Source organism: Microbacterium sp. NPDC091382 (genome assembly GCF_044757025.1).
Classification (GTDB): Bacteria; Actinomycetota; Actinomycetes; order Actinomycetales; family Microbacteriaceae; genus Microbacterium.
Window position 1 is genome coordinate 566,683 of record NZ_JBIVUD010000002.1, and the last position, 225,548, is coordinate 792,230.

Consider the following 225,548-nt stretch of genomic DNA (forward strand, 5'->3'; position numbering starts at 1 on the left):
TCTCGGGCGAAGCCGTCGCGGAGGGAACGGTGCTTCTCGGGGTGGAACCGTTCAGCGTCGTGGTCGTCGTAACCCGTGGGACGTCCGGCGGCGACCCCCACGCTCGCGCCGATCACCGTCTCAGCCGCCACTGGTGTCGAGCTCCGCATCGGCGAGGGCGGTGGATGCCGCGTGTCCGATCTCGCGCGAGTCCAACCAGCCATCGGGCAGGGCCGGCCGCTTCGGCGTCCCCGCGCGACCGCGCTGACCCTCGGCGGCCGCGCCGGGGTACGGCGCCTCGAGGTCGAGCGTGGCGAGCAGCTCGTCGATCTCGTCCAGGCTCGACACCGTCGCGAGCTTCGCGCGCAGGTCGCCGCCCACCGGGTACCCCTTGAAGTACCAGGCGACATGCTTGCGGATGTCGCGGCATCCGCGGTCCTCGCTCTCGAAGAACTCCACGAGGAGTTCCGCGTGGCGTCGGAAGGCCGCAGCGACGAACCCGAGTGTCGCATCGACCGGATCAGCTGCGTGGCCGGTGCCGAGCTCGCGCGCGAGATCGCCGAAGAGCCAGGGACGGCCGAGGCATCCGCGTCCGACGACGACGCCGTCGCACCCGGTCTCGGTCATCATCCGACGGGCGTCGTCGGCCGACCAGATGTCGCCGTTGCCGAGGACCGGCACGCTCGTGACCGTCTCCTTGAGCTTGGTGATGGCCGACCAGTCGGCGTGCCCCGAGTAGAACTCGGATGCCGTGCGCGCGTGCAGAGCGACGGCGGCGACGCCCGCGCCCTCGGCGATCCGGCCGGCCTCGAGGTAGGTGAGGTGATCCGAGTCGATGCCCTTGCGCATCTTCACCGTCAGCGGGACCGGACCCGCCGCCTTCGCGGCGCGCTCGACGATCTCGCGGAACAGTTCCGTCTTCCAGGGCAGAGCCGCGCCGCCGCCCTTGCGGGTCACCTTCGGGACGGGGCAGCCGAAGTTGAGGTCGACATGGTCGGCGTGATCCTCTTCGACGATGACGCGCACGGCTGCCTCGACCGTCGCGGGATCCACGCCGTAGAGCTGGATCGACCGCGGCGTCTCGGACTCGTGGTGGCGGATCAGGCGCATCGTCGTCGCGTTCCGCTCGACGAGCGCGCGAGTGGTGATCATCTCGCTGACGTAGAGGCCGGCGCCGTACTCGCGGCACAGGCGTCGGAAGGCGGTGTTGGTGATGCCCGCCATGGGTGCCAGCACGACGGGCGCGTCGAGGGTGATGGGGCCGATGCGCAGGGGCGCGGGCGGAGCGAGGGTCGTGGACATATCCTTCACATTCTCCCAGACGGCGAGCGCATCGGGCATCTGCGCGAGTCCTATCGTGGAGAGATGACCGACACCCCCTCCCTGCGAGAGATCCCGTTCACCACTGCAGACGGGAAGGAGGCGACTCTCGGCGACTTCGGTGACAAGGCGTTCCTCATCGTGAACGTCGCGTCCAAGTGCGGACTGGCTCCTCAGTACGAACAGCTCGAGGAGCTGCAGAAGCAGTACGGCGCCCAGGGTCTGCAGGTGATCGGCTTCCCCTGCAACCAGTTCATGGGACAGGAGCCGGGGTCGATGGAGGAGATCCTCGATTACTGCGCCGTCAACTGGGGCATCACGTTCCCCATCATGGACAAGGTGCGCGTCAACGGCTCCCACGCCGCCCCGCTCTACAAGGCGCTGAAGAAGACCCCCAACGCGGAGCGCGCCAAAGGCCCCGTCATGTGGAACTTCGAGAAGTTCCTGGTGACGCGCGACGGCGAATTGCACCGCTTCCGCCCGCAGACCAAGCCCGACGAGCCCGAGGTGATCTCGGCGATCGAGAAGGCTCTGGCCTGAGATCGCACGAACCGCGAACCGCGAAGGCCGCATCCCCGATCAGGGATGCGGCCTTCGTCGCAGAGAGGGATCAGCTCGCGGCGGGCTGCTCCGCGCGCTCGGCCCACACCTGACGGGCGATCTGCGCGAACGCCGCAGCCGGCTGAGCGCCGCTCACGCCGTACTTGCCGTCGATGACGAAGAACGGCACGCCCTGGATGCCGTAGGCCTGTGCCTGCGCCTGGTCCGCCCGCACCGCCTCGAGGTAGCGGCCGGACTCCAGCGCTTCGCGTGCCGCGCCGGCGTCGAGCCCGGCCTCACCGGCGAGCGCGACCAAGTCGTCGATCCTGCCGACGTGGCGGCCCTCGGTGAAGTAGGCCGACATGAGACGCTCGGTCATCTCCTTCTGCCGGCCCTGCTCCTTCGCGAAGTGCAGCAGCTCGTGGGCCTTGACCGTGTTGGTGTGCTTCAGGATGTCGAAGCGGTAGCCGAGCCCGGCGTCGGCGGCGACACCGGTGACGCGGTCGAGCATCTGCTGCACCTGGTCTGCCGGCATCCCCTTGTAGTGCGAGAGGAAGTCGATCTCGGTTCCGTCGAAATCGACCGGGGTGTCCGGGGACAGTTCGTAGGAGTGGAAGGTCACCTCGACGCGGGGGGCGTCGGCGTCCGAGGCCGTCTCGGCCAGCCCGGTCTCGAGGTTGCGCTTTCCGATGTAGCACCACGGGCAGGCGATGTCGCTCCACACGTCGATCTTGATGGGTTCGGTCACACCCGCTGCAACGCCGACCCGCCCTCGCGCTATTCCCGCGCCCCTCCTAGGCTGGCGGGATGCTTTCGGCAGACGATCCGCTCCCGTTCCGCCCGCAGCGCGTCGTGATCGCCGGGACCACCGGCGTCGGCAAGTCGACGCTGGCCCGCACGCTGGCGGAGCTGTGGCGTCTCGAGTACACCGAACTGGACTCGCTCTTCCACGGTCAGGGATGGACGACGCGGCCCGAGTTCCTCGACGACGTGCGTCGTGTGGCGGACGGCGAGCGCTGGGTGTCGGAATGGAACTACTTCGGCTCCGGCGGCGGTCAGCTCCTCGGCGAGCGCGCCGACCTCGCGGTCTGGCTCGACCTGCCGCGCCGGATCGCCCGTGCGCGGCTGCTCCGTCGCACCCTGCGCCGCCGCATCCGTCGGGAACAGCTGTGGAACGGCAACGTCGAGCCGCCCCTGTGGACCGTCATCCGCGACCCCGGTCACATCCTCCGGTGGGAGATGCGCACGCATGCGACCTGGAAGACGCGGATGCCGGTGGCCGCCGCCGAGTACGACCTGCCCGTCGTGCACCTGACGCACCCCCGCGAAGTCGACCGGTGGCTCGCGGGAGCGGCGGTGGACGCATCCCGCTGACTCAGGACGCGGTTGGCGCGTCCTTCGCCCCGCCGAACCGGCGGTCCCGCGACAGGTACATCTCGATCGCACCCCACAGGTCCGTGCGGGAGAAGTCGGGCCACAGCGTGTCGAGGAAGACCATCTCGGCGTATGCCGCCTCCCACAGGAGGAAGTTCGACGTCCGCTGCTCGCCGCTGGAGCGGACGAACAGGTCCACGTCGGGCATGTCGGGCACGTAGAGGTGCCGGCGCAGCGTCTTCTCGGTGATGGCGGACGGCTTCAGCTCGCCGCGGGCGATGTCCTCGCCCATCGCGCGCATCGCGTCGACGATCTCGTGCCGTCCGCCGTAGTTGACGCACATCGTCAGGGTCAGCCCCGTGTTGCGGGACGTGAGCTGCTCGGCGTACTGGAGTTCTTTGATGACCGACCCCCACAGCCGGGGTCTGCGCCCCGCCCAACGGATGCGGACGTTCCACTCGTTGAGCTGATCGCGACGGCGGTGCAGGACGTCGCGGTTGTACCCCATGAGGAAGCGCACCTCCTCGGGCGAGCGCGCCCAGTTCTCGGTCGAGAAGGCGTAGACGCTCAGATGCTTCACCCCGGCCTGGATCGCACCGGCCACGACGTCGAGGAGGACCTCCTCCCCCGCACGGTGGCCTTCGATGCGCGTGAGGCCGCGGCGGTTGGCCCAGCGCCCGTTGCCGTCCATCACGATCGCGACGTGTCCCGGGACCGAGCCCTTCGGGAACTCCGGCGGATACACGCCGGTCCAGTCGAGCGGTCGGTAGGGCACCGCGTCACGATGCGTGTACGGCTTGGGACTCACCGAGGCGCCTCCAGGTGCGACAGGGAACGGATGCCTCGCTCAGTGTGCCACTGCGCGTAGGCGGCGATGAGACCGGAGGATGCCGCAGCGGCGCCGTGAGTCGCGGCATCCACAACATCCCACTCCCCCGCCAGGAGTGCGCGGAGGAGGCCCGCAGTCTCGGGGCTGATGCGAGGCGAGCCGGCGGGGGCGCACACCGAGCAGACGATCCCGCCCAGCTGAGCGACGAACCAGTCGTGCGGCCCGGGGGCCCCGCAGCGGGCGCATTCCTGCAGAGACGGCGCCCATCCGGAGAGGGACATGACGCGCAGCAGATACGAATCGAGGACCGACCGCGGCGCGTGGTCGCCGCGCGCCAACGCGCGAAGCCCACCGACGAGGAGCAGGTACTGCTGCGGCGTCGTCTCGGCCTCGTTGAGCCGGTCGGCGGTCTCGGACATGGCGGATGCCGCCGTGTAGCGGTCATAGTCCGTTGCGATGTCCGCTCCGTATGCGCCCAGGGATTCCGCCTGCTGGACGATGTCGAGCGAACGGCCCTTGTACATCTGGACGTCAGCGACCATGAACGGTTCGAGCCGGGAACCGAACTTCGACGACGTGCGACGCACTCCCTTCGCGACGGCGCGGACCTTGCCGTGGCGACGACTGAGCATCGTCAGGATGCGGTCCGCCTCACCCAGCTTGTGGGTGCGCAGGATCACGACCTCGTCGCGGTAAGTGGGCACCCATCGATTATCCCGTGACCAGGCACAATGAAGGCGTGACCGAGCCGCAGTTCCTCATCCCCCTCTGGGCGGACCTGACCGCCGTCGGCCTCGGCGGCGTGCAGGGAGCTCTGTTCGCCTCGGGGTTCCAGGGGCAGCGCCGGCTCGACCTGCTCGGGGTCGCCATCATCGGCGTCGTCATGGGGCTCGGCGGCGGCATGATCCGCGACCTCCTGCTGAGCACGACCCCGGTCGCCCTGCAGAGCGACGGGTACCTGATCACCGTCACCGCCGCGGCGCTGATCGGGATGCTGCTTGCGAACGTCTTCCAGCGTCTCAACGCCGTCATCGTCGGGCTCGATGCCGTCGCGATCGGGATGTTCGGCGCGCTGGGGACGACGAAGGCGCTCGCCCTCGGCCTCCCGCCGATCCCCTCCATCTTCGTCGGCGCCTGCGCGGCCGTCGGCGGAGGTCTGCTCCGAGACGTGTTCATGGGTCTGCCGGTCGCCATGATGCACGTCGGATCCCTCTACGCCGTCGCCGCCGCTGTCGGGTGCGCCGTCCTCGCGGTCCTGGACGTCCTGGGAGTCTCGGCGGTTCCTGCCGCGATCACGTGCATCGCCGTGACCGCCGTCATCCGCGTGCTCGCCGTCGTCTTCGACATCTCGTTGCCCGAGCAGAGAGCCCTCTACCGCCGGAAGGTCGCCGTCGAGACCTCGACGATCCCGATCATCAAGCCCTGATCGGGCGCCGCTCGACGACGACCTCCGTGACGATCAGACTCCGGCGAGCTCGCTCGCGTGCGTGCGGCTGCGGATCGCTCGGTTGACGGCCGACACGATCGCCTTGAGACTCGCGGTCGAGATGTCCCCGTCGATCCCGACGCCCCACAGCCGCTGATCCTCGACCTGCAGCTCGACGTACGCGGCGGCGTGCGCGTCGCCGCCGGCGCCGAGGGTGTGCTCGACGTAGTCGTACAGGGAGATCTCGAAGCCGCGTTCACCGAGGACCTTGAGGAACGCCGCGATCGGACCGTTGCCCGCCCCCGTCGCCGCGACGCGCTCGTCGCCGTCGCGCAGCGTGACCTCGAGGGCGACGTCGCCGGACATGTCGCTCTGTGTGCGGGTCGACAGGAGCTCGAACCGGCCCCACTTGTCATCCACCGCGGTGGCCGGCAGGTACTCGTCGGAGAAGATCGACCAGATCTGACCGCTGGAGACCTCGCCGCCCTCGGCATCCGTCTTCGCCTGGACGACGCCGGAGAACTCGATCTGCAGCTTCCGCGGCAGGTCGAGCGCGTGATCCGTCTTCAGCAGGTAGGCGACGCCGCCCTTACCCGACTGCGAGTTGACGCGGATGACGGCCTCATACGAGCGGCCCAGGTCCTTCGGGTCGATGGGCAGGTACGGCACGGCCCACTCGATCTCGTCGACCGAGACTCCGGCGGCCTTCGCGCGGGCCTCCATCGCCTCGAAGCCCTTCTTGATCGCGTCCTGGTGCGAGCCGCTGAAGGCGGTGAAGACCAGGTCACCGGCCCAGGGGCTGCGTTCGGGAACGGGCAGCTGGTTGCAGTACTCCGCGGTGCGCTTGACGTGATCGATGTCGCTGAAGTCGATCTGCGGGTCGATGCCCTGCGTCAGCAGATTGATGCCGAGGGCGACCAGGTCGACGTTGCCGGTGCGCTCACCGTTGCCGAACAGGCATCCCTCGATGCGGTCGGCACCGGCCATGTAGCCGAGCTCCGCGGCGGCGATCGCGGTGCCGCGATCGTTGTGCGGGTGCAGCGACAGGATCACGTTCTCGCGGTGCGCCAGGTGACGGCTCATCCACTCGATCGAGTCGGCGTACACGTTCGGCGTCGCCATCTCGACGGTCGCCGGCAGGTTGATGATCACCTTGCGCTCGGGCGTCGGCTCGAAGACCTCGATCACCTGGTTGCAGACGTCGACGGCGAACTCGAGCTCGGTGCCGGTGTAGCTCTCGGGCGAGTACTCGTAGTAGACGGTCGTTTCGGGGATCGTCCTCTCGTACTCGCGGCACAGACGCGCACCCTCGAGGGCGATGTCGATGATGCCCTGCTGGTCGGTACGGAAGACGACCTCGCGCTGCAGCACGCTCGTCGAGTTGTAGAGGTGGACGATCGCCTGCTTGGCGCCGGCGATCGACTCGTACGTGCGCTTGATGAGGTGCTCGCGCGCCTGGGTCAGCACCTGGATCGTGACGTCCTCGGGGATGACGTCGTCCTCGATGAGCTGGCGGACGAAATCGAAGTCCGTCTGGCTCGCGGACGGGAACCCGACCTCGATCTCCTTGTAGCCCATCTTCACGAGCAGCTCGAACATGACGCGCTTGCGCTCGGGGCTCATCGGATCGATGAGGGCCTGGTTGCCATCGCGCAGGTCGACGGCGCACCAGCGCGGCGCGACCTCGATGCGGTTGCCGGGCCAGGTGCGGTCGGGCAGATCGACGCGGATCTGCTCGTGGTACGGACGGTACTTGTGGATCGGGGCGCCCGAAGGCTTCTGGGTGTTTCGCATGATGGTGCTTCTTCTCTCGTCACTGGTGCGGACCCACGACAACCTCCGCGACGAGTTGGTCCTAGATCGAGGACTCGTCGCGGCGACGAAGAAGGAGGCCGCAGAAGCGCATACCGACACGTTACACCCCTGCCCGTAGCGTTCGAGGTCGTGAGACGGATGCCGCGCCCCCGACACTCTCGGAGCATGATGCACCGTCGCTCCCTCGCCGCCCTCGTCGCCGGCACCGCGCTCGTTCTCACCTCCTGCGCCGCCGCCGCGGATGCGGGTGGCTCCGCCGCCCGTCCGGGTGCGGCCCTCGCCGCGCTCACCCCCGAGGCGCCGACCGGCGCCGTCATCGCCCAGGGCACGGTCCTCGACGACGGATCCTCCGTCGAGCTGTGCCTCGGAGCGGTCGCCGAATCCGCACCGCCGCAGTGCAGCGGCATCCCCCTGTCCGGCTGGTCGTGGGCGGGCCTCGACGACGCGGCGACGGCGGGAGGAGCGACGTGGGGCACCTACGCCGTCTCCGGCACGTACGACGGCGACACGTTCACGGTGACGCGCACCCCCGTACCCCTCGCCCTCTTCGACCCGGTGGCCGCTCCCGACCCCACGGAGGGGAAGCCGGGTACCGCGACGGCGGCAGACGCCGCCGTCATCCAGGACGCCGTCCCCGACGCCATCGGCGACGCCTTCCTCGCGTCGTCGCAGCAGGACGGCTGGGTGTTCGTCGACGTGGTGTGGGACGACGGCACGTGGCAGGAGGCGGCCGATCAGGATTTCGGCGCCGGGAAGGTGATCATCCGCTCGGCGATGCGGGAGGTCGGCTGACTGTTCGTCAGGGCAGCAGCGCGAGCTTGCCGCCGGGGTGCCCTTTCCGCAGGAAGCGCGCCGCCTCGATCGCCTCCGCGAACGGATAGGTGCGTGCGACCGGCACCTCGAGCAGGCCGCGGCGGGCGAGGTCCACGAGCTCGCCCCGGACGGCGTCGCGGAAGGCGGCGCTCGCCGGCAGCATGCCGCCGATGGCGACGATGCCCTCGGCTTCGAGGTCGCGCCGGACGATGGTGATGATCCGCCCCCGGTCCTCGACGAGCGCGAGCGATGCCTCGATCGCCTCATCGGTTCCCACACCGTCGAGCGACGCCACGAAGGGAGCGTCGCCCGCGGCATCCTTCGCCCGATCGACGAGGCCCGGACCGTAGGCGATCGGGATGCCGCCGTAGCGCCGGACCACGTCCGCGTTCCGCTCGCTCGCCGTGCCGATGACGCGGACGCCGCGGACGGCGGCCTGCTGCAGGAAGCTAACCCCGACAGCGCCGGATGCCGCATGGAACAGCACGGTGTCGCCGCTTCGCGCACCGCTGAGCTCGAGCATCTCGGCGGCCGTCGCGCCCGCCAGGAACAGGTTGGCCGCCTCGGGATGCGTCAGCGTCGCAGGCTTGGCGAACACCTTCTCGGCCGGGATGGTGACCTCGGTCGCGTATCCGCCGCGCAGCCGGAAGGCGAGGACCTCGTCGCCCACCCGAGCCGAACCGGATCCGATCTCCGTGTCGGGGCCGAGAGCGGTGATCTGGCCGGAGACTTCGTAGCCCAGCGGGAACGGGAAGGACGCGTCCGGCCGGGTCGGGTACTTGTAGTCCGCGGGATTCATCCCGATGGCGTGCACCCGGATCGTCACCTCACCGGGTCCCGGTGCCGGAACGTCCACGTCGCGCAGCTCCCAGTCGTCGAGTCCGTCGGGACCGATCGCGAACCATGCCTGTGCCATGAGGTCGTCCTTCCGTGAGATGCCGGCGTCGCCGATCAGAATCCGAGTCGCCCGAGCTGCTTCGGATCGCGCTGCCACTCCTTCGCGACGCGCACGCGCAGAGAGAGGAACACCCGGCCGCCGACGAGCGGCTCGATGCCGGCTCGCGAGCGTGCGCCGACGTCCTTCAAACGGGATCCGCCGCGGCCGATGATGATCGCCTTCTGACTGTCGCGCTCGACGACGATGTTCGCGTAGACGTCGGTGAGGTCGCTGTCTTCGCGGGCGGAGATGTCCTCGACCGTCACCGCGATCGAGTGCGGCAACTCGTCACGGACACCGTCGAGCGCCGATTCGCGGATGATCTCGGCGATCCGATCCTCGAGGCTCTCGTCGGTGACGATACCTTCGGGGTACAGCGCGGGCCCGGCCGGCATGAGCTTCAGCAGCTCGTCTGCCAGCACGTCGAGCTGGTCGTCGGTCACGGCGGACAGCGGGATGACGGCGTCCCAGTCCTCGCGAAGCGCGTCGACCTCCATGAGCCGCTCGGTGATCTCCTCGCGCGAGGCGATGTCGACCTTCGTGACGATGGCGACCTTCTTCGCCCGACCGTAGCCGTCGAGGGATGCCGCGATCCGCCGATCGCCCGGGCCCACCTTCTCGGTGGCCGGCACGAGGAAGCCGATCGCGTCGACGTCGCCCAGCACCTGCTCGACGAGGTCGTTCAGCCGCTGGCCGAGGAGCGTCCGCGGCTTGTGGATGCCAGGTGTGTCCACGATCACGAGCTGACCGCCGGGGCGGTTCAGGATGCCGCGGATCGCCTTGCGCGTCGTCTGCGGCTTGTCGCTGGTGATGGCGACCTTCTCGCCGACCAGGGCGTTGGTCAGAGTCGACTTGCCGACGTTGGGTCGTCCGACGAACGTCACGAAACCGGAACGGCTGCTCACGGTCACTCCGATCCCCGCGCGACGCGGATCTCTGCGGTGGAAGGGGTGGCCGGCTCGGGGACCGGTGACTCGGCGCGCTCGACGAAGACCGTCGCGAGTCCGCGACCGCGGCCGAGGGAGGTGCCGCCGGTGAGGACCAGACCGCTGTGCTCGATGCGCACACCGGGGACGGGGACGCTGCCGAGCGCCTTACCGAAGAGTCCGCCGATCGAGTCGACGTCGTCGTCCTCGAGTTCGATGCCGAAGAGGTCGCCGACCTCGTCGAGACCGAGGCGTGTGCTCACGCGGAACCGGCCGTTGCCGAGGTCGGAGACCTCGCTCGTGCGCAGGTCGTACTCGTCCGCGATCTCGCCGACGAGCTCCTCGATGAGGTCCTCGAGGGTCACGAGGCCCGAGACGCCGCCGTACTCGTCCACCACGAGGCAGACGTGGACGGCTTCGCGCTTCATCTGCTGCAGGAGCGTCTCGGCGCGCATGGATTCGGGGACGAAGACGGCAGGTCGGGCGATTTGCGCGACCGGCACGCCGCGCCAGGCGGTCTCGTCGCGGTACGCGAACTGCACGAGGTCCTTCAGGTACACGACACCGGTGATGTCGTCGGCCTCGCCGTCGGCGATCGGGATGCGAGAGACACCCTTGTCGAGGAAGAGCGTCATCGCCTCCTGCGTCGTGGCCGCGGCATCCATCGTCACCATGTCGGTGCGAGGCACCATGACGGCGCGCACGAACCGGTCGGTGAAGTCGAAGACGGAGTGGATGAGGTCGCGGTCGTCGGCCTCGATGAGGTCCTGCGACGCGGCTTCGTCGACCATGCTCAGCAGCTGTTCCTCGGACGCGAAGGAGGCGCCGCGGTGGATGCCGGGGGTCAGACGGTCGCCGAGGAGGACGAGCAGGTGGGCGAGGGGACCGAGCACGATCCGTGCGCCGCGGATGAGCCCGGCGCACGCCTTGAGGAAGCCCTTCGCGTGCTGGCGGCCGACGGCCCGCGGGGATGCCCCCACGAGGACGAACGAGGCCACGGTCATGACGACCACGGCCGCGAGCATCGCCCACCAGATGTTGTCGAAGAAGAGGGTGAGAGCGACCGTGACGAGGACGGCCGCCGCCGTCTCGATGAGGATGCGGATGAAGACGACCGCCGTGCGGTGCGCGTCCGGGTCTGCCGCGACCCGCCGGAGGCTCGCGCCGGAGCGCGCCTCGTCGGCGAGATCGGCGAGGTCCGTGCGGGACGTCACATCGAGGGCCGCTTCGAGGGACGCCATGAGGCCGCCGAGAGCGACCAGGAGTCCCGCCGCGACGAAGAGGAGGATCTCGGTCATGCGCGCCGGTGGCGCTCGCTCGAGTGGAACGCGCCGATGAGCTCCTTCTGCAGTCCGAACATCTCGCGCTCCTCCTCGGGCTCGGCGTGATCGAACCCCAGCAGGTGCAGCAGGCCGTGCGTCGTCAGGAGGATGAGCTCGTCCATCGTGGAGTGCTTCGCCGCCTGCGCCTGCGTCTCGGCCACCTGCGGGCAGAGCACGATGTCGCCCAGCAGTCCCGGCGGCGTCGGCTGCTCGTCCGTGCCGGGGCGCAGCTCGTCCATCGGGAAGCTCAGCACGTCGGTCGGACCGGGCTCGTCCATCCACTGGACGTGCAGCGCCTCCATCGCGCCCTCGTCGACGAGAAGGATCGCCACGTCGGCGTCCGGGCTCACATGGAGCTCGGCGAAGTTGTTCTCCGTGAGGCGCAGCAGGACGGTCTCGTCGACCTCGACGCCGGACTCGTTGGTGATCTCGATGGTCATGAACGTCCTCGCTTGGGCTGTCGGTCACGGGGGCCGGCGGGGCGCAGGCCCGTTCGGCGCTCGGCGCGGTTCGCGAACTCGCTCGCCTCGTCGCGCTCGCGGCGCGCGGCGAGCTTCTCCTCGTCGTAGGCGCTGTATGCATCCACGATGCGGCCGACGAGGGTGTGCCGCACGACGTCGTCGCTCGTGAGGCGGGAGAAGTGGATGTCGTCGATGTCCTTGAGGACGCGGGTCACCAGCCGCAGACCGGAGGCGCCCTGCGGCAGATCGACCTGCGTGATGTCGCCGGTGACGACCATGCGGGTACCGAATCCGAGACGCGTCAGGAACATCTTCATCTGCTCGGGAGTGGTGTTCTGCGCCTCGTCGAGGACGACGAACGAGTCGTTGAGCGTGCGGCCGCGCATGTACGCGAGGGGCGCGACTTCGATGGTCCCCGACGCCATGAGTTTGGGGACCAGTTCGGGATCCATCATCTCGTTCAACGCGTCGTACAGCGGGCGGAGGTAGGGATCGATCTTGTCGGTCAGCGTTCCCGGGAGGAAGCCGAGCCGCTCCCCCGCCTCGACAGCCGGACGGGTCAGGATGATGCGACTGACCTCCTTGCGCTGCAGCGCCTGGACGGCCTTGGCCATCGCGAGGTACGTCTTGCCGGTGCCGGCGGGCCCGATGCCGAAGACGATCGTGTTCTCCTCGATCGCGTCGACGTACTCCTTCTGCCCGAGGGTCTTCGGCCGGATGACCTTGCCTCGCGACGACAGGATCGCCTCACCGAGCACCTCCGAGGGACGCATCCCGCTGTTCTCCCTCAGGATGCGGTTGGACTGCGTGACGTCGCTCGGGTCGAGGCCCTGACCCGCCCGCGCCATCCCGATGAGCTCGTCGACGAGCTCGTGTGCCCGCGCGACGGCTCCCTCGTCACCGGTGAGGGTGATCTCGTTGCCGCGGACGTGCACCTGCACGTCGGGGTGCTCCCGTTCCACGGTGCGCAGCAGGCGGTCCTGCGGACCGAGCAGCTGCACCATGGCGACGCCGTCGGCGTAGATGTGCGCGACGGTGGGTTCGGCGCCGTCAGCCACCGAGGCTCCCTTCGGCGAGTCCGCCGCCCAGCACATGCGCATGGACGTGGAACACGGTCTGACCGGCGGCCGGGCCGGTGTTGAACACGAGTCTGAAGTCGCCACCGGCGTGCTCCGCGGCGAGGCTGTTGGCGAGCCCGATCAGTTCGGCGAGGAGAGCCGGGTCGCCCGCGGACAGCTCAACGACGTCGCGGTACTGCTCGGTCTTGGGGATCACGAGGAAGTGGACGGGCGCCTGCGGGGCGATGTCACGGATCGCGAACGCGTTGTCGGTCTCCGCGATGATCTCGGACGGGATCTCACCCCGGAGGATGCGGGTGAACACCGATGGCTCGCTCATCCCCTCAGTCTACTCAGCGCCTTCCCACCCCGGTCGGGTCGGGCTCACCAGCGGCCGAGGGCGGCGTTGACGATCGCGAGGGCGGCGGGACCGGCCGTGGACGTGCGCAGGACGGTGTCGCCGAGCCGCACGAGTGTGGCACCCGCCGACTGCAGCAGGTCCAGTTCCTCCGGCGAGATGCCGCCTTCCGGCCCCACGACGAGGATCACGTCGCTCGCGTCGTCGGCATCGATCGCGATGCGCGACAGGGCGACGGATGCCGTGGGTTCGAGCACCAGCATCCGTGAATCCCGGGCACGCGCCGCCAGGTCCCGCGTGGTCACAGGCTGGTCGAGCTCAGCCAGCCAGGGTCGATGCGCCTGTTTCGCGGCCTCCCGGGCGATGGTCTCCCACCGTGCGACGCCCTTGGCGACCTTCGCCCCTTCCCACCGCGACACCGAACGGGCGGCCTGCCACGGCAGGATCGCGTCGACGCCGAGCTCGGTGGCGGCCTGGACGGCGAGCTCGTCACGATCGCCCTTCGCGAGGGCCTGGACGAGGACGGTGCGCGGAGACGCAGCGGGTACCTCCGCTCGCGCCGACACCTCGACGACGACTTCCTTCGGCGCGGCCGCCGCGACCGTTCCGCTGAGCCATACGCCGCGGCCGTCGCCGACCGTGACGTCCTCCCCCACCCGGATGCGGCGGACCGCCGCTGCGTGGTGCGCCTCGGCGCCCGTCAGCCGGACGACGTCGCCCGGGCCGGCGGCCCCGGCATCCTCGATCAGGAAGTGGAGGGCCACGATCAGCGCTTGAACTTGCCGCGGAGCTTGGAGAAGAGGCCCGGGTGGAACTCGGCGAGGTGCGGCGGGGCCGGACGCATCCGCTTCGCGAGCTCCTGGACGAGGGCCCGGGACTTCGGATCGAGGTGCGAGGGGGTCACGACCTGCACGCCGACGCGGAGGTCGCCGCGCTGGTCGCCGCGAAGGGGGGTGATGCCCCGCCCGCGGATCGTCAGCTCGTCGCCGGACTGGACGCCGGAACGGATGTCGAGGTCGACCGAGCCGTCGAGGGAGTCGATGGTCACGCTCGTCCCGAGGATCGCGTCGATCATCGAGACCTCGAGGGTGGCGAGCAGATCGTCGCCGTCACGGCTGAAGACGTCGTGCGGCGCGACCGTCACCTCGAGGTAGAGGTCCCCGTTCGGGCCCCCGGCGGGACCGACCTCGCCCGAGCCCGGGAGTTGCAGGCGCAGCCCCGTCTCGACGCCGGCGGGGATGTCGATCGACACTGTGCGGCGGGCGCGCACCCGTCCCTGCCCCTGGCACGTCGAGCAGGGGTACGGGATCGTCGTGCCGTAGCCCTGGCAGGTGGTGCAGGGTTGCGACGTGACGACGTTGCCGAGGAGGCTCCGGACGGTCCGCTGGATCTGGCCGGAGCCGTGGCAGATGTCGCAGGTCACGGGCTGAGTGCCCGGCTGGCAGCACGAGCCCTGGCACGTCTCGCACAGGACGGCGGTGTCGACCTCGATGTCGCGGTGGACGCCGAAGACGACGTCGCCGAGGTCCAGGTCCACGCGCACGAGGGCGTCCTGCCCGCGCTCGCGACGCGACCGCGGGCGCCCGGCGCGGGTTCCGCCGCCGCCCCCGCCGAAGAAGCTCTCGAAGATGTCGCTGAATCCGCCGAAGCCGGCACCGGCGCCCCCGAAACCGCCCTGGTCTCCACCCATGTCGTAGCGCTGACGCTGATCGGGGTCGCTCAGGACGTCATAGGCGTGGGTCACGAGCTTGAACTGCTCGGACGCGTCCTCGCCCGGGTTCACGTCCGGATGCAGCTGGCGCGCCAGACGCCGGTAAGCCTTCTTGATCTCCTCCGGGCTCGCGTCGCGCGCGACACCCAGGACCTCGTAGTGGTCAGCCACAATCACCTCTCCGGCCCGCGGGCCGATTCGTTCAGCGCGACGTCTCGTCTTCTTCGAGAAGGCGCGTCAGGTAATGCGCGACGGCCCGGACCGCCGCGAGATTCGTGGGGTAGTCCATGCGCGTGGGCCCGAGCACTCCGACGCGCGCATGGGATCCGCCGGCGTCGTAATCGCCCGCGACGACGGATGCCTCGGACAGTCCGAACGGCTCGTTCTCCCGCCCGATGCTGGTCGCCAGGCCCCGGTCGTCCGCGACCATCTCGCCCATGAGCCGCAGCAGGGTCACCTGCTCCTCGATCGCCTCCAGGAGGGGATAGATGCTGCCGCGGAAGTCGGATTCGCGCCGTGCCAGGGTCGCCGACCCCGCCATCACCATGCGGTCGTGACGGAACCCGTCGAGTTCCTCTCCGATCGCGCGAAGCACGATGCGGCGGTTCTCCTCGCGGGGCGCGGGGACCTCTTCCTCGAGGATGCGACCGATCGCGGCAGCGCCGTCGCGCACGCTCTTCCCCGTCAGCAGGGCTGCCATGGCGAGCTTGAGCTGCTGCGCCTCCTCGGCGGTCGGCTCGGTCGCGAGCAGGGCGACGCGCTGCGAGACCCTACCGGTGTCGGTGACGACGATGATCACGACGCGGGTGCCACCCAGGTGGACGACCTCCACGTGCGAGACGTTCGCCCGCGCGAACGACGGGTACTGCACGATCGCGACCTGGCCCGTCAACCGCGTGAGGGTGCGGACCGTGCGGACGAGGAGGTCGTCGAGATCGCCGGTGTCCTCGAGGAACGACCCGATCGCGGACCGCTGCGCCGTCGTGAGGGGACGCACGTCGGCGAGGTGGTCGACGAACACCCGGTAGCCCTTGTCCGTGGGAACGCGCCCCGACGAGGTGTGGGGTGCGGTGATGAGCTCCTCGTCCTCGAGGAGCGCCATGTCGTTCCGGATGGTCGCGGCGGAGACGCCGAACTGGTGGCGGTCGACGATCGCCTTGCTGCCGACCGGCTCCCGCGTGTCGACGTAGTCCTGGACGATCGCGCGCAACACCTGGAGACCGCGTTCCGAGACCATCACCCCTCCTCCGCTGGCACTCTCGATCTGGGAGTGCCAATTCTACCGCGCGTGAGGCGATCCGCTCGGATCACTCCGTGAGGGCGCGCACGACGGCGTCGGCGAGCAGCCTTCCACGGCGGGTGAGGACGATGCGCCCGCGCACGGCGGAGGCGCCGTCGACGAGTCCGTCCGCGATCAGGGATGCCACGTTCCGCCGCCCCGCGACCGTCGCCTCGTCGACGGCCACGCCATCGGCGATGCGCGAGCGGAGGAGGATGTCCTCGAGGCGGCGAGCCTCGGCATCCGGCCTCTCCCGTCCCGCGGCCGGGGATTCGGCCAGCGCGAGCCGCTGCGCGTACGCCGCCGGGTGCTTCACGTTCCACCAGCGCATCCCGCCGACGTGGCTGTGGGCGCCGGGGCCGTAGCCCCACCAGTCCTGGCCCCGCCAGTACGACAGGTTGTGGCGGGAACGCTGAGACCGAGCCGTCGACCAGTTCGAGACCTCGTACCAGCCGTATCCGGCGGCAGCGAGCAGCTCGTCGGCGAGCTCGTACATGTCCGCCTGCAGGTCGTCGTCGGGCGCGGGCACCTCGCCGCGGCGGATCTGCCGCTCGAGCTTCGTACCGTCCTCGACGATGAGCGCATACGCCGAGACGTGATCGGGCGCCAGCTCGATCGCGGTCTCGAGGGATGTCCGCCAGTCCTCGAGCGACTCCCCCGGCGCGCCGTAGATGAGGTCGAGGCTCACCGCGAGTCCGGCGTTCCGAGCCGCCGCGACGGCGGTCGCGATGTTCGCCGGGTCGTGAGTGCGGTCGAGCGCGGCGAGAACGTGCGGCACGGCCGACTGCATGCCGATCGAGAAGCGGGTGACACCGGCGTCGGCGAGGGTCCGCGCGACCTCATCCGTCAGCGTGTCGGGGTTGGCCTCGACCGTCACCTCGGCGCCGTCTACGAGTCCGAACGCGTCTCGGACGCCGTCGAGCATGCGAGCGAGGTCCCCCGGTGGCAAGAGGGTGGGCGTGCCACCACCGAAGAAGACCGTGCGGGCCGGTCGCAGCGGTCCGCGCGCCGCGAGGACCTCGCGGGACAGTGCGATCTCGCGGAGGACCTCCTCGGCGTACGCGTCCTGGCGCGCACCCCGAAGCTCGGTGGCGGTGTAGGTGTTGAAGTCGCAGTACCCGCATCGCACGCGACAGAACGGGACGTGCAGGTAGACCCCGAAGTCGACGTCGGGATCGACAGCGACGTCGTGCGGGAGCGCGCCGTCCACGGGTGCGGGGTCGCCGAGCGGGAGGGCCGATCCCATCAGGAGCCGGTGGCGTACATGGGCGACATCGCCTGCAGGTAGCCCTGGAACAGCGCGCTACGGCGACGCTTCACGAGCGGACGCCAGAGTCGGTAGAGCAGGCCCGTCGGCTTGTCGAAGGCGCGGACGGTGAACCACACCTCGTCGTCATCCCGCCACTCGACCAGGAACGATTCCTCGCCGCTGACGACCGATCCGCCGACGGTTCCCAGCGAGAACCCGACCCGACGAGGCTCGTCGATCACCGAGATGACGCGGAGTTCGGCATCCGCCTTCATCCCGCCGACCCGACCGTGGACGTGCGCCGTCGTGCCGGCACTCACGAACGGCGTCCCGTCAGCATCGAAACGCTGCTCATCGTCCAGCCGGCTCGGCTGGACGGCGTTGCCGTCGGCATCGAAACCGACGCCGGAGTACATGGGCCCGGATGCCGGGCGCACATCGGCGACCTGCAGGCCGGCGCCGCGCTGCGCACCCCACCCGAGAAGCTGCTCGGTCGACGTGGCGAACCGGTCCTCACCGCTCCCGAGACGCCACGAGGCCTCCGCCGGGGTCGTCCCCTGCGGCGGATAGCCCATCAGATCGGGGGCCTGCGTGGCCCCGACGGCGGCGTAGTCGACGGTCCCTGCCTGGAAACTCCCGCGGCGCATCGTGACAGCCTACTTCTTGTCCTTGCCCTCGACATCGCCCGACAGGGCGGCGATGAACGCCTCCTGGGGGACCTCGACGCGGCCGACCATCTTCATGCGCTTCTTGCCCTCTTTCTGCTTCTCGAGCAGCTTGCGCTTGCGGGTGATGTCACCGCCGTAGCACTTGGCGAGCACGTCCTTGCGGATGGCGCGGATGTTCTCGCGAGCGATGATGCGGGCGCCGATCGCGGCCTGGATGGGCACTTCGAACTGCTGGCGCGGAATGAGTTTGCGCAGACGCTCGGTCATCATCGTCCCGTAGCCGTAGGCCTTCTCGCGGTGGACGATCGAGCTGAACGCGTCGACCTTCTCGCCCTGCAGGAGGATGTCGACCTTGACGAGGTCCGCGGTCTGCGAGCCCGCCGGTTCGTAGTCGAGGCTCGCGTAGCCCTGCGTCTTGGACTTCAGGTGATCGAAGAAGTCGAAGACGATCTCGCCGAGGGGCATGTTGTAGCGGAGCTCGACGCGGTCCTCGCTGAGGTAGTCCATCCCGAGCAGGGTGCCTCGGCGCGACTGGCAGAGTTCCATGACCGTGCCGACGTAGTCCTTCGGAAGCAGGATGCCGACCTTCACGACCGGCTCGGAGACCTCGGCCACCCGGCCGTCCGGGTACTCGGAGGGGTTGGTCACCGTGACCGTGTCGCCGGTGTCCGTGGTCACCGTGTACGTCACCGAAGGCGCCGTCGTGATGAGGTCGAGGCCGAACTCGCGCGAGAGGCGCTCGGTGATGATCTCGAGGTGCAGGAGGCCGAGGAACCCGCAACGGAAGCCGAAGCCCAGCGCGACGGAGGTCTCGGGCTCGTACTGCAGCGACGCATCCGAGAGCTTCAGCTTGTCGAGCGCCTCACGCAGCTCGGCGTAGTCGCTGCCGTCGATCGGGTAGATCCCGGAGAAGACCATGGGCTTCGGATCCGTGTAGCCGGAGAGTGCGTCCGCCGCAGGCTTCCGGTGATTCGTGATCGTGTCGCCGACCTTCGACTGACGCACGTCCTTCACGCCGGTGATCAGGTAGCCGACCTCGCCGACGCCGAGCCCCTTCGTGGGCACGGGCTCGGGGCTCGACACGCCGATCTCGAGCAGGTCGTGCGCGGCCTTCGACGACATCATCTGGATCCGCTCACGCGGCTCGAGCTTGCCGTCGACCATGCGGACGTAGGTGACGACGCCGCGGTAGGCGTCGTAGACGGAGTCGAAGATCATCGCGCGGGCCGGAGCGTCGGCGTCGCCGACGGGTGCCGGGATGCGCTCGACGATCCGGTCGAGGAGCGCCTCGACGCCCATGCCCGTCTTGCCGCTCACCTTGAGGACGTCGGCGGGGTCGCCGCCGATGAGGTTCGCGAGCTCGGCCGCGTACTTCTCCGGGTCGGCGGCGGGCAGATCGATCTTGTTGAGGACCGGGATGATCTCCAGGTCGTTCTCGAGCGCGAGGTAGAGGTTGGCGAGCGTCTGGGCCTCGATGCCCTGCGCGGCGTCGACGAGGAGGATCGCCCCCTCGCACGCGGCGAGCGACCGACTGACCTCGTAGGTGAAGTCGACGTGACCGGGGGTGTCGATCATGTTGAGGGCGAACGTGCCGTCGGCGGTGGCCCACGGCATCCGGACCGCCTGGCTCTTGATCGTGATGCCGCGCTCGCGCTCGATGTCCATGCGGTCCAGGTACTGGGCGCGCATGTCGCGATCGGCGACCACGCCGGTGATCTGCAGCATGCGGTCGGCCAGCGTGGACTTGCCGTGGTCGATGTGGGCGATGATGCAGAAGTTGCGGAGCTGCGCGGGCGGCGTGGCCGCGGGCTGCAGGGGCGTGAGGGCGCGGGGTGACATGACGAGCCGAGTCTACCGGCGAGCGGCAGCGCACCCGCCCCACGGATCGGGCACAATAACCGGTCGCCCGATCGACACGCCAGCGGACGGGCGCATGAGAAAGAGTTAACCGATCTGACACTTGCGGGGTGCCCTGGACCGCCCGAATGCTCAGTGTGGCGGTCGGTTCCTGCGCGATAAGCCCCGCGCCCGAGCCGCCTCGGGAGAACCCACCGTGTCGCACCCACCTGCCCCCGCGTCCGTCGCACGTCCGGTTCTCCGCCGGACCTGTGCGGTGCTGACCGTCGCCACCCTGACGACAGCCGGACTCGCGCTCGTCCCCTCCGCGGCCTCTGCCGCGGTCTCGCCCGACTCCCCCGTCGTGATCTCGGAGGTGTACGGCGGCGGCGGCAACAACGGGGCCGCGTTCAATCGCGACTTCGTCGAGCTTGTGAACACCGGCGACGAGACGGTCGACCTGAGCGGCTACAGCGTCCAGTACGCCTCGGCGACGGGCGCCTCGTGGCAGGTGACGAAGATCGGCGACATCGACTTGCCCGCCGGCGCGAACCTCCTCATCGGTCAGGCGCCGGGCACCAACACCTCCCTTCCCGGCTTCGACGCCGATGTCGAAGGGTCCATCGCCATGAGCGGCAGCGGCGCCAAGGTCGCACTCGTCTCGAGCGAAACCGCCCTCACCGGCAGCACCGGCATCGCCGCGCTCGACCAGGTCGTCGACCTCGTCGGCTGGGGCCCCACCGCCACAGCGTTCGCCGGATCGGCGCCCGCGCCCGGTACCTCGAACGCGACCAGCGTCTCGCGCGACGACGAAGGTACGAACACCGCCGACAACGCAGCGGACTTCACCGCGGGCGCTCCCACGCCCACCGGCCTCGGCGCGGGCACCGACCCCGAGCCCGAACCGGATCCCGAGCCGCAGGTCGCGACGATCGCCGAGATCCAGGGCACGACGGATGCCTCTCCCCTCGCTGGGCAGACCGTCACCACCACCGGTGTCGTGACCGCCCACTACCCGTCGGGCGGCTACAACGGCTATGTCATCCAGACGGCCGGAAGCGGTGGCGAGCTCGACCTCGCCACCCACACGGCGTCGGACGCCGTCTTCGTCTACGCGCCCGGAGCGACCGGAGAGGTCACCCTCGGCGACACCGTGACCGTCACAGGTGCCGTGTCGGAATTCAACGGTCTCACCGAGATCACCGTCAAGGCGGGCGACGCGAAGGTCATCGCGGACGCGGAGGCGCCCACGCCCTCCACCGTGGGCTGGCCGACGACGGCGGCGCAGCGCGAATCGCTCGAGTCGATGCTGATCGAACCCCGGGGCGAGTTCACCGTCAGCGACACGTACAGCACCAACCGCTTCGGCGAGGTGGGCCTCGCCGCCGGGTCCGAGCCCCTGCGTCAGCCGACGGATGCCGCCCGCCCCGGCAGTGCCGCCGCCGCCGCCGTCGCCGCGGACAACGCCGCGCGCGGTGTGCGCCTCGACGACGGAGCCGGGCTCGACTACACGTCGGCCGCGAACCAGTCCCTGACCCCGGCCTACGTCTCGCTCACCGAACCCGTGACCGTCGGTGCGGGTGTCACCTTCACCGCACCGCTCATCGTCGATTACCGAAACGACACCTGGAAGCTGAACCCCACGCAGCCGCTCGTCGGCGACGGGACGGGAACGGACGAGGTCGTCTTCGAGAACGTCCGCACGGACGCCCCGGCCGAGGTCGGCGGCGACCTCTCCATCGCCTCGTTCAACGTCCTCAACTACTTCACGACCCTCGGCACCGACTCCGCGAGCTGCGAGGCCTACACCGACCGGTTCGGCGACGGAGTGACCGTCCGCGACGGCTGCGCCCAGCGCGGTGCGTGGGATGCCGCAGACCTCGCTCGTCAGCAGGCCAAGATCGTCGAGGCCATCGCCTCGGTGGACGCCGGCGTCGTCGGCCTCATGGAGATCGAGAACTCCGCCGCCCTGGGCGAAGAGACCGACGAGGCGACGTCGACCCTCGTCGATGCGCTCAACGCCGAGGCAGGTGCCGGGACGTGGGCGTTCGTGCCCTCGTCGACGGACCTGCCCCCGGCATCCGAGCAGGACGTGATCACCAACGCGATCATCTATCAGCCCGCTCTGGTCTCCCCCGTCGGCGCTGCGCGCGCCCTCGGCGACCAGAGTGCCGACGGCGAGGCGTTCGGCAATGCCCGGGAGCCGATCGCGCAGGTGTTCGAGCCCGCCGCGGGCGGCGACCCCTTCCTGTTCGTCGTGAACCACTTCAAGTCGAAGGGTTCCGCCGGCCCCTGGCCGGGCGACGCCGACACCGGCGACGGTCAGGGCTCGTCCACCGAGTCCCGCGTGCGTCAGGCGACAGCGCTCCGGGACTGGGTCGCGAAGATCCAGGGCGACGTCGATGCTGTCGCGCTCGCAGGGGACTTCAACTCCTACAGCCAGGAGGACCCGCTGAAGGTCCTGTACGACGCGGGTTACGCGGATGCCGAGCAGGCGTTCGACGTGGATTCGTCGTCCTACAGCTTCTCGGGGCTCTCGGGATCGCTCGACCACATCCTCCTGAACGAGGCGGCGCTCGCGCGCTCGACGGATGCCGACATCTGGAACATCAACTCGGGCGAGTCGATCGCGCTGGAGTACAGCCGGTTCCGCACCCACGGCACGGAGTTCTACTCCGCCGACCCGTTCCGCTCCAGCGACCACGATCCGGTGATCGTCGGCATGAACGCGGAGGCGGCTCCGGTCCAGCTCACCCTCCTCGGGATCAACGACTTCCACGGGCGCATCGACGGCAACACCGTCGCGTTCGCGGGAACCGTCGAAGAGCTGCGGAAGGCGGCATCCGGTCCGACCCTGTTCCTGTCGGCGGGTGACAACATCGGCGCGTCGCTGTTCGCGTCGTCCGTCGCGAAGGATCAGCCGACGATCGACGTCCTGAACGCGATGGGTCTGCAGGCGAGCGCGGTCGGCAACCACGAGTTCGACCGCGGGTTCGAAGACCTGTCGGGCCGCGTGTCCGACGCGTTCGACGCACCGCAGCTCGGCGCGAACGTCTACACGAAGGGGACGACGACTCCGGCGCTCGACGAGTACGCCCTGGTCGAGGCCGACGGTCTCACGGTGGGTGTCATCGGCGCGGTCACTGAGGAGACCCCGACCCTCGTCACGCCGACCGGCATCGAGTCGGTGGACTTCGGCGACCCGGTCGAGGCGGTCAACCGTGTCGCCGCGCAGCTCAGCGACGGCGACGAGTCCAACGGCGAAGCCGACGTGATCGTCGCGATGTACCACGAGGGGGCCGGCGCGGGCACGCCCGACGGTGCGACGCTCGAGGAGGAGGTCGCCGCCGGCGGCGCCTTCGGCGCGATCATCACTGACACCTCCGCGGACGTTGACGCGATCTTCACCGGTCACACGCACAAGGAGTACGCGTGGTCGGCACCGATCCCCGGCACCGACCGCACCCGCCCGGTCGTTCAGACCGGCTCGTACGGCGCCAAGATCGGCGAGATCACGCTGACGGTGGATGGCGCTACGGGCGATGTCTCCGCGCACACCCAGCGCAACGTCGCCCGCACGGCCACTCCCGCCGCCGACCTCGTCGCCGCGTACCCGCGCGTCGCGGAGGTCGACCGGATCACGAAGGCAGCACTCGCGAACGCGGCGGCCGTCGGCAACACGGAGGTCGGCCAGGTCGCCGGTGACATCACGACCGCCTACAGCGGCGGCTCGTACGTCGACGGCGTCTACACCGGAGGCTCGCGCGACAACCGCGCCGCGGAGTCGACGCTCGGCAACACCGTCGCGAACATGCTGCGCGACAGCCTCGCCGACCTGCCGAACGGTGCGGTGATCGGTGTGACGAACCCGGGTGGTCTGCGCGCCGACCTGTTCGACACGCAGGCGGAGTTCGGCGCCGGCGCGGTGCCGGGTCTCGCCGACGGGTCGGTGTCGTTCAGTCAGGCCAATGCGGTCCTGCCGTTCAACAACACGCTCGCGCTCATCACCTTGACGGGTGAGGAGTTCACGACGATGCTCGAGCAGCAGTGGCAGCGGGATGCCGCCGGTAACGTCCCCCAGCGGCCGTACCTGCAGCTGGGTCTCTCCGACAACGTGTCGTACACCTACGACCCGGCACTGCCGGAGGGCGAGCGCATCACGTCGGTGACGGTCGACGGCAAGGCCATCGACCCGGCCGGAACCTACCGCATCGGCACGTTCTCGTTCCTGGCGGCCGGCGGCGACAACTTCCGCGCCTTCACCGAGGGTGACGACTACGTCGACACCGGCCTGCTCGACTACGAGGCGTGGGTGGACTACATCGCCGACGGCTCCCCCGTCGCACCGTCGTTCGCCAAGCACGGCGTGCAAGTGTCGGGCGTCCCCGAGACCGTCACCGCCGGTGACACGCTGGCATTCCAGGTGGCGGGCATGGACCTGACCAGCAAGGGCGCGCCGGCCAACACCGAGGTGACCGTGAGCCTGGGCGACCAGGTGCTCGGCACCGCGCCGGTGACCGACGGAGCGGCATCCGTCAGCGTGACACTGCCCGCCGGGACGGCCGCCGGAGCGACCCAGCTCACCGTCACGGCTGCCCCGAGCGGCACGGTCGTACGGATCCCGCTGACGGTCGAGCAGGCGGCGGAGCCCGCAGCGAAGACGCGTACGTCTCTGATCGCGCTCCCCCCGGTGCACATCAACGGCCTGCTGCCGGCGACGCTCCTCGCGATCGTCACGCAGGACGAGGGTCGTGCGGAGGGCGTCGTCGAGTTCCGCGAAGGCGACCGAGTGATCGCGACGGCGGAGGTGCGGGGCGGATTCGCGTCGACCACGCTGGGTCGCCTCTCGCGCGGGGTGCACTCGTACACCGCGACCTTCGTTCCGAAGGACCCGACGGTCGCGGAGGGCTCGGTCAGCAACCGTTCGAGGGTCCTCGTCCTGTTCTGATCCGGAGGCATGGCGAACGGGGGCGGATCTTCGGGTCCGCCCCCGTTCCGCGTCTGCGATCCCGCTTCGTAGGGTGGGAGGCATGACGCCTCAGGTGGTGTTCGTCCACGGCATCCGGACCTCCGCGACGATGTGGCGCGCGCAGGTCGAGCATCTGACGGCCGCTGGGATCGGTGCGACCGCGGTGGACCTGCCGGGCCACGGCACCCGCATGGCCGAGACCTTCACCCTGGACGGCGCGTTCGAAACGATCGACGCCGCGGTGACGGATGCCGCGGCGCGCGGCCCCGTACTCCTGGTCGCCCACTCGATGGGCGGACTCGTCTCGATCGAGTACATGGGCCGGGAAGACCGACCGCCCGTCGACGCCTTCATCGCCGCGGGGTGCACGTCGATCCCGCGCGGAGCAGGCCTGCGGATCTATCGGACGCTCGCGCGGGGCTTCGACCGCCTGCCGAGGCGCGGCCAGCGACTCACCGACATGGTCTTGGACCGTACGCTGCCGCCCGAGACCCGTGCGGATTTCGGCGCGGGGGGCTACGCGTACGACGCCCAGGACATCGCTCTCCGGAGCCTGTCCGTTCTCGACCTCGTCACGGCGCTGAAACGGATCTCGGTGCCGATGTGGTTCGTGAACGGCCAGTGGGATCAGCTGCGTCTGAATGAGCGGCTCTTCACGGCGTTGAAGCCCGACGCGGAGCTCATCGTCGTGCCGCGGACCTCCCACCTGGTCACCGCGATGAGGCCGCGGGTGTTCAACGCCGTCATCGACCTCGCTCTGGCGACGATGGCGCGGGAGCGGTCGACTTCGGGATGAGCCTCCCACCTGATAGAATCGGTTTTTGGCTTGCGTGTGGGTTCCTCCCTCACACGACCGCTGTGCGACAGCCCTCTTCTGTCGCCGGCACATCCACCTGATAACTCCGAACGAAAGATACGTCGAACGTGGCGAACATCAAGTCGCAGATCAAGCGCAACAAGACCAACGAGAAGGCCCGCGAGCGGAACAAGGCCGTCAAGAGCGAGCTGCGGACCGTCGTCCGTCAGACCCGCGAGGCCATCACGGCCGGCGACAAGGCCGCTGCCGAGAAGGCTCTGGTGAAGGCGACCAAGAAGCTCGACAAGGCCGTCAGCAAGGGCGTCATCCACGAGAACCAGGCGGCCAACCGCAAATCCTCGATCGCGAAGCAGGTCGCCGCTCTCTGAGCCGCTACCGCCGAGCTACGACGAAGGCCCGTCCCGTGAGGGACGGGCCTTCGTCGTTTCCGGATGTCAGGCGCCGTACGGCGCGCGCGCGGCGACGACCGTGACAAGACGCTCGACCGCGAAGACGGCATCGCGGGACGCGCCTTTGACCTCGGCATCCGCTCGTGCGGCCGCCTGGATGGCGATGCCGAGTGAGGACTCGGTCCAGCCCGCGAGGTCGCGACGGGCGCGGTCGACCTGCCAGTCCTTCATGCCGATGCGGGCGGCGAGGGCGCCGGAGGGTTCGCGCGTGCCCGCGACGCGCGCCATGGTACGGAGCTTCGACGCGATCGCGGCGACCATGGGCACGGGGTCCGCGCCCGAGGCCAGGGCGTGACGGAGCGTGACGAGCGCGTCACCGTAACGGCCGGCGATCGCGGTGTCGGCGACGGCGAATGCCGTGGTCTCGACGCGGCCGCCGTAGTAGCGGGTGACGACCTGCTCGGTGATGTCGCCCTCGACGTCCGAGATGAGCTGCTGGCAGGCGGCGGCGAGCTCGGTGAGGTCGTCGGCGAAAGCCGAGACGAGGGCGCGGAGCGCGGGAGGCGCGATCCGGCGCTTGGCGGCCTGGAACTCCCCCGCCGCGAAATCGAACCGGTCGGAGTCGCGCTTGACCGCGGGGCAGGCGATCTCGATGCCGCCGCCGGTGCCGGAGCGGATCGCATCGAGGAGCTTCTTGCCGCGGACGCTGGCGCCGGTGTGGCGGAGCACGATGGTCGCGCCGTCCTGGGGCGACTCGAGGTAGCGGATCGCCTCGGCGAGGAACGCGTCGGAGCACTTCTCGACACCCGACACACGGACGAGGCGCGGCTCGCCGAAGAGCGAGGGCGACGACACCGCGAAGAGCGTGCCCGGCGCGTAGTCGTCGGCGCGGATGTCGGTGACTTCGAGGCTCGGATCCTCGGCGCGAAGGTATTCACGGATGCCGGCGGTCGCCCGCTCGGCGCAGATCTCTTCGGGCCCCGAGACGAGGACGACGGGCGCCGGCTGCGGCTGGCGCCACGAGACCTGCGGGATCGCCGATTTCGTCGCCTTCGCGGCGGGACGGCGGGGGCTCGGCATGGGATCCAGCCTACCGAGAGCCGTCGACGTCGGCCCGCCGCTCAGCGGGCAGCAACCGCGTCGCACCCCATACTGCCGCGCCCGCCGTCAGCAGCATCACGAAGAGCCCGAGGCTCGTGAGGACGAGCGCTGCGAGCCCGCGGCTGGGAAGGAGGAACCCGTAGGGCACCCAGCCGTCGGTCTGCCCGCGGACGAGGACGACGAGCAGCCACGCGATCGGGTAGGGCAGGACGAGCCACAGGTCCCGCCACGGCAGCGGTGTCCGGTCGCGGACGACCGCCCAGTCGAGCACGGCGTAGAGCGGCAGTGCGATGTGCAGGACGGCGCTCACCCACGGCGGCGCCGAGCCCGTGCCGGGCACGAATCCGTTGTAGACGACGCCCACGACGATGAGACAGGCCACCGCGACCCCGCGCGCGAGTGTCAACCATCTTGGGACCGCCCGGTTGCCGATGAGAAGGATGCCGGTGGCGCCGAACACGAGCGCGCTCCACATCGCGGTCTGGTTCGTGAAGTACCCGAAGAAATCGAACGGGTTGCTGCTGCCCCGTTGCACGGAACGGGCGTAGGTCCACCCCAGGACGACGAGGACGCCGACGGCCACGCCGAGTCGCATGCCGCCGATGGTGACGACGGAACGCGGCGTGCGGGAGGGCGGCATCCGGTCAGCCTACGAGAGTCACCCGCCCTCCTCACGCGACCGCCAGAGGCGGATCACCGCACCGTCGCGCCAGAGCACGACGTCACCGGACGTGTCGGTGCGGGCGATGATCGCGTGCTCCTCTCGGAGGAGGTCGAGGATTTCGTCCCGTGGGTGGCCGTAGGTGTTCTCCCCGACCGTCACGAGTGCGACGGAGGCATTCAGCCCTCGGTAAAGGCTCTCATCCTGGTCGGCGCTGCCGTGGTGCGCGACCTTGACGACCGAGTAGGTGGGATCGATCGCGCGGGACGCGAGCAGGGATCGTTGCGACTGCGCCGACAGGTCGCCGAGGAAGATCGCGTCGGGGACGCGGCATCCGGTCACGTCGATGACGACGCTCGCATCGTTCCCGGCGGGGTAGACCGGGTCGCGAGGCTTCGGCCATAACGAACGCCAGCGGCACTCCCCCAGCGCGCCGCTCTGCCCGGCCGACACTTCCTGCGTCTGCGCACCGGACGCCGTGAAGCGGGCGAGCATCGCGGCCGCCTCCGGATCCGGAACCGGCCCGTGGAGCACGAGGTCCGCACGACCGACCAGGCCTTCTGCCCCACCGCGGTGGTCGACGTCGAAGTGGGTGAAGACCAGGATGTCGACCCGGTCGATGGCGAATCGGTCGAGGCACGCACTGAGCGCTGCGGGGTCCGGCCCCGTGTCGATGAGCATGATCTCGTCGCCGGAACGCACGAGCACGGCGTCGCCCTGTCCGACCTCGCACGCCGCGATGGCCCAGTCGTCCGGCGCCCGCGTGCGATCGATGAGCGTGCGGAACGGGCCCGCGCCCACGACGACGGCGATGATCGCGACGAGCGCCCACCCGGCCCACCGTCGCGAGCGATGCCGGCGCGCGGCGAGAACGATGCCGATCGCCGCTCCTGTCGCGGCGAGGGCGATGAGCCCCGGCATCCCTTCCAGCCATCCGATGGATGCCCCGGGCAGCCGTGCGGACAGGTCCGCCGTTCCCGCGATCCAGGCGGCGGGCAGCCACGCGATCGCCGCGAGCCCCTGGGCGAGGACGGGAACCGGCAGCGCGACGCATGCCAGCAGGCCGAGGACGGTCGCAGCTGGTGCGGCCGGCCCGGCGAGCAGGTTCGCGAGCACGCCGACGAGGGGCACGGTCGGCTCGATCAGGATGAGCAGCGGGCCGCACGCTAGCTGTGCCGCGAGCGGCACCGAGAGCGCGAGTGCCAGGGGTGCGGGCATCCATCGCGACATCCCGTCGGCGAGCGGACCGGCGAACAGGAGCAGCGACCCGGTCGCGACGGCCGACAAAGCGAAGCCGAGCGATGCCGCCAGCCACGGGTCGAGCAGGAGCAGCACGCACACCGACGCGGACAGGATCGACATCCCCGCACCGATGCGCCCCAGCAGCACTCCGAGCATCGCGATCGCCGCCATCGCTCCCGCGCGCACGACGCTGGGTTCGGGCGAGACGAGCACGATGAACGCGACGAGCGTCGCGAGGCCCACCGTAACCCGGATGCCACGGCGCGCCCCGCAGAGAGCTGCGATACCGAAGGCGATCCCGACGACGAGCGCGCAGTTCGCCCCCGAGACGGCTGTCAGATGCGACAGCGACGACGCCTTCATCTGCTGGTCGAGATCCTCGCTGACCGCTGACGTGTCGCCGACGGCAAGCCCCGGCACAAGTCCCGCGCCGGGATCGGGCAAGCCGGCAACTGCGTCGACCAGGCCGGTGCGCAGCTCGGCCGCGACGGCGAGCACGCCCTTCGGTGGCCGGGCGACCTCGATGGTGAAGACCTCGACGACCAGCACCTCCCTGTCGGCGGCATCCGCGTGAAAAGCCGTACCGGTAGCGATCGCGCGAGCTCCGAGATCGAGCCCCGCGGGCCGGTCCTGCGCGCGAACGAGCACGGGAGCCGAAACCGACGTGGTGTCGCGACCGATCGTGACCGAGCGGGTGATCGCGTCGAAGCGGAACCCGGTCGCAGACCGTTCGACCTTGCCGACGACGTCCACCTCGAACGTGGCGCTGCGACCGCCCGTGATCTGCAGACCTGCCACCGCCTCCCGGGCGGGCTGCGCGAGCGCGACGTGGGATGCCGCGCCCCCGGCGACCGCAAACGCCACCGCAATCAGCGCGACCGTCGTCGGCCGAGCCCCCCGCGCAGCGACCGCTAGACCGAGGACGGCAGCCACCCAGAGGGCCACGGCGAGAGCAGTCGCATGCTCGGGGAAGACGATCGCCGCGCCCGCGCCGGCCCAGGCAGCGAGCGCGACCGGCAGCAACCGCAGGTCACGGCGTCGCGCGGTCCTGACACTCATGCCGCAAGCGTCGTGGAGAGCTCACGTGGCCTGCTGCGCGTGACGATGATCAGGGAACCCGCGCGGTCGTTTTCCGCTGGTGGAGAAAGCCACACGACCGCGCCGTCTTCTGCGCTACGTCTGTGGTGGCCGCCTCAAGGCCGCATGCGCATCAACGCTCCGGGCGCTGAAAGACCCGCCTGAGGATCAACCGGAACGACAGCGTGCCCGCGGCAGCCATCAGCGCGATCCACATCCCCACGACGCCCCCGCCCCCGAAGAAGGCGAGCGGAACGAAGCCCACCGCCCCCGGCACGAGATTGGCGATGAGCGCGACCCGGAGCGGGTGAGACCCGCCCGCCAAGACCGAAGCGATCAGAGCTGCCGCCGCGCCGCCGGCGACATGCAGACCGAAGAAGCACCCGATCGCCTGTCCGTTCACTCCCAGTGCGTTGAGGCTCGGCTGCGGAATCCACACGACGAGGAAGGCCCCGATCGCCGACAGGACGACCGCGACGATGAGCAACGCGAGCAGCAGCCTCTCACGCTTGCGGACCCTCGGTGGCGGCGACCACCGCGCGATCGACGACAGGGTACGAAGGGGTCACGCCCTCATCATCCACCCCGCCGTGCCATCCGCACTCACACGGTCACCAGATCGCGGAGCGACGCGAGCATCTTCTCGCCGATCCCCGGCACGGCCATTAGATCGTCGACGCTGCGGAACCGGCCGTTCTCCTCGCGCCAATCGAGGATCCGCTGCGCGATGGAAGGTCCGACGCGGGGCAGGGTGTCGAGGGCAGCGAGGTCGGCGGTGTTCAGGTTCACGCGACCGTCCCCCTGGGGTGCGGCCGGAGCACCGGCATCCGTCTGCTCTGCCCCTTCGGCCGGGATCAGCAACTGCTCACCGTCGCTCACCGGACGCGCAAGGTTCACGCCGTCGCGAGACGCCTTCTCAGAGAATCCCCCGGCGGCGGCGACGGCGTCCACAACGCGCGCACCCTGGTCGAGACGATACAGACCGGGCTCTCGCACCTGACCCGAGACGTGGACGTACACCGACGCCGGCGCGACCGTCTCGGAGACGACGTCGGGCACCGTCTCCACAGCCGATTCGGCACCCGTTCGGACGATCCCAATCGCGATCGTGACCGCGGCGACGACGACCACGAGGACGATGGCGGCCCCGATTCCCAGCCGACGTCGAGACCTCGGCACCGCCTGCGCACCCATGCCACGATCCTCGCGGCGCCGCACCGCCACTCACCGGGCGGCGGGGGAACGGTGGACGAGCGTCGGTCACCCGCCCCAGTGGAGGAGTCGTCAGGCGACGGTGAAGCTGACGACCTTCGGCGCCCGCACGACGGCGCGGGTGATCTCCTTGTCGCCGATGGCCCGACGCACCTTCTCGTCGGCGAGGGCGAGCTTCTCGAGCTCGTCGCCCGAGATCTTCGCCGGGACGGTGAGCGTGCCGCGCACCTTGCCGTTGACCTGCACGACCGCCGTCACCGACTCCTCGACGAGGAGCGTGGGGTCGGCCTGACGCCACGGCACGACGCCGACGAACGGCTTGTAGCCGAGGATCTCCCACATCTCCTCCGCGGTGTGCGGGGCGAAGAGGTCGAGGATCATCGCGACGGCCTCGGCGGCCTCGCGGACGGCGGGGTCGGCAGCGCCTGCGCCCGAATCGATCGCCTTGCGCGTCGCGTTGACGAGCTCCATGAGACGCGCGACGACGACGTTGAACTTCGACTGCTCGACGAGACCGACGACATCGGCCCACAGGCGGTGGGTCACGCGGCGGAGCGCGGTGTCCCCTTCAGCCCAGACGACGTCCGACGGACTCGCGACGTCCGAGGCGACGCGGAGGGCGCGCGACAGGAACTTCTGGGCACCGGTCGTCGAGACGTCCTCCCAGTTGATGTCGTCCTCGACGGGCCCGGCGAACGCGATGGCGACTCGGACGGCGTCCGCACCCGGGTCGTCCATACTCGACGCGAACTCGACGAGGTTGCCCTTCGACTTCGACATCTTCGAGCCGTCGAGCAGGACCATGCCCTGGTTGATCAGGCTCGTGAAGGGCTCGGTGAAGTCGACGAGGCCCATGTCGAAGAGGACCTTCGTGATGAACCGGGCGTACAGCAGGTGGAGGATCGCGTGCTCGACGCCGCCGATGTACGAGTCGACCGGCGCCCACTTGGATGCCTCGGCGCTCGGGAACGGCTCCATCGCCCCGTTCGGGGCCAGGAAGCGCAGGAAGTACCACGAGCTGTCGACGAACGTGTCCATCGTGTCCGCGTCGCGGAGCGCCGGCTTCCCGGTCTCGGGGTCGACCGTCGACATCCACTCGGTCGCGCCGCCCAGCGGCGAGGTGCCCTTCGGCTTCAGGTCGAGGCCCTTCGCGTCGGGCAGGACGACGGGCAGCTGCTCGTCGGGAACGGGGACGATGCGGCCGTCCTCGGTGTGGATCATCGGGATCGGCGTGCCCCAGAACCGCTGACGCGAGATCAGCCAGTCGCGCAGGCGATAGGTCTTCGCGGCACGGCCGGTTCCCGCCGAGGTGAGCTCTTCGATCGCGCGGGCGATCGCGTTGCGCTTGGACAGGCCGTTCAGCGACCCGGAGTTGATGAGGCGTCCGTCGCCCGTCAGCGCGGTGCCGGTGCGGGCGGGGTCGATCGACTCGAGGTCGTCGCCCACCGGCACACCGTCCTCGTCCACCTCGATGACCGGGATCGCGCCGGTGACCGGTGCCGTCGTGTCGACGACGACCTTGACGGGCAGGTCGAACGCGCGGGCGAAGTCGAGGTCGCGCTGGTCGTGCGCGGGGACGGCCATGACAGCGCCGTGCCCGTAGTCGGCGAGGACGTAGTCCGCCGCCCAGATCGGCAGACGCTCGCCGTTGATCGGGTTGATCGCGAAGCGGTCGAGGAAAACACCGGTCTTGGGGCGATCGGCCGTCTGACGCTCGATCTCGCTGGTCTTCTGCACCGTGTCGAGGTAGTCGCGGAAGCGCTTCTGGACCTCGGGCGAGGCACCCTCGGCGAGCTCGGCCGCGAGGTCGGAATCCGGCGCGACGACCATGAAGGTCGCACCGTGGAGCGTGTCGGGACGCGTGGAGAAGACGGTGATCTTCTCGGCGCGACCCTCGATCTCGAAGTCGATGTCGGCGCCGATGGACCGGCCGATCCAGTTGCGCTGCATCTGCAGCACCTTGTGCGGCCAGAAGCCCTCGAGCTGGTTCAGGTCATCGAGCAGGCGGTCGGCGTACTCGGTGATCTTGAAGTACCACTGCGTCAGCTTCTTCTTGACGACCTCGAAGCCGCACCGCTCGCAGTGACCGTCGACGACCTGCTCGTTCGCGAGCACGGTCTGGTCGTTGGGGCACCAGTTGACGGCGCTCTGCTTGCGGTACGCGAGCCCGCGCTCGAACAAACGCTGGAACAGCCACTGGTTCCAGCGGTAGTACTCGGGGTCGCTCGTGTGGAGCACGCGGCTCCAGTCGTAGGACGACCCGAACGCGCGGAAGCTGACCTTGTGCTGGTCGATGTTGTTGTAGGTCCACTCGCGCGGATCGGAACCTGCGCCGCCCTTGATCGCGGCGTTCTCGGCGGGCAGGCCGAAGGAGTCCCAGCCGATCGGGTTCAGCACGTTGTAGCCGCGGTGACGCCAGAACCGCGCGACGGCGTCGACGTAGGCGTAGTTCTCGGCGTGACCCATGTGCAGGTCGCCCGAGGGGTACGGGAACATCCCGAGCACGTACTTGCGCGGCCGCGTGTCCTCGTCGCCGCCGGCCTTGAACGGGTCGGACTCCGCCCACCGGGCCTGCCACTTGGCCTGGATGGCGCGCGAGTCGAAACCGGTCTGCTCGGGAGTCGGTGCGTCGGAGGAGGTGCTGGAGGACACGGTGAACCAATCGTGCAAAGTCGGGAGGGCGCGCGAAAGCGCCGTTTCAGCCTAGCGGACCGGGACTTTCACCATCCCGGCGGCAGCTCGGCGCCGAGCGCGCGGAGCGGCGCTCGGGCCTTGATCCCGACCTCGGCGACCTCGTCGGCCGCGACCGACCCCCACGTGATGCCGCCGCCGGCGCCGACGTACGCCCCGGCGGGATGGGTCACGATCGAGCGGATCACCATGGCGAGGTCGATCCCCCCGTCGGAACCGATCCACCCGAAGCACCCTGCGAAGACGCCGCGCGGCGCGCCCTCCAGCCGGTGGAGGATCTGCATCGCCGACAGCTTCGGTGCGCCCGTCATGCTGCCGGCCGGGAAGGCGGCATCCCACAGCTCACCGACGGTCGTCCGTGGACGCAATCGCCCCGCCACTGTGCTCACGAGTTGGTGAACCGCGGGGTAGGACTCGACCTCGAGGAGCCGCTCCGCCGCGACCGTCCCGGGCTCGCACACCCGCTGCAGGTCGTTGCGCATGAGGTCGACGATCATGACGTTCTCGGCCTGCTCCTTCTCGCTCCCCCGCAGCGCGGCGGCGAGAGCGTCGTCCTGATCCGCGTCGGCCGAGCGCGGTCGCGTGCCCTTGATGGGTCGGGTGCGGACGATCCCGTCCGCGACCGACAGGAACTGCTCGGGCGACGCGCTCAGGAGCGCCCAGCCGCCGCTGCGGATGAGGCCGCCGTGGTGCGCGGGGGTCGCGGATCGCAGCCGCAGGTAGGTGTCGACCGGGTCGACGGATGCCGGTGTCTCGAACCGCGTCGTGAGGCACAGCTGATACGCACGCCCCTCACGGATCTCCTCGCGGCACTGCTCGATCAGGCCGGCGTAGGTCGCGGGGTCGTGGCGCGCGCTGACCTCGACCGCGGGAGGATCTCCGGGCGTCGGCATCCGTCCCGTCGCGCTCGCGACAGCGGCGGCGAGGCTGTCGAGGTCGCCCTCCGAGCCGAGAGCGATCATCCGCCTCGCGGCGTGGTCGAATCCCAGCATCCGATCGACGCGCAGCCAGACCGCTGCGGGCCCCTCCTCCTCCACGGCGGGGGCACCGGCACGACGGGCTGCGGCGTCGTACCCCGACCAGCCGACCCACCCGCCGCGGAAAGGTCCCACGGCGGCGTCCGACTCACCCCTGAGCCCGACGTCGCGAGGAGCCGCAGACGGGATGCCGGTGCCCACCCAGCTCCAGCCGTCCGGCGCATCGGGCCCGGCGTCGAGCCAGAACGCGTCGGCGGCGTCGCCGATGACCTCGGTGAAGACGACAGCGGGATCGATCCACCCGGGAAGGACGCGGGAGGCGAGGTCGCGGGACACTCCCTCAGGGTAGACGGCGGATAATCTGGGGTCGTGAACGAGATCCTCGACTGGCTGCTCGGCACCGTCCAGGCGGTGGATCCCGTGGTCCGCGTCATCGTCGCGGGCGTCGCGATGATGCTCGAGACGAGTGTGCTGATCGGACTCATCGTCCCCGGCGACACGATCGTCATCGTCGCCGGCACCGCGGTCGACAACCTCGCCGAGGGCACCTGGCTCGTCCTCACTGTCCTCGTCGGTGCGCTCGTCGGCGAGAGCATCGGGTTCGCGTTGGGCCGCTGGCTCGGCCCCCGCATCCGGTTCTCGCGGGTCGGCAGGCTCATCGGGGAACGCAACTGGGCACGCGCCGAGCTGTATCTTCGCCGTCGGGGCGGCCCGGCCATCTTCCTTTCGCGCTTCCTGCCCGTGCTCCACTCGCTCGTGCCGCTGACCGTCGGCATGAGCGGATTCGCGTACCGCCGGTTCCTCGCGTGGACGGTGCCGGCGTGCACGGTCTGGTCGGTCGCCTACGTCTCGGTCGCCGCCGCCGCGGCCGAGAGCTACCGCGAGCTCTCCGACAGCCTGCACTACGCCGGATATGTCTTCGTCGGGATCATCGCGGCCTTCCTCCTCCTCGTCTACGTCGCGAAGCGCGTCATCGGCGCCCGCGAGGCCCGCCACCTCGAACTCGACGACGCGACGGAAGCTCGCACCGACGACGTGAAAGACTGAACCGATGGCTTCCCCCTCTTCGCCCGACACGAAAGTGCTGTGGCTGGCGCGCCTCGAGTACCGGTTCCACTCCTGGCGGGAGAAGCGCGCCCGCGCAAGGGGACAGCGTCCCACCGTCGCCGCCTTCCCCGGTTACGGCAGCACGGAATGGGTACGCGTCCTCGGCCGTGTGCTGATCCCCCCGAAGGCGAAGCGTCGGGAACGCGGCGACTACGCGGGCGTGCGCGGCTGGCGCAGCTTCGCCGCGGTGCCGATCGCCGAGGCCACCGTCACCGTGGTGATCGACGGAGCGACCCATGAGGTGACGGCGGATCGTGGTGGCGTCATCGACGCCGTCCTGCCCGCCACGCTCTCCGCCGGCTGGCAGACGGTCACCATGAGCGTCGAGGACGCTGACCCTGTCGAGGCCCGCGTCTTCATCGTGGGTGACGACATACGTTTCGGCGTCATCTCGGACGTCGACGACACCGTCATGGTCACCGCGCTCCCTCGTCCCTTCGTCGCCGCTTGGAACTCCTTCGTCCTCAACGAGCACGCCCGCCAGCCCGTCCCCGGGATGGCGGTGCTGCTCGAGCGGCTCGCTCGCGAGAACCCCGGGTCGCCCATCCTCTACCTCTCGACCGGCGCCTGGAACGTCGCGCCGACCCTGGTCCGGTTCCAGCGACGGCACCTGTTCCCCCTCGGGGCGATGCTCCTGACGGACTGGGGCCCGACGCACGATCGGTGGTTCCGCAGCGGCAAGGAGCACAAGAGGGAGAACCTGCGCCGCCTGGCGGCCGAGTTCCCCGACATCGATTGGTTGCTCATCGGCGACGACGGCCAACACGACGACGAGATCTACACCCAGTTCACGATCGAGCATCCAGAACAGGTAGCCGCCGTCGCGATCCGGCGACTGACCCCGGCAGAGGCAGTCCTCGCCGGTGGACGGACGGCCGTGGACGATCACAGCGCGGCCGGCGTGCCCTGGGTGACCGGCGACGACGGAGCGGAGCTGCTCGAGCGTCTGACCGACGTCGACATCGTCCGCGATGTCCCCACCTCCTCCTAGGCTGACAGCCATGTGCGGTCGCTTCGTCGTTGCCAACGTCGCCTCGGAACTCGTCGGTGTACTCCGTGTCGATGTCGAGAGCGACTATCTCCCCGCGCCGTCGTACAACGTCGCACCGACCTCGCAGGTCGGCATCGTTCTCGACTCGGCCAAGACCGACCCGCCCACGCGTCGGCTGGAACCGGCGCGCTGGGGCCTGGTCCCCTCGTGGGCGAAGGACGTGAAGGTCGGTGCGCGGGCGTTCAACGCGCGGTCGGAAGAGCTCGAAGACAAGCCGATGTTCCGGCAGGCCCTCATCAAGCGCCGCGCCATCGTGCCTGCCACCGGCTACTACGAGTGGCAGACGACAGACGAGGGCAAGACGCCCTACTTCATCCATCCCGCCGACGGGTCACCTCTTCTCTTCGCAGGCCTCTACGAGTGGTGGAAGGACCCGGCCAAGGCCGAGGACGATCCCACCAAATGGGTGCTGTCGTTCACGATCATCACGCGCGACGCCGTCGCGCCGCTCGGGTCGATCCACGACCGGATGCCGCTGTTCCTCGACGCCGACTTCGCCGATGCCTGGCTCGACACCGAGGTCGACAATGTCGGTGACCTCCTGGACGCCGCCGTCGACGCGGCCCCCCAGGTCGTCACGGGGCTCACCGACCACGTCGTCTCGAGCGCCGTCGGCAACGTCCGCAACGACTCCCCCGAGCTGATCCAGCCCGTCTGACCCGCCCCCGCATGCCCGCCCTCACGAGTGCTGTCCTCGCGCGGTCCGATTGGACCGACCGGATGCAGGCGCACGCCGAGCGGGCCGACGCGCTGACCGCCGGGCGCCGCCGTCGCGCAGCGAGAGCCGAGAGTCACCCGGTCGACGACTTCCTCTACACCTACTACTCGTACAAGCCGTCGCTCCTGCGCCGGTGGCACCCCGGCCGCGATGTCGGACTGGCGGATGCCGCCGATGCACCGCACATCGCATGGCGGTGGTACCGAGTCGATCGCGATGCGGTCATCGCCGACGCCGAGGCGTTCCTCACGGAGAAAGTGCCTTTGGTCCGAGCGATCCGCGGCATCCTGTCGAGCACGCTCGGGCGGACGGGCTCATACGGGTGCTTCGGCCTGCACGAATGGGCCATGGTCTACCGGGACGGCGACACCCGGCATCCCGTGCCGTTGCGACTCGGTGCGGACGGGACGGATGCCGTCGTCGAGGCGCACGATCTGCGCTGCACGCACATCGACGCGTTCCGCTTCTTCACCTCCGAGGCGACGCCGCTCAACCGCTTCTCCCCCACGCGCGAGACGCAGGCGCAGACCGAGCAGCCGGGGTGCCTGCACGCCGGCATGGACCTGTACAAGTGGGCGGTGAAGCTCGGCCCGCTCGTACCGGGCGAGCTCCTCCTCGACGCCTTCATCCTCGCCCGCGACATCCGCGAACTCGACATGCGGGCCTCGCCGTACGACCTCAGCGACTGGGGCTACTCCCCCGTCGCGATCGAGACGCCCGCGGGAAAGGCCCACTACGTCGCTGCGCAGCGCGCTTTCACCGAGCGGGCTCAGCCGATCCGCGCGGCGCTGCTCGCGACGATCGGCTGAGCCCGACTCTCACGTGAGATCGACTCGCGCGTCCGGGTTGTTCAAGACGATCACGGGTGTGACGGGTGAATGACCCGCCGCGACGATCTTCGAGCGGTCGAAACGGACCAGACGATCTCCCGTCCTCACCCGCTGCCCGGCCGACACGAGGATCTGGAATCCATCACCCTTCATATCCACGGTGTCGATGCCGATGTGGATGAGCAGCTCCGTCCCATCGTCGAGGCGCAGGCCGACGGCGTGCCCGGTCGGGAAGATGCTCTCCACGACACCATTAGCAGGCGCCGTCACGACATCACCCGCGGGATCAATGGCGACGCCGGGCCCCATCGTCCCTGCCGAGAACATCTCGTCGGGGACGTCGGAGAGGGGAATTACCCGACCGGCGACGGGCCTCGTGAGACGAACCACTGCAAGTGCTTCCGTCGGCGGGGCCGCGACAGCGCCCGAACGTGTCCGCTGACCGGCGGAGCTCCCGCGCCCCGCGATGACGTCCTCCATCGCGTCCCTCACGAATTGGACGTTCAAGCCGTAGACGACCTGCACCGAGTTTCCGCCCGGCTTGATGGTGCCGGCTGCACCGGCTCGCTTCAACGCACGCTCGTCGACACTGTCGACGTCGGCGATCTCCATGCGCAGGCGGGTGGCGCAATTGTCGAGCTCGACGATGTTCTCGCGGCCGCCCAGGGCGGCGACGAACCGCTCGGCGGTGACGCGGAAGTCCCCGCGAGGTGCGGCATCCGATTCGTCCTCATCGTCGAGCACGTCGTCGTCCTCCCGTCCGGGCGTCTTCAGATCGAAGCGGCGGATGACCCACCGGAAGACGAGGAAGTAGATGACGAACCAGATCGGCCCCATGATGAGGATGATCCACGGATTCTCTGCCAACGGATTCGCCCAGCCGAGCACGAGATCGATGAACCCGCCCGAGAAGCCGAAGCCCATCCGCACCGGGAGGATCGCGGAAACGAAAAGCGAGATGCCCATGAAGACGGCGTGGATGAGGTACAGCCACGGCGCCAGGAACATGAACGAGAACTCCAGCGGCTCCGTGACGCCCACGAAGAACGACGAGATGGCACCGGAGAGCAGGATGCCGGCGGCCACCTTCCGCCGCGTCGTCTTGGCGGTCACATACATCGCGAGCGCGGCACCGGGCAGACCGAACATCATGACGGGGAAGAAGCCGGTCATGTACTGACCGGTCACACCGTAGACGCCGTCCCCGGCGGAGCCCTGGAGGAAGTTGTTGAGATCGTTGATGCCCGCGACGTCGAACCAGAAGACCGAGTTGAGCGCGTGGTGGAGACCGAGAGGGATCAACAGGCGGTTGAAGAAACCATAGAGGCCCGCACCGACCGGGCCCAGGGTGACGATCCATTCCCCGAAGCCCACCAGGCCGCCGTAAACGAACGGCCAGACGAACATCAGCACGAGAGCGACGACGAGGGAGAGCCCCGCGGTCACGATCGCGACGGAGCGCTTTCCCGAGAAGAACGACAGCGCGTCGGGCAGCTTGGTGTCTTTGAAACGGTTGTAGCACCACGCGCCGATCAGACCGCAGATGATGCCGACGAAGACGTTCTGCACCTTTGTGAATGCCGCATCGACGTCGTCGACGGCGACCCCGGTGAGCGCAGCCATGGTCGTCGGGCTGAGCATCGTCGTGAGTGTGAGCCACGACACCAGACCGGCCAAGGCAGATGTCCCGTCGGACTTCTTCGCCATCCCGATCGAGACGCCGACGGCGAACAGAAGTGCGAGGTTGTCGAGGAGAGCACCGCCGGCGGCGCTGAGGAAAGCCGACCCAACGTTGTCGGATCCGCCGTTCGCATTCTTGATCCAGTAGCCGATGCCCGAGAGGATGGCCGCCACCGGGAGGACGGCGACGGGGAGCATGAGCGACCGGCCGAGTCTCTGGAAGAACTTCATCGTTTCTCCGTTCCGCATCCCCGACGGGGAGCCAGCCACAGGCTACTCACGGTTCCCTCCCCGCGGCAGAGGCCACGCGGCCCGGACGGATACCGCCGTCAACCCCTCGATCTCCGACGAGATCCTCGCGAGACTGGCGGAGTCGAAAGGATGATCGTGACTGCTGATAGCACCTCCCCTTCCCCTGAGCTCGCTCGCTTCGTCGGCGGAGAACAGGAGGGCCTGCCCCCTGCGCCGGAGGGAGCCCCCGACCAGGCGGACGACGTGGCGCCCGACGACCGGTTCCACGCGCCCGAGGACGGAGATCTCACCGTCGACGAGGAGGTCACGGAAGGGGCCCCGGACTCGACCGACGAACTCTGACCGAGCCTGCGCCGGTGCGCGCCGGGCGCCCGCCGAGGACTGCCTGCGGTGGCGAACTTGGAGAAGCTTCCATAGCCCTAGGTCAGGCTGGTCGCAGCCGCCCGATCGGGTGGTGATACCGCAACGTCGAGGCCACGGAAGCGTTCATCGGGTCACCCTGGTCATGCCGACCATCGTGGCATCCTGCCGGCCGAGCATCGGGCAGAAACACAAAAACCCCGGCGAACCGGGGTGTTTGTGGACCTGAGGGGACTCGAACCCCTGACCCCCTGCATGCCATGCAGGTGCGCTACCAGCTGCGCCACAGGCCCTTGGTCGCCGCTCGCGGCAACTCATCCAGCTTACTACACGTGGAGGAGTGCTCAGAACACGAGGCGACGACGTCACTCGCTCGGAGCGGGCTCCGCGATCGTCACGGGGATGATCGGACAGTCCTTCCACAGTCGCTCGAGCCCATAGAACACGCGCTCCTCCTCGTGGAAGACGTGCACGACCAGATCGCCGAAGTCGAGGAGGACCCAACGCGACTCGTCGCGACCCTCACGGCGCAGGCGCTTCTGACCGGCTTCGAGCATCTTGTCCTCGACCTCGTCGGCAATGGCCGCGACGTTGCGCTCGCTGTTGCCGGTGACGAGGAGGAAGGCGTCGATCAGCGGGAGCGGGCCCGACACGTCGAACGCGACGAGATCCGTACCGCCCTTGCTGTCTGCGGCGGCGGCAGCCACCTGGACGAGTTCGTGCGTGTGCTCTGCAGCGACCATCAGAAGTTTCCGTTCACAAGGGTGAGGATGAGCACCGTCGCGAGGGCCAGGCCGAGGGCGCCGGCGCAGATCGCGAGGGTCATGATGAGGCGGCTGCCCTTCTCGGGCGCCGGAGGGCGGATGATCTCGTCCGCACTCTTAATGGTACTGATCGCCGACGATGCGGCGATCGGGGTCGGCGAGGATGCCGGGGGCAGCTCGCCGTCGATGAGCGCGGCGTCCGCGTCCTTGCCGTCGGAGTTGCCCGGCCCCACTCCGGTCGAGCCGAAGCTCTCCGGGAGCGCGTAACTGCCGGTGATGATGAGCTCGCCGGTTCCGAGGATGGGGACCGACAAGGACCCGGTCTCGGGGGTCTGCGACAGGATGAGCGCGTTCGGGGCCGAAGCGGAACCGCTCCCCCCGCGCGTCAGGAGTTGATCGAAGGACGGCGGGAGCTCCACAGGAGCCGCGCCATCCTCGAGGAGCTGCGCCCCCAGGTCCGGGGCGACGACCCTCGCCGGCTCCGCTTCGGCGGCATCCGCCTGCTCGTCCTCGATAACCGGCTGATCCTCGACGGCAGGTTCGCCGTCGTGCACAGCCTCATCCTCGACGACGGACATGTCGTCGTGGGTGGCCTCGTCCTCATGAACCTCCGCCTCGACGACGAGCTCGGAGGACACGTCGACGTCATCGGCCTCGAACGACTCGTGCTCACCCGTCTCGGACTCACCCGTCTCGGACTCCTGCGGGAGGACGTCCACGGCCCCGGTGCGCATCTTCGCGAGGTAGCGCGCCTGACGGCGGCTGACCGGGTGCGCGTCGGGATCGAGCTCAGCATCGTCTGCGAGGGCGACGGGTGTCCGCTCCGGCGCGACATCCACCTCGTGCGCCACCGCGGCAGCGGCGGCTTCCTCCGCTGCCGCATCGGAGGCGTCGGCATCCGCCTGCGCCTGTTCCGGCGTGATGATGGGCGTGGATGCCGTGTTGCGCAGTTCACGCAGCTGGCGCCGTGTGAGCGGCGGAGTGCCCGGCTGGTCTGGTGTGCTCATGCCTTGCTCCGATACAGGTGATGCTTCGCAATGTATTGGACGACGCCGTCGGGCACGAGGTACCAGACGGGGTGTCCGCGACGCACGCGAGCGCGGCAGTCGGTGGAGGAGATCGACAGCGCCGGGATCTCGAGCTTGCTGACGTCGTCCGAGGGGAGCCCCTCGACGCTCAGGGTGTGTCCCGGACGGGATACGGCGACGAAGTGCGCGAGGTCCCAGAGCTCCGCGACGTCGCGCCATCCGAGGATCTGCGCGATCGCATCGGCGCCCGTGATGAAGAAGAGGTCCGCGTCGGGCCGCTGCGCCTTGAGGTCGCGAAGGGTGTCGATCGTGTACGTCTTGCCCGTGCGGTCGACGTCCACGCGGCTGACGGTGAACATCGGATTGGATGCCGTCGCGATGACGGTCATCAGATACCGGTGCTCGGCGGAGGAGACGCCCGACTTCTGCCACGGCTCACCGGTCGGGACGAAGACGACCTCATCGAGATCGAATGACTGAGCGACCTCGCTCGCCGCCACGAGGTGTCCGTGATGGATCGGGTCGAACGTGCCGCCCATCACACCGATACGCGGTGCGCGCGTGGTTGCCATCGACACGGCCTCAGTGGTGGCCGTGGCCCGCCTGCTGCACGGGGTTCTTCGCGGCGTACGCCTCGGCCTTGTGCGCGTGGCGGTTGGCCACGTTGCGGTACGACAGGCTCACGAGCGCGAGCAGCAGGAACAGCACGAACGCGACGATGCCGTACCCGAAGGTCGTGCCCATGACGTTTCCGCCGTGGTGCTCGGTCTCGGCTGCGGCGAGGACGATGGTCGTCGCGAAGTTCATTCGGGCTCCGTTCGAGGGGTCGGGTGCATCAACAGTTTAGGCGGTCAGGAGCGGATCTGCCCGGCACCCCGCGCGAGCCACTTGGTCGTGGTGAGCTCGGGCAGTCCCATGGGACCTCGGGCGTGGAGCTTCTGCGTCGATATGCCGACCTCCGCACCGAAGCCGAACTCGCCGCCGTCGGTGAACCGCGTGGACGCGTTGACCATGACGACGGCGGCATCCACCTCGGCGAGGAATCGCTCAGCGACGTCGTCGTCCTGCGTGATGATCGACTCGGTGTGCTGCGTCGAGTACCGCCGGATGTGCGCCAACGCGTCGTCGAGATCGTCGACGACCCGGACCGAGATGTCGAGGCTCATGTGCTCGGTCGCCCAGTCGTCCTCCGTCGCGGGGACGACATCGGAGGCCAACGAGGCGGTCTCGGCGTCCCCGTGGACGGTGACACCCCGCTCCTGCAGCGCGGCGACGACCGGCGGAATGAGGCGGGACGCCGCATCGCGGTGCACGAGCAGCGTCTCGACCGCGTTGCACACGCTCGGGCGCTGGACCTTCGCATTGACGGCGATATCGGTGGCCCATTCGAGCGGCGCGGACGCGTCCAGCACGATGTGCACGACGCCAGCACCCGTCTCGATCACCGGAACGGAGGACTCGGTGACGACGGTCTCGATCAGCTGCGCACTTCCGCGGGGCACGAGGACGTCGACGAGCCCACGGGCTCGCATCAGGGCGCGCGCGCCGTCACGGCCGAAGTCGTCCACGGTCTGAATCGCTTCGGGGTCCACGCCGGCGTCCGCGAGCGCCCCGCGCATGACCGAGATGAGCGCCGCATTCGAGGACAGCGCCGCACTCCCGCCGCGCAGCACGACGGCGTTCCCGGACCGCAGCGCGAGCGCCGCGATGTCGACGGTCACGTTCGGGCGGGCCTCGTAGATGGAACCGATCACACCGAACGGCACCGAGACCTTCTGCAGGTGCAGCCCGTTGTCGAGGACGCGGTCGTCGAGCACGATGCCGACCGGGTCAGGAAGTTCGGCGACGTCACGCACGGCGGTTGCGAGCGCACGCACACGCGAGTCGTCGAGCGTGAGGCGATCGATGAGCCCCGTCGTGAGCCCGTCGGCACGCCCGCGGGCGACGTCCTCGGCGTTCGCCGCCACGATGAGGTCGACGTTCGCGTCGATCGCATCGGCGATGCCGCGCAGAAGGCCGGCCTTGGCGGCATCCGTCAACAGCCCGACGGACCGTGATGCCGTGCGAGCCGATTGCATCCGCTCCTGGGGCGTGGCGGCGGTGATCGTCATCCGCCAAGTCTAGAGCGGGCGGATGCCGCGGCTCGCCCGTTCAGGCGCCGTCGACGGGCACGGGTGCCGTTGTCGCGGGGGTGATCGGCTGCGGGTTGGGAGCGAACCAGGTGCCGACCTGCTCGCCGCGGAGCGCGGAGTGCACGAGGTCGGCGCTCGTGACGAGGACGGCGATGCCCGCGGCGGACGCCAATCGGGCAGCGGACGCCTTGGTCGCCGCTCCCCCGGTGCCGACGCTGTTGACGACGACGGAGCCGAACTGGAAGCCGGACAGATCGTCCCCGAAGGCGACGTCGATGATGGGTTCCGCCCCCGGCTCGTCCGGCGGACGTGTGTAGAGCGTCTCGATGTCGCTCAGGAGCACGAGTGCGTCCGCCCCGACGAGCTGCGCGACGAGCGCAGCGAGACGGTCGTTGTCGCCGAAGCGGATCTCGTGAGTGGCGACCGTGTCGTTCTCGTTGACGATCGGGAGGATGCGCAGGCCCAGCAGCCGCTCCATCGCGCGTCGAGCGTTGGACCGGTGCGTCGGATTCTCGAGGTCCCCCGCCGTGAGGAGCACTTGTCCCGCGACGATGTCGAAGGGGCGAAGGGCTTCCTGGTAGCGGTAGATCAGCACGTTCTGACCGACTGCGGCCGCGGCCTGCTGCGTCGCGAGGTCGCTGGGACGGGCGTCGAGCAGCAGGAAGGGCATGCCGGTTGCGATGGCACCGGAGGACACCAGCACCACCTCGGTGCCGCGGGCGTGGGCCTCGGCGAGGGCGTCGACGATCGGGCCGATCTTCTCCGCGTTCTCGCCACTGATCGACGACGATCCGACCTTGACGACGACGCGGCGGGCACCGGCGAGCCCGGAGCGGTCCTTCAGGGTCACGAGTCGACCTCGTCCTCCCCGCGGCTCGCGGCGATCCGCTCGGATTCGAGCTCGGCGCGCGCTTCCGCCTTGGCGTCCATGCGCTCGTGATAGCGATCACGTCGCTGCGACGTGGTCCGGCGCGGGTTGAGGTCGAGGCGGGGGTCGGTGCCACGCGGCGCGGTCATCAACTCGGCGGCCGACCCGAGGGAGGGGTGCCAGTCGAAGACGATGCCGTCGCCGGGGCCGATGACGACCGTGGAGCCCGCCTGCGCGCCGGCACGGAAGAGCTCGTCCTCGACGCCCAGTTTCTCGAGGCGGTCGGCGAGGAAGCCGACGGCCTCCTCGTTCTGGAAGTCGGTCTGCTGCACCCACCGCACCGGCTTGTCGCCCAGGATGCGGTAGATGTTGCCGTAGGTACCGCCCTCGACGCGGATCTCGAAGTCCTTCTTCGACCCCTGAGGCCGGATGACGACGCGCTCGGGAGCCGGTGCCGCCGCCAGCGCCGCACGATGCTCCTCGACGATCTCGCCGAGGGCGAAGGTCAGCTGACGCAGGCCGTCGCGGCTGACCGTGGAGATATCGAAGACACGGAATCCACGCGCCTCGAGTTCGGGACGCACCAGGTCGGCGAGGTCCTTCGCCTCGGGCACGTCGAGCTTGTTCAGCGCGACGAGCTGCGGGCGATCCAGGAGGGGGATCTGCCCCTCGGGCACCGGGTACGCGGCGAGTTCCGCGAGGATCACGTCGAGGTCGCTGATCGGGTCGCGTCCAGGCTCCAGCGTCGCGCAGTCGAGCACGTGCACGAGAGCCGTGCACCGCTCGACGTGACGGAGGAACTCCAGGCCGAGGCCCTTGCCTTCGCTGGCACCCTCGATCAGTCCGGGCACGTCGGCCACGGTGTAGCGTGCGTCGCCGGCCTGGACCACGCCGAGGTTCGGGTGCAGGGTGGTGAACGGGTAGTCGGCGATCTTGGGCCGTGCAGCTGAGATGGCGGCGATGAGGCTCGACTTGCCGGCGGACGGGAACCCGACGAGGGCGACGTCGGCGACGGTCTTCAGCTCCAGCTGGACGTCGCCCGTCCATCCGGGCGTACCGAGCAGCGCGAATCCGGGAGCCTTGCGCTTGGGGTTTGCGAGGGCGGCGTTGCCGAGACCGCCCTGACCGCCAGGAGCGACGACGAAGCGGATGCCGGGTGTCGCCATGTCGACGAGGACCTCACCGGTCTCGTCCTTGACGACAGTTCCCACCGGGACCGGCAGCTCGAGCGGCTCGCCCTGGGCCCCGGATCGGTGATCGCCCATGCCGAAACCGCCGTTGCCTGCGGAACGGTGGGGAGAGTGGTGGTACGACAGGAGGGTCGTGACCTGCGGGTCCGACACCAGGATGATGTCGCCGCCATGGCCGCCGTTGCCGCCGTCGGGTCCGGCGAGCGGCTTGAACTTCTCACGCTTCACCGACACACAGCCGTTGCCGCCCTTGCCTGCGCTCAGATGCAGCGTCACGCGATCGACGAACGTCACCATGCGGTGTCTCCTGACGGGGAAGCCGACAAGTGCCGGCGGGGAAAGAACGAGGGGCGGGCCGTAGCCCGCCCCTCGTCAAGGAATGTGTGTGGTCACTCAGCGGCCGACACGATGTTGACGACCTTGCGGCCGCCCTTCGTGCCGAACTCGACCGCACCGGCGGCCAGAGCGAACAGCGTGTCGTCGCCACCGCGGCCGACACCGGCACCGGGGTGGAAGTGCGTGCCGCGCTGGCGGACGATGATCTCGCCGGCGAGGACCTGCTGACCACCGAAGCGCTTCACGCCGAGGCGCTGTGCGTTGGAGTCACGACCGTTACGGGTGGAGCTTGCGCCCTTTTTGTGTGCCATCTCTCGTGTCCTCTCGGCTGCTTACTTGATGCCGGTGATCTTGACGCGCGTGAGGTCCTGACGGTGGCCCTGGCGCTTCTTGTAGCCGGTCTTGTTCTTGAACTTCTGGATGATGATCTTCGGGCCGCGCTCTTCGCCGAGGACCTCGGCGGTGACCTTCACCTTGGCGAGCTTGTCGGCGTCGGTCGTCACGGCGTCGCCGTCGACGAACAGGACGGCGGGGAGCTCGATCTTGTCGCCGACCTTCGCCGACTGACGGTCGAGGACGACGATCGTGCCGACCTGAACCTTCTCCTGACGGCCACCGGCGCGCACAACTGCGTAAACCACTTCACACCTTGTTTCTTCTGTGGAGCGCACGGCTCCGATTGTCTGATGAGACTGGAAGTCATGGTGCGGAAGCCAGGCTCTGCATCGCAACTGCCTGCGACACGTGACGCACCAAGGGACCAGAATACCCGATCCCCGCAGTGAGGGCAAAAGCGCGGCCCGGCGCGCCGCACCCGGTCCGCCGCCCGCGCGGCCCGCTTATGATCGGCGGATGGCCATCCTCGTCGACTCCGCGATGTGGCCCGCCCACGGCAAACTCTGGGCGCATCTTGTGTCGGACAGCGACCTGGCCGAGCTCCACGCCTTCGCGGCGGCGCACGGCATCCCTCCCCGCGCGTTCGACCGCGACCACTACGACGTCCCCGAGGACATGATCGACCGGCTGGCGGCTGCCGGAGCGGAGCAGGTCGGAGCGCACGAGCTCGTCAGGCGTCTGATCGCCTCGGGCCTGCGCGTCACCGCCCGCGAGCGTCGCGGACGGTGACGGGCGGGATCAGTCGTCGTTCGACGAGGTCTGAACCGGCGTGCCGGTGAGGGCAGCGGTCGTCACACGACGACGCGCGCGGCCCTGACCCGGGGCCTTGGGCTCCGGGAGCGCCTCGAGCACCGAGTCGAGCAGGCGATCCGCGTCGGTCTTGGGGGCCGAGTCCGTCTTCTTGCGACGAGGGCGCTTGGCCCGCTCGGGACGCTCCGCGACGGCCGGCTCCTCGACAGCCGCGGCAACCGCGGCCTCTTCGTGAGGCTGAATGGTGGATGCCGCGATCTGCGCGAGCGCCGACTTCACGCCCTCCGTGATGACGTGGGTGTGCCCGGGAGCCGCGGGGGCAGTGCCCCCGCCCTGGTTCTGCGCCGCGCCGCCGGTCTGCCGGGGGCGACGGTTCCCGTTCCCACCGTTGCCGTTCCCGTTCCCGCCCGACGAGCGGTGCTTGACGACCGGATCGTGGTGCACGATGACGCCGCGGCCCGCGCACACCTCGCACGCCTCGCTGAATGTCTCGAGCAGCCCCAGACCGATCTTCTTACGGGTCATCTGCACGAGCCCGAGCGAGGTGACCTCGGCGACCTGGTGCTTCGTCCGGTCGCGGCTCAGGCACTCCACGAGCCGGCGGAGCACGAGGTCGCGGTTGGACTCCAGCACCATGTCGATGAAGTCGACGACGATGATGCCGCCGATGTCGCGCAGGCGCAGCTGACGAACGATCTCCTCCGCGGCCTCGAGATTGTTCTTCGTGACCGTCTCTTCGAGGTTCCCACCGGTGCCGACGAACTTGCCCGTGTTGACGTCGACGACGGTCATCGCCTCGGTGCGGTCGATGACGAGCGAGCCACCCGAGGGCAGCCAGACCTTGCGGTCGAGGGCTTTCTCGATCTGCTCCGTGATCCGGAAGACATCGAACGGGTCCTGCTCGCCCTCGTACTTCTCGATGCGCTCCAGCAGGTCCGGCGCGACGCCCGTCAGGTACGACGTGATCGTCTGGTAGGCCTCGTCGCCCTGGATGAGCATCTTGCGGAAGTCCTCGTTGAAGACGTCGCGGACGATCTTGACCAGGAGGTCGGGCTCGGAGTGAAGGAGGGCCGGGGCCTGGCCGGTCTGGGCCTGCGCGCTGATGTGCTCCCACTGCGAGGTGAGGCGCTGGACGTCTCGCGTCAGCTGCTCCTCGGTGGCACCCTCAGCGGCCGTCCGGACGATGACGCCCGAGGACTCCGGGAGGACCTCCTTGAGGATCTTTTTGAGGCGCGCCCGCTCGGTGTCGGGGAGCTTGCGGGAGATGCCGTTCATGGCACCGCCGGGGACGTACACGAGGTAGCGACCGGGGAGGGAGATCTGGCTCGTGAGGCGCGCGCCCTTGTGGCCGACGGGGTCCTTCGTGACCTGCACGAGGACTCGGTCGCCGGACTTGAGCGCCAGCTCGATGCGGCGAGGCTGATTGCCCGTCTCGACGGCATCCCAGTCGACCTCGCCGGAATAAAGCACGGCGTTGCGGCCGCGACCGATGTCGACGAACGCGGCCTCCATGCTGGGGAGGACGTTCTGCACGCGACCCAGGTACACGTTACCGATGAGGGACGCGTCCTGGTTGCGGGCCACGTAGTGCTCGACGAGGACGTTGTCCTCGAGTACGCCGATCTGGATGCGGCCACCGCGCGAACGGACGATCATGTCCCGATCGACGGACTCGCGCCGCGCGAGGAACTCGGCTTCGGTCACGACGGCGCGGCGGCGGCCGGCCTCGCGGCCGTCCCGGCGGCGCTGCTTCTTCGCCTCGAGCCGGGTGGACCCCTTGATGCGCTGCGGTTCGGTGATGACCTCGACGGCGCGGCGGCGGGGCGCGGCGGGCTCGTCGTTCTGCTCGGGGGCGTTGCCGCCGCCACGACGACGGTTGCGACGTCGGGAGCCGCCGGATGCCTCGGGGCCGTTCTCGTCGCGATCGTCACGGTCGTCGCGGGGCAGCGCCGGAAGCGGGGCGACCTCGGGGGCGTAGAAGTGCAGCGCGGTCGACACGGCGGAGACGAACTGCTCCGGGAGCAGGCCCAGGCTGACCGCCGTGGGCACCTCGGGCTCCGCCGGCTCGGCAGGCGCCTCAGGCTCCGCGATCTGTTCGGGCTCGGCAGGTGCCCCGGGCTCTGCGACCTGCTCGGGCTCGGTGGCCTCACCCGCGTGGTCTGGCGAATCCGCCGTCGCCTCGGCAACGGGCGCCGTCTCAGCGACGCGAACCGTCTCCTCAGCCGACGTCTCAGCGACAGGAGCCGAGACGTCGGCTCCGGCCTGCTCCGTCGCTTCCGTCGTCTCGGGCGTCAGCTCGCCGTCGTTCGCATCGAATGCTGCCGTGTCGTTCGTGTCATCTGCCATCTCTGGCCTACTCCTAGCCGACGGCCCCGCGTGCCGTCCGGCGAAAATCGGGCGGCGCCGCTCCGTTGTCGGGGGTGCCGCGAACTCATTCGGTCTGCAGCCGATCCCCGCACACTCGGCGGGGTGATGCTGCGCGGGCGTCGATCGCCCGAAGTCTTCTGGTGACATCTTGGCGGCGCGGCCGCGGGGACGTCGACCCCCATTATCCCACTACCCGGGACGAAACCGTGACGGACCGCCCCGGATATGCACGGCCGAGCAGTCAGGAGACGGATCAGCCGCGGTGCGATAATCGCCCGCATGACCTCGCGGACCCGCTCTCCCCGCCCGACCGTCTTCGCCCTGTGGCTGATCTTCGCCGGCGTCGTGGGGTGGATCGCCGCGTTCGCGCTCACCACCGAGAAGTTCGCCCTCCTCGAGAATCCCGGCTCCTCGGCGTCCTGTGACATCAGCATCCTGGTGCAGTGCGGGAAGAACCTCGAGTCTGCGCAGGGATCGGTGTTCGGGTTCCCGAATCCGATCCTCGGCCTGACCGGCTGGGTGGCGCCCATCGTGGTCGGCGCCGCTCTCCTGGCCGGCGCACGATTCGCGCGGTGGTTCTGGCTGCTCTTCGGGCTCGGGGTGACAGCGGCGTTCGCATTCGTCCTGTGGCTCATCACGCAGAGCATCTTCGTGCTCGCGACACTCTGCCCGTGGTGCATGGTGACGTGGTCGGTGACGATCCCGACGTTCTTCGCCGTGACGGTCCACCTCGTCCGGGAGGGCGCCATACCGGCGTCCGCCGCCGTCCGCCGCCGGGCGGACGCGCTCATGGCGTGGACGCCTCTCATGGCCATCATCGCCTTCGCCGTCGTCGGCGTGATCGCCCAGGTGCGCCTGGACTGGATCGCGGAGTTCACCCGCTGAAACGGCGATGCGCCCGCCCCGAGACCGGGACGGGCGCATGCGGAGTGATCGTCAGTCGAACCAGATCGCCAGTTCGCGGTTCGCGGATTCGACGCTGTCGCTGCCGTGGACGAGGTTCTGCTGGACGGCCAGGCCCCAGTCACGGCCGAAGTCGCCGCGGATCGTGCCGGGCGCTGCGGTGGTCGGGTCGGTGGTGCCGGCGAGCGAGCGGAAGCCCTCGATGACGCGGTTGCCGGCGAGGCGGATCGCCACGGACGGCCCGGACATCATGAACTCGAGCAGCGGCTCGTAGAACGGCTTGCCCTCGTGCTCGGCGTAGTGCTGCTCGAGGCGCTCGCGGTCGGGCTCGACGAGGCGGATGTCGACGAGCGAGTACCCCTTCGCCTCGATGCGCGCGAGGATCGCACCGGTCAGGCCGCGTGCGACGCCGTCGGGCTTCACGAGGACGAGTGTCTGTTCGGTGGCCATGTCAGTCTCCGTTCTTCTCCGCCTCGGCGGCGAGTGTGGCGTTGCGCTCGTCGAGCGCGCCGCCCTTGATGGTGCCATACACGTACAGCGCGCCGAAAACGGCGGCGGCGATCAGAAGCGCCGGCACGAGGATCGCCCCCAGCGCGATGATCACCTGCAGGGCGAAGCCCGCGACGACACCCCAGCGGTGGCGCGTGAACCCGCTGAGGATGATCATCACGACGCCGAGGACGGCGCCGCCGACGATCCCCCACCAGGGCTCGATGCCCGGTGGAAGGGCACGCAGGCCGTAGACGGCGAGACCGGCGAGGAACGCGACGATCGACTCGAAGCCGAGGATGACCGACAGGAGTGACTCTCGTGCGCCGCGTTGCCGTCGCGCGCGCGGCCGACGACTCACGAGCGGTACCCGGACTTCCAGTCCTCCGCCTCGGCGAGCACGACGGCTTCGCCGGCGAGCACGACGCTGCCCGCGATCACGACGGCGCGGCGATCGGACTCGGCCGCCCACGCACGGGCGGCGTCGGCGGCCTCGGCGAGGTCGCGGTGCACCGTCACGGGTGTCTCCGTCTGCTCGACGAGGTCGGCGACGGCATCCGGCTCCTCGGCGCGGTCGGACTCCGGCGCCGTCGCGAACACGTGCGCGACCGCCGGGGCGAGCGTCTGGACGATACCGGCGACGTCCTTATCGGCGAAGGCGCCGAGCACGAGTCCCCAGGCGTCGAAGTCGAACGAGTCACCGAGTGCGGCGACCAGCGAGCGGGCGCCGTGCGGGTTGTGCGCGCTGTCGACGAGCACGGTAGGCGCGATGCCGACGAGTTGCAGACGACCGGGCGAGGTGACGTTGCCGAGGCCGTCGGCCAGGACGTCGGGCGCGATGGGCTGAGATCCGCCTCCGATGAGCGACTCGACCGCGGCGATCGCCAGCGCCGCGTTGTGCCCCTGATGCGCGCCGTACAGCGGCAGGTAGAGCTCGTCGTAGGTCGCCGCGAGCCCGCGGACCGTCAGCAGCTGTCCGCCGACGGCGAGCTTCTGGTCGAGGAGGCCGAACTGCTCCCCCTCGACGGCCAGGGACGCGCCCTGCGCCCGCGCGGCCGACGTCAGCACGCCGAGCGCCGGGGTCTGCTGCGCGGCCGAGACCACGGCGGCGTTCGGCTTGATGATGCCCGACTTCACGGCGGCGATCTCGGCGATCGTGTCGCCGAGCTTGTCGGCATGGTCGATGTCGATCGGCGCGAACACCGCGACGTCGCCGTCCGCGGTGTTCGTGGAGTCCCAGGCGCCGCCCATGCCGACCTCGATCACGGCGACGTCCACGGGCGCGTCGGCGAACGAGACGAAAGCGAGCACCGTGAGCAGCTCGAAGAACGTCAGTGGCGGCTCTCCCTTCCCGTCCAGCTCCTCGTCGACGAGCGCGACGATGGGGGCTATCTCGTCCCATGCGTCCGCGATCGCGGCGTCGGCGATCGGCTCGCCGTCGACCATGATGCGCTCGGTGAACCGCTCCAGGTGCGGACTCGTGAACAGACCCGTCCGGAGCCCATGGGCGCGGACGATCGACTCCGCGATCCGGCTCGTGGAGGTCTTGCCGTTCGTGCCGGTCACGTGGATGACGCGGTACGTCCGCTGCGGGTCGCCGAGCAGCTCCAGCGCGCGCCGGGTGCGCTCTACGCGGGGCTCGACCCAGCGCTCGCCCTGCCGCTCCAGGAGCGCCGCGTAGACGGCATCCGCTCGTGTCCGGTCGCTCATGAGGTCGCTCCGATCCGGCGCACGCCGATCGTGAAGGAGCCGGCGTTCGCGTACGTACCGGCGGGGACGGATGCCGTGTGCTCCGGCGTCGAGCGGAGAGCCTCACCGCGCAGGGTGGCGCCCTCGGCGGTGGCGACGAGGTCGGCGACCGACAGGGTCTCCCCCGCCACGTCGGCGTCGTCGAAGGCGGCGGCGACGGCCTCGGCGTCGCCGGTGTCGTCGAAGGTGAGCTGCAGCGCGATGCGGTCGCTCACCTCGAACCCGGCCGCCTTGCGAGCGTCCTGCACGGCGCGGATGACGTCGCGCGCGAGGCCTTCGGCCTCGAGCTCGGGCGTCGTCGTGGTGTCGAGCAGGACGAAGCCGCCGCGCGGAAGGAGCGCGATCGCGGTGCCCTCGGCGACGCCACCCGCCTCGAGCGTGAGGTCGTACTCGCCCGGCTCGAGGGCGATGCCGTCGACGACGACCACGCCGTCCGTCTCGCTCCACATACCCGCCTTGGCGCCCTTGATGACGTGCTGCACCTGCTTGCCCAGACGCGGCCCCGCGGCGCGCGCGTTGACCGCGAGGCGCTGGCTGATGCCGTACTGCTCGGCGAGGCCGTCGGTGAGTTCGACGACCTGGACCGCCTTGACGTTGAGCTCGTCGCGGACGATGTCCTCGAACTGCGCGAGCGCATCGGCGCCGGCGACCGCGATCGTCAGGTTCGCGAGGGGCAGGCGCACGCGCTTGCCCTCCTTCTTGCGCAGGGCGTTGGCGACCGACGAGACCTCGCGGACGGTGTCCATGGCTTCGCGGATGTCGGATGCCGGGGCGAACTCGTCGGCGTCGGGCCAGTCCTCCAGGTGCACACTGCGCCCGCCCGTGAGGCCCCGCCACACGCGCTCGGACACCAGCGGGATGAGCGGAGCCGCGACGCGGGTGAGCGTCTCGAGAACCGTGTAGAGCGTGTCGAACGCCTCCGTCGTGGTCGGATCGGCGGCATCCACCCCCACCCAGAACCGATCGCGCGAGCGCCGGATGTACCAGTTGGTCAGCGCCTCGGCGAATTCGCGGAGCTTCGCGGCCGCCATCGTCGAGTCGAGCGCCTCGAGGTCGGCGGCGACGTCGCGGACGAGATCGCCCGTCAACGCCAGGATGTGGCGGTCGAGGACGTTCGTCGAGTCCGTCCGGCGACGGGCCTCGTAGCCGTCGCCGTCCGGTCCGCCGGCGGCGTTCGCGTACGTCGAGAAGAAGTACCAGGCGTTCCACAGCGGCAGCAGGAACTCGCGTACGCCCGAGCGGATGCCCTCCTCGGTGACGACGAGGTTGCCGCCGCGGAGGACGGACGAGCTCATGAGGAACCAGCGCATCGCGTCGGAGCCGTCGCGGTCGAAGACCTCGCTGACGTCCGGGTAGTTCCGAAGCGACTTCGACATCTTCTGGCCGTCGCTGCCGAGGACGATACCGTGGCAGGCCACACCCGAGAAGGCCGGGCGGTCGAACAGCGCTCCCGAGAGCACGTGCATGACGTAGAACCAGCCGCGCGTCTGCCCGATGTACTCGACGATGAAGTCCGCCGGGGCGTGCTCGTCGAACCACTCGCGGTTCTCGAAGGGGTAGTGCACCTGCGCGTACGGCATCGACCCCGAGTCGAACCAGACGTCGAAGACGTCCTCGATGCGGCGCATCGTGGAGTTCCCCGTGGGGTCATCGGGGTTCGGACGCGTGAGGTCGTCGATGAACGGGCGGTGCAGGTCGACCTCGCCCGCCTCGTTGACCGGCAGTCGGCCGAAGTCGCGCTCGAGGTCCTCGAGCGAGCCGTACACGTCGACGCGCGGGTACTCGGGGTCGTCGCTCTTCCACACCGGGATCGGCGAACCCCAGAACCGGTTGCGGCTGATCGACCAGTCGCGCGCGCCCTCGAGCCACTTGCCGAACTGGCCGTGCTTGACGTTCTCGGGCGCCCACGTGATCTGCTCGTTGAGTTCGACGAGGCGGTCCTTGATCGAGGTGACCCGGACGAACCAGCTCGAGACCGCCTTGTAGATGAGGGGGTTCCGGCAGCGCCAGCAGTGCGGGTACGAGTGCTCGTACGACGCCTCGCGCAGCAGACGTCCCTCGGCTTTCAGCAGGCGGATGAGGGGGCGGTTCGCGTCCATCCACAGCTCGCCCGCGACGTCGGTCACCTGCGGCAGGAAGCGGCCGCCGTCGTCGAGGCTCATGATGAGCGGGATGCCGGCGGCCCCCGTCACGCGCTGGTCGTCCTCGCCGTAGGCCGGGGCCTGGTGGACGATGCCCGTACCGTCGGTCGTGGTGACGTAGTCGTCGACGAGGATGCGCCAGGCGTGCTGTGTGCCCCAGGTCTCCTCGTCGGCGTAGTAGTCGAAGAGCCGGTCGTAGGCGACGTCGGCGAGGTCGGCACCGCGGACGGTCTGGTCGACCGCGTCGCGGGCCTCATCGGCGGAGGCGTATCCGAGGTCCTTGGCGTAGTTCGCGAGCAGGTCGGCGGCGAGCAGGTAGCGATGCGACTGCCCCTCGAGGGCGTCCTCGTGGATGTCGGCGGCGCCGGCCGGGCCGCCCGGCAGGACGACGTACTCGATGTCGGGGCCGACGGCGAGCGCGAGGTTGGTCGGGAGGGTCCACGGGGTCGTCGTCCAGGCGAGCGCGCGGACGGCGGTGAGGCCGAGGGCCTCGGCCTTCGCACCGACCAGCGGGAAGGTCACGGTCACCGACGGGTCCTGACGCATCTTGTAGACGTCGTCGTCCATGCGCAGCTCGTGGTTCGACAGCGGCGTCTCGTCGCGCCAGCAGTACGGCAGCACGCGGTGGCCCTCGTAGGCGAGGTCCTTGTCGTAGAGCTCCTTGAACGCCCACAGCACCGACTCCATGTACCCGGTGTCCAGGGTCTTGTAGCCGCGCTCGAAGTCGACCCAGCGCGCCTGGCGGGTGACGTAGTTCTCCCACTCCTGTGTGTACTCGAGGACGGATGACCGCGCCTTCGCGTTGAAGGCGGCGATCCCCATCTCCTCGATCTCGCTCTTCTCGGTGATGCCGAGCTGCTTCATGGCCTCCAGTTCGGCGGGCAGGCCGTGCGTGTCCCATCCGAAGACGCGGTCGACCTTCTTGCCGCGCATCGTCTGGAACCGCGGGAAGAGGTCCTTCGCGTAGCCGGTCAGCAGGTGGCCGTAGTGCGGCAGGCCGTTGGCGAACGGCGGGCCGTCGTAGAACACCCACTCGTCGGCGCCATCGCGCTGCGCGATCGACGCGCGGAACGTGTCGTCCTGTTCCCAGAAGGCGAGGACGTCGCGCTCGAGGTCGGGGAAGCGCGGGCTCGGGACGACGGCCGCGGGCGCGTCGGCGGCGGGGCCGAAGGCGGAAGGTCGAGGGTAGGTCATGTCACTCCTGCAGGTCTGCTCCTGCGAGGACGATCCGGAGACCGCGGTACCACCCCGCTTGATGCAGCCCGGATCCGGGTGCACCCACTCACCTGCGGCGATGACGGGCCTGCCCCGCTCGGTTCTACTGGGCGGTGGACCGCTGTTCTTCCGAGAGCTCCCCGGTGATGGCCGGATCGGTGCTGATGCAGACGATCATACCGTCGGCATAGCCTGGAGTCATGGCCCGCTCCCGTATCCGACCCGAGCCGCCCCGCATCCCGGATCCGGATCTCCCCCGCGAGTTCGCCGCCGCGACGCTCCTCCGGTCGGGCGAGACCTCCGAGGCGCGCATCGGCCTCGATCCCGGAACGACGGATGCCGCGCACAGCCGCATCAGCGAGAGCGTCGTGGCCCCGGCATCCGTGCAGGCCCTCGATTTGACCGGCGCGATCCTGGCGGACGTCGTCCTCGACGCGGTGTCCGCCGCCGAGCTGATCGCCCGCGAGGGGACCTGGCGGGCGGTCGTCGTCCGCGGGGGACGCATCGGGACGCTCGATCTGTCCCGCGCGCGCTGCGACGGTCTCGTCCTGGACGGCGTGCGGATCGACTACCTGACGGCGGGCGGGGCGACGCTTCGAGACGTCGAGGTGACCGGATGCCGCATCGGCACCCTCGACCTCCCGGGCGCCCGCGTGGAGCGGATGCGGTTCGGGGGGACGTCCGTGGACGAGATGGACGTCAGGGAGTGGCAGGCGGGCGACGTCGACCTGCGCGGCGCGGACGTGCTCTCGTTCACGGACGTCCGGATGCTGCGCGGCGTCACCATGACTTCCGACCAGGCGACCTCGCACGCGCTCGCACTCGCGGCATCCCTCGGCATCGACGTCCGGACCGGCGAATGAGGCTGCGTACCGCGAGATTGGTTCTCCGAGACATGAGCGAGGACGACCTGCCGGCCCTCCGGGCGATTCTCACGGACCCGGTCGCGATGACCGCCTACGAGGGGGCGTTCACCGACGCGGAATCCCAGGCATGGCTCGATCGGAACCTGCAACGCTACGAGGAGGACGGGTTCGGGCTCTGGGCCGTCGACATCGCCGACGCGCCCGGCGAGATGATCGGGCAGTGCGGCATCACGCGGCAGCGGATCGAGGACGACCAGGTGCTCGAAGTCGGCTACCTCTTCCAGCAGGCCCACTGGCACCGCGGGTACGCGACCGAAGCCGCCGCGGCCTCTCGCGACTGGGCCTTCCGCCACCTCAACGCCGCCACCGTCTGGGCGAAGGTTCGCGACACGAACATCGCGTCGATGAACGTCGCCATCCGCCTCGGCATGACCGTGCGCCGTCGTTTCGTCACCCACTACCGAGGTGTCGACCTGCCGCACCTCGGATTCGCCGTGGACCGTTAGGCGGCCCACTCCTCCGCACGGATGCCGACGGTCGCCGCGCCCTGCAACAGGCGGGAGATCGGGCAGCGGTCGTGCGCGGCCGCGACCAGCTCCTCCGTCTCGGTGAGCGAGCGCCCTTCCGCGGAGACGAACGCCGTGACGTGGAACTCGTAGCCGCCGCGCTCCGCGGAGTCGTGGAGTTCGACCTCGACACGGACCCGGGTGCGGTGCGCCCCCGTCACGATCGCCTGCAGCGTGGCGTCGAGGCAGGTCGCCCACGCGAGGGCGAGCAGTTGCTCGGGGTTGCTTCGAGACAGGTCAGCGTCGGGACTGAGCGGGTTCGAGACGGCGACCTCCAGGCCGCCGACCACCCGGCTGACACCGGTCCCGCCGTCGTCGTTGATGGCCGCGGTCCGGTACCTGGTGCTCATGACAGAACTATAGTTGGACGGCATCCAACAACGTTCTGAGGTCCTTTCGTGCTGTCCACATCCCCGGTCGAGCTCGCTCGTGCGGGCGTCGCCTACCCCGGCGGCGTGCAGGGCCTGACCGACGTCGACCTCATCGTCGCCGACGGAGAGATCCTGGGCGTGATCGGCGAGAGCGGGGCGGGCAAGAGCACGCTCCTGAACCTCCTGACCGGTGAGGTCGCGGCCACCGCGGGCTCGGTGAGGGTGCTCGGCGACGACGTCGGCCGCCTCGACCGGGCGGGCCTGCGCCGTCTGCGCCGCGAGATCGGCGTCGTCTTCCAGGGAGTTCACCTGCTGTCGAACCGGACCGTTCGGCAGAACGTCGAGGTCGCCCTGGCCATCCGGCCCCGAAAGGAGCGATCGCCCGGCGCCGTCGACGACGCGCTCCGCTTCGTGGGGCTCGATCACCGGGCGGACGCCTACCCGGCGCAGCTCAGCGGCGGTCAGCGTCAGCGCGTCGGGATCGCCCGAGCACTGGTCACGCGGCCGCGCCTGCTGCTGTGCGATGAGCCGACATCGGCGCTCGACGCCGCCACCGCCGGCGAGGTGCTCGATCTGCTCCGCGACGCCCGGGACCGTTTCGGGACGACGATCGTCATCGTCACCCACGACCTCGACGTCGTCCGCGGCGTCTGCGACCGGGTCTGCCTGTTCGACGACGGCAGGCTCGTCGAGGTGCTCGACGTTCCCGAGGCGGCACGCGGCGAGCGCGAGAGCTACCTCGAACGCGCACGGCGGGAGCTCGGCGCATGACCGGCTCGGAGGACGTCTTCGCATCGCTCGGAGCGTCGCTCGCCGAGCGCGGGGACGACCTCATCGAGGCTCTCGGCGAGACCGGATACATGCTCGGTGTATCCCTCGCAGCCGCCGTGGTCGTGGGGCTCCCCCTCGGCGCAGCGGTCTACCTCACCCGTCCCGGCGGGATCCTCCCTCAGCGACTCGTCTGGTCGACAGCGAACTTCTTGATCAACGTCATCCGCTCGTTCCCGTTTCTGCTGCTCGTCGTCTTCCTCGTCCCCGTGACGCGCGCCGTCTACGGCACGACGTTCGGCACACCCGCAGCGACGTTCTCGCTGTGCGTCGTCGCCGTGGCCGTCTACGGTCGGCTGGTCGAGCAGATCCTCCGAGAGGTGAGCCCCGGCATCCCCCGCGTCGCCCAGACCCTCGGCGCGACCGTCCCGCAGACGGTCTGGCGTTTCCTGCTGCCCGAAGCCCTGCCGGGTCTCGTTTACGCGCTGACCTCGGCGAGCATCAGCCTGCTGTCGTATTCGACCGTCCTCGGGGTGGTCGGCGGCGGCGGCATCGGGGACTTCGCACTGCGATACGGCTACCAGGAGTACGACGACGTGCTCATGTACTTCACGATCCTCGTCATCCTCGTCATCGTCCTCGTCATCCAGGCGGTCGGTCAGCGGATCTCGGTCCGCCTCGACCACCGCTGAGGCCGGCACACCACCGGCATCCATCCCCATCCCACAAGGAGCACCATGTCCCCTCGTCGCCTCACCCTCGCCGCCGCCCTTACCGCCGCCGCCGTCGCCCTGCTGGCCGGCTGCGCCTCACCCGCCGCGTCCGGCGGCGGCGACGTCACGACGCTGCGCGTGGGCGCCGTCACCTCGCCCATGACCGACATCGTCGAGGCAGCCGCCGACGAGATCGAGGACGGCTACAAGATCCAGCTCGTCGAGGTGGCCGACTACGTCACGATCAACAAGATGCTGGCCGCCGGCGACATCGACGCGAACTTCTCGCAACACAAGCCGTACATGGAGGAGTTCAACGCCGCCAACGGCGCCGACCTCACCGCCGTGCAGCCCATCTACAACTTCACGATCGCGTTCTACTCGAAGACCCTCGACGACATCGCCGACCTCCCCCAGGGCGCGACCGTCGCGATCCCCAACGACGCGTCGAACACCGGACGCGCACTGAAGATGCTCGCCGATGCGAAGATCATCACCCTCGCCGAGAGCGTCGACCCGTACGCCGCGACGGTGGAGGACATCACCGAGAACCCGAAGGATCTCCAGTTCCTCGAGCTGCAGATCAACCAGCTGAACACCGCCTACGACGAGGCCGACCTCGTTTTCCAGTGGCCCTCGCACATCGCCGCCCTCGGCCTGACGCCTCAGGACGACGGTCTGCTGACCGAGCTCGACGACCGGTTCGCCCTGCAGCTGGTCGTCCCCGGGAAGGACGAGGATGCCGCGTCCACGAAGGCGCTCATCGATGCCTTCACGAGCGACCCCGTGCGCGACATCATCGACGGCAACAAGACGATCGAGACCGCGTTTTGAGCCTCTGACGCGCCGCCGCGCGGCGTCGCTTCGCGACGAGATGACGCGTCGTCCCGAGGGCCGGATCCCGGCATCCGCTCCTCGACAACCTTCATCTCCTCGCGAAGCGTCACAGCCCCGGCGGTAGACTGGCGCGACACCCACACTCAGGCACGCTCACACAGTGCCGCACATATCGCTCGAGGAGCATCACCATGACGAACGCGCACATTCCCGACAAGCCCGCCCTGGAAGGCCTCGAGCAGAAGTGGGATGCCGCGTGGTCCGCCGCCGGCACGTACCTGTTCGATCGCGACGCGGCCAAGGCCAAGGGGCGCGCGGGCGTCTTCTCGATCGACACGCCTCCCCCGACGGCATCCGGTTCCCTCCACATCGGGCACGTGTTCAGCTACACGCACACCGACGTGAAGGTGCGCTACGAGCGCATGCGCGGCAAGACGGTGTTCTACCCGATGGGCTGGGACGACAACGGTCTGCCCACCGAGCGACGCGTGCAGAACTACTACGGCGTGCGCTGCGACACCTCGCTGCCCTACGACGCAGACTTCACGCCGCCGTTCCGCGGTGACGCGAAGAGCCTCAAGCCGGCCGATCAGGTGCCGATCAGCCGTCGCAACTTCATCGAGCTCTGCGAGGAGCTGACGATCGAGGACGAGAAGCAGTTCGAGGATCTGTTCCGCAAGCTCGGTCTGTCGGTCGACTGGACGCAGACGTACCGCACGATCTCGGACGACACCATCCGCACGAGCCAGCTCGCGTTCCTGCGGAATCTCGACCGCGGCGAGGCGTACCAGGCCATGGCGCCCACGCTCTGGGACATCGACTTCCGCTCGGCCATCGCGCAGGCCGAGCTCGAGGATCGCGACCAGCAGGCCTCGTACCACCGCGTCGCCTTCCACAAGAGCGACGGTTCGGGCGACATCCACATCGAGACGACACGTCCCGAGCTCCTCCCCGCGTGCGTGGCCATCGTCGCGAACCCCGACGACGAGCGCTACCAGCCCTACTTCGGCACTACCGTCCGCACCCCGCTGTTCGACGTCGAGGTCCCCGTCCTCCCCCACCCCCTCGCGGTGAAGGACAAGGGCACCGGCATCGCCATGATCTGCACGTTCGGCGACGTGACCGACATCATCTGGTGGCGCGAGCTCGACCTGCCCAACCGCACGATCCTCGGCCGCGACGGCCGCATCATCGACGAGGCCCCCGACGTGCTCGTGACGGATGCCGCGAAGGCTGCGTACGCGGAGCTCGCCGGCAAGACGGTGTTCAGCGCCAAGAAGCGCATCGTCGAGCTGCTGCAGGAGTCCGGCGAGCTGCTCGAGGTGTCGAAGCCGTTCACCCACCCGGTGAAGTTCTACGAGAAGGGCGATCGTCCCCTCGAGATCGTCTCGACGCGCCAGTGGTACCTCCGCAACGGCGCCCGCGACGCGGAACTGCGCGACAAGCTCATCGAGATGGGCCGCGGGATGGGCTGGCACCCGGACTTCATGCGTGTGCGGTACGAGAACTGGACGAACGGCCTCACCGGCGACTGGCTCGTCTCGCGGCAGCGCTTCTTCGGCGTGCCCATCCCGGTCTGGTACGGCCTCGACGAGAACGGCGAACGCGACTACGACCGCGTCCTCACCCCCGACCTCTCGCGTCTCCCGGTCGACCCCACGACGGACGTGCCCGACGGCTACACCGAGGACCAGCGCGGCGTGCCCGGCGGCTTCGACGCCGAGCGCGACATCTTCGACACCTGGGCGACGTCGTCCCTGACCCCGCAGCTCGCGGGCGGTTGGGAGCGCGACCCCGAGCTCTGGAACCTGGTCGCCCCGTTCGACGTGCGCCCGCAGGGGCAGGACATCATCCGCACGTGGCTGTTCTCGACCATGGTCCGCTCGGTGCTCGAGGACGGCCGCGCGCCGTGGACGGATGCCGCCATCTCGGGCTTCATCGTCGACCCCGACCGCAAGAAGATGTCGAAGTCCAAGGGCAACGTCGTGACCCCCGCCGACATCCTCGACGCGCACGGAACCGACGCGGTCCGCTACTGGGCGGCCTCCAGCCGTCTCGGCGCCGACGCGGCGTTCGACCCGCAGAACCCGACGCAGGTGAAGATCGGCCGCCGCCTTGCGATCAAGGTGCTGAACGCGGCCAAATTCGTGCTCTCGTTCCCCGTCCCCGAGGACGCTCGCATCACGCACGCGCTCGACGCGTCGATGCTCGCGACCCTCGACCGGGTGGTCCGCGACGCGACGGCGGCTTTCGATGCGTTCGATCACGCGCGGGCGCTGGAGATCACCGAGGCGTTCTTCTGGACGTTCTGCGACGATTACCTGGAGCTCGTGAAGGAGCGCGCCTACAACCAGGCCGACGCCGGTCAGGCCTCGGCCGCCCTGGCGCTGCGCACCGCCCTGTCGACGCTGCTGCGTTTGCTCGCCCCCGTGCTGTCGTTCGCCGCCGAGGAGGCGTGGTCCTGGTTCGAGGACGGCTCGGTGCACACCGCCGCATGGCCCGAGCCGCTGGGCATCGACGGCGAGCCCGCCGTTCTCCGCACGGTCGGCGAGGCGCTGATCAGCGTCCGCCGCGCAAAGACCGAGGCCAAGGCGTCGCAGAAGACTCCCGTGGAGTCGCTGACCATCACGGGTCCGGATGCCGCGCTCGACGCCATCCGCTCGGCGGAAGGCGATCTCGCAGCGGTCGGACGCATCGCACAGGTGTCGTACGCGAGCGGTGACGCCGTCTCGGTCGGAGACATCGTCCTCACCCCGCAGGAGGCCTGACATGCAGCTCGGAACCCGGTGGACGAGCGGCGATCAGCCGCCCTCCGCCGTCCCGGAGATCCTGCGCGAGCAGATCGCGGTGGTGGATGCCTCGATCGATCAGGATCCGCTCGGCCAGCCGCGACCGCGCTGGACGCTCACGTGGCTCGAGGGTCGCCCGGTGGCCGAGCTCGAGACCGGTGTCGTCGTGCGCGTCGACCGGGAGGGCGAGGTCGTCGTCGGTCATCTCGACGACGACGGCATGTCCTGAGTCCGGCTCACCCCCAGGGGTGGTGCACGATGTGGGCGACGACGTCCGCCCGGGTGACCTCGGCGTGCCGTGCTGCGGCAGCCCGAAGGACAGCGCGCTCGGCACGGCGCAGCATCCGATCTGCGACCGCGCGCTGCACGGCCGTGGCTCCCGCCCACAGCGCGGATTCCAGGCGCGTGGGCCGGGCAGCGAGGTCCAGCGCGGGAATGGTGATCGTGGTCATCGTCCGTCTCCGTCCTCGGGGAGTGCGAATGCGTCCACCCGGACGGTGAACGGCAAGCGATCGGGGTCTTCCTCGTGGCCGCGCGCCGAGGCGACGACCTCGTCGACGATCTCGGACAGGCGCCGGATCATGTCCTTCGCCTGGTCTCGGGTCAGGTGGATGTTCGCGGTGGAGATGATGGCGGCGCCGTCGTCCTCTTTGCTCGGATCGGCGATGCTCTCACTCACATGCCGCATGAGCTGCTGCTGCCGACGCCCGAGGAACTCGTTCATGATCAGCTGAGTCGCCGAGCGACCTGCAGGAGACGCCATCGCCTCGGGGCTGTCGAACGACACGGACTTGTCGGAGCGTTCCCACCACCGCTCCCGGGCAGACCCGCGATCCGGGATCTCGCGGATGAGGTCCTGCTTCGCGAGAGCGCGCAGGTGGTAGCTGGTCGCCCCCGATGACTCCCCCGTGCGCTCGGCCAGCGAACTGGCGGTCTGCGGCCCGTACTGCGACAGGATGTCGAAGAGCTGCACGCGGAGCGGGTGGGCGAGGGCGCGGAGAGCCCCGGCATCCAGCTTGCGGTCTTCGCGCCCCCTCGGTGTCTCGGTCATAGTGCAAAGATACCTTTGCAAGATATTCTTTGCAAGTATTTCTTTGCATCTCGCGACGGAGGGCAGTCACGGGCGACGTACGCTGGGACGATGACGGATGCCGCGACAAACCCGCTCCTCTCCCCCTCGCCCCTCCCCTTCGATCTGCCGGACTACCCGAACATCCGCCCCGAGCACTATCTCGCCGCGTTCGAGCAGGCCTTCGCTGAGCACCGCGCTGAGATCGAGGCGATCGCGACGTCGTCGGAAGAGGCCACATTCGAGAACACCCTCGTGGCCCTGGAGCGTTCCGGAGACGCCCTCGGACGGGTCGCACGCACCTTCTACACCGTCAGCTCCGCGCACGGGACAGCTGCGATCCAGGAGATCGACGAGCAGCTCGCGCCGTTGATGGCCGCCCACCACGATGCCGTCACGCTCGACTCGCGTCTTTACGGCCGAGTCGCCGCCGTCCACGCGCGCCTCGACGAGCTGGCGCTCCACGGTGAGGACCGCTACCTCGTCGAGCGCACCTACCGCGAGATGACGAACGCCGGCGCGGGCCTCGACGAGGCGGAGAAGACCGTCCTCACCGAGCTGAACCAGCAGCTGTCCACGCTCACGACCACGTTCGAGAAGAACCTTCTGGCCGATACGAACGACCTCGCCGTCGTCTTCGACGACGCGGCGGAGCTCGACGGCCTGACGGCGGGCGAGCTCTCCGCCGCGGCGCGCAACGCCGCCGAACGCGGCCTCGAGGGAAAGTACGTCATCACGCTGACTCTGTTCACCGGGCATCCGTACCTGTCGTCGCTGACGTCACGCGTCAGCCGCGAACGCCTTCTCGAGGCATCCCGCTCGCGAGGTCGCCGCGGCAACGAGAACGACAACCGCGAGGTGCTCACCGAGATCGTGCGGCTGCGCTCCGAGCGGGCTCGCGTCCTCGGCTACGACTCGCATGCCGCGTACGTCACCGCCGACGAGACGGCCGGATCCCCCGAAGCGGTGCACGAACTGCTGCGCCGACTCGCCGTTCCGGCCGCGGAGAACGCGCGACACGAGCAGGCGGCACTGCAGGAGATCATCGACGCAGAAGAAGGCGGGTTCCGCCTCGCCGCCCACGATTGGGCGTTCTACACGGAGCGGGTACGCGCCGCACGCTATGAGCTCGACCGGACCGCCCTGCGCCCGTGGTTCGAAGCGGAGCGTGTGCTCGTGGACGGCGTCTTCCGCGCCGCCACTGAGTTGTACGGCATCACGTTCGCCGAGCGCCCCGACCTCCCCGCCTACCACCCCGACGCGCGCGTCTTCGAGGTCCGCAATGAGGACGGGTCGCACCTGGGCCTCTACATCCTCGATCTGTACACGCGCGACTCGAAGCGCGGCGGCGCGTGGATGAACTCGATCGTGTCGCAATCCGCCCTGCGCGGCACCGCCCCGATCGTCGTCAACAACCTCAACGTGCCCCAGCCCGCGCCGGGGAGCCCGACCCTGCTCACCCTCGATGAGGTCACGACGCTCTTCCACGAGTTCGGTCACGCGCTGCACGGGCTCTTCGCCACCGTCACGTATCCGCACTTCGCAGGGACCTCTGTGTTCCGCGACTTCGTCGAGTTCCCGAGCCAGGTGAACGAGATGTGGATCTTCTGGCCCGAGGTCCTGGCGTCCTACGCCCGCCACGTCGACACCGACGAGCCGCTTCCCACTGAGGTCGTCCAGAAGCTCCGCGAATCCGAGGCGTTCAACCAGGGCTTCGCCACGAGCGAGTACCTCGCCGCATCGTGGATCGACCAGGCCTGGCACAGTCTGGATGCCGATGACGCGGCCGTCGGCATCGATGTCGACTCGTTCGAGGCCACCGCTCTGGCCGACATCGGGCTCGACAACCCCGTCGTCCCGACCCGCTACTCGTCGACGTACTTCGCCCACATCTTCTCGGGCGGCTACAGCGCGGGCTACTACTCGTACATCTGGAGCGAGGTCCTCGACGCCGACACCGTGGAGTGGTTCCACGAGAACGGTGGGCTGACGCGCGAGAACGGCCACCGCTTCCGCACCCGGCTCCTGGGCGTCGGTGGCTCGAAGGATCCGCTCGAGGCCTACCGCGACTTCCGCGGACGCGACGCGCGCATCGAGCCCCTCCTGGAGCGGCGCGGCCTCACCGGCTGACCTCACTCCGTGGCAGCGCGGACCTCGTAGACGAGACGGGCGAACTGGCCGACGGCCTCCGCCGACCGCAGACGCAGCCGCTCCGACCCGATCCGGCGCGGGAAGAGCGGCGCACCCCCGGTCAGGAAGACCGGGGCCACGGAGATCGCGATCTCGTCGAGTGCGCCCGCGTCGAGGAACTGACCGGCGAGGTCTCCCCCGCCGACGACCCAGACGTCACCGGCTCCCGCAGCTGCACGGATCGTCGGGAGGACGGATGCCACCGGCCCCTGAACGAATCTGATGTCGGCGCCCTCCGGCTTCGGGAGGTCGCGGGTGGTGAAGACGAATGTGGGGCGGTCGCCGTGGAACTGCGCCCACCGCTCCGGGTGCGCGAGGATGTCGGACTCGGCGAGAACCCATTCGTAGGTCGTCGATCCTTCCACCAGCACCGTCGCCCCCGCCGGCAACAGAGCGTCGTCCGGGGTGTCACCGTTCTCTACGGCGAAGAGCCAGGCGAGCGAGTTCTCGTCGTCCGCGATGTAGCCGTCGATCGAGGTGGCCGTGTCGAAGAGGATGCGTCCCATGCCGGGAACGCTACCCGCGGCATCCGACACCGCGGGCCCGTCGTCAGGCGCTCTTGCGCTTCTGCCGCAGGACGAGGGTCGGGGGTGCGCCCTCTTCGACGGACGCCCGGGTGACGACGACCTTGTCGACGTCCTCGGCGGACGGGATCTCGAACATGATCGGGCCGAGGACGTCCTCGAGGATCGCGCGAAGACCGCGCGCACCCGTCTTGCGGGCGACCGCGAGGTCGGCGACGGCTCGAAGCGCATCGTCCTCGAACTCGAGCTCGACGCCGTCCAGCTCGAACATCCGCTGATACTGCTTGACGAAGGCGTTCTTCGGTCCCGTGAGGATCTCGATGAGCGCGGTCTGGTCCAGCGGCGATACCGTCGTGACGACCGGGAGACGACCGATGAACTCGGGGATCAGACCGAACTTGTGCAGGTCCTCGGGCAGGACGTCGCGGAAGACGTCGAGCTCCTGCTCCTTGTCCTGCAGCGGGGCGCCGAACCCGACGCCGTGCTTGCCGACGCGCGACGAGATGATGTCCTCGAGGCCCGCGAACGCACCGGCGACGATGAACAGGACGTTCGTCGTGTCGATCTGGATGAACTCCTGGTGCGGGTGCTTGCGCCCGCCCTGCGGCGGGACGGAGGCGACCGTGCCCTCGAGGATCTTCAGGAGCGCTTGCTGCACGCCCTCACCGGAGACGTCGCGGGTGATCGACGGGTTCTCGGCCTTGCGGGCGATCTTGTCGACCTCGTCGATGTAGATGATGCCGGTCTCCGCACGCTTGACGTCGAAGTCGGCGGCCTGCAGGAGCTTCAGGAGGATGTTCTCGACGTCCTCGCCTACGTAGCCGGCCTCGGTGAGCGCGGTGGCATCCGCGACCGCGAAGGGGACGTTGAGACGCTTCGCGAGGGTCTGCGCGAGGTAGGTCTTGCCGCAACCGGTCGGCCCGAGGAGCAGGATGTTGCTCTTGGCGATCTCGACCTCGTCGGCGCGCTGCTCGGCGGGCTGGATGGTGCTGCGGGCGCGAACGCGCTTGTAGTGGTTGTAGACCGCCACCGAGAGCGCCCGCTTCGCCGGATCCTGACCGACGACGTACTCCTCCAGGAAGCTGAAGATCTCGCGCGGTTTGGGGAGGTCGAAGTCCTTGACCTCGCCGTCGCCGGATTCGGCCATGCGCTCTTCGATGATCTCGTTGCAGAGTTCGACGCACTCGTCGCAGATGTACACGCCGGGTCCGGCGATCAGCTGCTGGACCTGCTTCTGGCTCTTGCCGCAGAAGGAACACTTGAACAGGTCGGCGCTCTCACCGATGCGTGCCATGGTGCTCCCCCTCAGGATTCGTGCCGGTGCAGTCGAGCCTAATCGCAGATCCGGACACCGGGCGGATTGCGACACGGGTGTGGACGACGACGCCCCGCCGACGGATCGGCGGGGCGTCGTCTGACACAAGTCAGGCCGTGATGGCGGCCGGGGTCCGCTTGCGCGAGGTGAGGACCTGATCGACGATCCCGTACTCCAGCGCCTCCTGCGCCGAGAGGATCTTGTCGCGGTCGATGTCCTTGTTCACCTGCTCGACGGAGCGGTTGGTGTGGTGGGCCATCGTCTCCTCGAGCCAGGTGCGCATGCGGAGGATCTCCGCCGCCTGGATCTCGATGTCCGACGCCTGCCCGTGACCGGATTCGCCGACGGCGGGCTGGTGCATCAGGATGCGGGCGTTCGGCAGCGCGAGGCGCTTTCCGGGAGCGCCGGCGGCCAGCAGGACCGATGCCGCCGAGGCAGCCTGTCCGAGGACGACGGTCGACACCTGGGGCGAGATGTACTGCATCGTGTCGTAGATCGCGGTCATCGCGGTGAACGAGCCACCCGGCGAGTTGATGTACATGATGATGTCGCGGTCCGGGTCCATCGACTCGAGGACCAGGAGCTGCGCCATGACGTCGTCGGCGGAAGCGTCGTCGACCTGCACGCCCAAGAAGATCACGCGGTCTTCGAACAGCTTGTTGTACGGGTCCTGGCGCTTGTAGCCGTAGGCGGTGCGCTCTTCGAACTGCGGCAGGATGTACCGGCTCGAGGGCATCATGTCGCTCTGGGCGCGACCGAAGATGGGGGTGTTCATGCGTTGTCCTCCGACGCTCAGTTCTCGGTCCCGCCGCCGCCGGCGACGTCGGCGGCGTGCTCGCGGATGTGGTCGACGAAGCCGTATTCGAGGGCTTCCTCTGCGGTGAACCAGCGGTCGCGGTCACCGTCGGCGTTGATCTGCTCGACCGACTTGCCCGTCTGGGCCGAGGTGATCTCCGCGAGACGGTTCTTCATCGAGATGATGAGCTGCGCCTGGGTCTGGATGTCGCTCGCGGTGCCGCCGAAGCCGCCGTGGGGCTGGTGCAGCAGGACGCGGGCGTTGGGCGTGATGTAGCGCTTGCCCTTCGTGCCGCTGGTCAACAGGAGCTGGCCCATCGACGCGGCCATGCCGATGCCGACGGTGACGATGTCGTTGGGCACGAACTGCATCGTGTCGTAGATCGCCATGCCCGCCGTGATCGAGCCGCCCGGCGAGTTGATGTAGAGGTAGATGTCCTTCTCGGAATCCTCGGCCGCGAGCAGCAGGATCTTGGCGCAGATCTCGTTCGCGTTCTCGTCGCGCACCTCGGAACCGAGCCAGATGATTCGGTCCTTCAGCAGCCGGTCGAAGACACTGGTCGCCATAAGGGGTTCAGCCATGGATGCTCTCCTGGATTCGTGTTCGTGCTTCGAATCTAGTGGCGCGCTTCGAGCGCCTCGCCCGTGTTCGCCGTGGGCATACCGGTCGCGGCATCGACGAGCTGTCGCGCCTCCGGACGCTTCCGGAAACGACGACGGGCGGCGGGGCCCGAAAGCCCCGCCGCCCGTCGATCGAGATCACTCGCTGTCGGCAGCCTTCTTGGTGGCGCGCTTCGCGGGAGCTTTCTTGGCGGGCTCCTCGCCGGCATCCGCGTCGGCCTTCTTCGCGGCGGGCTTCTTGGCCGGAGCCTTCTTCGCCGGTGCCTTCTCGTCCGCGGAGGCGTCGTCGGCGGCGTCCGCCTTCTTCGCGGCGGGCTTCTTGGCAGGAGCCTTCTTCGCCGGCGCCTTCTTGGCGGCGGGCTTCTCGTCCGCAGCCTCGGTCGTGTCGTCCGCGGCCTCGTCGTCCTCTGCGGCGAAGCCGGCCAGGTCGACCTTCTTGCCGTTGGTGTCGACGACGTTCACCTTGCCGAGAGCGACGGCGAGAGCCTTGTTGCGGGCGACCTCACCGACCATCATCGGGATCTGGTTGCCCTCCTGGAGCGCGTTGACGAAGTCCTGCGGCGACATGCCGTACTGAGCCGACGACTGGATGAGGTACTGGGTGAGCTCCTCCTGGGAGACCTGCACCTCGTGCTTCTCGGCGATCTTGTCGAGGATCATCTGAGTGCGGAACTGCTTCTCGCTCGCCTCGGTGACCTCTGCGCGGTGCACGTCGTCCTCGAGGCGACCCTCACCCTCGAGGTGGGTGTGGACCTCGTCCTCGACGAGCTTGGCGGGAACGGGGATGTCCGCCTTCTCGATGAGGACCTCGATGAGCTTGTCGCGCGCAGCGGAGCCCTGCGTGAAGACGGCCTGCTCCGAGACGCGCTCGACGAGGCTCTCGCGAAGCTCGCCGATGGTGTCGAACTCGGAGGCGACCTGCGCGAAGTCGTCGTCGGCCTCGGGGAGCTCGCGCTCCTTGACGGCCTTGACGGTCACCGCGACCTCGGCCTCTTCACCGGCGTGGTCGCCGCCGACGAGCTTCGAGCGGAACGTGGTGTCCTCACCGGCGGTGAGGGACTCGACGGCCTCGTCGATGCCCTCGAGGAGCTCGCCGGAGCCGACCTCGTAGGAGACGCCCTCGGCGCGATCGATCTCGTTGCCGTCGATCGTGGCGACGAGGTCGAGCTCGACGAAGTCACCGGCCTTGGCGGGACGGTCGACGGTGACGAGCGTGCCGAAGCGGCTGCGGAGCTTGTCGAGCTCCGCATCGACGGCGGCCTCGTCGGTCTCGACCGCGTCGACCTCGATCGTGATGTCGTCGTAGGCGGGGAGCTCGAACTCGGGGCGGACGTCCACCTCGACCTCGACCTTGAGGTCGCCGGAGTAGTCCTTGGTGCTCGGCCACTCGATGATCTCCGCGGCGGGACGACCCACGATGCGGACGTCGTTGGCCGTGACGGCCTCGCGGTAGAACGCGTCGAGGCCCTCGCTGACGGCGTGCTCGAGGACCGCCTCACGGCCGACGCGCTGGTCGATGATCGGCGCGGGGACCTTGCCCTTGCGGAAGCCGGGGATCTGCACGTCCTGCGCGATGTGCTCGTACGCGTGGGAGATGCTCGGCTTGAGCTCCTCCGGGGTGACCGTGATGTGGAGCTTCACCCGGGTGGGGCTGAGCTGCTCGACGGTGCTGGTGACCATGCCTGTCGTTCTCCTTGTCCGGCCGCGCACACGCGCGTCCGTTCGGTGATCTGGGTTCGTGGGGCCGTTGTCGGGGCGACAGGATTTGAACCTGCGGCCTCCCGCTCCCAAAGCGGGCGCTCTACCAAGCTGAGCTACGCCCCGGGCGCGCACGCTGGCGAGCGCCGAAAAACGGCCGTTGGTAAGTCTAGCCGACCATGTCCGCTACACTCGTCGAGGCGCTGTTCTCAGCGTCGTCGGGGATGTAGCTCAATGGTAGAGCCTCAGTCTTCCAAACTGATTACGCGGGTTCGATTCCCGTCATCCCCTCCACCTGACGCCTCCCGGCTCACACCGAGCTGTAGGCGACGATTCCACGCCGGACCGCCTCGAGGGCCCTGCGGGCTGTCGCGGCCACGTCGGCGTCCGCGACGATCGAGAGCTGATCGAGCAGGTCGATGGTCTGCTTCGTCCACCGGACGAAGTCCCCCGCGGCCATGTCCGCCTCGGAGAGGGCGACATCGAGCGACGCTCCGCGCGCCCAGGAGTTCATCGGCTGCGCGAGCCCCGTCGCGAGCGGTTCCGTCCCCGGTAGGTGGTGCTCCTGCTCGAGGTCGTCGAGACGGCTCCACAGCTCCTGCGTCTTGGTCAACGCTTCTCGGAACGGTCCGCGCGGCAACCGGAACTCCCCCGCCTCGTCGCGGCGCGGCTCGTACACGAGACAAGATGCAAGCGCGGCGAGCCCCGCCGGGTCGAGGTCGCGCCACAGCCCCCGCCGGAGCGATTCCGCGACGAGAAGGTCGCGCTCGCCGTAGATCCGGCGCATCGTCCTGCCTGCGGCGGTCAGTGCCGCGGCGCCGTCGTCGAAGGCGACGTAGTCCAACTCCGCGAGGACGTCGATGATGCGGTCGAAGATCCGCGCGACGGTGCCCGTGCGGGTCTCGATGTCGCGTCGCGTGCGGTCGGTCCGCCGCCGCAGCTTCCAATACCGCTCCGCCCACCGCGCGTGATTCTCGCGGTCGGGGCACGAATGACACGGATGCCGCTGCATCCGACGCCGCAGCGATTGGATCTCGTTCTGACGCTGCTGGCGGATGCGGGCAGGAGCGGTGCGATCGGCCCGGTTCAGCTTCTCGGCGTCGCTGAGGTCGCGGCGGATGCCGGAGTACTCCGCGTAGTCGCCTCGATCGCACGTCATCGCCTTCTCATAGCCGGCGAGGGACGCCTCGGCATCCTTCACCTGGCGCGCGAGACCGACGACGGCGCGGTCCGCTTGGAACTGGGCGAACGAGGATTCGAGGATCTCGCGCGCTCGGCTGCGACCGAACTGGTCGATCAGGTTGACCGCCATGTTGTAGGTGGGGCGGAAGCTCGAGTTCAGCGGGTAGGTACGCCGGGAGGCCAGCGCGGCGACGGCCTGCGGATCGAGGGACTCGGTCCATTGGACGACGGCGTGGCCCTCGACATCGATGCCACGCCGGCCGGCACGGCCCGTCAGCTGGGTGTACTCCCCCGAGGTGATCGCGACGCGCGCCTCGCCGTTGAACTTCTCGAGCTTCTCGAGGACGACCGTCCGGGCGGGCATGTTGATGCCGAGCGCGAGGGTCTCGGTCGCGAACACCACCTTGACGAGCTTGCGACGGAAGAGCTCCTCGACGACCTCCTTGAACGCGGGCAGCATGCCGGCGTGGTGCGCGGCGACCCCGCGTTCGAGGTTCTCGCGCCACTCCCAGTAGCCGAGGACGGTCAGGTCCTCGTCCTGCAGGGCTTCGAGTCGCTCGTCGATGACGGCGCGGATCTCGTCGCGCTCGGCTGTGTCGGTCAACCGGACGCCCGCGCGTCGCACCTGCTGGACCGCCGCGTCGCATCCCACGCGGCTGAAGATGAAGAAGATCGCCGGCAGGAGGTTGGATCGCCCGAGGAGTTCGACCACCTGAGGACGGTCCATCCGCTCGATGCGCGACGCCGTCGACGGTCTGATCGCCCGCTTGCCGCCGCGGTGGGGCCGGCGCCGCTCCCGGTCACTACGCGACCGGTACTCCATCGCACGGCGATTGTTCTCGTAGGTGGCGCCCTTGGGTGAGCGGATGCGCGTGAGTTCCTGATTCACCTGTGCGGTGGCGACACCGGCGCGATCGTCGAAGAGCGGGAGCAGATCACCGCGGACGAGCACATGCTGCTCGAGCGGCACCGGGCGCGTCTCGGACACGATGACCGCCGTGTCTCCTCGCACCGTGTCGAGCCAGTCGCCGAACTCCTCGGCGTTCGACACCGTGGCCGAGAGCGAGACCAGTCGCACCGCCGGCGGGAGGTGGAGGATGACTTCCTCCCACACCGGTCCGCGGAAGCGGTCGGCGAGGTAGTGCACCTCGTCCATGACGACGTACCGGAGTCCCCGGAGAGCCGGCGAGTCCGCATAGAGCATGTTCCGGAGGACCTCGGTGGTCATCACGACGACGCGCGCACTGCCGTTGATGTTCGTGTCGCCGGTGAGCAGGCCCACCTCGTCCTCGCCGTAGACCTCCTGCAGCTCCCGGAACTTCTGGTTCGACAGCGCCTTCATCGGCGTCGTGTAGAACGCCTTCTCCCCCGGTTCGCGCATCGCGAGGTGGATCGCGAATTCGCCGACGATCGTCTTCCCGGCACCGGTGGGGGCGGCGACGAGGACACTCCGGCCGTCCTCCAGCGCCTGGCATCCCTCGACCTGGAACGGGTCGAGATCGAATCGCTGCATCTCGGCGAACGACGCGGAGATCGGATGCCGACGGCCGGACTGCGCGCGTGCGTACCGTGCGGCGAAGTCCGTCATGCGACGGGGCCGAGGAGCTCAGCCTCGCGCTTGCGCTTGCGGCGGTCGAACAGCATCGACAGGCCTGCTGCGGCGAAGAAGAGGACCGTGAGGATCGCAGCCAGGATGAGCATGCTGACGACGTCGGCGGAGGGTGTCGCCGCTCCCGCGAACACGGTCGCGATCACGATCGCCACGCGCCAGCCCTTCATGATCTCCCGGCCGGTCATGACACCTGCCAGGTTGAGTGCCACGAGGAAGACGGGCGTCACGTACGAGACCCCGACGACGATCAGAAGCTTGAACACGAAGTCGTAGTAGTACTTAGCGTCGTAGAAATTCGAGGCCCCGTCGGGCGTGAACCCGGCCATGAGTTCCACGAGGTGAGGGAGGATGAGCCACCCCGTGAACGCGCCCGCGAAGAACAGCGGCACGGCCGCCGCGACGAAACCGATCGTGTAGCGGATCTCCTTGCGGGTCAGGCCCGGCATGAGGAACGCCCAGATCTGCCAGAGCCACACCGGTGCGGAGATGAGCAGACCGACGGCGAAAGCGATCCGGATGCGGAGGTCGAACGCGGACGTGACCGTCGCGAACATCAGCGTGACGGCGTTCTCTTGGCCGCGGTCCGCTGCAACGACCCGGATGGGCTCGGTGATCGCCCAGATGATGGCGTCGCCCAGGGCGAAGGAGACGATCATCCCGACGACGAGTGCGGCGGCGGCGATGATGAGCCGCTTGCGGAACTCGCGGAGGTGGTCGCCGAGCGACATCCGCTTGTCCCGGGTGGGGGCATCGTCGGTGACGGCGCCCCGATCGGTCGTCGTCACCGCGTCAGGAAGAGGTGGGGCCCTGCGATGGGCCCTGCGCGGGCGGAGGCGTGAGACCGGTCACCGAGGTCGGCGCCTGCGGCTGCTGGTGAGTCGGCGTCTCGGCCGGACCGTCTTCTTCCTTCATCGCCTTCATCTCACCCTTGAACACACGGGCGGACTGGCCGACGCTCTTCGCGAGGGCAGGCAGCTTGGCTGCTCCGAACAGAAGCAGGATCACCGCCAAGACGACGAGAAGGTGCCATCCTTGCAAGCCCATGAAAGCTCCTCAGGGTAGATGTGACCTCAGTCTAACCGCCCCAGGTGAACAGAGACCCTCAGCCGTACTGGGCGAGCCCGGCATTCGCCCACGCGCGCGCAGCCTCCCGCGCAGCGGCCGGTGCGACGATCTCGACGTCACCGCCGAGCCGTGCCGCGAGCCGCTTGAGGCTCCGCTCGTCGCCGACCCGGAGGCTCACCGTGCGGAACTCGCCCTTCCCGCGCACGACGGCGCGAGCCGCGAATTCGCCGAGGAGCGGCACGACGTCCTTGCGGCACCTGAGCTCGACGACCACGTCGGTCTCGCCCGGCTCGAACAGGCCCGGCAACGCATCCGACTGGTGGGTGCTCGGGATGCCGGTCAGCGCGACATCGGACACACGGTCGAGGTGGAAGGTGCGCACGGCCTGTCGCAGGTGACACCACCCCTGGAGGTACCACTGGCCGTCGGCGATGTGGACCTTGACGGGGTCGACGGTGCGCGTGGTCACCGGCGCGTCCGGGGCGCGATACGCGAACGACACGGCCACCCCCCGCTGCACCGCCTCCGCGACGGTCGTCCGCACGTCGTCCACGACCGGTGTCGCGACGATGACCTCTGCGGGCGCACTCGACGCTCCCGCGGCGAGCTTCGCCAGAAGCCCCTGGACCACACCGCTGTCGCCGACGCCCGGCAGACTCGCCGCCATCTGCAGGCCGGCGAGCAACGCGGCCGCCTCGCGTGCCGTGAGACGCGGGGTTCGCTCGAGGCCGACGGCGTTGGTGATCGAGATCGTGTCCTGCTCGTCGAGCAGGTCCCAGTCGATGTCGAAGAGGTCGTTGGCCATCTGCCAGAATCCGCCGTCCCCGGGGAGCCCGATGACGGTGAGCTTCTCGACCATCGAGCGCATCTCGTCGGGCTCCACGTCGAAGTCGCTCGCCGCTTCGACGACCGTGACCTCGCCCTTGGAGATCAGGTACGGGACGAGCTGGAGGATGAGGGAGGCGCGATCGGTCGCGACCAGCGGTTGCGCCCTCATCCGGCCGCCTCGGTGTGCAGGTCGCGAGCGCGACGCAGACGGGTCGCCACCAGCTCGGTGAGTTCGGGCGGATCGATCACGCGCACCTCCGGACCGTAGGACGCGAGTTCGTCGGCGAAGATCTGAGCGTCGACGTAGGGGACGAGGCATCCCGTGTCGTCTTCGCCAACGGCCCGTCGATGCAGCCGCAGAACCGCTTCGGTGCCCGGCTCCACCTGGAGTCGCGCCCGCTGCCTGTCGGCGACCGCCCGGAGACCCGAGAGCGCCTTCTCGCCCGCGCCTTCCCGGAGCGTCAGGTCGAACGAGGTCCGCGTGACGACGACGTCCGAGGCTATGCGGGAGAGCAGGAACGTCCGCTCGGCGTTCTGCAGCAGATCGAAGCCGTAGACATGCCACCGCCCGTCGTACTCCACGAGCGCCCACGGCTGCACGCGCCGGCGGTGGGCGGCATCCGATCCACCCTTGATGTAGTCGAACTCGACGACGCGCGCCTGCTCGATCGCCCGTTGCAGCGGAGCGAAGGAGGGTTCGCGAAGGCTGATGCGGGGTGCATAGCCGATGATCGGCGCGTCGACCTCGATGCCGAGGGCCTGGATCTTGCGCAGTCCGCTGCGCGCGGACGCCGACATGGACGTCTCACCCCAGACACCGCTCGCGAGGTTGAGGACGGCGATCTCCGCCGGAGTGAAGTCGATGTCGACGGGCAGCGAGTACTCGGCCGTCGGGACCCGGTACCGCGCCTCGCGGAGATCGTCGGGATCGGCGTAGTCGCCGATCGTCTCGATGGGAACACCGAGCGAACGCAGGCTGTCCTTGTCTCGTTCGAACATCTTCTCGAGTGCATCCTTCGATGCACCCGCCGCAGCCTGCTCCCGATACCCCGACACGGACGACAGGATCGTGTCCTTCGTCAATCCCTGATCCGTGGCCAGCAGAGCGACCACGAGATTGACGAGACGCTCCTCGGGCGCGCTGCGGATCGGTTCGGTGGGCACAGGGCAATACTAGGCGCGGAGCCCGCGTGAGGCCCCGCCCCGGCTCACTGTGTCGTGCTCTGCGCGTCCTCGCTGGTGTCGATTCCGAGGACGTCGATCACGAACACGAGGGTCGAACCGGCCGGAACGGCCCCCGATGCCTTGTCGCCGTAGCCGAGGCTCGGAGGGATGACCACGAGGACCTGCGAACCGACCGTCTGGCCTTCGAGCGCGTCCGCGAAGCCCTTCACGACGTTCTTCATCGAGAGAGTGACGGGCGACCCCTTCTCCCACGTCGAATCGAACACCTCTCCGGTCTTCCAGAGCACGCCGGTGTACTGCAGACGGGGTGTGGACTCGGCGGTGATCTTCTCGCCGTCGCCCTTCTTGAGCGTCTTGACGACGAGGTCCTTCGGCGGCGCCGCGTCGGGAACGATGACCCCGGGCGTGCCGTCCGGCGCGAGCACGACGGTCGGGATGTTGCTGCCGTCGACGTATTGCGGGACACCGTTCGCCGCAGGTAGGAACACCGTGTTGACGTCGATGACGAGGACGGCGGCCTGCCCCTTGGTGAGGCCGATCTGCTCGACGAGAGCCGGGTCGAGGTCCTTCGCCGGAATCGCCGAGACGACGCGCGCGCCGGGACGGGTGCAGTCGAGCGCCTTCGCGATCGTGGGGAACGTCTGCTCGAGGATGCTCAGCTGGATGAGCCGCGACGGGGCTGACAGCACCGTCTGACCGGTCGCGCCGTTGAGGAGCGTGATCCCCACCTGGACGTCCTGCTTGTCCGTCGTGATCGGCGTGCCCTTGCCGGTGGCGAGGTCGGTGTACGCGGTCTTCGTGACGTAGACCGGATCGGTCGTCTTCGCCGTCGGCGATCCCTGCGCACCCGAGACGTCGACGAGGTCAAGCGAGGACGCGGGCGCGGTCACGCGCTCGCATCCACTGTCGGCGGGACCGGACGGGGCGCACCCGACGAGGGCCAGGGCGGTCAGGCCGATAACGGCCACGGCAGCGGGGATCTGACGCATTCAATCAGTCTACGGTCTCGCCGGAGCGATCCTCGGCAGCCTGGCGTGCGCCCTCGACGGCGCGCTGCGCGTCGCGCACGCGCTTGCGGAGGTTCTTGTCGGTGATCTCGCGATCCCCCACCGCGCCCGGAGTCCACGCCTCGACGTCCTCGTCCGCGTAGGAGGGCTTCTTCAGCGCGCGTTTGCGGACGTCGGGCGGCATCGCGCCGGGGGCGAGGCGCCGCGCCGTGAGGAGGAAACCGGTGTGGGCGACCATACGGTGGTCGGGACGCACGGCGAGCCCCTCGACGTGCCAGCCGCGCACCATCGTCTCCGTCGCCTCCGGCTCGGTGAACAGACCGGAGTGGCGGATGTACTCCGCCACTCGGCTGAGCTGCGTCGCCGTCGCGATGTAGCAGAGGACGACACCGCCGGGCGTCAGCGCCTCGGCGACGACGTCGATGCACTCCCACGGCGCGAGCATGTCGAGGACGACACGATCGACGGTGCCCGGCTCTGTCACCTCGGGGAGCTTCTCTCCCAGGTCTCCGACGACGACCTGCCACGACTCCGGGTAGTGCCCCAGGAAGGTCTCGACGTTCGCCTCGGCGACCTCCGAGAACTCCTCACGGCGCTCGAACGAGAGCAGTCGGCCCGAGGGTCCGATCGCGCGCAGCAACCACAGCGAGAGGGCTCCCGACCCGACGCCGGCCTCGACGACGGTGGCACCGGGGAAGATGTCTGCGGACGCGAGGATCTGCGCGGCATCCTTCGGGTAGACGATGGCGGCACCACGGGGCATCGACATGACGAAGTCGCGGAGCAGGGGCCGCAGCGCCAGGTACTCGTGACCGCCGCTGTTGACGACCACGGACCCATCGGGCTGGCCGATGATCCCCTCGTGACGAAGGACCCCGTGATGCGTATGCAGCTCGCCGCCTTCGCGCAGGGTGACGGTGTGCAGACGGCCCTTCGGGCCGGTCAGCTGGACACGGTCACCGACGCGGAACGGGCCGCTCGGGCGCAGGTCCGCGGTCATGCCCCGACCTCCTGCCGCACGCGGGCCAGCACCGCGGCGACATCGGCCACCGTCCGGCCTTCCAGCGTCGGCCACAGTTCGTGCGCACCGACATCGTCGAGGGAGACCATGTGCGGGATGCCGACGGTCGCCGTCCCGGCGGCGATCGCCGAACGAGCGCCGGTGAGCGAATCCTCGAACGCGACCGCGTCGCCAGGCTCCACACCCAGCGCCTCGCAGGCCTGAAGGTAGGGGTCCGGATGCGGTTTGGGACGCGAGACGTCGTCGCCGCCGATGACGACATCGAAGGCGTCGAAGTCGATGAGATCGACGATGCTCCGGGCCATGCGGCTCATAGACATCGTGACGAGAGCGGTCGGGACCCCCGCATCCCGCAGCCCACGCAGGAGCTCGCGCGCGCCGGGGCGGAAGGGCACGCCCTCCTCGCGCAGCTGGCGCATGACCTCGTCGGTCAGGTGAGCGACGATCTCCTGGACCTCCATGCGGACCCCGGCGCCCTGCAGGATGCGAGCGGCGTCCTCGAGACCGAGTCCCACCATTCCCAGACCGTCCTCGTGGGTCCAGGTGCCGCCGAACCGCTCGACGAGCGGGGTCTCGGCAGCCATCCAATACGGCTCGGTGTCGACGAGGGTGCCGTCCATGTCCCAGAGGACAGCGGCGGGAAGGGGGGAGGTCACCGGTCAATGCTACGTGAGCGCATCCGCCCGCCCCGGGGACGGCGGCGTATCGTGGGGGTACCGACAGAGAGGACGTCCGTGCAGGGACTGGGACAGCGGGTGCTCGTGATCGCCGTCGACGGCTGGAACGATGCCGGAGAGGCGGCGACCGCTGCGGCCTCTCAGCTGCGGACGGCGGGGACGTTCGAGAAGGTGTTCGGCGTCGACCCGGAGCTGTACTTCGACTACCAGTACACGCGGCCGCAGATGCAGCTGGATGCCGACGGCGCGCGTCGCCTGGTCTGGCCCGACGCGACCCTGTGGCGACCGGTGGCACCGCGCGAGGACGGACCCGACCTGTGGCTCCTGACCGGAACGGAGCCCGCGCGCGCTTGGCAGGCGTTCTCGGCCGAGGTCATCGACGCCGCCCTCCGCGAGGACATCACCGGCATCGTGGCGCTCGGCTCCATGATGAGCGACGTTCCCCACACCCGCCCGATCTCGGTGTTCGCCGGCTCGGAGAACGACGAACTCCGCTCCGCGCTCGGGCTGGAGCGCTCCACGTACGAGGGACCCGTCGGCATCCTGTCCGCGCTCACCGCGGCCGGCGAAGCCGCCGGCATCCCGACCGCCGGCCTCTGGGCCAGCATCCCCCACTACGTCGCCGGCCACACTCCGTCGCCCAAGGCCACGCTGGCCCTCCTCGACAAGCTCGAGGAGATCACCGGTACGACGATCATCCGCGGCACCCTGCCGGCCGACGCGCTGGCGTGGGAGGCGTCCGTGGACGCCGCGGCGGCGGACGACGAGGAGATGACGGAGTACATCCGCCAGCTCGAGACCGCGCGCGACGCGTGGGACTCGCCGGAGGCTTCCGGTGACGCGATCGCCCAGGAGTTCGAGCGCTATCTGCGTCGACGCGGCGACGGTCCGCGCGGGCCGAAGGACGACCCGCGCCGCTGACCGACCGACTCAGTAGGCCTGCAGGACGCCGAAGGCGAGCAGGACGAACAGCACGATGCCCAGCACCAGGCGGTACAGGACGAACGGCAGGAAGCTGCCGCGCTTCAGGTAGCGCATCAGGTAGGCGATGACCACGAGCCCGACGCCGAACGAGACGACGGTCGCGATGCCGGTCTCGACCAGCGTGAACGGCGACTGCCCCGGCTCTCGGATGGCCTGCAGCAGCTCGTAGAGGCCGCTGCCGAACACCGCCGGCACGGCGAGCAGGAACGCCACCTCGGCCGCTGCGGGGCGCGTGTACCCCAGGGCGAGGCCGGCGGTCGTCGTCGCGCCCGAGCGGGAGACGCCGGGGATCAGCGCGAGCGCCTGCGCGACTCCGAGGGTGAGTCCGTGGCCCATCGTGAGGTCCTTCTCGGTGCGCACGCGCTTGCCCAACGCGTCGGCGATCCCGAGGATGAGTCCGAAGACGATCAGCACGGTGGCCACGAGCCAGAGGTTCCGGAAGGTGTCGCGGATGATGTCCTGGAACAGGAACCCGAGGACGCCGATCGGGATCGTCCCGATGATGACGATCCATCCCATGCGGGCATCGGGGTCGTTCCGCGGCACGCGCCCGGTCAGCGACTTCGCCCACGCGCCGATGATCCGCATGATCCGGGTCCAGAAGTAGACGAGGACCGCCAGCTCCGTGCCGATCTGCGTGATCGCGGTGAACGTCGCGCCCGGATCCTCGGCGGAGGGCAGGAACTCCCCCACGATGCGGATGTGCGCGCTCGACGAGATGGGGAGGAACTCGGTCAGGCCCTGGACGATGCCCAGGATGATGGCCTCGAGGATCATGCGGGCCTTTCAGTACGTGCGGATCAGATCTGTGAGCACGCGCTGCCCGAAGACGAGCGCGTCGATGGGGACGCGCTCGTCGACACCGTGGAACATCCCGGTGAAGTCGAGGTCGGCGGGCAGTCGCAGCGGTGCGAACCCGAACCCGGCGATGCCGAGTTCGGCGAGGGCCTTGTTGTCGGTCCCTCCCCCCATAAGGTACGGGATGACCGGGATTCCGGGATCGTGCCGCCCCAGCGCGCCGACCATCGCATCGACGAGATCTCCGGCGAAGGGCACCTCGAGTCCGATGTCGCGGTGGACGACCTCGATGCGGATGTCGTCACCGACGATCCGCTGCACCTGCGCCAGGATCTCGTCCTCGTGCCCCGGCAGGGTTCGGATGTCGATCGCGGCGGTCGCGGCATCCGGGATCACGTTGTGCTTGTATCCGGCGCTCAGGCCGGTCGGGTTGGCCGTGGTCCGGAAGGTGGAGCGCAGGAACGCGGATGCCGGGCCTGCAGTGTCGGCGACGGCATCCGGATCGTCCGCCAGGGTGCCCGACAGATCGGCGAGCGCGCCGACGAGCTGACGCGTGGTCGAGGTCAGCTCGATCGGCCATCCGGTGCGGCCGAGGGCGGAGACCGCCTCGGCGAGGCGTGTGACGGCATTGTCGGGGTGATGCCGACTGCCATGTCCCGCCTGACCGGTCGCGTGGAGACGGATCCAGATGAGCGCCTTCTCGCCGACCTGCAGCAGGTAGGCCCGCTCGTCGCCCACCGCGATCGAATAGCCGCCGACCTCGCTGATCGCCTCGGTCGCGCCCGCGAACCACTCGGCACGGTCGCGCACCACGAGTTGCGAGCCCTCGACGCCGCCGTTCTCCTCATCGGCGAAGAAGGTCAGGATGAGGTCCCGTTCGGGCTGCTCCCCCGCCCGCAGCAGGTCCCCGACCGACGTCAGGATCATGGCGTCCATGTCCTTCATATCGACCGCTCCGCGCCCCCACAGCATCCCATCCTCGACGACGCCCTCGAAAGGGTCGACGCTCCAGTCGGCTGCCACGGCGGGTACGACATCGAGGTGACCGTGCAGGATCAGGGCCGGCTTGTCGGGGTTCCTCCCCGGCACCCGGGCCATGACGTTCGTCCGGCGCGGGATCGGCTCGTAGTACTCGGGCGTCAGGCCCAGCGACTCGAGGTACGCCCCGACGTACTCGGCCGCCTCCCGCTCCCCGTTCGCGCGTCCCTCACCGTAGTTCGTCGTGTCGATGCGGATCAGATCGCGGGCGACGCGCGCGACCTCGGGCAGATCGTCGGGAGCGGACATGCCGACCACGCTACCCGCGGCGCCGCGACCGCCTCTGCTGCCACCCCGGAAACGAGAAACGGGCCCCTTTCGGGACCCGTTTCTTCCTCTGTGCGCGAGGGGGGACTTGAACCCCCACGCCCTATTCGGGCACTAGCACCTCAAGCTAGCGCGTCTACCTATTCCGCCACCCGCGCAGAGTTTTTCCCCTTCGTTTCCTCCGGGATTTCGGTTTCGCAACCGAGGATCGACAGTAGCACGTTCTGAGCGGTCCGAATAATCGGGGCGAGCGCCGACCTCGATCAGGCAGCGGACACGCCGAACAGCAGACCGAGCAGGTAGGTGATCGCCGCGGCGCCGAAGCCGATCGCCAGCTGACGCAGCCCACGGCGCAGCGGCGGGGCACCCGAGAGCAGTCCGACGGTCGCTCCCGTGAGCAGCAGGGCGAGTCCCACGAGCGCGAGGGCCAGAGCGACGGCCGCGAACCCCGACAGCCCGAAGATCCAGGGCAGAACCGGGATGACCGCGCCCGAGGCGAAGAACGCGAAGCTGGATGCCGCGGCTCCGAACGCGGAACCGACGGACTCGAGGTCGGCGGGCGGCTCCGCAGCGCGGCGGTACGGGACGGCACGGTCGCTCGCCTGAGCCGTCGCGACCACCTGGCGCGCCCGCTTCAGAGCCTCGTCCTCGCCGAGCCCCCGCGTTCGATAGACCAGGGCGAGTTCGTTCGCGTCGAGGTCGAGGTCGGGGAGGACGTGGTCGGTGTCGTTGTTGGGGTGCGTGGCCTCGATCAGCTCACGCTGCGAACGGACCGAGACGAACTCCCCCGCCGCCATCGACAGGGCGCCGGCGAGCAGGCCCGCGATGCCGCTGAAGAGGACGAACTGCGGTGCGACGCCGGTGGCCCCGATGCCCATGACGAGGGCGAGGTTCGACACCAGACCGTCGTTGGCCCCGAACACGGCCGCGCGGAACGTGCCCGACAGTCGCATCCTCCCGCGGGCGGCGAGACCGCGGACCACTTCACCGTGGATCTTCTCGTCGGCGCGCATGGCAGGCGTCGCATGGGGATCGTCGTCGTACGGCGAGCGGTTCTCGGCGTTCTGCGCGAGTGCGAGGACGAAGATCGACCCGAACCGACGCGCCATCGCCGCCAGCAGCCGGGTCCGTGCCGATGCGCGCGGCAACCGCGGCGGTTCTCCGCCGAGGAGTTCGAGCCAGTGCGCTTCGTGACGCCCTTCCGCGTCGGCGAGGGCCGCGAGGATGTCCCGCTCCTCTCCGTCCTTGCGCGCCGCGAGTTCGCGGTACACACGGGCTTCCGCCCGCTCGTCGGCGAGGTAGGCGGCCCACCGACGTCGGTCTCGAGGGGTGGCGTCGGGAAGAGGTGTCGCGTTCGTCGTGCTCATGTCCCTTCCACGCTAGCCAGCACATCGGCCGTACCCGGCTCCGAGGCCGGAACTGCCAGCATTTCGGGTCTCCGAAGGGGTCAGGAATGGACGCGCTTGCGCAGGACCTCGATGCGCGCCTGCAGTTGCGCCACCGTGGCGCGCGCGACCTCGGGTCCGCCGCACACGCGCCGGAGCTCCGCGTGCACCGCACCGTGGGGCTCGCCGCTTTGACGGGCATAGAGCCCGACGAGACTGTTGAGGAGCTGCCGCTGTTCCCTGAGCGTGCGGTGCAGCGCCGGCGGCAGCGTGTTCTCCGGCTCCCCGGCGGCGTCGGCGGTCGTCTTCTCCTTTGCCTCGCGCGCATGACGGTGACGTGTCTGGCGGGACTGCCGCTGCATGAGGAGCTCGTGCACATGCTCCGGCTCGAGGAGCCCGGGGATCCCGAGGAACTCCTCCTCCTCCAGGGTGCCGGGGACCGCGAGCTGTCCGAACTCCTTGCCGTCGTAGAGGACCCGATCGAAGTGGGCGGTCGAGCCGAGCGCCTGGTAGGTGCCCTCCTCCACGAGGGAGTCCGACGCCTTGTCCTCGCGCTCGGCCTCCTCGATGAGCGAATCCTCGAGGCCGTCGTCGTCGCTCTCCTCACGGTCGAGAGCGTGGTCGCGCTCACGCTCCATCTCGTTCGCCAGTGCCAGCAGCTGCGGAACGTTGGGAAGGAACACGGATGCGGCTTCGCCGCGGCGTCGAGCGCGGACGAATCGTCCGATGGCCTGGGCGAAGAACAGCGGCGTCGACGCACTGGTGGCGTAGACGCCGACGGCGAGGCGCGGGACGTCGACGCCTTCGGACACCATGCGGACGGCGACCATCCAGCGCGTCGTGGACTGCCCGAAGGTCTCGATACGCCCGGACGCGGCCTTGTCGTCGGAGAGGACGACCGTGGTCGGCTCGCCGGTGATGTCGCGGAGGATCGCCGCGTAGGCCCGGGCGGCGGTCTGATCCGTCGCGATGACGAGACCACCGGCATCCGGAACGTCCTGACGCACCTCGCTGAGGCGGCGGTCGGCGGAACGGAGGACGGCCGAGATCCACTCCCCCTCGGGATTCAACGCGGTCCGCCAGGCCTGCGCGTTGATGTCCTTCGTGTTGTCCTGACCGAGGTGGGCTTCGTACTCGTCGCCCGCCTTCGTCCGCCACTTCATCTGTCCGGCGTAGACATGGAAGAGGACGGGGCGGACGACGCCGTCTGCCAGCGCCCGGCCGTAGCCGTAGTTGTAGTCCGTCCGCGACAGACGGATGCCCTTGTCGTTCGGGTGGTATTCGACGAACGGGATGGGGGCGGTGTCGCTGCGGAACGGGGTCCCCGACAGCAGGAGCCTCCGCGTTGCCCGCCCGTACGCGTCCCGCAGCGCGTCGCCCCAGCTGAGCGCGTCGCCGCCGTGGTGCACCTCGTCGAGGATGACCAGCGCGCGGGAGTCGAGGACGAGTCGCTCGTGGACGGAGGCCTTGACGGCGACCTGCGCGTACGTGACCGCGACACCGTGGTAATGCCGCGCCGGCGAGAAGTGCTTGTTGCTGAATCGCGGATCGAGGCGGATGGAGACGCGAGCCGCGGCATCCGCCCACTGGGTCTTCAGGTGCTCGGTCGGGGCGACGACGATGATGCGGTCGATGATGCGACGACGCAGGAGCTCGCTCGCGAGACGCAGGGCGAACGTGGTCTTGCCGGCCCCGGGTGTCGCGGCGGCGAGGAAGTCGCGCGGACCGCCGCCGACGCCGTCGGGTCCGTCCATCTCGAAGTACTGCTCGAGGGCTTCCGCCTGCCAGGCACGGAGGTTCTGCGCCGTTCCCCACGGTGCGCGCTGCGGGAAGGCGGGAGAGAGGTGTTCGGCAGCGAAACTCCCGAAGTGGGGCTCTTCCGAGGCCGCCCCCTCTCCGCTCGTCATCTCGCTCGTCACGTCGATCCACCCTAATCCCGGTCCCGACGTGAGGATGCCGGGATCGAAGACCGGAGCCCCGGCGGGTAGCCTCGATGCGGAGGTGCCATGCGCGAGAACGACCAGGTCCCGGGCGAGAACCGTTCGCCCTACATCCCGAATGCGACCGCCCACCCGTGGCGACGGATGGTCTCGATCGGGGACTCGTTCACCGAAGGGATCGGCGACCCGTATCCGGACCGCCCCGGCGAGCACCGCGGCTGGGCCGACCGTGTCGCCGCCGTCCTCGCCTCCCAGGTCGAGGATTTCGCGTACGCGAATCTCGCGATCCGCGGCAAGCTGATCCGCCAGATCGTCGATGCACAGATCGAGCCGGCGCTCGCGCTCAAGCCGGACCTCATCACCCTCTCGGCCGGCGGCAACGACGTCATCCGGCCGCAGGGAGACCCCGATGCCGTCGCGGAGCTGTTCGAGGATGCCGTCGCCCGCCTCTCGTCGCAGGGTGCGACGCTGCTCGTCTTCACCGCCGTCGACACCGAGTTCACGCCGGTCTTCCGTGGCATCCGCGGGCGCGTCGCGATCTACAACGAGAACATCCGCGCGATCGCCGACCGCTACGACTGCATCGTCGCCGACCAGTGGGCGCTGAAGGAAGTGCAGGACATGCGGTTCTTCGACGACGACCGTCTGCACTACAACGCGCTCGGGCACCACGAGGTCGCGCGGATGGTGCTGCGCTCGCTCAACGTGCCCAACGACCTGCAGCCCATGTCACCCGAGGCTCTGCCGCCGAGGACGTGGCGGGCCGCCCGGGCGAACGACCTCGTCTGGGCTCGCGAGCATCTCGTGCCGTGGGTGCTGCGACGCCTGCGCCACCAGTCCTCCGGCGACCACGTCACCGCGAAGCGCCCCGAGGCGCTCCCGTTCTCGGTCACGCCCTCCGGCGACTGAGCTCAGCGCAGCGCCCAGAGGGCGACCGCGGCCGCCGAGGCGACGTTCAGGGAGTCGACGCCGCCCGACATCGGGATGGTGACGATCGTGTCCGCCGCGGCGAGGGCCTCGCTGGACAGCCCGTCGCCCTCCGAGCCCATGAGGATCGCCAACCGGTCGGGCCGAGCGGCGGCGAAATCGTCCAGCGGAACGGCGTCGTCCGAGAGCGCCAGTGCCGCCAGGTGCACCCCCGCTGCCGCGAAGTGGGATGCCGCGGCATCCCACTCGGGAAGGCGCGCCCAGGGCACCTGGAAGACGGTGCCCATGCTGACCCGGACGCTGCGGCGATAGAGCGGGTCGCCGCAGCGCGGTGAGACGAGGACGGCATCGGCGCCGAGGGCCGCGGACGCCCGGAATGCGGCGCCGACGTTCGTGTGGTCGACGATGTCCTCGAGCACGACGACCGTCCGCGCGCCCTCGAGCAGCGTGGCGGGATCCGGCTGCTCGGGACGGTGCATGGCTGCGAGCGCGCCCCGGTGCACGGCGAACCCCGTGACCGCCTCGGCGACCGTGTCGGGAACGACGTAGACGGGGGCCTCGCCGGCGAGCTTGGCGACGTCGTCGAGCCATTTCTCCTGCACGAGCACCGAGCGGGGGCGGTGTCCGGCCGACACGGCTCGCGCGATGACCTTCGCCGATTCCGCGATGTAGAGACCGCCGGCCGGCTCCGCGATCCGGCGGAGGGCCGTGTCCGTGAGGCCGCGGTAGTCCGCGAGCCGGGGATCCGCGGGGTCGTCGATGCGGATCGTCGTCATGGCCCCATGCTGTCACGAGCGGCCTGCCACAGGACCCGCGGTGACCTGCGCGAAACGGCGACGGCGTAGGCTCGATCCCCTGAGGAGGGCCATGAGCGTGCGGGACCTGGATGCCGAGACGGCGGCTGGCGTGGGACGCGCTGTCGACGCGCTCGCCGGGCACCGCATCGCCGTGCTGACGGGCGCGGGTGTCTCGACGGATTCGGGCATCCCGGACTACCGCGGCAAGGGCGCTCCCATGCGGACCCCCATGACGGCGCAGCAGTTCCTCGCCGACGACACGTCGCGGCGGCGCTACTGGGTCGGCAGCCATCTCGGGTGGCGGACGTTCGCCGCCGCTGCCCCCAACGACGGACACCGGGCCCTTGCGGCGCTGGAACACGCCGGCATCGCCTCGGGCATCATCACGCAGAACGTCGACGGTCTTCACGTGCGCGCCGGCAGCCGCCGCGTCGTCGAACTGCACGGCACGATGCGCCGCGTGTCGTGCCTGCACTGCGGCCAGGTCTTCGACCGCCGCGACCTGGCGGTGCGCATCGAGCGCGACAATCCGTGGATCACCGTGCCCGAGAACGTCGAACTCGGCCCCGACGGCGATGTCCTGCCGGGCGCGAGTGACGGTTTCGTCGTCCCCGACTGCTCCGTCTGCGGGGGGATGCTGAAACCCGAGGTGGTCTTCTTCGGCGAGTACATCCCCCTCGAGAAGTTCCGCGAGGCGGAGCAGCTCGTCCGTTCGAGCACGGCGCTGCTGATCGCCGGCTCCTCCCTCGTCGTGAACTCCGGCATCCGCCTGCTGGACCGCGCACGCCGCCGCCGGCTGCCCGTCGTCATCGTGAACCGTGGCGAGACGCGCGGCGACTCCCGCGCGACCGTGAAGATCGATGCCGGGACGTCCGAGGTGCTGACGGCGCTCGGCCGCGAGCTCGCCGACCGGTGAGGCTCGCCGGTCGTCGTAGGCTCGTCCGGTGACCCTTCTCACCCTCGTGCGCCACGGCGAGACCGACTGGAACCTCGCCCGCCGGATCCAGGGGTCGACAGACATCCCCCTCAACGACACCGGGCGGGAACAGGCCCGTGTCGCGGCGCTCGCCCTCGCGGAGACGCTCGATCGGTCCACCCCGACCGTCCTCGTCTCGAGCGACCTGTCGCGAGCGCATGAGACCGCGCGCATCATCGCCGGCATCCTGAACCTCCCCGAGCCGCGCACATACCCCGCGCTGCAGGAGCGCGGGTATGGGGATGCCGAGGGCCTCACGGACACCGAGTTCTTCGACCGCTGGGGTCCGTGGGCCTCCGCGGAGGTCCACGGCGCCGAACCGTGGCCGGAGGTGACCAGCCGGGCACTGCGCGGGATCCAAGAAGCGGTGGCCGATGCCCGTGCACTGGTCGCGCCGGAGGAGCCGCACGTCATCGCGGTGGCCCACGGCGGGCTCATCCGCACCGTGATCGCTCACGCGACCTCCGGCGAGTATCCCGAGCCCGGGCACAAGCTCGCCAACGGCTCCGCGCACACCTTCCGGGTCGAGGACGACTGGTTGTCGCTTCTGACCTCGTCGGTGCTGCCCGCCTGACGGGTCCGCCCGGGCTCAGGCGAGCCCGAGCGAGCGCGCGATGAGGAGCAGTTGCACCTCGGTCGTCCCCTCCCCCACTTCGAGGATCTTCGAGTCGCGGAAGTGCCGCGCGACCGGGTACTCGTTGATGAACCCGTTGCCGCCGAAGATCTGCGTCGCGTCGCGGGCGTTGTCCATCGCCGCGTCGCTGGAGGTGAGCTTCGCGATGGCCGCCTCCGTTTTGAACGGCCGCCCCGCGTCGCGCAGGCGCGCAGCGTGCAACCAGGCGAGTCGTGAGACGTGGACACGCTGCTGCATGCGCGCCAGCATGAACTGGATGCTCTGGCGGGTGCCCAGTGACTCGCCGAAGACGACGCGACTCTTCGCGTAGTCGACCGCTGCCTCGAGACATCCCTCCGCCGCACCCGTCGCGAGCGCCGCGATCGCGATCCGCCCCTCGTCGAGGATGTGGAGGAAGTTCGCGAAACCGCGTCCCCGCTGCCCGAGCAGGTTCGCCTCGGGCACCCGCGCACCCGAGAAGACCAGCGGATGCGTGTCGCTGGCGTGCCACCCGACCTTGTCGTACGCGGGACCCACGGTGAAACCCGGCGTTCCGTGCGGAACGATGATCGTCGAGATCTCGCGGGCAGCAGCCCCCGGCTCGCTCGTGACGGCGGTCACCGTCACGAAGCGGGTGACGGGAGTGCCCGAGTTGGTGATGAACTGCTTGGCACCGTCGACCACCCACTCGCCGCCGTCGAGGCGCGCGGTGGTCCGGGTGGCCCCGGCATCCGATCCCGCCTCCGGCTCGGTCAGCCCGAACCCTGCGAGCGCGCGGCCGGCCAGCAGATCGGGCAGGTGTTCCGCGCGCTGCGCGTCCGTCCCGAAACGGAAGACCGGCATGGCGCCGAGGCTCACCCCCGCCTCGAGCGTGATCGCGATCGACTGGTCCACACGGGCGAGGGCCTCGATCGCGAGCCCCAAGGTGACGTAGTCGCCGCCTTGTCCCCCGACGTCCTCCGGGAACGGCAGGCCGAACAGTCCCATGTCGCCCATCTGGGCGACGACGTCCATCGGCAGGGTCTTCGTCCGGTCGGCTTCGTACGAGACCGGCGCGACCACCCCGTCCGCGAACGAACGGACGAGTCCCGCCAGCTCGACCTGCTCCTCGGTGAGGTCGTATCCCGTCATCGGCATGCTCATCCGAACACCATCGCCCTTCCCGGCTCCCGCAACACGTCGCCGACATCCGTGAGGAATCGGGCCGCCTCGGCCCCGTCCACCAACCGGTGGTCGAACGACAGACTCAGCGTCATGACTTCGCGCAGGGCGACGGCGCCCTCGTGTTCCCACGGACGGCGCTGCACGGCGCCGAGACCGAGGATGCCGGCCTCTCCCGGCACGAGGATCGGAGTCCCGGCATCCACGCCGAACACGCCGTAGTTCGTGATCGAGAAGGTGCCGCCGGACAGATCCGCGGGCGTCGCCTTGCCCGCCCGCGCCGTGTCGGCGAGGGTGCGGATCGACTGGGCGAGGTCGACGAGAGACAGCGCGCCGGCATCCTTCACCGAGGGCACGACGAGCCCGCGATCGGTCGCGGCGGCGATCCCGAGGTTGACCTGCCCGAAGCGCACGATCTCCCCCGCTGCCTCATCCCACGTCGCGTTGAGCTCCGGGGTGCGGCGAAGGGCCAGGCACACCGCTTTCGCGGCCACCGCCATGATCCCGACACGGGCGTCCGCGTAGCGCCGGTCGGCGCGCAGTCCCGCCACGAAGGAGACGGATGCCGTCACGTCGACCGTCAGGAAGGTCGCTGCGTGCGGCGCCGTGAATGCGGACCGCACCATGGCGTCCGCCGTGTGCTTGCGGACGCCGCGGATAGGGATCCGCTCGTCGGACGGCGAGGCCGCTGTGGGAGCGACGGATAACGGTGATGTAGCAGCAGGTGCCGTCCCGGCCGGGGCCGGCGCCGTGCGTGCCGCATAGGACTCGACGTCCTCCCGCGTGATCAGACCGTCGATCCCGTGAGCCGCCACGAGGTCGAGATCGACCCCGAGGTCCTTCGCGAGCTTGCGGACGGGCGGCGTGGACCGGGGACGCTCGCGCGGTTCGCGCTCGGGGGCACTCGGCGCGATCGCGTCGTGCGGCGCCGCCTCGCGGACGGCGAGGTCGACGGCGTCGCCGCCCGAGCCGGCGCGGGCGCGACGCTGCGGACGGGCATCACTCCGCGGCGCGGCGCCGTACCCCACGAGGTTCGGCTCGCGCCTCGACTCTGCAGCGGGCGCCGCTACGGCATCCGTGCCCGCTCCGGCGACGTCGAAAGCGATCAGCACCTCGCCGACCGGAACGACATCGCCCTCGGCATGGTGGAGGGCTGAGACGGTGCCCGCGAACGGCGATGGGAGTTCGACGACCGCCTTCGCGGTCTCGACCTCGGCGATCGTCTGGTTGAGCGTGACCTCGTCGCCGGCGGCGACGTGCCACTGAACGATCTCGGCTTCGCGAAGGCCCTCGCCGAGGTCGGGAAGACGGAACTCGGTGATCATGCGGTCACCTCCTGGACTCCCGACGGGCGCCCCAGCACCCGGTCGACGGCATCGAGGATGCGGTCGAGATCGGGCAGGTGGTGATGTTCGAGCTTCGCCGGCGGATAGGGGATGTCATGCCCCGTCACTCGCAGGGGCGCAGCTTCGAGGTAGTGGAAGCACTTCTCCGTGATGCTGGCGATGACCTCCGCCGCGACCCCCGCCTCGCGGGAGGCCTCATGCGTCACGACGACCCGGCCGGTCCGGCGGACGGATGCCGCGACCGTGCCGTAGTCCACCGGAGACAGCGAGCGCAGGTCGATCACCTCGAGCGAGATCCCCTCGTCCTCGGCGGCGAGCGCGGCATCCAGTGCCGTCGTCACCTGGGCGCCGTACGTCACGACGGTGACGTCGGTGCCCTCTCGGACCACCCGCGCGAGACCCAGCGGAGCGGCGTCGGCGATGTCGGCGTCGAGGTCGACCTCGCCCTTCGCGTGATACAACCGCTTGGGCTCGAAGAACACGACCGGGTCGTCGCTCGCGATCGCCTGGCGGAGCATCGTGTAGGCGTCCTGCGGGTTCGACACCGCGACGACGCGGAGGCCCGCGGTGTGCACGAAGTACGCCTCGGGCGATTCGGAGTGATGCTCGGCGGCGCCGACACCGCCCGCCCACGGGATGCGGATCGTGATCGGCATCTTCACGCGCCCCTGCGTGCGGTAATGGAGCTTCGCGACCTGACTGACGATCTGATCGAAGGCCGGGTAGACGAAGCCGTCGAACTGGATCTCGACGATCGGCCGGAAGCCGCGGAAGGCGAGGCCGACCGCGGTCCCGACGATGCCGGATTCCGCCAGCGGCGTGTCGACCACCCGTCGCGGCCCGAACTCCGACTGCAACCCGTCGGTGATGCGGAAGACGCCGCCGAGGCGTCCGATGTCCTCGCCCATGACGAGGGTCTTGTCGTCGTCGGCGAGAGCGCGACGCATCGCCGCGGTGAGGGCCTTGCCCATCGTCAGCTCGGTCATCGTGCACCCCCGTCCGAGAATCCGTCGAGATAGACGGCGAAACGGGCGCGCTGCTCGTCCAGCCCGCTGTGCGGCTCGGCGTAGACCTGATCGAACACGCGCAACGGCTCCGGCGCCTCGGCCCCCACGACGGCGCTGCGCATCGCGGCGGTGAAACGGTCGGCATCCGCCGTCAGCGTCTGCGCGAACGCGTCGTCGAAGGCGCCGAGCGAGCGCAGGTACGACTCGACTCGCGCCAACGGGTCGCGGGCCTTCCACTGCGCGACCTCGTCGGCGTCACGGTAGCGGGTCGGATCGTCCGAGGTCGTGTGCGGCCCGACCCGGTAGGTGACCGCCTCGAGGTAGGCGGGGCCGCGGCCGCTCCGCGCGTGATCGGCCGCCCAGCGCATCGCCGCGATGCAGGCGAGGACGTCGTTGCCGTCGACCCGCAGGCTCGGGATGCCGAATCCCGGCGCCCGGTGCGAGATCGGCGTCCGCGACTGCAACTGCACGGGCTCCGAGATCGCCCACTGATTGTTGGAGCAGACGAAGACGACGGGGGCGCCGTAGGACGAGGCGAAGATCATCGCCTCGTTGACATCGCCCTGGCTGGTCGCGCCGTCGCCGAAATAGGCGACCGCGACCTGATCGCCGCCGTCGCGCTGGATGCCCATGGCATAACCGACGGCATGCAGGCTCTGCGCTCCGATGATGATCTGCGGGTTCGCGACGTGGACGTCGAACGGGTTCCAGCTCGCGTGCTGCGCGCCGTGCCAGACCATGACGAAGTCCTTCGGCTGCACTCCGCGGACGACCTCGATCCCGATCTCGCGGTAGCTCGGGAAGAGGAAGTCGTCGTCGTGACAGGCCCACGCGGTGCCGACCTGAACGGCCTCCTGACCCTGCGCCGGAGCCCACAGGCCGAGGTGCCCCTGGCGCTGGAGGGCGACGCCTTCTGCGTCGAGCCGGCGGGAGAGGAACATGTCGCGGTAGACCTCGCGCAGCATGGGCGCGTCGACGTCGGCGGCCCAGGGGTCCAGTCGCTCGTCCCGCACGCGGCGCCCCTCGTGGTCGAGCAGGCGGGCCACATCCTCGGTATCGCTCGCCAGCGCGGCGGCGGGGGTCAGAGTGTCGGTCATCATCGTCCCTCTCTGATCGCGGACGCGCGTCTTGTGGACGGACGACCGGCGCAGAACACCGGCCTCGTCGCCGGATGCTGCGAGACTAAGCCGACATCGCACCTCGCTCAAGCATTGCGGAGAACATTGAGCAGGATGCGTAAACGGCCGCGAACCCTGCTGCTATGGTGTGGCACTATGAGCGCCCTGGACCACGTGGACCTCGAGCTGTTGAACGCCCTCGCCGAGGATCATCGGGCGACCGTGGTCGCGCTCGCCGAACGGTTGGGGCTGTCGCGCAACACGGTCCAGGCGCGCATGGCGAAGCTGGAGCGGTCCGGCGTCTTCCTCTCTTTCGAGCGTGCCATGTCACCCGCCGCGCTGGGCTACGCGATCGACGCGATCCTCCACGTGCAGGTCCGGCAGGCCGACCTGCCGCGCATCACGGCGGAGCTGCAGGAGATCCCCGAGGTCGTGCAGTGTCACGGGTTGAGCGGGCCCGTGGATCTCCTCGTCCGCGTCGCCGCGATGGATACGCAGCATCTCTTCGACATCGATGCCCGGATCCTGGCCATCGACGGCGTCGAACGCACCGAGACGTCCCTCGCCATGGGCGAGGTCATCGGGTACCGGGTGCGACCTCTCCTGGCAGCGGCTCGGCGGGAGAGCTGACATCCGCGGGCGCGCGCTCCTCGATCCGGACCAGGATCACGCCCGCGAGGATGAGCGCACCGCCGGCGAACTGCACCGCCGCCGGCGCCTCGCCGAGCAGCAGCCACGCGAGGGTCAGGGCGAACAGCACCTCGGAGAGCCCGACGAAGGATGCCAACCGGGAGCCGATCCGCGGGACCGCCATGATCCCGAGCGCGTACCCCGCAGCCGTGCACAGTCCCACGAGCGCGAGGGGGACCAGAGGCGGGACCGTCATCCCCACGAGGTCGACCGGCGCGGCGGATGCCGTCAGCGGGAGGACGCCGACGGCAGCCAGCGCGAGGATCGTCACCGTCCCCACGAGCAGACCGCCGGCGGCGAGGGCGAGCGGGGGAAGATCATCGCCGGCTCGCTCACTCATGACGAAGTAGACGCAGGCGCAGACCGCCGCCAGCAACGCGAACGCGGTGCCCGGCAGATCGAAGCGCGCTCCCGAGACATCGACGACCAGGACGAGACCGATCATCGCCACGATCGACCCCACGACGACGATGCGCGACGGGGCGCGCCGCGTCCTCGCCCAGACGAAGAGCACGAGCATGACGGGCGCGAGGTACTGGATCAGCAGCGCGACGCCGACCGGCATCCGCTGCAGCGCCGAGAAGTAGAACACCTGGCAGCCGACGACCGGGATGAGCCCGAAGGCGACGAGCGACACCCCGTGCTCTCGGAGGAAGTCGCGGCGGCGCAGCAGGGTGCGGAGGAGGGCGGGCGAGAGCACCAGCCCCGCCACTCCCATACGGATCGCGAGAACCCCGGCGAGCGACCAGCCCCCTTCGAGAAGCGGCTTGGCGATCGGTCCACTCACCGAGAAGGCAAGAGCACTCGCGACCGCGAGGACCATGCCCGCAGAGGGCACCGAGACGCGCGCGGTGCGGGCGGGAACACGTTCGGGGAGCGTCCGGGTCATCTGGTGTCCTCGCGGATGAGAGCGAAACGTCATGACCTAAGTGTCATTACACTGGTGACAGTACCGACGGCGAGCGTCAGGAGTCAAGATCATGTTCATCCGTGACACGGAGACCTCGCTGCGCGCGGCCACCGACCTCGTCAATTCGCTGCCCGAGGTCGACGGCGTCGATCGCCTCGCCACGCTGGACGATCTGGCGGCTTTCCTGCGCGAACACCCCTACAGCGGCGTCATCCGCCGCGATGACGTCGAACTCTCCGAGCTGCGCGCGGCGCGGTCACGACTCCGCATGCTGTGGACGGGGGATCGCGTCTCGGCCGTCCCCATCGTCAACGCGATGCTCCGCGAGAGCAAGGCGCTCCCCCAGCTCGTGATCCACGACGGCTACGACTGGCACATCCACGCGACCGACGACGCGGCTCCTCTCGCCACCCGCATCACGGTCGAGGTGGCCATGGCCTTCGTCGACGTCATCCGCTCCGACGAGTTCGACCGCGTGCGCGTCTGCTCAGCGGACGACTGCGAGGCCGTCTACATCGATTACTCGAAGAACGGCTCGAAGCGCTACTGCGACACGGGCAACTGCGGCAACCGCATGAACGTCAACGCGTATCGACGTCGGAAGGCCGAAGAAAGCGCGTGATGGCGGATGCCGCGGACCGCGGCGTCTCGTAGTGGATGAGGTGCCCCACCTCGGGGATCACGACGAGATCGGCATCCCGGAACATCTGCTGCAACCGGAACTGGGCGGGCAGCGGCGTGATGTCGTCCCGCTCGGCTGCGATCAGGAGAGTCGGGACGTCGATGCGGCCAGCAACCTCGCGCACGTCGTGCGAGACCGACGTGACGAATGCCTCGTGCAAGGTGTCCCGGTCGGCGAAACGCGAGAAATAGGTGTCGTGCTGGTCGTGGATGAAGGCGCGGAGGCGACGATTCGTCGTCTTCGCCATCGCGACGCTCGTGATGCGCACGATGAGGCGGTTCCGCAGCAGCGCGTCGCCGAGCGGACGCGGAAGCCGTGCACCCGCCCAGTAGTAGAAGATCGCCAGACGCGTGAGGATGCCGCGCGGACCCTCCAGCGCGGGGGCGCCGATCGGGTTCACGAGGATCAGGCGCGGCGTCGCGAGCCCGCGTGCCACAGCCGCCGACGACACGATCGATCCGAAGGAATGCCCCAGGACCACGGCACCGGGGGCGACCGCGTCGGCGAAGGCGGTCAGCCACGACGCGTAGGCGTCGAGATCGTGCCGACCCGGGAACGCCGGCGTCTCGCCGAAGCCCGGCAGATCGGGAGAGACGATCCGCACGCCGTCGAGGTAGGCCACGATCGGCTCGAGACCGTGGTGGTCACCGCGGAATCCGTGCACGGCGAGGATCGTGGTCTCGGCATCCTCCGGTCCGTACACCCAGTACGCGGTGCGCGCTCCCGCCACCGTCGCCTCTCGCCGCTCGACGCGGACGGCCGCAAGGCGGTCGGAGTACGGATTGGCGGCAGTCACCCGTCGAGTCTACGAGTGGGGCGCCCGCCTCCCGATCGGCGGCGCGTCGTCCGGCGCGATGTCCGCGGTCGACCGTAGCGTCGATGCATGGGCGCCGGACACGATCTTCCGCTGTGGGACGACGACACGTGGAATGACGGCACATGGGGTGACGGCACGGGCAACGACGGCACAGGGAACGAGACCGTTCCCGCTGCGATCCTCTCCGCGACCGCGGCAGTCGACCCGGTCGTCGCCACGACGGAGCCCGTCGTGATCGCAGAGGTCGCGACGGAGGCCGTCGCACCGGGTCCCTGGGCGGGACCGCTCGGGGTCTTCGACCTCGAGACGACCGGCATCGACGTCCGTTCCGATCGGGTCGTGAGCGCCCATGTGGGAGTGCTCGACGCGTCCGGCGCCGTGATAGACGCGCGGACCTGGCTCGCTGATCCCGGAATCGAGATCCCCGCAGGCGCGACGGCGGTCCACGGCATCACCACGGAGCGGGCCCGCCGCGAGGGCCGCCCTGCGGCGGAAGTGGTCGCCGAGGTGATCGCCACGCTGCGCGACCTGTTCGCCGCCGGCATTCCGGTCGTCGCCTACAACGCGCCCTACGACTTCTCGCTGCTGAAGTACGAAGGCATCCGTCACGGTGTCCCACCGATCGAGGCGCCCTCGCCCGTCATCGACCCGCTCGTCGTCGACAAGACCTACGACCGGTACCGCCGCGGCAAGCGCACGCTCGAGGTCGTCGCCGCGCACTACTGCGTCACCCTCGAGGGCGCGCACGACGCCGCCGCCGATGCGATCGCCGCAGGACGCGTCGCGCAAGCGATCGCCGCTCGCTTCGACCTCGACGTCTCGGCCGACGACCTCCACACGCAGCAGATCGGGTGGGCGCGGGCGCAGGCCGAGAGCCTCAGCGAGTACTTCGTCCGCATCGGCCGGCTCGACGCCGACGTGGACGGGAGCTGGCCCATCCGCTGACGGACCCGCGTCCGGGAACGACGAAGGCCCCGCCGGAGCGGGGCCTTCGAGGACGACTGCTTACTTGCTGCCGAAGTTCTTGAAGCGCTGGTTGAACTTCTCGACGCGACCGGCCGAGTCCATGATGCGCTGCTTGCCCGTGTAGAACGGGTGCGAAGCGGACGAGATCTCGACGTCGATGACCGGGTAGGTCTCACCGTCCAGCTCGATCGTCTTGTCGCTGGAGACCGTCGAACGGGTCAGGAAGGTCTCGCCGGAGCCGAGGTCGCGGAAAACGACGGCGCGGTACTCGGGGTGGATGTCAGTCTTCATTGGGTTCCTCACGAAGTGCCCTGGATTTTGCCAGGAGCGGGTGAAAGTCTGCAGCGCGAACGCGCCAACGCAAGATTCTATCAGGATGCCGCGCGTGCGGCGAACCGGCCGTCCTGCGACGTCAGCGTGATCGGCATTCCGAAGGTCGCCGTCAGGTTCTCCGCCGTCAGCGTCTGCGCGATCGGGCCCTGCGCGACCGCGGCGCCGTCCCGCAGCAGCAGGACATGGGTGAAGCCGACGGGGATCTCCTCGACGTGGTGGGTGACCATGATCATCGCGGGCGTCGACTCCTCCTTCGCGTATCCGCTCAGCAGGCTCAGCAGCTCCTCCCGGGCGCCGAGGTCGAGGCTGGCGGTCGGCTCGTCCAGCAGAAGGAACTCCGGGTCGGTCATGACGGCGCGCGCGATCTGAACGCGCTTCTGCTCGCCGTCCGACAGCGTGCCGAAAGTACGGTCGGCGAGGTCCGCGAGGCCCCACTCGCCGAGGACTCGCCGGGCACGCCGCTCGTCGATCGCCTCGTAGTCCTCGCGCCACCGTCCGACCACGGCGTAGGCCGCGGTCAGGACGACGTCGAGGACCGTCTCGTCCTGGGGCACCCGCTTGGCCATCGCCGAGGATGCGAAGCCGATCCGGGGGCGGAGGTCGAAGACGTCGGTGCGTCCGAGCACCTCGTCGAGGACGGTGACCGTACCCGAACTCGGGTGGGTGAGCGTCGCGGCGAGCTGCAGGATGGTCGTCTTGCCCGCTCCGTTCGGGCCGAGGACGACCCAGCGCTGATCCGCGTCGACCGTCCAGTCGATCCCGTCGACGATGTTGCGGGCATTGCGGCGGACGACGACGTCGGCGAGTTCGAGCACCTGAGGCATGCTCCCAGCCTATCGACCGGGCGCAGCCGCGCCGGCAGGCTACCGGCCGGTCGCCGTGACCTCTCGGTACAGCTCTGCCGTGGCATCCGCGATCGCTTCCCAGCTGAACTCGGATGCCGCGCGCTCCCGGCCGGCCCGCCCGTACGCGCGGGCCTGCTCGCGATCCGAGACGACCTCCGTCAGGGTCGCGGCCAGGTCCGCCACGAAGCGCTCCGGATCGACGGGGGTGCCGGTGCCGTCCTCGACCTGGTCGATCGGGACCAGACGTCCCGTGACGCCGTCGATGACGACCTCCGGGATGCCGCCGGTCGCCGTCCCGACGACGGCGGCGCCGCAGGCCATCGCCTCGAGGTTGACGATGCCGAGGGGCTCGTAGATCGAGGGGCAGACGAACGTGGTGGCCGACGTGAGGATGGCGCAGAGGTCGGGACGGGGCAGGAACTCCTCGATCCAGACGACGCCGTCCCGGGTCTCCTGCAGCGTCCGGACGAGGTCCTGGACCTCGGCCATGATCTCGGGCGTGTCGGGCGCTCCGGCGCAGAGGACGAGCTGAACCTCGGGCGGGAGGAGCTCCGCGGCCCGGAGGAAGTAGGGCAGACCCTTCTGCCGCGTGATGCGACCGACGAAGACGACGGACGGCCGCGACGGGTCGATCCCCCACCGCGACAGCAAATCCGGGTCCTCGCGCGGCTGCCAGGCGTCGACGTCGATGCCGTTGTAGATGACGCGCACCTTGGCGGGGTCCAGCGCGGGGTAGCTGCGCAGGATGTCGCGCCGCATCCCGTCGCTGACGGCGACGACGGCGGCCGCGTTCTCGTACGCGGTCTTCTCGACGTAACTCGACACCGCGTACCCGCCGCCGAGCTGTTCGGCCTTCCACGGACGCAGCGGCTCGAGAGAGTGGGCGGTGACGATGTGCGGGATGCCGTGGAGCTTCGACGCGAGGAAACCGGCGAAGTTCGCGTACCAGGTGTGGCTGTGCACGACGTCGGCGCCGGCGACGTCGCCGACGATCTCGAGGTCGGTGCCGAGAGTCTGCACGGCCGCATTGGCGCCGGAGAGACCTTCGGGGACGGCGTACGACGTCGTGTCCGCCTCGTCCCGCGGTCCGCCGAACGCGCGAACCTGCACCTCCATGCGCGAGCGCAGCGCCGAAACGAGCTCCGTGACGTGGACCCCCGCCCCGCCGTAGATCTCCGGCGGGTACTCCTTCGTGACGATGTCGACGCGCATGGACCGAACTCTAGGCCACACGGAACACGCACCAAAGTCCTCGCTTGCCCGTTGCAAATCGCCATAGTGTGAGCACATGCCAGCATCACCGAAGGTCCTCGGTATCGTCCTCGCCGGTGGCGAGGGCAAGCGCCTCATGCCGCTCACCCAGGACCGCGCGAAACCCGCCGTCCCCTTCGGCGGGCAGTACCGTCTCATCGACTTCGCGATCTCCAACCTCATCAACTCGGAGCTCCGCCAGATCGTCGTCCTGACGCAGTACAAGTCGCACAGTCTGGACCGCCACGTCTCGCAGACGTGGCGCATGTCGGCGCTGCTGGGCGCCTACGTCACGTCCGTGCCGGCGCAGCAGCGGCTCGGCAAGCGCTGGTTCTCCGGCTCGGCCGACGCGATCCTCCAGTCGCTGAACCTGATCCACGACGAGAAGCCCGACATCGTCGCCGTCATCGGCGCCGACCACGTGTACCGCATGGACTTCCAGCAGATGATCGATGCGCACATCGCCTCGGGTGCCCGCGCATCGGTCGCCGGCATCCGCCAGCCGATCGGCCTCGCCAACCAGTTCGGCGTCATCGACGTCGACCCGGCCGACGGGGTCACGATCCGCGACTTCCTCGAGAAGCCGCAGAACCCCACCGGCCTTCCCGACAACCCGGGCGAGGTGCTCGCCTCGATGGGCAACTACGTCTTCGACACGGACGCGCTCATCGAAGCGGTCGAAGCGGACGGCGAACTGCCGACCTCCAATCACGACATGGGCGGCGACATCATCCCCTACTTCGTCTCGCGCGGCGAGGCGGCGGTGTACGACTTCCAGCGCAACGACGTGCCGGGGTCGACCGATCGCGATCGGGACTACTGGCGGGACGTGGGCACGATCGACTCGTTCTTCGACGCGCACATGGATCTGATCTCCGCGCTGCCGATCTTCAACCTGTACAACACGGACTGGCCCATCCGGTCGCAGTCGGTCAACTCGCCGCCCGCCAAGTTCGTGCGCGACGGGGTGGGCCGCATCGGGAACGCGATCGACTCGATCGTGTCGCTCGGCTGCGTCCTGTCGGGGACGCACCTGGAGCGCAGCGTTCTCGGACCGTGGACGCTCTCGGGCGGCGGTTCGACGATCACCGACTCGGTTCTCTTCGACCACGTGAGTGTCGGCGCGGGGGCCCGGGTCCATCGCGCGATCCTCGACAAGAACGTCGTCCTCGAGCCCGGCGCGACGGTGGGCGTGGACCGCGAGCTCGACCTGTCTCGCGGATTCACCGTCACCGACAGCGGGCTGACCGTCGTCGGCAAGAACATCCGCATCCCGTCCTGAGAGACCTGGCCACAGCATCCGAGCCGATAGCGTGGTCGGGTGCCTGACGCCCGATTCCTCGTCGTGTTCGACGCCGACTCCACGATCATCCGCAACGAGGTCATCGAGCTGATCGCCGATGAAGCCGGGCGCGGGGCCGAGGTGGCCGCGGCGACCGAGGCGGCGATGCGGGGCGAGGTCGACTTCGCGACGAGCCTGCGCTCACGGGTGACGGAGCTGGCGGGCGTCCCGGTGGCGTCCTTCGCGCGCGTCCTGTCTCGCATCGAGCCCACCCCCGGGGTGCGCGAGCTGATCGCCGCGATCCACGACCGCGGCGGGATCGCCGCGGTGGTCTCGGGCGGGTTCCACGAGATCCTCGACACGGTCGCCCCGGACCTGGGCGTGGACGTCTGGCGGGCGAATCGCCTGGCGGTGACCGACGGCATCCTCCGCGGCACGGTCGACGGCCGGATCGTCGACGCTGCCGTGAAGGCTTCATCGCTGCGCGAGTGGGCGGGCGCCTATGGCGTCCGACCATCGGCCACGATCGCCGTAGGTGACGGGGCGAACGACCTGATGATGATGGATGCCGCGGGTCTCGGCGTCGCTTTCAACGCGAAACCCGCCGTGCGGCTCCGCGCCGACCTCGTCGCGGGTCGCGTGGACCTGTCGGAGCTCATTCCGCTGCTTCCCTGACCCACGGGGCATGTCGGGGGCGCGTCGTACCCTGCCGACATGGACATCATCCTCATCCCCGGCCTGTGGCTGACCGCGCAATCGTGGGACGACGTCATCCCCGTCCTCCGCGACGCGGGACACACGCCGCATCCGTTGACCCTCCCCGGGGTCGGCACTCCTGAGTCCGATGTGGGCCTCGCCGAGTGGGTCGACGCAGTCGTCGCAGAGATCGACAGGGTGAACGGGCCTGTGATCCTCGTCGGTCACAGCGGCGGCGGCAACGTGGCGTGGGCGGCAACGGAGCAGCGTGCCGACCGCGTCCGCCGCGTCGTCTTCGTCGACACGACCCCTCCACCGCCCGGAGCGGACATCTCGGAGTTCCCCGTCGTGGACGGCGTGATCCCCTTCCCGGGGTGGGACTACTTCGATGCCGACGACACGGCGGACCTCGACGAGCAGATGCGCGCACGCACGGCGCCGCTGACGGCCTCCGTCCCCCGGCGCGTGCCCACCGACGCCGTCGCGATGGCGGGCACCGAACGCCACCGGGTACCGGTGACGATGCTGATGGGATCCATGGACGAGGAGACGTTCCGACAGGTCGTGGCCGCGTGGAACGATTTCGCGGCGGAGTTCGCCGCGATCGACGACGCCGAGATCGTCCGGCTCGGAACCGGCCACTGGCCTCAGTTCTCGGCGCCGACCGAGCTGGCACGGCGGATCATCGAGGCCGTGCGCTGACGGGGGTCAGTGCCCCATCCCGAGGCCGCCGTCGACGGGGATGACGGCGCCCGAGATGTATGCGGCGTCATCGGAGGCCAACCAGACGACGGCCGCTGCGACCTCGTCGGCCGCGCCGAATCGGCCGGCCGGGATGCTCTTCTTGTAATCCGCCTGGGTCTCGTCGGGCAGCGCCGCCGTCATGTCCGTCTCGATGAACCCGGGAGCGACGACGTTCGCGGTGATCCCTCGTGAGCCGAGCTCACGCGTCAGCGATCGCGCGAACCCGACGAGGGCACTCTTCGACGACGAGTAGTTGATCTGCCCCGCCGACCCGTAGAGGCCGACGACCGAGGAGATGAGGATGACGCGGCCCCACTTGGCCCGCAGCATCCCCTTCGCCGCTCGCTTGACGACGCGGAAGGCTCCCCCGAGATTGGTCGAGACGACCGAATCGAAATCGTCCTCCGTCATGCGCAGGAGCAGAGTGTCCTTCGTGATGCCGGCGTTGGCGACGACCACCTCGACGGGGCCGAGCTTCTGCTCGACCTCGGTGTACGCGGCGTCCAGGGAGGCGGCATCCGTCACGTCGGCGCGGACCGTCAGCGTGCCCTCAGGGCCCTCCCCCGAACGCGCCGTGACGGCGACGGCGAACCCATCCGCGACGAAGCGCTCGGCGATCGCGCGGCCGATGCCGCGGTTGCCTCCAGTGACCAGGACGACGCGCTCGCGGGACATTCTTCTCCTTGCTCCGAGGCGGGTGAACCGCACCAGCCTACCCGCGCGGTCGACCGGTAGTCTGGTGGCAACTCGCTTGAAGGAGACGGACGTGACCGACGCCACGAACACCCCGCCGCAGCCCACGGACGTGCCGCCGGCGCGGCCCGCGCCCGACGCCTCGTCGCCCGCGGCCCCGCCGTACGCGCCTCCCATGGCCCCTCCTGCCCAGTACGGGCAGCCCGCCTACCCGCAGCCGACGTACACTCAGCCCGGCTACCCTCAGGCCGGATACGGCCAGCAGCCCTACGGTCAGCCCGGCTACGGCTACGCGGCACCGGTCCGGCCCACCAACGTCCTGGCGATCATCTCGCTCATCGCCTCCATCGTCGGTCTCACCCTCATCCCGTTCCTGGCATCGATCGCGGGCATCATCACGGGACACATGGGGCTCAAGCAGGTCAGCACGTCCGGCGAGAACGGCCGCGGGCTTGCCCTGTGGGGCACCATCCTTGGGTGGATCGGCGCCGGGTTCTGGCTGCTGCTGTTCCTGATCTGGCTGCTGTTCATCTTCGTGTTCGCGGCGTCCGTGCCCGCCCTCACCCAGGTCTCCTGAGGAGCCCCGCCACGTCCCGCCGCACTCCGCACGACCGCCCGCAGTCGGCGACCTCTCTCGCCACCGCACCCGAGATCGACGCCCGCTCGCGCACCCGCCGCTACGTCATCATGATGACGGTGCGCGTCGCGTGCTTCATCCTCATGGTGACGGTCACCCCGTACGGCTGGCAGACGTGGATCTTCGCAGCGGGTGCCGCGGTGCTCCCCTACCTCGCGGTGGTGGTGGCGAACGTGGGCACCGGTGAGGAGGTCGTCGTGGCCGAGCGACCCTCGCGCGAGATCGAGTCGGCACCGTCGGCATCCGCTGCCCCGGTCGATCCGGACGACGGCGTCTTCCGGATTCAGGAGTCCCCGCCGCGGGAGGACCGATGACCGCGCCGCAGTGTTCTCGAGCGGGCTGCCGCGCCGACGCGGCATGGCGGGTCGTCTGGCGGAACCCGCGCATCCACGCCGCGGATCGGCGGAAAGTGTGGGCCGCCTGTCCGGACCACGTCGACTTCCTGCGCGACTACCTCGCCTCCCGGAACTTCCCCGTCGAGGTCGCCCCGATGACGGCCGCCTCCGCATCGTGAACCGGGAGACGGCGCTCCGGTGGAGCGGGTACGTGGCGATGGCCGTCGTCTTCGCCATCGCGTGCGCGATGCTGTCCAACTGGCAGTTCTCCCGCAACGCTGAGCGAGACGCGGAACTCGCCCTCGTCACGAACAACTACTCGCAGGCCCCCGTTCCTTTCGAGCAGCTGTTGCCGGGCGGCGCATTCGATCCGGCTGACGAATGGCGACCGGTCGAGCTCACCGGTCGGTACCTCGCGGGTGACGGCCTCCTCGTGCGGAACCGCCCGCACGGCGGAACGAGTGCGTTCGAAGTCCTCGTACCCTTCCGCACAGACGACGGTCGCGTCGTCGTCATCGACCGCGGGTGGGTCCGGCCGGGGGAAGACCAGCCGGCGCCCGACCGCGTTCCCGCACCTCCGAGCGGAGACGTCACCGTCGTCGGCCGCCTTCAGCCCGGTGAACCGGCTGCCCGTGAAGGTCGTTCCGCCGCCGACGGCCAGGTACCCACGATCGATCTGCGTCTGATCGCTCGAGAGACCGGCCAGACGGACAGCATGGTCGAGTCCGCGTACGTGGTGATGACACAGGAGACCCCGCAACCCACTGAGCGGCCGAACGCGCTCGAGGACCCGTCGGCGGACCCCGGACCCTACCTGTCGTATGCGATCCAGTGGATCCTGTTCGCCGTGATGGGGTTCGTCTTCATCTGGTACATGATCCGCACCGAGATCCGACACCGGCGCGAGGACGAGGAACACGGCCCGCGGTCCCGGACGCCGCGAAACCCCCGCCGGCGCGACCGCGACATGGAGGCGGAAGACGAACTCCTCGACGCCCGCTGAGATTTCGCCAGGGCGTGGGATCAGGCGAGGGTGATGAGGTCGATGTAGTCCCGGCCCCAGATGTCCTCGACCCCGTCCGGGAGGATGAGCACGCGCTCGGGGTTCAACGCCTCCACGGCGCCCTCGTCGTGCGAGACGAGCACGACGGCGCCCTCGTAGTGCGCGAGCGCGCCGAGGATCTCCTCGCGCGAAGCCGGGTCGAGGTTGTTCGTCGGCTCGTCGAGCAGGAGCATGTTCGCGGACGAGACCACCAGGGTTGCCAGCGAGAGGCGGGTCTTCTCGCCGCCCGACAGCACCCCGGCCGGTTTCAGCACGTCATCACCGGTGAAGAGGAACGAACCGAGCACCTTGCGCGCCTCGGTGGCGGTGATGTCCGGTGCGGCCGACATCATGTTGTCGAGGACGGACCGGGTGACGTCGAGGTTCTCGTGCTCCTGCGCGTAGTAGCCGATCTTCAGCCCGTGACCAGGTTCGATGATCCCGGTGTCCGCCTTGTCCACACCCGCGAGGATGCGGAGGAGAGTCGTCTTACCGGCACCGTTGAGGCCGAGCACCACGACGCGGGAACCGCGATCGATCGCCAGGTCGACGCCCGCGAAGATCTCGAGCGAGCCGTAGGACTTAGAAAGGTTCTTGGCCATGAGCGGCGTCTTGCCGCACGGAGCGGGTTTGGGGAATCGCAGCTTCGCGACGCGGTCGTCCTGGCGCACGTCGTCGAGACCTGCGAGGAGCTTCTCCGCCCGCGCGACCATCTGGTGCGCCGCCGCGGCCTTGCTGGCCTTCGCACCGAAACGCGCGGCCTGCTGCTGCAGCGCGGTCGCCTTCTTCTCGGCGTTGGCGCGCTCCTTGCGGCGACGCTCCTCGTCGGCGGCGCGCTGGCGGAGGTAGTTCTTCCAGTTCATGTTGTAGACGTCGATGACCTGGCGCATCGCGTCGAGGTAGAACACACGGTTGACGGTCTCACCGACGAGGTCGATGTCGTGACTGATCACGATCAGCCCGCCCTTGTAGCCCTTGAGGAATTCGCGCAGCCACACCACGCTGTCGGCGTCGAGGTGGTTCGTCGGCTCGTCGAGGATCATGGTCTGCGCATCGGAGAAGAGGATGCGGGCGAGCTCGATGCGTCGGCGTTGACCGCCCGACAGCGTCTTGAGCGGCTGATCGAGGATGCGGTCCGGCAACGAGAGGTTGTGGGCGATCGAGGCCGCTTCGGCCTCGGCGGCGTACCCGCCGAGCGCTTCGAAACGCTCGGTCAGCGACCCGTACTTCCGCATGGCACGCTCGGCCACCGCGGCATCCGCGGACGCCATCTGCTCCGCTGTCTCCCTCATCCCGATCGCCAGGGATCCCAGGCCGCGAGCGTCGAGGATGCGGGTGCGCGCGAGCATCTCCGGGTCCCCCGAACGCGGGTCCTGCGGCAGGTATCCCAGCTCGCCGGTGCGATCGACGCCGCCGTCGGCGGGAATGAGATCGCCGGCGAGCACCTTCGTCAGCGTCGTCTTACCGGCGCCGTTCCGACCGACCAGTCCGATCTTGTCGCCGGGTGACACCCGGAACGAGACGTCCGACATGAGCGTGCGCGCACCGACGCGGATCTCGAGATCGTGCACGGCGAGCACAGCAGACATCCGTTCTTCGTGGGGAGGCGGCCGAGTGGCCAAACGCCCAGTATACGGCGCTCGCCCGACGTGATCCCTCGCGGCGCCGCGGCCCCTTCCTATGCCGCGGCTATGAAGTTCCCTCGATGTGGCCCTCGCATCCATCGTCGACCGTCGGGCAGAACAACACTGGATGGGAAGGAGCCTCATGAACGTTCTGCTGGGGGTCGGGATCACCGACGGGCCCGTCGTCGTCATCACCGACCTGGTCGCGGCGGCGACCTTCCTCTTCCTCCTCAGCCGTCGCCCGTCGCGGCGGTGGAGCGGTCGTCGCTGGCTCGTCACCTCGTCGATGACGACGCTCCTCGGCGCGGCGATGGGCCTGGCGACGACGTGGCTCCTGTCCGACAGACTCGACCTCTTCGATGCCGATCTGACCCCCGTCTCCCGCGGGTGGGTCGTGGCAGGCTTCGCCGGCGTCGCGCTGTCCTTCGCATCCCTGTGGCGGGCAACGTGGCGGCGTGCCGTCAGCAGCGTCGTCGCGGCCCTGCTGTTCGCAGGGACCGCGGCGATGGGTGTGAACATCGATTTCGGCCAGTACCCGACGATCGGCAGCGCGCTCGGGATCTCGTCGATCGACGAGGGACTCCCCCACATCGCGAAAGCCCGGGAGGATGCGTCGTCGATCGCCTCTTGGCGGGCCCCGTCCGACATGCCCTCGCGCGGCACACTGAGCTCGGTTCACATCCCCGGCACGGTGTCGCACTTCGAGACCCGCCCCGCCGTCGTGTACCTGCCGCCGGCCGCACTGGTGCACAATCCGCCCCGCCTGCCGGTGCTGATCATGATGTCCGGGCAACCGGGATCCCCCCAGGACCCGCTGGTGACCGACCATCTTCGCGAGAGGCTGGACGAGTACGCCTCCGCGCATCGAGGGCTCGCCCCCATCGTCGTGTCACCTGATCAGCTCGGCTCGCCGGGCACGAATCCGATGTGTCTCGATTCGGAACGTGCCGGGAACTCCGCGACCTATCTGACCGTCGACGTCCCCCACTGGATCCGAACGCATCTCAATCCGACTCTCGCGCCGGGGTCCTGGGGCGTGGGCGGGGCCTCCCAGGGTGGGACCTGCTCGATCCAGCTGGGCGCGGCGCATCCGGAGCTGTTCGATGCCATCCTCGACGCCTCGGGACAGCAGTACCCGGGCCTGGGCTCGTACACGAAGACGATCACGGAAGGCTTCGGCGGGGATCTCCACGCGTTCGACGCCGCGCAACCCTCGACGATCATGGCAGCGCACGCTCCGTACAAGGACACGATCGCCGTCTTCGGCGTGGGGGCGATGGACAACAGGTTCATGCCGGGCGTCAAGATCCTCGCTGAGGACGCCCGCGCCGCAGGCATGTCCACCCACTACATCGAGGTGCCGAACACGGCGCACGATGCCCACGCCTGGGCGGCCATCTTCGCCCATGGTCTCCCCCTGATCGCCGCCCACTGGGGGCTGGACGGACGATGACGATCGCAGCCGCCACACCCGGCACAGCGCGTCGGAGCGCGCTCGTCGTCGCCCTGCGCGCGGCACAGTCCGTTCCCGTGACGTGGGCCGTCACCGCGCTCGTCGCCCTTGCGAGCATCTACCGCTTCACACGGTCCCCCGGAGATTTCCGGCGCACCCTCGACGCCATCGCCGCCACGGGCTTCGACACGGTGCTCCTCCAGCACGACTGGTTGTCGGTGCTCACCGCCGTCTTCTTCGTCCCCGAGCCCGGGGGCCTGCTGCCGAGCCTCCTCGCCGTCGTCATCGGCGTGGGATGGAGCGAGCGCCGTATGGGTCACGCCAGGACCCTGGCGGTCTTCGCCGGGGTGACGGTCCTCGGCATCTTCCTCGGCCTGTCGGCTCAGGCACTCGGGCTCGTATCCAACCTGTACGGAGCGCAGGAAGGCAGAAGCCATCACGTCTTCGATCCGACGATCGCCGTCGCCGGCACGGTCATGGCGGCGAGCGCGTTCGCGAGCCCCCTACTCCGCCGACGGGTGCGGATCGTCGGTTTCGCGATCTTGGCGGTCCTCGTTCTGTACGCGGGGGCACCGGCCGACCAGTACCGTCTCGGCGCCGGAATCGTGGGCGTCCTCGGCGGAGTGATGCTGGCGCGTCGACCGCTCGGTCTCACGCGCCTCCGCGCGAGCCGTCGAGAGGCGCGGACGCTCTTGGCGGCGGTCGTCGCCGTGACCGCCCTCGGGCCGGTGCTGTCCATCCTCGCCCCGCGCAGTACCGGGGTCCTGAATCCTCTCGGCTCCCTGTTCCGCGACGAGCTCCACGATCCGGCCTTCGTGACCGCGCACTGCGAGACCGGCGAGCTGACACGACAGTGTCTCGACGCACTCGCCCTGACCAGACTCGACGGTCCGGGCGCGGTTCTGGTGACGCTCCTCCCGCTCGTCGCCCTGCTCCTGGCCGCCCGAGGCATCCATCGCGGCCGACGGGTGGGGTTGTACCTCGCGATCGTCCTGAATGCTCTGTTCGCCGTATTGGCAGCGGTGTACTACGGCTTCCTTCCGCTCATCGCCTCGTCCGAGTACGCGCGGTTCCAGTCCGCCGCAGCCGAGGAGTACGGCGCGTTCGACCTCGTCGCCACCCTGGTACCGGCGGGGCTCGCAGCCGTCCTCTTCCTGGCCCGACCGCTCTTCCCCCGTCCCAGCAGCGGCCACCCTGCGGCCCGGTTCATCCTGCTGAGCGTTCTGGCCTTCCTCGGAACCTCCGCCGTCTACCTGGCGGTCGGCTGGTCCGTGCGCGACCAATTCTCACCGACGGCGACGGTCTCGGCACTGGTCCTCGACCTGCCCGAGCACATCATCCCCGTGGGTTTCCTGGCCTTCGAGCCCGTCGACATGGTGGCCACGGGGCCTATCGCCTCTCTCGTGTCCCAGACGGTCGGACCGCTCTTCTGGGCCCTCCTCATCGTCATCGCGTGGCGCGGGATGAACAGCCGATTCCCGACCGGCACCGGCCAGAGCGTTGCGCGCAACCGGATCCTGGGCATGCTGCGCGGCGGATCCGTCGGCACCCTTTCGTGGATGACGACGTGGGAGGGCAACAGCTACTGGTTCGCGCCCGGGGGCGGAGCGGTGGCGTACCGCGTGATCAACGACGTCGCCATCACGACCGGAGACCCGATCTGCGCGGCCGGCCGCGCAGCAGACACAGCCGACGCCTTCGCGCGGTGGTGTGCGCTGCACGGCTGGACGGTCGCCTTCTGCTCGGTGACGGACGACTTCCGCGCCGGCCTCGTCCGCCGCGGCTACGGCTCGATCGCGGTCGCGGAGGAGACGGTCGTCCGCCCGACGGGATGGACGCTCCAGGGCGGCAAGATGAAGGATGTCCGTACGGCTGTCAATCGTGCCGAGAAAGAGGGCCTGACTGCATCGTGGGTGCGGTTCCGCGACCTGACACCACGGCACGCGGCGCAGGTGCGCGACATCTCGGAGCTGTGGGTGGCCGAGCGAGACCTCCCCGAGATGGGGTTCACCCTGGGTGGGATGGACGAGCTCCGCGACGACGAGGTGAGACTGATGATCGCTGTCGACGGCGACGATCGCGTGCACGCTGTGACCAGCTGGCTGCCGACGTACCAGGATGGCCGCATCCGCGGGTGGACTCTGGACTTCATGAGACGCGCTCCGGACAGCATGAACGGGGTCATGGAGTTCCTCATCGGTCGGACGATCCTTCAGGCAGGAGGTCAGGGGCTGGATTTCGTCAGCCTCTCCGGCGCCCCTCTGGCTGTGGACGTCGATCCCGGAGGTCAGTCTGCGACGCTTCGCGCCGTCCTGGCCGTCCTCAGTCGCTCGCTCGAACCCGTCTACGGGTTCCGATCCCTGCTCCGATTCAAGACGAAGTTCCGGCCCGAATTCCATCGATTGCACCTCGTCTACGCCGATCCCCTCGCCCTGCCGGCGATCGGCCTCGCTCTCGCGCGCGCCTATCTGCCGGGCTTGACCGCGAGGCAGGCGATGCGGGCATTCGGTCGTCGGAGTCCGTCACGGGCGACTGCGTCGCGGTGACGCGCGGTTTCCGTCTCCCCGTGAGTCGATGTAAGGTTAGGCGACCCTAATCATCTCTTTCAGGAGACCTCCGTGCCTCGCATCCGCACCGCGCTCGCCCTTGCCGCCGCATCCCTCCTCGTCCTGACCGGTTGCGCCACCAGTAGCGCACCGGCCGCGAGTGGCGACGCGTCGACGTCGACGGAGGCGAGCGGCTTCCCCGTCACCATCAAGAACGTCTTCGGCGAGACGACCATCACGAGCAAGCCGAAGCGCGTCGCCACGGTGTCCTGGGGCAATCAGGAGGCGGCTCTCGCACTCGGCGTCGTCCCCGTGGGCATGCCGGCGGTCACCTGGGGCGACGACAACGGCGACGGCGTCCTCCCCTGGGTGGAGGACAAGCTGAAGGCGATGGATGCCGAGACGCCGACACTGTTCGACGAGGCACAGGGGATCGATTTCGAGGGGGTGGCGGACACCGCACCCGACGTGATCCTCGCCGCCTACTCCGGCTTGAACAAGGCGGATTACGACAAGCTCAGCAAGATCGCTCCCGTCGTCGCCTACCCCACCGTCGCATGGGGAACCACCTGGCAGGAGCTGACCGTGACCAACGGCACGGCGCTCGGGCTCAAGGCGCAGGCGGAAGAGCTCGTCACGAAGCTCACGCAGACGCTGGACGACGAGGTCGCGAAGTACCCCGAGATCGCCGGCAAGAAGGTGATCTTCAGCTCGTACGACGCGACGAACCTCAGCCAGATCGGCTTCTACTCGCTCGCGGACCCGCGCGCGAAGTTCCTCGAAGACCTGGGCATGGTCCCGGCCAAGACGGTCGAGGAGCAGTCGAAGACGTCCGAGGAGTTCTGGATCACCAACAGCACCGAGGACATCGAACGCTTCAGCGACGTCCAGGTCATCGTCACCTACGGCGATGACTCGACCCTCGCCGCCATGCAGGCGGATCCGCTGCTGTCCCGCATCCCGGCCGTCAAGAACGGTGCCGTCGTGGTCCTGCCCGCCGTGAACAGCCCGCTCGCCGCTGCCGCCAACCCGAGCCCCCTGTCCATCCCGGACGCACGTACCGGCGAGTACATCAAGATGCTCGCCGAGGCGGCGAAGAAGGCCTCATAAGGCGCTTTCCCCGTAGACGTGTCCACTTCTCTCGCACCGCGCGCGATCGCCGCCGCCGCCCCGTCCTCCGGGCGGCGGCCGCGACGACGCCGCGTCGCCTGGCTGGTCGTGCTGATCGCGCTCGTCGCGCTGGCCGCCGTCCTGTCGGTCACGCTGGGAGCGAGGTCGGTCAGCCTCCAGGACATCCTCGCCGGCCTGTCGGGAGACATCGACACCGCCTCCGCCGCCGCGGTGGCCAAGCGGGTCCCGCGGACGATCCTGGCACTCCTGGTCGGCGCCGCGCTCGCCATCGCCGGCACCGTCATGCAGGGCGTGACGCGCAATCCGCTCGCGGACCCGCAGATCCTGGGCATCAACGGCGGCGCCTCCCTCGCCGTCGTCATCGGCCTCGCGTTCTTCGGCATCTCTGACGCCTTCGGGTACATCTGGCTCGCCATGCTCGGTGCGGCCGTCGCAGCGCTCTTCGTGTACCTGGTCGGCTCGCTCGGGCGTGGCGGCGCGAGTCCACTGAAGCTCGCGCTGGCCGGGGCGGCGACCGCTGTGGCCTTCACGTCGCTCATCAGCGCGATCCTCCTTCCCCGGATCGACGTCATGAGCGTGTTCCGGTTCTGGCAGATCGGCGGCGTGGGCGGTGCGACGGCCGATAAGAACATGCTGGTCATCCCCTTCCTCATCGTGGGCGCCGTGATCTGCTTCGCCTCCGCCGGCGGACTCAACTCGCTCGCACTCGGCGACGATCTGGCCGCAGGACTGGGCGAGCGCGTGCAGCGAGCACGCCTGATCGCGGCACTCGGCGCGGTCATCCTCTGCGGGGCCGCGACGGCGGTGGCGGGTCCGATCGGCTTCGTCGGATTGATCGTCCCCCACGTGTGCCGGCTCCTCGTCGGCCCCGACCACCGCTGGCTCCTCCCCGTATCCGCGCTCGTCGGCGGTGGCCTCCTGGCCGTCGCCGATGTCGTGGGGCGCGTGATCGCCCCGCCCCAGGAGGTCGAGGTCGGTGTCGTCACGGCCCTCATCGGCGCTCCGTTCTTCATCGCCATCGTCCGTCGACAGAAGATGCGTGCACTGTGACCGCGGCATCCATTCAGCAGTCCACGCTCGACATCGTCGCTCGTGGACGATCGCGGCGTGCACGCCGGCGTCTTGTCGTGACGACCGTTCTCGCACTCGCCGTCGTGGCCGTCTACGCGGTGTCTCTCATGGTCGGCCAGACCTTCTACTCCCCCGCCGACGTGTGGGGGGTGATGACCGGTCAGCTCGTCCCCGGTGCCTCTTTCACCGTCGGTGAGCTCCGCCTGCCGCGCTCGACGGTCGGACTTCTCGCCGGAGCCTGCTTCGGGATCGGGGGCGCCGTCTTCCAGACGATGCTCCGCAACCCCCTGGCCAGCCCGGACATCATCGGAATCAATGCCGGCGCGAGCGCCGCGGCCGTCATCGGGATCGTGTTCCTCTCGCTCGACCAGACCCCCGTGGCGGTCCTGGCGACCGTCGGCGCACTCGTCACCGCTCTCACGATCTATCTCCTCGCGTTCAAGGACGGCGGGGCCGGTGCGCGATTCATCCTGATCGGGATCGGCGTCGCAGCGATCTTCAACAGCGTGGTCGCGTACGTGCTCTCACGAGCCGCCGAATGGGACCTCCAGGCGGCGATGCGATGGATCACCGGAAACCTGAACGGGGCGTCCTGGAACGAAGCCGTTCCTCTCGTCGTCGCCGTGGCCATCGGCGTCCCGGTGATCCTGTGGCTGACGCGCGATCTGGAACTGCTGCGCCTGGGCGACGACACGGCGGCCGCACTCGGGGTTCCGGTCGAGCGGCGCCGGATCCTGCTCATCATCGCCGCCGTGACATTGCTGGCGTTCGCCACCGCCGCGGCGGGCCCCATCTCCTTCGTCGCCTTCCTCGCAGGCCCCATAGCGGCGCGGATGCTGGGCCCCGTGGGATCCCCCGTGCTCGCCGCCGGGCTCTTCGGAGCACTTCTCGTCCTCGTGGCGGACTTCGTCGGGCAGTACCTGCTCGGCCTCCGTCTGCCCGTCGGCGTGGTCACCGGTGTGCTCGGGGCGCCGTACCTCATCGTCCTTCTCATCCGCAGCAGCCGCTCGGGAGGCTCCCTATGACCGTCCACCGCACCCTCTCCGCTGAGGCCATCACCCTCGCCTACGGAGACCGGACGATCGTCGACACGCTCGATCTGACGGTGCCCGCGGGACAGGTGACTGCCATCGTCGGCGCCAACGCGTGCGGCAAATCGACGCTGCTCAAGGCGATGGCACGCCTGCTCCCGCCGAAGTCCGGCCGAGTCGTGCTGGACGGCAAGGACATCCATCGGATGCCGACCAAACGCGTGGCCCGGGATCTCGGGCTGCTCCCCCAGTCGCCCATCGCCCCCGAGGGGATCGCCGTCTCCGACCTCGTCAGCCGGGGACGCACGCCGCATCACGGACCGCTCGCCCGGTGGACACCGGCCGACGACGACGCGGTGGCGCGAGCCCTCGAGGCGACCGACATCGTCGCGATCGCGGATCGTCCCGTGGACGAGCTCTCGGGCGGTCAACGTCAGCGCGTCTGGATCGCCATGGCTCTGGCTCAGCAGACGGACGTCCTGCTGCTCGACGAGCCCACGACCTTCCTCGACGTCAGCCACCAGATCGACGTCCTCGACCTGCTGACCGATCTGAATAGGTCGCGTGGCACGACGATCGTGATGGTCCTCCACGACCTCAACCTCGCGGCACGGTACGCGGATCACCTCGTCGCTATGTCCGCCGGCCGCGTCTTCGCATCGGGGAATCCCGAGACGGTCCTGACGGCCGACACGGTGCGCGAGGTGTTCGGCCTCGAGAGCCGCGTCATCCCCGACCCCCTCACCGGACGCCCGCTGGTCCTCCCCATCGGTCGTCACCACGTCCCCGCGCCTGTCGACGGCGCCGTCCGCTGACCCACGGAGCGAACCGATGTCTTCGAGCACCATGGCCTTCTTCCGAGCACCCGTCGCCTCGATCGCCGAGGTGACCCCCAGCTTCCGTCGATTCACCTTCAGGGACGCCGCCCTGTCCGCCTACGGCGACCCCGGCTTCGATCAACGGGTCAAGATCCTGTTCCCGACGCCGACGGCGCCGATCGAGACGATGCCGACCGGCGAGGACTGGTACGAGCAGTGGCGGGCACTGCCCGACGAGGCACGGCCCGTCATGCGGACGTATACGACCCGGGCCGTCCGCAACGCCGAGCACGAAGTCGACATCGACATGGTCGCCCACGACGTCATGGGTCCCGCTTCGGCGTGGATCGCCGAGGCGAAGGCCGGCGACGAGGTGCTCATCCTCGCGCCGACGACCGCCCACACCGGCGTCAACTACGGCATCGACTTCGTGCCTCCGGCCAAGACCGAGAACATCCTGCTCGCCGGCGACGAGACCGCGGCCCCGGCCATCGCTCGGATCCTCGAGCAGCTCCCCGACGACGCGCGGGGCGTCGTCGTCCTCGAGGTTCCGCACCCCGACGACGTCGCCTATCTCCCGGCGCACCAGGGCTTCGAGATCATCACTGCGGCCCGTGCCGGGGAGAACCACCGTCACGACCACCTCGTCGCGGCCGTCACGCAGGTCGCCGAGCGGCTTGTTCCGCACGGGATCGGCGCGGAGGTCGAGGAGATCGACGTCGACCACGACATCCTGTGGGAGGTCCCCCGCACGGCGAAGGGCGGCGCCGCGCTCAAGAGCGCACGGCTCTACGCCTGGCTGGCGGGCGAGGCATCCGCCATCAAGGCGCTGCGGCGGCACCTCGTCGGCGAGGTCGGGGTGGACCGTCGCGCGGTCGCCTTCATGGGCTATTGGCGGCTCGGTCGCTCGGAGAACTGAAGAAGCGGTGCGACGACGTCGCACCGCTTCTCACTCCACCGGTTCGGCGGGTCGATCGTTGTCAGATCGAGAATCCGAGCGCGCGCATCATGTCGCGCCCATCGTCCGTGATCCGCTCGGGTCCCCACGGCGGCATCCACACCCAGTTGATGCGGAAGCGGTCCACGACGCCGTCGAGCGCCTGTCCCGTCTGCTCCTCCAGGACGTCCGTCAACGGGCACCCTGCGGAGGTCAGGGTCATGTGGATGACGAGGGCATCGTTCTCATCGTCCCAGCCGAGGTCGTAGATGAGTCCCAGGTCGACGACGTTGACCCCCAGCTCGGGGTCCATGACGTCCTTCAGGGCCTCGGTGACCTCGTCGTACTTCTCGGGTGCGAGCGTCTCGGCCATGCGAAGATCCTAGGCCTGCTCGCCGCCGACGGGGGCGAGGAAACGGTCGTAACCCTCGTCCTCCAGTCGCGCCGCGAGCTCTGGGCCGCCTTCCTCCGCGACCCGGCCGTTCACGAGGACGTGCACGAAGTCCGGCTGGATGTAGCGGAGGATGCGGGTGTAGTGGGTGATGAGCAGCACGCCCATGTCACTCTGCTCCTTGGCGCGGTTCACGCCCTCGGAGACGATCTTGAGCGCATCGACGTCGAGGCCCGAGTCGGTCTCGTCGAGGATAGCGAGCTTCGGCTTCAGGAGCTCGAGCTGGAGGATCTCGTGACGCTTCTTCTCACCGCCGGAGAAGCCCTCGTTGACATTGCGCGCGGCGAACTTCGGGTCCATCCGCAGGTTCTGCATCGCCTGCTTGACGTCCTTCGTCCACGCACGGATCGAAGGGGCCTCGCCGTCGACGGCGGTCTTGGCGGTACGGAGGAAGTTCGTCACCGTGACGCCCGGGATCTCGACGGGGTACTGCATCGCGAGGAACAGGCCCGCACGCGCGCGCTCGTCGACCGACATCGCGAGGACGTCCGCGCCGTCGAGCGTGATGGTGCCGCCCGTGACGGTGTACTTCGGGTGACCGGCGATCGTGTACGCCAGGGTGGACTTGCCGGAGCCGTTGGGACCCATGATGGCGTGCGTCTCGCCCGTGCGGACGGTGAGCGTGACGCCGTTGAGGATCGGGGTCTCGCCGGCTTCCGTCTCGACCGTCACGTGGAGGTCGCGGATCTCGAGGACAGACATGTCAGCTTCTTTCTTCAGTTCACGGCTTTGGTCACGGCGGGGTCGATGAGGATGTCGTCCCCGTCGATCGTGACCTCGTAGACGGGCACCGGCTCGTACGCCGGCAGATTCAGGGGGCGACCGGTGCGCAGCGAGAACGCGGAACCGTGCGCCCAGCATTCGAGCGTCTCGCCCTCGACGAACCCGTCCGCCAGGGAGATGTCACCGTGCGTGCAGGTGTCACCGATCGCGTGGACCTCGCCCTGACCGTCGAGCACGACGGAGATGGCGACCCCGTCCACCTCCACGCGCACGGCCGTGTCCTGCTCCAGGTCGCTCAGCTGCAGGACCTTCTGCGCGCTCATGCGCTCGCACCGCCCGCCAGCTCGGCCTCGATGGCGGCGATGAACTCGTCCTCGAGGGACGGGATGCCGATCTTCTGGACGATCTCGGCGAGGAACCCGAGGACGACGAGGCGTCTAGCCTGCTCTTCGTCGATGCCACGCGCCTGGAGGTAGAACAGCTGCTCGTCGTCGAAACGACCGGTCGCGCTCGCGTGACCCGCACCGACGATGTCGCCGGTCTCGATCTCGAGGTTCGGGATCGAATCGGCGCGCGCCCCGTCGGTGAGGACCAGGTTGCGGTTCGCCTCGTACGAGTCGGTGCCGATGGCATCCGGTCCGATGAGGACATCGCCGATCCAGACCGTCCGCGCCGAGGCGCCCTGCAGGGCGCTCTTGTACAGCACGTCACCGTTGGTGTGGGCGCCCTTGTGGTGCAGGTACACCTGACTCTCGAGGTGCTGACCCGCGTCGGCGAAGGACAGGCCGTACAGGCGACCCTGCGCACCCGCACCGGCGAGCTCGACCGACGGGTTCACGCGTACCAGTCCGCCGCCGAGGCTGGCGACGATGTGGGTCAGGGAGGCGTCGCGGTCCACGCGCGCCTGGTGCGCCGCGAGGTGGACGGCGTCGTCGTTCCACCGCTGGACGGACACGACGGTCAGCGCCGCGCCGTCCCGGACGATGATCTCGACGTTCTGGGCCTGTGCGGCGGATCCCTCGTGCCGGAGGACGACCGTTCCGCGCGAGTTCGCCTGCGCCTCGATGACGACGTGGGCGTGCGCGAGGCCGCCGCGACCGGTGAGGGTCACGACGACGGGCTCATCGAGCTCGACGCCCGCCGGGATGCGGATGAGCGGCGCCTCGGGCTCCTGCGACCACGCGATCGCGCTGACGACGTCCTCGGGACGGAAGACCTCTCCGCGGGGTGCCTCGTCCTTCTGCAGACGACGGTGCTCCACGGCATCCGGACCTGTCACTTCGACACCGATGACGTCGTGCGGTGCCTCCTCGTCGGCCAGCAGAGGCGCGATGCGGTCCAGCGGCGTGTGCTTCCAGTTGACCTCACGGCCGGTCGGCGTACCGAAGTCGGCCGGGTCGAACGACCACGGACGCTCCGAGCGGGTCTGCACCGGGACGCTCTGGTCGGTCACTTTCGCCGCAGGGTCGATGTGGCCCTTCGCATCGGATGCGGGGGCCTGAGTCGCTGTCGTCATCAGCCGACGGATCCTTCCATGCCCATCTCGATGAGCTTGTTCAGCTCGAGGGCGTACTCCATGGGCAGTTCACGGGCGATCGGCTCGATGAACCCGCGCACGATCATCGCCATCGCCTCGTCCTCGGGCATGCCGCGGCTCATGAGGTAGAACAGCTGCTCCTCGCTGACCTTCGACACGGTGGCCTCGTGGCCGAGCTGGACGTCGTCGACGCGGATGTCGATCGCCGGGTACGTGTCGGAGCGCGAGATCGTGTCGACCAGCAGGGCGTCGCATCGCACGGTGTTGGCGGAATGGTGCGCATTGGCGTCCACCCGCACCTCACCGCGATACCCCGCCCGGCCGCCGCCGCGGGCGATCGACTTCGAGACGATCGACGACTGCGTGTACGGCGCCATGTGGATCATCTTCGCGCCGGCGTCCTGGTGCTGGCCGGGACCGGCGAAGGCGACCGAGAGCGTCTCCCCCTTGGCGTGCTCGCCCATCAGGTAGATGGACGGGTACTTCATCGTGACCTTCGACCCGATGTTGCCGTCGACCCACTCCATGGTCGCGCCCTCGTGGGCCACGGCGCGCTTGGTGACCAGGTTGTAGACGTTGTTCGACCAGTTCTGGATCGTCGTGTAGCGCACGCGGGCGTTCTTCTTCACGATGATCTCGACGACGGCCGAGTGCAGCGAGTCGCTCTTGTAGATCGGCGCTGTGCAGCCCTCGATGTAGTGGACGTAGCTGTCCTCGTCGGCGATGATCAGCGTCCGCTCGAACTGCCCCATGTTCTCGGTGTTGATCCGGAAGTAGGCCTGCAGGGGGATCTCGACGTGCACGCCCTTGGGGACGTACACGAACGAGCCGCCCGACCACACGGCGGTGTTCAGCGCAGCGAACTTGTTGTCACCGGCGGGGATGACGGTGCCGAAGTACTCCTCGAAGAACTCGGGGTGCTCGCGCAGCGCGGTGTCGGTGTCCATGAAGATGACGCCCTGCTGCTCCAGGTCCTCGCGGATCTGGTGGTAGACGACCTCGGACTCGTACTGAGCCGCGACGCCGGCGACGAGTCGCTGACGCTCCGCCTCGGGGATGCCGAGCTTCTCGTACGTGTTGCGGATCTCCTCGGGGAGGTCCTCCCACGTCTGCGCCTGCTTCTCGGTGGAGCGCACGAAGTACTTGATGTTGTCGAAGTCGATGCCGGACAGATCGGCACCCCACGTCGGCATGGGCTTGCGCCCGAACAGCTGGTACCCCTTCAGACGGGTCTTCAGCATCCATTCGGGTTCGTTCTTCAGGGAGGAGATCCCGCGGACGACGTCCTCGTTGATCCCTCGCTGCGCGACGGCACCTGCGGCATCCGCATCGTGCCAGCCGAACTCGTACACCCCCAGGCCTTCGAGCTCCGGGCGGTCGATGAGCACATCCGACATGAATTTCCTCCTCACGGGCGGCAACGGTGTCATCCGTTCCGGCATTCCCTCCCGCGAGAGGAGTGCACGAGGGGGATGCCGCTGCTGGCCGCTCTGACGACGCGAGACCGCGCCTAGAATCGTTGTGCGGGCTGCGATGGGGATCGCGCTCGCCGACTGCTTCATTCTACAGGCACGGTCGTCCCCCGCGGCGTGCCGGCCCTCGCCCGGAGGCGACCCCATGCTGATCACCGCATCGACACCGACCGCTCCGCCCACCACTCGGATCCCGCGGCTGCTGCCGGTCATGGCGTGGCTCTCCTTCATCGCCGAGACGCTCATCATCGGCACCGGAGGCGCCGTCCGACTCACCGGGTCCGGGCTCGGCTGCCCGACCTGGCCGACCTGCACGCCGGAGTCGCTCGTCGCGACCCCCGAGATGGGCGTCCACGGGGTGATCGAGTTCGGGAACCGGACGCTGACAGGCCTCGTCGGCATCCTCGCGCTGGTCGTCGTCGTGCTGGTGTGGCGGATGCGGCGCACCCGCCGCGACCTCTTCGTCCTGGCGCTCATCGTCCTGGGCGGGGTCGTCGCGCAGGCCATCGTCGGCGGCATCACCGTGCTGACGGGCCTCAACCCCTTCATCGTGGGATTCCACTACGTGGTCTCCCTGATCCTGGTCTGCGTCTGCGCGGCCTTCCTCGTCCGCATGAAAGAGACCGCTGCTCCTCGGGAGCGCGTCGTTCCTGCCTGGTACGCGCGTCTCGCTCACCTGACGACCGCTGTCCTCGCCGTCACGATCGCCTTCGGCGTCCTCACCACGGGGGCGGGCCCCCACTCCGGGGACGCCGCAGCCGGGCGCAACGGCTTCAACGCCGAGATCCTCGAGCATGTGCACGCGTGGCCGGGATACACCCTTCTCGCCCTGACGCTCGTCCTCGTGGGCGTCGCGTGGGCGCGTCGACTCCGGCCGCGCGCCTGGGTCACCGTGCTGCTGGCCGCCGAATTCGTGCAGATCGCGGTCGGCCTCTACCAGGCGCGGAACGGACTGCCCGAGATCGCCGTCGGCGTGCACATGGTCCTCGCGGCCCTGACCGCCGCCGCGATGACCGTGGTCATCCTCCGCCTCAGGGCGCCGGAGGGCATCGCTCGGGTCGACGCGGTTCACTGACTTCTCATAGGGTCCGCATCGCTCCTGTCAGGGTCCGTCGGGAACAGTTGCCCGGGCCGTCCGAATCCGGGCGGCCTCGACCCGGAGGAGATTCGATGAACACCCGCCCCCGCCTGACCCGCAGCATCCCGTTCTGGGTGCTCGTGGCAGGCTCCCTCGCATCCAGCGCCGCCGGCGCCGTCGTCCTGATCGACAAGCTCGGGACGATGGAGACCGCGCTGAACGCCGGTACCGCGACCGGCGTGGAGGTCTATGTCGGACAGGTCTGGGCCATCCTGGGCGCCATCCTCATCGGCGTCGGCGTGATCGGCCTGCTGCTGGCTTTCACGCTCGGTGCCCTGCGCGCCTTCGCGACCCCGCGTGAGCAGCTCGACACGGTGACCGACCCGGTCGTCGATGACGTCGAGACCGACTCGGCCGACGCATCCGCCACAACGGAGCAGCCCGTCCTGGACGGCGCCTCTCGCTGATCGACCGATCGGCCCGCTGCGGTCAGAACGGCAGCAGCGGGTCGATCGCGATGGCGACGAAGAGCAGGGTCAGATAGGTGATCGATGCGTGGAAGACGCGCATCGGTTGCACCTTCTCGCCCCGGACGGCACGGGCGTAGAGGACGTGGGACTCGTAGACGAACCAGCCGCCGAAGACGAGAGCCGACACGGTGTAGACGAGTCCCATCCCTGCGACCGGGATCAGCAGCAGTGAACTGGCGACGGTCGCCCACGCGTAGAGGATGACCTGCAGGCCGACCTGTGCGCCGTTGCGCGTGGCGCCCAGCATCGGAACGTCGACCTCGGCGTAGTCGCCCTTGTACTTCATCGAGAGCGGCCAGTAGTGAGGCGGCGTCCAGAGGAAGACGAGCAGGAACAGGATGAAGGGCGTCCAGGTGAGCGAGCCCGTGACGGCGGACCACCCGATGATGACCGGGAAGCAACCGGCGATCCCGCCCCAGACGATGTTCTGCTCGGTGCGACGCTTCAGAAGGATCGTGTAGATCACGACGTAGAAGAAGATGGCGCTCGCGCTCAGCGCGGCGGCGACCCAGTTCGTGAAGGCCCACAGCCACACTGTAGAGACGATCGCGAGAGTCCACGAGAAGACGAGCGCGCCGCGAGGAGACACCTCGCCGGTGACGAGAGGACGGTTCTCCGTCCGCTTCATGTGGGCATCGATGTCGCGGTCGAGGTACATGTTGAAGGATGCCGCCGAGCCGGCGCTCATGGCGCCGCCCAGCACCGTCGCGAGGATGAGCCAGAGGTTGGGAAGCCCATCCTCGGCCAGGAACATCACGGGGATGGTCGTGACCAGGAGCAGCTCGAGCACACGAGGCTTCGTCAACTGGATGTACGCGCGGACGGTGCGGCCGGCCGACTGTCGAGCGGGCGCGGATACGCGCGCGCCGGTGTCCGTGAGTGCCATCGCCCCTGCCGTGTAGATCGTCGGATCGAGTCTACGGCATCCGTCGAGGAGGGTCCCTGCGCGCGCGGCGCGGCACTTCGCTCACAGCGCACGTCACAGAGCGCCACCCCGGCCTCGGTGGGGGGTCCACATCGATATGCTGAAAATCCCGGCGCGGGATGCCCCCTTCTTCTGAGATCGGCGGCCGTCTGCGCGGAATCACCGACGAAAGGTTTCCAGGTGTCAGAGCTGGTTTGGGACGAGATCGATCGACGCGCGGTGGACACCGCGCGGGTGCTGGCGGCGGACGCCGTCGAGAAGGTGGGCAACGGTCACCCGGGCACCGCCATGAGCCTCGCCCCCGCGGCATACCTGCTCTATCAGCGTGTTCTTCGGCACGACCCCGCCGACACCCACTGGCTCGGCCGCGACCGCTTCATCCTTTCGGCCGGACATTCCTCGCTGACGCAGTACGTGCAGCTGTACCTCGGCGGTTTCGGCCTCGAGCTCGACGACCTCAAGGCACTGCGCACGTGGGGCTCCCTCACCCCCGGCCACCCGGAGTACGGGCACACGAAGGGCGTCGAGATCACCACCGGTCCCCTCGGCCAGGGTCTCGCCTCGGCGGTCGGCTTCGCTTACGCCGCCCGCTACGAGCGCGGTCTCTTCGACCCCGAGGCGGATGCCGGGACCTCGCCGTTCGACCACCACGTCTTCGTCATCGCCGGTGATGGCGACCTGCAGGAGGGCGTCACGTCCGAGGCCGGTTCTCTGGCGGGACACCAGCAGCTCGGCAACCTCATCGCGATCTACGACTCCAACCAGATCTCGATCGAGGACGACACGAACGTCGCCTTCACCGAGGACGTGCAGGCCCGCTACGAGGCCTACGGCTGGCAGGTGCAGACGGTCGACTGGAAGAAGACGGGCGAGTACGTCGAAGACGTCGCAGCCCTCCACGCGGCGATCGAGACCGCGAAAGCCGAGACCTCCAAGCCCTCGCTCATCGTCCTCAAGACCATCATCGGCTGGCCGGCGCCCGGCAAGCAGAACACCGGCAAGATCCACGGCTCCGCCCTCGGGGCCGACGAGCTCGCCGCCACGAAGAAGGTTCTCGGATTCGACCCCGAGCAGAACTTCGTCGTCTCCGACGAGGTCCTGGCGCACACACGCTCGCTGGCCGAGCGCGCCGCGACGGATCGTGCCTCCTGGCAGGAGTCGTTCGACGCCTGGGCAGCCGCCAATCCCGAGCGCAAGGCACTGCTCGACCGCCTCGAGTCGGCGACGCTCCCCGACGACATCGCCGGCGCCCTCCCCTCCTTCGAGGCGGGCAAGGACGTCTCCACCCGCGCCGCATCCGGCGTCGTGATCAATGCGCTCGCCGCGGAGCTCCCCGAGCTCTGGGGCGGATCAGCCGATCTCGCCGAGTCCAACCTGACCACGATCAAGGACGCGAAGAGTTTCATCCCGTCCGAGTGGTCCACGCACGAGTGGTCGGGCGATCCGTACGGCCGCGTGCTGCACTTCGGCATCCGCGAGCACGCCATGGGCGCGATCATCAACGGCATCAAGCTGCACGGGCCGACGCGTCCGTTCGGCGGCACGTTCCTGATCTTCAGCGACTACATGCGCCCCGCTGTGCGACTGGCCGCGCTCATGAACATCCCTTCGGTGTTCGTGTGGACCCACGACTCCGTCGCCCTCGGCGAGGACGGTCCCACGCACCAGCCGATCGAGCAGCTCGCGACGCTGCGGCTCATCCCGAACTTCACGGTCGTGCGCCCCGCTGACGCGAACGAGACGGCGGCCGCATGGCTCGAGATCCTCCGTCGCCAGGACGGCCCGACCGGTATCGCCCTGACCCGTCAGAACATCGCGGTGTTCCCTCGCGGCGAGAACGGCTACGCCACCACAGAGGGTGTCGCCAAGGGTGCGTACACCCTGCTCGATGCGCCCGAGGGCGAGCCCGACGTGATCCTGATCGCCACCGGCTCCGAGGTCCAGCTGGCGGTCGCCGCGCGCGAGACCCTCGCGGGCGAGGGGATCGGCGCCCGTGTCGTCTCGGCCCCGAGCCTCGAATGGTTCGCCGAGCAGGACGCGGACTACCGAGAATCCGTTCTCCCCTCTTCGGTGAAGGCCCGCGTCTCGGTCGAAGCCGGAGCGACCGGCCTCTGGCGCGGGGTCGTCGGCGACAGCGGACGCACCGTCGGCATCGACCACTTCGGCGCCTCCGCCGATTACAAGACCCTGTTCGAGAAGTTCGGCGTCACCGCCGACGCGGTCGTGGAAGCGGCCCGCGCAACCGTCAAGGAGAACGCATGAGCACCCCCACCGAGGACCTGTCCGCCGCCGGCGTCAGCATCTGGCTCGATGACCTCTCGCGGTCGCGCATCGACACCGGCAACCTCGCTCAGCTGATCGAAACGCGCGATGTCGTGGGCGTCACGACCAACCCGTCGATCTTCCAGGCGGCCATCGGCAACACCGAGGACGACTCCTACGACGCGCCCCTCCAGGCGCTGGCCGGCCAGGGTGCGGACGTCGACACGGCGATCTTCGAGATCACCACCACCGACGTGCGCGACGCAGCGGACATCTTCCGTCCCGTGTTCGACCGTACGAACGGCGTCGACGGCCGTGTCTCGATCGAAGTCTCGCCCGACCTCGCGCATAAGACCGAGGCGACCGTCGCGCAGGCCAAGGAGCTGTGGGCCAAGGTCGACCGCCCCAACACGCTCATCAAGATCCCCGCGACCCTCGCCGGTCTTCCGGCGATCAGCGCCGTGCTGGCCGAGGGCATCTCGGTCAATGTGACGCTCATCTTCAGCCTCGAGCGCTACGCCGCCGTCATCGACGCGTACCTCGACGGAATCCGACGGGCGAAGGAGAACGGGCACGACATCGCGACGATCCATTCCGTCGCCTCGTTCTTCGTCTCGCGCGTCGACACCGAAGTGGACAAGCGCCTCGAGGCCATCGGCACGAGTGAAGCCACCGCGCTGAAGGGCAAGGCGGGCGTTGCGAACGCGCGCCTCGCGTACGAGCTGTTCGAGAAGCGTTTCGCCGAGTCGGATGCGACCGAGCTGATCGCCGCTGGGGCGACCGTCCAGCGACCCCTGTGGGCGTCGACCGGTGTGAAGGATCCCGCTCTTCCCGACACGCTCTACGTGACCGAGCTCGTCGCCCCGGGAACCGTCAACACGATGCCGGAGAAGACGCTCGAGGCCACGTTCGATCATGCGGAGGTCACCGGCGACACGGTCACCGGTGCGTACGAGGACGCGCACCGCGTCTTCGACCAGCTCGCCGAGGCGGGGATCGACCTGATCGACGTGACCCAGGTGCTCGAGGACGAGGGCGTCGAGAAGTTCATCGTCTCCTGGCACGACCTGCAGGGCACGGTGCGCACGGCCCTCGACAGCGCCCGCTGACCGATGGTGGTGGAGATCTCGCGGGGTTCCAACCCCCTCCGCGACCCCGACGATCGGCGCCTGAACCGCATCGCGGGCCCGAGCGCACTCGTGATCTTCGGCGTGACGGGTGATCTGTCGCGCAAGAAACTCATGCCCGCCGTCTACGACCTCGCCAACCGGGGCCTCCTTCCGCCCGGTTTCGCCCTGGTCGGGTTCGCCCGCCGGGACTGGGAGGATCAGGACTTCGCGAAGGTGGTCTACGACGCGGTACGCGAGCATGCTCGGACCCCGTTCCGCGAGGAGACCTGGAACCAGCTCCTCCAGGGGATCCGATTCGTCCAGGGCACGTTCGACGATGCGGCATCCTTCGCTCGTCTGCGCGAGACCGTCGAGAAGCTCGACACCGAGCGCGGGACGATGGGGAACCACGCGTTCTATCTGTCCATCCCACCGAAGGACTTCCCCGTCGTCGCGCGCCAGCTGCGCGATTCGGGGCTCGTCGACGAGAACGCCGATGGCGACACGTGGCGCCGCGTGGTCATCGAGAAGCCGTTCGGCAGCGACCTGCAGACCGCTCGGGAACTGAACGAGGCCCTCGAGGTCGCGTTCCCCGCGGACGCGATCTTCCGGATCGACCACTACCTCGGCAAGGAGACGGTCCAGAACATCCTGGCGCTGCGCTTCGCCAACGAGCTCTACGAGCCGCTCTGGAACGCCAACTACGTCGACCACGTGCAGATCACCATGGCCGAGGACATCGGCGTGGGCGGCCGTGCGGGGTACTACGACGGTATCGGTGCGGCGCGCGACGTCATCCAGAACCACCTGTTGCAGCTCCTGGCGCTCACGGCGATGGAGGAGCCCATCTCGCTCGATGCGGAGCACCTCCGCGCCGAGAAGGAGAAGGTCCTCGCCGCGGTCACCCTGCCCGAGGACCTCGCGACGGCCACCGCCCGCGGGCAGTACGCCGGCGGATGGCAGGGCGGCGAAGACGTCACGGGCTTCCTCGATGAGGACGGGATGGACCCGCAGTCGCGCACCGAGACGTACGCGGCGATCAAACTCGAGATCGCCACGCGCCGGTGGAACGGCGTGCCGTTCTACCTGCGCACCGGAAAGCGCCTGGGCCGCCGCGTGACCGAGATCGCCGTCGTCTTCAAGCACACCCCTCCCCTGCTGTTCCTGCGGTCGCAGGCGCTGCAGCTCGGGCAGAACGCGCTGGTCATCCGCATCCAACCAGATGAGGGCGTCACCCTGCGGTTCGGCTCGAAGGTGCCCGGCGCCGGGAACGAAGTCCGCGACGTGACGATGGACTTCGGTTATGGGCACGCGTTCACGGAGTCGAGCCCCGAGGCCTACGAGCGTCTGATCCTCGACGTGCTCCTCGGCGATCCGCCGCTGTTCCCCCGGCACGAGGAGGTCGAGCTGTCCTGGCGCATCCTCGACCCGGTCGAACAATACTGGGCGAAGCAGGACGAGCCGCTCGAGCAGTACTCGCCCGGCTCGTGGGGTCCCCCGTCCGCCGATGAGCTCTTGGCCCGCGACGGCCGCGTCTGGAGGCGTCCATGATCGTCGATCTGCCCGACACGACAGTGTCCACGATCGCGAAGAAGCTTGTGAGCGTGCGAGAGGAGGGCGGCGCCGTCGCCCTCGGCCGCGTGCTCACCCTCGTCATCGTCTCGACCGGTGGCCTGGACGAGGAAGCGATCGATGCGGCGAACGCGGCATCCCGTGAACACCCGATGCGCGTCATCGTCCTCGTGGTCGAACCCGACGCCCCGACCGGGCTGGACGCGCAGATCCGCGTCGGCGGTGACGCCGGTGCGAGCGAGGTCGTCGTCCTCCGCGCCCGCGGCGCGGCCGCCGGCAACCAGGAGAGTCTCATCAACGGACTCCTCCTGCCGGACGCACCGGTCGTCGCCTGGTGGCCGGACGACCCGCCCACCGACACCGCGCACTCCCCGATCGGTCGCATAGCGAAGCGCCGGATCACGGATGCCTCGACCGAGCCGTTCTCCCCCGACCGTCTCGAGCAGCTCGGCTCCGGCTACGAGCCCGGCGACACCGACCTCGCATGGACGCGCCTGACGCACTGGCGCGAGCAGTTGGCCGCCGTCCTCGATCAGCCGCCGTTCGAGCCCGTGACGGGCGTCACCGTCGTCGGTGCGGGCAGTTCTCCTTCCACGGGCCTCCTGGCCGCGTGGCTGCGGCTGAAGCTCCAGGTGGCCGTGGAGTGGCACTACACGGATGCGGATGAGTGGGCCCACGGCATCCGCTCGGTCACGCTCTCGCGCTCGTCGGGCGACATCGTGCTGGAACGCACGACCGCGACGGACGCGACGCTGACGCAGCCCGGTCAGCCCACGCACGACATCGTGCTGCCGCGTCGTTCCCTCCGGGAGTGCCTGGCGGAGGAGCTGCGTCGACTCGACCCGGACCTCTTGTATGGTCGAGTGATCACCGAAGGGTGGGAGCTCCTCGACCCTCCCACGAGGTAGGAGTCGCATGTCGGAGTTCCGCGCGGAGAAGCGCGTCGTCGTCAGCCCGGATGCCCGGACTCTGGCCGAAGGTGTCGCGAGACGCTTCTTCCAGCGGATCAGGTCCCGTGCTGCTGCGGGGAAGACGACGCACATCCTGCTGACCGGCGGCACGGCAGGCACCTCGGTCCTCCACGCGGCCGGCGAGAGCCCCTCCCGGCACGACGTCGACTGGTCGAAGGTGCACTTCTGGTGGGGCGACGAGAGGTTCGTGCCGGCGGACGACCCTGCTCGGAACGAGACCGCGGCACGAGCCGCGTTCCTGTCGCACATCGACGTCCCGGCGCAGAACGTCCACCCCATCGCCGCGGCTGACGCCGGCCGCGGTCACGAGGACGCGGCGTCGGACTATGCCGCAGAGCTCGCCGAATACGCCGCCGAGGGTCAGGCCTGGCCGCGCTTCACGATCGCCTTCCTCGGCGTCGGACCCGACGGCCACATCGCCTCGCTGTTCCCGGACCGGAGCGAGATCGCCGAGACCGAACGCTCCGTCCTCGCCGTGCGCGACTCCCCCGTCCCGCCGTCCGACCGGATCACCCTGACCCGACCGGTCATCAACTCGTCACGTCGGGTGTGGCTCGTCCTTCCCGGGACCGACAAGGCGTCGGCACTCGGGCTCGCGCTCGCGGGAGCGAGCTACCACTCCGTTCCTGCCGCCGGTGCGAAGGGTCGCAAGCAGACCGTGTTCTTCGTCGACGAAGCTGCTGCCCAGGGTGTCCCGGAGGAACTGATAGACCCCGAGTTCTGAGGAACCCGGGGTCTGTCGCGAGCAGTAGCGCGGCTCAGTCCTGACCGCGCCGTTCCCGGAGCTGCTGAAGCGCGTCGTCGAGGATCGACTCCGCCTCCTCGTCGGTGCGGCGCTCCTTCACATAGGCGAGGTGCGTCTTGTAGGGCTCGGTCTTGGCGACCGCGGGCGGGTTGGCCTTGTCCCGGCCGGCCGGAAGGCCGGAGTGAGGCGAGTCGATCGTCTCGGGGATCTCCTCCTCGGCGATGCCGGCGGCGAAATAGCGCACCGTCTCATTGCCGAGCGCATCCCAATACGACACGGCGACACGATCGGCGTGATGACCGTGGTCCTGCTCCCCCATGGGGCCCGCCCCGACGCGCGTGCCCCGAATGGCGTTTCCCCCCGTGGCCATCAGATGCTCTGGAACTTCGTGATGAGCCCGAGCGCCACGATGGCGACGAACCAGATGAGCGCCAGCACCACGGTGAAGCGGTTGAGGTTGCGCTCAGCCAGGCCCGAGGAGCCCATGGCCGAACTCATGCCGCCTCCGAACATGTCGGAGAGGCCGCCGCCGCGTCCCTTGTGCAGGAGGATCAGGAGCGTGAGCAGGAGGCTGGTGATTCCCAGCAGCACCTGCAGCACAAGCTGGAGGATGTCCACAGTCGTTGAAAGCCTTTCGGGTCGCCGAGTGACTCAGCGTTCGCACGAGTATACCGGCTGAGCGGTGCGACGCTGTGAGGCGCCGCACCGCTCGAACTCACACGCCGACGTGCTTCTGGTATCGGATGATCGCGGCGAACTCGTCCGCCAACAGGCTCGCGCCGCCGACGAGGGCACCGTCGACGTCGGGCTCGCGCATGAAGCTCGCGACGTTGCCCGACTTCACGGAGCCGCCGTACAGAATGCGGGTGCGCTCGGCCGCGGCATCCCCCAGGGAATCCGCGACGACCGCGCGCAGGGCCGCGCAGACCTCCTGAGCCTGCTCGGGAGACGCGACCTGACCGGTCCCGATGGCCCACACCGGCTCGTAGGCCACGACGACGTCCGCGTCGGAGGACACACCCTCGAGAGCGGCGCGCAACTGCGCGACGGACACGGCCGTGGGGCCGGACTCCTCACGCTGCTCGAGCGTCTCGCCGACGCAGATCACGGGAACCAGACCGTGCCGCAGCGCGGCCTGGACCTTTGCGGCGACGATCTCATCGCTCTCCGCGTGGTATTCACGACGCTCGGAGTGACCGATGATCACGTAGCCGACGTCGAGCTTCTTGAGGAACGCGCCCGAGACCTCGCCGGTGTAAGCACCGGAGTCCTTCGTCGACACATCCTGCGCGCCCAGGGCGAACGGGATCTTGTCGGCGTCGATGAGGGTCTGCACGGTGCGGATGTCGGTGAACGGCGGGAACACCGCGACCTCGACCGAGTCGGTCTGGTGCGCGGCATCCTTCAGCGTCCAGTGCAGCTTCTGGACGAACGCGACCGCCTGCAGGTGGTCGAGGTTCATCTTCCAGTTGCCGGCGATGAGCGGGGTGCGGGTCACGCTTCCCATCCGAGGATCTCCAATCCGGGGAGCTTCTTACCCTCGAGGAACTCGAGGCTGGCTCCACCACCGGTGGAGATGTGGCCGAAGGCGTCATCGGCGAAGCCGAGCTGACGCACAGCGGCCGCCGAGTCGCCACCGCCGACGACGGACAGGCCGTCGACCTCGGTGAGGGCCTGCGCGACCGTCTTCGTCCCGGCAGCGAATGCCTCCATCTCGAACACGCCCATGGGACCGTTCCAGAAGACCGTCTTCGCACCGCGGATCGCAGCGGCGAACAGCTCCGCCGTCTCCGGCCCGATGTCGAGGCCCATGCCGTCCGCACCGAAGTCCGTGTCCTCGAGGGCGTCGGCGGATGCCACGACGTGCTCCGCGTCCGCTGCGAACCCGGACGCCATCACGGCGTCGACCGGGAGTATCAGTTCGACGCCGCGCTCGCGCGCCGTCTCCATGTATCCGCGGACGGTGTCGAGCTGGTCCGACTCGAGCAGACTCTTGCCGACGTTGTGTCCCTGGGCCGCGAGGAAGGTGAAGAGCATGCCGCCGCCGACGAGGATCTTGTCCACGCGCGGCAGCAGGTGCTCGATGACACCGAGCTTGTCGCTGACCTTCGAGCCTCCCAGGACGACCGCATACGGACGCTCGGGGCGCTCGGTCAGGCGGTCGAGGACGTCGACCTCTTTCTCGATCAGGAGGCCGGCGGCGGAGGGAAGGAGCTCGGCGAGGTCGTAGACCGACGCCTGCTTGCGGTGCACGACACCGAATCCGTCGGAGACCAATGCGTCGCCGTGAGCCGCCAGCTGCTCCGCGAAGTCATGACGCGTCGCGTCGTCCTTCGCCGTCTCGCCGGCGTTGAAACGGAGGTTCTCCAGCACGGCGACGTGGCCGTCCTCGAGAGCCGCAACGGTGTCGCGTGCGGAGTCGCCGACGGTGTCCGTCGCGAAGGCGACGTCCTGGCCGAGGAGCTCGGACAGTCGCGTCGCGACGGGAGCGAGGCTGTACTTCGCATCCGGAGCGCCGTCGGGGCGGCCGAGGTGGGACACCGCGATCACGCGCGCCCCCTGCTCGACCAACGCACGGAGCGTGGGGATGGCCGCACGCACGCGGCCATCGTCCGTGATGACGCCGTCCTTCAGGGGGACGTTGAAGTCGACACGGACGATGACGCGCTTGCCTGCGAGCGAACCCAGCGAATCGAGGGTGCGCAGAGCCATCGTCAGAGCTTGCTGGCGACGAGCTCGGTGAGGTCGACGAGACGGTTCGAGTAGCCCCACTCGTTGTCGTACCACGACGAGATCTTGACGAGGTTGCCCGACACGTTGGTCTGGCCGGCGTCGAAGACCGACGAGTGCGGGTCGAGCTGGATGTCGCTCGAGACGATCGCGTCGGTGTTGTACTTCAGGTAGCCGACGAGCTCACCCTCGGCGGCGGCCTTCTCGAATGCCGCGTTGATGACCTCAGCGGTCAGACCCTCGGTCGGGGTGACGACCGTGAGGTCGACGATCGAGCCGGTGGGCACGGGGACGCGGTACGACGAGCCGCTCAGCTTGCCGTTGAGCTCGGGCAGGACGAGGCCGATGGCCTTGGCCGCACCGGTGGCGGCGGGGACGATGTTGATCGCCGCGGCGCGGGCGCGGTGCAGGTCGCCGTGAGGGCCGTCCTGGAGGTTCTGGTCGGCCGTGTACGCGTGAGCGGTCATCATGAACCCGCGCTCGATGCCGAAGTTGTCGTTGAACACCTTGGCGATCGGGGCGAGGCAGTTCGTGGTGCAGGACGCGTTCGAGATGACGTGCATCGTCTCGGAGTCGTAGGAGCCGTCGTTGACGCCCATGACGAAGGTGCCGTCGACGTCGGTACCCGGCGCCGAGATGATGACCTTCTTGGCGCCGCCGTCGATGTGCTTCTTGGCGTCGGCTGCCTTGGTGAAGCGACCGGTCGACTCGATGACGATGTCGACGCCCAGCTCGCCCCAGGGCAGGTTGGCGGGGTCGCGCTCTTCGAAGACCTTGATGGTCTTGCCGTTGACGGTGATCGAGTCCTCGGTGTACGAGACCTCGGCGTCCAGGCGACCGCCGACCGAGTCGTACTTGAGGAGATGAGCGAGGCTCTTGTTGTCGGTGAGGTCGTTCACCGCCACGATCTCCAGGTCAGCTCCCTGCGCGAGCGCCGCGCGAAGGAAGTTGCGTCCGATACGGCCGAAGCCGTTGATGCCGATCTTGACAGACACGTTGTCTCCCGTTTTTCTTCGCGCACGCCCCATGGACGGGGTCGACCCGCGATGTGCTGGAAATGAGAGAGGATGCCGGGGCTCAGCCCCCGTTGCCGGGAGGAGCCCGGCATCCTCACCTGTGAACGACCCTACTACTAGAGCAGGCCCGCCGTCTTCTCGCGCGCAGCGTCGAGACGCTGTGCGACGTTCTGCCAGTTGGCGATGTTCCACGCTGCCTTGACGTAGTCCGCCTTGACGTTGAGGTAGTCGAGGTAGAAAGCGTGCTCCCACATGTCGAGCTGGAAGATCGGGACGGTGCCCTGGGCGGTGTTCGACTGCTGGTCGAACAGCTGCTGGATGATCAGCTGCTGCCCGATCGGGTCCCAGCTGAGAACGGCCCAGCCGGAGCCCTGGATGCCGGTGGCAGCCGCCGTGAAGTGCGCCTGGAACTTGTCGAAGCCGCCGAAGAACTCGTCGATCGCCGCGCGCAGCTCACCCTCGGGCTCGCCGCCACCGCCCTGCGACGCGGGCGCCAGGTTGGTCCAGAAGATCGAGTGGTTGACGTGTCCGCCGAGGTTGAACGCGAGGTCCTTCTCGAGCTTGTTCACGTTCGCGAGGTTGCCCGTCTCGCGCGCTTCCGCGAGCTGCTCGAGGGCGGTGTTGGCTCCCGTGACGTACGCCTGGTGGTGCTTCGAGTGGTGAAGCTCCATGATCTTGCCGCTGATGCTCGGCTCGAGCGCGGAGTAGTCGTACGGGAGCTCAGGCAGGGTGTACTTCGCCATGTCCTCTTCCTTCTGTCGGTGCCGCGCACACGGCGCGGCCGGTCGGATTCATCCTATTGAGGGCCAACTCACCGGGCACCCGGTTGCTTCCCGGGAAGAGGGGATGTATCCCGTCAGTCTTCGAGACCGGCGGGGACGGCGGACTCGGTGTCCGGAACGCCGTCCTGGGCGGCCTTCTTGTCCGCCATCGCGAGAAGACGGCGGATGCGGCCGGCGACGGCATCCTTCGTCAGCGGCGGATCGGCGTGGTGCCCGAGCTCGTCGAGGCTCGCATCACGGTGCGCGAGGCGGAGGTCGCCCGCCTGCTTGAGGTGGTCTGGGACGGTGTCGCCGAGGATCTCGAGTGCGCGCTCGACGCGTGCGCACGCGGCGACGGCAGCCTGCGCGGAGCGGCGCAGGTTCGCGTCGTCGAAGTTGACGAGGCGGTTCACCCCGGCGCGCACCTCGCGACGCTGTCGCATCTCCTCCCACGCGGCCGCCGTCTTCTGCGCGCCCATCATGAGGAGCGTCGCCCGGATCGCCTCGCCGTCACGGACGACGACGCGAGGGACCCCCCGCACCTCGCGCGCCTTCGCGGCGATGCCGAGGCGGTGCGCGGCGCCGACGAGCGCCATCGCCGCCTCCCCCGACGGGCAGGCGACCTCGAGAGCCGCGGAACGACCCGGGTCCGAGAGAGTGCCGGCGGCGAGGAACGCCCCGCGCCAGACGGCGGCGAGATCCGGACGGGCGCCGGTGGTCAGTTTGTTCGGCAGACCGCGGACCGGACGGCGACGGTTGTCGAGGAGACCGGTCTGCCGGGCGAGTGTCTCACCTCCGTCGATCACGCGCACCGCGACGAGGTTGGCGGAGCGACCTCCGGATGACTGCACGTGAGCGAGCTCCGGACGGACGCCGTAGATCTCGACGAGGTCGCGGGCGACGCGGCGAGCCAGGATGTCCGTCTCGACCTCGGCCTCGACGGCCACACGACCGGCGATGGAGTGCAGACCTCCCGAGAATCGGAGGATCGTGGTCAGCTCTGCGACGCGTGCCGTGGGCCGGGGATCACGGACCGAGGTGAGTTCCGTCTTCACGTCAGCAGTCAGCGGCACGGCGATCCTTCGGTGGGGGCGATCGGGGACAAAGGATCAGCTTACTCGCGCACCGGTCACTCGCGACCCAGATCACGGTGGGTGACTCTCACCGCGACCCCCGATTCCTGCGCCAGACGTTCGCCGAGTTCGATCGCCGTGACCACGGATCTGTGCTTGCCACCGGTGCAGCCGATCGCGACGACCGAGTGCCTCTTGTTCTCGCGCTGATACCCCTGCAGAACGGGGTGCAGAGCCGCCGCGTACGTCTCGATGAACTCGCAGGCGCCCTCTTGACCGAGCACGAAGTCGCGGACGGCGTCATCCTCCCCCGTGAGGGCGCGCAGGGAAGGCTCCCAGTACGGGTTCGGAAGGAAACGCATGTCCGCGACGAGGTCGACGTCGGGCGGAAGGCCGTATTTGAACCCGAAGCTCATGACGGAGACGGTGTGGCGGGCGTCGCCGTCGGCGCTGAACAGATCGACGATCCGGTTCGCCAGCTGATGGATGTTGAGTGCGCTCGTATCGACGATGACATCGGCGGCCTCCCGAATGGCCGCGACCCGCTCGCGCTCGCGTCGGATGCCGTCGAGGATCGTCCCCTCACCCTGCAGCGGGTGCGGGCGCCGCACCGCTTCGAAGCGGCGCACGAGCACATCGTCGGAGGCATCCAGGAAGAGGACGCGCAACTGACGTCCGTCCCGAAGGGCGCGAGTCACTGAAGGCAGCTCGCCGAACAGCTGGCGTCCGCGGACGTCCACGACGGCCGCCACCTTCGGAAGGGCGTCGGCCGCCAAAGCGGTCAGGCTCAGCAGGTGCGAGAGCATCTGCGGAGGGAGGTTGTCGACGACGTACCAGTCGAGGTCCTCGAGGGCGTTCGCCGCGGTCGTCCGACCGGCGCCGGACATGCCCGTGACGATCAGGACCTCGCCCGCCGTCTGGCCGTCCATCCCTGCTCCGCCTTTCACGCGTGTGGACACAGCCTAACCATCGGACCCGCTCGGGACCGAACCGGCCGCGAGATGCGAGTGGATGCCGGCGGCCAGCCGAGGACCGATCCCCGGCAGCTCCTGGATCTCGTCGGGTGTCGCCTGCTTGAGCTTGCTCACGGAGCCGAAGTGACGCAGCAGCGCCTTGATGCGGGACTCCCCCAGCCCGGGCACCTCCGCGAGAACCGTCGTGATGTCGCGGCCTCGCTTCTTGCGCTGATGGGTGATGGCGAAACGGTGCGCCTCGTCACGCAGACGCTGCAGGAGGTAGAGCGCCTCCGAAGATCGCGGCAGGATCACCGGGAAGTCGTCGTCCGGAAGCCACACCTCCTCGAGGCGCTTCGCGATGCCGCACAGGGCGATCTCCTCGTGGCCGGAGTCGCGGAGCGCACGAGCCGCTGCCGCGACCTGCGGCTGGCCACCGTCGACGAGGAGGAGCTGGGGACGATACGCGAAGCGCGGACGCTTGCGGGTGGCATCCACCTCGCCGTCGGCGGTCGGATCGACCGCATCCTGCTCGGCCTCGTCGCGATCGATGTGCGCGAGCCGTCGCATGAGCACCTGGTACATCGAGTCGGTGTCGTCGGTGGTCTCGTTCACGGAGAAGGAGCGGTACTGATCCTTGCGCGGCAGGCCGTCCTCGAAGACGACCATGGACGCGACGACACCGGTTCCGCCGAGGTGCGAGACGTCGAAGCACTCGATGCGCAAGGGAGCCTCGGACATGCCGAGCGCCTCCTGCAGGTCGGTGAGCGCCTTGGTGCGGGAGGTGTAATCACTCGTCCTGCGGGTCTTGTGCAGCATGAGCGCCTGTTGAGCGTTGAGTGTGGCGGTGCGCATGAGGTCCGCCTTCTGTCCGCGTTGCGCGATCTGCACGGTGACCTTCTTGCCGCGCCGCGATTGCAGCCACTCCTCCAACTCGGCGGTGTCGTCGGGCAGGGTCGGGACGAGCACCTGACGAGGGATGTCCTCCGCTCCGGCCGCCCCGTATGCGCGTTGGAGGATCTGGTCGATCAGCTCGGGCCCCGAGATGTCGAGCTCTTTGTCGATCGTCGTGGCGCGCACGCCGCGCACCCGCCCACCGCGGACGATGAAGTGCTGCACGGCCGCTGACAGCTCGTCCTCGGCGACACCGAACAGGTCGGCATCGGTGTCCTCGCTCAGAACCAGTGCACTCCGGTTGAGGACGGCGTCGAGCGCCTGGAGCTTGTCGCGGTACGACGCAGCCGTCTCGTAGTCCATGGCGGCGGCTGCCTCGCGCATGCGCGCTTCCATACGCTTCGTGTAGCGCTTGTCGCTTCCCGACATGAAGGCGATGAAGTCGTCGACGATCGCACGATGCTCCTCGATCGTGACCTTCATCGAGCAGGGTCCCCCGCACCGACCGATCTGACCCGGGAAACAGGGCCTGCCCGTCGCCATCGCCTTCTTGTACGACGAATCGCTGCAGGTCCGGATCGGGAAGACCTTGATGAGCTGGTCGATCGTGTCGTGGACCGCCCAGACCTTCGGGTAGGGACCGAAGTACTTGGCCCCGCGGATGCGGCGGTTCCGCGTCACGATTACCCGGGGGGCCTCGTCGGCCAACGTCACCGCCATGTAGGGATAGGACTTGTCGTCCTTGTACCGGACGTTGAACGGCGGCGAGTACTCCTGGATCCAGGTGTACTCCAATTGCAGGGAGTCGATGTCGGTCGCCACGACCGTCCACTCCACCTTCGCCGCCGTCGTGACCATGCGCCGCGTGCGCTCATGGAGCGTATGCAGCGGTGCGAAATAGTTCGAGAGCCGCGCGCGCAGGTTCTTCGCCTTGCCGACGTACAGGATCCGGCCATCGGCGTCGAGGAAGCGGTACACGCCCGGATCGGTGGGGATCTCCCCCGGCTTGGGCTTGTACGGCAGAGCGGATGCCACGTCAGCCCGCCTTGCGCGCTGGCGCCACGTCCAAGAGCTCGGCGAGGAACTGGCCCGTGTGGCTCTCGGGGACCGCAGCGACCTGCTCGGGTGTGCCGGTCGCGACGACCGTGCCGCCACCGGAACCGCCCTCCGGGCCGAGGTCGATGACCCAGTCGGACGACTTGATGACGTCGAGGTTGTGCTCGATGACGAGGACGGAGTTGCCCTTGTCGACGAGGCTGTTCAAGACCTCGAGCAGTCGCTGCACGTCTTCGAAGTGAAGTCCGGTCGTCGGCTCGTCGAGGACGTAGATCGTCCTGCCGTTGGAGCGGCGCTGGAGCTCGGTCGCGAGCTTGACGCGCTGCGCCTCACCGCCGGAGAGCGTCGTCGCCGACTGTCCGAGGCGGACGTAGCCGAGACCGACGTCCACGAGCGTCTTCAAGTACCTGTGGATGGCCTGGATCGGCTCGAAGAACTCTGCTGCCTCGGAGATCGGCATGTTCAGGACTTCGGCGATGTTCTTGCCCTTGTAGTGCACGGTGAGGGTGTCACGGTTGTAGCGCTGACCGTGGCAGACCTCGCAGTCGACGTACACGTCGGGCAGGAAGTTCATCTCGATCTTGATCGTGCCGTCACCCGAGCACGCCTCGCAGCGCCCGCCCTTGACGTTGAAGCTGAACCGGCCCGGCTGGTACCCGCGTGCCTTCGCCTCGGTCGTCTCGGCGAAGAGCGAACGGATGCGGTCGAAGACACCGGTGTACGTGGCCGGGTTCGAGCGGGGCGTCCGTCCGATGGGGGCCTGGTCGACGTGAACGACCTTGTCGAGGTGCTCGAGTCCGGTGACGCGGGTGTGCTTGCCGGCGACGCGACGCGCCCCGTTGAGCTTGGTCGCGAGGACTTCGTAGAGGATGCCGTTCACGAGAGACGACTTGCCGGACCCACTCACTCCGGTGACGGACGTCAAGACGCCCAGCGGGAAGTCCACCGTGACGTTCTGGAGGTTGTTCGCTCGGGCTCCGACGACACGCAACTGCCGCCCCTTGTCGATCTTCCGACGCTTCTTCGGCATCGCGATCGCTCGGCGTCCACTGAGGTAGGCCCCCGTGATGGACTCCTGATCGGACAGCAGCTGGTCCACGGGACCGGAGTGCACCACATTGCCGCCCTCGACGCCGGCACGAGGGCCGATGTCGACGATCCAGTCGGCAGCGTGGATGGTCTCCTCGTCGTGCTCGACGACCACGAGCGTGTTGCCGAGGCTCTTCAGCCGCACCAGGGTCTCGATGAGTCGACGGTTGTCACGCTGGTGCAATCCGATGGACGGCTCGTCGAGGACGTACAGGACACCGGTGAGGCCGGAGCCGATCTGCGTCGCGAGGCGGATGCGCTGCGCTTCGCCGCCCGACAACGAGCCCGCAGCCCGACTGAGGCTGAGGTAGTTGAGCCCGACCTGGATGAGGAAGTCGAGCCGAGCGCGGATCTCGCGCAGGACCGCCGCGGCGATCGTCGCCTCCCGGTCGGTGAGCTCCATCTCGGCGAAGAACGTCTGCGCGTCGCCGAGGCTGAGCCGCGAGGCATCCGCGATGGAGTGCCCGTGGACGAGAACGGACAGGACCTCGGGCTTGAGGCGGTCACCGTTGCAGACGGGGCACGGCACCTCGCGGAGGAATTCGGCCCAGCGCTGGCGCTGCGTGTCGGTCTCGGCCTGAGTGAACTGACGCTCGATGTACGGGATCACGCCTTCGAAGCCCGAGGCGTACCGCATCTCGCGGCCGTACCGGTTCTTCCATTTCACCGTGACTTTGTAGTTCTCGCCCGACAGGACCGCGTCCTGGATGTCGGCGGGCAGGTCCTTCCACGGCGTGTCGAGGGAAAAGCCGAGGTCGTCGGCGAGACCGACGAGCAGGCGCTCGTAGTACTGGAACAGCCCCTTGCCCTGCGTCGTCCAGGGGACGATGACACCCTCGGCGATGGACAGCTCCTCGTCGCCGAGGAGCAGCTCGGTGTCGACGGACATGCGCGTGCCGAGCCCGGAACAGGCGGGGCAGGCCCCGAACGGCGCGTTGAACGAGAAGGTCCGCGGCTCGATCTCGGTGAGCTGGATCGCGTGTCCGTTCGGGCACGCGAGCTTCTCGCTGTAGCTCTGCCAGGCGTCGTCGCCTTCTTCGTCGACGAAGTTGACCTGCAGGATGCCGCCGGCCAGCCCCAGGGCCGTCTCGACGGAGTCGGTGACGCGACTGAGGATGTCGGGACTCGCGACCAGGCGGTCGACGACCACGGCGATGTCGTGCTTGTAGCTCTTCTTCAGAGTCGGCGGCTCGGCGAGCTGCACGGCCTCGCCGTCGACGATCGCGCGCGCATATCCCTTGGCCGACAGCTCCTTGAAGAGGTCGACGAACTCGCCCTTCTTCTGCGAGACGACGGGGGCGACGATCTGGTACCGCGTGCGCTCGGGCAGCTCCATGAGCTGGTCCGCGATCTGCTGAACCGTCTGGCGCTGGATACGCTCACCGCATTCGGGGCAGTGGGGCACGCCGACGCGGGCCCACAGCAGACGCATGTAGTCGTTGATCTCGGTGATCGTGCCGACGGTCGAGCGCGGGTTGCGGTTGGTCGACTTCTGGTCGATCGACACCGCAGGGCTCAGACCCTCGATGAAGTCGACGTCGGGACGGTCGACCTGGCCGAGGAACTGGCGCGCATAGGAGCTGAGCGACTCGATGTAGCGGCGCTGCCCCTCCGCGAAGATCGTGTCGAACGCGAGGCTCGACTTCCCGGAGCCGGAAAGTCCCGTGAAGACGACGAGCGAGTCGCGCGGGATCTCGAGGTCGACGTTCTTCAGATTGTGGACGCGGGCTCCGCGGACACTGAGCTTGGAGTCGTGGGGAACGGGGACGATGGGCACCGGACAATCCTAGGTTGGGCCACCGACACCGGCTCCGGTCTTCGCTGGCGGCGATCAGTCCGCTACCGTTGCGCGCCCGCCGGCGAACGGCTGCAGTCCGTCCCGCAGTCGCTTGACGTCATCGATTCCCAGTCCCACCCGCTCCATGACCTGTCGAGGCACGTCCAGCGCGTGCTCGCGCAGCCCGCGCCCGTCGTCGGTCAGGCAGATGTCGAGGACACGCTCGTCGGCCGCGCGACGCCGACGGACCACGCGCCCCTGCGACTCGAGGCGCTTGATCGTCGGGGAGAGACTGGCCGGTTCCACGGCCAGAGCGGCGGCCAGCTCCCCCAGCGACTGGGGATCTCGCTCCCAGAGGGACAGCATGACCAGGTACTGCGGGTGAGTGAGTCCCAGCGGTTCGAGGATCGGGCGGTAGATCGAGACGACGTTGCGCGCCGCCGTCACGATCGCGAAGCAGAGCTGACTCTCCAGCTTCAGCACGTCATCGTCCATCCCGATCCCCGCTCCGCTAATAGTTAGTACACTAATCATTATGGACGACGAACGGGCACCTCGACCGCCGCTCCGTCAGCGGATCCGGGCCGCCGGCGGGTTCTACAAATGGTGGAACAGCCGGCTCATCCGTTACGCGGGCCCGGCGTCCGTCGGGCCTTACGAGACCGAACCGGAGCCGGTGCGGACGGAACGGGCGTGCCCCCTGTGCGGTCGGCCGATGTCGCAACACACGTTCGACCGCTCCGGTGAGCGGCCGCTTATGCACTGCCCCTGACCGCGCCCGCCCCCGCGCCGGTCAGGCGTGGCCGGCGCGCTCCATGGCTCGCAGTTCCTTCTTGAGGTCCTGCACCTCATCGCGAAGACGGCCCGCGAGCTCGAATTTGAGTTCGTCGGCTGCTGCCAGCATCTGCCGGGTGAGATCTTCGATCGTCGCCTCAAGCTGATTCGCCCCTTCCGCGGCGATCCCCTCGCGGCGGAGTTGAGGTGTCGGGCTCTTCCCCTTGCCCGACTTCGTCTTGCTCTTGCCGCGGCTGTCCATCATGTCGCGCGTGTCACTGGCCTCGCGAGCAAGGGCGTCGGTGATGTCGGCGATCTTCTTCCGCAGCGGCTGCGGGTCGATGCCGTGCTCGAGGTTGTAGGCGATCTGCTTCTCGCGTCGCCGCTCGGTCTCCTCGATTGCAGCCGCCATCGAGTCGGTGATCTTGTCGGCATACATGTGGACCTCGCCCGACACGTTTCGCGCGGCGCGGCCGATCGTCTGGATGAGGGACGTCCCCGAGCGGAGGAAGCCCTCCTTGTCGGCATCCAGGATCGCCACCAGCGACACCTCGGGGAGGTCGAGGCCCTCACGGAGCAGGTTGATGCCGACGAGCACGTCGTAGACGCCCTGACGCAGTTCCGTCAGCAGCTCGACGCGGCGGAGGGTGTCGACGTCCGAGTGGAGGTAGCGCACGCGCACGCCGTGTTCGCCGAGGAAGTCGGTGAGCTCCTCGGCCATCTTCTTCGTCAGCGTCGTCACCAGGACGCGCTCGTCTTTCTCGACCCGCACGCGGATCTCCTCGAGCAGGTCGTCGATCTGCCCCTTCGAGGGCTTGACGATGATCTCCGGGTCCACGAGGCCCGTCGGGCGGATGATCTGCTCGACGACACCGTCAGCGATGCCCATCTCGTACCGTCCCGGGGTCGCCGACAGGTAGACGGTCTGGCCGATCCGCTGCTTGAACTCGTCGAAACGCAGCGGTCGGTTGTCCATCGCGCTCGGCAGGCGGAAGCCGTGGTCGACGAGCGTGCGCTTGCGGGAGGCATCCCCCTCGTACATCGCGCCGATCTGCGGCACGGTCACGTGGGACTCGTCGATGACCAGCAGGAAGTCGTCGGGGAAGAAGTCGAGCAGCGTGTGCGGCGCCTCGCCGGGCATGCGGCCGTCGAGGTGACGCGAGTAGTTCTCGATGCCCGAGCAGAATCCGAGCTGCTGCAGCATCTCGAGGTCGAAGGTCGTGCGCATCCGCAGTCGCTGCGCCTCGAGGAGCTTGCCCTGCGACTCGAACTCCTTCAACCTCTCCTCGAGCTCGTGCTCGATGGTCCCGATGGCACGCTGGACCGTCTCGGTCCCCGCGACGTAGTGGGATGCCGGGAAGATCGGCACACTCTCCAGCTTCTGCACGACATCGCCCGTGAGCGGATGCAGCATGTAGAGAGCTTCGATCTCGTCGCCGAACAACTCGATCCGCACGGCGTACTCCTCGTACACCGGGATGATCTCGATCGTGTCGCCCCGCACGCGGAAGTTGCCGCGTGAGAAGTCGACATCGTTGCGGTTGTACTGCATCGCGATGAACTTGCGGATCAGCGCGTCGCGGTCGTACCGCTCCCCCACCTGAAGAGCGACCATCGCTCGGAGGTACTCCTCCGGGGCACCGAGGCCGTAGATGCAGGACACCGTCGACACGACCACGACGTCGCGCCGGCTCAGCAGTGAGTTCGTCGTGGAATGGCGCAGCCGTTCGACCTCGGCGTTGATGGACGAATCCTTCTCGATGAAGGTGTCCGTCTGAGGGACGTAGGCCTCGGGCTGGTAGTAGTCGTAATAGCTGACGAAGTACTCCACCGCGTTGTTCGGCATGAGGTCGCGGAACTCGTTGGCCAGCTGCGCCGCGAGCGTCTTGTTGTGCGCGAGGACCAGAGTCGGACGCTGAACCTGCTCGATCAGCCAGGCCGTCGTGGCGGACTTGCCGGTACCCGTGGCGCCCAGCAGGACCACGTCGGTCTCACCCGCGTTGATGCGCCCCGCGAGGTCCGCGATCGCCTGGGGCTGATCGCCGCTCGGGACGTATTCGCTGACGACCTCGAACGGCCGGACGGATCGCGTGGTCTGCATGATTCCAGCGTAGGCCGGGCCTCCGACACCGGCTCCGTCGTTCGCCGTCGGCGTGCGTCCGTGCTCAGTCGCGCAGTCGGTTCCACAGCTCGTCGGTCTGCCCGATCGTCTCCTCGAGAGAACCGGTCGTGTCGATGACCACGTCCGCGATCGCCAGCCGTCGTGCATCGTCGGCCTGCGCCGACATCCGGGCATCCGCATCCTCCGGCGTCATCCCGCGAAGCGACACGAGCCGCTCCCGGCGAAGCGCCGCCGGCGCGTGTGCGACGACGATCAGCTCCCACGGATCATCTGTTCGGGCCTCGAGCAGCAGAGGCACGTCGTAGACGACGATGGCCTCGGCATCGGCCTCGAAGGCAGCGCGGAATCGACGTGCGGACTCCTCGCGGACCGCGGGGTGGACGATCGCGTTGAGGCGGGCGACGGCATCCGGATCGCCGAAGACCCGCGACGCGAGGCGGGTGCGATCGAGCTCGCGGTCCGTCGTGAGCACATCGTCGCCGAACTCCGCGGCGATTGCGGCCAGCACCGGGGATCCCGGCCGCTGCACCTCTCGAACGATGGCGTCGGCGTCGACGATGACCGCACCGCGTTCGGCCAGCCGGCGAGCGATGGTGGACTTCCCCGAGGCGATTCCGCCGGTCAGCGCGATGAGAGGCACCCTCCGAGGATGCCACGCTCCGTCAGCTCAGGTGCGCACGCGCTTCCTCGAGTCCGCCGAAGAGGACGGATGACTCCAGGCTGCGCGACGCGCGCATGGCCGCCTCGCGCGCGGCGTTCATCAGGACGGTCGGGTCGTAGCCGACGGTCTCGGTCAGTCCGACGCCGATCCCGACGACCGGCAGGAGTCCCGTCGGGTTGTCGGCGAGGTCGTCGATGCATCCGCGATAGATGGCCGCGCCCTGCCTGCGCGCGTCGGCGGCGGTCGTCGCAACGCCGCACACCGCCAGCGTGGAGTCCCCGTCCTCGCCCACGAAGGCGGAGGCCGGAGCATGACGACGCACCGAGCGACGCCACTGCGCGGCGAGCTCGTCCGCAGCATCCGACCCGAAGGCCGCCGCCATCTCGTCCAGTCCGTCGACGTGCACGATGATCACGCTCACGAGCTCACGACGCCAGCCCGCGCGTTCCGTCATGTCGCGCAGCGCATCGCGGTAGGTCCTCCCCAACAGGATGCCGTCGGCCGCGACGCCGTTCTCGCTGAGCCACTCGTACCGCTGCGTCGCGCTCTTGGTCGCCCGCAGGATCGAGGTGACGACGACCGCGACCATGGTCAGGACCACGGTCGCGATGTTGGCGGAGATGGAGCCGAACCACGTCACGAAGAAAGTCCCCTCGGGACCGTCGACCACGAAGGCGACCAGGCGCGCCCCGTAGAAGGCGGCTCCGGCGAAGAGGACCCCCGCCAACAGGTGGGCGTTGCCGAGGCGACTCATGGGGCGACGCACCGCTTCCCATCCCCCGGCGAGGAAGAACGCGACGATGAGCGCGGCCATGACCACCCACCCGCCCCACGCTCCTTCGATCGGAACGCGGATGACGGCGGCGAGGAAGGTGGTGACCGCGACGACTCCGACGATCGCGGAAGCCCAACCGACGGGGCGATCGTTGAATCGGCGGTTGCCCAACCAGATGAAGGCCGGGGTGAGGACGAAGGTGGAGTTGCCGATCGCGATCGCCACCGCTCCCCCGATGCCCGCCGCCCAAGTGATGTAGGCGAACGTGGTCACAGTGCCGCACAGGTAGGCGACCGCCCAGAGTCGCCCCGCACCGGCATCGCGCCGGGGGAGAGTCTCGATCACGAAGATGCCCGTCGCGACGAAAGCGACCAGTGCCGTCATCACCGTCACCGAGAACAGATCGAGCGTCACCCTTCGCCCTCCTCGCTGGGAGTCGTGACGGCCGACGTGGCCGGCAGCCGCACCATGAACGTCGTGCCCTTGCCCTTCGTCGACGTCACCGTTATGTCGCCGCCGTGCGCCCGGACGATCTCCCGGCTGATGGCCAGCCCCAGCCCGGTGCCCGCGACACCGGACTCCGCCCGGAAGAACCGCTCGAACAACCGATCCTGATCCTCCGACGTGAGACCGATCCCGGTGTCGCGGACCAGGAACCATGAGACATCGCCGTCCGTCGCGCTGCTCAGAGTGATCGAGCCGCCGTCGCGATTGAACTTGATCGCGTTGCTGATGAGATTGTCGGCGACCTGACGAATGCGCGCGGGGTCGACGAAGGCGGGCGTCTCCAGAACCTCGTCGACCTCGATCCGGATCGCTCGCTCGCGGGCGATCGGGGTCAGGTCCGATGCCGACGCTCGTACGACGGATCCCACATCGTGCATCACGGGAGAGATCGTCACTTCGGCCGACATCCGAGACGCCGTGGATGCCGCGAGGATGCCGGCCACGATGCCGAGCAGCCTCTCGCTGTTACGGTAGGCGACGTCCACCTGTCGGTGAACCGCCTCGGGGAGCCCCTCGGTGTCGAGGACCAGCTCCAGATATCCGATGATCGAGGTGAGGGGCGTCCTCAGTTCGTGGGACACCGACGCCACGAGACTGTCGCGGGCCTTGAGCGCTGTGCGCTCGTCGGTCACGTCGCGCGCGACCAGGACGACGCCCGCAGGGTTGCCGTCGGCATCCCGCATGCGGCGGGCGGTGAGACTGAGCGCGGCACGTCGGGACTCCGATACCGCGTACCAGACGACCACGTCGCTGAATGCTTCCCCTCGAATGATGCGGGCCAGGGGGCGGTCCTCGGCGGCCAGCGGGGTCTCCCCGTCGGCCGCGAAGATCTGCTCGCTGCCATCGGCTCTGCCGAAGCCGGGTATCCGCTGCTGGAATCGGCCGAGGGCGTCGTTGACGAAGGTGATCTCGCCGTCCGCCCCCACACGGAGGACGCCGAAATCGACCGTGTCGAGGACCTCGGTCAGCAGTTGCTCCTGTCGGCTCGCGTGACGCAGCGCCGCCGTCAGGCGCATTGTCTGACGATCGAGCAGCGCGCGCTGAGCGAGAAAGCGGCGCGTCGAGTTGTATGTCGATGCCCCGATGGCGATGACGACGGCCGGGAGGACGATGACGGCCCATGTGAGCTGGAACGACGGCACGAAGAGAAGGGCGATCCAGTACGAGCCGATCGAGCCGACGCAGGCGACCACGAACCACAACCGGCCCATCGACGACAGCCACATCGTCGGGAACGCCCACAGCAGCCCGATGCCCGGCACGTCCGAAGTGCGCATGAGTCCGATGGCGACGATGTCCAGAAGGGGGATGACCGCGACCCAGGACGGATGGAGCCGCGACCACGGCACCGCGAGACTCGCGACGGCAGCGACGACCACGATGACGACACCCGGGGCGAACTGCGGAGCGTCGGCGAGCCACCCGCTGGGTAGACCGGACAAGAAGATCGCCGCCACGATCGCCGTGAGCAGGAGCTGGTTGTTAGCCGCGACCCGGTCCCGCAGCTCGGTCAGAGGCAGCTGACGCAGCGGAGCGTCGAAGAAGCGGGGCAGGCGCCCACCCACCCGGCCGGGCGAGGACCTGTCTGCGGTCGACCCCTCGTTCTCTTGCGCCACACCTGAACGTTACCGGGAGCCGGGGCCGTCGGCATCCGCCTGGAGAACGACCGAGGGGCCGGAGCACATGGCTCCGACCCCTCGATTCAGGTGTTGTCGATCAGCGACCGGACAGCTTCTCACGGAGAGCAGCCAGCGCCTCGTCGTCGGCGAGGGTGCCCGCACCGCTCGAGACGTCGGACGAGAAGGACGACGAACCCGAGTCGGCCGGAGCCGCAGCCTCGGCCTCGAGAGCCTTGGCGACGGCAGCCTTGTGGGCTTCCCAGCGACCCTGCGCAGCGGCGTACTCGGCCTCCCAGGCGAGGCGGGCCTCGTCGAAGCCTTCCTTCCACTGGTTGGTCTCCGGGTCGAAGCCCTCGGGGTACTTGTACTCGCCGTTCTCGTCGTACTCGGTGACCATGCCGTAGAGGGCCGGGTCGAACTCGGTGCCGTTGGGGTCGACCGACTCGTTGGCCTGCTTGAGGGACAGCGAGATGCGACGACGCTCGAGGTCGATGTCGATGATCTTGACGAAGACCTCTTCACCGACGGAGACGACCTGCTCGGCGAGCTCGACGTGCTTGCCCGAGAGCTCGGAGATGTGCACGAGGCCCTCGATGCCGTCGGCGACGCGGACGAACGCACCGAACGGAACGAGCTTGGTGACCTTGCCCGGAGCGACCTGACCGATCGCGTGGGTGCGGGCGAAGACCTGCCACGGGTCCTCCTGCGTCGCCTTCAGCGACAGGGAGACGCGCTCGCGGTCGAGGTCGACCTCGAGGATCTCGACGGTGACCTCCTGGCCGACCTCGACGACCTCGGATGCGTGCTCGATGTGCTTCCACGAGAGCTCCGAGACGTGGACGAGACCATCGACGCCACCGAGGTCGACGAACGCACCGAAGTTGACGATCGACGAGACGGTGCCCTTGCGGACCTGACCCTTGTGGAGGTTGTTGAGGAAGTTCGAGCGCGACTCGGACTGCGTCTGCTCGAGCAGGGCGCGGCGCGAGAGGACGACGTTGTTGCGGTTCTTGTCGAGCTCGAGGATCTTGGCCTCGATCTCCTGGCCGAGGTACGGCGTGAGGTCGCGGACGCGACGCAGCTCGATGAGCGATGCGGGCAGGAAGCCGCGGAGGCCGATGTCGACGATGAGGCCACCCTTGACGACCTCGATGACGGAACCGGTGACGACGCCGTCGTTCTCCTTGATCTTCTCGACGTCTCCCCAGGCACGCTCGTACTGTGCGCGCTTCTTGGAGAGGATCAGGCGGCCTTCCTTGTCTTCCTTCTGGAGGACGAGGGCCTCGACCTGGTCGCCGACGTTGACGACCTCGTTGGGGTCGACGTCGTGCTTGATCGACAGTTCGCGGGAGGGGATGACACCCTCGGTCTTGTAGCCGACGTCGAGGAGGACCTCGTCGCGGTCGATCTTGACGACGGTGCCTTCGATGAGGTCTCCGTCGTTGAAGAACTTCAGGGTCTTCTCGACCGCGGCCAGGAAGTCCTCAGCAGATCCGATGTCGTTGATGGCGACCTGCTTGGTGGCCGGGGCGGTCGTTGCGTTAGTCATGTAGGGGGTTGTCCTTGGATGGTGTTGTGATCGGGCCCCGAAGCCCATCCGCGCGAGGACGCGCGGCAGCCGATCGGAGCAGAGTGGTTGTTCTTGCGATGTCGCGAGAGCACGGCTGAGGAGCCACGCGTGCGACGCTCCATGCTATCAGAGGGCCTCTACGTAGTACCAGCGCCCGCCTCGCCGCACGAAACGGCTGCGCTCCTCCATCGTGGCCAGCTCGCGCGTGGCCTTCTCGCGCCAGGTCGCGCGGAAGTGCACCCGGCCCGACCTACCGTCCGGATCAGTGTCCGAGTCGAGGACGTCAAGCCCCATCCACTCGATGCCGGGGTCGATCGCCAGGTCGTCGGGCCGCGTCCTGGGGAACCAGGTGTCGACCAGGTGCCGCGCGTGGCCGAGTGCGAAAGCGGTGTAGCGGGAACGCATGAGGTCTTCGGGCGTGTCCGCCGCCCGCCCGTCGAGCACGGGCCCGCAGCAGGACCCGAACCCGCGCCGGCCGCACGGGCACGGTGCGTCGCTCGCGAGGCGATGCCCTCGATGAGCGGATGCCGCAGCTCCGAATGACATGAGTCCTCCCCTACTCTCACGAAGACCGGAGTGAGCCTACGCGCTGTGGACAACCCGCGGAGGAGGGATGCCGGTTCACTACCGTGGTCGCATGATCGCTCGACGCACCGCAGCGCTGCTGGCCGCGACAGCTCTCGCCGCCGCCCTCTCGGCGTGCTCTCCGACCACCTCTCCCACGTCGTCACCGACTCCGACGGCCTTCGCCTCGGAGGAAGAAGCCTTCGCCGCCGCCGAAGCGACCTACCGCGCCTACGTCGACGCGCTGAACAAGGTCGATCTGTCCGACCCGGCGACGTTCGAGCCGGTTTATGCGCAGATGTCTGGCGACGCGGCCGACCAAGAGCGTAAGACACTCAGCGCCTATCACGCGGACGACCTTACGGTCACTGGTCGGTCGAAGCTCACCGTGCTCGAGCCGATCGATTGGGATCCCGACTCCAATCGCGCACGATTGGCCAGCTGTGTCGACGTTTCTCAAGTCGACGTGAGGGATCCCGCGGGTAAATCTATAGTCACGGCCGAGCGTCCCGACATCCAAAGCGTCCTCGTCACTCTCGAACGAGACGTCAAACAAGACCGATTTAGCATCGTTGCCCTCGACGGACGTGATGGGAAGCCCACGTGCTGACGGGGCTAGCTGTGCTGATGATCGCTCTGAGTCCGCTCCCACAGGCATCACAGTCCTCAAGCGCTTGCAGTGGTGGTGGATGGGTCACAACATGCGAAACCTCTAACAACGGGTCGTCCGTCTCGATCGGCGCGACGCGCGGTGAGTTCTCCACTCCCCAGCGCCCGCAGTCGAGGCCCCGGGGCGACGGTGGTTCGTCGGTGGCCCCTACCCCGCCGCCGAATCCCGACGCGGTGTATCCCGGCGGCCGGACGCGCGACGAGTGGCTCGCCGAGTGCGCGTTCGACCAGGCGTGCGCCGGCACCGTGGTGGCGCCGGGCGGAGCACCTCTCCCGGGAACCGAGCAGGCCGACGTGCAACCGGTCGATCCCGCCGCCCCTGCCGCCCCCGACCCGACGACGGCAACCATCCAGGACGTCGCGGACTTCGCGCCCGCACCACCCGCCATCGTCGGGGAGCCCGACGGGATCGGCGTCGTGGGCATGCCCACCAACTTCGTCGTCGGCGCGGAGGAGCACGTGGTGCAGGGCCAGATCTTCGACGTCCCGGTCACAGTCCGCTTCACGCCGGTGTCGTACGTCTTCTCCTACGGCGACGGAGCGGTACGGGAGACCCGGAGCCCCGGCGAGTCATGGGACGATCTGAGCGCTCCGCAGTTCACCGCGACCGCCACGAGCCACGCCTACGGCGCCCCGGGTGAGTACGAGGCGGGCGCGACCATCCGCTACGCCGCCGAAGCGGATGCCGGCGGCGGCTGGTTCCCCATCGCCGGTCTCCTCGAACTCGATACGCCGACCACGGTCATCCGGATCGTGGACGTCGAGACCGCGCTCGTGGAACGCACCTGCGACGAGGACCCGGGCGGTCCCGGTTGCTGAGTGCGAGGATGAGCGCGTGACCGAACGCCTCATGCTGCTGGACTCCGCGAGCCTCTACTTCCGCGCCTTCTACGGCGTGCCCGACACGGTGAAGGCGCCCGACGGTCGACCCGTGAACGCGGTACGCGGATTCCTCGACATGATCGCGAAACTCGTGACCGCCTACGAGCCGACGCATCTGATCGCCTGCTGGGACGACGACTGGCGCCCCCAGTGGCGTGTCGACCTCATCCCCTCGTACAAGGCGCACCGCGTGGCCGAGGCCGTCCCCTCTGCGCCGGACGTCGAAGAGATCCCCGACCCCCTGGAGATCCAGGTGCCGGTGATCCGCGAAGCGCTGGGCACGCTCGGCATCCCCATCGTCGGCGCAGCGGAGCACGAGGCCGACGATGTCATCGGGACGCTCGCGTCGACGAGTACCGTGCCCGTCGATGTGATCACCGGCGACCGCGATCTCTTTCAGCTCGTCGACGACGCCCGTGGCATCCGTGTCGTCTACACCGGCCGCGGAATGAGCAAGCTCGAAGAACTGACGGATGCCGCGATCGTCAGCAAATACGGCATCCTGCCATCCCAGTACGCGGACTTCGCCGCGATGCGCGGGGACGCGTCCGACGGACTGCCCGGGGTGGCAGGCGTGGGCGAGAAGACGGCCGCGACGCTGTTGGCGGCGCACGGCGACCTCGCCGGCATCCGCCGCGCCGCGGAAGCAGGAGAGGGGATGAGTGCGGGCGTTCGGTCCAAGATCCTCTCCGCCGCCGACTATCTCGACGTCGCGCCGCGCGTGGTCGAGGTGGTGCGCGATCTCCCACTCCCCAGCGTCGACGCTCGCCTCGCCAACCCCGACAGGGCGGATGTCGCGAAGCTCGCGGAAGCCTGGGCGCTCGGCTCCTCCCTCACACGCGCCGCAGACGCGGTGTCGGCGCGGGCCTGACGAGTCAGCGGGTCGCCTTCCACTCCCGCAGCCGCGCCAGCGGCCAGGCCGTGATGATCCGCTCCGCCGGCACGCCCGCGCGCTCGGCGCGGGCGGCCCCGTGGTCGATCAGCGACAGCTGCCCGGGTGCGTGCGCATCGGAATCGATGGAGAACAGGCATCCGATCTCCAACGCGAGCGCCAGCAGGTCGTCCGGCGGGTCCTCCCGCTCGGGACGCGAGTTGATCTCGACCGCGGTGCCATGCTCTGCGCACGCTTCGAACACCGCGCGTGCCTCGAAAACCGAGGGCGGACGCGTGCCCCGCGCACCTGACACGAGCCGCCCCGTCACATGGCCGAGCACGTCGACGCGCGGATCGGATGCCGCGGCCACGAGCCGACGCGTCATCGGCGACCGCTCCATCCGCAGAGCGGAGTGCGCGGAGGCGACGACGACGTCCAATGAGCGGAGCAGGTCGTCCTCCTGGTCGAGCGAACCGTCGTCGAGGATGTCGACCTCGATCCCACTGAGCAGCGTGAACGTGGCGTCGGAGAAGTCAGGGATCAGCTCCAGCTGCTCCCGCAGCCGCTCCGCTGACAGACCGCGGGCGACGCGCAGCCGGGGCGAGTGATCGGTCAACGCCAGGTACTCGTGCCCGAGGGCGCGCGCCGCGTCGACCATCAGATCGATCGGCGTTAGCCCGTCGGACCAATCCGAGTGCGCGTGCAGGTCTCCGCGCAGGAGGGTTCGCAGCCCGGAAGGCTCCACCGGCGCGACGCGCTCGCGCAGTTCGGCGAGGTAGGCCGGGACCTCGCCGGAGAGGGCCTCTGCGATCACCTTGTACGTGGAGTCGCCGATGCCCTTGCGGGACCGGAGTCGTCCCACGTCGGCACGCTCGTCGGCACTCAACCCGGAGAGCGTCTGGGCCGCGGTGCGGAACGCCTTCGACTTGTACCGCGACGCGCGGTCCCGCTCGAGAAGCTCCGCTATCTCGGTGAGCGCCTCGATCGGATCCATCGCGGTCTCAGCGTCCGCTCGCAGAGACCCAGGCGTCGAGCTTCGCGCGTGCGGCCCCCGAATCGACCGCCGCGGCAGCCTCGTTGTACGCGTCCGCCAGGCGTTCGACGAAGGGGCGTTGCAGTTCTGCGGCATCCCGGAACAGCCGGTACGACACGATCCCCGCAGCAGCATTCAAGAGGACGATGTCCCGCACCGGGCCCGCCTCCCCGTCCAGCACGCGCCGCACGACCTCAGCGTTGTGGGTCGCATCGCCGCCGAGCAGGTCTGCGATGTCCGCCCGCGGGATGCCGAGGTCGCGAGGATCGAGGTCGTGCTCGCGCACGTCGCCGCGACTGATCTCCCACACCCGACTGTGGCCGGTGGTCGTGAGCTCGTCCAGGCCGTCGTCCCCGCGGAACACCAGCGCGGTCGCACCGCGGGTCTGGAACACACCCGTGATGAGCGGGACGCGGTCGAGATGGGCGACGCCGACCGCATTCGCCTCTGCGCGCGCCGGATTGCAGAGCGGTCCGAGGAAGTTGAACACCGTCGGGATCCCGAGCTCTGCACGCGTCGGCCCCGCGTGGCGGAAGCCGGGGTGGAACGCCGACGCGAAGGCGAAAGTGATGCCCACCTCGTCGAGCACGGCCGCGACTCGCTCCGGCGACTGGGCGAGATCGACGCCGAGTGCCGCCAACACGTCCGACGAGCCCGATTTCGAGCTCGACGCGCGATTGCCGTGCTTGACGACCGGGATGCCGCTGGCCGCCACCACCACCGACGCGGTCGTCGACACGTTCACGGTCCCGTAACGATCGCCGCCCGTCCCCACGATGTCGAGCACGTCCGCCCGCACGGGAAGCGGGACCGCCGCCTCAAGGATGGCGTCGCGGAACCCGACGATCTCGTCGACCGTCTCGCCCTTCGCACGCAGGGCGACCAGGAACCCGGCCAGTTGCGAAGGGGTTGCATCCCCCTGCATCACCTGGCGCATCGCCCAGGTCGATTCGGACACGCTCAGGTCCTTCCTATCCAGCACTGCGGTGAGGATTTCGGGCCAGGAGTACATGTCCGCCATGACCCCCGATCCTACTCAGCACTCTGACAGGCGACTCCCGGCAGGGCCATCGACGGCACTGACGCGGCAGAAAGACGGAAGTACCTTCAGGAATGCGAAACCCTCCCCCAACATCGGCCATAATGGGGACTGTGACGACCACTCCCGCGACATACAACCAGGCGCTGCGTTCGGTGAAACGACCGGACCCCGTCGCCGTCGGCACGATCGTGTGGCTCGGCAGCGAGGTCATGTTCTTCGCCGGCCTCTTCGCCATCTACTTCACGATCCGCAACACCTCGCCGGAGCTGTGGGCCAGCCGGACCGAGCTGCTGAACGTGCCGTTCGCGGCCGTCAACACGCTGATCCTCGTGCTGTCGTCGTTCACCGCGCAGGCCGGCGTCTTCGCTGCGGAGCGGTTCCAGCCCTACCGCCGCGGCTCGATCTGGAACTTCCGCCAGTGGGGCATGGTCGAGTGGTTCTACCTGACGTTCATCATGGGCGCCGTCTTCGTCTCCGGCCAGGTGTGGGAATACGCCACGCTGGTCGCCGAGGGGCTGCCCATCAGCGCGGACTCCTACGCCTCCGCCTTCTACATCACGACCGGCTTCCACGCCCTCCACGTGACGGGTGGCCTCATCGCCTTCCTGCTCATCATCGGGCGCGCGTTCGCGGTCAAGAACTTCGGCCGGAAGGAGATGACCTCCGCAATCGTCGTGTCCTACTACTGGCACTTCGTCGACGTCGTGTGGATCATCCTTTTCGCCGTCATCTACTTCATCCGGTAATACAGAGCGGAGCTGAGTTCCTCAATGGCATCCAAGACCCCGCGTCGGCAGACGGGCCGTCGCAGCAAGTGGGCGGCCGCCGCTCTGATCGGTGTCGGCCTGCTGCTCACGGGTGGCATCTACGCCGGCGCCTCTGCGGCCATGGCCTCGACCTCCTCCACCGACTCGGCATCCACGCTGACCGTCGAGGACGGCAAGAAGTTGTTCCAGGCGAACTGTGCGACCTGCCACGGCCTCGACCTCGAAGGAACGGCCGACGGTCCGTCCCTCTACGGCGTCGGCGAGCTCTCCGTCGAGTTCCAGGTCTCGACGGGCCGCATGCCCCTTCAGGCACAGGGTCCGCAGGCTCCGCAGAAGGCTCCGCAGTTCACGGAGGACCAGATCAAGGCGATGGCCTCGTGGGTGCAGTCGGTCGCTCCCGGCCCGACTTATCCCGACAAGCGGATCCTCGACGGTGGGGGCGATCTCACCGAAGGTGCAGAGCTGTTCCGCATCAACTGCGCGATGTGCCACAACGTCGCCGCAGCCGGTGGCGCGCTGACCGAGGGTAAGTACGCCCCCGCGCTCACCAAGACGAGCCCGCTGCACATCTACGCGGCGATGGTCACCGGACCGCAGAACATGCCGGTGTTCAACGACATGACCATCACGCCCGATGAGAAGCGCGACATCATCTCGTCGCTCATGTACCTGCAGAAGAGCGAACCGGTCGGTGGCTTCACCCTCGGCTCCCTCGGCCCGGTCTCCGAAGGCCTGTTCATCTGGATCTTCGGCATCGGCACGCTGATCGGCATCTCGGTGTGGATCACCGCGAAGTCCAACTGACTTAACACTGACGAATTCCAGGACGAGGAGCACAATGTCACACGAGGAAGAGCCGCAGGCGCTCGAGAAGGCGTATCAGCCTTCGTCGGGACTCGTCGTCGCGGTCGCTGACCCCGTGCAGAACCCCGGTCTGCCGCCCCACCGTGAGCGGATGACCGACAAGGACCCGGCGGCGATGAGCCGCGCGGTCCGTACCGTCTACACGCTGTTCTACATCTCACTCGCTGCGAGCCTCTGGGCCATCGCGGCATACATGCTCTTCCCGATCGAGAGCGGCGACTTCGGAGACATCCGGAGCAACAACCTCTTCATCGGCCTCGGCATCGGATTCGCGCTGCTGACCATCGGGATCGCGGCGATCCACTGGTCGAAGGCGATCATGCCGGACAAGGAGCACATCGAAGCCCGTCACTCGACGCGCGGCAAGGAGTCGACGCGCGAAGCCGCCGTCAACGTCTTCCGTGAGGCGAACGAGGAATCCGGCTTCGGTCGTCGTACGGCCATCCGCGGCGGACTCATCGCCGCGGTCGTCGCGTCGATCGTCCCCGGCGTGACGCTGTTCCGCGGCCTGGCTCCGCACTCCTCCGAAGAGAACCCGCTGGCGGGAGACCCCGTCGCACTCCTGAAGCACACCATGTGGAAGGAAGGCGAGCGCCTCGCACACGACCCGTCGGGCCTCCCGATCCGTGCAGCTGACGTCGCACTCGGTTCCGCCGTCCATGTCATCCCCGAGTCCCTCGCGGATCTCGACCACCTCGAGGGCTACCTGGAGGAGAAGGCGAAAGCGATCGTCCTCCTCATGCGTCTGCTCCCCGAGCAGCTCCCCGCCGAGTACAACCGCCTCGACTGGTCCTACGACGGGATCGTGGCGTACTCGAAGGTCTGCACGCACGTCGGATGCCCCGTCGCGCTGTACGAACAGCAGACCCACCACCTTCTGTGCCCTTGCCACCAGTCGCAGTTCGACGTGTCGCGCGGTGCCGAGGTCATCTTCGGCCCGGCCGCCCGCCCCCTCCCGCAGCTGCCGATCACCGTGGACGCAGAGGGCTACCTCGTCGCCAAGAGCGACTTCGAAGAGCCCGTTGGGCCCAGCTTCTGGGAGCGTCATTGAGCACCTCGACTGAATCAGCGCCGGCGACCGCCCTCGCCAAGCCGGCCGACAAGCCCCTCGGCGGCCGATTCATCGGCGCGACGGCCAACTACATCGACGAGCGCACGAGCATCTCCGGCCTCGTCAAGGAGATCGGCCGCAAGATCTTCCCCGACCACTGGTCGTTCATGCTCGGCGAGATCGCCCTATGGAGCTTCGTCGTGGTCTTCCTGTCGGGATCGTTCCTGACGTTCTTCTTCGAAGCCTCGATGGCCCCGACGCATTACACCGGCGCCTACGCTCCGCTGCGCGGCATCGAGATGTCCGCCGCTCTCGAGTCCACGCTGCACATCTCGTTCGACCTCCGCGGCGGCCTCCTGGTCCGCCAGATCCACCACTGGGCCGCTCTGCTGTTCATCGCGGCCATCGGTGTGCACATGCTGCGCGTGTTCTTCACGGGTGCGTTCCGCAAGCCGCGCGAGCTCAACTGGGTGATCGGCTTCGTGCTGTTCATCCTCGCGATGGCACTCGGCTTCACCGGCTACTCCCTCCCCGATGACCTCCTTTCGGGCAACGGCCTGCGCATCATCGACGGCATGATCAAGGGTCTGCCCCTGATCGGCACCTGGACCTCGTACCTCCTCTTCGGCGGCGAGTTCCCCGGCAACGCGATCGTCGGGCGTCTGTACACGCTCCACATCCTTCTGCTGCCGTTGATCCTGATCGCTCTCATCGCAGCGCACCTCATGCTGATGATCATCAACAAGCACACGCAGTTCGCCGGCCCCGGTCGCACGAACGACAACGTCGTGGGCTACCCGATGGTTCCGATCTACATGTCCAAGATGGGCGGCTTCCTGTTCATCACGTTCGGTGTCCTCGTGCTCATCGCTTCCATGTTCACGATCAACCCGATCTGGAACTACGGGCCGTACGACCCCTCCCCCGTCTCGGCGGGTACCCAGCCCGACTGGTACATCGGATTCGCCGACGGCGCGCTGCGTCTGGCCCCGTCGAACCTCGACGTGGTCCTGTTCGACCACACCTGGTCGTTCGGCATCCTCCTCCCGGTCGCCGTCCTCGGCGTGTTCATCGTGCTCGTCGCGATCTACCCCTTCATCGAGGCATGGGTCACGGGCGACAAGCGAGAGCACCACATCGCACAGCGCCCGCGGCACGCCCCGACGCGCACCGCGATCGGTGTCGCCGGCGTGATCTTCTACGCCGTCCTGTGGGCTGCCGCATCGTCCGACATCATCGCCACGCACTTCCACCTCACGATGGAAGGTGTCATCCACACCCTCCAGGCATTGCTCATCGTCGGCCCGGTCGTCGGATACTTCGTGACGAAGCGCATCGCAATCGCGCTGCAGAAGAAGGACCGCGAGATCGCGCTCCACGGCTACGAGTCTGGCCGCATCGTCCGCCTGCCCGGTGGCGAGTACATCGAGGTCCACCAGCCGGTCGATGCGTACGAGCGCGTGAAGCTGATCGACTTCGAGGTTCACGAGCCCCTCGTGGTCCGCCCGAATGACAACGGTCGCATTCCATGGCACGAGAACTTCCGCGCCTCGCTGTCGCGCTGGTTCTTCGAGGACCGCCTGTCACCCGTCACGCAGGCCGAGGTCGACGCCGCGATCGCTCACCAGCACCACGAACTCGAGCACATCGACCACGAGGAGCAGGAAGAGATCCGTGGCGCTCACGAGCGTGCCGGAGCTGTCGACGCGCCGATCCGCCCGATCGATGACGGTCACAACCCGGAGACGGCGAACCGCCCATCGAACATCATCGTGGTCGACGAAGAGTCGGGCAGGAAGAGCGATCGCCCGAGCGACTGATCGCTCTGGCAGGAAAGCGGCGGGGTCTGACCGAAAGGTCGGACCCCGCCGCTTCGTCGTTCCCATAGCCTCAGGACATGAGCCTCTCCCCTGCCGAAGCCCTCTCCTACTTCGAGACCAAACTCCTCGTCGAGACCGACCCGAGCGACGTCTATGCAGCGCAGCACGCCGATGATCCCTTCGTCCTCGTGGACGTCCGCAACGCGGAGGCTTGGGACCAGGGGCATGCCGTCGGCGCCCTCCACATGCCGTACCGCGAGATCGCCTCGCGGGCCGCGAGCGAGATCGCCTCGCACCTCCCCGTCGTCGTCTACTGCTGGAGCCCTGGGTGCAACGGAGGAGCCCGTGGTGCCGCCGAGTTCGCACGACTCGGATACGACGTGCGGGAGATGATCGGTGGCTTCGAGTACTGGGCGAGGGAGGGACTGCCCGTCGAAGGCAGCGACGGTCCTCTCCCCCGCCGATTCGATCCCCTCGTGGTGCCCGTACGGACCAAAGGCTGACGAGGGGGTCGGGCCGGCGCCAGCTCCGCCTCGATGGCGCCCAGGGTGGTCCACACCCCAACGTGGCCACCGGTCGGCGGCGCTCGACCGTTCTACGAGGCTCTCAGCACCTATACCTGCCCGTGGCCCGTGAGGCGTCCATGCTGGGACGTTAACGGCCTGCCGGGCGCGGCATGATTGCGCACCCTGTCCGCGTTCCTTCGGGGTGGTCACCGTGCCTGGGAGGCCGCTTCGATGTCTCGTCCGCGATGCGTCGCGACGGCACCCTCCATCAACCGAAGCTCCACGTGATCGCGGCCTGGCAGCCCTCTTGCTCCGGCCTTCACACGAGCCTCGTGCGATCGACTCGCGCGTCTGTCGATGTTGAACCGGTGCATGATCAGCAGAACCCGCGCGAGCACGTCAGACAACTCCGCGCGAAAGTCATCTCTCAACTGATCCTCAGTCCGGCCACGATCGCGTGCCCAGCCGCACCTGGCGAGATACGCCTTTGTCAGCTCGCCGACCTCCTCGCCGAGCTTGAGCATGAGCATGAGCCAGTCGTCAGTGCGAGTGATGTCGTGCCGCTCGGCATAGAACGCAGAAACAGCCTCAACCTCGTCGCCTAGGGCAGCGATATCCATACTCCAGATGCCCGCAGCAGCCCCGGACGCAGAACCTCGGACACTCGACGATCGGCATGCGGGCCAACCCCCGACGAGATCGCAGCTCGGGAGACCGCGAGGCTCTCGACCACAAACACCGACGCCGCCCGCCACAAGTGCGGCGGACGGCGTCGGGAGTGCATCCCTGGTGGATGCCAGAGGCTCAGCGGGCGAAGTAGCCGCGGTAATACTCGTAGACCCAGCCGACGATGGCGACGACGAAGATGCCGACACCGATCGGGATCATGAACTCGCCCACGGCGAGGCCGATGAAGGCGATAGCAGCCGACCCGGCGAGCACGAGGGGCCACCACGACCACGGCGAGAACTCACCCATCTCGGGGTCGCCGTCATCGATGTCGGCTGTCAGCGAGTCCTCGGGCAGCGTGCCGCCCTGAGCCTTCTCGACACGGCTCGAGTAGAACGCGATCATCGCCGCCATCATCGTCACGAAGACGAGACCGACGGATCCGACCCACTCGATGCGATTGAACACCGGGAGCTGCGGGTGCGCGAGGATGTTCCACCCGACGTAGACGACGGCGACGAGGGCGAAGAACGCCGACAGCACCCACCAGAGGTTGACGTTGGTCTTCACTTACTTGACCTCACCGTTCGACAGATCGACCACCGGGGCGTCGGGTGCGTCCTTCGCGGGACCCACGCCGACGGGGATGCCGGCTTCGGGGTGGTTCAGGTCGAAGGCGGGCCGCTCGCTGCGGATGCGCGGGATCGACGTGAAGTTGTGGCGCGGCGGCGGGCAGCTGGTCGCCCATTCGAGCGAGCCACCGTAGCCCCACGGGTCGTTGACCGTGACGCGCGGAGCGGTCCGAGCGGTGATCCAGACGTTGAGGAGGAACGGAACCATGGATGCCGCGAGGATCATCGAACCGATCGTCGACACCTGGTTCTGCCACGTCCAGCCGTCCGCGGCCGAGTAGTCGGCGTAGCGACGGACCATGCCGTCCGCGCCCAGCCAGTGCTGGATGAGGAAGGTCATGTGGAACCCGATGAAAAGGAGCCAGAAGTGCACGAGGCCGAGACGCTCGTTCAGCATCTTGCCGGTCCACTTCGGCCACCAGAAGTAGAAGCCCGCGAACATCGCGAACACGACGGTTCCGAAGACGACGTAGTGGAAGTGCGCGACGACGAAGTACGAGTCCGACACGTGGAAGTCGAGGGGCGGCGACGACAGGATGATGCCGGTCAGACCGCCGAAGACGAACGAGACGAGGAAGCCCAGCGCGAACACCATCGGCGTCTCGAAAGTGATCGATCCCCGCCACATCGTGCCGATCCAGTTGAAGATCTTCACGCCCGTCGGAACGGCGATGAGCATCGTCATCAGCGCGAAGAACGGCAGGAGGACGGCGCCCGTCACGTACATGTGGTGGGCCCAGACCGACACCGACAGGGCGGCGATGGCGATCGTCGCGTAGACGAGCGTCTTGTACCCGAAGATCGGCTTGCGGCTGAACACCGGGAAGATCTCGGACACGATGCCGAAGAACGGCAGCGCGATGATGTAGACCTCAGGGTGACCGAAGAACCAGAAGAGGTGCTGCCACAGGAGGACGCCGCCGTTGGCCGGGTCGTAGATGTGAGCGCCGAGGATGCGGTCCGCGGCGGCCGCGAAGATCGCCGCAGCGAGGACGGGGAACGCCATCAGGATCAGGATGCTGGTGACGAGGGTGTTCCAGCTGAAGATCGGCATGCGCCACATCGTCATACCGGGCGCACGCATCGTCATGATCGTGGTGATGAAGTTGACACCACCGAGGATGGTGCCGAAACCGCTCATGCCGAGTCCCAGCATCCACAGGTCACCGCCGGCGCCGGGGCTGAAGCTCTCACCTGCCAGCGGCTGATAGGCGAACCACCCGAACGCGGCCGCACCCTGCGGGGTGAGGAAGCCGGCGACGGCGATGGTCGATCCGAAGGTGAAGAGCCAGAACGCGAATGCGTTCAGACGCGGGAAGGCGACGTCGGGGGCACCGATCTGCAGCGGCAGCAGCGCGTTCGCGAAACCTGCGAACAGCGGCGTCGCGAACATCAGCAGCATGATGGTGCCGTGCATGGTGAAGAGCTGGTTGTACTGCTCCTTCGTCGGCACGATCTGCATGCCCGGCTCGAAGAGCTCGGCACGGATGATCAGAGCCATCACGCCGCCGAGCATGAAGAACAGCACGGAGGCGATCAAGTACATGTAGCCGATCGTCTTGTGGTCGGTGGAGGTGATCCACTTCACGACGATGTTGCCCTTGTGCTCGACGCGCGAGCTGCTGAGGAGTGCAGCCTGGCGAGGGGGAAGCGTCGGGGCCGGAGGTGCGATGGTGGCCATCAGTTGTGTGCTCCCTCAGCGGCGGGCGCGCCGGTGCCGGGCGCGTTCTGTTGCCGGTCGAATGCGTCGTCGATGTCGCCGGTCTGACCCTTCGCCTTCAGCGACGCGATGTAGTTCTCGTACTCGGACTCGGAGACGACCTTCACGTTGAAGAGCATCATCGAGTGGTACTGGCCGCACAGTTCGGCGCACTTGCCGACGAACGTGCCTTCCTTCGTGGGCTCGAAGGACCAGTAGTTCTCGCGGCCGGGGTACATGTCCTTCTTGTAGAGGAAGTCCACGATCCAGAACGAGTGGATGACGTCGCGCGACTCGAGCTGCAGCGTGACCTTCTTGTTCACGGGCAGGACGAGTTCGGGGATGTCGTTGGTGATGTTGCCCTCGGCGTCGGTCTGCGCCTGGACGCCCATGGACCACACCGGGTCCTGGGGGTCATCGCAATCGTCGCCGTTGTACTGGAAGTCCCACGCCCACTGCTTGCCGATGGCGGTGACGCACACATCGGGGTTCTCGTACTGCGTCTCGAGGATCGCCTGGTCCCGCGCCGTGAAGGCGAAGAAGCCCAGAACGAGGATGACCGGAGTGATCGTGAAGAACATCTCGATCGGCATGTTGTAGCGCAGCTGGACGGGAAGTCCCGACTGCCCCTTGCGGCGGCGGTAGGCGATCGCCGCCCAGCCCATCAGGGCCCACGTGATCACACCGACAGCGAGGACGACGATCCAGGACGTGGTCCAGAGGCCCGCGATCATCGACGTGTGGTTCGTCGCCTGTCCGCCTCCCTCATCGAAGCCGGGGAGGAAGCCGTTCGCTGTCGTGGGGCTGCATCCCGCGAGCGCGACCGCGGATGCGATCGTGAGCGGGAGGGCTACCCAACGGAGTCGGCGGTTGACGCGCACGGTGCACCTTTCGGGGACATGAAGGTCAGACTCATGCCAGTCTAGGGCAACCTCATACGGGATTCCGGCCATCCGCTCAGGACGCCGCGACCGCAGGAGGGGACCCGGAATGGATCAGTGGAAGCTGTCGCCGCAGGCGCAGCTGCCCGCAGCATTCGGGTTGTCGATCGTGAAGCCCTGCTCGGAGATCGTGTCCTTGAAATCGATCTTCGCGCCGTCGAGGTACGGGACCGACATGTCGTCGACGATCACCTCGACGCCGTCGAAGTCGACGGTCTTGTCTCCGTCGAGGTAGCGCTCGTCGAAGTAGAGCTGGTAGATGAGACCCGAGCATCCGCCGGGCTGTACGGCCACGCGCAGGCGCAGGTCGTCACGGTTCTCCTGCGAGAGCAGGCTCTTCACCTTGTCGGCCGCTGCCTCGGTGAGGGCGACGCCGTGTGCGGGAACGGTCTCGGTGGACTGCGTGGCGATGTCGGTCATGACTCTCCCCATGGTCGGGCCGCCAGTGCTCTTCAGGAACGGGGGCGGCGTACTGACTCGATTCTACGTCCCGCCGCACGGTCCGGCCCGGCGACGCGGGGATCCGCTTGCGGATCAGTCGGACGCGTCGAGGGACTCCAGCAGGAGCGCTTCGGAGAGGAGCGCGTGGCGGAAGGTGTCGACGTGGAGCGACTCGTTCGGGCTGTGCGCACGCGCGTGAGGGTCCTCCACACCGGTCACGAGGATCTCCGCGCCCGGGAACTCCCGGACGAGGTCCGCGATGAACGGGATGGAACCGCCCACGCCGATGTCGACGGGAGTCCGGCCGTATCCGCTCTCGAGAGCGGCGCGGGCCTTCTCGACAGCGGGACCCGACGTGTCGACGAGGAACGGGTTGCCGAAGTCGACGTCGCGGAAGGTCAGGCGCGCTCCGAACGGCGCGTTCGCCCGCAGGTGCGCTTCGATGGCGTCGAACGCCTCGGACGCCGCCTGCCCGGGCGCGACGCGTGTGCTGATGACGACGGTGACCTTCGGGGACAGGGTGTTGGAGGCGTTGCGGACGCTCGGTGCATCGATTCCCGTGATGGTGATCGAGGGCTTGTTCCAGATGCGGCTCAGGATCTCGTCCCGGCCGATGGGCGAGACACCGTCCGGCAGGCCGGCTTCGCTCCGGAGAGTGTCCTCGGAGTAGGGCGGGGTCGCGGCATCCCGTGATTCCAGCCCCTCCACCGCCACAGCGCCGTCCTCGTCCCAGAGCGTCGCCAAGAGGGTGACGGCCGCCATCATCGCGTCCGGTACGGCGCCGCCGAACATCCCCGAGTGCGAGGCGTGGTCGAGCGTTTCGATGTCGAGGGTGAAGCGCGCGTTGCCACGCAGCGACACCGTCAGTGCGGGAGTCTCGGAGTCCCAGTTGCCCGAGTCCGCGACGACGATGACGTCGGCGCGGAGCGCGTCGGCGTTGTCGCTCAGGAATTGCGCGAAGGACGCCGACCCTGCCTCCTCCTCACCCTCGAAGAAGAGGTTCACCCCGAGGTCGAAGTCGTCGCCGAGGGCGTCCTTCAGCGCGCGGAGTGCACCGAGGTGGGCCATGACGCCGGCCTTGTCGTCTGCCGCGCCGCGGCCGTAGATCCGACCGTCGCGAAGCGTCGGCTCGAACGGCGGAGACTCCCACAGCGACTCGTCGCCGACGGGCTGCACGTCGTGGTGGGCATAGAGCAGGATCGTGGGCCGACCGTTCCGGGGCGCGCGTGTCGCGAGGACGGCCGGCATCCCCTCCTCCCCCGTCTCGGGGATGACAGCGGTTTTGATCTCGACCCGCTCGAAGATCCCGAGATCGTCGACCAGGGCCTTCACCGCCTCGGCGCTGCGCTGCACTTCGGCCCGGTCGAACCCGGGGAAAGCGACGGAGGGGATGCGGACGAGGGCGCCCAGATCGGCGAGAGCGGCGGGCACCTGGGTGAGGGCCGCCTCCCGCACCGCGGCGGACCGGGTCGTGTCGGAGGTCATGCGGGTAATCTTATGGGGCACGCCTTTTCCGCCGATTCCGAGGACCCGCCCCGTGGCAAAGACACCGCCCCCCGCCGACACCACCCCCGACGCTCCCGTCGGCGCGGGGAAGAACCGCCCGACGCCCACGCGCGCCGAGCAGGAAGCGGCGCGCAAGCGGCCCCTCGTCGCGAACACGAAGGAAGCGCGTGCTCGTGCCAAGGCCGAACTCGCGGCGCAGCGAGAGAAGGCCCGCGTCGGCATGGCGAACGGGGACGAGCGGTACCTGACCCCCCGTGACCGGGGACCGCAGCGCCGGTTCGCCCGCGATTACACGGACGCCGGATGGCACTTCGGCGAGCTCATCATGCCGTTGCTCGTGATCGTGATCCTCTTCGCACTCGTTCCGAACACGGCGATCGTGTTCTACGCCTACGTCGGGCTCTGGGCCTACCTCCTTTTCGTCGTCGTCGACATGGCGCTGCTCTCGCGCAAGGTGAAGAAGCTCGCGGCCGCCAAGTGGGGCGACCGCCGTGAGAAGGGCCTCGGCTGGTACGCCGCCATGCGGTCGGTGCAGATGCGCTTCATGCGCCTCCCGAAGCCGCAGGTCAAGCGCGGCGAATACCCGAACTGACGTCACGACGAAGAGCCCGCACACGATCGTGCGGGCTCTTCGTCATTCCGACAGGATGCCGTCGGTCAGCGCGCGAGGCCGCGGTTGATCTGCCGCCCCCACAGCGGTCCGCGGTAGACGAACGCGCTGTAGCCCTGGACGAGGTCGGCGCCTGCTGCGAGCCGCTCGCGGACGTCGTCGGCCGTCTCCACTCCCCCGGCGGCGATGACGCAGAATTCGGCAGGGACCGCGGCCCGCACCCGGCGCATCACCTGCAGCGAGCGCTCGCGCAAGGGAGCACCGGAGAGTCCACCCGCGCCCATGGCGTCCACCTGGCCGGCATTCGTCGTCAGTCCGCTTCGGGCAATGGTCGTGTTCGTCGCCACGATCCCTGCGAGACCGGCGTCGACGGCCATCGTCGCGATGCCGTCGATCTCGTCGTCGGAGAGGTCCGGGGCGATCTTGACGAGCAGGGGCGTGTCGCCGGCGGCATCCTTCACCGCTGTCAGCAACGGCCGCAGGGTCTCGACGGCCTGCAGGCCACGCAGACCGGGCGTGTTCGGGGATGACACGTTGACCACGAGGTAGTCCGCCACGGGTGCCACGAGTCGCGTGCTCGCAACGTAATCGGCGGTCGCGTCCTCGACGTCGACGACGCGGGACTTGCCGATGTTCACGCCGAGAACCGGGCGACGACGACGCCGACGCAGGCGGGCGAGCCGCTCGGCGACCACGGCCGCACCCTGGTTGTTGAATCCCATGCGGTTGATGAGCGCCCGATCGGCAGGCAGACGGAACAACCGCGGACGCGGATTGCCGTCCTGCGGGATCGCGGTCACCGTGCCGACCTCGATATGCCCGAATCCGAGAGCGTGAAGGCCCAGCGCGCCGACGGCGTTCTTGTCGAAGCCTGCGGCGATACCGAAGGGCGAATCGAAGACGAGGCCGAGCGCCTCGGTGCGAAGTTCGGGTGCGGGCCGGGTCAGCCCGCGCGCGACCGCAGAGAACGGGGGCACCGCAGCGAGGCGGATGACCGCCATCCCGAGGTGGTGGGCGGTCTCGGGGTCGAGCCGGCGCAGGACGAGGTCGAAGAGGAGTCGATACATCGGCTCCCAGCCTAGAGGCGGCGACCGCGCAGGTTACGCCGTCGCGTCCTGGCGAGGAGCGCGCTGCGCTTGGTCCGCGCGCAGAAGGGCGATCGCCGCGTCGAAGTCATCCAGAGTCTCGAACGCCTGGTAGACGCTGGCGAACCGCAGGTAGGCGATCTCGTCGAGCGCGCGGAGAGGGCCGAGGATCGCGAGGCCGATCTCGTTCGTGTCGATCTGGGACACCCCGGTCTGACGGACCGACTCCTCCACGGCCTGAGCGAGCATCGCCAGGTCCGCCTCGGTGACCGGGCGACCCTGACACGCCTTCCGCACGCCGGACATCACCTTCTCGCGGCTGAACGACTCGATCACTCCGGATCGCTTGATCACGTTCAGGCTCGCCGTCTCGATGGTGGAGAAGCGACCACCGCATTCCGGGCACTGACGGCGGCGGCGGATGCTGAGACCGTCGTCGCTCGTGCGCGAATCGATGACGCGGGAATCCGGGTGGCGGCAGAACGGGCAGTGCATGGCGGCATCCAGCCTACGCGTCGAACCGTGCCGTGACCGCTTCGCCGTGCGCGGGGAGCACCTCGGCGCTGGCGAGCGTGACGATGTCGCGATGCACCGCCTGCAGCGCATCGCGGTCGTAGGCGATCACCTGCTGCGGCCGCAGGAAGGTGGATGCCGAGAGGCCCGACGCGTACCGCGCCTGTCCGCCGGTGGGGAGCACATGGTTGCTGCCGGCGAGGTAGTCGCCGAGGCTCACGGGGGTCCACTGCCCGACGAAGACCGCGCCCGCGTTCACGTACTCCTCTGGACGGGGGTCGCGCAGGTGAAGTTCGAGGTGCTCGGGTGCGTAGGCATTGCTGAAGGCCGTGGCCGTGGCGATGTCGTCGACGAGCACGACGGCCGACTGCGGACCCGCGAGCGCCTGTGCCACGCGCTCCGCGTGGTGCGTGGCCGCGGCGCGCGTCTGGACCTGGGCCACGACGGCCTCGGCGAGCGACGCCGAGTCGGTGACGAGAACGGCCGCGGCCTGTTCATCGTGCTCGGCCTGGCTCACGAGGTCGGCAGCGACCAGCCGTGCATCGGCGGAGTCGTCGGCGACGATGAGGATCTCCGTCGCACCCGCCTCGGAGTCGGTGCCCACCATCCCTGCCACGACGCGCTTGGCGAGCGCCACGAAGTTGTTGCCGGGTCCGGAGATGACATCGACGGGGGCGAGGTCGATCTCGGGCACGCCGTGCGCGTACGCACCGATGGCACCCGCCCCGCCCATGGCGTAGACCTCGGTCACCCCGAGGAGCTTGGCAGCCGCGAGGATGACCGGGTGAACCCGGCCGCCGTGATCACGCTGCGGCGGGGAGGCGAGAGCGACCTGCTGGACACCGGCCACCTGCGCCGGGACGACGTTCATGACGACGCTCGACGGGTAGACGGCCTTGCCGCCCGGGACGTAGACGCCCGCGCGCCGGACCGGTCGCCAGTGCTGCTCGACGCGGGCGCCGGGACCGATCTCGGTCACCACGGGAGCCGGCACCTGCGCAGCCGACGCGAGCCGTACGCGACTGATCGCATTCTCGAGCGCGGAGCGGATGCCCGGGTCCAGTGCAGCGAGCGCCTCGTCGAGATGCGTGGTCGGCACACGGACCGCGTGATCCTCGACGCCGTCGAATCGCGCGGCCTGCTCGCGGAGCGCAGTCTCGCCCCGCGCCGCGACGTCGCTCACTACAGCGGCAGCCGTAGTGAGCGCCTCGTCTCGGGCAGCCGTGGCGCGGGGAACAGCGGCGAGGAGGTCGGCCGGGGTGACGGCGCGACCACGGAGGTCGATCGTGCGGAGCATCCCTCCAGGCTACCGGCGGCTCAGCCTCGGGTGACGCCGGAGACGTCGGTCAGGTACCCGATGCGACCGTCCTCGTGACGGACGACGAACGAGTCGCCACGGTCCTCGATGACGAGCGCCCACGCCGTCGGACCGATACGGAAGAGCGGGGCCCCGTTCTCGTCGACGACGTCGCGCTCGACGGGCGCCAGAGCCCAGAACGCCTGGTGCGCCGACGGCGATGCCGCCACCGGCTCGTCGTCGTCGGCGGAACCCCCGAACGGGGCCGGGTCCGGCTCGACCTCCGGCGCAGCCATCGTGAAGCGTGCGTCCGACAACGGGCGCGCGACCACGGGACGGGCACGACGGGCGAGTCGGTGCGCGGGCGCTTCTGCCCGGTGGAGGAAGTCCTCGTGGAAGGGCGGGATGAACGGTGCGAAAGCGGTCAGCGCCACCCCGGCCGCCATCAGGAGGACCTCGACCCACACGACCCAGCTGCTCAGCCACACACCGGTGGCCGCGCCACGGGCGATGTTCGTCCACAGCCAGCTCAACCAGAGGACGGCGGAAACGGAGAACGCGACGGACGCGAATTGGTCGATGCCGAGGGAGCCCACGCGGCGGATGCCATCCGGCGAGAACCGGCGAAGAGTGACGAGGAACACCGCGACCGTCGGGACGGCGATCGCCAGGACCCAGTCGATCCCCGAGGTCCACACGGTTCCGCCGCCGAGCAGACGGGTGAACTGATTGTCGCCGTAGAGCGGGAAGAAGGAGAACAGGAAGGCCAGGGCCCATACGCCGAGAAGCGAGACCTCGCGGAGCGAGAACGGACCGATGCCGTACTGCGGCGGGACGTGACCCTCTGCGGATGCCGCGGCCGCCGGCTCCTCATCGGGGAGCGACTCGGGCGCCGACCGCTCGGCAGCAGCCGGCTCGGGGGCAACGGTCTCGGCGGCGCCGGACTCCGGAGCATCGACCTTCGACGCGCTCTCCGCGGAGAAGTCGTACGCCTGGGTCTCGTGTTCGACGCCCGACACCTCGGCCGACCCGGTTTCCGGGGCCCTCACGACTGTGACATCGAGGTCCTCGACGGAGCTTCCCGTCTCGTCCGGTGAATCGGGGTTCGTCTTCTGGTCGGTCACGATGCTCCTTCCGAACAGCGCGGATCAGCGCCGCCTGTGATCCTACCTGCGTCACGCATGCGGGTCAGCGCCGCGCCGCGGCCTGTCGCTCCCGTTCACCCGAGACACTGCGGTCCGAGCAGGCCTTTCAGCTCTCCGTACAGATCGACGGTGACGCCGACCTGCGCCGGCACCTCGAAGACCTTCGCGACGCCGCCCTTGTGCAGCTTAAGGGTCACCTCGGTCGTCCCCGGGTGGCGGTCGAAGACCGCCGCGAGCTGGCCGATCGTCGTCTCGGTTGCGCGATGCTCGGGAAGAAGCAGGACCAGCGGTCCCGCGGCATCCACCGATCCGAGGTCCGGGACGAACGCCGACTGACCGTGCAGGTTGCGTCCATCGTCGCGCTGCGACACACGCCCTCGGACGACCAGGATCGAGTCGGCTTGCAGCATCGACTGGAACTCGGTGTAGGTCTTGCCCATGAACATGACGGTGACCTCGCCGTCGAAGTCCTCGACGGTGATCATGCCGTAGGGGTTGCCGCTCTGCTTCGCGACCCGATGCTGGACGCTGGTGACGAGGCCGGCAACGGTGACGATGTCGCCGTCGGAGATGTCCTCCGAGACGAGCAGATCGTGGATCGACGTCGACGCATGCTTGGCGAGCGGGATCTCGAGGCCCGCGAGAGGATGGTCCGACACGTAGAGACCGAGCATCTCGCGCTCGAAGGCGAGCTTGTCCTTCTTCGTCCATTCGGGACGCTCCGGCACGCGAGCGACCTGCTGCGGCTCGTCATCGCCCCAGAGGCTGTCGAAATCGAAGCCGACCTCTCCGTTGGCCTCGCGGCGCTTGTCGAGGACGGCCTGTTCGACGGCGTCCTCGTGGATCTCCATGAGGGCCCGCCGCGTCGAGCCGAGCGAATCGAAGGCGCCCGCCTTGATGAGCGACTCGACCGTCCGCTTGTTGGCGACGTGGACGGGCACCTTGCCGAGGAAGTCGTGGAAGCTCGTGTACGCGCCGTCGATGCGAGCCGAGACGATGCCGTCGACCACGTTGGTCCCGACGTTGCGGACGGCACCGAGGCCGAAGCGGATGTCCTCCCCGACGGCGGCGAAAAACCGGATGGACTCCCCCACGTCCGGCGGCAGCACCCGGATGCCCATGCGACGGCACTCGTTGAGGTACACCGCCATCTTGTCCTTCGAGTCGCCGACGCTCGTGAGCAGCGCCGCCATGTACTCGGCGGGATAGTGCGCCTTGAGGTAGGCCGTCCAGTACGAGACCAGCCCATAGGCGGCGGAGTGGGCTTTGTTGAAGGCGTAGTCCGAGAAGGGCAGCAGGATGTCCCAGAGCGACTTGATCGCGGCTTCGCCGAACCCGCGCTCCTTCATGCCGCCCGAGAAGCCCTCGTACTGCTTGTCGAGCTCGGACTTCTTCTTCTTTCCCATGGCGCGGCGGAGGATGTCGGCCTGGCCGAGAGAGAAGCCGGCCACCTTCTGCGCGATCGCCATGACCTGCTCCTGGTAGATGATCAGGCCGTAGGTCGTGTCGAGGATGTCGCGCAACGGCTCTTCGAGCTCGGGGTGGATCGGGGTGATCGGCTGGACGCCGTTCTTGCGGAGCGCGTAGTTGGTGTGCGAGTTGGCACCCATGGGACCAGGGCGGTACAGCGCGATGACGGCCGAGATGTCCTCGAAGTTGTCGGGCTTCATGAGGCGCAGGAGCGACCGCATCGGCCCGCCGTCGAGCTGGAACACGCCCAGCGTGTCACCCCGGCTGAGTAGGTCGTACGCAGCGCGGTCGTCGAGGGCGAGATGTTCGAGGTCGAGCTCCTCGCCGCGGTTGGTGCGGATGTTGTCGAGCGCGTCGGAGATGATCGTGAGGTTCCGCAGCCCCAGGAAGTCCATCTTGATCAGACCGAGCGTCTCGCACGACGGGTAGTCGAACTGCGTGACGATCTGACCGTCCTGCTCGCGACGCATGATCGGGATGATGTCGATGAGCGGTTCGCTCGACATGATGACGCCGGCCGCGTGGACACCCCATTGCCGCTTCAGCCCCTCGAGTCCGAGGGCGCGATCGAAGACCGTCTTGGCATCGGGGTCGGTGTCGACGAGGGAGCGGAACTCGCTGGCCTCCTTGTAGCGGGGATGCTTCGCGTCGAACATGCCGCCGAGCTCCATGTCCTTGCCCATGACGGGCGGAGGCATGGCCTTCGTGAGTCGCTCGCCCATCGAGAACGGGAATCCGAGGACGCGACCGGCATCCTTCAGCGCCTGCTTCGACTTGATCGTGCCGTAGGTGACGATCTGCGCGACCCGCTCGGAGCCGTACTTCTCGGTGACATAGTCGATGACCTCGCCGCGGCGACGGTCGTCGAAGTCGACGTCGAAGTCGGGCATCGAGACGCGGTCCGGGTTCAGGAACCGCTCGAAGATCAGACCGTGCTCGAGCGGGTCGAGGTCGGTGATGCGCATCGCGTAGGCGACCATCGACCCGGCACCGGAGCCGCGACCGGGACCGACGCGGATCCCGTTGTCCTTGGCCCAGTTGATGAAGTCGGCGACGACGAGGAAGTATCCCGGGAACCCCATCTGGAGGATGATCCCGGTCTCGTACTCGGCCTGCTTGCGTACCCGGTCGGGGATGCCGCCGGGGTAGCGGTAGTGGAGGCCTGCCTCGACCTCTTTGATGAGCCAGCTGTCCTCGGTCTCGCCGTCCGGCACGGGGAAGCGGGGCATGTAGTTGGCGGAGGTGTTGAACTCCACGTCGCAGCGCTCGGCGATCAGCAGCGTGTTGTCGCACGCCTCGGGGTGATCACGGAAGAGCTGACGCATCTCCTGCGCCGTCTTGATGTAGTACCCGTCGCCGTCGAACTTGAAGCGGTTCGGGTCGTCCAACGTCGAACCGGACTGGACGCACAGAAGCGCCTCGTGCGCGTCGGCCTCGTGCTGGTGCGTGTAATGGGAATCGTTGGTGGCCACGAGCGGGATGCCGAGGTCCTTCGACAGCCGGATGAGGTCCGTCATGACCCGGCGCTCGATCGACAGGCCGTGATCCATGATCTCGGCGAAGTAGTTCTCCTTGCCGAAGATGTCCTGGAACTCGGCGGCGGCGGCGCGCGCGGCGTCGTACTGTCCCAGCCGCAACCGCGTCTGCACCTCGCCCGACGGACACCCCGTCGTGGCGATGAGGCCTTTGCCGTAGGTCTGCAGGAGCTCGCGGTCCATGCGGGGCTTGAAGTAGTAGCCCTCGATGCTCGACAGCGAGCTCAACCGGAAGAGGTTGTGCATGCCCTCGGTGCTCTGACTCCACATCGTCATGTGGGTGTAGGCACCCGAACCCGAGACGTCGTCGCTCTTCTGCTCGGGCGACCCCCAGGCGACGCGCGACTTGTCGCCGCGGTGCGTCCCCGGCGTGACGTACGCCTCGAGACCGACGATCGGCTTGACGCCGGCTGCCTTGGCCGCGCGGTAGAACTCGAAGGCCGCGAAGGTGTTGCCGTGGTCCGTGACGGCGATGGCCGGCATCCCGTAATCGGCGGCAGCCTGCGTCATCGCGCCGATCTTCGCGGCGCCGTCGAGCATCGAGTATTCGCTGTGGACGTGCAGATGAACGAAGGAGTCGGATGCCACTCATCGAGTCTACGTTCCGCCTGGGACAGGGCGCCTAGGCTGATCGACATGACCACCCCCGAGTTCGTCCTCACCCTCCGCGAGAAGATCGGCACCGCTCCACTCCCCCTGGTGGGGGTCACGGCGATCGTGTTCCGCGACGAGAAGGTCCTGCTCGGCAAGCGCGCCGACAACGGGGAGTGGCAGGCGGTGTCGGGCATCGTCGAGCCCGGCGAGGAGCCCGCCGACACGGCCGTGCGGGAGTGCCTGGAGGAGGCCGGCGTCGTCGTGCGCGCGACGCGACTGGCCGCCGTGCAGCAGATCCCCCGCATCGTCTACGCCAACGGCGACCAGGTCGACTACCTCGACCTGGTCTTCCGCTGCGATTGGGTGTCGGGTGAGCCGCACCCTGCCGACGGCGAGCTGACCGACGTCGGCTGGTACGGACTCGGCGAACTGGTCGACGTCGATCAGACGCACGTGCGCAAGATCGCGCTCGCCATCGCGGAGGACGATCCCGCGACGTTCGCCGGCGGCCGCTGAAACCTCGTCGACCGCGACGATCTCACTGATCGCGGAGGATCTCCAGGGCGCCGGCGAGGTCCGCCGGGTACTCCGAGCGGAAAGTCACCCAGTCCCCCGACGACGGATGCGCGAAGGACAGCTCGTGGGCGTGCAACCACTGGCGTGCGAGTCCGAGCCGCTGCGCCAGGGTGGGGTCGCCCCCGTAGAGAGGATCGCCGACGCACGGGTGCCGGTGCGCCGCCATGTGCACGCGGATCTGGTGCGTGCGCCCCGTCTCGAGGTGCACCTCGAGCAGCGACGCGCGCGGGAACGCCTCGAGCGTCTCGTAGTGGGTGACGGAGTCCTTGCCGTCCGGGATGACCGCGAACTTCCACGAATGGTTCGGATGACGCCCGATCGGGGCGTCGATCGTCCCGACGAGAGGGTCCGGGTGCCCCTGGACGACGGTGTGGTAGACCTTGTCGACCTCGCGCTCCTTGAAGGCGCGCTTCAGAGCCGTGTAGGAATGCTCGGTCTTCGCGACGACCATGAGGCCGCTCGTGCCCACGTCGAGTCGGTGCACGACGCCTTGGCGCTCGGGCGCGCCTGAGGTCGCGATGCGGAACCCGGCCGCGGCGAGGGCGCCCACGACCGTGGGCCCCTCCCACCCGAGCGAGGGGTGAGCAGCGACACCGGCAGGCTTGTCGACCACCACGATCTCGTCGTCGTCATGGACGACGCCGAGGTCCGGGACGGCGATCGGGACGATCTCGGGTCCACGCTTATCCTCCCAGTCCACCTGCAGCCACGCACCGGCGACGAGCTTGTCGGACTTACCGACCGTGCGCATGTCGAGCTGGACTCCCCCGGCTTCCGCCACCTCTGCCGCGAATGTCCGCGAGAATCCGAGCAGCTTCGCGAGCGCGGCGTCGACCCGAGTGCCGTCCAGCCCATCGGGGACGGGAAGGCTACGACTGGGCATGCGGGTCTGTCGGCGTGGTCACGTCCGCGTCTGCATCCGTCGTGGCCGCGGCGCGCGCGGCATCCTTCTCGCGAGTGCCATCGAATCGGAGGCCGATCAGGACCAGGATGGCCACGGCGATCATCATCGTGACGATGAACATGTCGGCGACGTTGTAGATCGCTGAGGGGAACCACAGCCACAGCCAGGGCGTGTGGATGAAGTCCACCACGTGCCCGACGAGGAACCCAGGCGCGCGAAGAAGGCGGTCGGTGAGGTTTCCGAGGATGCCGCCGAGCAGCAGTCCGAGCACAATGGCCCAGGCACGGGTGCGCACGCGGGTGACGCCGAGCGCGACGATCGCGACGGCCGCTGCGGCGAGGACGAGGGTGAAGACCCAGGTCACTCCCTCGCCGAGGGAGAACGCCGCACCGGGATTGAAGGTCAGATAGAGCTGGAGGACGTCCCCGATGACGGGGACCGCCTGCCGCTCGGGCAGGTTCTCCAGAGCCAGGTACTTGGTGAACTGGTCAGCGGCCAGCACCAGCACCGCGAGGATCGCGATGGTGGTGCCGGCCGCTGCGGCGCGCAGTGTCGTCCGCGACGCGGACGTTCGGCTCGACAATGTGCGAGGAGTCAGGACGCGGGGATGGGCGTCGAGCCCGACGTTCCGGCGACGTCCAGGTCGCGGAGCTTCTCTTCGATGAAGCCGCGCAGCTGAACGCGGTAGTCGCGTTCGAACTGACGCAGTTCGCTGATGCGGCCCTCGAGCGTGCCACGCTCGCTCTCGAGGCGCGTGATCTCGTCGCGCGCCTTCGAGCGGGCGTCGTTGAGGATGGCGTCGGCCTCGGCCTGCGCCTCGGAGATGAGCTTCTCCTTCTGCGCCTTGCCCTCGGCGACGTGCTCGTCGTGCAGACGCTGCGCGAGCTCGATGATGCCGGCGGATGCCGCCGCGGGGGCGGTGCCGGTAGCCGCGGGAGCTTCGACCGGCTCGGACGGGGCCGGAGCCTCATCGACGACCTGGGTCTCGGGTGCGGCCTCTTCCTGCTGCACGGACTCCTGCGCGGCGGGGGCCTCGCCGGACTCGAACGCGGCGAGCTTCGCCTTCAGTTCCTCGTTCTCGGCGATGGTCTTGCGCCACTCGACGACGATCTCGTCCAGGAAGTCGTCGACCTCGTCGGGATCGAATCCCTCCTTGAAGCGAACATGCTGGAACTGCTTGGTGACGACGTCTTCGGGAGTCAAAGGCATGTGTCTTTCCTCTTTCGGGGCTCAGGGGGCGGGCCGGTCAATGAAGACCCGCGAGGCGCGAGCCGTACCCCGACAGCATAGTCCGCGGCTGTCGCGGGTGCGACGACGGCGCCGTCAGTATCGGCTCAGCACCTGCGTGATCGACAGCAGCACGAAGCAGATGAGCATGGTGATGGGGAACGCGAGATCCAAGGCGATCGGACCGATGCGCAACGGAGGGATGAATCGCCGGAAGAACTTGATGGGCGGATCCGTCACGGTGAACACGACCTCGGCCACGACGAGCCAGCCGCCGCGCGGACGCCACTCCCGATTGAACATCGGGATGTACTCCAGCACCAGACGTGCCAGGAGGAACAGCACGTAGATGAGCAGGAGCGCGTTGAGGATCCCGGCGATGAGGCCGACGACCGACACGGCGTCAGTGGGTGAAGGGGGTGGAGTCCGCGTCACCCTGGGCGATCGCGCCCTCGCCGGACACGGCGACGTTCTCGGGCGAGAGCAGGAAGACCTTGCTCGTCACGCGCTCGATACGTCCGTACAGGCCGAGCGAAAGACCGCTCGCGAAGTCGATGAGGCGGCGCGCGTCGGCGTCGCTCATCTGCGACAGGTTGATGATGATCGGGATGCCGTCGCGGAAGTTCTCGGCGATCGCCTGAGCGTCGCGATACTGCTTCGGGTGGACCGTGACGATCTCGCTCACCGTGGCCGGAGCGGGCTGACGGACGACAGCGGGACGGTGGATGGGGGTCACCGGCGCCGTCTTGTTCTCGACCTGCTTCTCCCGGCTCTCGCGGCGGGGAGCGGGCTCCTCGTAGACCTCTTCCTCATCGGCGAGGCCCAGGTACACCATGGTCTTCTTGAGCGGGTTCGACATCGCATCCTCCGTATTGCTCGTCTGTGACGAGGCTATCCGTGCACGGGCCTCGGGCCCGTGATTGCCGAACCGATCCGCAGGTGTGTCGCACCCGCCGCGATCGCCTCGGCGAAATCGCCGGTCATGCCGGCGGAGATCCAGTCGGCATCCGGAACGATGGCCCTCACGCTCTGCGCGTAGGAGAGCAGTCGCTCGAAGGCCGGAGCGGGCTCCTCGCCCAGCGGCGCGACGGCCATCACGCCGCGCAGTCGGAGCGAGGGACACGTCGCTGCGACGTGCTCGGCGAGCCCTGCGACACCCTCAGGATCCACTCCCCCGCGCCCCGGATCGTCGGTCAGGTTGACCTGGATCAGGACGTCCAGAATGTCGGCGTCGTCGTCCTCAGGTCGTGCCGCATGCAACGCGTCGGCGAGACGCGCACGATCGAGCGAATGCACGGCGTCCGCGTCGCGTCGCACCGCGCGAGCCTTGTTCGTCTGCGCTTGCCCGATGAAATGCCACCGGACCGGATCGCCCTCGTACGCCTCGCGCTTCGCGGTGAGTTCCTGCTGCCGATTCTCACCGACATCCGTGACCCCCAGACCGGCGAGGTCGTGGACGAGGTCGACCGGATGGAACTTGGTGACGACGATGCGCGTGATCGCGGAAGGATCGCGGCCCGCCGACCGAGCCGCATCCGAGATGCGCGCGTCGATGTCGGCGAGCCGCGAACGGAGATCCACGGCGGTGTTACTTCAGGAAGTCGGGGATGTCGAGGTCGTCATCACCGAATGCCGAGTCGTAGTCGCTCGACGAGGACGGCGCCGAGACCGAGACCGACTCGCGCGAGCCGGAATTCTCGGCCGCCGCGAGGTCCCGAGCCACGGTGTCCGCCGGAAGCGGGGGCAGGACCGGAGCGGATGCCGGGCGGCTCGCCGTGATGGGCTCGACCTTCACCTGCGGCTCGCCGCCGTCGAAACCGGCGGCGATGACCGTCACGCGCACCTCGTCACCGAGGGTGTCGTCGATGACCGTACCGAAGATGATGTTGGCCTCGGGGTGCGCTGCCTCCTTGACGAGCTGAGCCGCGTCGTTGATCTCGAAGATGCCCAGGTTCGAACCACCCTGGATCGACAGGAGGACACCGTGCGCGCCCTCGATGGAGGCCTCGAGCAGCGGCGACTCGACGGCGAGCTCCGCCGCCTTGATCGCGCGGTCCGCGCCGCGCGCGGAACCGATGCCCATGAGCGCGGAACCCGCACCCTGCATGACCGACTTGACGTCGGCGAAGTCGAGGTTGATGAGACCCGGGGTGGTGATGAGATCGGTGATGCCCTGAACACCGGCGAGGAGGACCTGGTCGGCCGTGGCGAACGCCTCGATCATCGAGATGCCGCGATCGCTGATCTCGAGCAGGCGGTCGTTCGGGACGACGATGAGGGTGTCGACTTCTTCCTTCAACTTCGAGACACCCGACTCCGCCTGCGTCTGACGCCGGCGACCCTCGAAGGAGAAGGGCTTGGTCACGACACCGATGGTCAGTGCGCCGATGGACTTCGCGATCCGCGCGACGACGGGAGCGCCACCCGTACCGGTGCCACCGCCTTCTCCCGCGGTCACGAAGACCATGTCGGCGCCCGCGAGCGCCTCTTCGATCTCCTCGGCGTGATCCTCGGCGGCGCGGCGGCCGACCTCGGGGTCGGCGCCGGCGCCGAGGCCGCGGGTGAGCTCACGGCCCACGTCGAGCTTGATGTCGGCGTCGCTCATGAGCAGCGCCTGGGCGTCCGTGTTGACGGCGATGAACTCGACGCCGCGAAGGCCGAGCTCGATCATGCGGTTGACGGCGTTGACACCGCCACCGCCCACGCCAACGACCTTGATCACAGCAAGGTAGTTCTGGTTCTGGCTCACGCCGGCCTCCGTATCGTCCTGAACCTCGAGTGCAAACCTTCAACCTCAACCAGAGGTTTAAAGAATTGCCGAGTATGCAATTCCTGATTCAGACGGTATGCGGCGTACGCGCGCCCGCTCGCATCGCCGCGGCGTGTCGTCGGATCTGCATTCTCGCGTCAGCGTATGACGACGGCGGCGGGAGACGAGACGTCGTACACCTTGACCTCGGACGGGGGTTTGGCGGTCATCGCCGCCCTGAGGACGCGGGCCTTCTCGAGCGGCTCGTCGGAGCTCCCCCACACGACGTCGGCCCCGTCCACCGACAGGGTGACGTCATCGGGCGTGGTCGCCGACATCCCGGTGATCTGGGCGCGGAGGTCCGCAGGAAGCGACCGGTAGACGGCACCGACCGCCCGGAACGCCCTCGATCCGGCGCCCCCCGACGCATCGATGAGCGGATACCCGTCGGGGGCGTCCTTCGTGGTGGCGAGGACGACGCCCGCGGCGTCGACGAGGGAGAAGCCGGCCCTGGTGGAGACGACGCCCACCGGCGTCCGCTCGACGATGCGGACCACGAGCTCTTGCGGCGGCCTGGCTTCGATCGAGTAGCTCTCGACGAGCGGGAAGGCGACGAGAGCGGCCTTCACGTCGCTAGAGTCCACCAGCGCGAGCGGAGTACCCATCTCACCGGCCAGAGCCTTCTCGACTGCGGCAGGGGCGAGCCGGTCCGTGCCCATCACCGTTATCTTCGACACCGCGAACAAGGGGCTGTATGCCGTCGCGACGGCAACGAGGCCTACGACCGCGACGGCCGCGAGCCCACCGAGCCAGGCGTAGCGGCGGCGACGTTGGCGCACGGTGAAACGCCGCACCTCTCGGCGGAGCGCTCGACGGCGGGCGCGCGCCGCCGCCCAGACATCCCGCATGCTGAGCGCACGCTCCGCTCCGGCATCCGGACCGGATTCGACTGCGTCGTCGTCTCCGGATGGCTCAGAGGGTGAGAACGGCAGGATGCGACCCATACGGCCCGGCCGCACGGGCTCGACGACCTCGGTGACGCGCACGTCCGCGGCCGACTCTTCGCCCGCGGAGAGATCGACGACCGGTGGCTGCGCGGTCGCCGCTTCCTCGGCCTGTCGGCGGGATGCGTCTGCCGGGCGCCGCGTCGTGGGCGTGGAAGGCAGCGGTGAGGGCCGCCGCATCTCAGGCCTGCTCCATCTTCAGTCCCGCCCCAACGGTCAGTCCTCCACCGGCCCGAGGGCCTCGAGCACCTGCGGGATGATGCGGTAGACGTCGCCGCATCCGAGGGTGATGATGTAGTCGCCGGGTCGGGCGATCGACGCCGTGTAGTCCGCGGCCTGCTGCCAGTCGGCGACGAACCGGACACGGTCCTGATCACCGAAAGCCCCGCTGACGAGCGCGCCGGTGACTCCCGGAACGGGATCTTCACGGGCACCGTAGACGTCGAGGACGACGGTCTGGTCGGCACGCGATTCGAGGACCTCGGCGAACTCGCGGTACATCGCCTGCGTCCGTGAGTACGTGTGCGGCTGATGGAGCGCGATGATGCGCCCGTCCCCGACGACGGTGCGGGCAGCGGCCAGAGCGGCGTCGACCTCCGTCGGGTGATGCGCGTAGTCGTCGTAGACGGACACACCCGAGCGGATGCCGTGGAGCTCGAAGCGGCGGACGGTACCGCCGAACTCCTCCACGGCGCGGACCGCGCGCTCGAGGTCGTGACCGAGCGTGAGGAGCACGGCGACGGCGCCGGCGGCGTTGATGGCGTTGTGCGCTCCCGGTACCGAGAGGGCACCGGAGACCGCGCGTCCCTCGTGGTGAACGGTGAACGACACGGGGCCTTCCGTGACGATGTCGGTGACGCGGACGTCGGCGTCGGCCGCCTCACCGAACGACACCACGTGGGGGTGACGGAGCGCATCCGCGACCTCGCGGGCGCCCGGATCGTCGGACGAGATGACGACCGCCTGGGACGCGGCATCCGCGAACCGCACGAAACCGTCGTAGAACGCCTCGCGCGACCCCCAGTGGTCGAGGTGATCGGGGTCCACGTTCGTGATGAGCGCGACGGCCGTGTCGTACAGCAGGAAGGATCCGTCGGATTCATCCGCCTCGATGACGAAGAGATCATCCGACCCCGTGCCGCTCGAGACGCCGAGCGAGGCGATGACCCCGCCGTTGACGAAGGTCGGATCGGCGCCGATCGCGCGGAGAGCGGTGACGACCATGCCTGTCGACGTCGTCTTGCCGTGGGCTCCGGCGACGCTCACCAAGCGGCGGCCGCCGACGAGCCAGTGGAGCGCCTGCGACCGGTGGATGACGGCGACGCCGCGTTCCTTCGCCCGGAGGTACTCCGGGTTCTCGGGCCAGATAGCCCCCGTGAAGACCACCGCGTCGACGTCGTCCGGGAGGTTCGACGCGTCGTGACCGACGTGGACATCGGCGCCGCGCGCCGCGAGGCCCCGCATCGCCTCACTGTCCGAGCGGTCGGAGCCCGAGACGCGGATGCCGCGGTCGAGGAACATCCCGGCGAGTCCCGACATCCCGGAACCGCCGATCCCGATGAAGTGGGCGGCGGTGATGTCCGCGGGGATGGGGAGCGAGAGATCGGGGCGAATCATGGCGCGTCAAGTCTAGGTCGGCCCCACGGGGAGAACGCTGCGGCACGCTGACGCGTGGGGCTGGGCGACTCAGCGGACGAGTGCGCGATCGATGAGTCCGAGCACGTTCTCGCTGCCCGAGCGGGTACCCACCGTCGCCGCCGCGGCCCGCATGCGGTCGAGGGCGGCCGGGTCGGTCAGGAGCGGAACGACGGCCGAGCGGATCCGGTCTCCCGTCAACTCGGCGTCGGGGATGAGCACCGCCGCACCGGCACCTACGGCGGACGCCGCGTTCAGCGCCTGCTCGCCGTTACCCACCGCGTAGGGCACGTACACCGCAGGAATACCCAACGCGCTGATCTCGCTCACCGTGGCGGCGCCGGAGCGGGACACGATGGCGTCGGCGAGAGCGAAAGCGAGGTCCATGCGGTCGATGTAGGGGACGACTCGGTAGCTCGTGTCGCCGGGATCGGCGATATCGTTGCGCTCCCCCGCCGCATGCAGGATCTGCCATCCTGACGCGACGATGTCCTGCCAGGAGTCGGCGAGAGCATGGTTGATGCGGACCGCCCCCAGCGACCCTCCGAAAACGAGGAGGACCGGGCGCTCGGCATCGAGACCGAAGGCCGCCGCGGCCTCTGCGCGGAGCGCGGGGCGGTCGAGATGCACGATCTCGGGACGCAGGGGCATCCCGACGACCTCCGCGCCGCGCAGCGGAGTCCCCTCGAAGGCGACGCCGGACGCCGCGGCCCGCCGTGCGCCGAGGACGTTGGCGAGTCCCGGCTTGGCATTGGCCTCATGCACCACGACCGGAACGCCGGCACGCCGCGCGGCGACGTAGGCGGGCGCCGCGGCGTAACCGCCGAATCCCACGACCACATCGACGCCGCGGGAGCGGATGTGGGCTCGGACCTGGCGCACCGCGCGCATGAAGCGAGCGGGGAATCGCAGAGCCGCGGCATCCGGGCGACGCGGGAACGGTACCTTGTCGACGAACAGCAGTTCGTAGCCGCGCAGCGGCACCAGCCGGGCCTCCAGCCCCTCGCGCGTCCCGAGGACGAGCACTGTCGCGTCGGGTTCCCGGGCGACGAGAGCATCGGCGACGGCGAGCAGCGGATTGACGTGGCCCGCGGTCCCGCCGCCGGCCAGAAGGTACGTGGTCACCGGATCGAGCCTACCGGCGGGCAGGTGCGACGCTCGGCGCCGGCGTGGGCAACGTCCGGGCGAACGCGAGGAGAGCCCCGCAGGCGAGCAGGACCGACATCAGCGACGTGCCGCCCTGCGACATGAACGGGAGCGGGACGCCGAGAACAGGGAAGACCCGCAGGACGACGCCGATGTTGATGAGGGCCTGACCGACGATCCATACGGTCACCGCTCCCGCCGCGATGCGGATGAAGGGGTCGTGCGTCTTCCGGATCACGTGGAACGCGCCGATCGCGAAGAGCGTGAACATCGCCAGCACCACGACGCAGCCGATGAGGCCGAGCTCCTCGCCGACGATCGCGAAGATGTAGTCGTGCGACGCCGCGGGCAACCATGCGTACTTCTCGCGGGAGTTGCCGAGTCCGAGCCCGAAGACGCCTCCGCTGGCGAGGCCCCAGATGCCGTGGAGCGGCTGATAGCAGTCGCCGTAATAGTCCGCGAGGCAGTCCGGGTTCATGAAGCTCATGATGCGCCTCATCCGATCCGGACTCGTGATCGCCAAGAAGGCCACAGCGCCCACCGCCAGCACGAGCGGGATCACGAAGATCCGCAGGCGCACGCCGGAGAAGAACAGCGCCGCAAGGAGGATCAGCACGAGGATCATGGCTGTGCCGAGGTCCTTGCCTGCCACGACTGAACCGATGACGATGATGGCAACCGGAACGACGGGGATGAAGACGTGCCGCCAGTCGCCGAGGAGCGTCTGCTTGCGGTAGAGGACGTAGGCGAGCCACAGGGCGAACGCGAGCTTGAGGAACTCCGAAGGCTGCAGCTGATTGCCCGCGATCATGATCCAGTTGCGGTTGCCGCCGTCCTCGAACCCCAGCGGCGTGAAGACGAGGAGCTGCAGGAAGAGAGCCCCGGTGAGCGCGATCCATGAGATCCGCTTCCAGAACAGCATCGGCAACCGGCTCAGCACGAACATGAGCGGGATGCCGACCACGGCGAACACGCCCTGCTTGATCGCCGTCTCGAACGGCCCGCCCGCACCCGAGGTCGCCATCGTGGCGGAGAGGACCATCACGAGACCGAAGATGGTCAGGATCAGCGCGGTCGAGGCGATGAGCAGGAACTCGCTCGGAACCGGCGCGAAGACCTTGCCGAGCGCGACGCGCGCCGTGAAGGCCGTAGAGCCGCGGTCAGCCGGATCCGACGGGGCCGGACGGTCGGTCGTTGTCGTCACCGGCGTCCTTTCCGATCCGTGCGTTCACCGCGTCGGCGAAACGCCGACCGCGATCCGAGTACGAGGCGAACTGGTCGAAGGACGCCGCAGCCGGAGCGAGGAGGACCACGTCTCCGTCCTGCGCGACGCCCGCCGCCAGCGCGACGACCTCGGTCATGACGTCCTCAGTCTGAGCGTGGTCGACCTCGAAGACCGGAACCGCCGGGGCGTGTCGCCCGAAAGCCCCCACGATGTCCCCACGCTCGACGCCGATGACGATGGCGGCCTTGACCGCGCGACCGCGCGAGGCGATGAGGTCGTCGATGTCGACGCCCTTCAAGAGTCCGCCGATGACCCAGACGGCCCCCGGGTATGCCTGGAGGGAGGATGCCGCCGCGTGCGGGTTGGTCGCCTTCGAATCGTCGACCCAGGTCACGCCGTCCGCGACCGCGACGACCTCGATCCGGTGCGGGTCGAGGCGGAAGCTGCGCAGGGCGTCCCGAATGGCCGCGGGAGGAACGTCGATGGATCGGGCGAGGGCGGCGGCGGCGAGGATGTTGGCCACGACGTGCGGTGCGGCGAGACCGGCGTCCGACAATTCCTCGACGGTCGTGATCTCCAGCGCGTTCGTTCGACGCTCCTCGAGGAAGGCGCGATCGACGAGGATGCCGTCGACGACGCCGAGGTCGCTCGGGCCGGGAACCCCGAGATCGAACCCGATGGCGCGGCATCCCTCGACGACCTCGGCCTCCTCCACCATTTCGCGCGTCGCGATGTCGCTCTTGTTGTAGACGCAGGCCACGCGGGACTGCCGATAGACGACCGCCTTGGCGTCGCGGTAGGCGTCGTACGAACCGTGCCACTCGAGGTGGTCCGCCGCGAGGTTGAGGCAGACGCTGGCGTGGGGCGACACCCGCCCCGCGTCGCCCGCCAGGCCCAGGTACCAGAGCTGGTGACTGGACACCTCGACGACGAGGACGTCGAAGCCCTCGGGGTCGCGGACCGCGTCGAGCACCGGAACGCCGATGTTGCCGCACGGGGCGGCGCGAAGGCCCCCGGCAACCAGCATCGTCGCCGTCAGCTGCGTCGTCGTCGTCTTGCCGTTGGTGCCGGTGATCAGCATCCATTCCGCCGGTGTCCCGTCGGGCCGCAGCACCTTGTCCCGGACCCGCCAGGCGAGCTCGATATCACCCCACACGGCGACTCCCGTCGCACGCGCCCACGAGACCACGGGGTGATGCGGCGGGAATCCGGGCGAGGCGATGACGACGTCGGGGCGGTGAGCGACCAGTTCGTCGGGAACGGATCGGAGGTCCCCCTCCCACAGCTGCGCACCGATGACCGGCAGGAGGCGCGCGTACTCCTCCGTCGCGGTCTCGGTGACGACGAGGACGTCGGAGCCGAGCTCGGCGAGTGTGTCGGCGACCGAGAAGCCCGTCATCGAGAGGCCGAGGACGGCGACGCGCAGTCCGGACCAGTCCGCGTGCCAGCTCGTCAGGCGATCGAGATCCGCGGTCACAGCGCGGCCAGCCAGCCGACGTAGAACAGCGCGACGCCGAAGATGGCCAGGATGCCGGCGATCACCCACATCCGGACGACGATGGTGATCTCCGGCCATCCCCGCATCTCGAGGTGGTGGTGGAAGGGACTCATGAGGAAGAGCCGCTTCCCACCGGTGGCCTTGAAGTAGTAGCGCTGCAGGATGACCGACGCGGGCGCGACGATGAACACGCCCGCCAGGATGATCGAGAGGATCTCCGTGCGGCTGAGAACGGCCATCGCGACGATGACACCGCCGATGGCCATCGAGCCGACGTCACCCATGAACATCTTCGCCTTCGGCGCGTTCCACCAGAGGAAGCCCACGAGGGCGCCGACGAACGAGGCGGCGACGATCGTCAGTCCCATGGGGTCCCGCGTGTCGTAGCAGGCAGCCGTGTACTCGGTGACCAGGGCAGCGGAGTGGCATCGCTGCTGCAGCTGCCAGAAGGTGACCAGGCTGTAGGCCGAGACCGTGAAGATGCCCGCACCCGTCGCGAGACCGTCCAGGCCGTCGGTCAGGTTCGTTGCGTTGGACCACGCGACGGACATGAACGAGATCCACACGAGATAGAGGATCCAGCCGGCGACCGCGCCGAGCGCCATGAACGAGAGCGTGGGGATGTCGCGGAAGAAGGAGATGTAGGCGGATCCCGGGGTCTCGCCGTACTGGTTCGGGAAGTTCAGGGCCATGACGGCGAACGGCACGGCGACCGCGATCTGCCCCACGATCTTGCGCCACCCCGAGAGACCGAGGCTCCGCTGCGAGCGCACCTTCATGTAGTCGTCGATGAACCCGATGATCCCGAGACCGACCATCATCCACAGCACGAGCAGACCCGACACGGTCGGCTCGGTGCCGCCGGTGTAGCTGCCGACGAAGAAGCCGACGATCGTCCCGAGCACGAAGACGATGCCGCCCATGGTGGGCGTACCCCGCTTCGTGTGATGGCTCGGGTTGTTGATGTCCTCCGGGGTACGGATGACCTGACCCCAGCCGATCTTCCGGAACAGCCGGATGAACAGGGGGGTGAGGAAAAGAGTGAATGCCAGCGAGATCGTCGCAGCGGCCAACAGGGATCTCACGAGAAGAATTCTCCCAGACGGTCGCCGAGGAACCTGAGCCCGGCGGAGTTGGAGGACTTCACCAGCACGCGATCACCGTCGCGGAGCTCGGCCGTCAGGTAGTCGTAAGCCTCGTCAGCGGTCTCGAAGAAGACGGCTTCGCCGTCCCACGAACCCTCGCTGATCGCAGCCAGGTAGAGCCGCCGCGCGGCGGAGCCGATCACGACGATGCGCTCGTAGCGCAGGCGCACGGCCTGGAGCCCGATCCGGTCGTGCTCCTCCCCCGCCTGTTCGCCGAGCTCGGACATCGCCCCCAGGACCGCGACCTTCCGCTGGCCGGGGGCGGTGATCTGAGCGACCGTCCGCAGCGCTGCGGCCATCGAGTCGGGACTCGCGTTGTAGGCGTCGTTGATGATCCGGACACGGTCCGTGCCGAGCGGCTGCATCCGCCAACGCTCCGCGATCTCGACCGTTCCGATGCGGGCGATCGCATCGGCGGGGTCGACGCCGAGCACCTGGGCGACGGTGATGGCCGCCAGAGCGTTCATGATGTGGTGCTCACCGAGCACCTTGAGGTGGAGGGGCAGCTGACGTCCGTCGACGTGAACGGTCGCGGTCGTGCCGGATGCCGTGACCTCGACATCCTCCGCACGGACATCCGCGGTTGCGCCGCGCCCGAACCACCGCACGTCGGCGCCGCGCTCCTGGGCAGCGTCGGCCATCGCGGCGACGCGGGCGTCGTCTGCGTTGAGAACCGCGGTCCCGCCGGGCCGGAGGGCTTGGACCAGTTCGGTCTTCGCCTTCTGCGTCGCCTCGACGCCTCCGAAACCGCCGGCGTGGGCGAGTCCCACCATGAGGACGGCGCCGATGTCGGGAGTGATGAGACCCGCGAGTTCCGCGATGCGGCCTGGGCGCGAAGCGCCGAGCTCGCTGACGAGGTAGCGCGTGTCGTCCGTCACGCGCAGCATCGTCACGGGCGCGCCCACCTCGTTGTTGAACGATGCCCGCGGGGCGACGGTGGGGCCCTCGTCCTCGAGGATCCGCGCGAGGAGATTCTTCGTCGTCGTCTTGCCGTTCGATCCCGTGATGCCGACGACCTGCAGCATCCCTGCGGCGCGCACACGCGCGACGACCTCACGGGCCAGGGCGGCCAGTGCGGCGACGGCGTCGGGGACGACGACCTGCGAGATCTCCGCATCGACGCGGCGCTCGACGATGGCGAGGGCGGCACCGGCTCGGGCGGCGCCGTCGACGAACAGGTGCCCGTCCGTGACGTCACCGGGCTTGGCGACGAACACGGATCCCGGCTCCATCTGCCGCGAGTCGGTGTCGACCGTGCCCTCGACGACTGTTTCGGGGGTGTCCGCGCCGGAGAGGCGAAGGGTGCCGCCGACGGCGTGCGTCACCTCGGCGAGCGTCATCCGGATCATGCTGGGGGTCTCCTCGTGCGCTCGGCTCAGTCGGTGACGGGAAGGAGGGGGGTCTCCGAACCCGACGGCATGATGCGGTAGTGCGTGAGCACCTGCGCCATCGCCTTCTTGAACACCGAGCGGTTGGCCGACGACATGCGCTGCTTCTTGGGCTCGTCGAAGACCGTCAGGACAACATACTTCGGATCGTCGGCAGGAGCGAAGCCGACGAGCGACGTGAAATACAGGTTCTTCTTGTAGCCGCCGTGCCCGTCGGGGATCTGCGCGGTGCCGGTCTTGCCGCCCACCCGATAGCCCGGAAGAGCGACATCCTCGGCGAGCGTGCCCTGCGCGAAGACGTTCTCGAGCATGAGGGACACCTCCTTCGCGGTCTTCTCCTTGATCACGCGCTCAGGCGCGGCGAGCTTCGGCTCGATGACCTGGCCGTTCGCCTTGGTGCACGATTCGACCAGGGACGCCGGCATGCGTACGCCCCCGTTTGCGAAGGTCTGGTAGGCGTTCGCGACCTGGACAGCGGTCACGGTGAACGCCTGTCCGAACGTGGTGGCGTACTTCGTCTGGTTGTCCCAGGTGTCGGCGGGTCGCAGGATCCGCTCGGGCTCCCCCGACCATCCCAGGCCGTCCGTCTGTCCCGCGCCGAACTTCTTCAGGTAGTCGTAGCGGGTCTGGGGATCGACCATCGCGCCGAATTGCGACATCGCGACGTTCGAGGAGGTCACGAGACCGCCGTTGAGCGTGAGGTTCTGCGTGGCGTGCTTCTCGGAGTCGTTGACGACGGCGCCGTTCGAGAACACCATGCGGTCGGGAACGGTGACGGTCGTGCCCGGCGTGACTCCTGCCTGCTCGATCGCCGTCGCCGCCGTGACGGGCTTGAAGGTCGAGCCGGGCTCGAAGGAGGTCCGCAGCAGACGGGACCCCCGGTCCTCGGCCTTGCTCGCGCCGGGATCGTTGGGGTCGACGGAGTCGGTCTCGGCGATCGCGCGGATCTTGCCGGTCGCCACCTCCATCACGAGGATTCCGCCCCAGTTGGCCTGGTAGCGGTCGGTCTCCTCCGCGATGAGCTGCTGCATGTACCACTGCAGATCGGAATCGATCGTCAGCTTCAGGGTGCCGCCGTCGACCGCTGGCTTCTCCACGGCCGTGCCGGGGATCGTCACGCCGTTCGCGCCCCGCTGGTACTTGATGCTCCCGCTCGTGGGTTCGAGGCACGAGTCCTGGAGCTTCTCGACGCCCTCGAGGGGCTCGCCGTCCGAACCGACGAAGCCGATGATGTTCCCCGCGACCGCACCGTCGGGGTACGACCGCGAGGCGACCGGTTCGAAGGAGAGGAAGGGGATGCCGAGATCGTCGAGCTCGCGGAACTCCGCCGTCGACACCAGCCTCCTGATCACCTGGTATCGACTCTCGGGGTTCTTCGCGTATGCGTCGTCGACGAGCGCGCGGACCTCGTCGGCGCTCTGCCCGGTCACAGTGGCGATCTCGGCAGCGATCTCCGGCCACGTGACCATCACGGTGTCTCCGGCATCGTTCTTGACGATCGCGCCGGTGTCGTCGCGGAGGGACATGCCCGCCTCGGCGAGCTTCGGGTCGACGACCACGTTGTACCGCAGCATGCTCGTGGCGAGCGGATTGCCGTTCGCGTCGACGATGGTGCCTCGAGCGCCCTCGAGCGTCGTGGTCGTCTGCATGCCCTTGCTGAACGCGTCTTCGACGTGCTGGCTGGCGTTGACGACCTGGATGTCGATGAGGCGCGCGACGAACGCGACCAGGACGACGAGGACGACGGCGAGGGCGACGACGGTGCGACGGCGAGGACTGCGGGTTGCTCGAGTCGTCATGTTCTCAGTGTGTGGCGGGGGTCGGCAGTCCGTCGGCGATGGACGGGGGTGTCGGCGTATCGGCCAGGAGCTTCTTGTCGATGGAGACCCCCGTGTCGAGGCTCGCCTCGGGGTCGGTGACCAGCGGGACGCCCGCGACCAGGGCGTTGGACACCGCCGCCCGCGAGAGTGCCTGGATGGACGACGTATCCGAAGCGCCGCGGGTGGGCCCGAGTGTCGTGCCGTCGCTCAGTCGGATGTAGCTCGGCTCACCACCGGCGACGAGACCGAGCGCCGCAGCGTTGGCGGCGAGGAACTGGGGCGAGCTGAGTCCGGCGACCTCGTCCTGGAGGATGTTCTTCTGATACGTGACGTCCCGCTGCTGCACGGTGAGGCTCTTCACCTCGAACGCGTCCTGCGTGGTGACGATCGACAGTCCCATCTGCACGCCGGCGATCGCGAGGGCGCCTGCGACGGCGATGATTCCGAACGCACGTCTCGGGCGACGGCGCGGTTGAGCGACGACCCCCCAGCCGGGCCGGCCGACGGGTCGCAGAGCGGGTGCCGCCGAGCCGAGGAGGACCTCACCGGGCGCGTTGTCGATGACGGTGGTGGCCAGTGCCGAAGCGCTCATGACGCCTGCCTCACTCTCTCGGCCGCGCGCAGCCGGACGGGGGTGGCGCGCGGATTGCGGATCTTCTCTTCGTCGGACGCCAGCTCGGCACCCTTGGTGAGCAGGCGGAATCGGGGAGCGTGCTCGGGCGGTTCGATCGGGAGTCCGGCAGGAGCGGTGGACCTCGTCGCCTCCGCGAACACGCGCTTCACGAGACGGTCCTCGAGGGACTGGTACGACATGACGACGATCCGGCCGGACACGGGCAGGATGCCGAGCGCAGCCGGCAGGGCACGCTCGAGGACCGCCAGTTCGCCGTTGACCTCGATACGCAGCGCCTGGAAGACGCGCTTGGCCGGGTGGCCGCTGCGCTCGCGCTGAACGGCCACCGGCGTCGCACTGACCAGGATGTCGACGAGCTGGGCGGACCGCTCGATGGGAGCATCCTGACGAGCGGCGATGATCGCCCTCGCGTACCGACCGGCGAGCTTCTCCTCGCCGTAACGCTCGAAGATGCGACGCAGGTCGCCCTCACCGTAGGTCGCGACGACGTCCGCCGCCGTGGTCCCCGCGGACTGATCCATCCGCATGTCGAGGGGAGCATCCTTCGAGTAGGCGAAGCCGCGGTCCGCCTCGTCGAGCTGCAGCGACGAGACACCGAGGTCGAAGAGGATGCCGTCGGCGCGACGGACGCCCACGGTCGAGATGGCCTCGGCGATGCCGTCGTAGACGGTGTGCACGAGATCCACCCGGTCGCCGAAGCGTGCGAGCCGCTCCCCCGCGATGCGGAGCGCGTCCGTGTCGCGATCGAGTCCGATCAGACGCACGTGCGGGAAGCGTTCGAGGAGTGCCTCCGAATGCCCGCCCATACCGAGCGTCGCATCGACGACGACGGCGCCGTCGTGCTGCAGCGAGGGGGCGAGCAGCTCGACGCACCGATCGAGCAGGACGGGGGTGTGGATCTCGTCGTGGGCCATGATTCCTTCGGTTTCCGTCTGACCCTCGACCCCGATCCCCATCCGCTCCGACCTGGCGCCGGGGAAGTGCGTCAGGGCGTGCGGCTGGGAGTCGCAGTCGAGGATCAGAAGAGTCCCGGGATCACCTCCTGCTCCATGTCCGAGTAGGTGTCTTCGTTGCTGTCGGCGTAGGCGTTCCACGCGTCCGCGTTCCAGATCTCGGCGTGAGCGCCGACACCGGTGACGATCAGCTCCCGCTCGAGGCCGGCGTACGTGCGCAGGTGCGGCGGGATCGTGATGCGGTTCTGGGAATCGGGCTTCTCCGCGCTCGCACCGGAGAGGAACATGCGCTGGAAGTCGCGCGCCTGCTTGTTCGTCAGCGGTGCTTCACGGATGCGCTCGTAGACCCGCTCGAACTCGGCCGAGCTGAACACGTAGAGACAGCGCTCCTGGCCTCGGGTGACCACGACGCCGGAGCCGAGGTCGTCGCGGAACTTGGCGGGGAGGATGACCCGGCCCTTGTCGTCCAGCTTGGGGGTGTGGGTGCCCAACAACATCGCTCGGTCACCCCCTTCGTCCGGCCCGCTCCAGGATGACGCCACTTTACTCCACTTTCCTCCACTATGCGACGGTTACGCGGTGTGCCGCATCCCTGCCGCACCACCGGGCGACCGCGGGGTGGTACCGCTCGGGTGCGCGGGCACAAAAAAAGCACCGACCCGGAGGTCGGTGCTTCAGAGGTGGAGCGAGGTGGAGGGTGAGGATCAGCGATCGTCGTTGCGGCGGTCCCAGCGGTCGTTCATGCGATCCATGAAGGAGGCGGATGCGGGCGCTTTCGCCGCACGGGGCTTGCGCGTTCCCGTGGCGGTGCGCGCTGCTGCGGCCCCCTTGGCCGGCGTGAAGGCGAGAACGACCCCGCCGACCATGACGACGAAGGCGATCACGCCGATGACGATGAGCGACGTCGCGACGCCGACGACGAGGCCGGCGATACCCAGGAGTACGAGGACGGACCCGTAGACGATGTTGCGGTAGCTGAGCGGGGCCGCTCCACGGTCCGCGCTGACAACATCGGCGTCGTTGCGCATGAGATGGCGTTCCATCTCGTCCAGCAGACGCTGCTCCTGCTCTGACAGTGGCATGCATCCCCCTCGGGTCGGTCCGACAAGTGTACGCGTCCGCGTGATCACTAGGCTAGGCCTGTGTCCTCCCCTCACGACCCGATCGTCGCCGTTTCCCAGCGAGTCGAGAGGTTCCTCGGGGCGCAGCGCGACGCTGCTTCCGATTTCGGCGACGAGGCGCGAGCGTTCGTCGCCTCCGGCGCTGCCGCGGCGACCGGCGGCAAGGCGTTCCGAGCCAGGTTCTGCCTCGCCGGCTGGCGGGCGGTCGCCACGGCGAACGGCGCGACGCCGACCACGCCGGAGGCCGTGATCGCCGCCTCGGCGGCGCTGGAGATCTTCCACGCCGCGGCGCTCGTGCACGACGATGTCATCGATCGCTCCGATACACGGCGCGGCCGCCCGGCATCCCACCGCGCGTGGGAGGCCGAGCACCGTGCAAACGAATGGGCGGGCGAAGCCGCCGAGTTCGGCCGGTCCGCAGCAATCCTTCTGGGCGACCTCCTGGTGGCGTGGAGCGACGACCTCCTCGAGGAGGGTCTGGCCGACGTCGAGATCTCCCGCGCGCACCGCGCCCGGACGGAGTTCGCGCGGATGCGGCGCGAAGTGACGATCGGTCAATTCCTCGATGTCGCGGAGGAGTCCGCCTACGTCGCGGCCCCCGTCGACACCCACCCCGATCGAGCACTGCGTGTGGCCTCCTTGAAGTCCGCGCGGTACAGCGTGCAGCATCCCCTGCAGCTCGGCGCCGCGCTCGCCGACGCCGATGCCGAGCAGTACCGAGCGCTGGCGGCGTTCGGACACCCCATCGGCCTCGCGTTCCAGCTTCGTGACGACGTGCTCGGGGTGTTCGGCGACAGCGCGATCACGGGCAAGCCTGTGGGCGACGACCTGCGTGAGGGGAAGCGCACGCTGCTCATCGCCTACGCCCGTGCTGCCCTCTCCTCTGGAGCGCTTCGCGTCTTCGACGAGCTCATCGGCGAGCAGGACCTGACGCCCGAGCAGGTGACGCATCTGCAGCAGACGATCGTGGACACCGGCGCGCTCGCCCGGGTCGAGCAGCTGATCGCAGACTGGGCGACGGAGGCCGACCGCGCGCTCCGCGGGGCTCGCCTCGGCCACGCTGCGGTGAGCGATCTCCGCGACCTCGCACGGGCCGCGACGGTGCGCGCCGCCTGATCCGCAGCCATCCGCGCCGTCAGGCCGTCTATGCCGTCAGGCGAGGGTCTGCGCGACCCGCCGCACCTCGCTCTTGCGGCCCTGGCGGAGCGCCTCGATCGGGGGGTGGCCGATGGTCTCCTCCGGTGCCAGAAGCCAGTCGATGGCCTCGTCATCGGTGAAACCGGCGTCCTGCAGAACGATGATCGTCCCCCGCAGTGACGAGATGGGCGCCCCGTCCACGAGGAAGACGGAGGGAACACGCGGCGCGCCGAACCGGCGGGATGCGACGAGCTGGTGCTCGTCGAGCATCCGCCTCACGCGGCCCAGCGGCTCTCCGGTCAGGTCGACCAGTTCGGGAAGACTCAGCCAATCGGTGGACACGGGCGTCACAGAACTCACTCCACAACTATCGCATCCGACGCGGCGACTCGCGGGACCCCTTTTCCTTCACACCCGTCCCACGAACATCATTGATTGACAGCAGTCACAGCGGCGTGTCACGGTTTCGGAGGGGGAATCACCGATCTGGGACCGAATGAAGGAACACCTGTGCACAGGAACGACGTCATGCCCCCTGCCCTGCGTCGCAGAGGCGCTCCCGCCGTGGTCGGATCGATCGCGCTCTCGCTGTCGCTGATCCCGATCGACGCAGCCATCGCGGACGATCACGAGCGCTCCGCTCCCGAACCGCTGTCGGCCAAGGTGCACGTCTCCCCCGCTGCGCCGGTGCACGCGAAGACTGTGGTGGGAACCCCCGCGGCGAGCAGGGCGGTCCGGACGCACGTCGTCGCGCGAGGCGAGACGGTCAGCGCGATCGCCGCGGCGAACCGCGTCCGCACGGCGGACGTGCTCGCGTGGAACGATCTCGGATGGCGTTCCGTCATCCACCCGGGCGACGTCCTCAGGCTCGGGCCGAAAACCGAGAGGACGGATGCCGCGCCCTCGCAGCCCGCGGCCAGAACCGCACCGGCCTACACGGTCCGTTCCGGCGACACCCTCTGGTCCATCGCGAAGCGTCACGGGATGAGCGTCGCGTCGCTCGTGCGCGCCAACGATCTCGGAACCTCGTCGATCATCCACCCCGGCCAGAAGCTGCGGGTCGGCGAACTGAAGGCGCAGCGCGCGGCGGCGACGAACACGACGCCTGCCCCGCGTGCGGCAGCGGGTCCTGTTCACGAGGTGTCCGCGGGCGAGACGCTCTGGGCGATCGCTGCGGAGAGCGGCACCAGCCTCGCGCGCCTCCTCGATGCGAACGGCCTCGACGAGGCATCCATCATCTACCCGGGACAGAAACTCCGGATCCCCACTGCCGCCGCTCGTGCCGCCGCGGCCGAATCCCGCCCCGCGCGAACCGAGTTGGATGCCGAGCAGATCGCGAACGTCCGAACCATCATCCAGGTCGGTCGAGATCGCGGCGTCTCGCGAGACGGCATCGCCATCGCCCTGGCGACGGCGATGGTCGAGTCCTGGATCCGCAACCTCGACGGCGGCGACCGCGACTCGGTCGGTCTGTTCCAGCAGCGGCCGAGCGCCGGCTGGGGGAACGAGGCGCAGATCCGCGACCCCCGTCGCTCCGCCGCGGCGTTCTTCGGCGGGCCCGCCGACCCGAACGGCGATCGCACGCGCGGCCTCCTCGACATCGAGGGCTGGGAGGACATGGCATTCGGGGACGCCGCGCAGGCCGTGCAGATCTCCGCGTACCCGGAGCGCTACGGACCGTGGAAGGACGAGGCCTACCGCTGGCTCGACCTGTACGGGTGATCGTGCATCCGGACCGAGAGGGGTGCGCCGTTACCCGGGCTCGCAGGATGCGCTCCGTAGACTTCTGACGTGACCGCCACCCCGCAGACCGACCCGCTGATCGGCCACCTGGTCGACGGTAGGTATCGCGTCCGCGGTCGCATCGCCCGGGGCGGGATGGCCACGGTCTACGTCGCCACCGACCTTCGCCTCGAACGCCGCGTCGCGCTCAAGGTCATGCACGGCCACCTCTCGGACGACACCGTCTTCCAGAACCGGTTCATCCAGGAGGCCCGGTCCGCCGCACGACTGGCGGATCCGCACGTCGTCAACGTCTTCGATCAGGGCCAGGACGGCGAGATGGCCTACCTGGTCATGGAGTACCTGCCCGGCATCACGCTCCGCGAGCTCCTCCGCGAGCAGAAACGGCTCACACTCCCTCAGACGATCACGATCATGGACGCGATCCTCGCGGGTCTGTCCGCCGCGCACCGCGCGGGCATCGTGCATCGAGACGTGAAGCCGGAGAACGTCCTGCTCGCCGAGGACGGCCGGATCAAGATCGGCGACTTCGGCCTGGCACGCGCAACGAGTGCGAACACCGCCACGGGGCAGATGCTCCTCGGCACCATCGCCTACCTCGCCCCTGAGCTCGTCACCCGCGGGACGGCGGATGCACGCAGCGACATCTACGCCCTCGGCATCATGCTCTACGAGATGCTCACCGGCGAGCAGCCGTACAAGGGCGAGCAGCCGATGCAGATCGCCTACCAGCACGCGACGCACTCGGTCCCCCGACCGAGCGTCAAGAACCCCGCCGTGCCCGAACAGCTCGACGAGTTGGTCCTGTGGGCCACGGAACGCGCCCCAGAGGACCGCCCGACGGATGCTCGCGAGATGCTGGAGCGTCTGCGCGAGATCGAGAAGCAGCTCGGGGTCTTCCCCCAGGTCGTTCGCTCAACGCCCGCCGGATCGAGGGTGGTCGTCGACGACTCCCTCGACTCCGACGAAGTCACCCGCGTCATGCCGGGGACCTTCACCGCCCCCAGCGTCACCACCGAGATCGACAACGCCACCCGACTGCGTCGACGCTCCCACCGCAACGCCGTGAAAGGGGGCTGGCTCCTCGCCGTCGTCCTCCTCCTCGCCGCAGCGGCCGGCGGCGCCGGGTGGTGGTTCGGGTCAGGGCCCGGCTCGCTCGTCTCCGTTCCCGTCGTCGAGGGGATGAGCTTCGACGACGCCCGGAACGTCCTCGCGGACAATGCGCTCATCGCGAAGCGGACCGACGTGCACAGCCTCACCGTCCCCGCCGGGCAGACCATCGGCACCGATCCCGACCCCGGGACCTTCCTCGACCGCGATGCCACCGTCACGGTGAACATCTCATCGGGCCCGGCTACCGCTGAGCTCCCGGCACTGCAGGACAAGACCCGCAGCGAGGTCGAGACGCTCCTGCAGGAGCAGAACATCGAGGTCGCCGCGGTCAAGAAGTACTTCACGACCTTCGCCGCGGATCGGATCGTCCGGGTGTACGTCACGCAGGCCGGCGCCGCCGACCCCGTCGAGTGCACCGAGGGATGCTCCGTTCTCCAAGGGTCTCGCGCCGAGCTGCGGGTGTCGCTGGGTTCACTCCCCGATGTCGTCGGACAGACCGGAGACGAGGCATCCGCCACCCTGACGGACGTCGGCATGAAGGTCGATGAGAAGCGCGAATACAGCAGCTCGGTGGCCGACGACGTCGTCATCCGCGTCGAAGACCGACCCGGTGGCGGCTCGTGGCAGCAGGGCGAGACCATCACCGTCGTCGTCTCCGACGGACCGAGGCCCGTCGAGGTCCCCGACGTCGTCGGGGAGACCGTGCGCACCGCCGTCGAACGGCTCCAGTCGGCCGGATTCAAGGTCAACCCGAACATCGAGGACGCCGAGATCCCCCTCGGCGGACGCTACTGGGACGTCTATCGAGTCCGCTCCATGACCCCCGAGGGCGGCACCCTGCAGCGTCCGGGCACCACGATCAGCCTCACGCCGCAGTTCCAGCCGTTCGGCTGAGATCCGGCATCCGCTCCCCGAGAACGACGAAGGCCCGACGGTCTCGACCGCCGGGCCTTCGCGATGCGCGTCAGCGCTTGCCGAGCTCCTCGGCGACGAGGAAAGCGAGCTCGAGCGACTGCATGTGGTTCAGGCGCGGGTCGCACAGCGACTCGTAGCGCGTCGCCAGCGTCGCCTCGTCGATCATCTCCGAGCCGCCGAGGCACTCAGTGACGTCGTCACCGGTGAGTTCGACGTGGATGCCGCCGGGGAAGGTCCCGACGGCTCGATGAGCCTCGAAGAAGCCGCGGACCTCGTCGACCACGTCGTCGAATCGCCGCGTCTTGTAGCCCGTGGGCGTCGTGATGCCATTGCCGTGCATCGGGTCCGTGACCCAGAGCGGGGTCGCGCCGGCGTCCTTCACGGCCTGCAGCAGCGGCGGCAGCGCGTCGCGGATCTTGCCGGCGCCCATCCGGGTGATGAAGGTGAGACGCCCGGGCTCGCGCTCGGGATCGAGCTTGTCGATGAGCTCGAGCGCGGTCGCGGGCGTGGTCGACGGACCGAGCTTCACGCCGATCGGGTTGCGGATCTTCGAGAAGTAGTCGACGTGGGCTCCGTCGAGCTCACGCGTTCGCTCGCCGATCCAGAGGAAGTGGGCCGACGTGTTGTACGGCGTGCCGGTGCGCGAGTCGATCCGGGTCATCGGGTGCTCGTAGTCCATGAGCAGACCCTCGTGGCCGGTGTAGAACTCGACGCCGCGAAGCTCGTCGAAATTCGCGCCCGCGGCCTCCATGAACTTGATGGCGCGGTCGATCTCCCCCGCGAGGCGCTCGTAGCGCTGGTTGGCGGGGTTCTTCGCAAAGCCCTGGTTCCAGCTGTGGACCTCGCGCAGATCCGCGAAGCCACCCTGTGTGAACGCGCGGATGAGGTTCAACGTCGAGGCTGCGGTGTGGTACCCCTTCAGCAGCCGCTGCGGGTCGGCCGTCCGCGACGCCTCGGTGAAGTCGTAGCCGTTGACGATGTCGCCGCGGTACGCCGGCAGCGTGACGTCGCCGCGGGTCTCGGTGTCGCTCGAACGGGGCTTGGCGAACTGGCCCGCCATACGGCCCATCTTCACGACGGGCATCGACGCACCGTAGGTCAGGACGACAGCCATCTGGAGGACCGTCTTGATCCGATCCCGGATCTGCTGCGCGGTCGCGCCGGCGAAGGTCTCGGCGCAGTCGCCGCCCTGGAGCAGGAAGGCCTGACCGGATGCCGCCTTGGCGAGGCGCGCACGGAGGTTGTCGACCTCACCGGCGAAGACGAGCGGCGGGAGGGTCGCGATCTCGGCGGAGACGGCCGCGACCGCATCCGCGTCGGGCCACAACGGCTGCTGCTTGATCGGGAGCGAGCGCCAGTGGTCGAGAGGAGTGGGCATCCGGTCATTCTACCGACGAGGGCGGAGGCCGTCGGCCGTGTGACGCCGCCTCAGGAGGCGTTCGAGCGACGGCGGTCCTTGACCGTCGAGGCGTAGACGTCCTCGTACTCCTGCTCCCCCATACGCTGCAACGCGACCATGATCTCGTCGGTCACCGAACGCAGCACGAAGCGGTCGGATTCCATGCCGTAGAACCGGCTGAAGTCGAGCGGCTCGCCGATCACCATGCCGACGCGTCCGACCCGCGGAATCGACCGGCCGATCGGCATGACCTCGTCGGTTCCGATCATCACGACCGGGATCACGGGCACCCGGGCGGTCAGCGCCATGCGCGCGAGGCCGGTCCGCCCGCGGTAGAGCTTGCCGTCCGGGCTGCGGGTGCCCTCGGGGTAGATCCCGAGGATGTCACCGCGTCCGAGCACCTGCAGGCCGGTGTTGAGGGATGCCTCGGACGCCTTTCCGCCGGTGCGGTCGATGGGGATCTGACCCGTGCCCTGCATGAAGACCCGGGTCGCCCACCCCTTGAGCCCTGTGCCGGTGAAGTAGTCGCTCTTCGCGAGGAACGACATGGACCTGTCGATCATGAGCGGCAGGAAGATGGAGTCGCTCACCGAGAGGTGGTTGCTGGCGATGATGGCGGCCCCGGAGGCCGGGATGTTGCTGCGTCCCACGATCCACGGACGGAAGATCGCCTTCACGATCGGTCCGATGATCAGGTATTTCAGGACCCAGTAGATCATCTCAGACCCGGCCGCCCGCGAGGTCGGCGACGCCGATGAGACCGGCGTCGTTGCCGAGGGTGGCGATGGCGAACGACGCGATGGGCCGCTCGCCGTAGCCGGGAAGCGCCGTCGCGTACGCCTCGCGTACGGGGTGCAGCAGGTGCTCGCCCAGGTCGGCGACCCCGCCGCCGATCACGAACAGTGCCGGGTCGAGCACCGCCTGGAACCCGCCGCACGCCTCCCCCAACGCCGTTGCGACGCGATCGACGGCTTCCAGCGCTCCTGCGTCGCCGGCGGCGATCAGCGCTTCCATCGCGGCTGCCGGCACGATGCCCTCGGCGGTGCGGGCTGCTGCCAGGGCTGCGCCCCGCGTACCGGACGCGGCGATGTCGGCCGCCTCCCGCTGCAGAGCACGACCCGACGCATACTGCTCCAGGCACCCGTTCTGTCCGCATCCGCAGGGGCGGCCGCCGCGTTCGAAGCGGATGTGGCCGAGCTCGCCCCCGATGCCGTTGCCGCCCATGAGGAGCTCGCCGGCGATGATCGCGGCGCCACCGACGCCGGTACCGAGGGTGATCATGACCATGTCGGCGACATCGCGTCCGGCTCCGAAGCGGAACTCGCCCCACCCGGCCGCGTTGGCGTCGTTCTCGAGCGTCACGGGTCGCCCGATGCGGCGCTCGAGCTCGTCGCGGAGCGGCTCGTCCGTCCAGTCGATGTTGGGGGCGTGGAGGATCACGGAACGGCTCTCATCGATGAAGCCCGCTGCGGCGACGCCGACAGCATGGACCACGCGATCCGCGACCAGCTCATCGACCATTCCCGCGACGGCATCGGCCAAGGCGTGGGGGTCGGCGGGGGTGGGCACGCGGCGGCGGTCGACGATGACGCCGTCCGGGTCGACGATGCCGCCGGCGATCTTGGTCCCACCGATGTCGATGCCGACGTTGAGCACGCCACTCCTCTCCGCGCGTGCGGGGAGGCACGGCATCCGTGAGTCTAACGGGGCCGCGCATCCCGCTGCCGCCGTGGGATCGGGGATCACGATGCCCTAGACTCGGTCGCACCTGACGCCACCCGGTACCGAAGGAGTTGCCGCCCATGAGCGCCGTTCAATTCGACGTCCCCGCTGTCGTCCCCGCGGACCCGACCGCGAACACCTCGGACATCCTGGTCGACCGGGTGAAGGCGAGCCCCTCGCTGGCCCTCTTCGCCGTCCCCGACGGAACCGGATGGCGCGACATCAGCGCAGCGGAGTTCCACCGAGAGGTGCTCGCCCTGGCGAAGGGCTTCGCAGCGAGCGGCATCGAGCCCGGCGACAAGGTGGCGTTCCTGGCCCGCACGACGTACGACTGGACGCTCGTCGATTTCGCCCTCTTCTTCGCCGGGGCCGTCATGGTTCCCGTGTACGAGACCAGCTCGCCGTCGCAGATCAACTGGATCCTCAGCGATTCCGGCGCCGTCGCCATGGTGGTCGAGAGTTCCGTGCACGCGGAACGCGTGGCAGAGATCCGCTCGGAGGTCCCGCTCCTGCGCGAGGTGTGGACCATGCAGTCCGGCGACCTCGACACCCTGCGCAAGAACGGCGCGGAGGTCACCGACGAGGAGATCGAACGACGCCGGACCCTGGCGAACTCCGACGACATCGCAACCCTGATCTACACGTCCGGGTCGACGGGGCGACCGAAGGGCTGCGTCCTCACGCACAAGAACTTCGTCGAACTGTCGCGCAACTCGGCAAAGGCCCTGCATGAGGTCGTCGAGCAGCCGGGGGCCTCGACGCTCCTGTTCCTCCCGCTCGCCCACGTGTTCGCGCGTTTCATCTCCATCCTCAACATCCACGGCGGGGTGAAGACGGGCCACGAGCCCGACACCACGAAGCTCCTCGCCGGGCTGGGGTCGTTCAGGCCCACGTATCTCCTCGCGGTACCGCGCGTGTTCGAGAAGGTCTACAACTCCGCTGAGCAGAAGGCCGAGGCCGGCGGGAAGGGCAAGATCTTCCGCGCCGCCGCGGCTGTCGCCGTCGAGCACTCGCGCCGCCTGCAGGACGGCGAGAAGGTCCCTCTCGGGATGAAGGTCAAGTTCGCGCTGTTCGACCGCCTCGTCTACAGCAAGTTGCGTGCGGCGATGGGCGGCCGGGTCCAGCACGCCGTGTCGGGATCCGCACCTCTCGGCTCACGGCTCGGCCACTTCTTCCACAGCCTCGGTGTCCAGATCCTCGAGGGATACGGACTGACCGAGACCACCGCACCCGCGACCGTCAACCTCGCAACGAAGTCGAAGATCGGCACAGTGGGTCCGGCTCTCCCCGGGGTGGGTGTGCGGCTGGCGGATGACGGCGAGATCGAGGTCCGCGGCGTCAACGTGTTCAAGGAGTACTGGCGCAACCCCGAAGCGACCGCTGCGGCGTTCGACGACGGGTGGTTCCGCACCGGCGATATCGGCACGTTCGACTCGGAGGGCTACCTCACGATCACCGGCCGCAAGAAGGAGATCATCGTCACCGCGGGCGGCAAGAACGTCGCGCCGGCCGTCCTCGAGGATCCGATCCGCGCGAATCCGATCGTCGGGCAGGTCGTCGTCGTGGGCGACCAGAAGCCCTTCATCGGGGCGCTCGTCACGCTCGACCGCGAAATGCTGCCGACGTGGATGTCGAACAACGGCCTCTCCGCCGACATGCCGATGTCGCAGATCATCACCCACCCGAAGGTTCTCGCCGAGGTTCAGACGGCGGTGGACCGAGCGAACACGTCGGTGTCGCGAGCGGAGTCGATCCGCAAGTTCGTGATCCTGGACACCGAGTGGACCGAGGCATCCGGCCATCTCACGCCGAAGATGAGCATCAAGCGCAACGTCATCCTGTCGGACTTCGCTGCAGACATCGACGAGCTCTACCAGGCGAACGTGTCGACGACGAACATCTCGCTCGGCCACTGAGCCGAACGACGGAAGGCCCCGGGAACCGGGGCCTTCCGTCGTGTGCGGATCAGAACCAGTCGGATTCCCGCACTTCACGCATCGCCTGACGGCGCACGTCCTTCGGGAGCCGGTCGAGGTAGAGCATCCCCTCGAGGTGATCGCACTCGTGCTGGAGCGCCTGCGCCAGGAGACCCTCACCCTCGACGATGATCTCGTCACCGCTTAGGTCGATCCCCGTGACCCGAGCCCAGGGGTGTCGGATCGCGTCGTGCCAGAGGCCCGGAACGGAGAGGCATCCCTCTCCCGTCGGCACCGGGTCCCCCGCGACCTCGAGGACGGGGTTCAGCACGTACCCGATCACGCCGTCGACGTTGTAGCTGAAGGCCCGCAGACCCACACCGATCTGGGGAGCGGCGACACCGGCACGGCCCGGCTCCGCGACCGAGTCGACGAGATCGGTCACCAGTCGGCGGACGCCCTCGTCGATCTCATCGATCGGGGCGCAGACGCTTCGGAGCACAGGGTCGCCGAACAGGCGGATCGGACGGACCGACATCAGCGCGCCACCCCCGCGGGCCGCAGCCCCTCCACGACGACGGCGGCGAGCTCACGAGCCGCGAGCCGTGTCGACGCGGACAGACCGCGGAACGAGATCGGACCGCCGGTTGCGATGTGCGCGTCGTACGGGATCGTCACCACGGCACGCACACGAGTGCGGAAGTGCGCCTCCAACTCGCTCGGACGCACGAGGCTGGCGCCGGGACGGGACGTGTTCAGGACCACCACGGCGGTGCGGGCGAGTTCCGCGTAGCCGTTCGACTCCAACCACGACAGCGTCTCGGAGGCGAGCTTCGCCTCGTCGACACTGCGACCGGCCACGATGAGCAGCTGGTCGGCGAGTTCGAGGGTCGCATCCATCACGGAGTGGACGATCCCCGTGCCGCTGTCGGTGAGGACGATCGAGTAGTAGTGGGCCGCGATCGCCGCCACGTCGTGGTAGTCGCGGTCGCTGAACGCCTCGGACAGGTGGGGATCGGCGTCGGAGGCGAGGATGTCGAGTCGGGTCTCGTCCCGCGCGACGATGGCGGACAGATCATTGAAGCCCGTCACCTCAGAGCGCGAACGGACGAGGTCGCGGACGGTCTTCCCACTAGAACGCTCGATCCGCTCGGCGAGGGTGCCGCGATCGGGGTTCGCGTCGACCGCGATGACGCGGTCCTCGCGCGCGTCGGCGAGAGCCATGCCCAGCAGCGTGGTGACGCTCGTCTTCCCGACACCGCCCTTGCGCGAGAGCACGGGAACGAACTTCGCACCGCCCGTGAGGGGTGCCGAGATGCGACGACTCAGCTCTTTGCGCGCACGGACCCGAGCGCTGTCCGCGAGGATGACGCGGCGCCCGGTCGCGCCGTAGACGAAGCGCTGCCACAGTCCCCCGGGCTCGGAAGCGGCGACACGCGAGCGGTCGATGAGCCGGTCCGCCGTGAGCAGGTCGGGGCTCTCGCGGTCGGCGCCGAACTGGTCGAGGCGACGGGACTGCAGGGGCTGCTCCTCGACGCGTGCGCCGCGGACCCGTTCGAGAGCGTGCTTGTCGCCCGCCGCGGCAAGATGCATGGCGCGACGCGTGGACCCGGTCTGCGTGGACACCGCCGTCGTCGTCACCGGCGTCACGATCTCCGCGTCGACGACATCGTCCGACCCGGCGGCTTCGTGCCCGACCGGGGTCTGCGCATCGGGTGCCTCGGAGTCGGGGGCTGTCTCGGGGCGTTCTCCCTCGACGACGGCGTCTGCGTCCACGACGGGATCGTCGTCGCTCGGCGCGGCCTCGTCGAGAGCGGGCTCGTGCTCATCGGCCGACACTGCGGCATCCTCATCGTCGATGTAGTCCTCGTCCCCGTCCGAGAGAGGCGGCAACGCGAGGTCGATCTGCGCAGTCGCACCGTCGACGATGCCGATGCCGGTCGTCTCGAGGTTGTCGGTGCGCTCGAGCACACCGTTGTCGACGTCGTCCGACGTCTCGTTGTCGCGCTCACGCATCACGGGGGTCACTCCTGGTGGATCTCGGGGCTTGAGAAGCCCGACGCACCAGGTTAGTCCGCGGGACGGACCACGAGCAAAAGGTCTCCCGCCTCCACCTGCGCGGTCGTGGGGATCACGACGCGCTCCACGACGCCGTCCACCGGGGCGGCGATGGCGGCCTCCATCTTCATCGCCTCGATGGATGCCACGGGTTCGCCGGCGCGGACCTTCATCCCCTCGTCGGCCTTGATCGTGACCACACCGGAGAAGGGAGCCGCGACCTGGCCGGGCTTCGACGTGTCGGCCTTCTCGGCCTGACGCGCTTCGACGGCGACGGAACGGTCGCGCACGGTGACCGGGCGGAGCTGGCCGTTCAGAGTCGCCATGACCGTCCGCATCCCCTTGTCGTCGACCTCACCGACGGCTTCCAAGCCGACATAGAGCTGGACTCCCCGCTCGATCTCGACGACGTGCTCCTGGCCCGGACGCATCCCGTACAGATAGTCGATCGTGTCGAGGGCGCTCAGGTCGCCGTAGGTCTCGCGGACTTCGTGAAAGGCCTTGGTCGGCGCGGGGAACAGCAGACGGTTGAGCTTGTCCCGGCGCGTGGCCGAGTCCGCATCGAGCGCCGCCGTGTCGTCGGCGGAGATCTCTGCCACTCCCGGCTTGATCGAGCGGCCCGCGAGCACCTTCGAGCGGAACGGCTCCGGCCAACCTCCGGGCAGGTCTCCGAGTTCCCCTGCCATGAACCCGACGACCGAATCGGGCACGTCGTACTTCTCGGGGTTCGCCTCGAAGTCCGCAGGGTCGGCCTTCACGGCCGCGAGGTGCAGGGCGAGGTCGCCGACGACCTTGGACGACGGCGTCACTTTCGGAACGCGACCGAGGATGCGGTCGGCTGCGGCGTACATGTCCTCGATGAGCTCGAAGTCCTCCGACAGCCCGAGGGCGATGGCCTGCTGACGGAGGTTCGAGAGCTGCCCGCCGGGGATCTCGTGATGGTAGACGCGCCCGGTGGGACCGGGAAGGCCCGACTCGAAAGGCGCGTACAGATTGCGGACGGCCTCCCAGTAGGGCTCGAGGTCCGAGACCGATTGCAGGTCCAGGCCGGTGTCGCGATCGGTGTCCGCCAATGCTGCGACCAGGGCGGACAGCGACGGCTGGCTCGTCGTGCCCGACATCGGTGCGGCCGCCGCGTCGACGGCATCCGCGCCCGCGGCGCTGGCTGCGAGAAGCGTCGCGAGCTGCCCGCCCGCGGTGTCGTGCGTGTGCACGTGGACGGGCAGGTCGAAGCGCTCGCGCAGAGCGCTGACGAGCTTCGACGCGGCGGCGGGGCGCAGGAGCCCCGCCATATCCTTCACCGCGAGGATGTGTGCACCGGCGTCGACGACCTGTTCAGCCAGACGCAGGTAGTAATCGAGCGTGTAGAGGTCCTCGGCGGGGTCGAGGAGGTTTCCGGTGTAGCAGACGGCTGCCTCGGCGACGGACGTGCCGGTCGCGAGAACGGCGTCGATCGCCGGGCGCATCTGCGCGACATCGTTCAGTGCGTCGAAGATGCGGAAGATGTCCACACCGGATGCCGCGGCCTCAGCGACGAACGCATCCGTGACCTTGGTGGGGTACGGCGTGTATCCGACCGTGTTGCGCCCGCGCAGCAGCATCTGGATAGCGACGTTGGGCAACGACGATCGGAGCGCATCTAGCCGCTCCCACGGGTCCTCGCCCAGGAACCGCAGCGCGACGTCGTAGGTCGCCCCGCCCCAGGCCTCAACCGAGAGGAGTTGAGGGGTGAGCCGCGCGACGTACGGCGCGACGCGCACGAGATCCTTCGTCCGCACCCGGGTCGCGAGCAGCGACTGGTGCGCGTCGCGGAAGGTCGTCTCGGTCACGGCCAGACCCGACTGCGCGCGGAGCGCCTCGGCGAAGCCACGCGGACCGAGTTCGCGCAGCCGCTGACGCGACCCCGCCGGCGCGGCGGCATCGAGGTCGACGGCGGGGAGCTTGGCGCCGGGGTCGGTGTGGACCGGGCTGTCACCGTTCGGACGGTTGACCGTGACGTCGGCGAGCCAGGACACGATCTTCGAGCCCCGATCCTTCGACTCGCGTCCGATCACCAGCTCGGGCCGCTCGTCGATGAACGCGGTGCTGAGGTCGCCGGCGACGAAAGCCGGGTCGTCCAGCACGCGCTGAAGGAACGGGATGTTCGTCGACACCCCGCGGATACGGAACTCGGCCAACGCGCGACGCGAGCGGACCACCGCCGCCTCGAAGTCGCGGCCTCGGCAGGTGAGCTTCGAGAGCATGGAGTCGAAGTGCGGGCTGACCTGCGAGCCCGCGGCGGTCGTCCCGCCGTCGAGACGGATGCCGGCACCGCCGGGCGAACGATAGGTCGTGATCTTGCCCATGTCGGGCCGGAAGCCGTGAGCCGGGTCCTCCGTCGTGATGCGGCACTGGAGCGCAGCGCCGCGGAGGTGGATCTGCTCCTGACGGAGGCCGAGGTCATCGAGGGTCTCCCCCGCCGCGATCCGCATCTGCGACTGCACGAGATCGACATCGGTGACCTCTTCGGTCACGGTGTGCTCCACCTGGATGCGCGGGTTCATCTCGATGAAGACGACTTCTCCGGCGCGAGGACCCGCCGTCTCGAGGAGGAACTCGACCGTGCCCGCGTTCTCGTACCCGATCGATTCGGCGAACGCGACCGCGTATGCGTGCAGACTCCGGCGGACCTCGTCCGCCAGGTTCGGTGCGGGGGCGATCTCGACGACCTTCTGGTGGCGGCGCTGCACGGAGCAGTCCCGCTCGAAGAGGTGAACCGTGTCGCCGGTCTTGTCGGCGAGGATCTGCACCTCGACGTGGCGTGGCCGTTGCACGGCCTGCTCGAGGAACACGCGGGGATCGCCGAACGCGCTGCCGGCCTCCCGCATGGCTTCCGACAGCGCGGGCGGAAGAGCATCGGGGTGCTCGACGCGCCGCATTCCTCGTCCGCCGCCGCCTGCGACGGCCTTGACGAAGATCGGGAAGCCGATCCCGTCCGCCTGCGCGACGAGGGCGTCGATGTCGTCGGAGGCATCGGTCGAACGGAGCACCGGGACACCCGCCTTGATGGCGTGCTGTTTGGCTGTGACCTTGTTGCCCGCCATCTCCAGAACGGTGGACGACGGGCCGATGAAGGCGATGCCGTTCGCTGCGGCCTTCGCCGAGAGTTCGGGATTCTCGGACAGGAACCCGTATCCGGGGTAGATCGCATCGGCACCGCATTCGAGAGCGACGCGGATGATCTCGTCGACGTCGAGGTAGGCCCGCACCGGGTGTCCGACCTCGCCGATCTGGTACGCCTCGTCGGCTTTCAGCCGGTGCAGCGAGTAGCGATCTTCGTAGGGGAAGACGGCCACGGTCCGAGCACCCAGCTCATACGCGGCACGGAATGCGCGGATGGCGATCTCTCCGCGATTGGCGACCAGGATCTTGCGAAACATGCTCATCACCTCTGTCAGGTGCGGGGCCGCTGCGCCGAGGCCACCGAGGTACGGGCTGAGTACCCTCACAGCCTAGGGGACGGTAACGTTGAGCCTTGTGCACGTACTCTCCGTCAGCTCCCTCAAAGGTGGCGTCGGCAAGACGACCGTGACCCTGGGCCTCGCCTCCGCGGCGTTCGCGCGCGGGGTACGGACCCTTGTCGTCGACCTTGACCCGCAGTCCGACGTGTCGACGGGCATGGACATCCAGGTCGCCGGGCGGCTGAACATCGCCGACGTCCTCGCGAACCCGAAAGAGAAGGTCGTCCGTCAGGCGATCACCTCGAGCGGCTGGGCGAAGGTCCACCCCGGCACGATCGACGTGATGATCGGCAGCCCGTCGGCCATCAACTTCGACGGCCCGCACCCGAGCGTCCGCGACGTGTGGAAGCTCGAGGAGGCTCTCGCGACCATCGAGGCCGACTACGACCTCGTCCTGATCGACTGCGCGCCGTCGTTGAACGCTCTGACCCGCACGGCGTGGGCGGCATCCGATCGTGTCGTCGTTGTCACGGAACCGGGACTCTTCTCCGTCGCCGCCGCCGACCGCGCTCTGCGCGCCATCGAGGAGATCCGGCGCGGTCTCTCGCCCCGGCTGCAGCCCCTCGGCATCGTCGTGAACCGCGTGCGCCCGCAATCCATCGAGCACCAGTTCCGGATCAAGGAACTCCGCGACATGTTCGGCCCGCTCGTGCTCACCCCCCAGCTGCCCGAGCGCACCTCGCTGCAGCAGGCGCAGGGCGCGGCGAAGCCCCTTCACATCTGGCCCGGCGACTCCGCGCAGGAGCTCGCAGCCGACTTCGACTCGCTGCTGGATCGGATCGTCCGGACGGGTCGGATCCCGGTCGCCGGAACGGCGTCGTCTCCCGCCTGAGCCGTCAGGCCACGGGAAGCAGGATGCCTCTCGGCATCCGGAGCGGCATCAGGCCGTGCGTGCGGCGCGACGAGCGGCGAGCTCGTCCATCTGCTCGGGCTGCTGCGCGTCGAAGTCGACGAGGGTCGTCTCGACCTCACGCAGAACCTTGCCCACGGCGATGCCGAACACGCCCTGACCGCGGCTCACGAGGTCGATGACCTCGTCGTTCGACGTGCAGAGGTAGACGGATGCACCGTCGCTCATCAGGGTCGTGCCGGCGAGATCGCGGATACCGGCCGCGCGCAGCTGATCGACGGCGATGCGGATCTGCTGGAGCGAGATGCCCGTGTCGAGCAGACGCTTGACGAGCTTGAGCACAAGGATGTCGCGGAAGCCGTAGAGCCGCTGCGAACCGGAGCCGCTCGCACCACGGACGGTGGGCTCGACGAGTTCAGTGCGTGCCCAGTAGTCGAGCTGCCGGTAGGTGATGCCTGCGGCGCGGGCTGCCTGAGCACCGCGGTAACCGACTTCGTCATCCATCTCCGGGAGGCCGTCGGTGAACAGGAGTTCGGTCGAGAACTTCTGCTCGCCCAGCGCGTCGTGCGCGGTCATCGAGGCCTCCTGCAGGTGAGTGGTGATTCCACGCTAAAGGAGGGAAGGGTCTGCGGCAACGACATCCGGCTCGGGGGTGTCGGCGTGTCGCGAACGCCCGTCACGGCGTCAGTCGTTCGAGCGCGGCGTTCACGAAGACCTGACGGATCTCCTCCAGCCGACGCGCGAGTTCCGGGGCGGTCTCACTGGCCTGCGCACGGGAGCCGGCGTCCGTGCGGCGCAGCAACGGGGCGATCGCGCTCTCGATGAGCGAGACCTCGCGTTCGACGCTCTGGCGGATCGTCCGGACGTGACGCGGTTGGATGCCGTGAGCGTTCAGGGCGACGAGGGAACGGAGGATGCCGAGGGCGCGGTCGTCGAAGGACTCGGCCGCGCCGATCAGTCCGGCCGAGACCGCCTCGTTCATCAGCCCCGTCGTGGCGCCGGCCGCCGCGATCAGCTCGTCCCTCCGATAGCGTCGCGTCGTCTGGACGATCGAGGCCGGGGGCGCCGGGGCGACCTCGTCGCCGTGCTCCTCGAGGTACTCCCGGATGCGGGCCAGCGGGATGCCGAAGTCTCGCTGCATCGTCAATGCCGTGCGCAGCCGGTCGACGTCCGCCGACGAGAACTTGCGATAGCCGGAATCCGTCCGGACCGGGGTGACGATGCCCTGCACCTCGAGGAATCTGAGCTTGCTGGCGGTGAGGGCCGGGAACTCGGGACTCAACCGTGCGAGGACCTGGCCGATGCTCAATGACCCGGAGGACGCTGCTCGTCCCCGGGTCGCGGCGGCCGGACTCACGCGCTGATCGCCCGCTCGGCGGGGGCGATGAAGAAGTTGAGACGGAACTTGCCCACCCGGACCTCGGCGCCGTCCGTGAGCGTCGCACGGTCGACGCGCTCCCCGTTGACGTAGGTGCCGTTGAGCGAGCGCTGGTCGATGAGCTCGAAAGTCGATCCCGTGCGCGTGATCTCGGCGTGACGACGCGAGACGGTGACGTCGTCGAAGAAGATGTCGGCCTCGGGGTGGCGCCCGACGGTCGTGACGTCCGTGTCGAGCAGGTATCGAGCACCTGCGGTCGGACCGGACCGCACGATGAGAAGGGCGGCACGTGCGGGGAGGGCGTTGATCGCCTCGACCTCGGCGGCCGTCAACTCGGCCCCGAACGGCACGAAGGACAGATCGGAGTCATGCCCGAAAGTCTGCGTCGAGTCCACGAGTCGCGGGTGCGCGGACGTCTCGGCACCCCGATGGATGTCGCCGTTCGGTCGCTGAGTGTCGTCCACGATGTCCTCCTTCTTCCACAGTAACCGATCGGTCATGCTCTCGGATGCCGGGCGTCCCGGTTCGAGAGCGCGCCGACGACGATTCCCCGCCCATCGTCGGGCGTCGATCGGAACCCCGCCTGGGTAGCCTGGCGCACACAGCCCCCGGGACACAAGAAGTCCCGCCCTCGCCGACGCATGGTAGCGGCCTCTCGCCGTCGACGACAGGGTGACCGCTGCCGGAGGTGCGCGGGCTACCCTCTCGCTCATGTCCTCCCGCACACGCCCCACGTCCCGGCGCGCAGGTGTCGTCGCCGCGACCGTCGCCGCTCTGCTGCTGCTCGTTCCGGCACCCGCGGCATCCGCCCACGACGAACTGCTCTCGTCGGATCCGACCGCGGACGAGATCGCCGGAACCACCCCGGACAGCATCACCCTCACCTTCAGCGACGCGCCGTCGACCGAACCCGGGGCGACGCAGTTCGCGGTCTACGACGAGGCCTGCACGAACGTCGCCACCGGCGATCCGACGATCGAGGGCAACACCGTCTCGCAGGCGATCGATGGTCCGGTCGAGGGCGCTGTCCTCGTGCAGTGGCGGGTCGTCTCGAGCGACGGTCACCCGATCTCGGACGAGTACACGTTCTCCGTCGGAGAGGACGGCAAGGTCGCCGCCGCAGAACAGTGCGGCGAAACCCTCGCAGAGCAGGCGGAAGGGTCCTCCGAGGGCTTCAACGCGGTCCCGTATGCGGTCGGTGGCGCGATCATCTTCATCGCCGTCGGCGTCGTCATCGCCGTCGCCATCGTGCGCGGCCGACGGGGTGCGACGAAGGAGTGAGGGCACCCGCGGCGGACTAGGCTGGAGACATGCCTCACTACGACGTCGTCATCCTCGGTGCCGGCCCCGGCGGCTATGTCGCGGCCGTCCGCTCCGCACAGCTCGGACTGTCCACCGCCATCATCGAAGAGAAGTACTGGGGCGGTGTCTGCCTCAACGTGGGCTGCATCCCCTCCAAGGCTCTTCTGAAGAACGCCGACCTCGCGCACACCTTCACGCACAAGGCCGACCTGTTCGGCATCAGCGGCGACGTGAACTTCGACTTCGGTACGGCATGGGATCGCAGCCGCAAGGTCGCCGACACCCACGTCAAGGGCATCCACTTCCTCATGAAGAAGAACAAGGTGACCGAGTACGAGGGTCGCGGCTCCTTCGTCGACGCGAAGACCATCGAGGTCACCAAGACCGACGGCTCGACCGAAACCGTCACCGCCGACAACGTCATCATCTCGACCGGCTCGACCGTGCGACTGCTCCCCGGCGTCACCCTGAGCGAGAACGTCGTGACCTACGAGGAGCAGATCCTCACCCGCGAGCTGCCGGACTCCATCGTCATCGTCGGTGCGGGCGCCATCGGCATGGAGTTCGCGTTCGTCCTGAGCAACTACGGCGTCAAGGTCACGATCATCGAGTTCCTCGACCGCGCCCTTCCCAACGAGGACGTCGAGGTCTCGAAGGAGATCCAGCGGCAGTACAAGAAGTACGGCATCGAGATCCTCACCTCGACCAAGGTCGAGTCCGTCGTCGACTCCGGCGACAAGGTCACCGTGTCGTACTCCGCGAACTCCGACGGCGCGAAGGGTCAGATCGAGGCCGACAAGGTCCTCATGTCGATCGGCTTCGCCCCGCGCGTCGAGGGCTTCGGACTCGACAAGACCGGCGTGAAGCTGACCGACCGTGGTGCGATCGAGATCGACGACTACATGCGCACCAACGTCGAGGGCGTCTACGCCATCGGTGACGTCACCGCCAAGCTCCAGCTCGCCCACGTGGCCGAGGCGCAGGGCGTCGTCGCCGCCGAGACCATCGGCAAGGCGGAGACGCAGACGCTCGGCGACTACCGCAACATGCCCCGTGCGACATTCTGCTCGCCGCAGGTCGCCTCGTTCGGTCTCACAGAGCAGCAGGCCCGCGACGCCGGTTACGACGTCAAGGTCGCGAAGTTCCCCTTCTCGGCCAACGGCAAGGCCAACGGTCTGGGCGAGCCGGTGGGCTTCGTGAAGCTGATCGCGGATGCCGAGCACCTCGAGCTGCTCGGCGGCCACCTCATCGGCCCCGACGTCTCGGAGCTCCTCCCCGAACTCACGCTCGCGCAGAAGTGGGATCTCACGGCGCTGGAGGCGGCACGCAACGTGCACACGCACCCCACGCTCTCGGAGGGCCTGCAGGAGGCGTTCCACGGCCTCGCCGGCCACATGATCAACCTCTGATCACCGGGAAGGACCTATCGAAACGCATGGGTCTTCAGTAACCTGACGATCACGACTGACGCCGCCCCGAACGAAGCCGGGGGCGGCGTCAGTGCGTTGACCGGTTGTCGAGGTCAGAGGCCGAGGGCTCGTTCGAGCTTGGAGCCCGACGTCGAGACCTCTCCCCCGGCGGCGCGGACCAGATCATCAGCCGCCTCGAAGAGCGCGTCGCGGGCCGCGGCATCCGTCGGCGCCGCGGGACCGAGCTCGAGCTCCCACTCCCGCCAGGTGGTGTCGACACCCCGGCGCACATCGGTCGCCGTGACACGGTCGTCGACGAATTCGGCGAGAAGCCCACCTGCCGCGTCGAGCAAGGCGTACGCCGTCCGCGAGTTCCTGATACGAGCGAGCGGCGCGAACGGCGGCTCGGCGATCTCCGCGAGGGCCTTCTCCACGGACGGCGGCACGACGATGTTCTCGGGATCGCCGTCGTCGAGGGGCCACCGCGACTCGGCCTTACCCTCGGGTGTCACGCGTTTGATGTGCCACCCCTCGTCCGGACCGCCGCTGCGCCGCCGGAGCGCCACGCGTGCCCGCCCGAGCGAGCCGTCCGCGGTGTCGAGGTAGTGTGCATCCAGCTCGCGCGGCTCAGGTGCACCGACGACATCGACGCCGGGAAGCTGTGCCCAGTCGGGCAGAGGCGTCCCGGCGTCGACGTCGTAGGTCCGCTCGATCTCGAGCGAGTGCTCCGGCTCAGTCGTCAAGGGTCGAACGGTCGTCGCGCTCGTCGGCGGACGGATCGATGTCGTCCTGCGCGGCGACGAAGTGGAAGTCGGCGGACGTCGGCCCGTCGCTCTCCCCGGTGTTCTCATCGGCGCCACTGCGCTCGTAAGTGATCTGCGTCTCGCTGTAGGGCAGGATCAACTGGTCCGTGTCCTCCTCGAGCGGGATGACCTGGCCGTCGAGCGGTCCGCCGTGAAGTCGTGCAATAGCCATTGTGTACCTCCGGGTCCGACTCTAACCGCGGGGGCGCCTCGGTTCGCGATGCCTTGTCAGCGCGCCGAGCCGGTGATAACCGCCGGCTCAGACGATCGGCGGAGTGTGCCAGATGCGATCGATGTAGTCGCGCATCGACCGGTCCGATGAGAAGAAGCCGCATCGCGCGACATTCAGGATGGCTGCACGCGTCCAGGCGTCCTGATCGGCGTACAGGGCGTCGACACGCTTCTGAGCTGCAATGTAATCGGTGTAGTCCGCGAGCGCCATGAAGGGGTCGTGATGGATCAGATTCGACACGACGGGTTCGAAGACGGATGCGTCACCGTCCGAGAACGCTCCGGAGGAGACGAGATCGAGGGCGCGGGACAAATTCTCGTCCGCGCGCACGAAGTCGATGGGGTGGTACCCACGCGCGTGGAGGTCGGCGACCTCGGGCTCGGCCATACCGAACAGGAAGAAGTTGTCGTCGCCGACGAGTTCGCGGATCTCGACGTTCGCTCCGTCGTCCGTGCCGATCGTCAGCGCGCCGTTGAGGGCGAACTTCATGTTGCCGGTCCCGGACGCTTCCTTGCCCGCGAGGGAGATCTGCTCCGACAAGTCGGCGGCGGGGACGACTCGCTCGGCCAGGGTCACGTTGTAGTTCGGCGGGAACAGCACCTTCAAGCGACCCTCGACGCGCGAGTCGTCGTTGACGACGGAGCCGACCGCATTGATGAGGTGGATGATCCGCTTCGCCATCGCGTACCCGGGGGCCGCCTTCGCGCCGAACACGAAGGTCCGGGGCGTCACCTGGTCGGGCGTGACGCGCCCGGAGACGATGGCGTCGTACTCCGTGATGATGTGGAGCAGCTTGAGAGTCTGACGCTTGTACTCGTGCAGCCGCTTCACCATGACGTCGAGCAGGTGGTCGTCGGCCACCGTGAAGCCGTCGCGTTCGGCGAGGGTCCGTGCGAGGGTCCGCTTGTTCGCGGCCTTGACGGCTCGGAACGCGGAGCGGAACTCGGCGTCGTCGGCGTACTCCTCGAGCTCACGCAACCGATCGAGATCGGTGAGCCAGCCGGCACCGATCGTGTCGGTGATGAGCCGCGAGAGTCCTGGGTTCGCGAGACGCACGAAGCGGCGGGGCGTCACTCCGTTCGTGACATTCGTGAACTTCCCGGGGTAGAACTCGTCGAAGTCCGGCAGCACCTTCTCGCGGAGCAGCTGCGAGTGCAGTTCGGCGACGCCGTTGACCTTCGAGCCCGCGACCGTGGCGAGATAGGCCATCCGGATCGCGCCGTCGGGTGAGACGATCGACATCCGCCGGATCCGGTCCTGGTCGTCGCCGAACCGCTCCCGGACCTCTTCGAGGAAGTCGTCGTTGATCCGGTAGATGATCTCCAGGTGCCGGGGCAGCAGGCGGCCGAGCAGGTCTGCCGACCACACCTCGAGCGCTTCGGGCAGCAGCGTGTGGCACGTGTAGGCGAAGCACCGCTGCGTGATCTGCCAGGCGGCATCCCACTCGATGTTCTTCTCGTCCACGAGGACGCGCATGAGCTCGGGGACCCCGATGACGGGGTGCGTGTCGTTGAGCTGGAAGATGACCCGGTCGGGCAGGTTCGCGAGATCGAAGTCGCTCGGCAGGATGAGGTTCACGAAGTCGCTGATGGATGCCGCCACGAAGAAGTACTGCTGCTGCAGACGCAGCTCCTTGCCCTGCGGCGTGGAGTCCTCGGGGTAGAGCACCTTCGAGATGTTCTCGGCGTAGGTCTGCGCACGAACGGCCTCCTGGTAGTCGCCCGCGTTGAAGACCCGCAGGTCGAAGCCCTGCGTCGCCTGCGCGCTCCAGAGCCGAAGCGTGTTGACCCTGCCGTTGTGGTAGCCGGGGACCATGTAGTTGTAGGGCACTGCGAGAACGTTCCACGCCGGCACCCACCGCGTCCGTTCGATTCCCCCGTCGTCGTACGTCTCGGTGTGACCGCCGAAGGAGATCGTCTGCGCCGCCTCGGGGTGCGGGAACTCCCAGGGCGAGCCGAGCGCGAGCCAGGAATCGGCCTGCTCGACCTGCTGACCGTCGACGAACGTCTGGCGGAAGATCCCGTACTCGTAGCGGATGCCGTAACCGATGCTCGGTACGCCCAGCGTCGCGAGCGAGTCGATGAAGCAGGCGGCGAGTCGACCGAGCCCGCCGTTGCCGAGGCCGGGCTCGACTTCCATCGCCCGGACGTCCTCGAGGTCGAGGCCGCAGGCGACCAGCGCCTCGTCGGCGATATCGGTGAGGCCCGTCGCGAGGAGGTTGTTGTCGAGTTGGCGGCCCAGGAGGTACTCGGCCGAGAGGTACGCGACGCCCTTGGACTGGATGGATCGCTGACGGCGGACGTCCTCCAGCCACCGCGCCATCAGGTAGTCGCGGACCGTGGCGGCGAGCGCGAAGTAGCGGTCGTTGGCCGTCGAGGTCGACAGAGCGACCCCGCGCCCGTTGTTCAGATTGCGGAGGTACTGCGTCACGAAGCCGTCCACGGTGGGCTCGGGTGCCTGGACGGGCGCGAGGGCGATGGGGTGACTCGGTTGAAGGCGCGGGTTCTTCACGCTTCGACGGTACACACACTGCCCGGCGGCATCGAGGGGATGCGCCAGAGTTCACACAGAGGTGATGCGGTCGTGATGGGCGTGCTCAGCCCGCGCGTTCGGCGGCGAGCGCTTCGCGCGCGGCGTGAAGCTCGTCGGTTGCGGCCTTGACCTGATCCTCTGCGGTCTGCACGCGGCGCTCGACGAGCGTGGTCGCCCCGTGGACGCGTCGCACCCGGTCCTCGCTCTCGAGCGTCGCAGCGACGATGTACGACGAGGCGATGAGGATCACCTGGCACGAGAGGTTGATCCACAGGAGCAACGCGATGAGCGAGGCGAACGACGCCAGCAGCGGATTGGATCCCGCACCGCCCACGAACAGGCTCGAGAGCTGCTGGAGGACGGTGAGCCCGAACCCGCCGATCAGGGCGCCGACCCACAGGGCCTTGGCGGGAGCGCGGACACCCGACAGAGTGCGGAACAGCAGGGCCACGACGGCGGTGTCGAGGAGGAACGTGACGAGGATGCCGACCCCGGCGCTCACCGCGACGGTCACCGGGCTGTCGGCGGACACGCCGATGAACTCGGAGACGATCCCGACACCCGCCGTGCCGAGCACCGTCGCCACCGCCGCGGCCGCCAAGCCGGCGCCGATGACGATGGCCAGGACGAGGTTCCGCGCCAGCACGAGGAGGAACAGGGTGTCGTCGTGCACCTTGTCTGCGATGATCCGCAACGCGGTGCGGAGCGATCCGATGGCTCCGATGGCCGCCATGATCAGACCGATGAGCGAGAACACGCCCGCCAGTGAGAAGGCGACCGGCTGGCTGAGGCTCTCGGTGTCGACGAGTCCGCCCTCACCGACGAGGCCCGGGATCACCCGATCGACGGCGTCGATGAGCCCCTGCCACGCCTGCGGGTTGCCGGCGAGCCACAGCGCCGCGACCGAGAAGCCGAGCAGGACGCCGGCGAAGACGCTGAAGAGCGTGCGGTACGTCACGCTGTCGGCGAGCATCGGGCCTCGACGTTCGCTGTACCGGAGGTACGCGCGGACGATCCGCCAGGACAGCGCCTTCGCGATCAGGCGCGGGACCAGCGGGGTCTTCGTTCGGTCGGCCATGCCCTCACGCTAGCGAGCGAGGGGGGCCGCTCGAACACCCTTGCGTCGCGGCACGTGATCTGGCATCCGCGCCCGTCAGAGCCCGACCCGGTCCGTGATCTGTCCTCCGAAGACGATCCCGGTCCACGCGCCGAGCAGCATCCAGGGCCCGAAGGCGACCGCGGTGCGCCGGCCCGCCCGCCGCGTCGCGAGAAGGATCGTCCCGTACAGTCCGCCGAACACGAATCCCGCGAACGCGCCCACGGCGAGCGCGGACCAACCCGCCCAGCCGAGGGCGATGCCGAGGACACCGGCGAGCTTGACGTCTCCCCCGCCCATGCCCCCGCCCGCGGCGCGGAGGAGCAGGTAGAACGCGAAGAGGACCACGCCTCCGACGACCGAGCGCCACAGCGACGACCACGGCGCACCCGACAGGCACGCGATGACGAACAGTCCGCTGAGCACCGGGTATCCGGGAAGCACCCAAGCGTTGGGCAGACGGTGGGTACGCGCGTCGATGACGGCGAGCACGACGGAGGCGACGGCGAGCCACGCGTAGGCCGCGGCGACGGCGAGGAGCGCGAGGGGACTCGGAGCATCGGCGAACGGTGCGGGCATCGGGTCACCCGTCGAGCACGTCGAGGCGAACCCGCACCGTGTCACCGTCGGAGATCCCCTCCCGCTCGCGCACCGACCGCTTCAGCGGGAGGACGTACACACCGCGAGCGGCGTCGGGGAAGATCGAGGTCCGCCACTTCGACGAGCCGACCGTCGCCTCGACGGGGACCGATCCGAACCCGCGGCCCGGACGCGGCACGTCGCGGATGTCCGCGCTCACCTCATCGGGAAGCGGCACGAAGTACCAGTCGTCCCTCCGCGATTCCCAGCGGAACAGGACTCCGGCGACGTCGACGATCATGAGGTCACGGTAGCGATGTCGCACGCACCTCGGCGCGCGGCATCCCCACCCCGGCTCTCACCACTGCGGGTGGATGTCCGCGCGGAGCCTGCGGTCGTAGACGTCGACGACCGCGGCGGCGAACGTCTCGAGATCTGCGGGATCGATCGACCCGGCGGCGGCGTTGCTGCGAGCCTGAGCTGTCGTTCGGGCGCCGGGGATGACGGAGGTGACGCCGGGGCGGGAGGCGATCCAGGCGAGGGATGCCGCGGGCAGCGACACCCCGTCGGGGAGGGCCGCGGCGAGCTCGTCCGCCGCGACGAGGCCGGTCTCGTAGTCGACTCCCGAGAAGGTCTCCCCCTTGTCGAACGCGTCGCCGTTGCGGTTGAAGGAACGGTGGTCGTTGCTCGCGAACGACGTCGAGCCGGTGTACTTCCCGCTCAGGAGACCGGAGGCCAGCGGTACCCGGGCGAGCACGGCGACGCCGGCGGCTTCGGCGGCGGGCAGCACCTCGTCGAGCGGCTTGAGCCGGAAGGGGTTGACGATGATCTGCACGTTCGTCACACCGGGGCGCGAGATGGCGGACAGCGCCTGATCGCACGTCTCGACCGAGACGCCGTAGGCCGCGATGGCTCCGTCGGCGACGAGGGCGTCGAGGGCGTCGTACGTCTCGTCGGCGTCGATGACGGCCGACGGCGGGCAGTGGAGCTGCACGAGGTCCAGGGTGTCGACCCCGAGGTTCGCGCGCGACCGGTCCGTCCACGCGCGGAAGTTGTCGGGGGTGTAGTTCTCGGGCTCCTGCGCGAGACGGCGCCCCATCTTGGTCGCCACGGTCACCCCGTGGCCCGGGTGGGCGGCCAGGAACCTGCCGATGAGGGATTCGCTGCGCCCGTTCCCGTACACATCGGCCGTGTCGAAGAGGGTGACGCCGGCCTCGACGGACGCGGCGAGGACATCGAGCGCGTCCGTTTCGGAGACGTCGCCCCAGTCCGCTCCCAGCTGCCAGGTGCCGAGACCGATGGTGGACACGGAGCGGCCGGTGGCGGCGAGGGGGCGTTGTTGCATGAGCCTCACCCTACTTCGGGGCCGCCGCCTCGGGGTCGGGTCCCGTCATCTCCGCGACCGCTCCCTCAAGATGTCGGAGGACCGTCGCGACGGCGGGGACCCGAGCCGCGCCGCGCGCGGACACCGCGTGGAGTTCTCGCCGATCCCGCGAGGCGAGCGGACGCGTGAGGACGCCCTCGACGAGCGGGAACGACGCGACGGCGAGACGCGGCAGCGTGGCGACACCGACCCGCTGGGCGACGAGCTGCTCGACGGCGGCGACGTTGTCGGTCTCGAAACGGATGCGCGGGGTGAAGCCCGCGCGGGAGCAGGAGTCGAGGAGGTGGCTGCGGCACCGGGGACATCCTGCGATCCAGTCGTCCGCGGCGAGGGTCTCGAGGTCGATGACGGCGTCGGACGCGCGCGCGTGACCCTCCGGCAGGATCAGGACGAGGTCCTCGGCGCCGATCCGCCGGGCGTCGAGGCCGCGGATGCTCTCGCCGTGGGCGTCGGTCCCGTCGCCGGGGTGGCTGAAGGTGAGGGCGATGTCCGCACGGTCGGAGCGGACGGCGGCGACCGCCTCGGGCGGCTCGGCCTCGACGTAGGTGAGCGAGACGCCCGGATCGGTTTCGGCGAGGCGCCGCATCAGTCGCGGGAGGACGGTCGGCGACGCGGACGGGAAGCCGACGAGGCGGACGGTGCCGGTCCGCCCACCACTCAGGTCGGCGAGCTCACCGGCGACCGCGCCGAGCGCTGTGGTGATCGACGAGGCGTGACGAGCCAGGATGCGGCCCGCCTCCGTGAGCCGCATCCTTCTGCCGACGCGCTCGACCACCGGCATCCCGAGACGTGCTTCGAGGCGTCGGATCTGCTGGCTGACCGCCGGCTGACTGTAGCCGAGGGCGGTCGCGGCCGCGGTCACCGAGCCCGCGTCGCCGATCGCCTTGACGATGCGGAGTTCGGCGACGGAGACATAGGGAAGCGAAGACGGCACGATGACATATAACGCTGAGTCATGGAATCGATGCAATACCTGCCGTAGTGCACTCTGACCCGGATCGGGACGATGGTCTCATGACTCTCTCCCCCGCCGACGTCCGCGCCGCGTTCCCCGACGCTCGGGGATACGTCGCCGCGTGCACCGCCGGCATCCCGACCCGCGCCACACGCGCTGCCGTACGCGCGGACCTCGACGCGCTGCCCGATCCCGTCCGCTACGCGGCGGTGGCAGAGCGATGCCGTGCGTCGTTCGCGGATCTCGTGGGCGTCGCCCCCGGGTCCGTCGCCCTCGGCGCTCAGACCTCGGCGATGGTGAGCCTGCTCGCGGCATCCCTCCCCGACGGAGCGGTCGTCGTCTGTCCGGACGGCGAGTTCTCGTCGCTGGTCCTCCCCTTCGTGCACGCCGGTCGCGGCGTCACGGTCCGCACGGTCCCGCTCGAGGCGCTCGCCGCGTCGATCGAACCGGGCGACGCGTTGGTGGCCTTCTCGATCGTGCAGTCCTCGACGGGGGCGGTCGCCGACGCGGACGCGATCGTCGCGGCGGCGCGGGCCCACGGTGTCCGCACCCTGTGCGACGCGACGCAGGCGGTCGGATGGATGCCGGTGGACGCCCGCGACTTCGATGCGCTCGTCTGCCACGCCTACAAGTGGCTGTGCGCACCGCGCGGTGTCGCTTTCCTGACGGTCACCGAGGACCTGGCGGCGACGATCACCCCCCGCCAGGCGGGGTGGTGCGCGGGATCCGACCCGTGGGCGTCGTGCTACGGAGCGGGCGCGGAACTGGCGGCATCCGCTCGACGGTTCGATGTCTCACCCGCGTGGCAGGCTTTCGTCGGTGCGGAAGCCGCGCTCGCCCTGTTCGCCGACGCGGACCCGATCGCGTTGCGCGACGAGGTCACCGGGCTCGCCGCAGCGTTGCGGGAACGCCTGGGCGTGCCGCAGCCCGCGCGAGCGACGCCGATCGTGACCTGGCGCGACGAGGACGAGGCAGACATCACCCGCCTGCGCGAAGCCGGGATCGTCGCCTCGAGCCGAGCCGGGAACGCCCGTATCGCGCTGCACATCTTCAACGACCTGCGGGACGTCGACGACATCGCCCGCGCGCTGGGGCGTTGATCGGGATCAGCCCCGGTCGGAGCGGAGTTCGATGGCGATCTGCGACGCGTCGATGACGGCGAGTTCGTGCGCGAGCACGTCGGCGTCGAAGGTCCCGCTGTCGCGCGCGTCGAGCAGCACCTTGCGCTGCACGGCCAGCACCTCGAGCCGTCGAGCGCTCTCGATCTCGAAGATCCGGGACCGATCCGCGTCTGCCGGCCGTTCCGCCGCCGGAACGGTCGCAGCGCTGTCGCGGAGCAGGTCGAGGATGTGCCGACGTTCTTCGCGTTCACGCTGCCGAGTCTCCTCCTGCGAATCCGCCGGCGTGAGCGCGGTGACCAGTGGGGCGACCGTGGCTCCTTGCCCGACGAGGGAGAGGACGGCCACCGCGAAGGCCACCAGGATGAGGACGGACCGCTGCGGCGTGTCCTCGGGGAGCGTCTGCGCGGCGGCGAGCGTGATGGCACCCCGCATCCCGGCCCACACCACGAGCGCGCCCTCCCGCCATCCGAGTGGGGCCTCCTGGAAGTAGCGGATGTCTGCCAGCCCTCGAGTCACGCGCGGCCCGAAGCGCCGCACCGTGTCGCGCGAGACCGTCCGTCCCCGGCGAGCGAACGCGTCGACGAGTTTCTTCTCACCTTCCTCGCTCTCGAGCCGATGAGCGATGGTCTCGAGTCGGGGTTGCAGCCGGCGAACGCGCCGCGCACTGAGCGAGAGGAGGGCGAGCAGGGGCGCGACGTATCCCGCGCGGACGACGACGGTGAGCAGCCATGCCCCGACCGCGACGAGCAGGGCCGGCGCGACGCCGGCGTGGACCGCCTGCACGTCCGAGATGATCGTCGTGAGCTGCAGACCCATGAACAGGAAGACGAGCCCCTCGAGGATCAGCTCGATCGTGCGCCAGTTCTGCGCGTCCGAGAGGCGGTTGCGCGCCGAGAAGACACGCGGCCCCCCGACGCCCGTGATGATGCCCGCCACGACGGCGGCCACGAGCCCCGAGGCCCCGAGCATCTCCGCCGGGATCGCGGCGAGGAACGGCACCGTGAAGGACAGGACGGTGTTCACCGTCGGATCCGTCGCGCGACGACGCACGGTGAGGTTCAGCCAGCCCAGGAACGCTCCGATCAGCACGGCGACGACGACCGCGTAGGCGAACGTGCCGACCGCACCCCAGAACGAGAAGGATGCCGCGGCCGCCGCGATGGCCGTGCGCAGCAGCACGAGCGCCGTGGCGTCGTTGAGCAGACTCTCGCCCTCGAGGATCGCGACGACGCGTTTGGAGACCGGGGTGCGTTTGATGATCGACGTCGCGACAGCGTCGGTCGGGCTGACGATCGCGCCGAGAGCGACACCCCACGCGAAGCCGAGATCGGGGATCACGATCATGAAGAACACGCCGAGGGCGAGCGCGGTCCCGATGACGAGGAAGACCGACAGCCCGGCGATCGCTCCGAACTCGCGGCGGAAGTGCATCGCCGGCATCGACACCGCCGCCGAGTACAGCAGGGGCGGCAGGATGCCGAGCAGGATCCACTCCGGGTTTAGGACGAAGTCGTCGAAGACCGGCAGGAAGCTCCCGCCGAACCCGACGGCGACCATGAGGATGGGCGCCGCGATGCCCGCCCACCGGCCGACGACCGTGGTGAGGGCGACCACGAGAAGAGCGACCACGAGGCCCAGGAGTGTCTCAATCACACCGAAAGCCTCTCAGAGCATGCCGGCTCGGACGGACGATTTCGGCCAGTTCGTCGCCCGCCGATAGGCTCCCGGATCGTGCTTCGCCTCGTCTTCTCCGCAGCTGTGGGCGCTCTCATCGGCGGCGCCGTCGCCGCCCTGGTCGGTCCTCCCGGGGCCGGCGTCTGGGTCCTCGCGATCGCGGTGCCCATCGGCATCCTCAGCGTGGTCTTCACACGACTGGGGGCGTCGGGCCTCGCCTCTACATCCGTGTCACAGGATGATCTGACCCGCGCACGGACCGAGGATCGTCTGGGTGTGGCGAGGATCGAGGCAGTCCGCCAGACCGGGACGCAGATCAACGATCAGCCCGTGTGCGAGATCGATGTGACGGTACAGCCGCGTCGAGGCGCAGCGTACGCAACAACCCTCCGCAGCATCGTCCCGCTCGTCGAACTCGCGTCGGTGCGTCCCGGACCGGCGGCGCTCCGACCGGTCGCGATCCTCATCGAGGGCGGTCCCGAGTTCGGCTTCATCGACGGCGAGGTCTCACCCGAGGAGATCGCGGGTCTCATCGTCCCTCCGCAGGGATCGGTCCCGACGTTGGCATGGCCGAAGGCGCAACGCGTGGTGAACGGCGCGCGACGCGGTCCGCTCCTGGGCGTCGGTCCGCGCGGGCGGGTGCTGCGCGGCATCCTCTTCACCGTCGTCGCGCTCGCCGTGGCAGTCGCCGTCGTCGCCCCGTACAGCCGCGCCGTCGTCATGACCGCGCAGGCGGCGCAGGACGGGCGCATCGGCGTGGACCTGCGACGGCCCGACGAACTGGCGGTCG

215 protein-coding genes, 4 tRNA genes and 1 pseudogene (2 of these 220 only partly in view) are annotated in these 225,548 nt (G+C 68.9%); 71 read left to right on the forward strand and 149 right to left on the reverse strand.

Going from position 1 to position 225,548, the window contains the following annotated elements; genetic code table 11:
- Nucleotides 1–131 carry the 5' end (the start) of a deoxyguanosinetriphosphate triphosphohydrolase gene (locus ACIQLK_RS10230; protein WP_400364661.1) on the reverse strand. It extends 1,249 nt beyond the left edge of the window, so the window shows 131 of its 1,380 coding nt (coding positions 1–131); it begins with the start codon at nt 129–131; the stop codon falls past the left edge of the window.
- Complete coding sequence (dusB, locus tag ACIQLK_RS10235; RefSeq protein WP_400364922.1) at nt 121–1,281, reverse strand: tRNA dihydrouridine synthase DusB; 1,161 nt, start codon at nt 1,279–1,281, stop codon at nt 121–123. Before dusB ends, ACIQLK_RS10230 begins: the two co-directional genes overlap by 11 nt.
- Before the next feature lie 63 nt (nt 1,282–1,344).
- On the opposite strand from dusB, the gene ACIQLK_RS10240 reads away from it, so the two are divergent.
- The gene (locus ACIQLK_RS10240; protein WP_400364663.1) at nt 1,345–1,839 is read left to right on the forward strand and encodes a glutathione peroxidase; all 495 of its coding nucleotides are present in this window, start codon (nt 1,345–1,347) and stop codon (nt 1,837–1,839) included.
- Nucleotides 1,840–1,909: 70 nt separating this feature from the next.
- Here the strand turns inward: ACIQLK_RS10240 and ACIQLK_RS10245 are convergent, their stop codons facing one another.
- The gene (locus ACIQLK_RS10245) at nt 1,910–2,587 is read right to left on the reverse strand and encodes a DsbA family protein (protein WP_400364665.1); all 678 of its coding nucleotides are present in this window, start codon (nt 2,585–2,587) and stop codon (nt 1,910–1,912) included.
- A gap of 59 nt (nt 2,588–2,646) precedes the next feature.
- Between ACIQLK_RS10245 and ACIQLK_RS10250 the strand changes: the two genes are divergently transcribed.
- A complete protein-coding gene (locus ACIQLK_RS10250) occupies nt 2,647–3,213 on the forward strand; it encodes an AAA family ATPase (protein WP_400364666.1) in 567 nt (188 codons plus the stop codon).
- Nucleotide 3,214: 1 nt separating this feature from the next.
- Here the strand turns inward: ACIQLK_RS10250 and ACIQLK_RS10255 are convergent, their stop codons facing one another.
- Together ACIQLK_RS10255 and recO are read right to left on the reverse strand one after the other, a co-directional pair.
- Complete coding sequence (locus tag ACIQLK_RS10255; protein ID WP_400364668.1) at nt 3,215–4,021, reverse strand: isoprenyl transferase; 807 nt, start codon at nt 4,019–4,021, stop codon at nt 3,215–3,217.
- The gene (recO, locus tag ACIQLK_RS10260; RefSeq protein ID WP_400364669.1) at nt 4,018–4,746 is read right to left on the reverse strand and encodes a DNA repair protein RecO; all 729 of its coding nucleotides are present in this window, start codon (nt 4,744–4,746) and stop codon (nt 4,018–4,020) included. Before recO ends, ACIQLK_RS10255 begins: the two co-directional genes overlap by 4 nt.
- Before the next feature lie 35 nt (nt 4,747–4,781).
- Between recO and ACIQLK_RS10265 the strand changes: the two genes are divergently transcribed.
- Entirely contained in the window at nt 4,782–5,468 is a 687-nt protein-coding gene (locus ACIQLK_RS10265; protein WP_400364670.1) for a trimeric intracellular cation channel family protein, read from the forward strand.
- Between the two features lie 33 nt (nt 5,469–5,501).
- Here ACIQLK_RS10265 and leuA read toward each other — a convergent pair whose 3' ends face one another.
- Nucleotides 5,502–7,262 (reverse strand): 2-isopropylmalate synthase, encoded by a 1,761-nt coding sequence (gene leuA / locus ACIQLK_RS10270; protein WP_400364672.1) that lies wholly within the window; start codon nt 7,260–7,262, stop codon nt 5,502–5,504.
- A 186-nt stretch (nt 7,263–7,448) separates the two neighbouring features.
- Here leuA and ACIQLK_RS10275 point away from each other — a divergent pair, with 186 nt between their 5' ends.
- Complete coding sequence (locus ACIQLK_RS10275) at nt 7,449–8,075, forward strand: hypothetical protein (RefSeq protein WP_400364673.1); 627 nt, start codon at nt 7,449–7,451, stop codon at nt 8,073–8,075.
- Nucleotides 8,076–8,082: 7 nt separating this feature from the next.
- On the opposite strand, the gene ACIQLK_RS10280 is transcribed toward ACIQLK_RS10275, so the two are convergent.
- From ACIQLK_RS10280 to lepA, 12 genes are all read right to left on the reverse strand, one after another.
- Nucleotides 8,083–9,012 (reverse strand): zinc-binding alcohol dehydrogenase family protein, encoded by a 930-nt coding sequence (locus tag ACIQLK_RS10280; protein ID WP_400364675.1) that lies wholly within the window; start codon nt 9,010–9,012, stop codon nt 8,083–8,085.
- 35 nt (nt 9,013–9,047) lie between these two features.
- Nucleotides 9,048–9,944, reverse strand: a complete 897-nt coding sequence (gene era, locus ACIQLK_RS10285; protein ID WP_400364676.1) for a GTPase Era — start codon at nt 9,942–9,944, stop codon at nt 9,048–9,050.
- Nucleotides 9,941–11,257 (reverse strand): hemolysin family protein, encoded by a 1,317-nt coding sequence (locus ACIQLK_RS10290; RefSeq protein WP_400364677.1) that lies wholly within the window; start codon nt 11,255–11,257, stop codon nt 9,941–9,943. The genes era and ACIQLK_RS10290 overlap by 4 nt, the downstream gene beginning before the upstream one ends.
- Nucleotides 11,254–11,721, reverse strand: a complete 468-nt coding sequence (ybeY, locus tag ACIQLK_RS10295; protein ID WP_400364678.1) for an rRNA maturation RNase YbeY — start codon at nt 11,719–11,721, stop codon at nt 11,254–11,256. Before ybeY ends, ACIQLK_RS10290 begins: the two co-directional genes overlap by 4 nt.
- Nucleotides 11,718–12,836, reverse strand: a complete 1,119-nt coding sequence (locus tag ACIQLK_RS10300) for a PhoH family protein (protein WP_400364923.1) — start codon at nt 12,834–12,836, stop codon at nt 11,718–11,720. The genes ybeY and ACIQLK_RS10300 overlap by 4 nt, the downstream gene beginning before the upstream one ends.
- Nucleotides 12,793–13,140, reverse strand: a complete 348-nt coding sequence (locus ACIQLK_RS10305; protein WP_400364680.1) for an HIT domain-containing protein — start codon at nt 13,138–13,140, stop codon at nt 12,793–12,795. Before ACIQLK_RS10305 ends, ACIQLK_RS10300 begins: the two co-directional genes overlap by 44 nt.
- A gap of 44 nt (nt 13,141–13,184) precedes the next feature.
- Entirely contained in the window at nt 13,185–13,922 is a 738-nt protein-coding gene (locus ACIQLK_RS10310) for a 16S rRNA (uracil(1498)-N(3))-methyltransferase (RefSeq protein WP_400364681.1), read from the reverse strand.
- A 2-nt stretch (nt 13,923–13,924) separates the two neighbouring features.
- On the reverse strand, nt 13,925–15,040 hold the full coding sequence (gene dnaJ, locus ACIQLK_RS10315; RefSeq protein WP_400364682.1) for a molecular chaperone DnaJ: 1,116 nt from the start codon (nt 15,038–15,040) through the stop codon (nt 13,925–13,927).
- 31 nt (nt 15,041–15,071) lie between these two features.
- Nucleotides 15,072–16,106 carry a heat-inducible transcriptional repressor HrcA gene (hrcA, locus tag ACIQLK_RS10320; protein WP_400364684.1) on the reverse strand — a complete coding sequence of 345 codons (1,035 nt, stop codon included), beginning with the start codon at nt 16,104–16,106 and terminating at the stop codon, nt 15,072–15,074.
- Nucleotides 16,107–16,176: 70 nt separating this feature from the next.
- The gene (hemW, locus tag ACIQLK_RS10325) at nt 16,177–17,394 is read right to left on the reverse strand and encodes a radical SAM family heme chaperone HemW (protein ID WP_400364686.1); all 1,218 of its coding nucleotides are present in this window, start codon (nt 17,392–17,394) and stop codon (nt 16,177–16,179) included.
- Complete coding sequence (locus tag ACIQLK_RS10330) at nt 17,394–18,044, reverse strand: DUF1990 family protein (protein WP_400364688.1); 651 nt, start codon at nt 18,042–18,044, stop codon at nt 17,394–17,396. Before ACIQLK_RS10330 ends, hemW begins: the two co-directional genes overlap by 1 nt.
- 9 nt (nt 18,045–18,053) lie before the next feature.
- Nucleotides 18,054–19,904: a translation elongation factor 4 gene (lepA, locus tag ACIQLK_RS10335; protein ID WP_400364689.1), complete on the reverse strand. Its 1,851-nt coding sequence runs from the start codon at nt 19,902–19,904 to the stop codon at nt 18,054–18,056.
- A gap of 214 nt (nt 19,905–20,118) precedes the next feature.
- Here lepA and ACIQLK_RS10340 point away from each other — a divergent pair, with 214 nt between their 5' ends.
- From ACIQLK_RS10340 to rpsT, 3 genes are all read left to right on the forward strand, one after another.
- Complete coding sequence (locus tag ACIQLK_RS10340; protein ID WP_400364690.1) at nt 20,119–24,849, forward strand: ExeM/NucH family extracellular endonuclease; 4,731 nt, start codon at nt 20,119–20,121, stop codon at nt 24,847–24,849.
- 82 nt (nt 24,850–24,931) lie between these two features.
- On the forward strand, nt 24,932–25,666 hold the full coding sequence (locus tag ACIQLK_RS10345; protein ID WP_400364691.1) for an alpha/beta fold hydrolase: 735 nt from the start codon (nt 24,932–24,934) through the stop codon (nt 25,664–25,666).
- Between the two features lie 128 nt (nt 25,667–25,794).
- Nucleotides 25,795–26,055, forward strand: a complete 261-nt coding sequence (rpsT, locus tag ACIQLK_RS10350) for a 30S ribosomal protein S20 (RefSeq protein ID WP_400364692.1) — start codon at nt 25,795–25,797, stop codon at nt 26,053–26,055.
- Between the two features lie 66 nt (nt 26,056–26,121).
- Here rpsT and holA read toward each other — a convergent pair whose 3' ends face one another.
- The 7 genes from holA to ACIQLK_RS10385 all read right to left on the reverse strand — a co-directional run bounded on the left by holA (nt 26,122) and on the right by ACIQLK_RS10385 (nt 35,373).
- Nucleotides 26,122–27,156, reverse strand: a complete 1,035-nt coding sequence (holA, locus tag ACIQLK_RS10355) for a DNA polymerase III subunit delta (protein WP_400364694.1) — start codon at nt 27,154–27,156, stop codon at nt 26,122–26,124.
- Between the two features lie 10 nt (nt 27,157–27,166).
- Nucleotides 27,167–27,817 carry a Pr6Pr family membrane protein gene (locus tag ACIQLK_RS10360; protein WP_400364696.1) on the reverse strand — a complete coding sequence of 217 codons (651 nt, stop codon included), beginning with the start codon at nt 27,815–27,817 and terminating at the stop codon, nt 27,167–27,169.
- 18 nt (nt 27,818–27,835) lie between these two features.
- Nucleotides 27,836–30,139: a ComEC/Rec2 family competence protein gene (locus ACIQLK_RS10365; protein ID WP_400364697.1), complete on the reverse strand. Its 2,304-nt coding sequence runs from the start codon at nt 30,137–30,139 to the stop codon at nt 27,836–27,838.
- Between the two features lie 151 nt (nt 30,140–30,290).
- A complete protein-coding gene (locus ACIQLK_RS10370; protein WP_400364699.1) occupies nt 30,291–30,644 on the reverse strand; it encodes a hypothetical protein in 354 nt (117 codons plus the stop codon).
- Nucleotides 30,645–30,760: 116 nt separating this feature from the next.
- Entirely contained in the window at nt 30,761–31,351 is a 591-nt protein-coding gene (locus tag ACIQLK_RS10375) for a ComEA family DNA-binding protein (RefSeq protein ID WP_400364700.1), read from the reverse strand.
- Nucleotides 31,352–31,441: 90 nt separating this feature from the next.
- Complete coding sequence (gene leuS, locus ACIQLK_RS10380) at nt 31,442–34,021, reverse strand: leucine--tRNA ligase (RefSeq protein ID WP_400364701.1); 2,580 nt, start codon at nt 34,019–34,021, stop codon at nt 31,442–31,444.
- 68 nt (nt 34,022–34,089) lie between these two features.
- The gene (locus ACIQLK_RS10385) at nt 34,090–35,373 is read right to left on the reverse strand and encodes an anthranilate synthase component I family protein (RefSeq protein ID WP_400364702.1); all 1,284 of its coding nucleotides are present in this window, start codon (nt 35,371–35,373) and stop codon (nt 34,090–34,092) included.
- Nucleotides 35,374–35,406: 33 nt separating this feature from the next.
- On the opposite strand from ACIQLK_RS10385, the gene ACIQLK_RS10390 reads away from it, so the two are divergent.
- Genes ACIQLK_RS10390 through ACIQLK_RS10405 form a run of 4 tightly spaced genes read left to right on the forward strand, consistent with a single transcriptional unit; the run spans nt 35,407 to nt 38,722 of the window.
- Entirely contained in the window at nt 35,407–36,084 is a 678-nt protein-coding gene (locus tag ACIQLK_RS10390) for a DedA family protein (RefSeq protein WP_400364704.1), read from the forward strand.
- Between the two features lie 4 nt (nt 36,085–36,088).
- Complete coding sequence (locus tag ACIQLK_RS10395) at nt 36,089–37,135, forward strand: App1 family protein (RefSeq protein WP_400364705.1); 1,047 nt, start codon at nt 36,089–36,091, stop codon at nt 37,133–37,135.
- Nucleotides 37,136–37,145: 10 nt separating this feature from the next.
- The gene (locus ACIQLK_RS10400) at nt 37,146–37,853 is read left to right on the forward strand and encodes an SOS response-associated peptidase (protein WP_400364707.1); all 708 of its coding nucleotides are present in this window, start codon (nt 37,146–37,148) and stop codon (nt 37,851–37,853) included.
- An 11-nt stretch (nt 37,854–37,864) separates the two neighbouring features.
- Nucleotides 37,865–38,722, forward strand: coding sequence for a 3-methyladenine DNA glycosylase (locus ACIQLK_RS10405; RefSeq protein ID WP_400364709.1), 858 nt, complete (start codon nt 37,865–37,867; stop codon nt 38,720–38,722).
- A 9-nt stretch (nt 38,723–38,731) separates the two neighbouring features.
- Here the strand turns inward: ACIQLK_RS10405 and nagE are convergent, their stop codons facing one another.
- Complete coding sequence (gene nagE, locus ACIQLK_RS10410) at nt 38,732–40,654, reverse strand: N-acetylglucosamine-specific PTS transporter subunit IIBC (RefSeq protein WP_400364711.1); 1,923 nt, start codon at nt 40,652–40,654, stop codon at nt 38,732–38,734.
- A gap of 156 nt (nt 40,655–40,810) precedes the next feature.
- Between nagE and ACIQLK_RS10415 the strand changes: the two genes are divergently transcribed.
- The gene (locus ACIQLK_RS10415; RefSeq protein WP_400364713.1) at nt 40,811–41,017 is read left to right on the forward strand and encodes a hypothetical protein; all 207 of its coding nucleotides are present in this window, start codon (nt 40,811–40,813) and stop codon (nt 41,015–41,017) included.
- Nucleotides 41,018–41,255: 238 nt separating this feature from the next.
- On the opposite strand, the gene ACIQLK_RS10420 is transcribed toward ACIQLK_RS10415, so the two are convergent.
- From ACIQLK_RS10420 to rplU, 10 genes are all read right to left on the reverse strand, one after another.
- Nucleotides 41,256–41,328 (reverse strand) — tRNA-Ala (locus ACIQLK_RS10420).
- Between the two features lie 72 nt (nt 41,329–41,400).
- Nucleotides 41,401–41,778 (reverse strand): ribosome silencing factor, encoded by a 378-nt coding sequence (gene rsfS / locus ACIQLK_RS10425; RefSeq protein ID WP_400364715.1) that lies wholly within the window; start codon nt 41,776–41,778, stop codon nt 41,401–41,403.
- Nucleotides 41,778–42,806: a hypothetical protein gene (locus ACIQLK_RS10430; RefSeq protein ID WP_400364717.1), complete on the reverse strand. Its 1,029-nt coding sequence runs from the start codon at nt 42,804–42,806 to the stop codon at nt 41,778–41,780. The genes rsfS and ACIQLK_RS10430 overlap by 1 nt, the downstream gene beginning before the upstream one ends.
- On the reverse strand, nt 42,803–43,399 hold the full coding sequence (gene nadD, locus ACIQLK_RS10435; protein ID WP_400364719.1) for a nicotinate-nucleotide adenylyltransferase: 597 nt from the start codon (nt 43,397–43,399) through the stop codon (nt 42,803–42,805). The genes ACIQLK_RS10430 and nadD overlap by 4 nt, the downstream gene beginning before the upstream one ends.
- Nucleotides 43,400–43,409: 10 nt before the next feature.
- Nucleotides 43,410–43,634, reverse strand: a complete 225-nt coding sequence (locus ACIQLK_RS10440) for a hypothetical protein (RefSeq protein WP_400364721.1) — start codon at nt 43,632–43,634, stop codon at nt 43,410–43,412.
- A 44-nt stretch (nt 43,635–43,678) separates the two neighbouring features.
- Complete coding sequence (locus ACIQLK_RS10445) at nt 43,679–44,938, reverse strand: glutamate-5-semialdehyde dehydrogenase (protein WP_400364722.1); 1,260 nt, start codon at nt 44,936–44,938, stop codon at nt 43,679–43,681.
- Between the two features lie 40 nt (nt 44,939–44,978).
- Nucleotides 44,979–45,809 (reverse strand): glutamate 5-kinase, encoded by an 831-nt coding sequence (gene proB / locus ACIQLK_RS10450; protein ID WP_400364724.1) that lies wholly within the window; start codon nt 45,807–45,809, stop codon nt 44,979–44,981.
- Nucleotides 45,806–47,314: a GTPase ObgE gene (obgE, locus tag ACIQLK_RS10455; protein WP_400364727.1), complete on the reverse strand. Its 1,509-nt coding sequence runs from the start codon at nt 47,312–47,314 to the stop codon at nt 45,806–45,808. The genes proB and obgE overlap by 4 nt, the downstream gene beginning before the upstream one ends.
- A gap of 92 nt (nt 47,315–47,406) precedes the next feature.
- Nucleotides 47,407–47,664, reverse strand: a complete 258-nt coding sequence (gene rpmA / locus ACIQLK_RS10460) for a 50S ribosomal protein L27 (RefSeq protein WP_065570691.1) — start codon at nt 47,662–47,664, stop codon at nt 47,407–47,409.
- A gap of 21 nt (nt 47,665–47,685) precedes the next feature.
- Entirely contained in the window at nt 47,686–47,994 is a 309-nt protein-coding gene (gene rplU / locus ACIQLK_RS10465; protein ID WP_165971349.1) for a 50S ribosomal protein L21, read from the reverse strand.
- Nucleotides 47,995–48,205: 211 nt separating this feature from the next.
- On the opposite strand from rplU, the gene ACIQLK_RS10470 reads away from it, so the two are divergent.
- On the forward strand, nt 48,206–48,478 hold the full coding sequence (locus tag ACIQLK_RS10470) for a DUF4031 domain-containing protein (RefSeq protein ID WP_400364729.1): 273 nt from the start codon (nt 48,206–48,208) through the stop codon (nt 48,476–48,478).
- 9 nt (nt 48,479–48,487) lie between these two features.
- On the opposite strand, the gene ACIQLK_RS10475 is transcribed toward ACIQLK_RS10470, so the two are convergent.
- Nucleotides 48,488–50,845, reverse strand: a complete 2,358-nt coding sequence (locus tag ACIQLK_RS10475) for an Rne/Rng family ribonuclease (protein WP_400364730.1) — start codon at nt 50,843–50,845, stop codon at nt 48,488–48,490.
- Nucleotides 50,846–51,145: 300 nt separating this feature from the next.
- Between ACIQLK_RS10475 and ACIQLK_RS10480 the strand changes: the two genes are divergently transcribed.
- Entirely contained in the window at nt 51,146–51,751 is a 606-nt protein-coding gene (locus tag ACIQLK_RS10480) for a vitamin K epoxide reductase family protein (RefSeq protein ID WP_400364731.1), read from the forward strand.
- 51 nt (nt 51,752–51,802) lie between these two features.
- Here the strand turns inward: ACIQLK_RS10480 and ndk are convergent, their stop codons facing one another.
- Genes ndk through ileS form a run of 4 tightly spaced genes read right to left on the reverse strand, consistent with a single transcriptional unit; the run spans nt 51,803 to nt 57,342 of the window.
- Nucleotides 51,803–52,219, reverse strand: a complete 417-nt coding sequence (gene ndk / locus ACIQLK_RS10485) for a nucleoside-diphosphate kinase (protein WP_091353108.1) — start codon at nt 52,217–52,219, stop codon at nt 51,803–51,805.
- Between the two features lies 1 nt (nt 52,220).
- The gene (locus ACIQLK_RS10490) at nt 52,221–52,619 is read right to left on the reverse strand and encodes a DUF4233 domain-containing protein (protein ID WP_400364732.1); all 399 of its coding nucleotides are present in this window, start codon (nt 52,617–52,619) and stop codon (nt 52,221–52,223) included.
- Nucleotides 52,616–53,968: a bifunctional folylpolyglutamate synthase/dihydrofolate synthase gene (locus ACIQLK_RS10495; RefSeq protein ID WP_400364733.1), complete on the reverse strand. Its 1,353-nt coding sequence runs from the start codon at nt 53,966–53,968 to the stop codon at nt 52,616–52,618. The genes ACIQLK_RS10490 and ACIQLK_RS10495 overlap by 4 nt, the downstream gene beginning before the upstream one ends.
- Nucleotides 53,965–57,342: an isoleucine--tRNA ligase gene (gene ileS, locus ACIQLK_RS10500; protein ID WP_400364734.1), complete on the reverse strand. Its 3,378-nt coding sequence runs from the start codon at nt 57,340–57,342 to the stop codon at nt 53,965–53,967. The genes ACIQLK_RS10495 and ileS overlap by 4 nt, the downstream gene beginning before the upstream one ends.
- Before the next feature lie 221 nt (nt 57,343–57,563).
- Here ileS and ACIQLK_RS10505 point away from each other — a divergent pair, with 221 nt between their 5' ends.
- A complete protein-coding gene (locus ACIQLK_RS10505) occupies nt 57,564–58,226 on the forward strand; it encodes a hypothetical protein (RefSeq protein ID WP_400364735.1) in 663 nt (220 codons plus the stop codon).
- The gene (locus tag ACIQLK_RS10510; RefSeq protein ID WP_400364736.1) at nt 58,223–58,735 is read left to right on the forward strand and encodes a GNAT family N-acetyltransferase; all 513 of its coding nucleotides are present in this window, start codon (nt 58,223–58,225) and stop codon (nt 58,733–58,735) included. Before ACIQLK_RS10505 ends, ACIQLK_RS10510 begins: the two co-directional genes overlap by 4 nt.
- Here the strand turns inward: ACIQLK_RS10510 and ACIQLK_RS10515 are convergent.
- Nucleotides 58,732–59,145, reverse strand: a complete 414-nt coding sequence (locus ACIQLK_RS10515) for an OsmC family protein (RefSeq protein WP_400364737.1) — start codon at nt 59,143–59,145, stop codon at nt 58,732–58,734. The two genes, ACIQLK_RS10510 and ACIQLK_RS10515, sit on opposite strands and share 4 nt — an antisense overlap.
- Before the next feature lie 48 nt (nt 59,146–59,193).
- On the opposite strand from ACIQLK_RS10515, the gene ACIQLK_RS10520 reads away from it, so the two are divergent.
- The 5 genes from ACIQLK_RS10520 to ACIQLK_RS10540 all read left to right on the forward strand — a co-directional run bounded on the left by ACIQLK_RS10520 (nt 59,194) and on the right by ACIQLK_RS10540 (nt 64,502).
- On the forward strand, nt 59,194–59,937 hold the full coding sequence (locus ACIQLK_RS10520) for an ATP-binding cassette domain-containing protein (protein ID WP_400364738.1): 744 nt from the start codon (nt 59,194–59,196) through the stop codon (nt 59,935–59,937).
- A complete protein-coding gene (locus tag ACIQLK_RS10525) occupies nt 59,934–60,626 on the forward strand; it encodes a methionine ABC transporter permease (protein ID WP_400364739.1) in 693 nt (230 codons plus the stop codon). The genes ACIQLK_RS10520 and ACIQLK_RS10525 overlap by 4 nt, the downstream gene beginning before the upstream one ends.
- A 45-nt stretch (nt 60,627–60,671) precedes the next feature.
- Entirely contained in the window at nt 60,672–61,481 is an 810-nt protein-coding gene (locus ACIQLK_RS10530; protein WP_400364740.1) for a MetQ/NlpA family ABC transporter substrate-binding protein, read from the forward strand.
- A gap of 194 nt (nt 61,482–61,675) precedes the next feature.
- Entirely contained in the window at nt 61,676–64,252 is a 2,577-nt protein-coding gene (gene valS / locus ACIQLK_RS10535) for a valine--tRNA ligase (RefSeq protein ID WP_400364741.1), read from the forward strand.
- 1 nt (nt 64,253) lies between these two features.
- Nucleotides 64,254–64,502 carry a hypothetical protein gene (locus ACIQLK_RS10540; RefSeq protein WP_400364742.1) on the forward strand — a complete coding sequence of 83 codons (249 nt, stop codon included), beginning with the start codon at nt 64,254–64,256 and terminating at the stop codon, nt 64,500–64,502.
- 7 nt (nt 64,503–64,509) lie between these two features.
- On the opposite strand, the gene ACIQLK_RS10545 is transcribed toward ACIQLK_RS10540, so the two are convergent.
- Entirely contained in the window at nt 64,510–64,725 is a 216-nt protein-coding gene (locus ACIQLK_RS10545) for a hypothetical protein (protein WP_400364743.1), read from the reverse strand.
- The gene (locus ACIQLK_RS10550) at nt 64,722–65,324 is read right to left on the reverse strand and encodes an ArsR/SmtB family transcription factor (RefSeq protein ID WP_400364744.1); all 603 of its coding nucleotides are present in this window, start codon (nt 65,322–65,324) and stop codon (nt 64,722–64,724) included. Before ACIQLK_RS10550 ends, ACIQLK_RS10545 begins: the two co-directional genes overlap by 4 nt.
- Before the next feature lie 90 nt (nt 65,325–65,414).
- Here ACIQLK_RS10550 and ACIQLK_RS10555 point away from each other — a divergent pair, with 90 nt between their 5' ends.
- Complete coding sequence (locus ACIQLK_RS10555; RefSeq protein ID WP_400364745.1) at nt 65,415–67,472, forward strand: M3 family metallopeptidase; 2,058 nt, start codon at nt 65,415–65,417, stop codon at nt 67,470–67,472.
- 2 nt (nt 67,473–67,474) lie between these two features.
- Here ACIQLK_RS10555 and ACIQLK_RS10560 read toward each other — a convergent pair whose 3' ends face one another.
- The 6 genes and pseudogenes from ACIQLK_RS10560 to ACIQLK_RS10585 all read right to left on the reverse strand — a co-directional run bounded on the left by ACIQLK_RS10560 (nt 67,475) and on the right by ACIQLK_RS10585 (nt 72,611).
- Nucleotides 67,475–68,038 (reverse strand): dihydrofolate reductase family protein, encoded by a 564-nt coding sequence (locus tag ACIQLK_RS10560; protein ID WP_133399492.1) that lies wholly within the window; start codon nt 68,036–68,038, stop codon nt 67,475–67,477.
- A 43-nt stretch (nt 68,039–68,081) separates the two neighbouring features.
- Complete coding sequence (gene clpX, locus ACIQLK_RS10565; protein WP_400364746.1) at nt 68,082–69,350, reverse strand: ATP-dependent Clp protease ATP-binding subunit ClpX; 1,269 nt, start codon at nt 69,348–69,350, stop codon at nt 68,082–68,084.
- A 130-nt stretch (nt 69,351–69,480) separates the two neighbouring features.
- Nucleotides 69,481–70,146 carry an ATP-dependent Clp protease proteolytic subunit gene (locus ACIQLK_RS10570; RefSeq protein ID WP_018186570.1) on the reverse strand — a complete coding sequence of 222 codons (666 nt, stop codon included), beginning with the start codon at nt 70,144–70,146 and terminating at the stop codon, nt 69,481–69,483.
- Nucleotides 70,147–70,163: 17 nt separating this feature from the next.
- A pseudogene (locus tag ACIQLK_RS10575) lies at nt 70,164–70,760 on the reverse strand (ATP-dependent Clp protease proteolytic subunit); the annotation flags it as partial.
- Nucleotides 70,761–70,925: 165 nt separating this feature from the next.
- Nucleotides 70,926–72,467 carry a trigger factor gene (tig, locus tag ACIQLK_RS10580; protein ID WP_400364747.1) on the reverse strand — a complete coding sequence of 514 codons (1,542 nt, stop codon included), beginning with the start codon at nt 72,465–72,467 and terminating at the stop codon, nt 70,926–70,928.
- Between the two features lie 70 nt (nt 72,468–72,537).
- Nucleotides 72,538–72,611, reverse strand: a tRNA-Pro gene (locus tag ACIQLK_RS10585).
- A 94-nt stretch (nt 72,612–72,705) separates the two neighbouring features.
- Between ACIQLK_RS10585 and ACIQLK_RS10590 the strand changes: the two genes are divergently transcribed.
- Nucleotides 72,706–72,779: transfer RNA gene (locus ACIQLK_RS10590), tRNA-Gly, on the forward strand.
- Between the two features lie 16 nt (nt 72,780–72,795).
- Here the strand turns inward: ACIQLK_RS10590 and ACIQLK_RS10595 are convergent.
- The 8 genes from ACIQLK_RS10595 to ACIQLK_RS10630 form a co-directional block, all read right to left on the reverse strand.
- Nucleotides 72,796–75,255 (reverse strand): DEAD/DEAH box helicase, encoded by a 2,460-nt coding sequence (locus ACIQLK_RS10595; protein WP_400364748.1) that lies wholly within the window; start codon nt 75,253–75,255, stop codon nt 72,796–72,798.
- On the reverse strand, nt 75,252–76,007 hold the full coding sequence (gene tatC / locus ACIQLK_RS10600) for a twin-arginine translocase subunit TatC (RefSeq protein WP_400364924.1): 756 nt from the start codon (nt 76,005–76,007) through the stop codon (nt 75,252–75,254). The genes ACIQLK_RS10595 and tatC overlap by 4 nt, the downstream gene beginning before the upstream one ends.
- A 61-nt stretch (nt 76,008–76,068) precedes the next feature.
- A complete protein-coding gene (tatA, locus tag ACIQLK_RS10605) occupies nt 76,069–76,323 on the reverse strand; it encodes a twin-arginine translocase TatA/TatE family subunit (RefSeq protein WP_400364749.1) in 255 nt (84 codons plus the stop codon).
- 58 nt (nt 76,324–76,381) lie between these two features.
- Nucleotides 76,382–77,341 carry a helix-turn-helix transcriptional regulator gene (locus ACIQLK_RS10610; RefSeq protein ID WP_400364750.1) on the reverse strand — a complete coding sequence of 320 codons (960 nt, stop codon included), beginning with the start codon at nt 77,339–77,341 and terminating at the stop codon, nt 76,382–76,384.
- Nucleotides 77,338–78,336 (reverse strand): helix-turn-helix transcriptional regulator, encoded by a 999-nt coding sequence (locus ACIQLK_RS10615; protein WP_400364751.1) that lies wholly within the window; start codon nt 78,334–78,336, stop codon nt 77,338–77,340. Before ACIQLK_RS10615 ends, ACIQLK_RS10610 begins: the two co-directional genes overlap by 4 nt.
- A gap of 44 nt (nt 78,337–78,380) precedes the next feature.
- A complete protein-coding gene (locus ACIQLK_RS10620; RefSeq protein WP_400364752.1) occupies nt 78,381–79,346 on the reverse strand; it encodes an FKBP-type peptidyl-prolyl cis-trans isomerase in 966 nt (321 codons plus the stop codon).
- Between the two features lie 4 nt (nt 79,347–79,350).
- Complete coding sequence (locus ACIQLK_RS10625; RefSeq protein ID WP_400364753.1) at nt 79,351–80,364, reverse strand: tRNA (adenine-N1)-methyltransferase; 1,014 nt, start codon at nt 80,362–80,364, stop codon at nt 79,351–79,353.
- Complete coding sequence (locus ACIQLK_RS10630; protein WP_400364754.1) at nt 80,361–81,041, reverse strand: HAD family hydrolase; 681 nt, start codon at nt 81,039–81,041, stop codon at nt 80,361–80,363. Before ACIQLK_RS10630 ends, ACIQLK_RS10625 begins: the two co-directional genes overlap by 4 nt.
- A 78-nt stretch (nt 81,042–81,119) precedes the next feature.
- Here ACIQLK_RS10630 and ACIQLK_RS10635 point away from each other — a divergent pair, with 78 nt between their 5' ends.
- A complete protein-coding gene (locus ACIQLK_RS10635) occupies nt 81,120–81,983 on the forward strand; it encodes a PAC2 family protein (RefSeq protein ID WP_400364755.1) in 864 nt (287 codons plus the stop codon).
- Nucleotides 81,984–81,992: 9 nt separating this feature from the next.
- Here ACIQLK_RS10635 and ACIQLK_RS10640 read toward each other — a convergent pair whose 3' ends face one another.
- The 5 genes from ACIQLK_RS10640 to ACIQLK_RS10660 all read right to left on the reverse strand — a co-directional run bounded on the left by ACIQLK_RS10640 (nt 81,993) and on the right by ACIQLK_RS10660 (nt 87,441).
- A complete protein-coding gene (locus ACIQLK_RS10640) occupies nt 81,993–82,823 on the reverse strand; it encodes an undecaprenyl-diphosphate phosphatase (protein ID WP_400364756.1) in 831 nt (276 codons plus the stop codon).
- A 9-nt stretch (nt 82,824–82,832) separates the two neighbouring features.
- A complete protein-coding gene (locus ACIQLK_RS10645) occupies nt 82,833–84,131 on the reverse strand; it encodes a M20/M25/M40 family metallo-hydrolase (RefSeq protein WP_400364757.1) in 1,299 nt (432 codons plus the stop codon).
- 91 nt (nt 84,132–84,222) lie between these two features.
- Nucleotides 84,223–84,307 (reverse strand) — tRNA-Leu (locus ACIQLK_RS10650).
- 105 nt (nt 84,308–84,412) lie between these two features.
- Nucleotides 84,413–85,516: a VIT1/CCC1 family protein gene (locus ACIQLK_RS10655; RefSeq protein WP_400364758.1), complete on the reverse strand. Its 1,104-nt coding sequence runs from the start codon at nt 85,514–85,516 to the stop codon at nt 84,413–84,415.
- A gap of 80 nt (nt 85,517–85,596) precedes the next feature.
- A complete protein-coding gene (locus ACIQLK_RS10660) occupies nt 85,597–87,441 on the reverse strand; it encodes a DEAD/DEAH box helicase (protein WP_400364925.1) in 1,845 nt (614 codons plus the stop codon).
- Between the two features lie 99 nt (nt 87,442–87,540).
- Here ACIQLK_RS10660 and ACIQLK_RS10665 point away from each other — a divergent pair, with 99 nt between their 5' ends.
- On the forward strand, nt 87,541–88,383 hold the full coding sequence (locus tag ACIQLK_RS10665) for an SGNH/GDSL hydrolase family protein (protein WP_400364759.1): 843 nt from the start codon (nt 87,541–87,543) through the stop codon (nt 88,381–88,383).
- A 2-nt stretch (nt 88,384–88,385) separates the two neighbouring features.
- On the opposite strand, the gene ACIQLK_RS10670 is transcribed toward ACIQLK_RS10665, so the two are convergent.
- The gene (locus tag ACIQLK_RS10670; protein ID WP_400364760.1) at nt 88,386–89,177 is read right to left on the reverse strand and encodes a TrmH family RNA methyltransferase; all 792 of its coding nucleotides are present in this window, start codon (nt 89,175–89,177) and stop codon (nt 88,386–88,388) included.
- Between the two features lie 91 nt (nt 89,178–89,268).
- Between ACIQLK_RS10670 and ACIQLK_RS10675 the strand changes: the two genes are divergently transcribed.
- Together ACIQLK_RS10675 and ACIQLK_RS10680 are read left to right on the forward strand one after the other, a co-directional pair.
- Nucleotides 89,269–90,114 (forward strand): Sir2 family NAD-dependent protein deacetylase, encoded by an 846-nt coding sequence (locus ACIQLK_RS10675; RefSeq protein ID WP_400364761.1) that lies wholly within the window; start codon nt 89,269–89,271, stop codon nt 90,112–90,114.
- Nucleotides 90,115–90,142: 28 nt separating this feature from the next.
- Nucleotides 90,143–90,748, forward strand: a complete 606-nt coding sequence (locus ACIQLK_RS10680; protein WP_400364762.1) for a histidine phosphatase family protein — start codon at nt 90,143–90,145, stop codon at nt 90,746–90,748.
- Between the two features lie 15 nt (nt 90,749–90,763).
- Here the strand turns inward: ACIQLK_RS10680 and ACIQLK_RS10685 are convergent, their stop codons facing one another.
- From ACIQLK_RS10685 to pdhA, 4 genes are read right to left on the reverse strand one after another with little or no spacing between them, the layout of a single operon-like run.
- Nucleotides 90,764–91,918 (reverse strand): acyl-CoA dehydrogenase family protein, encoded by a 1,155-nt coding sequence (locus tag ACIQLK_RS10685; protein WP_400364926.1) that lies wholly within the window; start codon nt 91,916–91,918, stop codon nt 90,764–90,766.
- Between the two features lie 8 nt (nt 91,919–91,926).
- Nucleotides 91,927–93,273 (reverse strand): dihydrolipoamide acetyltransferase family protein, encoded by a 1,347-nt coding sequence (locus ACIQLK_RS10690; RefSeq protein ID WP_400364763.1) that lies wholly within the window; start codon nt 93,271–93,273, stop codon nt 91,927–91,929.
- On the reverse strand, nt 93,270–94,280 hold the full coding sequence (locus ACIQLK_RS10695; protein ID WP_400364764.1) for an alpha-ketoacid dehydrogenase subunit beta: 1,011 nt from the start codon (nt 94,278–94,280) through the stop codon (nt 93,270–93,272). The genes ACIQLK_RS10690 and ACIQLK_RS10695 overlap by 4 nt, the downstream gene beginning before the upstream one ends.
- Nucleotides 94,277–95,398 (reverse strand): pyruvate dehydrogenase (acetyl-transferring) E1 component subunit alpha, encoded by a 1,122-nt coding sequence (gene pdhA / locus ACIQLK_RS10700; protein ID WP_400364765.1) that lies wholly within the window; start codon nt 95,396–95,398, stop codon nt 94,277–94,279. Before pdhA ends, ACIQLK_RS10695 begins: the two co-directional genes overlap by 4 nt.
- A gap of 177 nt (nt 95,399–95,575) precedes the next feature.
- Here pdhA and ACIQLK_RS10705 point away from each other — a divergent pair, with 177 nt between their 5' ends.
- Nucleotides 95,576–96,049, forward strand: a complete 474-nt coding sequence (locus tag ACIQLK_RS10705) for an Lrp/AsnC family transcriptional regulator (RefSeq protein WP_400364766.1) — start codon at nt 95,576–95,578, stop codon at nt 96,047–96,049.
- Here the strand turns inward: ACIQLK_RS10705 and ACIQLK_RS10710 are convergent.
- Nucleotides 95,997–97,031, reverse strand: a complete 1,035-nt coding sequence (locus ACIQLK_RS10710) for a DMT family transporter (protein ID WP_400364767.1) — start codon at nt 97,029–97,031, stop codon at nt 95,997–95,999. The two genes, ACIQLK_RS10705 and ACIQLK_RS10710, sit on opposite strands and share 53 nt — an antisense overlap.
- A gap of 55 nt (nt 97,032–97,086) precedes the next feature.
- Here ACIQLK_RS10710 and ACIQLK_RS10715 point away from each other — a divergent pair, with 55 nt between their 5' ends.
- The gene (locus ACIQLK_RS10715) at nt 97,087–97,641 is read left to right on the forward strand and encodes a CGNR zinc finger domain-containing protein (protein ID WP_400364927.1); all 555 of its coding nucleotides are present in this window, start codon (nt 97,087–97,089) and stop codon (nt 97,639–97,641) included.
- Here ACIQLK_RS10715 and ACIQLK_RS10720 read toward each other — a convergent pair.
- On the reverse strand, nt 97,601–98,497 hold the full coding sequence (locus ACIQLK_RS10720; protein WP_400364768.1) for an alpha/beta fold hydrolase: 897 nt from the start codon (nt 98,495–98,497) through the stop codon (nt 97,601–97,603). The two genes, ACIQLK_RS10715 and ACIQLK_RS10720, sit on opposite strands and share 41 nt — an antisense overlap.
- Before the next feature lie 87 nt (nt 98,498–98,584).
- Between ACIQLK_RS10720 and ACIQLK_RS10725 the strand changes: the two genes are divergently transcribed.
- Nucleotides 98,585–99,463, forward strand: coding sequence for an exonuclease domain-containing protein (locus ACIQLK_RS10725; protein ID WP_400364769.1), 879 nt, complete (start codon nt 98,585–98,587; stop codon nt 99,461–99,463).
- Between the two features lie 60 nt (nt 99,464–99,523).
- Here the strand turns inward: ACIQLK_RS10725 and ACIQLK_RS10730 are convergent, their stop codons facing one another.
- The 3 genes from ACIQLK_RS10730 to glgA all read right to left on the reverse strand — a co-directional run bounded on the left by ACIQLK_RS10730 (nt 99,524) and on the right by glgA (nt 101,874).
- A complete protein-coding gene (locus ACIQLK_RS10730) occupies nt 99,524–99,775 on the reverse strand; it encodes a type B 50S ribosomal protein L31 (RefSeq protein WP_018186539.1) in 252 nt (83 codons plus the stop codon).
- An 80-nt stretch (nt 99,776–99,855) separates the two neighbouring features.
- Nucleotides 99,856–100,641, reverse strand: a complete 786-nt coding sequence (locus tag ACIQLK_RS10735) for an ABC transporter ATP-binding protein (RefSeq protein ID WP_400364770.1) — start codon at nt 100,639–100,641, stop codon at nt 99,856–99,858.
- Between the two features lie 39 nt (nt 100,642–100,680).
- Complete coding sequence (gene glgA / locus ACIQLK_RS10740) at nt 100,681–101,874, reverse strand: glycogen synthase (RefSeq protein WP_400364771.1); 1,194 nt, start codon at nt 101,872–101,874, stop codon at nt 100,681–100,683.
- A 76-nt stretch (nt 101,875–101,950) separates the two neighbouring features.
- Here glgA and glgC point away from each other — a divergent pair, with 76 nt between their 5' ends.
- Genes glgC through ACIQLK_RS10755 form a run of 3 tightly spaced genes read left to right on the forward strand, consistent with a single transcriptional unit; the run spans nt 101,951 to nt 104,593 of the window.
- On the forward strand, nt 101,951–103,195 hold the full coding sequence (glgC, locus tag ACIQLK_RS10745; protein ID WP_400364772.1) for a glucose-1-phosphate adenylyltransferase: 1,245 nt from the start codon (nt 101,951–101,953) through the stop codon (nt 103,193–103,195).
- A 39-nt stretch (nt 103,196–103,234) separates the two neighbouring features.
- Nucleotides 103,235–103,870, forward strand: coding sequence for a phosphoserine phosphatase SerB (serB, locus tag ACIQLK_RS10750; protein WP_400364773.1), 636 nt, complete (start codon nt 103,235–103,237; stop codon nt 103,868–103,870).
- A 39-nt stretch (nt 103,871–103,909) separates the two neighbouring features.
- Nucleotides 103,910–104,593, forward strand: coding sequence for an alpha/beta fold hydrolase (locus ACIQLK_RS10755; protein WP_400364774.1), 684 nt, complete (start codon nt 103,910–103,912; stop codon nt 104,591–104,593).
- A gap of 6 nt (nt 104,594–104,599) precedes the next feature.
- Here ACIQLK_RS10755 and fabG read toward each other — a convergent pair whose 3' ends face one another.
- Nucleotides 104,600–105,310 (reverse strand): 3-oxoacyl-ACP reductase FabG, encoded by a 711-nt coding sequence (fabG, locus tag ACIQLK_RS10760; RefSeq protein ID WP_400364775.1) that lies wholly within the window; start codon nt 105,308–105,310, stop codon nt 104,600–104,602.
- A 91-nt stretch (nt 105,311–105,401) separates the two neighbouring features.
- Between fabG and ACIQLK_RS10765 the strand changes: the two genes are divergently transcribed.
- From ACIQLK_RS10765 to ACIQLK_RS10780, 4 genes are read left to right on the forward strand one after another with little or no spacing between them, the layout of a single operon-like run.
- Nucleotides 105,402–105,905: a DUF4190 domain-containing protein gene (locus ACIQLK_RS10765; protein WP_400364776.1), complete on the forward strand. Its 504-nt coding sequence runs from the start codon at nt 105,402–105,404 to the stop codon at nt 105,903–105,905.
- On the forward strand, nt 105,806–106,279 hold the full coding sequence (locus ACIQLK_RS10770) for a DUF3099 domain-containing protein (RefSeq protein ID WP_400364777.1): 474 nt from the start codon (nt 105,806–105,808) through the stop codon (nt 106,277–106,279). The genes ACIQLK_RS10765 and ACIQLK_RS10770 overlap by 100 nt, the downstream gene beginning before the upstream one ends.
- A complete protein-coding gene (locus tag ACIQLK_RS10775; RefSeq protein WP_400364778.1) occupies nt 106,276–106,479 on the forward strand; it encodes a hypothetical protein in 204 nt (67 codons plus the stop codon). Before ACIQLK_RS10770 ends, ACIQLK_RS10775 begins: the two co-directional genes overlap by 4 nt.
- The gene (locus tag ACIQLK_RS10780) at nt 106,476–107,303 is read left to right on the forward strand and encodes an SURF1 family protein (protein WP_400364779.1); all 828 of its coding nucleotides are present in this window, start codon (nt 106,476–106,478) and stop codon (nt 107,301–107,303) included. Before ACIQLK_RS10775 ends, ACIQLK_RS10780 begins: the two co-directional genes overlap by 4 nt.
- Before the next feature lie 20 nt (nt 107,304–107,323).
- Here ACIQLK_RS10780 and ACIQLK_RS10785 read toward each other — a convergent pair whose 3' ends face one another.
- The gene (locus tag ACIQLK_RS10785) at nt 107,324–108,874 is read right to left on the reverse strand and encodes an ABC-F family ATP-binding cassette domain-containing protein (RefSeq protein WP_400364928.1); all 1,551 of its coding nucleotides are present in this window, start codon (nt 108,872–108,874) and stop codon (nt 107,324–107,326) included.
- 235 nt (nt 108,875–109,109) lie between these two features.
- Here ACIQLK_RS10785 and ACIQLK_RS10790 point away from each other — a divergent pair, with 235 nt between their 5' ends.
- The 7 genes from ACIQLK_RS10790 (at nt 109,110) to ACIQLK_RS10820 (ending at nt 117,936) form a co-directional block, all read left to right on the forward strand.
- Nucleotides 109,110–110,420 carry an alpha/beta hydrolase gene (locus ACIQLK_RS10790; RefSeq protein ID WP_400364780.1) on the forward strand — a complete coding sequence of 437 codons (1,311 nt, stop codon included), beginning with the start codon at nt 109,110–109,112 and terminating at the stop codon, nt 110,418–110,420.
- On the forward strand, nt 110,417–112,966 hold the full coding sequence (locus ACIQLK_RS10795) for a bifunctional lysylphosphatidylglycerol flippase/synthetase MprF (protein ID WP_400364781.1): 2,550 nt from the start codon (nt 110,417–110,419) through the stop codon (nt 112,964–112,966). The genes ACIQLK_RS10790 and ACIQLK_RS10795 overlap by 4 nt, the downstream gene beginning before the upstream one ends.
- Nucleotides 112,967–113,038: 72 nt before the next feature.
- The gene (locus tag ACIQLK_RS10800; protein ID WP_400364782.1) at nt 113,039–114,076 is read left to right on the forward strand and encodes an iron-siderophore ABC transporter substrate-binding protein; all 1,038 of its coding nucleotides are present in this window, start codon (nt 113,039–113,041) and stop codon (nt 114,074–114,076) included.
- A gap of 18 nt (nt 114,077–114,094) precedes the next feature.
- Nucleotides 114,095–115,147 carry a FecCD family ABC transporter permease gene (locus tag ACIQLK_RS10805; RefSeq protein WP_400364783.1) on the forward strand — a complete coding sequence of 351 codons (1,053 nt, stop codon included), beginning with the start codon at nt 114,095–114,097 and terminating at the stop codon, nt 115,145–115,147.
- Nucleotides 115,144–116,193, forward strand: coding sequence for a FecCD family ABC transporter permease (locus ACIQLK_RS10810; protein WP_400364784.1), 1,050 nt, complete (start codon nt 115,144–115,146; stop codon nt 116,191–116,193). The genes ACIQLK_RS10805 and ACIQLK_RS10810 overlap by 4 nt, the downstream gene beginning before the upstream one ends.
- Nucleotides 116,190–117,014: an ABC transporter ATP-binding protein gene (locus tag ACIQLK_RS10815; protein WP_400364785.1), complete on the forward strand. Its 825-nt coding sequence runs from the start codon at nt 116,190–116,192 to the stop codon at nt 117,012–117,014. Before ACIQLK_RS10810 ends, ACIQLK_RS10815 begins: the two co-directional genes overlap by 4 nt.
- A 16-nt stretch (nt 117,015–117,030) precedes the next feature.
- Nucleotides 117,031–117,936, forward strand: a complete 906-nt coding sequence (locus ACIQLK_RS10820; protein ID WP_400364786.1) for a siderophore-interacting protein — start codon at nt 117,031–117,033, stop codon at nt 117,934–117,936.
- A 61-nt stretch (nt 117,937–117,997) separates the two neighbouring features.
- Here the strand turns inward: ACIQLK_RS10820 and ACIQLK_RS10825 are convergent, their stop codons facing one another.
- Genes ACIQLK_RS10825 through sufB form a run of 5 tightly spaced genes read right to left on the reverse strand, consistent with a single transcriptional unit; the run spans nt 117,998 to nt 122,062 of the window.
- The gene (locus ACIQLK_RS10825) at nt 117,998–118,327 is read right to left on the reverse strand and encodes a metal-sulfur cluster assembly factor (protein ID WP_400364787.1); all 330 of its coding nucleotides are present in this window, start codon (nt 118,325–118,327) and stop codon (nt 117,998–118,000) included.
- A 9-nt stretch (nt 118,328–118,336) separates the two neighbouring features.
- On the reverse strand, nt 118,337–119,107 hold the full coding sequence (gene sufC / locus ACIQLK_RS10830; RefSeq protein WP_400364788.1) for a Fe-S cluster assembly ATPase SufC: 771 nt from the start codon (nt 119,105–119,107) through the stop codon (nt 118,337–118,339).
- A 14-nt stretch (nt 119,108–119,121) separates the two neighbouring features.
- Nucleotides 119,122–119,451 (reverse strand): non-heme iron oxygenase ferredoxin subunit, encoded by a 330-nt coding sequence (locus tag ACIQLK_RS10835; protein WP_400364789.1) that lies wholly within the window; start codon nt 119,449–119,451, stop codon nt 119,122–119,124.
- Nucleotides 119,448–120,644 carry a Fe-S cluster assembly protein SufD gene (gene sufD, locus ACIQLK_RS10840; RefSeq protein ID WP_400364790.1) on the reverse strand — a complete coding sequence of 399 codons (1,197 nt, stop codon included), beginning with the start codon at nt 120,642–120,644 and terminating at the stop codon, nt 119,448–119,450. Before sufD ends, ACIQLK_RS10835 begins: the two co-directional genes overlap by 4 nt.
- Complete coding sequence (gene sufB, locus ACIQLK_RS10845; RefSeq protein ID WP_400364791.1) at nt 120,644–122,062, reverse strand: Fe-S cluster assembly protein SufB; 1,419 nt, start codon at nt 122,060–122,062, stop codon at nt 120,644–120,646. The genes sufD and sufB overlap by 1 nt, the downstream gene beginning before the upstream one ends.
- 220 nt (nt 122,063–122,282) lie before the next feature.
- Between sufB and ACIQLK_RS10850 the strand changes: the two genes are divergently transcribed.
- Both ACIQLK_RS10850 and ACIQLK_RS10855 read left to right on the forward strand, forming a co-directional pair.
- On the forward strand, nt 122,283–123,212 hold the full coding sequence (locus tag ACIQLK_RS10850; RefSeq protein ID WP_400364792.1) for a heme A synthase: 930 nt from the start codon (nt 122,283–122,285) through the stop codon (nt 123,210–123,212).
- A 95-nt stretch (nt 123,213–123,307) separates the two neighbouring features.
- On the forward strand, nt 123,308–123,682 hold the full coding sequence (locus tag ACIQLK_RS10855) for a dinucleotide-utilizing enzyme (protein ID WP_400364793.1): 375 nt from the start codon (nt 123,308–123,310) through the stop codon (nt 123,680–123,682).
- Between the two features lie 22 nt (nt 123,683–123,704).
- On the opposite strand, the gene ACIQLK_RS10860 is transcribed toward ACIQLK_RS10855, so the two are convergent.
- Complete coding sequence (locus ACIQLK_RS10860) at nt 123,705–124,631, reverse strand: heme o synthase (RefSeq protein ID WP_400364794.1); 927 nt, start codon at nt 124,629–124,631, stop codon at nt 123,705–123,707.
- 219 nt (nt 124,632–124,850) lie between these two features.
- Between ACIQLK_RS10860 and tkt the strand changes: the two genes are divergently transcribed.
- From tkt to pgl, 5 genes are read left to right on the forward strand one after another with little or no spacing between them, the layout of a single operon-like run.
- Nucleotides 124,851–126,932, forward strand: a complete 2,082-nt coding sequence (gene tkt, locus ACIQLK_RS10865) for a transketolase (RefSeq protein ID WP_400364795.1) — start codon at nt 124,851–124,853, stop codon at nt 126,930–126,932.
- Nucleotides 126,929–128,041 (forward strand): transaldolase, encoded by a 1,113-nt coding sequence (gene tal, locus ACIQLK_RS10870; RefSeq protein ID WP_400364796.1) that lies wholly within the window; start codon nt 126,929–126,931, stop codon nt 128,039–128,041. The genes tkt and tal overlap by 4 nt, the downstream gene beginning before the upstream one ends.
- Before the next feature lie 3 nt (nt 128,042–128,044).
- Nucleotides 128,045–129,592: a glucose-6-phosphate dehydrogenase gene (zwf, locus tag ACIQLK_RS10875; protein WP_400364797.1), complete on the forward strand. Its 1,548-nt coding sequence runs from the start codon at nt 128,045–128,047 to the stop codon at nt 129,590–129,592.
- Nucleotides 129,589–130,521 carry a glucose-6-phosphate dehydrogenase assembly protein OpcA gene (locus ACIQLK_RS10880; protein ID WP_400364798.1) on the forward strand — a complete coding sequence of 311 codons (933 nt, stop codon included), beginning with the start codon at nt 129,589–129,591 and terminating at the stop codon, nt 130,519–130,521. The genes zwf and ACIQLK_RS10880 overlap by 4 nt, the downstream gene beginning before the upstream one ends.
- Before the next feature lie 7 nt (nt 130,522–130,528).
- Nucleotides 130,529–131,308, forward strand: a complete 780-nt coding sequence (pgl, locus tag ACIQLK_RS10885; protein ID WP_400364799.1) for a 6-phosphogluconolactonase — start codon at nt 130,529–130,531, stop codon at nt 131,306–131,308.
- A gap of 34 nt (nt 131,309–131,342) precedes the next feature.
- Here pgl and ACIQLK_RS10890 read toward each other — a convergent pair whose 3' ends face one another.
- The 11 genes from ACIQLK_RS10890 to ACIQLK_RS10940 form a co-directional block, all read right to left on the reverse strand.
- Complete coding sequence (locus tag ACIQLK_RS10890) at nt 131,343–131,699, reverse strand: RNA polymerase-binding protein RbpA (RefSeq protein WP_400364800.1); 357 nt, start codon at nt 131,697–131,699, stop codon at nt 131,343–131,345.
- Entirely contained in the window at nt 131,699–131,947 is a 249-nt protein-coding gene (secG, locus tag ACIQLK_RS10895) for a preprotein translocase subunit SecG (protein WP_065570769.1), read from the reverse strand. Before secG ends, ACIQLK_RS10890 begins: the two co-directional genes overlap by 1 nt.
- Nucleotides 131,948–132,044: 97 nt before the next feature.
- Nucleotides 132,045–132,836, reverse strand: coding sequence for a triose-phosphate isomerase (gene tpiA / locus ACIQLK_RS10900; protein ID WP_400364801.1), 792 nt, complete (start codon nt 132,834–132,836; stop codon nt 132,045–132,047).
- On the reverse strand, nt 132,824–134,041 hold the full coding sequence (locus ACIQLK_RS10905; RefSeq protein ID WP_400364802.1) for a phosphoglycerate kinase: 1,218 nt from the start codon (nt 134,039–134,041) through the stop codon (nt 132,824–132,826). The genes tpiA and ACIQLK_RS10905 overlap by 13 nt, the downstream gene beginning before the upstream one ends.
- Nucleotides 134,042–134,043: 2 nt before the next feature.
- Entirely contained in the window at nt 134,044–135,054 is a 1,011-nt protein-coding gene (gene gap, locus ACIQLK_RS10910) for a type I glyceraldehyde-3-phosphate dehydrogenase (protein ID WP_400364803.1), read from the reverse strand.
- A gap of 137 nt (nt 135,055–135,191) precedes the next feature.
- Nucleotides 135,192–135,818 carry a superoxide dismutase gene (locus tag ACIQLK_RS10915; protein WP_065570773.1) on the reverse strand — a complete coding sequence of 209 codons (627 nt, stop codon included), beginning with the start codon at nt 135,816–135,818 and terminating at the stop codon, nt 135,192–135,194.
- 113 nt (nt 135,819–135,931) lie between these two features.
- Nucleotides 135,932–136,909, reverse strand: a complete 978-nt coding sequence (gene whiA, locus ACIQLK_RS10920; protein WP_400364804.1) for a DNA-binding protein WhiA — start codon at nt 136,907–136,909, stop codon at nt 135,932–135,934.
- Nucleotides 136,910–136,965: 56 nt separating this feature from the next.
- On the reverse strand, nt 136,966–137,838 hold the full coding sequence (gene rapZ / locus ACIQLK_RS10925; RefSeq protein WP_400364929.1) for an RNase adapter RapZ: 873 nt from the start codon (nt 137,836–137,838) through the stop codon (nt 136,966–136,968).
- 33 nt (nt 137,839–137,871) lie between these two features.
- The gene (gene uvrC / locus ACIQLK_RS10930; RefSeq protein ID WP_400364805.1) at nt 137,872–139,791 is read right to left on the reverse strand and encodes an excinuclease ABC subunit UvrC; all 1,920 of its coding nucleotides are present in this window, start codon (nt 139,789–139,791) and stop codon (nt 137,872–137,874) included.
- 1 nt (nt 139,792) lies between these two features.
- A complete protein-coding gene (gene uvrA, locus ACIQLK_RS10935) occupies nt 139,793–142,678 on the reverse strand; it encodes an excinuclease ABC subunit UvrA (protein WP_400364806.1) in 2,886 nt (961 codons plus the stop codon).
- A 54-nt stretch (nt 142,679–142,732) separates the two neighbouring features.
- A complete protein-coding gene (locus ACIQLK_RS10940) occupies nt 142,733–143,173 on the reverse strand; it encodes a MarR family winged helix-turn-helix transcriptional regulator (protein WP_400364807.1) in 441 nt (146 codons plus the stop codon).
- Between the two features lie 40 nt (nt 143,174–143,213).
- Between ACIQLK_RS10940 and ACIQLK_RS10945 the strand changes: the two genes are divergently transcribed.
- Nucleotides 143,214–143,450: a hypothetical protein gene (locus tag ACIQLK_RS10945; RefSeq protein ID WP_400364808.1), complete on the forward strand. Its 237-nt coding sequence runs from the start codon at nt 143,214–143,216 to the stop codon at nt 143,448–143,450.
- 21 nt (nt 143,451–143,471) lie between these two features.
- Here ACIQLK_RS10945 and uvrB read toward each other — a convergent pair whose 3' ends face one another.
- The 6 genes from uvrB to ACIQLK_RS10975 all read right to left on the reverse strand — a co-directional run bounded on the left by uvrB (nt 143,472) and on the right by ACIQLK_RS10975 (nt 151,252).
- Nucleotides 143,472–145,553 (reverse strand): excinuclease ABC subunit UvrB, encoded by a 2,082-nt coding sequence (gene uvrB / locus ACIQLK_RS10950; protein WP_400364809.1) that lies wholly within the window; start codon nt 145,551–145,553, stop codon nt 143,472–143,474.
- A gap of 64 nt (nt 145,554–145,617) precedes the next feature.
- A complete protein-coding gene (coaE, locus tag ACIQLK_RS10955) occupies nt 145,618–146,214 on the reverse strand; it encodes a dephospho-CoA kinase (protein ID WP_400364810.1) in 597 nt (198 codons plus the stop codon).
- Nucleotides 146,215–146,236: 22 nt separating this feature from the next.
- Entirely contained in the window at nt 146,237–147,424 is a 1,188-nt protein-coding gene (locus ACIQLK_RS10960; protein WP_400364811.1) for a diguanylate cyclase, read from the reverse strand.
- The gene (locus tag ACIQLK_RS10965; RefSeq protein WP_400364812.1) at nt 147,421–149,133 is read right to left on the reverse strand and encodes a sensor histidine kinase; all 1,713 of its coding nucleotides are present in this window, start codon (nt 149,131–149,133) and stop codon (nt 147,421–147,423) included. The genes ACIQLK_RS10960 and ACIQLK_RS10965 overlap by 4 nt, the downstream gene beginning before the upstream one ends.
- Before the next feature lie 100 nt (nt 149,134–149,233).
- Nucleotides 149,234–150,685, reverse strand: coding sequence for a 30S ribosomal protein S1 (gene rpsA, locus ACIQLK_RS10970; RefSeq protein WP_400364813.1), 1,452 nt, complete (start codon nt 150,683–150,685; stop codon nt 149,234–149,236).
- A gap of 147 nt (nt 150,686–150,832) precedes the next feature.
- Nucleotides 150,833–151,252 (reverse strand): YchJ family protein, encoded by a 420-nt coding sequence (locus ACIQLK_RS10975; protein ID WP_400364814.1) that lies wholly within the window; start codon nt 151,250–151,252, stop codon nt 150,833–150,835.
- Between the two features lie 91 nt (nt 151,253–151,343).
- On the opposite strand from ACIQLK_RS10975, the gene ACIQLK_RS10980 reads away from it, so the two are divergent.
- The 3 genes from ACIQLK_RS10980 (at nt 151,344) to ACIQLK_RS10990 (ending at nt 153,692) form a co-directional block, all read left to right on the forward strand.
- Nucleotides 151,344–151,880 carry a hypothetical protein gene (locus ACIQLK_RS10980; protein ID WP_400364815.1) on the forward strand — a complete coding sequence of 179 codons (537 nt, stop codon included), beginning with the start codon at nt 151,344–151,346 and terminating at the stop codon, nt 151,878–151,880.
- A gap of 200 nt (nt 151,881–152,080) precedes the next feature.
- Nucleotides 152,081–152,758: a hypothetical protein gene (locus tag ACIQLK_RS10985; RefSeq protein WP_400364816.1), complete on the forward strand. Its 678-nt coding sequence runs from the start codon at nt 152,081–152,083 to the stop codon at nt 152,756–152,758.
- Nucleotides 152,759–152,774: 16 nt separating this feature from the next.
- A complete protein-coding gene (locus ACIQLK_RS10990) occupies nt 152,775–153,692 on the forward strand; it encodes a 5'-3' exonuclease H3TH domain-containing protein (RefSeq protein ID WP_400364817.1) in 918 nt (305 codons plus the stop codon).
- Between the two features lie 4 nt (nt 153,693–153,696).
- Here ACIQLK_RS10990 and ACIQLK_RS10995 read toward each other — a convergent pair whose 3' ends face one another.
- Together ACIQLK_RS10995 and trpD are read right to left on the reverse strand one after the other, a co-directional pair.
- The gene (locus ACIQLK_RS10995; RefSeq protein ID WP_400364818.1) at nt 153,697–154,689 is read right to left on the reverse strand and encodes a PHP domain-containing protein; all 993 of its coding nucleotides are present in this window, start codon (nt 154,687–154,689) and stop codon (nt 153,697–153,699) included.
- Between the two features lie 7 nt (nt 154,690–154,696).
- A complete protein-coding gene (gene trpD / locus ACIQLK_RS11000; RefSeq protein ID WP_400364819.1) occupies nt 154,697–155,749 on the reverse strand; it encodes an anthranilate phosphoribosyltransferase in 1,053 nt (350 codons plus the stop codon).
- 122 nt (nt 155,750–155,871) lie between these two features.
- On the opposite strand from trpD, the gene ACIQLK_RS11005 reads away from it, so the two are divergent.
- The 5 genes from ACIQLK_RS11005 to ACIQLK_RS11025 all read left to right on the forward strand — a co-directional run bounded on the left by ACIQLK_RS11005 (nt 155,872) and on the right by ACIQLK_RS11025 (nt 160,775).
- Complete coding sequence (locus ACIQLK_RS11005; protein ID WP_400364820.1) at nt 155,872–156,516, forward strand: heme-copper oxidase subunit III; 645 nt, start codon at nt 155,872–155,874, stop codon at nt 156,514–156,516.
- Nucleotides 156,517–156,540: 24 nt separating this feature from the next.
- Complete coding sequence (locus ACIQLK_RS11010; protein WP_400364821.1) at nt 156,541–157,341, forward strand: c-type cytochrome; 801 nt, start codon at nt 156,541–156,543, stop codon at nt 157,339–157,341.
- A gap of 34 nt (nt 157,342–157,375) precedes the next feature.
- Nucleotides 157,376–158,452, forward strand: a complete 1,077-nt coding sequence (locus ACIQLK_RS11015) for a Rieske 2Fe-2S domain-containing protein (RefSeq protein ID WP_400364822.1) — start codon at nt 157,376–157,378, stop codon at nt 158,450–158,452.
- Nucleotides 158,449–160,272 carry a cytochrome bc complex cytochrome b subunit gene (locus tag ACIQLK_RS11020; protein WP_400364823.1) on the forward strand — a complete coding sequence of 608 codons (1,824 nt, stop codon included), beginning with the start codon at nt 158,449–158,451 and terminating at the stop codon, nt 160,270–160,272. Before ACIQLK_RS11015 ends, ACIQLK_RS11020 begins: the two co-directional genes overlap by 4 nt.
- A 77-nt stretch (nt 160,273–160,349) precedes the next feature.
- Complete coding sequence (locus ACIQLK_RS11025) at nt 160,350–160,775, forward strand: rhodanese-like domain-containing protein (protein ID WP_400364824.1); 426 nt, start codon at nt 160,350–160,352, stop codon at nt 160,773–160,775.
- A gap of 209 nt (nt 160,776–160,984) precedes the next feature.
- On the opposite strand, the gene ACIQLK_RS11030 is transcribed toward ACIQLK_RS11025, so the two are convergent.
- The 6 genes from ACIQLK_RS11030 to ACIQLK_RS11055 all read right to left on the reverse strand — a co-directional run bounded on the left by ACIQLK_RS11030 (nt 160,985) and on the right by ACIQLK_RS11055 (nt 166,645).
- On the reverse strand, nt 160,985–161,398 hold the full coding sequence (locus ACIQLK_RS11030) for a hypothetical protein (protein WP_400364825.1): 414 nt from the start codon (nt 161,396–161,398) through the stop codon (nt 160,985–160,987).
- A 184-nt stretch (nt 161,399–161,582) separates the two neighbouring features.
- Nucleotides 161,583–162,017: a cytochrome c oxidase subunit 4 gene (locus ACIQLK_RS11035; protein WP_018186479.1), complete on the reverse strand. Its 435-nt coding sequence runs from the start codon at nt 162,015–162,017 to the stop codon at nt 161,583–161,585.
- Nucleotides 162,018–163,760: a cytochrome c oxidase subunit I gene (gene ctaD, locus ACIQLK_RS11040; RefSeq protein WP_065570793.1), complete on the reverse strand. Its 1,743-nt coding sequence runs from the start codon at nt 163,758–163,760 to the stop codon at nt 162,018–162,020.
- The gene (gene coxB, locus ACIQLK_RS11045) at nt 163,760–164,659 is read right to left on the reverse strand and encodes a cytochrome c oxidase subunit II (protein WP_400364826.1); all 900 of its coding nucleotides are present in this window, start codon (nt 164,657–164,659) and stop codon (nt 163,760–163,762) included. The genes ctaD and coxB overlap by 1 nt, the downstream gene beginning before the upstream one ends.
- Before the next feature lie 114 nt (nt 164,660–164,773).
- Nucleotides 164,774–165,139, reverse strand: coding sequence for an iron-sulfur cluster insertion protein ErpA (erpA, locus tag ACIQLK_RS11050; protein WP_018186476.1), 366 nt, complete (start codon nt 165,137–165,139; stop codon nt 164,774–164,776).
- 114 nt (nt 165,140–165,253) lie between these two features.
- Nucleotides 165,254–166,645 carry a dipeptidase gene (locus ACIQLK_RS11055; protein WP_400364827.1) on the reverse strand — a complete coding sequence of 464 codons (1,392 nt, stop codon included), beginning with the start codon at nt 166,643–166,645 and terminating at the stop codon, nt 165,254–165,256.
- 52 nt (nt 166,646–166,697) lie between these two features.
- Between ACIQLK_RS11055 and ACIQLK_RS11060 the strand changes: the two genes are divergently transcribed.
- The gene (locus ACIQLK_RS11060; RefSeq protein ID WP_400364829.1) at nt 166,698–167,258 is read left to right on the forward strand and encodes a DUF3043 domain-containing protein; all 561 of its coding nucleotides are present in this window, start codon (nt 166,698–166,700) and stop codon (nt 167,256–167,258) included.
- 65 nt (nt 167,259–167,323) lie between these two features.
- Here ACIQLK_RS11060 and ACIQLK_RS11065 read toward each other — a convergent pair whose 3' ends face one another.
- The 5 genes from ACIQLK_RS11065 to dnaE all read right to left on the reverse strand — a co-directional run bounded on the left by ACIQLK_RS11065 (nt 167,324) and on the right by dnaE (nt 174,909).
- Entirely contained in the window at nt 167,324–168,343 is a 1,020-nt protein-coding gene (locus ACIQLK_RS11065; protein WP_400364830.1) for a quinone-dependent dihydroorotate dehydrogenase, read from the reverse strand.
- A 33-nt stretch (nt 168,344–168,376) separates the two neighbouring features.
- Complete coding sequence (nrdR, locus tag ACIQLK_RS11070) at nt 168,377–168,856, reverse strand: transcriptional regulator NrdR (protein ID WP_400364831.1); 480 nt, start codon at nt 168,854–168,856, stop codon at nt 168,377–168,379.
- Nucleotides 168,857–168,869: 13 nt separating this feature from the next.
- Nucleotides 168,870–170,171, reverse strand: coding sequence for a histidinol dehydrogenase (gene hisD, locus ACIQLK_RS11075; protein ID WP_400364832.1), 1,302 nt, complete (start codon nt 170,169–170,171; stop codon nt 168,870–168,872).
- Nucleotides 170,172–170,191: 20 nt separating this feature from the next.
- Nucleotides 170,192–171,295, reverse strand: a complete 1,104-nt coding sequence (locus ACIQLK_RS11080; RefSeq protein WP_400364833.1) for a hypothetical protein — start codon at nt 171,293–171,295, stop codon at nt 170,192–170,194.
- Between the two features lie 95 nt (nt 171,296–171,390).
- Nucleotides 171,391–174,909, reverse strand: coding sequence for a DNA polymerase III subunit alpha (gene dnaE, locus ACIQLK_RS11085; RefSeq protein WP_400364834.1), 3,519 nt, complete (start codon nt 174,907–174,909; stop codon nt 171,391–171,393).
- Between the two features lie 48 nt (nt 174,910–174,957).
- Here dnaE and ACIQLK_RS11090 point away from each other — a divergent pair, with 48 nt between their 5' ends.
- A complete protein-coding gene (locus ACIQLK_RS11090; protein WP_400364835.1) occupies nt 174,958–175,431 on the forward strand; it encodes an NUDIX hydrolase in 474 nt (157 codons plus the stop codon).
- Between the two features lie 22 nt (nt 175,432–175,453).
- Here ACIQLK_RS11090 and ACIQLK_RS11095 read toward each other — a convergent pair whose 3' ends face one another.
- From ACIQLK_RS11095 to ACIQLK_RS11185, 19 genes are all read right to left on the reverse strand, one after another.
- Nucleotides 175,454–176,374: an RluA family pseudouridine synthase gene (locus ACIQLK_RS11095; protein WP_400364836.1), complete on the reverse strand. Its 921-nt coding sequence runs from the start codon at nt 176,372–176,374 to the stop codon at nt 175,454–175,456.
- The gene (lspA, locus tag ACIQLK_RS11100; RefSeq protein ID WP_400364837.1) at nt 176,361–176,978 is read right to left on the reverse strand and encodes a signal peptidase II; all 618 of its coding nucleotides are present in this window, start codon (nt 176,976–176,978) and stop codon (nt 176,361–176,363) included. Before lspA ends, ACIQLK_RS11095 begins: the two co-directional genes overlap by 14 nt.
- Before the next feature lie 11 nt (nt 176,979–176,989).
- The gene (locus ACIQLK_RS11105) at nt 176,990–177,604 is read right to left on the reverse strand and encodes a DivIVA domain-containing protein (protein ID WP_400364838.1); all 615 of its coding nucleotides are present in this window, start codon (nt 177,602–177,604) and stop codon (nt 176,990–176,992) included.
- A gap of 114 nt (nt 177,605–177,718) precedes the next feature.
- Nucleotides 177,719–178,021 (reverse strand): YggT family protein, encoded by a 303-nt coding sequence (locus tag ACIQLK_RS11110; RefSeq protein WP_400364839.1) that lies wholly within the window; start codon nt 178,019–178,021, stop codon nt 177,719–177,721.
- Nucleotides 178,022–178,025: 4 nt separating this feature from the next.
- On the reverse strand, nt 178,026–178,481 hold the full coding sequence (locus ACIQLK_RS11115) for a cell division protein SepF (protein ID WP_400364840.1): 456 nt from the start codon (nt 178,479–178,481) through the stop codon (nt 178,026–178,028).
- Between the two features lie 32 nt (nt 178,482–178,513).
- Nucleotides 178,514–179,203: a YggS family pyridoxal phosphate-dependent enzyme gene (locus tag ACIQLK_RS11120; RefSeq protein WP_400364841.1), complete on the reverse strand. Its 690-nt coding sequence runs from the start codon at nt 179,201–179,203 to the stop codon at nt 178,514–178,516.
- Nucleotides 179,204–179,210: 7 nt separating this feature from the next.
- Nucleotides 179,211–180,371, reverse strand: a complete 1,161-nt coding sequence (ftsZ, locus tag ACIQLK_RS11125; protein ID WP_400364842.1) for a cell division protein FtsZ — start codon at nt 180,369–180,371, stop codon at nt 179,211–179,213.
- 158 nt (nt 180,372–180,529) lie between these two features.
- On the reverse strand, nt 180,530–181,555 hold the full coding sequence (locus ACIQLK_RS11130) for an FtsQ-type POTRA domain-containing protein (RefSeq protein ID WP_400364843.1): 1,026 nt from the start codon (nt 181,553–181,555) through the stop codon (nt 180,530–180,532).
- A 36-nt stretch (nt 181,556–181,591) separates the two neighbouring features.
- Nucleotides 181,592–182,992 (reverse strand): UDP-N-acetylmuramate--L-alanine ligase, encoded by a 1,401-nt coding sequence (gene murC, locus ACIQLK_RS11135; RefSeq protein WP_400364844.1) that lies wholly within the window; start codon nt 182,990–182,992, stop codon nt 181,592–181,594.
- Nucleotides 182,993–183,061: 69 nt separating this feature from the next.
- Nucleotides 183,062–184,135 (reverse strand): UDP-N-acetylglucosamine--N-acetylmuramyl-(pentapeptide) pyrophosphoryl-undecaprenol N-acetylglucosamine transferase, encoded by a 1,074-nt coding sequence (locus ACIQLK_RS11140; RefSeq protein ID WP_400364845.1) that lies wholly within the window; start codon nt 184,133–184,135, stop codon nt 183,062–183,064.
- A gap of 10 nt (nt 184,136–184,145) precedes the next feature.
- On the reverse strand, nt 184,146–185,360 hold the full coding sequence (gene ftsW / locus ACIQLK_RS11145; RefSeq protein WP_400364846.1) for a putative lipid II flippase FtsW: 1,215 nt from the start codon (nt 185,358–185,360) through the stop codon (nt 184,146–184,148).
- Nucleotides 185,317–186,858 (reverse strand): UDP-N-acetylmuramoyl-L-alanine--D-glutamate ligase, encoded by a 1,542-nt coding sequence (gene murD / locus ACIQLK_RS11150; protein WP_400364847.1) that lies wholly within the window; start codon nt 186,856–186,858, stop codon nt 185,317–185,319. Before murD ends, ftsW begins: the two co-directional genes overlap by 44 nt.
- Nucleotides 186,855–187,964 carry a phospho-N-acetylmuramoyl-pentapeptide-transferase gene (gene mraY / locus ACIQLK_RS11155; protein WP_400364848.1) on the reverse strand — a complete coding sequence of 370 codons (1,110 nt, stop codon included), beginning with the start codon at nt 187,962–187,964 and terminating at the stop codon, nt 186,855–186,857. Before mraY ends, murD begins: the two co-directional genes overlap by 4 nt.
- Nucleotides 187,961–189,373 carry a UDP-N-acetylmuramoyl-tripeptide--D-alanyl-D-alanine ligase gene (gene murF, locus ACIQLK_RS11160; RefSeq protein ID WP_400364849.1) on the reverse strand — a complete coding sequence of 471 codons (1,413 nt, stop codon included), beginning with the start codon at nt 189,371–189,373 and terminating at the stop codon, nt 187,961–187,963. Before murF ends, mraY begins: the two co-directional genes overlap by 4 nt.
- 26 nt (nt 189,374–189,399) lie before the next feature.
- Nucleotides 189,400–191,211, reverse strand: coding sequence for a peptidoglycan D,D-transpeptidase FtsI family protein (locus ACIQLK_RS11165; RefSeq protein ID WP_400364850.1), 1,812 nt, complete (start codon nt 191,209–191,211; stop codon nt 189,400–189,402).
- 4 nt (nt 191,212–191,215) lie between these two features.
- Nucleotides 191,216–191,824, reverse strand: coding sequence for a hypothetical protein (locus ACIQLK_RS11170; RefSeq protein WP_400364851.1), 609 nt, complete (start codon nt 191,822–191,824; stop codon nt 191,216–191,218).
- On the reverse strand, nt 191,821–192,822 hold the full coding sequence (gene rsmH, locus ACIQLK_RS11175) for a 16S rRNA (cytosine(1402)-N(4))-methyltransferase RsmH (RefSeq protein ID WP_400364852.1): 1,002 nt from the start codon (nt 192,820–192,822) through the stop codon (nt 191,821–191,823). The genes ACIQLK_RS11170 and rsmH overlap by 4 nt, the downstream gene beginning before the upstream one ends.
- Before the next feature lie 62 nt (nt 192,823–192,884).
- A complete protein-coding gene (gene mraZ / locus ACIQLK_RS11180; protein ID WP_400364853.1) occupies nt 192,885–193,316 on the reverse strand; it encodes a division/cell wall cluster transcriptional repressor MraZ in 432 nt (143 codons plus the stop codon).
- Nucleotides 193,317–193,523: 207 nt separating this feature from the next.
- On the reverse strand, nt 193,524–193,901 hold the full coding sequence (locus tag ACIQLK_RS11185; RefSeq protein ID WP_400364854.1) for a DUF3040 domain-containing protein: 378 nt from the start codon (nt 193,899–193,901) through the stop codon (nt 193,524–193,526).
- Nucleotides 193,902–193,961: 60 nt separating this feature from the next.
- Between ACIQLK_RS11185 and ACIQLK_RS11190 the strand changes: the two genes are divergently transcribed.
- On the forward strand, nt 193,962–195,056 hold the full coding sequence (locus tag ACIQLK_RS11190) for a polyprenyl synthetase family protein (protein ID WP_400364855.1): 1,095 nt from the start codon (nt 193,962–193,964) through the stop codon (nt 195,054–195,056).
- Nucleotides 195,057–195,092: 36 nt separating this feature from the next.
- On the opposite strand, the gene ACIQLK_RS11195 is transcribed toward ACIQLK_RS11190, so the two are convergent.
- Complete coding sequence (locus ACIQLK_RS11195) at nt 195,093–195,419, reverse strand: Rv2175c family DNA-binding protein (RefSeq protein WP_400364930.1); 327 nt, start codon at nt 195,417–195,419, stop codon at nt 195,093–195,095.
- 186 nt (nt 195,420–195,605) lie between these two features.
- On the opposite strand from ACIQLK_RS11195, the gene ACIQLK_RS11200 reads away from it, so the two are divergent.
- A complete protein-coding gene (locus ACIQLK_RS11200; protein ID WP_400364856.1) occupies nt 195,606–196,799 on the forward strand; it encodes a LysM peptidoglycan-binding domain-containing protein in 1,194 nt (397 codons plus the stop codon).
- A 69-nt stretch (nt 196,800–196,868) separates the two neighbouring features.
- Nucleotides 196,869–198,827 carry a Stk1 family PASTA domain-containing Ser/Thr kinase gene (pknB, locus tag ACIQLK_RS11205; RefSeq protein ID WP_400364857.1) on the forward strand — a complete coding sequence of 653 codons (1,959 nt, stop codon included), beginning with the start codon at nt 196,869–196,871 and terminating at the stop codon, nt 198,825–198,827.
- 70 nt (nt 198,828–198,897) lie between these two features.
- Here the strand turns inward: pknB and ACIQLK_RS11210 are convergent, their stop codons facing one another.
- From ACIQLK_RS11210 to ACIQLK_RS11220, 3 genes are read right to left on the reverse strand one after another with little or no spacing between them, the layout of a single operon-like run.
- Nucleotides 198,898–200,226, reverse strand: a complete 1,329-nt coding sequence (locus ACIQLK_RS11210; protein ID WP_400364858.1) for a class II 3-deoxy-7-phosphoheptulonate synthase — start codon at nt 200,224–200,226, stop codon at nt 198,898–198,900.
- Between the two features lie 50 nt (nt 200,227–200,276).
- Nucleotides 200,277–200,966 (reverse strand): lysophospholipid acyltransferase family protein, encoded by a 690-nt coding sequence (locus ACIQLK_RS11215; RefSeq protein ID WP_400364859.1) that lies wholly within the window; start codon nt 200,964–200,966, stop codon nt 200,277–200,279.
- A 1-nt stretch (nt 200,967) separates the two neighbouring features.
- Complete coding sequence (locus ACIQLK_RS11220) at nt 200,968–201,903, reverse strand: ROK family glucokinase (protein WP_400364860.1); 936 nt, start codon at nt 201,901–201,903, stop codon at nt 200,968–200,970.
- A gap of 146 nt (nt 201,904–202,049) precedes the next feature.
- On the opposite strand from ACIQLK_RS11220, the gene ACIQLK_RS11225 reads away from it, so the two are divergent.
- Entirely contained in the window at nt 202,050–203,885 is a 1,836-nt protein-coding gene (locus ACIQLK_RS11225; protein WP_400364861.1) for an AMP-dependent synthetase/ligase, read from the forward strand.
- A 49-nt stretch (nt 203,886–203,934) separates the two neighbouring features.
- Here ACIQLK_RS11225 and ACIQLK_RS11230 read toward each other — a convergent pair whose 3' ends face one another.
- From ACIQLK_RS11230 to ACIQLK_RS11240, 3 genes are read right to left on the reverse strand one after another with little or no spacing between them, the layout of a single operon-like run.
- Nucleotides 203,935–204,423, reverse strand: coding sequence for a peptide deformylase (locus tag ACIQLK_RS11230; protein ID WP_400364862.1), 489 nt, complete (start codon nt 204,421–204,423; stop codon nt 203,935–203,937).
- Complete coding sequence (locus ACIQLK_RS11235) at nt 204,423–205,901, reverse strand: MinD/ParA family protein (RefSeq protein WP_400364931.1); 1,479 nt, start codon at nt 205,899–205,901, stop codon at nt 204,423–204,425. Before ACIQLK_RS11235 ends, ACIQLK_RS11230 begins: the two co-directional genes overlap by 1 nt.
- A gap of 53 nt (nt 205,902–205,954) precedes the next feature.
- Entirely contained in the window at nt 205,955–209,362 is a 3,408-nt protein-coding gene (locus tag ACIQLK_RS11240; RefSeq protein WP_400364863.1) for a pyruvate carboxylase, read from the reverse strand.
- Between the two features lie 97 nt (nt 209,363–209,459).
- Between ACIQLK_RS11240 and ACIQLK_RS11245 the strand changes: the two genes are divergently transcribed.
- Nucleotides 209,460–210,275: a ParA family protein gene (locus ACIQLK_RS11245; RefSeq protein WP_400364864.1), complete on the forward strand. Its 816-nt coding sequence runs from the start codon at nt 209,460–209,462 to the stop codon at nt 210,273–210,275.
- A gap of 48 nt (nt 210,276–210,323) precedes the next feature.
- Here the strand turns inward: ACIQLK_RS11245 and ACIQLK_RS11250 are convergent, their stop codons facing one another.
- The 3 genes from ACIQLK_RS11250 to ACIQLK_RS11260 all read right to left on the reverse strand — a co-directional run bounded on the left by ACIQLK_RS11250 (nt 210,324) and on the right by ACIQLK_RS11260 (nt 212,171).
- The gene (locus ACIQLK_RS11250; protein ID WP_400364865.1) at nt 210,324–210,869 is read right to left on the reverse strand and encodes a MerR family transcriptional regulator; all 546 of its coding nucleotides are present in this window, start codon (nt 210,867–210,869) and stop codon (nt 210,324–210,326) included.
- A gap of 100 nt (nt 210,870–210,969) precedes the next feature.
- Nucleotides 210,970–211,650 (reverse strand): MerR family transcriptional regulator, encoded by a 681-nt coding sequence (locus ACIQLK_RS11255; RefSeq protein WP_400364866.1) that lies wholly within the window; start codon nt 211,648–211,650, stop codon nt 210,970–210,972.
- A complete protein-coding gene (locus ACIQLK_RS11260) occupies nt 211,647–212,171 on the reverse strand; it encodes an FHA domain-containing protein (RefSeq protein ID WP_400364867.1) in 525 nt (174 codons plus the stop codon). The genes ACIQLK_RS11255 and ACIQLK_RS11260 overlap by 4 nt, the downstream gene beginning before the upstream one ends.
- A 211-nt stretch (nt 212,172–212,382) precedes the next feature.
- Between ACIQLK_RS11260 and ACIQLK_RS11265 the strand changes: the two genes are divergently transcribed.
- Complete coding sequence (locus ACIQLK_RS11265) at nt 212,383–212,952, forward strand: copper resistance protein CopC (RefSeq protein ID WP_400364868.1); 570 nt, start codon at nt 212,383–212,385, stop codon at nt 212,950–212,952.
- Nucleotides 212,953–212,981: 29 nt separating this feature from the next.
- Nucleotides 212,982–214,382, forward strand: a complete 1,401-nt coding sequence (gene lpdA, locus ACIQLK_RS11270; RefSeq protein WP_400364869.1) for a dihydrolipoyl dehydrogenase — start codon at nt 212,982–212,984, stop codon at nt 214,380–214,382.
- A 113-nt stretch (nt 214,383–214,495) separates the two neighbouring features.
- Here the strand turns inward: lpdA and ACIQLK_RS11275 are convergent, their stop codons facing one another.
- The 8 genes from ACIQLK_RS11275 to ACIQLK_RS11310 all read right to left on the reverse strand — a co-directional run bounded on the left by ACIQLK_RS11275 (nt 214,496) and on the right by ACIQLK_RS11310 (nt 221,942).
- Entirely contained in the window at nt 214,496–215,125 is a 630-nt protein-coding gene (locus tag ACIQLK_RS11275; RefSeq protein WP_400364870.1) for a CYTH domain-containing protein, read from the reverse strand.
- Nucleotides 215,115–215,357, reverse strand: a complete 243-nt coding sequence (locus ACIQLK_RS11280; protein WP_065570835.1) for a response regulator — start codon at nt 215,355–215,357, stop codon at nt 215,115–215,117. The genes ACIQLK_RS11275 and ACIQLK_RS11280 overlap by 11 nt, the downstream gene beginning before the upstream one ends.
- A gap of 87 nt (nt 215,358–215,444) precedes the next feature.
- Nucleotides 215,445–217,928 (reverse strand): glycogen/starch/alpha-glucan phosphorylase, encoded by a 2,484-nt coding sequence (locus ACIQLK_RS11285; RefSeq protein WP_400364871.1) that lies wholly within the window; start codon nt 217,926–217,928, stop codon nt 215,445–215,447.
- A gap of 85 nt (nt 217,929–218,013) precedes the next feature.
- The gene (locus tag ACIQLK_RS11290; RefSeq protein ID WP_400364872.1) at nt 218,014–219,027 is read right to left on the reverse strand and encodes a YihY/virulence factor BrkB family protein; all 1,014 of its coding nucleotides are present in this window, start codon (nt 219,025–219,027) and stop codon (nt 218,014–218,016) included.
- A gap of 75 nt (nt 219,028–219,102) precedes the next feature.
- Complete coding sequence (locus ACIQLK_RS11295) at nt 219,103–219,624, reverse strand: prepilin peptidase (protein ID WP_400364873.1); 522 nt, start codon at nt 219,622–219,624, stop codon at nt 219,103–219,105.
- A 4-nt stretch (nt 219,625–219,628) separates the two neighbouring features.
- Entirely contained in the window at nt 219,629–219,925 is a 297-nt protein-coding gene (locus tag ACIQLK_RS11300) for a DUF1905 domain-containing protein (RefSeq protein ID WP_400364874.1), read from the reverse strand.
- Nucleotides 219,926–219,982: 57 nt separating this feature from the next.
- A complete protein-coding gene (locus tag ACIQLK_RS11305) occupies nt 219,983–220,969 on the reverse strand; it encodes an aldo/keto reductase (protein ID WP_400364875.1) in 987 nt (328 codons plus the stop codon).
- A 10-nt stretch (nt 220,970–220,979) separates the two neighbouring features.
- Nucleotides 220,980–221,942 carry a LysR family transcriptional regulator gene (locus tag ACIQLK_RS11310; protein WP_400364876.1) on the reverse strand — a complete coding sequence of 321 codons (963 nt, stop codon included), beginning with the start codon at nt 221,940–221,942 and terminating at the stop codon, nt 220,980–220,982.
- Nucleotides 221,943–222,022: 80 nt separating this feature from the next.
- Between ACIQLK_RS11310 and ACIQLK_RS11315 the strand changes: the two genes are divergently transcribed.
- Entirely contained in the window at nt 222,023–223,063 is a 1,041-nt protein-coding gene (locus ACIQLK_RS11315; protein ID WP_400364877.1) for an aminotransferase class V-fold PLP-dependent enzyme, read from the forward strand.
- Between the two features lie 6 nt (nt 223,064–223,069).
- Here ACIQLK_RS11315 and ACIQLK_RS11320 read toward each other — a convergent pair whose 3' ends face one another.
- A complete protein-coding gene (locus tag ACIQLK_RS11320) occupies nt 223,070–224,737 on the reverse strand; it encodes a cation:proton antiporter (protein WP_400364878.1) in 1,668 nt (555 codons plus the stop codon).
- Between the two features lie 78 nt (nt 224,738–224,815).
- On the opposite strand from ACIQLK_RS11320, the gene ACIQLK_RS11325 reads away from it, so the two are divergent.
- A protein-coding gene (locus tag ACIQLK_RS11325) for a hypothetical protein (protein WP_400364879.1) crosses the window boundary here: on the forward strand, nt 224,816–225,548 show its 5' portion. It continues 434 nt past the right edge of the window; only the first 733 of its 1,167 coding nucleotides appear in the window; the start codon lies at nt 224,816–224,818; its stop codon lies off the right edge, out of view.

What these genes read in the sequence shown, in the direction of transcription:
- ACIQLK_RS11010 (WP_400364821.1), top strand. Translation starts at nt 156,541, where the DNA reads ATGGCATCCAAGACCCCGCGTCGGCAGACGGGCCGTCGCAGCAAGTGG.
- ACIQLK_RS10275 (WP_400364673.1), top strand. Translation starts at nt 7,449, where the DNA reads ATGATGCACCGTCGCTCCCTCGCCGCCCTCGTCGCCGGCACCGCGCTC.
- ACIQLK_RS10625 (WP_400364753.1), bottom strand. Translation starts at nt 80,364, where the DNA reads ATGACCGCGGACCTGCGCCCGAGCGGCCCGTTCCGCGTCGGTGACCGT.
- tal (WP_400364796.1), top strand. Translation starts at nt 126,929, where the DNA reads ATGAGCACCCCCACCGAGGACCTGTCCGCCGCCGGCGTCAGCATCTGG.
- ACIQLK_RS10915 (WP_065570773.1), bottom strand. Translation starts at nt 135,818, where the DNA reads ATGGCGAAGTACACCCTGCCTGAGCTCCCGTACGACTACTCCGCGCTC.
- ACIQLK_RS10785 (WP_400364928.1), bottom strand. Translation starts at nt 108,874, where the DNA reads ATGTCGGACGTCTCGTTCCGGGTGTCACCCGGCGACAAGATCGGACTG.
- tpiA (WP_400364801.1), bottom strand. Translation starts at nt 132,836, where the DNA reads ATGGGAAGCGTGACCCGCACCCCGCTCATCGCCGGCAACTGGAAGATG.
- ACIQLK_RS10655 (WP_400364758.1), bottom strand. Translation starts at nt 85,516, where the DNA reads ATGAGCACGACGAACGCGACACCTCTTCCCGACGCCACCCCTCGAGAC.
- ACIQLK_RS10555 (WP_400364745.1), top strand. Translation starts at nt 65,415, where the DNA reads ATGACGGATGCCGCGACAAACCCGCTCCTCTCCCCCTCGCCCCTCCCC.
- holA (WP_400364694.1), bottom strand. Translation starts at nt 27,156, where the DNA reads ATGCCGAGCCCCCGCCGTCCCGCCGCGAAGGCGACGAAATCGGCGATC.
- ileS (WP_400364734.1), bottom strand. Translation starts at nt 57,342, where the DNA reads ATGACCTACCCTCGACCTTCCGCCTTCGGCCCCGCCGCCGACGCGCCC.
- murC (WP_400364844.1), bottom strand. Translation starts at nt 182,992, where the DNA reads ATGATTCGCCCCGATCTCTCGCTCCCCATCCCCGCGGACATCACCGCC.
- ACIQLK_RS10640 (WP_400364756.1), bottom strand. Translation starts at nt 82,823, where the DNA reads ATGATCCTCGAGGCCATCATCCTGGGCATCGTCCAGGGCCTGACCGAG.
- ACIQLK_RS10545 (WP_400364743.1), bottom strand. Translation starts at nt 64,725, where the DNA reads ATGACCACGATCACCATTCCCGCGCTGGACCTCGCTGCCCGGCCCACG.
- ACIQLK_RS10475 (WP_400364730.1), bottom strand. Translation starts at nt 50,845, where the DNA reads ATGGCAGATGACACGAACGACACGGCAGCATTCGATGCGAACGACGGC.
- rsfS (WP_400364715.1), bottom strand. Translation starts at nt 41,778, where the DNA reads ATGGTCGCTGCAGAGCACACGCACGAACTCGTCCAGGTGGCTGCCGCC.
- ACIQLK_RS10395 (WP_400364705.1), top strand. Translation starts at nt 36,089, where the DNA reads ATGGCTTCCCCCTCTTCGCCCGACACGAAAGTGCTGTGGCTGGCGCGC.
- ACIQLK_RS10665 (WP_400364759.1), top strand. Translation starts at nt 87,541, where the DNA reads ATGCGCGAGAACGACCAGGTCCCGGGCGAGAACCGTTCGCCCTACATC.
- ctaD (WP_065570793.1), bottom strand. Translation starts at nt 163,760, where the DNA reads ATGGCCACCATCGCACCTCCGGCCCCGACGCTTCCCCCTCGCCAGGCT.
- sufB (WP_400364791.1), bottom strand. Translation starts at nt 122,062, where the DNA reads ATGTCGGATGTGCTCATCGACCGCCCGGAGCTCGAAGGCCTGGGGGTG.
- ACIQLK_RS11170 (WP_400364851.1), bottom strand. Translation starts at nt 191,824, where the DNA reads ATGAGCGCTTCGGCACTGGCCACCACCGTCATCGACAACGCGCCCGGT.
- ACIQLK_RS10345 (WP_400364691.1), top strand. Translation starts at nt 24,932, where the DNA reads ATGACGCCTCAGGTGGTGTTCGTCCACGGCATCCGGACCTCCGCGACG.
- ACIQLK_RS10510 (WP_400364736.1), top strand. Translation starts at nt 58,223, where the DNA reads ATGAGGCTGCGTACCGCGAGATTGGTTCTCCGAGACATGAGCGAGGAC.
- hisD (WP_400364832.1), bottom strand. Translation starts at nt 170,171, where the DNA reads ATGCTCCGCACGATCGACCTCCGTGGTCGCGCCGTCACCCCGGCCGAC.
- nadD (WP_400364719.1), bottom strand. Translation starts at nt 43,399, where the DNA reads ATGGCAACCACGCGCGCACCGCGTATCGGTGTGATGGGCGGCACGTTC.
- ACIQLK_RS10290 (WP_400364677.1), bottom strand. Translation starts at nt 11,257, where the DNA reads ATGACCGAGATCCTCCTCTTCGTCGCGGCGGGACTCCTGGTCGCTCTC.
- ACIQLK_RS10790 (WP_400364780.1), top strand. Translation starts at nt 109,110, where the DNA reads ATGAACGTTCTGCTGGGGGTCGGGATCACCGACGGGCCCGTCGTCGTC.
- ACIQLK_RS10550 (WP_400364744.1), bottom strand. Translation starts at nt 65,324, where the DNA reads ATGACCGAGACACCGAGGGGGCGCGAAGACCGCAAGCTGGATGCCGGG.
- tatC (WP_400364924.1), bottom strand. Translation starts at nt 76,007, where the DNA reads ATGTCGCTCGGCGACCACCTCCGCGAGTTCCGCAAGCGGCTCATCATC.
- ACIQLK_RS10755 (WP_400364774.1), top strand. Translation starts at nt 103,910, where the DNA reads ATGGACATCATCCTCATCCCCGGCCTGTGGCTGACCGCGCAATCGTGG.
- ACIQLK_RS11105 (WP_400364838.1), bottom strand. Translation starts at nt 177,604, where the DNA reads ATGCCTTTGACTCCCGAAGACGTCGTCACCAAGCAGTTCCAGCATGTT.
- ACIQLK_RS10725 (WP_400364769.1), top strand. Translation starts at nt 98,585, where the DNA reads ATGGGCGCCGGACACGATCTTCCGCTGTGGGACGACGACACGTGGAAT.
- tatA (WP_400364749.1), bottom strand. Translation starts at nt 76,323, where the DNA reads ATGGGCTTGCAAGGATGGCACCTTCTCGTCGTCTTGGCGGTGATCCTG.
- ACIQLK_RS11235 (WP_400364931.1), bottom strand. Translation starts at nt 205,901, where the DNA reads ATGCGTGAGCGCGACAACGAGACGTCGGACGACGTCGACAACGGTGTG.
- ACIQLK_RS10440 (WP_400364721.1), bottom strand. Translation starts at nt 43,634, where the DNA reads ATGAACTTCGCGACGACCATCGTCCTCGCCGCAGCCGAGACCGAGCAC.
- ACIQLK_RS10570 (WP_018186570.1), bottom strand. Translation starts at nt 70,146, where the DNA reads ATGAACACCCCCATCTTCGGTCGCGCCCAGAGCGACATGATGCCCTCG.
- ACIQLK_RS11165 (WP_400364850.1), bottom strand. Translation starts at nt 191,211, where the DNA reads ATGACGACTCGAGCAACCCGCAGTCCTCGCCGTCGCACCGTCGTCGCC.
- ACIQLK_RS10560 (WP_133399492.1), bottom strand. Translation starts at nt 68,038, where the DNA reads ATGGGACGCATCCTCTTCGACACGGCCACCTCGATCGACGGCTACATC.
- ACIQLK_RS10530 (WP_400364740.1), top strand. Translation starts at nt 60,672, where the DNA reads ATGTCCCCTCGTCGCCTCACCCTCGCCGCCGCCCTTACCGCCGCCGCC.
- ACIQLK_RS10405 (WP_400364709.1), top strand. Translation starts at nt 37,865, where the DNA reads ATGCCCGCCCTCACGAGTGCTGTCCTCGCGCGGTCCGATTGGACCGAC.
- ACIQLK_RS11030 (WP_400364825.1), bottom strand. Translation starts at nt 161,398, where the DNA reads ATGGATATCGCTGCCCTAGGCGACGAGGTTGAGGCTGTTTCTGCGTTC.
- ACIQLK_RS10645 (WP_400364757.1), bottom strand. Translation starts at nt 84,131, where the DNA reads ATGTCCGCTCCCGACGATCTGCCCGAGGTCGCGCGCGTCGCCCGCGAT.
- rpsA (WP_400364813.1), bottom strand. Translation starts at nt 150,685, where the DNA reads ATGACTAACGCAACGACCGCCCCGGCCACCAAGCAGGTCGCCATCAAC.
- ACIQLK_RS10905 (WP_400364802.1), bottom strand. Translation starts at nt 134,041, where the DNA reads ATGGCTCTGCGCACCCTCGATTCGCTGGGTTCGCTCGCAGGCAAGCGC.
- ACIQLK_RS11210 (WP_400364858.1), bottom strand. Translation starts at nt 200,226, where the DNA reads ATGCCCACTCCTCTCGACCACTGGCGCTCGCTCCCGATCAAGCAGCAG.
- ACIQLK_RS10445 (WP_400364722.1), bottom strand. Translation starts at nt 44,938, where the DNA reads ATGACGATCACCGCCGCCACGCCCCAGGAGCGGATGCAATCGGCTCGC.
- ACIQLK_RS11225 (WP_400364861.1), top strand. Translation starts at nt 202,050, where the DNA reads ATGAGCGCCGTTCAATTCGACGTCCCCGCTGTCGTCCCCGCGGACCCG.
- ACIQLK_RS10250 (WP_400364666.1), top strand. Translation starts at nt 2,647, where the DNA reads ATGCTTTCGGCAGACGATCCGCTCCCGTTCCGCCCGCAGCGCGTCGTG.
- zwf (WP_400364797.1), top strand. Translation starts at nt 128,045, where the DNA reads ATGGTGGTGGAGATCTCGCGGGGTTCCAACCCCCTCCGCGACCCCGAC.
- nagE (WP_400364711.1), bottom strand. Translation starts at nt 40,654, where the DNA reads ATGAAGTTCTTCCAGAGACTCGGCCGGTCGCTCATGCTCCCCGTCGCC.
- rapZ (WP_400364929.1), bottom strand. Translation starts at nt 137,838, where the DNA reads ATGGACGGCCAGACGGCGGGCGAGGTCCTGATCGTCACGGGCATGTCC.
- fabG (WP_400364775.1), bottom strand. Translation starts at nt 105,310, where the DNA reads ATGTCCCGCGAGCGCGTCGTCCTGGTCACTGGAGGCAACCGCGGCATC.
- ACIQLK_RS10375 (WP_400364700.1), bottom strand. Translation starts at nt 31,351, where the DNA reads ATGGGTGCGCAGGCGGTGCCGAGGTCTCGACGTCGGCTGGGAATCGGG.
- ACIQLK_RS10670 (WP_400364760.1), bottom strand. Translation starts at nt 89,177, where the DNA reads ATGACGACGATCCGCATCGACGACCCCGCGGATCCCCGGCTCGCGGAC.
- ACIQLK_RS10360 (WP_400364696.1), bottom strand. Translation starts at nt 27,817, where the DNA reads ATGCCGCCCTCCCGCACGCCGCGTTCCGTCGTCACCATCGGCGGCATG.
- rpmA (WP_065570691.1), bottom strand. Translation starts at nt 47,664, where the DNA reads ATGGCACACAAAAAGGGCGCAAGCTCCACCCGTAACGGTCGTGACTCC.
- ACIQLK_RS11115 (WP_400364840.1), bottom strand. Translation starts at nt 178,481, where the DNA reads ATGTCGAACCCGCTCAAGAAGACCATGGTGTACCTGGGCCTCGCCGAT.
- rsmH (WP_400364852.1), bottom strand. Translation starts at nt 192,822, where the DNA reads ATGGGGATCGGGGTCGAGGGTCAGACGGAAACCGAAGGAATCATGGCC.
- ACIQLK_RS11260 (WP_400364867.1), bottom strand. Translation starts at nt 212,171, where the DNA reads ATGACCGATCGGTTACTGTGGAAGAAGGAGGACATCGTGGACGACACT.
- erpA (WP_018186476.1), bottom strand. Translation starts at nt 165,139, where the DNA reads ATGACCGACATCGCCACGCAGTCCACCGAGACCGTTCCCGCACACGGC.
- ACIQLK_RS11315 (WP_400364877.1), top strand. Translation starts at nt 222,023, where the DNA reads ATGACTCTCTCCCCCGCCGACGTCCGCGCCGCGTTCCCCGACGCTCGG.
- uvrB (WP_400364809.1), bottom strand. Translation starts at nt 145,553, where the DNA reads ATGCAGACCACGCGATCCGTCCGGCCGTTCGAGGTCGTCAGCGAATAC.
- ACIQLK_RS10980 (WP_400364815.1), top strand. Translation starts at nt 151,344, where the DNA reads ATGATCGCTCGACGCACCGCAGCGCTGCTGGCCGCGACAGCTCTCGCC.
- valS (WP_400364741.1), top strand. Translation starts at nt 61,676, where the DNA reads ATGACGAACGCGCACATTCCCGACAAGCCCGCCCTGGAAGGCCTCGAG.
- ndk (WP_091353108.1), bottom strand. Translation starts at nt 52,219, where the DNA reads ATGGCCACCGAACAGACACTCGTCCTCGTGAAGCCCGACGGCGTCGCA.
- ACIQLK_RS10240 (WP_400364663.1), top strand. Translation starts at nt 1,345, where the DNA reads ATGACCGACACCCCCTCCCTGCGAGAGATCCCGTTCACCACTGCAGAC.
- ACIQLK_RS10850 (WP_400364792.1), top strand. Translation starts at nt 122,283, where the DNA reads ATGCTGATCACCGCATCGACACCGACCGCTCCGCCCACCACTCGGATC.
- ACIQLK_RS10860 (WP_400364794.1), bottom strand. Translation starts at nt 124,631, where the DNA reads ATGGCACTCACGGACACCGGCGCGCGCGTATCCGCGCCCGCTCGACAG.
- ACIQLK_RS10280 (WP_400364675.1), bottom strand. Translation starts at nt 9,012, where the DNA reads ATGGCACAGGCATGGTTCGCGATCGGTCCCGACGGACTCGACGACTGG.
- ACIQLK_RS11130 (WP_400364843.1), bottom strand. Translation starts at nt 181,555, where the DNA reads ATGCGGCGGCCCTCACCGCTGCCTTCCACGCCCACGACGCGGCGCCCG.
- leuA (WP_400364672.1), bottom strand. Translation starts at nt 7,262, where the DNA reads ATGCGAAACACCCAGAAGCCTTCGGGCGCCCCGATCCACAAGTACCGT.
- ACIQLK_RS10820 (WP_400364786.1), top strand. Translation starts at nt 117,031, where the DNA reads ATGTCTTCGAGCACCATGGCCTTCTTCCGAGCACCCGTCGCCTCGATC.
- ACIQLK_RS10690 (WP_400364763.1), bottom strand. Translation starts at nt 93,273, where the DNA reads ATGATCACCGAGTTCCGTCTTCCCGACCTCGGCGAGGGCCTTCGCGAA.
- nrdR (WP_400364831.1), bottom strand. Translation starts at nt 168,856, where the DNA reads ATGCACTGCCCGTTCTGCCGCCACCCGGATTCCCGCGTCATCGATTCG.
- ACIQLK_RS11295 (WP_400364873.1), bottom strand. Translation starts at nt 219,624, where the DNA reads ATGCCCGCACCGTTCGCCGATGCTCCGAGTCCCCTCGCGCTCCTCGCC.
- ACIQLK_RS10940 (WP_400364807.1), bottom strand. Translation starts at nt 143,173, where the DNA reads ATGGACGATGACGTGCTGAAGCTGGAGAGTCAGCTCTGCTTCGCGATC.
- ACIQLK_RS10330 (WP_400364688.1), bottom strand. Translation starts at nt 18,044, where the DNA reads ATGCGCCGCGGGAGTTTCCAGGCAGGGACCGTCGACTACGCCGCCGTC.
- ACIQLK_RS10400 (WP_400364707.1), top strand. Translation starts at nt 37,146, where the DNA reads ATGTGCGGTCGCTTCGTCGTTGCCAACGTCGCCTCGGAACTCGTCGGT.
- ybeY (WP_400364678.1), bottom strand. Translation starts at nt 11,721, where the DNA reads ATGACCATCGAGATCACCAACGAGTCCGGCGTCGAGGTCGACGAGACC.
- ACIQLK_RS10480 (WP_400364731.1), top strand. Translation starts at nt 51,146, where the DNA reads ATGACCTCGCGGACCCGCTCTCCCCGCCCGACCGTCTTCGCCCTGTGG.
- ACIQLK_RS10695 (WP_400364764.1), bottom strand. Translation starts at nt 94,280, where the DNA reads ATGACCGAGCTGACGATGGGCAAGGCCCTCACCGCGGCGATGCGTCGC.
- ACIQLK_RS10825 (WP_400364787.1), bottom strand. Translation starts at nt 118,327, where the DNA reads ATGGCCGAGACGCTCGCACCCGAGAAGTACGACGAGGTCACCGAGGCC.
- tig (WP_400364747.1), bottom strand. Translation starts at nt 72,467, where the DNA reads ATGGTCACCAGCACCGTCGAGCAGCTCAGCCCCACCCGGGTGAAGCTC.
- ACIQLK_RS10505 (WP_400364735.1), top strand. Translation starts at nt 57,564, where the DNA reads ATGGCCCGCTCCCGTATCCGACCCGAGCCGCCCCGCATCCCGGATCCG.
- ACIQLK_RS11280 (WP_065570835.1), bottom strand. Translation starts at nt 215,357, where the DNA reads ATGGCTATTGCACGACTTCACGGCGGACCGCTCGACGGCCAGGTCATC.
- ACIQLK_RS10430 (WP_400364717.1), bottom strand. Translation starts at nt 42,806, where the DNA reads ATGAGCACACCAGACCAGCCGGGCACTCCGCCGCTCACACGGCGCCAG.
- glgC (WP_400364772.1), top strand. Translation starts at nt 101,951, where the DNA reads ATGCCAGCATCACCGAAGGTCCTCGGTATCGTCCTCGCCGGTGGCGAG.
- ACIQLK_RS10815 (WP_400364785.1), top strand. Translation starts at nt 116,190, where the DNA reads ATGACCGTCCACCGCACCCTCTCCGCTGAGGCCATCACCCTCGCCTAC.
- ACIQLK_RS10835 (WP_400364789.1), bottom strand. Translation starts at nt 119,451, where the DNA reads ATGAGCGCGCAGAAGGTCCTGCAGCTGAGCGACCTGGAGCAGGACACG.
- ACIQLK_RS10515 (WP_400364737.1), bottom strand. Translation starts at nt 59,145, where the DNA reads ATGAGCACCAGGTACCGGACCGCGGCCATCAACGACGACGGCGGGACC.
- ACIQLK_RS11055 (WP_400364827.1), bottom strand. Translation starts at nt 166,645, where the DNA reads ATGACCTCCGACACGACCCGGTCCGCCGCGGTGCGGGAGGCGGCCCTC.
- ACIQLK_RS11240 (WP_400364863.1), bottom strand. Translation starts at nt 209,362, where the DNA reads ATGTTTCGCAAGATCCTGGTCGCCAATCGCGGAGAGATCGCCATCCGC.
- ACIQLK_RS10610 (WP_400364750.1), bottom strand. Translation starts at nt 77,341, where the DNA reads ATGAGGGCGCAACCGCTGGTCGCGACCGATCGCGCCTCCCTCATCCTC.
- ACIQLK_RS10730 (WP_018186539.1), bottom strand. Translation starts at nt 99,775, where the DNA reads ATGAAGACTGACATCCACCCCGAGTACCGCGCCGTCGTTTTCCGCGAC.
- ACIQLK_RS11095 (WP_400364836.1), bottom strand. Translation starts at nt 176,374, where the DNA reads ATGCCCAGTCGTAGCCTTCCCGTCCCCGATGGGCTGGACGGCACTCGG.
- ACIQLK_RS10975 (WP_400364814.1), bottom strand. Translation starts at nt 151,252, where the DNA reads ATGTCATTCGGAGCTGCGGCATCCGCTCATCGAGGGCATCGCCTCGCG.
- ACIQLK_RS10795 (WP_400364781.1), top strand. Translation starts at nt 110,417, where the DNA reads ATGACGATCGCAGCCGCCACACCCGGCACAGCGCGTCGGAGCGCGCTC.
- ACIQLK_RS10890 (WP_400364800.1), bottom strand. Translation starts at nt 131,699, where the DNA reads ATGGCCACGGGGGGAAACGCCATTCGGGGCACGCGCGTCGGGGCGGGC.
- pdhA (WP_400364765.1), bottom strand. Translation starts at nt 95,398, where the DNA reads ATGACCGACACTCTGACCCCCGCCGCCGCGCTGGCGAGCGATACCGAG.
- ACIQLK_RS11265 (WP_400364868.1), top strand. Translation starts at nt 212,383, where the DNA reads ATGTCCTCCCGCACACGCCCCACGTCCCGGCGCGCAGGTGTCGTCGCC.
- ACIQLK_RS10945 (WP_400364808.1), top strand. Translation starts at nt 143,214, where the DNA reads ATGGACGACGAACGGGCACCTCGACCGCCGCTCCGTCAGCGGATCCGG.
- ACIQLK_RS10365 (WP_400364697.1), bottom strand. Translation starts at nt 30,139, where the DNA reads ATGAGTGTCAGGACCGCGCGACGCCGTGACCTGCGGTTGCTGCCGGTC.
- ACIQLK_RS11215 (WP_400364859.1), bottom strand. Translation starts at nt 200,966, where the DNA reads ATGATCTACTGGGTCCTGAAATACCTGATCATCGGACCGATCGTGAAG.
- ACIQLK_RS10495 (WP_400364733.1), bottom strand. Translation starts at nt 53,968, where the DNA reads ATGAGCGACCGGACACGAGCGGATGCCGTCTACGCGGCGCTCCTGGAG.
- pgl (WP_400364799.1), top strand. Translation starts at nt 130,529, where the DNA reads ATGTCGGAGTTCCGCGCGGAGAAGCGCGTCGTCGTCAGCCCGGATGCC.
- sufC (WP_400364788.1), bottom strand. Translation starts at nt 119,107, where the DNA reads ATGTCTGTCCTCGAGATCCGCGACCTCCACGTGACGGTCGAGACGGAA.
- ACIQLK_RS11290 (WP_400364872.1), bottom strand. Translation starts at nt 219,027, where the DNA reads ATGGCCGACCGAACGAAGACCCCGCTGGTCCCGCGCCTGATCGCGAAG.
- hrcA (WP_400364684.1), bottom strand. Translation starts at nt 16,106, where the DNA reads ATGGTCTCGGAACGCGGTCTCCAGGTGTTGCGCGCGATCGTCCAGGAC.
- ACIQLK_RS10735 (WP_400364770.1), bottom strand. Translation starts at nt 100,641, where the DNA reads ATGCCTCAGGTGCTCGAACTCGCCGACGTCGTCGTCCGCCGCAATGCC.
- ACIQLK_RS10300 (WP_400364923.1), bottom strand. Translation starts at nt 12,836, where the DNA reads ATGTGCTGGGCGGCGGACTCGCCGAAGGGAGCCTCGGTGGCTGACGGC.
- ACIQLK_RS11015 (WP_400364822.1), top strand. Translation starts at nt 157,376, where the DNA reads ATGTCACACGAGGAAGAGCCGCAGGCGCTCGAGAAGGCGTATCAGCCT.
- ACIQLK_RS11185 (WP_400364854.1), bottom strand. Translation starts at nt 193,901, where the DNA reads ATGCCACTGTCAGAGCAGGAGCAGCGTCTGCTGGACGAGATGGAACGC.
- ACIQLK_RS10620 (WP_400364752.1), bottom strand. Translation starts at nt 79,346, where the DNA reads ATGCGTCAGATCCCCGCTGCCGTGGCCGTTATCGGCCTGACCGCCCTG.
- clpX (WP_400364746.1), bottom strand. Translation starts at nt 69,350, where the DNA reads ATGGCACGCATCGGTGAGAGCGCCGACCTGTTCAAGTGTTCCTTCTGC.
- ACIQLK_RS10775 (WP_400364778.1), top strand. Translation starts at nt 106,276, where the DNA reads ATGACCGCGCCGCAGTGTTCTCGAGCGGGCTGCCGCGCCGACGCGGCA.
- hemW (WP_400364686.1), bottom strand. Translation starts at nt 17,394, where the DNA reads ATGGGATCGGCCCTCCCGCTCGGCGACCCCGCACCCGTGGACGGCGCG.
- dusB (WP_400364922.1), bottom strand. Translation starts at nt 1,281, where the DNA reads ATGTCCACGACCCTCGCTCCGCCCGCGCCCCTGCGCATCGGCCCCATC.
- ACIQLK_RS11300 (WP_400364874.1), bottom strand. Translation starts at nt 219,925, where the DNA reads ATGATCGTCGACGTCGCCGGAGTCCTGTTCCGCTGGGAATCGCGGAGG.
- mraZ (WP_400364853.1), bottom strand. Translation starts at nt 193,316, where the DNA reads ATGTTGTTGGGCACCCACACCCCCAAGCTGGACGACAAGGGCCGGGTC.
- ACIQLK_RS11305 (WP_400364875.1), bottom strand. Translation starts at nt 220,969, where the DNA reads ATGCAACAACGCCCCCTCGCCGCCACCGGCCGCTCCGTGTCCACCATC.
- ACIQLK_RS11230 (WP_400364862.1), bottom strand. Translation starts at nt 204,423, where the DNA reads ATGTCGGTCCGTCCGATCCGCCTGTTCGGCGACCCTGTGCTCCGAAGC.
- ACIQLK_RS10525 (WP_400364739.1), top strand. Translation starts at nt 59,934, where the DNA reads ATGACCGGCTCGGAGGACGTCTTCGCATCGCTCGGAGCGTCGCTCGCC.
- ACIQLK_RS10675 (WP_400364761.1), top strand. Translation starts at nt 89,269, where the DNA reads ATGAGCGTGCGGGACCTGGATGCCGAGACGGCGGCTGGCGTGGGACGC.
- ACIQLK_RS10705 (WP_400364766.1), top strand. Translation starts at nt 95,576, where the DNA reads ATGAGCGCCCTGGACCACGTGGACCTCGAGCTGTTGAACGCCCTCGCC.
- ACIQLK_RS11250 (WP_400364865.1), bottom strand. Translation starts at nt 210,869, where the DNA reads ATGACCGCGCACGACGCGCTGGGCGAGCAGAAGTTCTCGACCGAACTC.
- ACIQLK_RS10855 (WP_400364793.1), top strand. Translation starts at nt 123,308, where the DNA reads ATGAACACCCGCCCCCGCCTGACCCGCAGCATCCCGTTCTGGGTGCTC.
- ACIQLK_RS10305 (WP_400364680.1), bottom strand. Translation starts at nt 13,140, where the DNA reads ATGAGCGAGCCATCGGTGTTCACCCGCATCCTCCGGGGTGAGATCCCG.
- ACIQLK_RS10595 (WP_400364748.1), bottom strand. Translation starts at nt 75,255, where the DNA reads ATGACGGACTTCGCCGCACGGTACGCACGCGCGCAGTCCGGCCGTCGG.
- ACIQLK_RS10685 (WP_400364926.1), bottom strand. Translation starts at nt 91,918, where the DNA reads ATGACGGGATACGACCTCACCGAGGAGCAGGTCGAGCTGGCGGGACTC.
- ACIQLK_RS11065 (WP_400364830.1), bottom strand. Translation starts at nt 168,343, where the DNA reads ATGTATCGACTCCTCTTCGACCTCGTCCTGCGCCGGCTCGACCCCGAG.
- ACIQLK_RS10660 (WP_400364925.1), bottom strand. Translation starts at nt 87,441, where the DNA reads ATGACGAGCGGAGAGGGGGCGGCCTCGGAAGAGCCCCACTTCGGGAGT.
- lepA (WP_400364689.1), bottom strand. Translation starts at nt 19,904, where the DNA reads ATGTCACCCCGCGCCCTCACGCCCCTGCAGCCCGCGGCCACGCCGCCC.
- sufD (WP_400364790.1), bottom strand. Translation starts at nt 120,644, where the DNA reads ATGACGACAGCGACTCAGGCCCCCGCATCCGATGCGAAGGGCCACATC.
- ACIQLK_RS11005 (WP_400364820.1), top strand. Translation starts at nt 155,872, where the DNA reads ATGGGGACTGTGACGACCACTCCCGCGACATACAACCAGGCGCTGCGT.
- trpD (WP_400364819.1), bottom strand. Translation starts at nt 155,749, where the DNA reads ATGGCGGACATGTACTCCTGGCCCGAAATCCTCACCGCAGTGCTGGAT.
- ACIQLK_RS10470 (WP_400364729.1), top strand. Translation starts at nt 48,206, where the DNA reads ATGGCCATCCTCGTCGACTCCGCGATGTGGCCCGCCCACGGCAAACTC.
- ACIQLK_RS11025 (WP_400364824.1), top strand. Translation starts at nt 160,350, where the DNA reads ATGAGCCTCTCCCCTGCCGAAGCCCTCTCCTACTTCGAGACCAAACTC.
- glgA (WP_400364771.1), bottom strand. Translation starts at nt 101,874, where the DNA reads ATGCGCGTCGACATCGTCACGAAGGAGTACCCGCCGGAGATCTACGGC.
- ACIQLK_RS10880 (WP_400364798.1), top strand. Translation starts at nt 129,589, where the DNA reads ATGATCGTCGATCTGCCCGACACGACAGTGTCCACGATCGCGAAGAAG.
- ACIQLK_RS11090 (WP_400364835.1), top strand. Translation starts at nt 174,958, where the DNA reads ATGACCACCCCCGAGTTCGTCCTCACCCTCCGCGAGAAGATCGGCACC.
- ACIQLK_RS11200 (WP_400364856.1), top strand. Translation starts at nt 195,606, where the DNA reads ATGCCCCCTGCCCTGCGTCGCAGAGGCGCTCCCGCCGTGGTCGGATCG.
- murF (WP_400364849.1), bottom strand. Translation starts at nt 189,373, where the DNA reads ATGATCCGGATGACGCTCGCCGAGGTGACGCACGCCGTCGGCGGCACC.
- lpdA (WP_400364869.1), top strand. Translation starts at nt 212,982, where the DNA reads ATGCCTCACTACGACGTCGTCATCCTCGGTGCCGGCCCCGGCGGCTAT.
- ACIQLK_RS10710 (WP_400364767.1), bottom strand. Translation starts at nt 97,031, where the DNA reads ATGACGTTTCGCTCTCATCCGCGAGGACACCAGATGACCCGGACGCTC.
- ACIQLK_RS10995 (WP_400364818.1), bottom strand. Translation starts at nt 154,689, where the DNA reads ATGGATCCGATCGAGGCGCTCACCGAGATAGCGGAGCTTCTCGAGCGG.
- ACIQLK_RS10540 (WP_400364742.1), top strand. Translation starts at nt 64,254, where the DNA reads ATGCAGCTCGGAACCCGGTGGACGAGCGGCGATCAGCCGCCCTCCGCC.
- obgE (WP_400364727.1), bottom strand. Translation starts at nt 47,314, where the DNA reads ATGGTGACGTTCGTCGATCGCGTGACGCTGCATCTGAGCGCAGGCAAG.